The sequence below is a fragment of the Anaerovibrio lipolyticus LB2005 genome (assembly GCF_000621545.1).
Classification (GTDB): Bacteria; Bacillota; Negativicutes; order Selenomonadales; family Selenomonadaceae; genus Anaerovibrio; species Anaerovibrio lipolyticus_A.
This window is the reverse complement of sequence record NZ_JHYA01000001.1, coordinates 113,765-340,871: the sequence shown is the minus strand read 5'-3', so window position 1 is coordinate 340,871 and position 227,107 is coordinate 113,765. Positions and strand designations below refer to the sequence as shown.

205 protein-coding genes, 6 tRNA genes, 2 rRNA genes, 2 riboswitches and 2 other annotated features (1 of these 217 only partly in view) are annotated in these 227,107 nt (G+C 43.3%); of the genes, 198 read left to right on the top strand and 15 right to left on the bottom strand.

Annotated elements, in window-relative coordinates:
• The 38 genes from T355_RS0101730 to T355_RS0101545 form a co-directional block, all read left to right on the top strand.
• Positions 1–300 (top strand): 23S ribosomal RNA (locus T355_RS0101730); the annotation flags it as partial.
• Between the two features lie 78 nt (positions 301–378).
• Positions 379–495 (top strand): 5S ribosomal RNA (rrf, locus tag T355_RS0101725).
• Positions 496–503: 8 nt separating this feature from the next.
• Positions 504–579, top strand: a tRNA-His gene (locus tag T355_RS0101720).
• Positions 580–585: 6 nt separating this feature from the next.
• Positions 586–661: transfer RNA gene (locus T355_RS0101715), tRNA-Trp, on the top strand.
• 21 nt (positions 662–682) lie between these two features.
• Positions 683–771: transfer RNA gene (locus T355_RS0101710), tRNA-Ser, on the top strand.
• Positions 772–915: 144 nt separating this feature from the next.
• Positions 916–2,295, top strand: coding sequence for an NCS2 family permease (locus T355_RS0101705; RefSeq protein WP_027396238.1), 1,380 nt, complete (start codon positions 916–918; stop codon positions 2,293–2,295).
• 225 nt (positions 2,296–2,520) lie between these two features.
• Positions 2,521–2,832, top strand: a complete 312-nt coding sequence (gene rplU, locus T355_RS0101700) for a 50S ribosomal protein L21 (protein WP_027396237.1) — start codon at positions 2,521–2,523, stop codon at positions 2,830–2,832.
• A gap of 64 nt (positions 2,833–2,896) precedes the next feature.
• Positions 2,897–3,310, top strand: a complete 414-nt coding sequence (locus T355_RS13185) for a ribosomal-processing cysteine protease Prp (RefSeq protein ID WP_051555310.1) — start codon at positions 2,897–2,899, stop codon at positions 3,308–3,310.
• 5 nt (positions 3,311–3,315) lie between these two features.
• The gene (rpmA, locus tag T355_RS0101690; protein ID WP_027396236.1) at positions 3,316–3,609 is read left to right on the top strand and encodes a 50S ribosomal protein L27; all 294 of its coding nucleotides are present in this window, start codon (positions 3,316–3,318) and stop codon (positions 3,607–3,609) included.
• 157 nt (positions 3,610–3,766) lie between these two features.
• Positions 3,767–5,056, top strand: coding sequence for a GTPase ObgE (gene obgE / locus T355_RS0101685; RefSeq protein WP_027396235.1), 1,290 nt, complete (start codon positions 3,767–3,769; stop codon positions 5,054–5,056).
• A 14-nt stretch (positions 5,057–5,070) separates the two neighbouring features.
• On the top strand, positions 5,071–5,376 hold the full coding sequence (yhbY, locus tag T355_RS0101680) for a ribosome assembly RNA-binding protein YhbY (RefSeq protein WP_027396234.1): 306 nt from the start codon (positions 5,071–5,073) through the stop codon (positions 5,374–5,376).
• A 32-nt stretch (positions 5,377–5,408) separates the two neighbouring features.
• Positions 5,409–6,533, top strand: a complete 1,125-nt coding sequence (gene proB, locus T355_RS0101675; protein WP_027396233.1) for a glutamate 5-kinase — start codon at positions 5,409–5,411, stop codon at positions 6,531–6,533.
• Positions 6,534–6,566: 33 nt separating this feature from the next.
• A complete protein-coding gene (locus tag T355_RS0101670; protein WP_027396232.1) occupies positions 6,567–7,820 on the top strand; it encodes a glutamate-5-semialdehyde dehydrogenase in 1,254 nt (417 codons plus the stop codon).
• A 155-nt stretch (positions 7,821–7,975) separates the two neighbouring features.
• A complete protein-coding gene (gene nadD / locus T355_RS0101665) occupies positions 7,976–8,590 on the top strand; it encodes a nicotinate-nucleotide adenylyltransferase (RefSeq protein WP_027396231.1) in 615 nt (204 codons plus the stop codon).
• A 65-nt stretch (positions 8,591–8,655) separates the two neighbouring features.
• On the top strand, positions 8,656–9,228 hold the full coding sequence (yqeK, locus tag T355_RS0101660) for a bis(5'-nucleosyl)-tetraphosphatase (symmetrical) YqeK (protein ID WP_027396230.1): 573 nt from the start codon (positions 8,656–8,658) through the stop codon (positions 9,226–9,228).
• Positions 9,229–9,237: 9 nt separating this feature from the next.
• Positions 9,238–10,248 (top strand): LCP family protein, encoded by a 1,011-nt coding sequence (locus T355_RS13180; RefSeq protein ID WP_051555309.1) that lies wholly within the window; start codon positions 9,238–9,240, stop codon positions 10,246–10,248.
• A gap of 21 nt (positions 10,249–10,269) precedes the next feature.
• Positions 10,270–10,620, top strand: a complete 351-nt coding sequence (rsfS, locus tag T355_RS0101650; protein WP_037329628.1) for a ribosome silencing factor — start codon at positions 10,270–10,272, stop codon at positions 10,618–10,620.
• A gap of 1 nt (position 10,621) precedes the next feature.
• Positions 10,622–11,494 (top strand): S1 RNA-binding domain-containing protein, encoded by an 873-nt coding sequence (locus T355_RS0101645; RefSeq protein WP_027396228.1) that lies wholly within the window; start codon positions 10,622–10,624, stop codon positions 11,492–11,494.
• 157 nt (positions 11,495–11,651) lie between these two features.
• On the top strand, positions 11,652–12,581 hold the full coding sequence (locus tag T355_RS0101640; RefSeq protein WP_027396227.1) for a chemotaxis protein: 930 nt from the start codon (positions 11,652–11,654) through the stop codon (positions 12,579–12,581).
• 308 nt (positions 12,582–12,889) lie between these two features.
• Entirely contained in the window at positions 12,890–13,504 is a 615-nt protein-coding gene (thiW, locus tag T355_RS13175) for an energy coupling factor transporter S component ThiW (protein WP_051555308.1), read from the top strand.
• The gene (thiM, locus tag T355_RS0101630) at positions 13,404–14,234 is read left to right on the top strand and encodes a hydroxyethylthiazole kinase (protein ID WP_081777580.1); all 831 of its coding nucleotides are present in this window, start codon (positions 13,404–13,406) and stop codon (positions 14,232–14,234) included. The genes thiW and thiM overlap by 101 nt, the downstream gene beginning before the upstream one ends.
• A gap of 268 nt (positions 14,235–14,502) precedes the next feature.
• Positions 14,503–14,943, top strand: coding sequence for a 50S ribosomal protein L13 (rplM, locus tag T355_RS15115; RefSeq protein ID WP_027396225.1), 441 nt, complete (start codon positions 14,503–14,505; stop codon positions 14,941–14,943).
• A gap of 24 nt (positions 14,944–14,967) precedes the next feature.
• Positions 14,968–15,360 (top strand): 30S ribosomal protein S9, encoded by a 393-nt coding sequence (rpsI, locus tag T355_RS15110; RefSeq protein ID WP_027396224.1) that lies wholly within the window; start codon positions 14,968–14,970, stop codon positions 15,358–15,360.
• Positions 15,361–15,536: 176 nt separating this feature from the next.
• A riboswitch (cobalamin riboswitch) is annotated at positions 15,537–15,740 on the top strand.
• Between the two features lie 130 nt (positions 15,741–15,870).
• Positions 15,871–16,806, top strand: a complete 936-nt coding sequence (gene nikB, locus T355_RS0101615) for a nickel ABC transporter permease (protein WP_027396223.1) — start codon at positions 15,871–15,873, stop codon at positions 16,804–16,806.
• Positions 16,807–16,889: 83 nt separating this feature from the next.
• The gene (nikC, locus tag T355_RS0101610; RefSeq protein WP_027396222.1) at positions 16,890–17,705 is read left to right on the top strand and encodes a nickel transporter permease; all 816 of its coding nucleotides are present in this window, start codon (positions 16,890–16,892) and stop codon (positions 17,703–17,705) included.
• A 39-nt stretch (positions 17,706–17,744) separates the two neighbouring features.
• Positions 17,745–19,334, top strand: coding sequence for an ABC transporter substrate-binding protein (locus T355_RS0101605; protein WP_027396221.1), 1,590 nt, complete (start codon positions 17,745–17,747; stop codon positions 19,332–19,334).
• Between the two features lie 10 nt (positions 19,335–19,344).
• Positions 19,345–20,133: an ABC transporter ATP-binding protein gene (locus T355_RS0101600; RefSeq protein ID WP_027396220.1), complete on the top strand. Its 789-nt coding sequence runs from the start codon at positions 19,345–19,347 to the stop codon at positions 20,131–20,133.
• Complete coding sequence (locus tag T355_RS0101595) at positions 20,126–20,914, top strand: ABC transporter ATP-binding protein (RefSeq protein ID WP_027396219.1); 789 nt, start codon at positions 20,126–20,128, stop codon at positions 20,912–20,914. Before T355_RS0101600 ends, T355_RS0101595 begins: the two co-directional genes overlap by 8 nt.
• 38 nt (positions 20,915–20,952) lie before the next feature.
• Positions 20,953–22,308 (top strand): MATE family efflux transporter, encoded by a 1,356-nt coding sequence (locus tag T355_RS0101590; protein WP_027396218.1) that lies wholly within the window; start codon positions 20,953–20,955, stop codon positions 22,306–22,308.
• 198 nt (positions 22,309–22,506) lie between these two features.
• Positions 22,507–23,943 (top strand): carbon starvation protein A, encoded by a 1,437-nt coding sequence (locus tag T355_RS0101585; protein WP_027396217.1) that lies wholly within the window; start codon positions 22,507–22,509, stop codon positions 23,941–23,943.
• Between the two features lie 165 nt (positions 23,944–24,108).
• Positions 24,109–25,248 carry a CobW family GTP-binding protein gene (locus T355_RS0101580; protein ID WP_027396216.1) on the top strand — a complete coding sequence of 380 codons (1,140 nt, stop codon included), beginning with the start codon at positions 24,109–24,111 and terminating at the stop codon, positions 25,246–25,248.
• Between the two features lie 24 nt (positions 25,249–25,272).
• Positions 25,273–26,238 carry a GTP-binding protein gene (locus T355_RS13170; protein ID WP_051555306.1) on the top strand — a complete coding sequence of 322 codons (966 nt, stop codon included), beginning with the start codon at positions 25,273–25,275 and terminating at the stop codon, positions 26,236–26,238.
• An 18-nt stretch (positions 26,239–26,256) separates the two neighbouring features.
• On the top strand, positions 26,257–26,937 hold the full coding sequence (locus T355_RS0101570; RefSeq protein ID WP_027396215.1) for a hypothetical protein: 681 nt from the start codon (positions 26,257–26,259) through the stop codon (positions 26,935–26,937).
• Between the two features lie 182 nt (positions 26,938–27,119).
• Complete coding sequence (locus T355_RS0101565) at positions 27,120–29,981, top strand: ATP-binding protein (RefSeq protein WP_027396214.1); 2,862 nt, start codon at positions 27,120–27,122, stop codon at positions 29,979–29,981.
• 65 nt (positions 29,982–30,046) lie between these two features.
• Entirely contained in the window at positions 30,047–30,736 is a 690-nt protein-coding gene (locus T355_RS0101560) for a DUF554 domain-containing protein (RefSeq protein WP_027396213.1), read from the top strand.
• Between the two features lie 90 nt (positions 30,737–30,826).
• Positions 30,827–31,828, top strand: coding sequence for a nucleoid-associated protein (locus tag T355_RS0101555; RefSeq protein ID WP_027396212.1), 1,002 nt, complete (start codon positions 30,827–30,829; stop codon positions 31,826–31,828).
• Positions 31,829–31,842: 14 nt separating this feature from the next.
• Positions 31,843–33,651: a GTPase HflX gene (gene hflX, locus T355_RS0101550; protein WP_027396211.1), complete on the top strand. Its 1,809-nt coding sequence runs from the start codon at positions 31,843–31,845 to the stop codon at positions 33,649–33,651.
• A gap of 21 nt (positions 33,652–33,672) precedes the next feature.
• Positions 33,673–34,917: an aminotransferase class I/II-fold pyridoxal phosphate-dependent enzyme gene (locus T355_RS0101545; protein ID WP_027396210.1), complete on the top strand. Its 1,245-nt coding sequence runs from the start codon at positions 33,673–33,675 to the stop codon at positions 34,915–34,917.
• A gap of 143 nt (positions 34,918–35,060) precedes the next feature.
• Here T355_RS0101545 and lexA read toward each other — a convergent pair whose 3' ends face one another.
• Positions 35,061–35,675, bottom strand: coding sequence for a transcriptional repressor LexA (gene lexA, locus T355_RS0101540; RefSeq protein ID WP_027396209.1), 615 nt, complete (start codon positions 35,673–35,675; stop codon positions 35,061–35,063).
• Between the two features lie 211 nt (positions 35,676–35,886).
• Between lexA and T355_RS0101535 the strand changes: the two genes are divergently transcribed.
• Positions 35,887–37,647 (top strand): GGDEF domain-containing protein, encoded by a 1,761-nt coding sequence (locus T355_RS0101535; RefSeq protein WP_027396208.1) that lies wholly within the window; start codon positions 35,887–35,889, stop codon positions 37,645–37,647.
• A gap of 98 nt (positions 37,648–37,745) precedes the next feature.
• On the opposite strand, the gene T355_RS0101530 is transcribed toward T355_RS0101535, so the two are convergent.
• Positions 37,746–39,044: an aspartate aminotransferase family protein gene (locus T355_RS0101530; RefSeq protein ID WP_037329624.1), complete on the bottom strand. Its 1,299-nt coding sequence runs from the start codon at positions 39,042–39,044 to the stop codon at positions 37,746–37,748.
• A gap of 92 nt (positions 39,045–39,136) precedes the next feature.
• Positions 39,137–41,086, bottom strand: a complete 1,950-nt coding sequence (locus T355_RS0101525; protein WP_027396206.1) for a peptidase U32 family protein — start codon at positions 41,084–41,086, stop codon at positions 39,137–39,139.
• Between the two features lie 188 nt (positions 41,087–41,274).
• On the opposite strand from T355_RS0101525, the gene T355_RS0101520 reads away from it, so the two are divergent.
• The 22 genes from T355_RS0101520 to T355_RS0101415 all read left to right on the top strand — a co-directional run bounded on the left by T355_RS0101520 (position 41,275) and on the right by T355_RS0101415 (position 64,453).
• Entirely contained in the window at positions 41,275–42,018 is a 744-nt protein-coding gene (locus T355_RS0101520) for a pseudouridine synthase (protein ID WP_269318741.1), read from the top strand.
• A complete protein-coding gene (locus tag T355_RS0101515; protein WP_027396204.1) occupies positions 42,011–43,261 on the top strand; it encodes an NAD(P)/FAD-dependent oxidoreductase in 1,251 nt (416 codons plus the stop codon). The genes T355_RS0101520 and T355_RS0101515 overlap by 8 nt, the downstream gene beginning before the upstream one ends.
• Entirely contained in the window at positions 43,248–44,564 is a 1,317-nt protein-coding gene (aroA, locus tag T355_RS0101510; protein ID WP_155851649.1) for a 3-phosphoshikimate 1-carboxyvinyltransferase, read from the top strand. The genes T355_RS0101515 and aroA overlap by 14 nt, the downstream gene beginning before the upstream one ends.
• A gap of 27 nt (positions 44,565–44,591) precedes the next feature.
• Positions 44,592–45,248 (top strand): (d)CMP kinase, encoded by a 657-nt coding sequence (cmk, locus tag T355_RS0101505; RefSeq protein ID WP_027396202.1) that lies wholly within the window; start codon positions 44,592–44,594, stop codon positions 45,246–45,248.
• 4 nt (positions 45,249–45,252) lie between these two features.
• Complete coding sequence (locus T355_RS0101500) at positions 45,253–45,855, top strand: lysophospholipid acyltransferase family protein (protein ID WP_027396201.1); 603 nt, start codon at positions 45,253–45,255, stop codon at positions 45,853–45,855.
• 67 nt (positions 45,856–45,922) lie between these two features.
• Positions 45,923–46,750, top strand: a complete 828-nt coding sequence (gene ispH / locus T355_RS0101495; RefSeq protein ID WP_027396200.1) for a 4-hydroxy-3-methylbut-2-enyl diphosphate reductase — start codon at positions 45,923–45,925, stop codon at positions 46,748–46,750.
• Complete coding sequence (locus tag T355_RS13165) at positions 46,735–47,817, top strand: 30S ribosomal protein S1 (RefSeq protein ID WP_419670088.1); 1,083 nt, start codon at positions 46,735–46,737, stop codon at positions 47,815–47,817. Before ispH ends, T355_RS13165 begins: the two co-directional genes overlap by 16 nt.
• A 123-nt stretch (positions 47,818–47,940) precedes the next feature.
• The gene (locus T355_RS0101485) at positions 47,941–49,344 is read left to right on the top strand and encodes a DUF512 domain-containing protein (protein ID WP_027396199.1); all 1,404 of its coding nucleotides are present in this window, start codon (positions 47,941–47,943) and stop codon (positions 49,342–49,344) included.
• Entirely contained in the window at positions 49,337–50,668 is a 1,332-nt protein-coding gene (der, locus tag T355_RS0101480) for a ribosome biogenesis GTPase Der (RefSeq protein ID WP_027396198.1), read from the top strand. Before T355_RS0101485 ends, der begins: the two co-directional genes overlap by 8 nt.
• On the top strand, positions 50,668–51,273 hold the full coding sequence (gene plsY, locus T355_RS0101475; RefSeq protein WP_027396197.1) for a glycerol-3-phosphate 1-O-acyltransferase PlsY: 606 nt from the start codon (positions 50,668–50,670) through the stop codon (positions 51,271–51,273). Before der ends, plsY begins: the two co-directional genes overlap by 1 nt.
• A 156-nt stretch (positions 51,274–51,429) precedes the next feature.
• The gene (locus tag T355_RS0101470) at positions 51,430–51,885 is read left to right on the top strand and encodes an ACT domain-containing protein (protein ID WP_027396196.1); all 456 of its coding nucleotides are present in this window, start codon (positions 51,430–51,432) and stop codon (positions 51,883–51,885) included.
• An 18-nt stretch (positions 51,886–51,903) separates the two neighbouring features.
• The gene (locus T355_RS0101465; protein ID WP_027396195.1) at positions 51,904–53,193 is read left to right on the top strand and encodes a homoserine dehydrogenase; all 1,290 of its coding nucleotides are present in this window, start codon (positions 51,904–51,906) and stop codon (positions 53,191–53,193) included.
• 24 nt (positions 53,194–53,217) lie between these two features.
• The gene (gene thrB / locus T355_RS0101460) at positions 53,218–54,135 is read left to right on the top strand and encodes a homoserine kinase (RefSeq protein WP_027396194.1); all 918 of its coding nucleotides are present in this window, start codon (positions 53,218–53,220) and stop codon (positions 54,133–54,135) included.
• 122 nt (positions 54,136–54,257) lie between these two features.
• Positions 54,258–55,490 (top strand): HD domain-containing protein, encoded by a 1,233-nt coding sequence (locus T355_RS0101455; RefSeq protein ID WP_027396193.1) that lies wholly within the window; start codon positions 54,258–54,260, stop codon positions 55,488–55,490.
• A 59-nt stretch (positions 55,491–55,549) separates the two neighbouring features.
• Entirely contained in the window at positions 55,550–56,074 is a 525-nt protein-coding gene (locus tag T355_RS0101450) for a gamma carbonic anhydrase family protein (protein ID WP_027396192.1), read from the top strand.
• 45 nt (positions 56,075–56,119) lie between these two features.
• A complete protein-coding gene (gene ndk / locus T355_RS0101445; RefSeq protein ID WP_027396191.1) occupies positions 56,120–56,536 on the top strand; it encodes a nucleoside-diphosphate kinase in 417 nt (138 codons plus the stop codon).
• 48 nt (positions 56,537–56,584) lie between these two features.
• Entirely contained in the window at positions 56,585–57,082 is a 498-nt protein-coding gene (locus T355_RS0101440; RefSeq protein ID WP_027396190.1) for a cob(I)yrinic acid a,c-diamide adenosyltransferase, read from the top strand.
• Positions 57,083–57,245: 163 nt separating this feature from the next.
• Positions 57,246–59,225 carry a single-stranded-DNA-specific exonuclease RecJ gene (gene recJ, locus T355_RS0101435; RefSeq protein WP_027396189.1) on the top strand — a complete coding sequence of 660 codons (1,980 nt, stop codon included), beginning with the start codon at positions 57,246–57,248 and terminating at the stop codon, positions 59,223–59,225.
• Between the two features lie 174 nt (positions 59,226–59,399).
• The gene (locus T355_RS0101430; protein ID WP_081777578.1) at positions 59,400–61,685 is read left to right on the top strand and encodes a RelA/SpoT family protein; all 2,286 of its coding nucleotides are present in this window, start codon (positions 59,400–59,402) and stop codon (positions 61,683–61,685) included.
• A gap of 17 nt (positions 61,686–61,702) precedes the next feature.
• Positions 61,703–62,326, top strand: coding sequence for an MBL fold metallo-hydrolase (locus tag T355_RS0101425; protein WP_027396187.1), 624 nt, complete (start codon positions 61,703–61,705; stop codon positions 62,324–62,326).
• A 176-nt stretch (positions 62,327–62,502) separates the two neighbouring features.
• The gene (locus T355_RS0101420; protein WP_231482950.1) at positions 62,503–63,405 is read left to right on the top strand and encodes a Bro-N domain-containing protein; all 903 of its coding nucleotides are present in this window, start codon (positions 62,503–62,505) and stop codon (positions 63,403–63,405) included.
• 122 nt (positions 63,406–63,527) lie between these two features.
• A riboswitch (SAM riboswitch) is annotated at positions 63,528–63,624 on the top strand.
• Positions 63,625–63,709: 85 nt separating this feature from the next.
• The gene (locus tag T355_RS0101415) at positions 63,710–64,453 is read left to right on the top strand and encodes an N-formylglutamate amidohydrolase (protein ID WP_027396185.1); all 744 of its coding nucleotides are present in this window, start codon (positions 63,710–63,712) and stop codon (positions 64,451–64,453) included.
• Positions 64,454–64,571: 118 nt separating this feature from the next.
• Here the strand turns inward: T355_RS0101415 and T355_RS0101410 are convergent, their stop codons facing one another.
• A complete protein-coding gene (locus T355_RS0101410; RefSeq protein WP_027396184.1) occupies positions 64,572–64,997 on the bottom strand; it encodes a hypothetical protein in 426 nt (141 codons plus the stop codon).
• Between the two features lie 104 nt (positions 64,998–65,101).
• Positions 65,102–65,554: an Rpn family recombination-promoting nuclease/putative transposase gene (locus tag T355_RS13160; protein WP_269318743.1), complete on the bottom strand. Its 453-nt coding sequence runs from the start codon at positions 65,552–65,554 to the stop codon at positions 65,102–65,104.
• A gap of 305 nt (positions 65,555–65,859) precedes the next feature.
• On the opposite strand from T355_RS13160, the gene T355_RS0101400 reads away from it, so the two are divergent.
• The 32 genes from T355_RS0101400 to T355_RS0101240 all read left to right on the top strand — a co-directional run bounded on the left by T355_RS0101400 (position 65,860) and on the right by T355_RS0101240 (position 97,363).
• Entirely contained in the window at positions 65,860–66,078 is a 219-nt protein-coding gene (locus T355_RS0101400; protein WP_027396183.1) for a hypothetical protein, read from the top strand.
• Between the two features lie 67 nt (positions 66,079–66,145).
• Positions 66,146–66,295 (top strand): hypothetical protein, encoded by a 150-nt coding sequence (locus T355_RS0101395; RefSeq protein ID WP_155851644.1) that lies wholly within the window; start codon positions 66,146–66,148, stop codon positions 66,293–66,295.
• Positions 66,296–66,771: 476 nt separating this feature from the next.
• Positions 66,772–67,557, top strand: coding sequence for a hypothetical protein (locus T355_RS0101385; protein ID WP_027396180.1), 786 nt, complete (start codon positions 66,772–66,774; stop codon positions 67,555–67,557).
• 160 nt (positions 67,558–67,717) lie between these two features.
• Positions 67,718–68,968 (top strand): M48 family metalloprotease, encoded by a 1,251-nt coding sequence (locus T355_RS0101380; protein ID WP_155851643.1) that lies wholly within the window; start codon positions 67,718–67,720, stop codon positions 68,966–68,968.
• Positions 68,969–69,222: 254 nt separating this feature from the next.
• Positions 69,223–69,687 (top strand): Fur family transcriptional regulator, encoded by a 465-nt coding sequence (locus T355_RS0101375; protein ID WP_027396178.1) that lies wholly within the window; start codon positions 69,223–69,225, stop codon positions 69,685–69,687.
• Positions 69,677–71,170, top strand: a complete 1,494-nt coding sequence (hemZ, locus tag T355_RS0101370) for a coproporphyrinogen dehydrogenase HemZ (protein ID WP_027396177.1) — start codon at positions 69,677–69,679, stop codon at positions 71,168–71,170. The genes T355_RS0101375 and hemZ overlap by 11 nt, the downstream gene beginning before the upstream one ends.
• A 52-nt stretch (positions 71,171–71,222) precedes the next feature.
• Entirely contained in the window at positions 71,223–72,473 is a 1,251-nt protein-coding gene (hisS, locus tag T355_RS0101365; protein ID WP_027396176.1) for a histidine--tRNA ligase, read from the top strand.
• Positions 72,474–72,511: 38 nt separating this feature from the next.
• Positions 72,512–74,311 (top strand): aspartate--tRNA ligase, encoded by a 1,800-nt coding sequence (gene aspS / locus T355_RS0101360; RefSeq protein WP_027396175.1) that lies wholly within the window; start codon positions 72,512–72,514, stop codon positions 74,309–74,311.
• Positions 74,312–74,435: 124 nt separating this feature from the next.
• Positions 74,436–75,164, top strand: coding sequence for a WecB/TagA/CpsF family glycosyltransferase (locus tag T355_RS0101355; protein ID WP_027396174.1), 729 nt, complete (start codon positions 74,436–74,438; stop codon positions 75,162–75,164).
• A 91-nt stretch (positions 75,165–75,255) separates the two neighbouring features.
• Complete coding sequence (locus T355_RS0101350; protein ID WP_027396173.1) at positions 75,256–75,894, top strand: phosphatidylserine decarboxylase; 639 nt, start codon at positions 75,256–75,258, stop codon at positions 75,892–75,894.
• Positions 75,894–76,598 (top strand): CDP-diacylglycerol--serine O-phosphatidyltransferase, encoded by a 705-nt coding sequence (gene pssA, locus T355_RS0101345; protein WP_027396172.1) that lies wholly within the window; start codon positions 75,894–75,896, stop codon positions 76,596–76,598. The genes T355_RS0101350 and pssA overlap by 1 nt, the downstream gene beginning before the upstream one ends.
• Positions 76,599–76,636: 38 nt before the next feature.
• Positions 76,637–77,890, top strand: a complete 1,254-nt coding sequence (locus tag T355_RS0101340; protein WP_027396171.1) for a glycosyltransferase family 2 protein — start codon at positions 76,637–76,639, stop codon at positions 77,888–77,890.
• Positions 77,891–77,958: 68 nt separating this feature from the next.
• The gene (gene queD, locus T355_RS0101335; RefSeq protein ID WP_027396170.1) at positions 77,959–78,336 is read left to right on the top strand and encodes a 6-carboxytetrahydropterin synthase QueD; all 378 of its coding nucleotides are present in this window, start codon (positions 77,959–77,961) and stop codon (positions 78,334–78,336) included.
• Between the two features lie 22 nt (positions 78,337–78,358).
• Complete coding sequence (locus T355_RS0101330) at positions 78,359–79,090, top strand: 7-carboxy-7-deazaguanine synthase QueE (RefSeq protein WP_027396169.1); 732 nt, start codon at positions 78,359–78,361, stop codon at positions 79,088–79,090.
• Positions 79,091–79,106: 16 nt separating this feature from the next.
• On the top strand, positions 79,107–80,825 hold the full coding sequence (locus T355_RS0101325) for a phosphoethanolamine transferase (RefSeq protein ID WP_027396168.1): 1,719 nt from the start codon (positions 79,107–79,109) through the stop codon (positions 80,823–80,825).
• Positions 80,826–80,959: 134 nt separating this feature from the next.
• Positions 80,960–81,298, top strand: a complete 339-nt coding sequence (locus T355_RS0101320; RefSeq protein ID WP_037329623.1) for a nitrous oxide-stimulated promoter family protein — start codon at positions 80,960–80,962, stop codon at positions 81,296–81,298.
• 134 nt (positions 81,299–81,432) lie between these two features.
• A complete protein-coding gene (rimP, locus tag T355_RS0101315) occupies positions 81,433–81,876 on the top strand; it encodes a ribosome maturation factor RimP (protein WP_027396166.1) in 444 nt (147 codons plus the stop codon).
• A 65-nt stretch (positions 81,877–81,941) separates the two neighbouring features.
• Positions 81,942–83,045 carry a transcription termination factor NusA gene (gene nusA / locus T355_RS0101310; RefSeq protein ID WP_037329669.1) on the top strand — a complete coding sequence of 368 codons (1,104 nt, stop codon included), beginning with the start codon at positions 81,942–81,944 and terminating at the stop codon, positions 83,043–83,045.
• Between the two features lie 20 nt (positions 83,046–83,065).
• Entirely contained in the window at positions 83,066–83,332 is a 267-nt protein-coding gene (rnpM, locus tag T355_RS0101305) for an RNase P modulator RnpM (RefSeq protein ID WP_027396164.1), read from the top strand.
• 3 nt (positions 83,333–83,335) lie between these two features.
• Positions 83,336–83,644 (top strand): L7Ae/L30e/S12e/Gadd45 family ribosomal protein, encoded by a 309-nt coding sequence (locus T355_RS0101300; protein WP_027396163.1) that lies wholly within the window; start codon positions 83,336–83,338, stop codon positions 83,642–83,644.
• A gap of 18 nt (positions 83,645–83,662) precedes the next feature.
• Entirely contained in the window at positions 83,663–86,269 is a 2,607-nt protein-coding gene (gene infB, locus T355_RS13155; protein WP_037329622.1) for a translation initiation factor IF-2, read from the top strand.
• A gap of 20 nt (positions 86,270–86,289) precedes the next feature.
• Entirely contained in the window at positions 86,290–86,646 is a 357-nt protein-coding gene (gene rbfA / locus T355_RS0101290; RefSeq protein ID WP_027396162.1) for a 30S ribosome-binding factor RbfA, read from the top strand.
• Positions 86,647–86,650: 4 nt separating this feature from the next.
• A complete protein-coding gene (locus tag T355_RS0101285) occupies positions 86,651–87,592 on the top strand; it encodes a DHH family phosphoesterase (RefSeq protein WP_027396161.1) in 942 nt (313 codons plus the stop codon).
• A gap of 14 nt (positions 87,593–87,606) precedes the next feature.
• A complete protein-coding gene (gene truB, locus T355_RS0101280) occupies positions 87,607–88,503 on the top strand; it encodes a tRNA pseudouridine(55) synthase TruB (RefSeq protein ID WP_027396160.1) in 897 nt (298 codons plus the stop codon).
• Positions 88,504–88,613: 110 nt separating this feature from the next.
• Positions 88,614–89,330, top strand: a complete 717-nt coding sequence (locus T355_RS0101275) for a hypothetical protein (RefSeq protein ID WP_027396159.1) — start codon at positions 88,614–88,616, stop codon at positions 89,328–89,330.
• A gap of 46 nt (positions 89,331–89,376) precedes the next feature.
• Positions 89,377–90,012, top strand: a complete 636-nt coding sequence (locus tag T355_RS13150) for a CheB methylesterase domain-containing protein (protein WP_081777574.1) — start codon at positions 89,377–89,379, stop codon at positions 90,010–90,012.
• A 197-nt stretch (positions 90,013–90,209) separates the two neighbouring features.
• Complete coding sequence (locus T355_RS0101265; RefSeq protein ID WP_027396158.1) at positions 90,210–91,334, top strand: ABC transporter ATP-binding protein; 1,125 nt, start codon at positions 90,210–90,212, stop codon at positions 91,332–91,334.
• On the top strand, positions 91,327–92,976 hold the full coding sequence (locus T355_RS0101260; protein ID WP_027396157.1) for an ABC transporter permease: 1,650 nt from the start codon (positions 91,327–91,329) through the stop codon (positions 92,974–92,976). The genes T355_RS0101265 and T355_RS0101260 overlap by 8 nt, the downstream gene beginning before the upstream one ends.
• A 48-nt stretch (positions 92,977–93,024) precedes the next feature.
• Complete coding sequence (locus T355_RS0101255; protein ID WP_027396156.1) at positions 93,025–94,068, top strand: ABC transporter substrate-binding protein; 1,044 nt, start codon at positions 93,025–93,027, stop codon at positions 94,066–94,068.
• Positions 94,069–94,221: 153 nt separating this feature from the next.
• A complete protein-coding gene (locus T355_RS0101250) occupies positions 94,222–95,772 on the top strand; it encodes a sensor histidine kinase (RefSeq protein ID WP_027396155.1) in 1,551 nt (516 codons plus the stop codon).
• Entirely contained in the window at positions 95,765–96,529 is a 765-nt protein-coding gene (locus tag T355_RS0101245) for a response regulator transcription factor (RefSeq protein WP_027396154.1), read from the top strand. Before T355_RS0101250 ends, T355_RS0101245 begins: the two co-directional genes overlap by 8 nt.
• A gap of 12 nt (positions 96,530–96,541) precedes the next feature.
• Positions 96,542–97,363, top strand: a complete 822-nt coding sequence (locus tag T355_RS0101240) for an HAD-IIB family hydrolase (RefSeq protein WP_027396153.1) — start codon at positions 96,542–96,544, stop codon at positions 97,361–97,363.
• Between the two features lie 85 nt (positions 97,364–97,448).
• Here T355_RS0101240 and T355_RS0101235 read toward each other — a convergent pair whose 3' ends face one another.
• Both T355_RS0101235 and T355_RS0101230 read right to left on the bottom strand, forming a co-directional pair.
• Entirely contained in the window at positions 97,449–98,636 is a 1,188-nt protein-coding gene (locus tag T355_RS0101235; RefSeq protein ID WP_027396152.1) for a hypothetical protein, read from the bottom strand.
• Between the two features lie 190 nt (positions 98,637–98,826).
• Positions 98,827–99,585 (bottom strand): sulfite exporter TauE/SafE family protein, encoded by a 759-nt coding sequence (locus T355_RS0101230; protein ID WP_027396151.1) that lies wholly within the window; start codon positions 99,583–99,585, stop codon positions 98,827–98,829.
• A gap of 89 nt (positions 99,586–99,674) precedes the next feature.
• On the opposite strand from T355_RS0101230, the gene T355_RS0101225 reads away from it, so the two are divergent.
• The 13 genes from T355_RS0101225 (at position 99,675) to pheT (ending at position 113,977) form a co-directional block, all read left to right on the top strand.
• A complete protein-coding gene (locus tag T355_RS0101225; protein WP_027396150.1) occupies positions 99,675–99,983 on the top strand; it encodes a TIGR04076 family protein in 309 nt (102 codons plus the stop codon).
• Positions 99,984–100,179: 196 nt separating this feature from the next.
• Entirely contained in the window at positions 100,180–100,959 is a 780-nt protein-coding gene (locus T355_RS0101220) for a hypothetical protein (RefSeq protein ID WP_155851642.1), read from the top strand.
• 28 nt (positions 100,960–100,987) lie between these two features.
• Positions 100,988–101,392, top strand: a complete 405-nt coding sequence (locus T355_RS0101215) for a hypothetical protein (protein WP_027396148.1) — start codon at positions 100,988–100,990, stop codon at positions 101,390–101,392.
• Positions 101,393–101,723: 331 nt separating this feature from the next.
• Positions 101,724–102,524, top strand: a complete 801-nt coding sequence (gene speD, locus T355_RS0101210) for an adenosylmethionine decarboxylase (RefSeq protein WP_027396147.1) — start codon at positions 101,724–101,726, stop codon at positions 102,522–102,524.
• 15 nt (positions 102,525–102,539) lie between these two features.
• On the top strand, positions 102,540–103,988 hold the full coding sequence (locus T355_RS0101205) for an aminotransferase class I/II-fold pyridoxal phosphate-dependent enzyme (protein WP_027396146.1): 1,449 nt from the start codon (positions 102,540–102,542) through the stop codon (positions 103,986–103,988).
• An 11-nt stretch (positions 103,989–103,999) separates the two neighbouring features.
• On the top strand, positions 104,000–104,854 hold the full coding sequence (gene speE, locus T355_RS0101200; RefSeq protein WP_027396145.1) for a polyamine aminopropyltransferase: 855 nt from the start codon (positions 104,000–104,002) through the stop codon (positions 104,852–104,854).
• Positions 104,841–105,719: an agmatinase gene (speB, locus tag T355_RS0101195; RefSeq protein ID WP_027396144.1), complete on the top strand. Its 879-nt coding sequence runs from the start codon at positions 104,841–104,843 to the stop codon at positions 105,717–105,719. Before speE ends, speB begins: the two co-directional genes overlap by 14 nt.
• A gap of 261 nt (positions 105,720–105,980) precedes the next feature.
• On the top strand, positions 105,981–107,189 hold the full coding sequence (locus T355_RS0101190) for a saccharopine dehydrogenase family protein (RefSeq protein ID WP_027396143.1): 1,209 nt from the start codon (positions 105,981–105,983) through the stop codon (positions 107,187–107,189).
• Entirely contained in the window at positions 107,189–108,379 is a 1,191-nt protein-coding gene (nspC, locus tag T355_RS0101185; protein WP_027396142.1) for a carboxynorspermidine decarboxylase, read from the top strand. Before T355_RS0101190 ends, nspC begins: the two co-directional genes overlap by 1 nt.
• On the top strand, positions 108,354–109,724 hold the full coding sequence (locus T355_RS0101180) for a lipase family protein (protein WP_027396141.1): 1,371 nt from the start codon (positions 108,354–108,356) through the stop codon (positions 109,722–109,724). The genes nspC and T355_RS0101180 overlap by 26 nt, the downstream gene beginning before the upstream one ends.
• A gap of 15 nt (positions 109,725–109,739) precedes the next feature.
• On the top strand, positions 109,740–110,195 hold the full coding sequence (locus T355_RS0101175; RefSeq protein WP_027396140.1) for a MarR family winged helix-turn-helix transcriptional regulator: 456 nt from the start codon (positions 109,740–109,742) through the stop codon (positions 110,193–110,195).
• A 50-nt stretch (positions 110,196–110,245) separates the two neighbouring features.
• Positions 110,246–110,445: a binding site (T-box leader), on the top strand.
• A gap of 49 nt (positions 110,446–110,494) precedes the next feature.
• Complete coding sequence (gene pheS / locus T355_RS0101170) at positions 110,495–111,523, top strand: phenylalanine--tRNA ligase subunit alpha (RefSeq protein WP_027396139.1); 1,029 nt, start codon at positions 110,495–110,497, stop codon at positions 111,521–111,523.
• An 18-nt stretch (positions 111,524–111,541) separates the two neighbouring features.
• A complete protein-coding gene (gene pheT / locus T355_RS0101165; RefSeq protein WP_027396138.1) occupies positions 111,542–113,977 on the top strand; it encodes a phenylalanine--tRNA ligase subunit beta in 2,436 nt (811 codons plus the stop codon).
• Between the two features lie 86 nt (positions 113,978–114,063).
• Here the strand turns inward: pheT and T355_RS0101160 are convergent, their stop codons facing one another.
• Positions 114,064–114,324, bottom strand: coding sequence for a hypothetical protein (locus T355_RS0101160; RefSeq protein ID WP_027396137.1), 261 nt, complete (start codon positions 114,322–114,324; stop codon positions 114,064–114,066).
• A 202-nt stretch (positions 114,325–114,526) separates the two neighbouring features.
• Here T355_RS0101160 and T355_RS13145 point away from each other — a divergent pair, with 202 nt between their 5' ends.
• The 6 genes from T355_RS13145 (at position 114,527) to T355_RS0101130 (ending at position 119,334) form a co-directional block, all read left to right on the top strand.
• Positions 114,527–114,823 carry a LysM peptidoglycan-binding domain-containing protein gene (locus T355_RS13145; RefSeq protein ID WP_051555302.1) on the top strand — a complete coding sequence of 99 codons (297 nt, stop codon included), beginning with the start codon at positions 114,527–114,529 and terminating at the stop codon, positions 114,821–114,823.
• A 337-nt stretch (positions 114,824–115,160) separates the two neighbouring features.
• Positions 115,161–117,080, top strand: coding sequence for a threonine--tRNA ligase (thrS, locus tag T355_RS0101150; protein WP_027396136.1), 1,920 nt, complete (start codon positions 115,161–115,163; stop codon positions 117,078–117,080).
• Positions 117,081–117,135: 55 nt separating this feature from the next.
• Positions 117,136–117,242, top strand: a sequence feature (ribosomal protein L20 leader region).
• Between the two features lie 10 nt (positions 117,243–117,252).
• Positions 117,253–117,813: a translation initiation factor IF-3 gene (infC, locus tag T355_RS0101145; RefSeq protein ID WP_051555301.1), complete on the top strand. Its 561-nt coding sequence runs from the start codon at positions 117,253–117,255 to the stop codon at positions 117,811–117,813.
• Positions 117,813–118,010: a 50S ribosomal protein L35 gene (gene rpmI / locus T355_RS0101140; RefSeq protein ID WP_027396134.1), complete on the top strand. Its 198-nt coding sequence runs from the start codon at positions 117,813–117,815 to the stop codon at positions 118,008–118,010. Before infC ends, rpmI begins: the two co-directional genes overlap by 1 nt.
• A gap of 37 nt (positions 118,011–118,047) precedes the next feature.
• Entirely contained in the window at positions 118,048–118,401 is a 354-nt protein-coding gene (rplT, locus tag T355_RS0101135; protein ID WP_027396133.1) for a 50S ribosomal protein L20, read from the top strand.
• A gap of 102 nt (positions 118,402–118,503) precedes the next feature.
• On the top strand, positions 118,504–119,334 hold the full coding sequence (locus T355_RS0101130) for a TrmH family RNA methyltransferase (RefSeq protein WP_027396132.1): 831 nt from the start codon (positions 118,504–118,506) through the stop codon (positions 119,332–119,334).
• A gap of 118 nt (positions 119,335–119,452) precedes the next feature.
• Here T355_RS0101130 and T355_RS0101125 read toward each other — a convergent pair whose 3' ends face one another.
• Positions 119,453–120,157 (bottom strand): thiamine diphosphokinase, encoded by a 705-nt coding sequence (locus tag T355_RS0101125; RefSeq protein ID WP_027396131.1) that lies wholly within the window; start codon positions 120,155–120,157, stop codon positions 119,453–119,455.
• A gap of 490 nt (positions 120,158–120,647) precedes the next feature.
• Here T355_RS0101125 and T355_RS0101115 point away from each other — a divergent pair, with 490 nt between their 5' ends.
• The 6 genes from T355_RS0101115 (at position 120,648) to T355_RS0101090 (ending at position 129,260) form a co-directional block, all read left to right on the top strand.
• The gene (locus tag T355_RS0101115) at positions 120,648–121,961 is read left to right on the top strand and encodes an ATP-binding protein (RefSeq protein WP_027396129.1); all 1,314 of its coding nucleotides are present in this window, start codon (positions 120,648–120,650) and stop codon (positions 121,959–121,961) included.
• Positions 121,962–122,060: 99 nt separating this feature from the next.
• Positions 122,061–122,279 carry a hypothetical protein gene (locus T355_RS0101110; protein WP_027396128.1) on the top strand — a complete coding sequence of 73 codons (219 nt, stop codon included), beginning with the start codon at positions 122,061–122,063 and terminating at the stop codon, positions 122,277–122,279.
• Positions 122,280–122,282: 3 nt separating this feature from the next.
• Entirely contained in the window at positions 122,283–123,296 is a 1,014-nt protein-coding gene (locus T355_RS0101105) for a restriction endonuclease subunit S (RefSeq protein WP_027396127.1), read from the top strand.
• Between the two features lie 152 nt (positions 123,297–123,448).
• Positions 123,449–126,064, top strand: a complete 2,616-nt coding sequence (alaS, locus tag T355_RS0101100; RefSeq protein WP_197019538.1) for an alanine--tRNA ligase — start codon at positions 123,449–123,451, stop codon at positions 126,062–126,064.
• A 206-nt stretch (positions 126,065–126,270) separates the two neighbouring features.
• A complete protein-coding gene (locus tag T355_RS0101095) occupies positions 126,271–127,635 on the top strand; it encodes an MFS transporter (protein WP_051555300.1) in 1,365 nt (454 codons plus the stop codon).
• Positions 127,632–129,260, top strand: a complete 1,629-nt coding sequence (locus T355_RS0101090) for a GGDEF domain-containing phosphodiesterase (RefSeq protein WP_027396124.1) — start codon at positions 127,632–127,634, stop codon at positions 129,258–129,260. The genes T355_RS0101095 and T355_RS0101090 overlap by 4 nt, the downstream gene beginning before the upstream one ends.
• Positions 129,261–129,503: 243 nt before the next feature.
• On the opposite strand, the gene T355_RS0101085 is transcribed toward T355_RS0101090, so the two are convergent.
• Positions 129,504–130,304, bottom strand: coding sequence for a tRNA 2-thiocytidine biosynthesis TtcA family protein (locus tag T355_RS0101085; RefSeq protein WP_027396123.1), 801 nt, complete (start codon positions 130,302–130,304; stop codon positions 129,504–129,506).
• Positions 130,305–130,504: 200 nt separating this feature from the next.
• Between T355_RS0101085 and dapB the strand changes: the two genes are divergently transcribed.
• The 9 genes from dapB (at position 130,505) to T355_RS0101040 (ending at position 139,169) form a co-directional block, all read left to right on the top strand.
• Positions 130,505–131,296: a 4-hydroxy-tetrahydrodipicolinate reductase gene (gene dapB, locus T355_RS0101080; protein ID WP_027396122.1), complete on the top strand. Its 792-nt coding sequence runs from the start codon at positions 130,505–130,507 to the stop codon at positions 131,294–131,296.
• 34 nt (positions 131,297–131,330) lie between these two features.
• Positions 131,331–132,368: an aspartate-semialdehyde dehydrogenase gene (locus tag T355_RS0101075; protein WP_027396121.1), complete on the top strand. Its 1,038-nt coding sequence runs from the start codon at positions 131,331–131,333 to the stop codon at positions 132,366–132,368.
• 138 nt (positions 132,369–132,506) lie between these two features.
• Positions 132,507–133,436 carry a tRNA (adenosine(37)-N6)-dimethylallyltransferase MiaA gene (gene miaA, locus T355_RS0101070; RefSeq protein WP_027396120.1) on the top strand — a complete coding sequence of 310 codons (930 nt, stop codon included), beginning with the start codon at positions 132,507–132,509 and terminating at the stop codon, positions 133,434–133,436.
• A gap of 14 nt (positions 133,437–133,450) precedes the next feature.
• On the top strand, positions 133,451–133,690 hold the full coding sequence (gene hfq / locus T355_RS0101065) for an RNA chaperone Hfq (RefSeq protein ID WP_027396119.1): 240 nt from the start codon (positions 133,451–133,453) through the stop codon (positions 133,688–133,690).
• 11 nt (positions 133,691–133,701) lie between these two features.
• A complete protein-coding gene (dut, locus tag T355_RS0101060) occupies positions 133,702–134,160 on the top strand; it encodes a dUTP diphosphatase (RefSeq protein ID WP_027396118.1) in 459 nt (152 codons plus the stop codon).
• Between the two features lie 21 nt (positions 134,161–134,181).
• Entirely contained in the window at positions 134,182–135,498 is a 1,317-nt protein-coding gene (locus tag T355_RS0101055; RefSeq protein ID WP_037329666.1) for a replication-associated recombination protein A, read from the top strand.
• 141 nt (positions 135,499–135,639) lie between these two features.
• Complete coding sequence (locus T355_RS0101050) at positions 135,640–136,491, top strand: ChbG/HpnK family deacetylase (RefSeq protein ID WP_027396116.1); 852 nt, start codon at positions 135,640–135,642, stop codon at positions 136,489–136,491.
• A 16-nt stretch (positions 136,492–136,507) separates the two neighbouring features.
• Positions 136,508–137,485 (top strand): glycosyltransferase family 2 protein, encoded by a 978-nt coding sequence (locus T355_RS0101045; RefSeq protein WP_027396115.1) that lies wholly within the window; start codon positions 136,508–136,510, stop codon positions 137,483–137,485.
• Between the two features lie 13 nt (positions 137,486–137,498).
• Positions 137,499–139,169, top strand: coding sequence for a DUF3329 domain-containing protein (locus T355_RS0101040; RefSeq protein ID WP_269318735.1), 1,671 nt, complete (start codon positions 137,499–137,501; stop codon positions 139,167–139,169).
• Between the two features lie 96 nt (positions 139,170–139,265).
• On the opposite strand, the gene T355_RS0101035 is transcribed toward T355_RS0101040, so the two are convergent.
• Entirely contained in the window at positions 139,266–141,023 is a 1,758-nt protein-coding gene (locus tag T355_RS0101035) for an Rqc2 family fibronectin-binding protein (RefSeq protein ID WP_027396113.1), read from the bottom strand.
• Between the two features lie 391 nt (positions 141,024–141,414).
• Between T355_RS0101035 and T355_RS0101030 the strand changes: the two genes are divergently transcribed.
• From T355_RS0101030 to T355_RS0100970, 13 genes are all read left to right on the top strand, one after another.
• Positions 141,415–142,815 (top strand): L-fucose/L-arabinose isomerase family protein, encoded by a 1,401-nt coding sequence (locus T355_RS0101030; RefSeq protein ID WP_027396112.1) that lies wholly within the window; start codon positions 141,415–141,417, stop codon positions 142,813–142,815.
• A 3-nt stretch (positions 142,816–142,818) separates the two neighbouring features.
• Positions 142,819–143,637, top strand: coding sequence for a transketolase (locus T355_RS0101025; RefSeq protein WP_027396111.1), 819 nt, complete (start codon positions 142,819–142,821; stop codon positions 143,635–143,637).
• Complete coding sequence (locus T355_RS0101020) at positions 143,634–144,563, top strand: transketolase family protein (RefSeq protein WP_027396110.1); 930 nt, start codon at positions 143,634–143,636, stop codon at positions 144,561–144,563. Before T355_RS0101025 ends, T355_RS0101020 begins: the two co-directional genes overlap by 4 nt.
• Position 144,564: 1 nt before the next feature.
• Positions 144,565–146,049 carry a glycerol kinase GlpK gene (gene glpK, locus T355_RS0101015; RefSeq protein WP_027396109.1) on the top strand — a complete coding sequence of 495 codons (1,485 nt, stop codon included), beginning with the start codon at positions 144,565–144,567 and terminating at the stop codon, positions 146,047–146,049.
• Between the two features lie 82 nt (positions 146,050–146,131).
• Positions 146,132–147,127, top strand: a complete 996-nt coding sequence (locus T355_RS0101010) for a D-ribose ABC transporter substrate-binding protein (RefSeq protein ID WP_027396108.1) — start codon at positions 146,132–146,134, stop codon at positions 147,125–147,127.
• Between the two features lie 90 nt (positions 147,128–147,217).
• Positions 147,218–147,859 (top strand): DUF2291 domain-containing protein, encoded by a 642-nt coding sequence (locus T355_RS0101005; protein ID WP_027396107.1) that lies wholly within the window; start codon positions 147,218–147,220, stop codon positions 147,857–147,859.
• Positions 147,860–147,874: 15 nt separating this feature from the next.
• A complete protein-coding gene (locus T355_RS0101000; RefSeq protein WP_027396106.1) occupies positions 147,875–149,428 on the top strand; it encodes a sugar ABC transporter ATP-binding protein in 1,554 nt (517 codons plus the stop codon).
• Between the two features lie 20 nt (positions 149,429–149,448).
• A complete protein-coding gene (locus T355_RS0100995; RefSeq protein WP_027396105.1) occupies positions 149,449–150,486 on the top strand; it encodes an ABC transporter permease in 1,038 nt (345 codons plus the stop codon).
• Positions 150,487–150,517: 31 nt separating this feature from the next.
• The gene (gene rbsD, locus T355_RS0100990; RefSeq protein ID WP_027396104.1) at positions 150,518–150,913 is read left to right on the top strand and encodes a D-ribose pyranase; all 396 of its coding nucleotides are present in this window, start codon (positions 150,518–150,520) and stop codon (positions 150,911–150,913) included.
• Positions 150,914–150,924: 11 nt separating this feature from the next.
• Positions 150,925–151,929 (top strand): substrate-binding domain-containing protein, encoded by a 1,005-nt coding sequence (locus T355_RS0100985; RefSeq protein WP_027396103.1) that lies wholly within the window; start codon positions 150,925–150,927, stop codon positions 151,927–151,929.
• A gap of 9 nt (positions 151,930–151,938) precedes the next feature.
• On the top strand, positions 151,939–152,850 hold the full coding sequence (gene rbsK, locus T355_RS0100980; RefSeq protein WP_027396102.1) for a ribokinase: 912 nt from the start codon (positions 151,939–151,941) through the stop codon (positions 152,848–152,850).
• Between the two features lie 346 nt (positions 152,851–153,196).
• A complete protein-coding gene (locus T355_RS0100975) occupies positions 153,197–153,820 on the top strand; it encodes a TetR family transcriptional regulator (RefSeq protein WP_027396101.1) in 624 nt (207 codons plus the stop codon).
• Between the two features lie 204 nt (positions 153,821–154,024).
• The gene (locus T355_RS0100970) at positions 154,025–154,561 is read left to right on the top strand and encodes a flavodoxin family protein (protein WP_027396100.1); all 537 of its coding nucleotides are present in this window, start codon (positions 154,025–154,027) and stop codon (positions 154,559–154,561) included.
• 273 nt (positions 154,562–154,834) lie between these two features.
• On the opposite strand, the gene T355_RS0100965 is transcribed toward T355_RS0100970, so the two are convergent.
• Positions 154,835–155,023, bottom strand: coding sequence for a hypothetical protein (locus T355_RS0100965; RefSeq protein ID WP_027396099.1), 189 nt, complete (start codon positions 155,021–155,023; stop codon positions 154,835–154,837).
• A 100-nt stretch (positions 155,024–155,123) separates the two neighbouring features.
• Between T355_RS0100965 and T355_RS0100960 the strand changes: the two genes are divergently transcribed.
• The 33 genes from T355_RS0100960 to secF all read left to right on the top strand — a co-directional run bounded on the left by T355_RS0100960 (position 155,124) and on the right by secF (position 195,257).
• Positions 155,124–156,287, top strand: coding sequence for an efflux RND transporter periplasmic adaptor subunit (locus tag T355_RS0100960; protein WP_027396098.1), 1,164 nt, complete (start codon positions 155,124–155,126; stop codon positions 156,285–156,287).
• Between the two features lie 2 nt (positions 156,288–156,289).
• Positions 156,290–157,249: an NHLP bacteriocin system secretion protein gene (locus tag T355_RS0100955; RefSeq protein ID WP_027396097.1), complete on the top strand. Its 960-nt coding sequence runs from the start codon at positions 156,290–156,292 to the stop codon at positions 157,247–157,249.
• Positions 157,250–157,254: 5 nt separating this feature from the next.
• A complete protein-coding gene (locus T355_RS0100950) occupies positions 157,255–159,486 on the top strand; it encodes an NHLP family bacteriocin export ABC transporter peptidase/permease/ATPase subunit (RefSeq protein ID WP_051555298.1) in 2,232 nt (743 codons plus the stop codon).
• A 21-nt stretch (positions 159,487–159,507) separates the two neighbouring features.
• A complete protein-coding gene (locus T355_RS13140; RefSeq protein ID WP_081777572.1) occupies positions 159,508–162,213 on the top strand; it encodes an NHLP bacteriocin export ABC transporter permease/ATPase subunit in 2,706 nt (901 codons plus the stop codon).
• Positions 162,214–162,225: 12 nt separating this feature from the next.
• Complete coding sequence (locus T355_RS15105; RefSeq protein WP_027396095.1) at positions 162,226–162,771, top strand: RNA polymerase sigma factor; 546 nt, start codon at positions 162,226–162,228, stop codon at positions 162,769–162,771.
• A gap of 145 nt (positions 162,772–162,916) precedes the next feature.
• Entirely contained in the window at positions 162,917–163,288 is a 372-nt protein-coding gene (locus tag T355_RS13135) for a hypothetical protein (protein ID WP_051555296.1), read from the top strand.
• Between the two features lie 75 nt (positions 163,289–163,363).
• On the top strand, positions 163,364–164,599 hold the full coding sequence (locus T355_RS0100930) for an ATP-binding protein (protein ID WP_027396094.1): 1,236 nt from the start codon (positions 163,364–163,366) through the stop codon (positions 164,597–164,599).
• A gap of 205 nt (positions 164,600–164,804) precedes the next feature.
• Positions 164,805–165,809 carry a helix-turn-helix transcriptional regulator gene (locus T355_RS0100925; RefSeq protein ID WP_027396093.1) on the top strand — a complete coding sequence of 335 codons (1,005 nt, stop codon included), beginning with the start codon at positions 164,805–164,807 and terminating at the stop codon, positions 165,807–165,809.
• 165 nt (positions 165,810–165,974) lie between these two features.
• Complete coding sequence (locus T355_RS0100920) at positions 165,975–167,120, top strand: DUF2201 family putative metallopeptidase (protein ID WP_027396092.1); 1,146 nt, start codon at positions 165,975–165,977, stop codon at positions 167,118–167,120.
• 46 nt (positions 167,121–167,166) lie between these two features.
• Positions 167,167–168,228, top strand: a complete 1,062-nt coding sequence (locus T355_RS13130) for a MoxR family ATPase (protein WP_051555295.1) — start codon at positions 167,167–167,169, stop codon at positions 168,226–168,228.
• A gap of 39 nt (positions 168,229–168,267) precedes the next feature.
• On the top strand, positions 168,268–169,134 hold the full coding sequence (locus tag T355_RS0100910; RefSeq protein WP_027396091.1) for a hypothetical protein: 867 nt from the start codon (positions 168,268–168,270) through the stop codon (positions 169,132–169,134).
• Positions 169,118–169,699 (top strand): hypothetical protein, encoded by a 582-nt coding sequence (locus tag T355_RS0100905; RefSeq protein ID WP_027396090.1) that lies wholly within the window; start codon positions 169,118–169,120, stop codon positions 169,697–169,699. The genes T355_RS0100910 and T355_RS0100905 overlap by 17 nt, the downstream gene beginning before the upstream one ends.
• A gap of 229 nt (positions 169,700–169,928) precedes the next feature.
• Complete coding sequence (locus T355_RS15395) at positions 169,929–170,723, top strand: hypothetical protein (protein ID WP_071997143.1); 795 nt, start codon at positions 169,929–169,931, stop codon at positions 170,721–170,723.
• A 130-nt stretch (positions 170,724–170,853) separates the two neighbouring features.
• Positions 170,854–174,672 (top strand): PolC-type DNA polymerase III, encoded by a 3,819-nt coding sequence (locus tag T355_RS0100890; protein WP_027396089.1) that lies wholly within the window; start codon positions 170,854–170,856, stop codon positions 174,670–174,672.
• Positions 174,673–174,692: 20 nt separating this feature from the next.
• A complete protein-coding gene (locus tag T355_RS13120; RefSeq protein ID WP_051555294.1) occupies positions 174,693–175,295 on the top strand; it encodes a helix-turn-helix transcriptional regulator in 603 nt (200 codons plus the stop codon).
• A gap of 1 nt (position 175,296) precedes the next feature.
• Positions 175,297–175,863: a pentapeptide repeat-containing protein gene (locus T355_RS14585; RefSeq protein ID WP_051555293.1), complete on the top strand. Its 567-nt coding sequence runs from the start codon at positions 175,297–175,299 to the stop codon at positions 175,861–175,863.
• Positions 175,864–175,992: 129 nt separating this feature from the next.
• Positions 175,993–176,265 carry a hypothetical protein gene (locus tag T355_RS0100875; protein ID WP_027396088.1) on the top strand — a complete coding sequence of 91 codons (273 nt, stop codon included), beginning with the start codon at positions 175,993–175,995 and terminating at the stop codon, positions 176,263–176,265.
• Positions 176,262–176,582 carry a type II toxin-antitoxin system RelE/ParE family toxin gene (locus tag T355_RS13110; protein ID WP_037329620.1) on the top strand — a complete coding sequence of 107 codons (321 nt, stop codon included), beginning with the start codon at positions 176,262–176,264 and terminating at the stop codon, positions 176,580–176,582. Before T355_RS0100875 ends, T355_RS13110 begins: the two co-directional genes overlap by 4 nt.
• Positions 176,583–176,809: 227 nt before the next feature.
• Entirely contained in the window at positions 176,810–177,385 is a 576-nt protein-coding gene (locus tag T355_RS0100865) for an HD domain-containing protein (protein WP_037329616.1), read from the top strand.
• Positions 177,386–177,411: 26 nt separating this feature from the next.
• Positions 177,412–178,053, top strand: a complete 642-nt coding sequence (locus T355_RS13105) for a DnaB-like helicase C-terminal domain-containing protein (RefSeq protein WP_051555292.1) — start codon at positions 177,412–177,414, stop codon at positions 178,051–178,053.
• A gap of 56 nt (positions 178,054–178,109) precedes the next feature.
• Positions 178,110–178,922: an ADP-ribosylglycohydrolase family protein gene (locus T355_RS0100850; RefSeq protein ID WP_027396085.1), complete on the top strand. Its 813-nt coding sequence runs from the start codon at positions 178,110–178,112 to the stop codon at positions 178,920–178,922.
• Positions 178,923–179,204: 282 nt separating this feature from the next.
• Positions 179,205–180,425 (top strand): PD-(D/E)XK nuclease family protein, encoded by a 1,221-nt coding sequence (locus T355_RS0100845; protein WP_197019536.1) that lies wholly within the window; start codon positions 179,205–179,207, stop codon positions 180,423–180,425.
• 10 nt (positions 180,426–180,435) lie between these two features.
• Positions 180,436–181,500: a WYL domain-containing protein gene (locus tag T355_RS0100840; RefSeq protein ID WP_331279571.1), complete on the top strand. Its 1,065-nt coding sequence runs from the start codon at positions 180,436–180,438 to the stop codon at positions 181,498–181,500.
• A gap of 175 nt (positions 181,501–181,675) precedes the next feature.
• Positions 181,676–183,727 (top strand): AAA family ATPase, encoded by a 2,052-nt coding sequence (locus T355_RS14580; RefSeq protein WP_027396082.1) that lies wholly within the window; start codon positions 181,676–181,678, stop codon positions 183,725–183,727.
• A 158-nt stretch (positions 183,728–183,885) separates the two neighbouring features.
• A complete protein-coding gene (locus tag T355_RS14575; protein ID WP_051555291.1) occupies positions 183,886–184,764 on the top strand; it encodes a pentapeptide repeat-containing protein in 879 nt (292 codons plus the stop codon).
• Positions 184,765–184,996: 232 nt separating this feature from the next.
• Entirely contained in the window at positions 184,997–185,917 is a 921-nt protein-coding gene (locus T355_RS0100820) for a hypothetical protein (protein WP_027396081.1), read from the top strand.
• Positions 185,918–186,147: 230 nt separating this feature from the next.
• Positions 186,148–189,555: a DNA polymerase III subunit alpha gene (locus T355_RS0100815; protein ID WP_037329655.1), complete on the top strand. Its 3,408-nt coding sequence runs from the start codon at positions 186,148–186,150 to the stop codon at positions 189,553–189,555.
• 33 nt (positions 189,556–189,588) lie between these two features.
• Positions 189,589–190,761, top strand: a complete 1,173-nt coding sequence (locus tag T355_RS0100810; RefSeq protein ID WP_051555290.1) for an MFS transporter — start codon at positions 189,589–189,591, stop codon at positions 190,759–190,761.
• Between the two features lie 139 nt (positions 190,762–190,900).
• Complete coding sequence (gene tgt, locus T355_RS0100805; protein ID WP_027396078.1) at positions 190,901–192,037, top strand: tRNA guanosine(34) transglycosylase Tgt; 1,137 nt, start codon at positions 190,901–190,903, stop codon at positions 192,035–192,037.
• A gap of 33 nt (positions 192,038–192,070) precedes the next feature.
• The gene (yajC, locus tag T355_RS14570) at positions 192,071–192,439 is read left to right on the top strand and encodes a preprotein translocase subunit YajC (RefSeq protein ID WP_081777568.1); all 369 of its coding nucleotides are present in this window, start codon (positions 192,071–192,073) and stop codon (positions 192,437–192,439) included.
• Positions 192,439–193,029, top strand: a complete 591-nt coding sequence (locus T355_RS0100795; RefSeq protein ID WP_027396077.1) for a 5-formyltetrahydrofolate cyclo-ligase — start codon at positions 192,439–192,441, stop codon at positions 193,027–193,029. The genes yajC and T355_RS0100795 overlap by 1 nt, the downstream gene beginning before the upstream one ends.
• A gap of 25 nt (positions 193,030–193,054) precedes the next feature.
• The gene (gene secD, locus T355_RS0100790; RefSeq protein WP_027396076.1) at positions 193,055–194,308 is read left to right on the top strand and encodes a protein translocase subunit SecD; all 1,254 of its coding nucleotides are present in this window, start codon (positions 193,055–193,057) and stop codon (positions 194,306–194,308) included.
• A gap of 25 nt (positions 194,309–194,333) precedes the next feature.
• Positions 194,334–195,257: a protein translocase subunit SecF gene (gene secF, locus T355_RS0100785; RefSeq protein ID WP_027396075.1), complete on the top strand. Its 924-nt coding sequence runs from the start codon at positions 194,334–194,336 to the stop codon at positions 195,255–195,257.
• A 317-nt stretch (positions 195,258–195,574) separates the two neighbouring features.
• Here the strand turns inward: secF and T355_RS0100780 are convergent, their stop codons facing one another.
• Positions 195,575–197,212, bottom strand: coding sequence for an L-lactate permease (locus T355_RS0100780; protein ID WP_027396074.1), 1,638 nt, complete (start codon positions 197,210–197,212; stop codon positions 195,575–195,577).
• A gap of 385 nt (positions 197,213–197,597) precedes the next feature.
• Here T355_RS0100780 and T355_RS0100775 point away from each other — a divergent pair, with 385 nt between their 5' ends.
• The 14 genes from T355_RS0100775 (at position 197,598) to T355_RS0100710 (ending at position 216,416) form a co-directional block, all read left to right on the top strand.
• On the top strand, positions 197,598–198,212 hold the full coding sequence (locus tag T355_RS0100775) for a LutC/YkgG family protein (protein WP_027396073.1): 615 nt from the start codon (positions 197,598–197,600) through the stop codon (positions 198,210–198,212).
• Positions 198,212–200,374: an L-lactate dehydrogenase (quinone) large subunit LdhH gene (ldhH, locus tag T355_RS0100770; protein ID WP_027396072.1), complete on the top strand. Its 2,163-nt coding sequence runs from the start codon at positions 198,212–198,214 to the stop codon at positions 200,372–200,374. The genes T355_RS0100775 and ldhH overlap by 1 nt, the downstream gene beginning before the upstream one ends.
• Before the next feature lie 89 nt (positions 200,375–200,463).
• Positions 200,464–201,255 carry an electron transfer flavoprotein subunit beta/FixA family protein gene (locus T355_RS0100765; RefSeq protein ID WP_027396071.1) on the top strand — a complete coding sequence of 264 codons (792 nt, stop codon included), beginning with the start codon at positions 200,464–200,466 and terminating at the stop codon, positions 201,253–201,255.
• A 12-nt stretch (positions 201,256–201,267) separates the two neighbouring features.
• Complete coding sequence (locus T355_RS0100760; protein WP_027396070.1) at positions 201,268–202,464, top strand: electron transfer flavoprotein subunit alpha/FixB family protein; 1,197 nt, start codon at positions 201,268–201,270, stop codon at positions 202,462–202,464.
• Positions 202,461–203,864, top strand: a complete 1,404-nt coding sequence (locus tag T355_RS0100755) for an FAD-binding oxidoreductase (protein WP_027396069.1) — start codon at positions 202,461–202,463, stop codon at positions 203,862–203,864. Before T355_RS0100760 ends, T355_RS0100755 begins: the two co-directional genes overlap by 4 nt.
• A 144-nt stretch (positions 203,865–204,008) precedes the next feature.
• Entirely contained in the window at positions 204,009–207,833 is a 3,825-nt protein-coding gene (locus tag T355_RS0100750) for a PolC-type DNA polymerase III (RefSeq protein ID WP_027396068.1), read from the top strand.
• Positions 207,834–207,851: 18 nt separating this feature from the next.
• Positions 207,852–208,529, top strand: coding sequence for a class II aldolase/adducin family protein (locus tag T355_RS15215; RefSeq protein ID WP_027396067.1), 678 nt, complete (start codon positions 207,852–207,854; stop codon positions 208,527–208,529).
• A gap of 9 nt (positions 208,530–208,538) precedes the next feature.
• A complete protein-coding gene (mtnA, locus tag T355_RS0100740) occupies positions 208,539–209,636 on the top strand; it encodes an S-methyl-5-thioribose-1-phosphate isomerase (protein WP_027396066.1) in 1,098 nt (365 codons plus the stop codon).
• Between the two features lie 83 nt (positions 209,637–209,719).
• Positions 209,720–209,796: transfer RNA gene (locus tag T355_RS0100735), tRNA-Asp, on the top strand.
• 4 nt (positions 209,797–209,800) lie between these two features.
• Positions 209,801–209,876 (top strand) — tRNA-Gly (locus T355_RS0100730).
• A gap of 6 nt (positions 209,877–209,882) precedes the next feature.
• A tRNA-Cys gene (locus T355_RS0100725) sits at positions 209,883–209,957 on the top strand.
• Between the two features lie 179 nt (positions 209,958–210,136).
• Positions 210,137–211,318: a tyrosine-type recombinase/integrase gene (locus tag T355_RS0100720; RefSeq protein WP_027396065.1), complete on the top strand. Its 1,182-nt coding sequence runs from the start codon at positions 210,137–210,139 to the stop codon at positions 211,316–211,318.
• Between the two features lie 155 nt (positions 211,319–211,473).
• Entirely contained in the window at positions 211,474–213,552 is a 2,079-nt protein-coding gene (locus T355_RS0100715) for a site-specific DNA-methyltransferase (RefSeq protein WP_027396064.1), read from the top strand.
• Positions 213,553–213,557: 5 nt separating this feature from the next.
• The gene (locus T355_RS0100710; RefSeq protein ID WP_027396063.1) at positions 213,558–216,416 is read left to right on the top strand and encodes a DEAD/DEAH box helicase; all 2,859 of its coding nucleotides are present in this window, start codon (positions 213,558–213,560) and stop codon (positions 216,414–216,416) included.
• A 238-nt stretch (positions 216,417–216,654) separates the two neighbouring features.
• Here the strand turns inward: T355_RS0100710 and T355_RS0100705 are convergent, their stop codons facing one another.
• Positions 216,655–216,960, bottom strand: a complete 306-nt coding sequence (locus T355_RS0100705) for a helix-turn-helix domain-containing protein (RefSeq protein WP_027396062.1) — start codon at positions 216,958–216,960, stop codon at positions 216,655–216,657.
• 11 nt (positions 216,961–216,971) lie between these two features.
• Complete coding sequence (locus T355_RS0100700) at positions 216,972–217,313, bottom strand: type II toxin-antitoxin system RelE/ParE family toxin (protein ID WP_155851641.1); 342 nt, start codon at positions 217,311–217,313, stop codon at positions 216,972–216,974.
• 82 nt (positions 217,314–217,395) lie between these two features.
• Here T355_RS0100700 and T355_RS0100695 point away from each other — a divergent pair, with 82 nt between their 5' ends.
• From T355_RS0100695 to T355_RS13080, 11 genes are all read left to right on the top strand, one after another.
• Positions 217,396–217,983: a recombinase family protein gene (locus tag T355_RS0100695; RefSeq protein WP_027396060.1), complete on the top strand. Its 588-nt coding sequence runs from the start codon at positions 217,396–217,398 to the stop codon at positions 217,981–217,983.
• A 555-nt stretch (positions 217,984–218,538) separates the two neighbouring features.
• Positions 218,539–218,661, top strand: coding sequence for a hypothetical protein (locus T355_RS15525; protein ID WP_269318730.1), 123 nt, complete (start codon positions 218,539–218,541; stop codon positions 218,659–218,661).
• Between the two features lie 311 nt (positions 218,662–218,972).
• Positions 218,973–219,725 carry a hypothetical protein gene (locus T355_RS0100685; RefSeq protein WP_027396059.1) on the top strand — a complete coding sequence of 251 codons (753 nt, stop codon included), beginning with the start codon at positions 218,973–218,975 and terminating at the stop codon, positions 219,723–219,725.
• 36 nt (positions 219,726–219,761) lie between these two features.
• On the top strand, positions 219,762–220,658 hold the full coding sequence (locus T355_RS0100680) for an ImmA/IrrE family metallo-endopeptidase (RefSeq protein WP_027396058.1): 897 nt from the start codon (positions 219,762–219,764) through the stop codon (positions 220,656–220,658).
• Between the two features lie 76 nt (positions 220,659–220,734).
• A complete protein-coding gene (locus T355_RS13085) occupies positions 220,735–223,290 on the top strand; it encodes an SEL1-like repeat protein (protein ID WP_037329612.1) in 2,556 nt (851 codons plus the stop codon).
• A gap of 16 nt (positions 223,291–223,306) precedes the next feature.
• Positions 223,307–223,864 (top strand): hypothetical protein, encoded by a 558-nt coding sequence (locus tag T355_RS0100670; RefSeq protein WP_027396057.1) that lies wholly within the window; start codon positions 223,307–223,309, stop codon positions 223,862–223,864.
• 48 nt (positions 223,865–223,912) lie between these two features.
• The gene (locus tag T355_RS0100665; RefSeq protein ID WP_027396056.1) at positions 223,913–224,200 is read left to right on the top strand and encodes a hypothetical protein; all 288 of its coding nucleotides are present in this window, start codon (positions 223,913–223,915) and stop codon (positions 224,198–224,200) included.
• 38 nt (positions 224,201–224,238) lie between these two features.
• Positions 224,239–225,963, top strand: a complete 1,725-nt coding sequence (locus T355_RS0100660) for a hypothetical protein (protein WP_027396055.1) — start codon at positions 224,239–224,241, stop codon at positions 225,961–225,963.
• 51 nt (positions 225,964–226,014) lie between these two features.
• The gene (locus T355_RS0100655) at positions 226,015–226,278 is read left to right on the top strand and encodes a hypothetical protein (RefSeq protein ID WP_027396054.1); all 264 of its coding nucleotides are present in this window, start codon (positions 226,015–226,017) and stop codon (positions 226,276–226,278) included.
• Positions 226,279–226,348: 70 nt separating this feature from the next.
• Complete coding sequence (locus tag T355_RS0100650; protein WP_027396053.1) at positions 226,349–227,038, top strand: hypothetical protein; 690 nt, start codon at positions 226,349–226,351, stop codon at positions 227,036–227,038.
• Between the two features lie 25 nt (positions 227,039–227,063).
• Positions 227,064–227,107, top strand: the beginning of a protein-coding gene (locus tag T355_RS13080) for a hypothetical protein (protein ID WP_037329611.1). It continues 1,558 nt past the right edge of the window; 44 of the gene's 1,602 nt are visible here — the first part of the coding sequence; its start codon is at positions 227,064–227,066; its stop codon lies beyond the right edge, outside the window.

Genomic DNA, 227,107 nt, shown 5'->3' with positions numbered 1-227,107 from the left:
ACAGTTCGGTCCATATCCATCGCGGGCGTAAGAGATTTGAAGGGAGCTGCTCCTAGTACGAGAGGACCGGAGTGGACGAACCAACGGTGTACCAGTTATGACGCCAGTTGTACAGCTGGGTAGCTGCGTTCGGAAGGGATAAACGCTGAAAGCATCTAAGCGTGAAACCCGCCTTGAGATGAGATCTCTCACAGAGTAATCTGGTAAGACTCCTTATAGACGATGAGGTAGATAGGCTGGAAGTGGAAGCGTGGTGACATGTGAAGCGGACCAGTACTAATAAGTCGAGGGCTTAACTTAAAAAGCGCTTACTAAGATGGTTCTTGTTTCTGTATAGTTTTGGAGGCACATTTAAAAATGTCTTCAAAAAATTGTATATCCGGTGATGATGGCTATGTGGTCCCACCTGTTCCCATTCCGAACACAGTAGTTAAGCACATAAACGCCGAAAGTACTTGGCTGGAGACGGCCTGGGAGGATAGGAAGTTGCCGGTTACAATATGGCGGTCGTGGTGAAGTGGTTAACACACTGGATTGTGGCTCCAGCATGCGTGGGTTCGATCCCCACCGATCGCCCCATATTACAGGGGTATAGCTCAATTGGTAGAGCAACGGTCTCCAAAACCGTAGGTTGTGAGTTCGATTCTTACTGCCCCTGCCATTTTTGTTTTTAATATGATTTGGAGCAGTACTCAAGAGGCTGAAGAGGACGGTTTGCTAAATCGTTAGGGTCGCAAGGCTGCGGAGGTTCGAATCCTCTCTGCTCCGCCATTGGATATTTGAACTTTTAGAGAAATCTGAAAGTTCTTTTTTTATGTATTTTTATGCATAAAATATAGATTTTTATAGTTTTTTATTACTGCTTAGGGTATAATATATTTGTTTTTTCTTTATTATTTTTTAGGAGGATGAAAAATGAGTGAAACTCTCGAGAAGCTGTTTCATCTGAAGGAAAATGGTACTACCGTCCGCACCGAGATGGTTGCTGGTCTTACCACCTTTATGACAATGGCTTACATCTTGGCAGTTAACCCTGGTATTCTTTCCACAACTGGTATGGATGCTGGTGCTGTATTTGTTGCTACAGCTATTGGTTCTGCCATCGGTACTATCTTTATGGCTGTTTTTGCCAACTATCCTTTTGCACTGGCACCTGGTATGGGCCTGAATGCCTTTTTTGCATTTACTGTATGTGGTGCTATGGGGTATTCCTGGCAGGTGGCTTTGGCCGCAGTATTTATTGAAGGCTTTATTTTCCTTATATTGTCCCTTACTAAGGTGAGAGAGGCAATTTTCAACTGTGTGCCAACCTCACTTAAAATGGGTGTTACTGCTGGTATCGGCCTTTTCATTGCTTTTATCGGTATGCAGAGCGCTAAGCTGGTAGTTGATAGCCCTACCTTGGTTTCAATTTTCCCATTTAAGTCTTCTCTTGCTGACGGCACTTTCTATACTACTGGTATTGGTGCTGTACTTGCTTTAATCGGCATTTTGGTTATTGCTGTTCTCATTCATAAGAAGGTCCCTGGTGATATCCTTTGGGGTATTCTCTTTACATGGATTCTTGGTATGATTTGTGAGGTTACTGGGATTTATATTCCTAACCCAGAGATGGGCATGTTCTCTACGATTCCTGATTTTTCCAAGGGAATCAGCATTCCAGATCTTTCCCCAACTCTTATGCAGGTTGATTTCTCCGGTATCTGGAGCTTTAACTTCCTTACTGTTATTTTGGCCTTCATGTTTGTAGACCTTTTTGATACTCTTGGAACTCTCATTGGTGTAGCTTCCAAGGCTGATATGCTGGATAAGGATGGTCGCCTTCCTAATATAAAGGGTGCTCTTCTGGCAGATTCTTTGGCTACTTCTCTTGGTGCGGTTCTTGGTACTTCCACTGTATCTACTTATGTAGAGAGCTCTGCTGGTGTAAGTGCTGGTGGTCGTACTGGTCTTACTGCATGGACTGTGGCTGGCTTATTTGTTTTGAGCTTGTTCCTGGCACCATTGTTCCTTACAATCCCAGCATTTGCTACTGCACCTGCTCTGATTGTAGTAGGTTTCCTTATGGTAAGCTCCCTTACCAAGATTGATTTTACTGATCTTACTGAGGCATTCCCTGCATACATTGCTACTGTAACCATGGTATTTATGTACTCCATCTCTGAGGGTATTGCTATGGGCTTCATTTCTTACGTTGTAATCAATGTGTTGTCTGGCGATTTCAGAAAGAAATCCATTAGCCCAGTAATGTATATTTTGGCTGTTATCTTCATATTAAAATATATTTACGTTTGATGATGGCTTTTTGCCTTTAATGGCTGCAATATAAAATTATGAAATAGCATGGAAATTTTAGTGATTTCCGTGCTATTTTTTTGTTGACTAAGTATGGGCTTTATGATAGTATATTTAAACGTAAGCGCAATAGGTATGCGCTTTCCCAAACCGCACAGTGAGGTTCTTGTAAACAGCTTAGGCTGTACCGTAATTGGCGAGTAAATTATAGGGAGGTGTAAATGAATGTACGCAATTATCAAGACTGGTGGCAAGCAGTATAAGGTTGCTGAAGGCGATGTTATCACTGTTGAGAAGATTGAGGCTGCTGAGGGCGAGGCTGTTACCTTTGATCAGGTTCTGACTGTTGTAAAGGATAACGAGGTTGTTGTTGGCAAGCCAGTTGTTGAGGGTGCTAAGGTTACTGCTAAGGTAGAAGCTCAGGGCAAGGACAAGAAGATCCTGGTATTTAAGTACAAGGCTAAGTCCAACTACCGCAAGCGTCAGGGCCATCGTCAGCCATTCACTAAGGTTGTTATCGAGAAGATCGAGGCTTAATCGTAAGCAATGACTTTTAGTTCTGTTAGTCGTTGTATGGTATTTATTGTTGTTGGTATTTCCTATGAGACGTGACAGACAGAAGGTGGACGGTGGTATCGAAATTACCGTTTACCGAAATAAAGAGGACAGAATTTTCGGTTACACCGTTGCTGGCCATCATGGTCAGCGGGGGAGTAGCATTGTGTGTGCCGGCGTTTCCGTATTGGCACAGACTACGTTAAAGGGCTTGGGTGAGCACCTCATGCGGCTTCATAATCTTTCCAGGAGCAATCCGGATAGCTTATCTGCTTATCTTAAGTATAAGGTTGCGCCAGGTGACTTACAGGTAAGGCTTACTACTGACCTCGATGATATAACTGATGCACTATTAGAGACAATGCTTATTGGACTTTATGACATCTACGATGAACGAATCCGAGAGAATGATCTCGACGGGGTGCACATTTTTGAGATTCAACAGGATCAGGAGGTGTAATGTTAATGTTCACTTTTGATTTACAGCTTTTCGCACATAAGAAAGGTGTGTCCAGCACCCGTAATGGTCGTGACTCTGAGGCAAAGCGCCTTGGTGTTAAGGAGCAGGCTGGCACCGTTGTAACTGCAGGCAGCATTCTGGTTCGTCAGCGTGGAACTCATTTCCACCCAGGTACCAATGTTGGTATTGGTAAGGACGATACCCTGTTCGCTAAGATTGATGGCCGTGTAGCTTTCGAGCGCAAGGGTCGTTATAACCGTCAGGTTAGCGTTTATGCAGTTGACGAAGCTGCTATGTAATTAGTAGAAAATACCTGCGTCTTCACATAGGCGCAGGTATATTTTATTATTTGCTTATTTGATTGATTAAATTGAGTAATGTATAAAAAGCTGGCATTGGTATACAATACCAGCTTTTTATACATTACTTTGGGTCACTTTTATTAAGGAGAGGCTTATGCAGTTTATAGATAGAACTACCATAAAGGTTACTGCCGGCAACGGTGGTAACGGCAAGTCAGCTTTTCGGCGTGAGAAATTTGTTGCCAAGGGCGGTCCATCCGGCGGTGACGGTGGCCGTGGTGCTGATATTGTCTTTGTTGTTGATAATAATATGAATACTCTGCTGGATTTCCGTTATCACAGAAAATTCCAGGGCAAGAACGGTGAGAATGGCGATATTAAAAATCAGTATGGTCATAACGCACCCCCTTGTATTATTAAAGTTCCTCAGGGGACCTTGGTCAAGGATGCTGATACTGGAGAAATTTTGGCAGATCTTACTGAAATTGGGCAGGAGGCTGTTATTGCCAAGGGTGGCCGTGGCGGCCGTGGCAATGCCAAGTTTGCCAATAGTGCCAATCGTGCCCCTACATTTGCAGAGCTGGGTGAGCCTGGTGAAAGCCGTAACTTGATTTTGGAGCTGAAGCTGCTGGCTGACGTGGGGCTGGTAGGCTATCCAAGCGTGGGTAAATCCAGTCTGGTGGCTGCTGTTTCTGCAGCCCGTCCAGAGATTGCCGAGTATCATTTTACCACCATTACCCCTGTACTGGGTGTGGTAAGCGTTGGTGATATTGATGATGAGCGTACCTTTGTAATGGCTGATATTCCGGGGCTTATTGACGGTGCCTCTGAGGGCGTTGGCCTTGGCCACGATTTCCTTCGCCATGTGGAGCGTACCAAGGTTATTGTTCATATCGTGGATGCCTCTGGTGTGGAAGGCCGTGATCCAGTTGAGGATTATTATAAGATTAATAAAGAGCTGAAGATTTATAGCGAAAAAATTGCCCGTCGTCCACAGATTTTGGCGGCCAATAAGATGGATTTGCCAGGAGCTCAGGAGAACTTTGAGCGCCTTAAGGAATTGGCGGAGAAAGAGGGCATTGAAATATTCCCTATTTCTGCAGCTACCCGTCAGGGAACAAAGGAGCTTATTCAGCGTGTGGCCCAGGTTCTTGACGAATACGTTGAGGAGCCGGATGTGGAAGAGGGCGTTAAGGTATATGATGCCAAGGAAGAGGATCCTGATAAGGTTACTATTACCCGTAATGATGCAGGTGATTTCATTGTAAGCTCCAAGTCACTTGATAAGCTGGTGGCCATGACTAATTTCGGCAACGACGAGGCCATCAGACGCTTCCAGTATATCTGGCGAATCAAGGGCATTGACAAGAAGCTCATTGAGCGCGGTATTAAGGAAGGCAATACTGTAAGAATCGGCGAAATGGAATTCGAGTATCGGGATTAAGGAGATAACTATATATGATAAAGAATACATTAACCGGCAAGCAGAAAAGATTTCTGCGTTCCATGGGAATGACCATGGATCCGGTTGTTATGATTGGCAAGGAAGGGGTAAGTCCTACAGTGGTTCAGTCCGCAGCAGAGGCTATCAAGAAGCGTGAGCTGGTGAAGGTGCGTGTACTTCAGAACTGCATGGATGATCCTGAATCTGCTATCACTATGCTGGCAGAGCGTACCAATTCTGACCTTGTTCAGATTATTGGTCATAACGGACTTTTGTTTAAGCGTAATTTTGATTCCCCTAAAATTGAGCTGCCAAAATAATTTGACTGGCAAAATAAAGTGAGGTTTGGGTTATGGAGACTCGTGAGCATATAAAAAGCGCCAGCCGTATTGTTGTGAAGGTGGGTACAAGCACTCTCCTTTATGATAACGGCAAGCTTAACCTTTATAGAATAGAGCAGCTGGTCCGTGAGCTGGCAGATCTTTCCAGCCAGGGCAAGGATGTTATTCTGGTTTCCTCTGGTGCCATTGGTGCTGGTGTGGTTCGTATGGGCCTGAGTGAACGCCCCTCCGGGGTGAAGGAGAAGCAGGCGTTGGCTGCTGTTGGCCAGGGAATGCTCATGCATATATATGATAAGCTCTTTGCTGAATATGGTCAGGTGGCCGGGCAGGTGCTTTTGACCCGCGATAATTATGTGCAGCACAAGCAGTACAATAACTCACGCAATACACTTCTCACCATGCTTAAAATGGGTGTGGTACCTATCATTAATGAAAATGATGCGGTAGCTGTGGATGAGGTTAAGATTGGAGATAACGATAATCTTTCAGCCATGGTTGCATCATTGGTGGATGCGGATTTGCTTATTATCCTGTCTGATATTGATGGGGTATATACGGGAAATCCTTCCAAGGATCCATCGGCTACCCTTATTCATGAGATAAAGGAAATTACTCCCCATATTGAGCAGATTGCCGGGGGAGCGGGGTCTGCCATGGGAACCGGTGGCATGTCCACCAAGATTGAGGCGGCCAAGATTGCCACGGCTTCAGGGGTTACCATGTGTATTGCCTCTGGCAGCGAAAAGGGTATAATACGTCGAATTATTGATGGTGAGAATGTGGGAACAGTATTTCCACCAAAGGAGGCTCATCTAAAGGCACGAAAGGGCTGGCTGGCCTTTGGAAAGCGTATCAGCGGTGATCTGGTAGTGGATGCAGGCTGTGTAAGGGCCTTAAAATCAGGGTCCAGCTTGCTGGCAGCAGGTATTAAGCAGTCTGAGGGCGAATATACCATTGGCGATACAGTGCGGGTACTGACCGAGGACTACCAGGAAATTGCCCGTGGAGTCATTAATTTTGATAGAAATGATCTGGAGAAGATTAAGGGACTAAAAACTGATGAGTTTAAGGTCCTTCTCCCGGATAATGACCATGATGAGGTTATTCATCGTGATAATATGGTTCTTATGATTTAAGGTTTACCACCAAATAGCAGGGAGGTAATGGCAGTGGATTTGCAGAAAATTATGGTTTCCAAGGCAGAGGCGGCGGTGAAGGCTGCTGATGCCATGACTTTGGTTTCGACGGATACAAAAAACAAGGCATTATTGGCCATGGCGGATATGCTGGAGAAACATGACGATGTTATTATTGAAGCCAATAAAAAGGATATGGCTTTGGCAGAGGAAAAGGGCGTAAAGAAATCATATCTGGATAGATTGCTTCTTACCCATGAACGTATTGGGGGTATGGCAGATGGCCTTCGGCAGGCAGCTGCTTTGCCTGATCCTGTAGGCGAGGGTGATTATTCCACCATTCGCCCAAATGGCCTGGAAATTCGCCGTGTGCGGGTTCCTCTGGGAGTAGTGGGTATGATTTATGAAGCCCGACCAAATGTTACCTCCGATGCAGCAGGCCTTTGTATTAAATCTGGTAATGCTGTTATTCTTCGTGGTGGTTCTGAGGCCATTAATTCCAATATTGCCATTATTGAGCTTTTGCAGAAGGCTGCTTATGGTGCCGGTATTCCGGATGGGGCTATCCAGTTTGTGGATGTTGTGGATCGTGAAGCTGTAAATATTATGCTGAAGCTCAACAATTATTTGGATGTTATTATCCCAAGAGGCGGCGCGGGTCTTATTAAGACTGTGGTGGAAAATAGTACCGTGCCCGTTATTGAAACTGGTACTGGAGTATGTCATACTTATGTAGATGAGAGTGCTGATTTGGATATGGCCCTTAAGATTGCAGTGAATGCCAAGACCTCCAGACCTTCAGTATGTAATGCTATGGAAACCCTTCTGGTGCATAAGAATGTAGCAGAAAGGTTTTTGCCTATGCTGTCAAAGGCTATGAAGGAGAAGAATACTGAGCTCCGGGGCTGTAAGGCATCCTTGGATATTGTTCCAGATATGGTTCCAGCCACTGAGGAAGACTGGAGCACTGAGTATGGTGATCTGATTCTCTCCGTGAAGGTGGTGGCAGATGTTAACGAGGCTATTGAGCATATCAATAAGTACAACACAGGTCATTCTGAAACCATTGTAACTGAGAATTTGACTAATTCACGCCTTTTCCAGCGTCGTGTAAATGCTTCTTCTGTTTATGTCAATGCCTCCACCAGATTCACTGATGGTTGTGAGTTCGGTTTTGGCGCTGAGATCGGTATCAGTACCCAGAAGCTCCATGCCCGTGGTCCTATGGGCTTGGTGGCACTGACCAGTACCAAGTATCTTATTAATGGAGATGGACAAATCCGTTGATTCGATTAATTAAAGGATATTTAAAAACAATTGGGCAGTATTACGATACAAAAAAGGGCAGACATGATATACTTGATTATGCCCGAGGAATTGCTATAATAATTTTTGTTTGCGTTGTAGCGGTTTTTCTATTAAGTTTATTGTAGGAGCGTATTATGGGTAAAAAGAAGCGTTTGGGCATCATGGGAGGTACCTTTGATCCTATTCATGTGGGGCATCTCATGACTGCTGAGGCAGTTCGCGATGAGTATAATCTGGATAAGGTTATCTTTATACCGGCTGCTGTGCCACCGCATAAGCAGCAACAGAGTGTTACCATGGCCAAGCACAGATATGTAATGACGGTGCTGGCGACTTGCTCCAACCCTAATTTTGAGGTATCTGACATAGAGATGAACCGTCCTGGACCATCCTATACCATTGATACCATATCCCAGCTTATAACCCAGTATGGCAAGGGGACAGAGTTCTTTTTTATAACTGGTGCGGATGCCATTCAGGAAATTCATACTTGGGACCGCATAGATGAGCTGTTGGAGTTGTGCCATTTTATTGGCGCATCCCGTCAGGGCTGTCTTCCAGATGTAAATCAGATTAAAGAGTCCTTTGGGGAGCTTGGCAAAAGGAAGATTCATCGGCTGGAAACTCCGGAGCTGGAAATATCTTCCACGGATATCAGAAATCGCATAAAAAAAGGCTATTCCATTAAATATATTGTGCCATCATGTGTGGAGCAGTATATATATAAAGAAGGCCTATATAAAGATTAAAGACCATAAAATGGGATATCGTTTTGCGGTGTCCTTTTTGTGGTGTTAGCAGGTATAGATTTGATATGACTTATGATGAGATGAAGGACAAGCTGCAAAGCAGATTAAAAGCCACCAGATTTATTCATTCTGTAGGTGTGGCTGAGTCGGCAGTGTATCTGGCAGAGCGGTTTGGTGTCGATGTTGAAAAAGCGAGAATTGCTGGCCTTCTCCATGACTGTGCCCGTCAGTATCCCAATGAACAGCTGATAAGTGAAGCAGATAAGCGCCATATATCATACGGCGAGGTGGAAAAAAGCATGCCTCTGTTATTGCATGGCTACATTGGAGCCGAGCTTATTCGGGAAGAATACGGTGTGGAGGATGAGGAGATAGCCCAGGCTATCTATCGCCATACTGTTGGTGGAGCAGCAATGACAGATTTGGATAAGATTATATATTTTGCAGATATGATTGAGCCGGCCAGGGATTATCCGGCAGTGGAGCACTTGCGGGAGCTTTCCAAAACTGTTAGCCTTGATGAAATGGTTTTGGCAGGCTTGTCTCAGTCCATAGAATTTGTATTGAACAAAAATCACCTGATACACCCTGATACTGTTGTTGCCAGAAATGAGATTCTTTTAAAACTCAAGAAATGAGCATAAGATATGAGCAAAAAGCCATATAGTGAGACAAGAGAAAGAATTAAACAAAAACAAGCCCAGAAGCGCCGTAAGCGTAATGTTAAAATAGTAAGAATTTTTATGGCTACCCTTATAGTTATGGTAGTTCTTACTGGGGTGGGCTGGTTATCCATGCAGATATACCATTGGGGAAGCCAGAGAATGGCTGTTTACATGGAAATATATGATGGCTACAAGCAAAGGAAAGATTTGCGGGCAGCCAGCTTTGATCCCCGTTTTGATGGATATACCAATATTCTGGTGTTGGGCCTTGATCCTGGTAAGGAGGATAGTGGTCAGTCGGCGGACTCCGTTATTATTATGAGCTTTAAGCATAATACGGGAGAAGTTAGATTCATCACCATTCCAAGATACACCATGGTGAATATTCAGGGTCGCAATGCTCCTGAGCCACTTAATAATGCCTATTATTATGGAGGAATTCCCCTTATGGAGCAGACGGTGTCCAAAAATCTGGGGATAACCCTTCACCATTATGTCGCTATTGATACCGAGGCTTTGGCTGAGGTTGTGGATGTAATGGGCGGCATTGATATTTACGTTGATAATGACCTTAATTATGATGATCCAGAGGGAGATTTATACATCCACATTCCAAAGGGCATACAGCACATGGAAGGGGATATGGCTCAAAAGTATCTGCGATTTGCCAGTGATGATCTGGGGGCCTATGGACGCAGCATGCGTCAGCAAAAATTTTTGAAGGCTTTCTGTGGCAAGCTCATGGAGCCGGACAGCCTTTCGAAGATTCCGGAGCTGGTGGAAATATGTGATAAGCGCATAAAATCCAGTATAGAGGCCTTCGATTCAGGTCATTTTGCCAGTTTGTTGACAAATATGCAGGGGACAAAACCTGTTGTGACAATTTTGCCGGGGGAATTACAGCATGATGGAAGCTGGATTTATAATCCGGTGAAAACCACTGAATTGATAGATGAACTGTTTCCTCAGGAGGAATCTGGAGGAGACGATTAACCAATACAAGGAGGAATTGATTTGTACAAAACTTCATTAGAATTAGCCAATGCTATCGCAAAGGCCGCCGATGATAAGAAAGCCCGTGATGTGGTACTGATGAACATGACCGAGCTTAGTCCGGCCACCGATTATTTTGTAGTTTGTTCAGCTAATAGTACCACCCAGGTAAAGGCTATTTCTGATAATATTGAAGAACAGCTACACGAGGCAGGCCATGATATGCTGCATCGTGAAGGCTATAGGGAGGCTGAGTGGGTGCTTTTGGATTATGGTGACTGTGTAGCCCACATATTCCTTCAGGAAAGCCGTGAGTATTATTCTCTGGAAAGCCTTTGGGGCGATGCAGAGCTGACAGTATATGAGGACTAATATGGAAAGGGAAAAACCACGTAAGAAATACGGACCTAGTACCGTTGTGACCCTTAAGGCAGTCCGTGAGTCAGAAATGGGCGTGTTCCTGGATGCGGAGACTGGCAATACCAATGATGATATTTTGCTTCATAAGACTCAGCAAACATCAGAGGTAAAGGTGGGAGATGAAGTAAAGGTATTTTTGTATCTTGACCCTAAACGTCGTCTTACTGCCAGTATGCGGGTTCCCAAAATGCGGGAGGGACAGATTGCCAGATTGAAGGTAATCAATGTGTCCAAGGATGGTGCCTTCCTTGATGTGGGGGCCGAGCGTGGTATATTTATGCCTTTTGCTGGTATGCGTGGCAACCTTCAGGTTGGTGAAGTGGTATGGGCAAAGCTGTATACTGATAAATCAGGACGTTTGGCTGTGACCATGAAGGTAGAAGACGAAATACGCCGGGCCTCTGTAAAGGCAGATAAAAGTGTCCATAAGGGGCAGGAAATATCCGGTTCCATATATAATATTACCGATAGTGGTATATTTATGCTGACCAAGGAGCGTTACATTGCCTTTATTCCTCATCAGGAGGCCCCTTACCGTCCGCGGGTCGGTGAGGAAATTACGGCCAGGGTTATCTATATCCGTCAGGATGGCAGATTAAATGCTTCTCTCAGGGAGGCAAAGGAAAAGGCAATGAATTCAGATTCTGATAAGCTGCTGATGTTCCTACAGAATCATGAGGGAAAAATGCCATATTCCGATGAGAGCTCGCCGGAGCTTATTAAGGGAAAATTTAATATAAGCAAGGCTGCATTTAAGAGAGCACTGGGTCGATTGATGAAGGATGGGCTGGTAGAAGAACGGGACGGCTGGACTTTTTTGAAATAAAAAAGTTTTTCTGTATCTTTAGCAGGAATTAGTTTATGAATAACGAATATTACAGTATATAGTAATTTTGTGTATTGTAGTAACTAATTATTTAGGTTTGTATAGTGAATGTTTCCCGCGTGTTTTGTGGGAAAATAGATATTATGGGGGCGATTGAATGGCAACTGAAGAGAAGAAGGGTATTCTTTTAGAGACCGGTACTAATGAGTTTGAGATTGTAGAGTTTAATATTGGTGAGGTTAACTATGGTATTAACGTAGCAAAGGTTCGCGAGGTTATTACCCGCACTCCTGTTACTGAGATGCCTCAGGCCCATCCTTATGTAGATGGCCTGTTTACCTTGCGTGGTAAGGCTATTCCGTTGGTTAATCTGCCAAGATGTCTTAATGTCCAGACTCCTGATGAGCCAAAGAATATAATTGTTACCGAAATTAACAATTATAATATCGGCTTCCTGGTAGACAGTGTATCCCGTATTCACCGTATTTCCTGGAAGAACATGGAGCCATCTCCTGAGGTTGGCGATCAGTCCCGTGTAGTTGGTATCATCAAGATGGAAGGCAAGATTATTCTCCTGCTGGACTTCGAGACAATTATTGCCGAGATTAATCCTGAAATTAATCAGAAGCTCACCACCTTTGAAGATGCTACAGTGGATGTTAAGGCAAAGAGAAACAATGTACATGTTGTATGTGCAGAGGATTCTCCATTGCTTCGTGAACTGTTGGTATCCACTCTCCATGAGTCCGGCTATAGATATGTTCGTGACTTTAATAATGGTGCTGATGCCTGGAAGTATCTGTCTGATGGTATTGACAAGAATGCTCCTATTGAGGATCAGGTTCGTGTTATTATTTCCGATATTGAGATGCCACAGATGGACGGTCATCGCCTCCTGAAGCTGGTTCGTGAAGATCAGAGATATGCCAATATTCCGTTTATTCTGTTCTCCTCCCTCATTAGTGAGGAAATGCGCCGTAAGGGTGAACAGCTTGGTGCAAATGGACAGATTAGCAAGCCGGAGATTAATCAGCTGATTGGTCTTATCGATGAGCTTGTGTTCAACTACAAGAAACCGGAAGAATAAAATTAAAGCAAAGACTCCCGCCCTTGGGCGGGAGTTATTTTTATTTTACATTGACAAATTTAACAGAAGAATTTAAACTAAAAGTGTCGTTAAACTAATGAAATCGTAGGGGAGCGCCTTCGATTTTTTGACAGACAGATGTATAGCGAGGGAGCCCGTGTTTCGGGTTGAGAGGAAGCTAGTGAGCTTCGACCGCCTGCCTCGGCAGATTTTATGCTGTATGACTGTCTATTTATGTTTATAAATAAGCACTTCACTGACTGCAGCTGAAATCCCGGGGAATTTAGCTAAAGGAGTGAAGTTTTTTTATGTCAAATCACCAGAAAATTTTAAGGATGGTCTTTATGGCCATGATGATCGGTTTAGGAGTTGTTATTTCACCTATATTGCGGGTTGAAGGCATGTGTCCTATGGCTCATCTCATTAATATTGTGTGTGCTGTTATGCTGGGACCGGTAGAGGCCTTTACCTGTGCCTTTATTATAGGTATCATTAGGATGGTTGTAATGGGGATACCTCCTTTGGCCTTGACGGGGGCCATATTTGGAGCAACCTTATCCGGACTGTTATATAGAATGACTAAGGGTAAGCTTATAGGCGCCGTCCTGGGTGAAGTTATTGGAACTGGAATTATAGGTGCCATTGTATCCTACCCTGTAATGACATTTTTAGTTGGTCGCACAGGACTGACCTGGATGTTCTATGTGCCATCATTCATTATGGGTACCCTTATAGGAGGCTCTATTGCCTTTATTTTCCTTACTGCCCTGAAGAAAAACAACACCTTGACTGAAATTCAAAAGAAGCTGGGAGCGAGAACCTATGATAAATCACAAGATTTCCCAAGAGATACTGGAAGTGAGCCACTTTATCAGGAAAACCAGTCCTCTGATTCATTGTATCACCAATCCAATATCCATTAATGATTGCGCAAATATGATATTGGCTCTTGGTGGTCGGCCAATGATGGCTGAGCATCCGGAGGAGGTGGATGAAATCACCTCTGTGGCCAATGCCCTATGCTTAAATTTAGGCTCAATAACAAGGGACAGATTGCTGGCCATGGGGGTATCAGCGGCTGCTGCCAGAGATCATGGTGTTCCGATAATAATTGATTTAGTTGGTGCCGCTTGCAGTACATTACGGAAAAACTTTCTGCAGGAGTTTATCAATAAATATAAGCCTGCTGTGTTGAAGGGCAATATTACTGAGATTCTTTCCACCTGTGGTATAGAATGCCGTAGCTCCGGGGTGGAAGCCAATAAGGAGCAGCTTATAGATGAACAGAATATAGACGAGTATGCAAAATTTTTAGGCCAGTGGTCCAAAGAGCATTCCGCGGTACTTCTGGTAAGTGGTCCTATAGATTTTATCACAGATGGGGAGAATTCCTATATGGTGCACAATGGTGTTCCTATGCTGGGAAATATTACTGGAACAGGATGTATGCTAAATGCCATGGTAGCTGCCCTGCTTCCAAGTGGTAACCCATTGATGGCTGCCTTGCTTGGAGCCATAACCTTGGGGATTGCCGGGGAAAAGGCAGAACAGGTAAGTGATGGCCCTGGAACCTTCCACATGAAACTCTTTGATGAAGTGTATAACTTGAAAGACGCTGACATAATCACCAAGGGAAAAATCATAAAACTTTAAAAAAGTAGTTGAAATGGTACTCCAAAATATTGTATTATATTCGGGCATAAGCTATTTTATTCACAGATATTCTGTGGATAACAGGTGAGGCGTTTTCTTCGGCTTCTTATCAGGTCGACAAGAAAATGCTTGACTTCCTATGGAAACTTGAGTAAAATAGTTCAAGTGAGGCTTTGTAGAGCCGCTTCCATTAGCCCCGGAGGCCGACTACACTTCACAACCCAAATTAGAAAAATAAAAATTAAAATTTATGGGAGGGATATATCGCATGAAGACAACGTTTATGGCAAATGCTCAGAACGTAGAGCGTAAATGGTATGTTGTAGACGCTGAAGGTCAGACTGTAGGTAGATTAGCTGCTGAAGTTGCAAAAGTTCTTCGCGGTAAACATAAACCAACCTTCACTCCACATGTTGATTGTGGTGATTTCGTTATCGTTATCAATGCAGAGAAGGTTGTATTCACTGGTAAGAAGTTAACTGATAAGATTTATTTCCGTCATTCCGGTTACACTGGTGGAACTACTTTCACCCCAGCTGGTCAGATGATGGAGAAGTTCCCAACTCGCGTTGTTGAGAAGGCTATCCGTGGTATGCTTCCACACAACCGTCTTGGTGAGCAGATGTATAGAAAGCTGAATGTATATGCTGGTTCCGAGCATCCTCATGCTGCACAGCAGCCAGAAGAGCTCAAGCTGAACATTCGCTAATACTTGGAAGGAGGAACATTTAAAATGGCATTAGCTAGCTACTACGGCACAGGCCGCAGAAAGTCTTCCATTGCAAGAGTTCGTCTTGTTCCAGGTGAAGGCAAGGTGACCATCAATGGTCGCGCAATGGATGAGTATTTTGGTCTCAAGACTCTTGAGCTGATCGTAAGACAGCCTTTGGAGCTGACTGAGACTGTTGATAAGTATGATGTAATCGCTGATGTAAAGGGCGGCGGTGCTTCCGGTCAGGCAGGCGCTATCCGTCATGGCATTACCCGTGCACTTATGGTTCTCGATGGCGATCTTCGTCCAGCACTGAAGAAGGCTGGTTTCGTAACTCGTGACCCTAGAGAGAAAGAGCGTCGTAAGTACGGTCTCAAGAAGGCCCGTAAGGCGTCCCAGTTCTCCAAGAGATAATTTCATATTATCGAAACAAAGCCCTGTGGTTATACCACAGGGCTTTTTGAATGTAATTATAATATTTTTTAACAAAAAATATATAATTACTCTAGGACAATAAGCTTAGAATGATAGCATAAAATCGTTTGACAAATAATGATTAAAAATGCTATACTACCAATGTTTCACTAAAAAATGTATATAGAGAATCGGGTGTCGAAAGACTTAATAGGGAATTCGGTATAAGCCGAAGCGGTCCCGCCACTGTAACAGAGAGTGATGTTGTACGGATAGGATTTGAGCTATCCAGTCACTGAAGAAGGACAAGCTTCTTTGGGAAGGCACAACATTCATGATGACCTGGAGCCAGAAGAACTGCCTGATTAGCATTCACCATTATTACCTGCGAGCGACAGGGAGGTTGGATATTTCAGGGGTACCTGTCTGGTATTTTGGTCTGAAATCTCTTTGCCTGTCTGTGCGTTGCAGACAGGCTTTTTTTATGCTTTGACAAGGAGAGGATTTTTTTTGAAAAGGATTGTAGGACGATTATTGCAGATGCTGGGAACCTTAATTGGAGTTAGCTTTCTCACCTTCTGTCTGACCTGGTTGGCACCAGGAGACCCTGTATCTATGCTGCTGGAGACGGCAGATACAGTGGTATCTGCTGAGCTGGTGGAACAGACCCGACATGATTTAGGGTTGGATCAACCGTTCTTGGTGCAGTATGTAAATTGGGCCGGAGGTGTGCTCCACGGAGATATGGGCATGTCCTATTCGGCGAAAAAGCCAGTGGTGGATAAGCTGCTGGAGGGCTTTGCCGGGACCCTGCTGTTGGCTGTAGTCACAATTATATTTGTGCTGATTATTTCCTTGCCCCTTGGTATATGGTCGGCAGTAAAGCGTAATAAGCTGCCTGATTATATTGTCAGAGGCCTTTCCTTTATCGGGGTGTCCATGCCTAGCTTTTGGATAGGCTTGCTGCTGCTTTATTTCTTTGGATTGAAGCTACGCTTGTTTCCAATTGCCCAGTCTGAAGTAACCGCAGCGGGAATTGTCCTGCCTGCTCTTACATTGGCAATTTATATGTCTTCAAAATACATGCGCCAGGTGCGCACCGTAATCTTAGAGGAGTTAAATCATGATTATGTGGTAGGGGCCAGAGCACGAGGCCTTTCAGAAACCACAATTTTATGGAAGCATGTGCTGCCAAATGCGATTTTACCTCTAATTACTCTGTTGGGCATGTCCATTGGATGGCTTTTAGGTGGTGTGGCCGTTATTGAGATGGTCTTCTCCTGGCCAGGAATTGGAAATATGGCAGTGCGGGCTATTTCCATGCGTGATTATCCTCTAATTGAAGGCTTTGTACTTTGGATTGCCATTGTTTATATGGTGATAAATCTATTGGTAGATATGTCATATTCATGGCTTGATCCTCGACTCAAAAAGGAGGCAAGATAATGGCTCATACTAAGACTTTTTCCCATGGACATGGGGTTAGTAATGTCAATATGGACATTAATATGGATGTTGATAGTAATTTAATGTCCAGAATTAAAGCCAATAAACAGTTTTCAATATATTCTGCCTTGGTAGTATTGATTATATTGGTAGCTATTTTTGCACCTTGGCTTGCTCCTCAGGACCCACTGGTGGGGGAAATGAAGAATGCGTTGCAGACGCCTTCCGCTGAGCATCTGTTGGGAACCGATAAGATGGGCCGTGATACCCTATCCAGAATTATTTGTGGTACCCAAACCTCATTATTTATGACTATCTGTCTGGTGGTGCTGGTAGCTGTGGTAGGTACCTTTGTGGGAACCATGGCTGGCTACTTCGGTGGCAAGATTGAAATGGTGCTCATGCGGTTTACTGACATGATGCTGTCCTTCCCAGGTATCGTTTTGGCCATTGCTATAGCCGGTATCATGGGTGGAAGTGTTATTAATACAATATTGGCTCTGTGCGTGGTAAGCTGGGCTAAATATGCCCGATTGGTGCGCAGCTTGGTATTGAAAATCCGCAATCAGGATTTTATTACTGCTGCTCAGCTGTGTGGTACCAGTACCAAGATGATAATTTGGCAGCATATTTTGCCTAATACCCTGCCAATGGTAGTTATTACTGCTGCCATGGATATCGGTACCATGATGATGGAAATAGCCGGACTTTCATTCCTGGGCTTCGGTGCTCAGCCGCCAACTCCTGAGTGGGGTCTGATGCTTAACGAGGGTCGTCAGTATATACAGACAGCCCCTTGGCTCATGGTGTATCCTGGTATGGCTATATTTATTGTGGTAGCCATCTTTAATCTTTGGGGAGATAGTTTGCGGGATATTTTAGATCCACGTCAGACTTGATTCATATTATGTTATATGAAAATGGAAAGGATGAAAAAAATGAATTTTTTCAGGACAAAGAAAATCTGGAAAGCCATCAGTGTGGGATTGTGTACTGCTATGGCTGCAGTAGTAATCGCTGGTTGCGGTGGTTCTGCCGGTAGTGATGCCGTTAATAAGGGCGTTTTGAAGGTTGGTGTTACCAACTTTGCTGATACCCTGGAGCCAACTGAGAACTTCTTTGGTTGGGTTGTTATGCGTTATGGCTTAGGTGAGTGTCTTGCCAAGTTTGATGAGAAGATGAATGTTCAGCCTTGGTTGGCTGAGGAGTGGAAGGTTAGTGATGATAAGCTGACCTGGACCTTTAAGATTCGCGATGGTGTAAAGTTCTCCAATGGTAATCCATTGACTGCCGAGGCTGTAAAGGCTTCTATCGAGCGGGCATTTGCCAAGAATAGCCGTGCCGCTACCTTCTTTAAGTATACTTCCATTAAGGCAGAGGGTCAGAACCTTATTATTACCACTGATAAGCCAACCCCTAATATGGCTGGCTTCCTGGCTGATCCTTTGTTTATCATTGTTGATACAACTGCAGAGAGCAGCCGTGATTTCTCCAAGGAGGGTCCAATCTGCACCGGTCCATATATGGTTGAATCCTTCGTAAAGGAAAAATCCGTAATGAAGAAGAACCCTAATTATTGGGGCGGCGAGGTTCCATTTGATACCGTTGAGATTCCATCCATTGATGATCCTAACACCCGCGCTATGGCTCTCCAGTCCGGTGATGTGGATATGGCTGTAAATATTGCGGCTGGTGACATGGATTCCTTCCGCGGTAATAATAGCTTCACAATTGATGAAATTTCTTCACTGCGTACCGTTTTGGCCCGTCTGAACCAGAAGGGTATTTTGAAGGATCCTAAGGTTCGTGCTGCTTTGATTTGTGGCTGCGATCGTGAAACCTATAATAAGGTATTGTTAAAGGGTACCTTCCTCCCAGGTAAGGCACCAGTACCACCATCCATGGATTATGGCTTTGATCAGTTAAAGGATCCTAATGCTTATAATCCGGAGCGTGCTGCTCAGCTCCTGAAGGAAGCTGGTTGGACTGATACTAATGGTGATGGTATCCTGGATAAGGATGGTAAGCCATTAAAGCTGGATTTTGTGGTTTATAACAGCCGTGCTGAGTTACCTCTTTATGCAGAGGCAGTACAGGCAGATTTGAAGAAGCTGGGCTTTGATATTAACATTAAGAGTGTAGATTATAATCTGGTTGACCAGATGGGTATCAAGGGTGAGTATGACCTGTTGATTTCCAATATTACTACAGCTAATACCGGTGATCCTGAGATTTATCTCTCCTGGTATTGGAAGTCCAACATTAACGGTGACAATCCTCAGAATGGTTCCGGCTACAGCAATCCTGCTCTTGATGCCAAGTTCAATGCTTTGTCTGTAGAGTTTGATAAGCAGAAGCGTCGTCAGCTCATCATTGAGATTCAGCAGATGATCATGGATGATGGTGCAGCTCTGTTCCTGGGTTACCCTCAGACCAACATTATCTTTAACAATGCGTTGTCTGGTGTAAAGATGTTCCCTTCCGATTATTATTGGATTACCAGTCTGATTAAGCCAGCATCCAAGTAAGGAGCAATCCATGTTACTAGAAATAAATGACCTGGATATCACCTATGGAGACAATACTCCGACAGTAGAAAATGTAAAATTATCTTTAAATGAAGGTGAAATTCTGACTATTGTTGGTGAATCCGGCAGCGGTAAAACAACAGTTATCCGTTCAATCCTGGGGCTGCTATCTGGAGACGGCCATGTGAGCAAGGGAACCCTCAACTTTAAGGGAAGGGATTTAAAGGCCCTTTCCCTTAAGGAGTGGCGTGAACTGCGAGGCAAGGATATTTCCATGATTTTCCAGGATTCAGGCAATATGCTGAACCCCGTTCAAACTATAGGTCATCAGTTTAGAGAGTATATTCAGCTTCATAGTGATATGAGCGATTCGGAAGCAGATGCCAAGGCCGTTGAGATACTCAAGCGGATGCATCTTCCCAATGCTGAAAATATACTTTCCTCCTATGCCTTCGAGCTTTCTGGTGGTATGCGCCAGAGGGTAGGTATTGCTATGGCAATAACTTTTCATCCCCAGCTTTTGCTGGCGGATGAGCCTACCTCGGCTCTTGATGTAACCACACAGGCCCAGATAGTAAAGGAACTGATGCAGGTGGTAAAGGAGTCTGGTACTGCTATGATTATGGTGACCCATAATCTCGGTGTGGCATCCTATATGTCGGACAAACTCATGGTTATGGCCGGCGGACGGGTGCTGGAATACGGCAACGCCAAGGATATCCTTACCAATCCACAGAGCGATTATACGAAAACTTTGCTGGCTTCAGTGCCAACGATTGGAGGCAAGCGTTATGTCTGAGCAGAATAATACTAATGATTGTCTCATGAGCATTGAACATATTACCAAGGAGTTTAAGCTGTCTGATGGTAATGTACTGCGGGCCTGCAATGATATCTGTATTGATATTCCCAAGGGGAAGACAACAGCTATTGTAGGTGAGTCAGGGTGTGGAAAGTCCACGCTGGTTAAGACCATAATGGGCATCCATGAACCTACCTCCGGCCGTGTAATGTTCCATGGCCAGGATATTACTAAACTGAGCAATAAGGAAAAACGCCAGAATTATCGTCATATTCAAATGGTTTTTCAGGATCCGGCTACAGCCTTTAATCCGAAAATGAAGGTTAAGGACCTTATATGTGAACCCCTCAGAAGCTTTGGTATTATCAGTAAGGGGGAAGTGGAGGAACGGGCTAAGGAGCTGTTACGTCAGGTGGATTTGCCTGTGGAGTTTGTAAACCGTTATCCACATAGTATGAGTGGTGGCCAGCGTCAGCGTGTGGCCATTGCCCGTGCTTTGGCTTTGGAGCCTGAGGTAATTGTTTGTGACGAGGCGACCAGTGCCTTGGATGTGTCTGTTCAGGACAGTATCATTAAGCTACTTGTAAAATTGCAGCAGGAAAAGGGTATTACCTATATTTTCATCTGCCATGATTTGGCCCTGGTTAGTCTGTTTAGCCATAAGGTAGTAGTTATGCAAAAGGGAACAGTAATGGAGCAGTTGGACGGAGATAAATTGGCTGAGTCAACTCATCCATATACCCGGGATTTGTTGAATGCTGTTTTCTCTGTTCACTGATTCCAATAAGCTAGTGTAAGTTTTTCAGCGAGTTTTATATGCTTCAAAGATATTTTTCATCCTCAATGGATCGTAAATACCTTAAGATATCACTGCCAGCGGCTATGGAGGGGGTATTTATGATACTCCTGAGCAATGTGGACCTGATTATGGTCGGCGTGCTGGGAGCATCAGCCATTGCCGCTGTCAGTATATTTACTCAGCCCCGAATGATGCTGCTTACTGTGGCCAGATCACTGGCTGCGGCAGTTACTTTACTGACGGCAGAATATTTTGGTGGCGGAAGATTGCTGCGGGCAGGGCGTGTATTGCGCCAGTCCCTGTTTTTAGGGGCAATTATTATGTTGGTGCTCCACATAATATTTTTTGCCTATCTTCCCCAACTGCTATTGTGGATGGGGGCAGAGCAGCATTATTTGCAGCTGGCCCTGGATTACGCCTGGATAGCATTGGGGGCAGTTTATCTGACCTCTATCACAGCTGTTTTACAGGCAATTCAGCTGGGCTTTGGAGAAACCTCCATTGTACTGAAAACAAATCTTCAGGGGAATATCATAAATGTTATAGTTAATGCCCTGTTGATTTTTGGACTGGGTCCTTTCCCTGCCATGGGAGTCAGGGGGGCGGCCATAGGTACCTTGGTGGGAACTGTCTATACTCTGAGTTATACTGTCTGGATGCTGTGGAAGGCGGGAATACTAAAGAGTGGTGGATTTATTCCCGACAGAATATACTTCAAGTACTTTATGCCGTTATTTGGCAGCGTTTTTTCCGAGCAGGGCTTTGAACGTATAGGTATGGTAATCTATACCCGTATGGTGGCAGAGCTGGGAATGATTCCTTACGCTATTCATGCTATATGCATGAACTTCTGCGATTTTTATTATTGCTTTGCAGGAGGGCTGGGCAAGGGTAGCACGGTTATGGCTGGCCATGCCAAGGGGCGCAAGGATATGGCTGAATGGAAAAGCTCTTTGTCAGTAAGCATTAAATGGAGTGCCATCTTTTCAATGGTGTCCTTTGTGCTGACAGCATTTTTCCGGGAAGAAATATTCTCACTATATACAAATGATGTATCCTTGCTTCCATTGGGGAGCATTGTAATGCTTATAGTGGCTTTGGTGAGCTTTCCTGAAGCTCAGCAGATGGTGTGTGCCGGTATTCTGCGGGGTACTGGCAAATCAGCACATGTGGCCATATACTCATTTGTAAGTATCACGGTGTTGCGACCAATAATCACTGCTTTTTTTCTGTATTACCTGGATATGGGACTGGTAGGTGCCTGGATAGCTTTGGCCTTGGATCAGTCAACCCGGGCAATATGTGCCAGCTTCCTCTTATGGCGGTTGCAGAAAAGGGAAAAGTGGTATTTGCAAACAGTTGAGGAAACATAATAAATTCCATATAAAATTTGGACTGCTTCGGCAGTCCTTTTTATTTTAATAAATAGATTTTTCACGTTTGATAAAAAGAATTGTTACATTTTTTTCAAAAAAAGATTTAAATATTCTGAATTTTGTGCCATAATTAACTTGTACCTGTAAAATACAAAGAGCAGGTGGAGAAGTAATAGGGAAAGAGAGGGAGAGTATATGGTTACTTTTTTGTGTGCGCTGGCTGCACTGATTTTGGGATATGTCGTTTACGGCAAGATAGTGGACAACATATTTGGTCCTACTGATAATCCCACTCCGGCAACAGTTCACAATGATGGCGTGGATTATATTCCTTTGCCTACCTGGAAGGTTTTCATGATTCAGCTGTTAAATATTGCTGGTCTTGGTCCAATATTTGGCGCCTTGGGGGGCGCTCTTTGGGGACCTTCCGTGTACTTTTGGATAGTATTAGGTACTATCTTTGCAGGTGGTGTTCATGACTATCTGTCAGGAATGATCTCCTTGCGTGAGGATGGTAAGAGTATTTCCGAGGTAGTAGGACATCACATGGGAGGCACAATGCTGTTCATTATGCGTGTGTTCTCCGTTGTCCTTTTGGTATTGGTTGGTACTGTATTTATGACAGGACCTGCAGGCCTCTTGGCCAAACTGACAGGTGTAGCGGTAACGGTTGTGTTGCCATGTGTATTGTTGTACTATTTCCTGGCTACTTTGTTGCCAATTGATACTTTGATTGCACGTTTCTATCCACTGTTTGGTGCCTGCCTTATTATCATGGCACTGGGCATTATGGCTGGTATGCTCATGGGGGTTGGCGGTCATACCATGCCGGAAATGCAGCTGGCAAATCTGCATCCACAGGGTGATGCAATGCCTATTTGGCCATTGATGTTCATTACAGTGGCTTGCGGAGCTATTTCCGGTTTCCATTCTACCCAGTCACCAATTATGTCCCGTTGCCTTACCACTGAGCGCCTTGGTCGCCCTGTATTTTATGGAGCCATGGTGTCTGAGGGTATTATTGCCTTGATTTGGGCTGCAGCTGGTGTAACCTTCTATGATAGCACTGGTGGCTTGGCCGCAGCCATGAAGGCTGGCGGTGCTGGTACCGTGGTATATGATATTTGCGTTGGCTTTATGGGCGGCGACGGCAGTATGACTGGTTACATAGGTGCAACCCTGGCTATGCTGGGTGTAATTGCTTGCCCGATTACTTCTGGTGATACCGCATTCCGTAGTGCCCGTCTTACTTTGGCTGACTGGTTTGGTGTTTCCCAGTCCAAGGCTGTAAAGCGTTTGCTCTTTGCAGTTCCACTTTTGGCAGTGGGTGGTGTTTTGTCCCAGATGAACTTTGATATTATCTGGAGATACTTCTCCTGGACTAACCAGACTTTGGCCATGATTGTTCTGTGGACCGGTGCAACCTATCTGTACAGAATGAAAAAGGGCAGCAATGCCTGGTTAATGGCAGCTATACCAGCTACTTTTATGTCGGCTGTAACCTGTACCTATATACTACAGGCCAAGGAAGGCTTACAGCTGGGAACTGAAATCAGCTATCCTGTTGGTATTGCCTTTGCTGTTGTATGCGTTATTTTGTTTACCACAAAGGTCCTTCGTGCCAAGGAGTAAACATTGAATAATACATGACGAAAACAATAAAGGGGTCAGCAATTGCTGACTCCTTTTTGATTTCATGGAAAAAAAAGAGCAAATGATGTATAATATTACAGGTTGTTTTTGCGGTGACGTGAAGACTTCCTTTAGTTTTGTATCATACAATGGAGGTTTTGCAGAATGACTAAAATTAATATATTCTCCGGCTTTTTAGGTGCCGGTAAGACAACTTTGATTCAGAAGCTCATCAATGAGGGCTTTAACGATAAGATTTGCCTTATTGAAAATGAGTTCGGTGAGATTGCTATTGATGGCGGCTTCATGAAGGAAGCAGGCGTTCAGGTCAAGGAGATCAACTCTGGCTGTATCTGCTGTTCCTTGGTAGGTGACTTTGAGGAGTCCTTAAAGCAGGTTATGGAAACCTATAATCCTGACCGGATTATCATTGAGCCATCTGGTGTAGGCAAGCTGTCTGATGTAAAGATTGCTGTTTCCAAGGTCTGCAATGATGACGTGGTAATTGAGGGCAGCATTGCAGTGGTTCATGCCAAGAAATGCAAGATGTATGCCAGAAATTATGGTGAGTTCTTCATTGATCAGATTGCTCACGCTGACTGCATTGTTCTCAGCCGCAGCCAGGATGTAAATGAGAAGAAGCTCCAGGAAACCATTGATATTATCCGTGAGCATAATCCAAAGGCTCCTATCGTAACAACTCCTTGGGATAAAATTTCCGGCGAGCAGATTTTGGATGCCCTGCATCACAGTGAATTATTGAATGTGGATGAGGTGGCTGAGGAGCATCATCATCACCACCATCACGACCACGAGTGTGATGATCCTGAATGTGGGTGTCATGAGCATGAACATCATGATCACGATCACAATCATCATCATGACCATGAGCATCACCACCATGATGAGCATGAACATCATCACGACCATGACCATGAATGTGATGACCCTAATTGTGGCTGTCACGACCATGACCATGAGCACCATCATCATGATCACGATCATCACCATCATCACCATGCAGATGATGTATTTGGCAGCTGGGGGCAGGAAACCACCAAGAAATTCACCATCGATGAGCTTAAGGATATTTTGGCAGAGCTGGTTAATGCTGACGAGTATGGTGTTATCCTCAGGGCAAAGGGTATTGTTATGTCCGCCAACGATGGGGAGTGGCTCCATTTCAACTATGTACCGGGAGAGAGCAGCGTAGTAACCGGTGCGGCTGATTATACCGGCCGTTTCTGCGTTATTGGCAGCAAACTGCAGGAAGGCAGCTTGAAGGAGCTTTTCCTTGGTGAGTAATATATCTTAATTGGGAGATAAATAATGAGCAAAGAAAAACCAAATGTTCCTGTGTATTACTTTATGGGTCTGTTGGAAAGTGGAAAGACCAGTGTAATCAAGGACTTTTTACAGAATAATCAGTTCGCCAAAGCCGAGTGTAACCTAATTATCTTAGGTGAGGAAGGCGAGGAAGAAATTGACGAGGAGCTTCTACAGGAAAGTCATTCCAAGATTATTGTGGTAGAGGATGTGGAGGAGCTTTCCACTGAGTTTTATCAGGAGCTTCAGAAAAAATACAATCCCTCCAGCGTCTTAATTGAGGCCAATGGTATGTGGAATGCGGGAGATTATATGAACATTCCCCTTCCGGAGGAATGGTTTGATTTCCAGAATATCGGCATGGTTAATGCAGAGACCTTCGAGGTTTACCAAAAGAATATGAAGGATCGCTTTGTGGATTTGTTCCGTTATTGCGAGCTGATTATATTCAACCGTTGTGACCACGAAACCCGTCAGCAGGACATTCGTCGTAATGTCCGGGTGGTAAATCGCCGTGCACAGGTTATTTTTGAATCTGATCTGGAGGATTTTGTGGAGGAGGAGCCAGAGCTGCCATTTTCCATTGACAAGGATGAGATTGAACTGGAGCTGGATGACTATGGCGCTTGGTTTGTAGATATGCAGGACCACCCTGATCACTATGACAAGAAGCGTATCATTTTTGACGGCTATCTCTGTTCTGCCCAAAAGGATGGGGTCATTCATTATGGTGTAGGTCGTGTAGGTATGGCCTGCTGTGCCGATGATATGATGTTTTTGGGAATATCCGGTACCGGTGCGCCCTTCAAACAGCTTAATCATAGAAAGAATGAGCGTAAGTGGGGCAAGGTAACTGGCGTTATACATGTGAAGTATGACAGCAATGGTGAGATTGACACCCTTAAGATGAAGGTGGAGGCCTTCACTGAAGAAAAGAAGCCTGAAGACACTATTGTGTACTTTAATTAAGCTGTAGAGGTTATACTTATGAAGCCTGATGTTTTGGAAAAAATACAGCAGGAAACTGCTGATTGGGCGTATCTTGATGAGCTGCCTAAGGAAATGTATGACCTGGTCTATACTAAACGCTATGAGGAGGTAGGGGATACCTTTGAGCTCTTTTCCTATGTAAATGAGGAGAAGCATCTGGGCCTTGTGGCGTATTATCATCAGGAAACAAAGGAATATAAACTGAAAATTCGACGGGGGCTTACAGAGTTTTGTCTGATGCAGTTTATTACCGCTTCCTTCAGTGAATTTGAGCAGCATCTGAAAAATTACCTGGAATCCGCTGTTCATGATCTGGCTATATATAATCCTGATTCCATAAGCTATGTGACCAAGGCTCTTAATATTACTGAATGGGACTATAAGGATATTTTGCCGGAGGAGCTGGAGGGCTATAAGCTGTTTATTAATCCCACACAAATGGTTCGGGTACTAAATGGCTCCTATATAGTATTTGATTATTCGGATTTTGATATTGAGAGCAACTTCATCATTTATTATAATGAATTCCGCAGTGAATTCTTTGGTGAGGCCCGTATCAAAAATATTCCGGAAATGAATTACACCTTTGACTCCAAAAATCTGGAGGAGCTGGAGGAAAAGTTGAGGGCTCACATGGTGGATCGCTTGCGGGAAATCCGTCAACGAGCCACAAAGTAAATTTATTATTATTTATTAAATCGCATCAATGCTGGATAAAGCGATTTCCTGGAAGTGCTGTCTCCCTGGGAATCGCTTTTTTATATATTTTAATTTGTTGAAAAGAAGGACAAAAAAGGTGCTTTGTCGAAATGTAATGAAGGTAGGTATACCTTTGTGACATTTATATGAGGTGATACTTCATGATAAATATGTTAAATAAAAAATTCATAAGGCTGTTTGCCGCTGTAATTAGCTTTTTTTACCTTTTTGTTATTGGTCTTCCATTGACAGCTTATTCCGCCGGGAATATGCATACAAAGGTAGTGAAGGTAGGCTGGTACGATAGCTATGGATTCCAGGAAACGGATAGTGATGGGGTAAGAAGTGGCTATTGTTATGAGTACCTCTTCAGAGTGGCTAATTATACCAACTGGGACTATGAATTTGTCGATGGCGAATGGCCGGAGCTTATTGAAAAGCTGCAAAATGGCGAAATAGACCTGATGGCTGGTGTATCTGTTACCGAAGAACGCAAAAAGTCTATGCTGTTTCCAGACTATCCTATGGGTACAGATAATTATTGGGTTTTTCAGCATGACAGTAGCCAAACCATGAACGCCTATGATTTTTCCACTATGAATGGTAAAAAAATAGGTGGTATCAAGAATAATCGAATGACTTATTTTTTGGAGCTGTGGGCGGCGAGGAATCATGTCGATTTAGATATTATTTATTATGATGGCTTTAATGAAAGGGATAAGGATTTTGCAGCCGGTCTTCTTGATGGCGTGGTAGCAACAGATAATAATATTAAGGTGGATGCCGGTTATGCACCAGTGGTTAAGGTGGGGCAGGAACCGTTCTATTTGGCTGTCAATAAAAATAAACCGGATTTGCTGTATGAGCTGAATTATGCTCTGACTGATATTGACAGGGCTGATCCATTCTTTATAAAGAAATTGCAGCTTAATAATTATGGCGCTACCCTGATTAATAGTACCCTTTCCGATGAGGAGAGCAAGTGGCTCAGTAATCATAAGCTATGGCGGGTGGGTTATTTTAAGGACTATATGCCGTTTTGTGGGCAGGAAAGCGATGGTTCCCCGACCGGTGTAATCACAGACGTATTTAATATGATATTGAAAAATCTCAATATTGAAGATAAGGTAACCATAGAGTATGTGGCGTACGATTCCCTAGGGGATATGATGCAGGGCTTTGCCCGCAATGAGATTGATATGTCCTTCCCCGCCTTTGGAGATGTGCGTTACAGCGAGGATAATCAATTCAGCTATACCTCAGAAATCCTGAGCGTTCCTATGAATGTGGCGTACAGAGGGGAATATTCGGATAAAACCTTCGCCACGATTGGCTTGTACCATAATCCAATAAAAAAGGTCTTGAAGCCATATAAGGATAGTGAAATTAAGCATTATGACAGTGTGGAACAGTGTTTTGATGCCATACTGTCCGGGGATGCTACCTGTACGATTATGTCCTCATTGTTCCTGCAGGACCGGCTGAATGATTACAAGTATCACAATATAAAAACAATGCCTTTAGGCACCAGCCTGTCCTACTGTATCTGTGTGCCAAGAAATCATTCGGAGCTGTTTTCAATACTTAACAGAGGAATTGCTCTGATTGATAAATCTGTGGTTTCTGATTATGTATTTAAGTATATACAGTCCAATACCAAGTATACATTTGAGGATTTTATAAGGGATAATAGTGTTATATTCATATTTAGTGGTGGCTTGATTTTCATTCTGGTTTTGTGCGGATTGTACGCATACCTTACTGGACTGAAGCGGGCCAAGGCGGAAGTGGATATACAGCTTAAACGTAATGAGGAGCTGGTAAAGACTGAGAAAAAACAGCATCGTGATTTGGAAAGGGCTTTGGAAAAGGCAGAAAGGGCCAGCAAGGCAAAATCAGAATTCCTTTCCCGTATGTCCCACGATATACGGACGCCTTTAAATGGTATTATTGGTCTTATGGAAATTGCTGATCGCCATCCTGATGATGTGGAGCTGTTAATTGCCAACAGAGTTAAGGCCAAGGTAGCGGCCAACCATTTGTTGAGCCTCATTAACGATGTCCTTGATATGAGCAAGCTGGAAAGTGACAATGTTGAATTGGCTGAAGATCCATTCAATATTGAAGAGCTTATGTCAGAAGTAATCGCTATTTGCAGTATAAGAGCACGAGAGAATGGAATTACCATCAAGTATAATGACAATGGCGGCATGAAATATCCTGATGTTATTGGAAGTCCATTGCATTTCAAGCAAATAATGATGAATTTAATAAATAATGCCATCAAGTATAATAAACCTAACGGCAGCATTGATATTTCTGCTCAGCTTGGCTTTGAGGATGAGGATACGGTGACCTATGATATTTTTGTAGAGGATACCGGTATTGGCATAAGCGAGGAGTTTTTGCGTCACATCTTTGAGCCATTTACCCAGGAAAAGGACGATGCCCGCAGCCGTTATCAGGGTACTGGTATGGGTATGGCCATTGTTAAGGCTTTGGTGGATAAGATGCAGGGCAAGATTGTGGTGGACAGCCTGGTGGGACATGGTACTACCTTTGGAGTGACCTTGCCATTTAAGATTAACCATCATGTTTCAGAAGAACATGAGGAGACAGAGAAATCCGACAAGTCCGTTGAGGGGATGCGGATTCTGGTGGTAGAAGACAATGAGCTGAATATGGAAATTGTCACCATGATATTGGAGGATGCAGGAGCCATATTGACTAAGGCAGGAAATGGTCGGGAGGCCTATGACATTTTCATGGAAAAGCCATCTGGTACCTTTGATGCCATTTTGATGGATATTATGATGCCGGAGTGGAACGGCTATGAGGCTACTGTGCAGATAAGAAAGGCTGATAAGTCAGATGCCCAGAGTATACCGATTATTGCCATGACGGCCAATACCTTTGCAGAGGATATTCAAAAATCCAAGGAGTCCGGCATGAATGCCCATATAGGTAAGCCTATAAATGTAGAGGTGTTGATGTCCACCTTGGAGAAGTTTAGAAACAATTAACTGTAATATATTTTGTCTAAGTGCTAAAATAGTGGCAGTTGTAAGTTTTTGAGGAGTGATATCTCATTTTTGCTGTTATTGTAAACACTGTTGCCATTATCATTGGTGTTCTTATCGGATTGGTTCTGAGAAAGGGGATTCCTCAGCGGATTTCTGATGCCATTATGGAAGCCCTTGGTCTATGTACTGTGGTTATCGGCATTCAGGGGGCCATTGTGGAAAAAAATATATTATTGTTGATTGTGGCGGTTGTAATAGGTGTATTTATAGGAAAATTATGTGACCTTGATGGCCGGATAAATAGGGCAGCTGCCCGCATTACGGCCCATTTTGCCGGTGCCGGTGAAGCGGCTAGGATGGCCAATGCCTTTGTTACATCCTGCCTGATTATGAATGTTGGGGCCATGGTTATTGTGGGCTCCCTAAATGCTGGGCTGCGAGCCGATTTTGCCATGCTGTACACCAAGTCATTGCTGGATTTTGTATCGGGGATTATGTTTACTGCTACCATGGGAATAGGTGTTATGGGCTCAGCGGCCTTTACCTTTTTCTTTCAGGGCGGTATTGTATTGTTGGCGGAATATATTTCCCCCTTTCTGTCAGATGAGCTTATTGCTGAAATATCATCCACAGGTTGTCTGCTGATTTTGGCTATCGGCCTAAATATGCTTAATTTAACAAAAATAAAGGTGCTGGATTATTTGCCGTCCCTGCTGGTGGCACCTGTACTTTATTGGATTTTTGCCGGCTTTTAAAAGTTGCGTGTAAATTCCCATCGTGATAAAATGATATAGCTATTTTGGTGCTGCTGTGAAATACAGCAGCTTCTTTTTTGAGGTGAAAATATGGTTGTTATTGAAAAGGCTATTCTTCATATTTTAGATGTAAATGAATCCAATGAGGTTTTTTCAGACGACTTGTTGGAAATGAATGAGGCTACAGCGGAGTTTCTCATTAAGCATGTGGAAAAGACCATTTCCAGCCAGGACGCCAAGAAGGGCAGCTTCTATGGCAACAGCGAATTTAAGGTTATGCTTGATGGCTATATTGGCGGGGAAATGGAATTTATAGATTTTTCCCGTCAGGTGGCAGGGGCTCTTTATAAGGTACTGACCACAGCAGAGGCCGTTTCATCCACGGATTTGCTTATATGTGATGCCCGCATTGATGAAACAAGATATTTGGTTATCTTTAAATGCAACAATCATCAGGGCTATGTACATCAGATTAATGTGGATGAAAATGGCAAGGTATCCACTGAATTGGTTAATAATTATGCTATTCTTCCTGGCCTTACCCAGAAAATTGACGAATTCGTTTTTATTAACTGTGAGACCATGGAAATTCTTTCCAAGTCGCGAAAATACAATGTGGATGGCAATAGCATATATCTTATTCCCGAATTGTTTCTGGAATGTGCCCAGACCCCGTCTCCCGCTGAGACCATAAAGGAAATCAACAAGGCAGTGAAGAAGGTCACTGAAGCCTATTGCCAGGATGAGGTAGCAGCAGTTACTGCCGTAAAGAACTTCATTGCTGAAAATATGGAAAAGGATGCTGTACTGGATCCTGTGGCTGTTGGCCGTGAGGTGTTCCAGGATAATCCTTCCATGGCGGCTGACTACAATCACGCTATTGAAACAGCCGGTTTTTCGGAGCCTGTGGAGGTAAATCAGGAGGCTACCCTGAAAAAGATGAAAAAGCATAAGCTCAGCACTGATACAGGGATTGAGATTACTATTCCTACTGATTATTTTGAAAATACAGATTTTGTGGAATTTTTCAAGGAGGAGGACGGTTCCATGTCCATTACCCTGAAAAATATTCAAAACATCATTAACAGATGATTTTAAGGTGATTTATGGTTGTAAATGGTAAGCTGGACAACATAAAATCAGGGGTTATCCAGGAGTTGGAGGCCCTTTATGAATTGGAAATTCCCCAGGGACAGATTATTACCCGGGAGGCAGCGGAAAAAATGCTGGAGCTTACGGGGATTTTGGGCCGTGAGGTGGCAGTGTACATTAACCGCAAGGGAACTGTAGTGCAGGTTTCCATTGGTGATGATGCCACTGTGGAGCTGCCGGATATTAAGCAGAGAAGCGCCATCCGCTTATCTGGTATTCGCTGTGTTCATACCCATCCCAGTGCTGATACAAGACTTTCGGCCCCAGATTTGTCCTCCCTTAGGAGTATGCGATTTGACTGCATGGTGGCCATTGGTCTCAAAAAGGACAATAAAATTTATGGCAGTCTGGCCTTTCTTAACGGTGAGCTGACTGAGGATGGCGGTTATATGGTAAGTGGTACCAAGGAGCTGCCATTGAAGGAGCTGAACAATATTGATTTGGTTCAGCTTATTGTGCTGGTAAATAATGCACTGGGGAAGAATCGCCTTAAGGACACGGAGGAACATACAGAAAAGGCTATTTTGGCTGGTGTAGCCTTCAGCTCCCGCAGGGATGACTGGCAGGTGGAGGACTCTTTGGCGGAGCTTCGTGGCTTAGTGGAAACTGCTGGGGCAGAAATAGTGGGTGAGGTTATCCAGAACAAGGACAAGCCGGATAATGCCTATTTTCTTGGAAAGGGCAAGGTGGAGGAAATCGCCATGCTGGCCCAGAATGTGGAGGCGGACCTGCTGGTGATTGATGACGAAATTTCCCCATCCCAGCAGCGTAATTTAGAGCTAAGCACCGGCCTTCGGGTGGTGGACAGGACAGCTCTGATATTGGATATTTTTGCCCAGCGGGCCCGTTCCAGTGCCGGCAAATTACAGGTTGAGCTGGCTCAGCTGAAGTACAATCTGCCAAGATTAGGCGGCCAGGGACTGGTTATGTCCAGACTGGGCGGCGGTATAGGTACCCGTGGTCCTGGTGAAACCAAGCTGGAAATGGACCGTCGTCGGATACATGGGCGAATCCACGATTTGGAGGAACAGCTTAAGAAGCTGAAAAATCAGCGCAAGCTACATCGTAATCAGCGCAAACAGTCAAGACTGGCTTCTGCGGCCTTGGTGGGATATACAAATGCAGGCAAATCCACTATCCTCAATGCTTTGTCAGATTCTGATGTTTTGGCTGAGGATAAGCTGTTTGCCACCCTTGACCCTACTACCCGTCTGGTGGATCTGGATGAAAAGCTTCAGATTCTTCTTACAGATACTGTAGGCTTTATTCAGAAATTACCTCATACCTTGGTAAGCGCTTTTCAAGCAACTCTTGAGGAAACCACAGAGGCAGATTTGCTGGTCCACGTGGTAGACGCCAGCGACCCTAATTACGAGCTGCAAATAAAGGCCGTTATTAAGGTACTGGATGAAATCGGGGCAAAGGAAAAGCCTGCCATTTTCGTGTTTAACAAGGCTGACAGGCTAATGGAAAAGGGTGGCACTGATTTTGATGCCCAGCGGATGCTGCAGGGCCGTGAAGGTGTTGTTATTTCTGCCAAAAAATCCGAGGACTTGCAAAAGCTGAGGGACAAGCTGGCCTCCTTCTTTAATCAGGGGAAGGTGATTATAAAATTGTGCATTCCATATACTGAAGGAAATGTGATCACCCGTCTCCATGAAGATGGCAATGTTCTTAAAACAGATTATGATGAAAAGGGCACGGTATTGGAGGTTGAGCTTCCTGTAACCGATGCTGAAACATATAAGCAATATGAAATTTAATTTAGGGAGTATTTATATATAATGGCATTTTCTGAGAAATTAATTGAATTAAAAAAGCAGGTGTTGGCTGAAAGTCAGCCTATGTTTGATCGTATTGACTCTATTGCTGAGGCCAATACTTTAAAGGTATTGGATGCTATGCGGGAGTGTCAGGTGGGGGAATCACATTTCAATACTACATCGGGATACGCATATAGTGATGTTGGCCGTATGAAGGCAGACGAGCTGTTTGCCAAGGTGTTTGGGGCAGAAAGGGCTTTGGTTCGTACCCAGTTTGTATCCGGTACCCACACTTTGGCTACTGTACTTTTTGGTATTCTGCGTCCCGGTGATAAGCTGCTGTCCATTACCGGTGCTCCATACGACACTATGCAGACTGTAATCGGCTATGCTTCTGAGAGCAAGGGCTCCCTAAAGGAATTTGGAATAAAATACGATGAGCTTGATATGGTGGATGGCAAGGTAGATATGGCTGGAATTGAGGGTAAGCTGACACCGGATACCAAGATGGTGCTTATCCAGCGCTCACGTGGCTATTCCATGCGTGATCCATTGAGCATTGATGATATTGAGGCTATTTGTGCTGAGGTGCATCGTATTAAGCCTGATTGTGTGTGCTTTGTTGATAACTGCTACGGTGAATTCGTGGATACAAGAGAGCCAGTACAGGTGGGCGCAGATATCATGGCGGGCTCCCTTATCAAGAACCCGGGTGGCGGTATTGCCCTTACCGGCGGTTATATCTGTGGCAAGGACGAGTTGGTGGAGCTGGCTTCCTACAGAATGACTTCCCCAGGTATGGGTGACGAGCTGGGAGCATCTCTGGCAAATAACCGCATGATTTTCCAGGGCTTCTTTATGGCTCCTCATGTGGTGGCTCAGGCTATAAAGGGTGCAGTATTTGCTGCTGGTTTGTTCAGTAAATTGGGATATAAAACTCTGCCATTGCCTACTGATGTGCGTGGAGATATTATTCAGGCTGTACAGCTGGATACTCCTGAAAATCTCATTGCCTTCTGCGGGGGTATTCAGAAGTATTCACCGGTGGATTCCTTTGCCGCTCCTGAGCCATGGGATATGCCAGGCTATGAGGACCAGATTATTATGGCGGCAGGTACCTTCGTACAGGGGGCATCCATAGAGCTTAGTGCTGATGGCCCAATGCGTGCTCCATACAACGTATATATGCAGGGGGGCGTCACCTTCGAGCATGCTGTAATTGGCATTATGGGTGCAGCCCAGGCTATTGAGGACATTGACCGCTGAGGACATATCCAAGAAGTGAAACTGATTGGCAAATACGTCCCATGCGAAAACAAATAATAAATTTAAAAATTAAATTTTAGACATAAAAATAGAGAGCAGCCTCACGGGTTGCTCTCTTTGCATAAAGCGGGTTGAATTTGGATTTACATTTGGCGATAGATGCCGATTACCTTTCCCAAGATGGTTACGTTCTTTTCATAGAAAGGCTCCATGGAGTCATTCTCTGGCTGTAGACGGATGCAATCCTTTTCCTTGAAGAAGCGTTTTACGGTGGCGGCTTCTCCATTTACCAATGCCACCACAATATCACTGTTATTTGCAGTGCTCTGTTGCTTGACCATGATATAGTCGCCATCATATATGCCGGCATTAATCATGCTTTCACCGTCAACCTTCAGCATAAAGGTTTCTGACGTGGTACCCAGGAGGTTCTGTGGGAAAGCAAAGACCTCCTCAATATTTTCCTGCGCCAGAATAGGAGTACCGGCGGTTACTGCACCAACCAACGGAACATTGACAGTACGTTCCCAAGGCTTGTCCTCCAAAAGATCAATTGCACGAGGTTTGGTCGGATCACGGCGAATCAGCCCAGCATCCTCTAATTGATTGAGATATCCGTGTACGGTGGAGGATGATTTAAGTCCAACAGCCTTGCCTATCTCGCGAACAGAAGGCGGATAGCCCTTTGATAAAAGAAATTCCTTGATGTACTTGTAAATTTGGCTCATGCGCTCATCGGCACAGCGTTTACGTCCCATTAGTCACACTCCTTACATAATAGTTCTGTACCTATAGTATATCATATATATGTTCTATTGCAAGTGTTCTGCAAACAAAAGTGCTGATTATTTTATGTTTACATAATAAATGTTTCTCTTTAAATTTTTAAAAATCTTTCCTCGCAGTGAACTAATATCTTATGGTATAATTTTGTCAATGGCACCATTGTCTGATTTTGGGGTGAATTATATGAAGCACATTCCGTATTTATGCGAAGATGTACAGTCATTTTTTAATAAAGTGGATGAATTTTCCAGTCAGCTAGCTGGCATGGGGGAGTATTCCTGTGTGCTGGTTACGATTTATGCCAATATCCATTTAAAGGATAAGGTTCCAGATTTAATTCAAAAGGTACGGGAAGTGTTACCTGAGGCTAAAATCGCCGGTGGAACAGCATCGGCTATGATTACGGCTGGTGTCATTAATTATTATGGCATTTCCTTGACTTTTTCTGTGTTTAAAGAAGGACAGATTGAAGTTTTCCCGGTATTTTGGGATGATGATAAAAGTAAGGAAATCGGTGTGGAAACCTTGGAAAAATTGACCAAGGTGGATAATTTGGCTGCAGTGGAGATGCTCACTGCCGGCTATGCCATTAATACAATGCCTTTCTTCGAGGAAATATCTAAGTTGCCACCAGAGGTAGTATTCTTTGGTGGAGTGGTGGATGATGGTACAACTCCGGCTGGCCAGGGCTTTGTTTTTACTGGTGATGATGTCATCCATAGGGGACATGTAATGGTAGCCTTTAATGGCAAATCCTTAAATGTTCATGTTGGCTATGGTAGTGGCTGGAAGCCATTAGGCAAGACTATGACCGTGACCAGATTGGATAATTATCATACTATTTGTGAAATAGATGATGTGCCTGTCCGGACAATTTATGAGAAATATTTGGGCATTACCAATTGGAATGATGAGTTTTTAAGTGAAGCGGTGGCGTTTCCATTTTCAATTATCAGAAATGGGGCCTTTTTGTCCAGACTGCCAAGACGACTTGATAAGGATGGCAGTGCCAGCTATGGGGCTGATTTCGTTGTAGGTGATATGATTCGCTTGTGCTATGGTGATCCGGCTGTTATTATTCAAGAGGCCCGCAATATCCAGATGGAAATGATCAGATTTAATCCTGAGGGGATATTTGCTGTAAGCTGCTGGGCAAGAAATATTCATCTTCATAAGGATGTTAACCAGGAATTGGAGGCTTGCCGCAAGGGCGTTCCTTCCACGGGGATTTACGCCTCCGGCGAATACATGAGAACCCCAGGGGGAGATATATACCTCAATAACATGTGCCTTTCCATAATCGGATTCAGGGAGGGCGGCCATGAGGTTATATCCAGTAATGATGAATCAATGCAGCCAATCCGCTTGGAGCATCAAAACAGTGTACTGAGCCACATGATGCATTTTGTACAGGCTGTGTCCAACGAGCTGGAGGAAAGCAACAGACGCCTTTATGATATTGCCAAAATCGATTTTCTCACCAATCTTCTCAATCGTGGCGAGCTGGAATCTGAAATGGCGAATTCTTTATACAGATGTCAATTATCGGGAAATTCAGTTTCAATCATGATGCTGGATATAGATAATTTCAAGAGCATTAATGATACCCTGGGCCACGGTACTGGTGATGAGGTCCTTAAGAGTGTGGCTGATCTCATTAAACAGAATATTCGCGCCACGGACAGGGCAGGCCGTTGGGGTGGCGATGAGTTTATAATTGTCTTTAATAATTGTAATGTGGATGTGGCCGCTAATGTGGCCGAGCGTATCAGAAGTAAAATTATGGGCTTGACGTCACAATTTAAGGTGAAGAATGTGACGGTGAGCATCGGTATTACGGCAGCTGCCAAGGATGATACTATTCTATCCCTGTTTCAGCGGGTTGATGCAGCTATGTATAAATCAAAGAATCAGGGCGGCAAGAATTGTGTAACGGTGATTTAAATCAAATAATATCTACGGGCATATTAAAATCCCTGTCAGGGAGGAATGTTAATCCTTCTTGGCAGGGATTTTTGCGTGTTTATTAAATTGATATCAGTTTACTTAATTAGTTTTGTTAAAACATCATCCAGAGCATTTAAGACATTATTGATGTCTTCCTCAGTAACAACCAATGGTGGCTGGAAGGCCATAACGTTTCTCTCAATACCATTCTTGCCGATAATAAAGCCACGGTCCTTCATTTCTTCAAGAACCATATCCAGCTCCTCAGGAGCCGGGCTCTTGTCAGCATGGACAAATTCTGCACCACGCATGAGCCCCAGACCACGGATATCACCAATGATAGGGTGCTTCTTCTGAAGCTCAACCAGACCATCATATAGCTGCTGGCCACGCTCCTGGGCATTCTGCATGAGATTATGCTCCTGAATGTAGTTAATAACGCTAAGACCGGCAATGGAGGATACAGGGTTGCCACCAAGAGTGGAGGCACCTGGCTTGGTGTAGGTATCTGCAATCTTGGCAGATGCAGTGAAGGCAGAAATTGGAGCACCATTACCAAGGGCTTTGGCCATGGTCATAATATCAGGCACCACATCGAAATTTTCAATGGCAAACATCTTGCCAGTACGGGCAAATCCTGTCTGCACCTCGTCAATAATAAGGAGAGCATTGTACTTTTCAAGGATTTCCTTAACACGCTTAAAGTATCCCTTTGGAGGCGTTACAATACCCGCATTTCCCTGAATAGGCTCAGCAATCATGGCCGCTGGATGGCCACTGGTGGAATATTTTATCAAGTCCTCAACAGCATTGGCACAGGCCAAATCACATTCAGGATATTTTTTCCCCAACGGGCAGCGATAACAATAAGCATTTGGAGCAAAGTGAATACCCCCACATGGATGAGGATCAGTACGCCACATCTGAATACCAGTAACACTCATGGTGAGCTTGGTACGGCCATGGAGGCCGTTTCTCAGACTGATAAACTCGTCGTTGCCTGTATAAATGGAAGCCAATAGCATGGCACCTTCATTGGCCTCGGTTCCAGTGGAGCAGAAAAAGGTTTTCTGCAAGTCACCAGGTGTAACCTCGGCCAGCTTTTCAGCCAGATTAACGAAATTTTCAGTGAGATAAATATTGCAGACATGCTGCAGGGACTGGACCTGCTTTACCACATTTTCGAGAATTTCAGGGTTGCAGTGACCGCAGTTCATAACGGATACACCAGCGAACATATCAAGATATTTGCGTCCCTCGCTGTCGTACAAAAACTGCATATCGCCTTTTACAAACTGACGTGGCTCCTTGTAAAAATGAGCCAGACAAGGCATGATGTATTTCTTCTTTTTTTCCAAAATGGCCTCAGGACCAATAGGCTTTTCCAATGACATTATCAATACCTCCTATAAATTAAAAAAATATTTAGGAATTGAAAGCCTTCCCCTATAGGGAAGGTGGGAGCGTAGCGCTCGGATGAGGTCGATTAGAGTGAATCCTGGGACTGGCGGAATCGATATACACCGATACCCAGCTTTCTAGGACCGGACTCCTGCAGCTTCTTGAAGGTTTCTTCATCAAAGGCTGGCTTGCCGGCATCCAGATTATCAAGAGCAGTGCGGTATGCCTTGGTAAGCTCTGCCACCAGCTCTGGCGCATAGTCCTTGGCCTCAATGCGGAAGGCAGCTACGCCGTTGAATTTCTCCAGATATGGGTAGTAGCACAAATCCTTGGTAAAGAGAATATGGTTGCGACCAAACTGGTCCATACGAAGTGGATGAACACCGCCTGCAGTATCCTTTAAGGCATAATGGCGATTTACAAACTCAGGGTTAATCAAATGCTTGTATGGAAGAATCATGGCGGCAAAATTGTGGTCACAGATCATGGACTCGTAGGAGCCGTGAACGATAATCTCAATAGGAAGCTCAGACTGTTCCACAAGATTCTTCACCTGGGCAAAGGAAAGCTCCAGAGAAGCAGTACCCATGGATATGCCGTTCTTCTTCATAAAGCTGGCAGCCTTATGGTTAAAGAGATTGAAGGAAAAGTCCGCCTGTACCGGTAAATTAGTACACTCCTGGGCCAGCTTTAAGGAGCCCAGATTGCTTACCAGCACGCCGGCTGGCTTTAGTTCATTGACTGCCTTAAGATATTGCTCCAGTTCGCCACATTCACGGCGCATGGTGGTGCGTGGGGTACCAATAACGATTTTGGCGTTGTATTTTTTGCCGATTTCAATGGCCTTTGCCACATTTTTAAGTGACCAAGGCTTCTTTGGCTTGTAGGCTTCACCGGATAAATAAACGATGTCAGCACCATTGGAGCAGGCAGCCTCCACGGAAGCAATATCTGCCACCTGTACGGCCAGCTGACGTTTGCCCTTGTTTTCCTTATTAATTGCTGGCTCAGCCTTTAAAATTTCATCCTGGAAACCAGCCTCTTCTACAGCATCACTGAAGAAACGTGGCTCACGGGAGCCATCAAAGCCGATATCGCTGGCATCAGGCTGTCCCAAAGCAAAGGTGGTAGTAAAATCACGGGCCCGGTTCTTGTAAAGGTCCTGCCAGCCCTCTTCATCCACCTGATATCCATAAGGGTCCTCAATATAGGCATCAATAGCCTTTCTGTAGGTGGCCACAATGCGGCGTACAAAATCAGCTGGGCGCATACGACCTTCAATTTTAAAGGAGAATACACCAGCCTGGATGAGCTCAGGGATGTTTCTGTACATACACATATCCTTGAGAGCTAGCTTGTAGTCGTGCTGGTCGTCCTTATCAAGAATTTCCCCGGTTTCCTCGTCAATGAGCTTGTATGCCCAACGACAAGGCTTCAGGCAACGGCCACGGTTGCCACTCTGTCCAAAGAGCACTCCGGAATGGATGCACTGACCGCTTTCAGCGATACACATATCACCATGCATGAAATACTCGATTTCCAGCCCTGTTCTTTCTTTGAAAAGGGACATTTCGGAAAGGGTCATTTCACGGCCCACAACGATTCTGGTAATGCCATATTCCTTCAGCTTTTTGATGGCGTGCTCGTTATGGGTATTCATCATTACTGAGGTATGGAACGGAATGGTGATGCCCATTTCCTTGGCAATTTCCAGCACGGCAAAATCCTGCACCAAAATTGCATCCGGGCGGATTTCATTCAGATAAGCAAGATACTGCTTTAAAGGCTCAATTTCATCATCACTGATAAGGTTGTTAAGAGTGATATAGAGACAAACACCATGGGCATGGGTATATTCAATAGCCTTCTTCAGCATCTCATCGTCAAAGTTTGTTTCCTTATTGCGGTGCATACGCATGTTGAAATGCTTGCCACCGAGATAAACAGCATCGGCACCAGCTTCCACGGCTGCCACCAGGGCATCCCAGTTGCCGGCCGGGGCCAAAAGTTCCACTGATTTACGGTTTAAAATCATCTTGTGCTCTCCTTTATATAAATAACCTTTTTATATAACGCAATATTTTTTGCATACCGATTCATTATATCAATTTTCTTAATAATAATAAAGTTATCATTTTACTGCAGGGGATTTTCATATTGCACATGAATTTAAACTAGACAGCATTTGGCCTTTGTGTTTTAATCATAAAGAAGGAGTGTCTATTGATGGAACGGATACAAAAACTTATCAGTCGGGCTGGGGCGGCATCCCGTCGTGAGGCTGAGCGGCTGATTAAAGAAGGCAGAGTAAGTCTTAATGGCCAGGTGGTTACAGAGCTGGGCATTCAGGCCGATGAAACTGATGAAATAGCTATAGACGGCGTGGCCATTGGTAAGGAAAAGGCCAAGCTGTATTTTTTATTGAATAAACCAAAGGGATATCTGAGTACCGTAAAGGATGATAGGGGCAGGAAAACGGTGGTTGATCTGCTGGCGGATGTGCAGGAATACATTTACCCTATCGGTCGGCTTGACTACGATACGGAAGGCTTGCTATTGCTGACAAACGATGGTGAGCTGATGAACGGTTTGCTGCATCCCCGTTATGAGGTAAAGAAAACCTATCTTGCTAAAGTGAGAGGCATGGTTACCCCGGAAACACTGCAGAAATTCCGTAGTGGCATCAAGCTGGAGGACGGCATGACAGCTCCAGCGGAGGCAAAGCTGGTGGAATATAATGAGCAGGGGCATTGGTCCAAGGTTAAGGTGGTAATCCATGAGGGCCGTAACCGTCAGGTGAGACGAATGTTTAGCGCAGTTGGTCACGAGGTTACCGCCTTAAAGCGTATTGCCTTTGGAGGGCTAACTCTGGAGGGGGTTAGTCGGGGAAAGTATCGTGAGCTTACCACCGACGAATTGTCAATGCTAAAGCATATTGCGGGAAAGCAAGGTGCAACCAATGGATAAAATTGTTGTTGTTGGAGCAGGTCCCGCTGGCATGATGGCGGCCATAAAGGCGGCGGAGAACGGTGCCAGTGTGGTGCTGTTGGAAAAAATGAAGCGGGCCGGCAAGAAAATGCTAATAACTGGAAAGGGTCGCTGCAACATTACCAATGTGGCGGAGATCCCTGAGCTGATAAAGAATATCCCTGGTAATGGCAAGTTTTTGAACAGCTGTATTCGGGCCTTTGACAATGAGGATGTGCAATATTTCTTTAATGGAATCGAGGTGCCCACCAAGGTGGAGCGGGGAGGCAGGGTGTTCCCAGTCAGCGACAAGGCCGCCGATGTGGTGGATGCCATGGTGCTTCAGCTTCATGAGCTGGGAGTAAAGCTGTACACTGATGTGAAGGTTTCAGATATATTGGTACAGGATAATAAAGCTGTGGGTGTGAAAACTGATGATGGACAAAAATTCGAGGCAGAGGCGGTAATTATTGCCACAGGCGGTTCATCCTATCCTGGCACTGGCTCCACAGGGGATGGCTATAAAATGGCGGATAAAATCGGCCATAAGGTGGTGACACCCCTTCCAGCTTTGGTTCCACTGGAATTGGAGGAGGAATGGGTTAAGGATTTACAGGGCTTGTCACTAAAAAATGTTCGGGTTACTCTTTTCGCTGATGAAAAGAGAATAACGGATATGTTTGGGGAGATGCTGTTTACCCATTTTGGTGTCAGCGGTCCTATAATTCTATCCCTTAGTCGTAAAACTGCCCAGCTGTTGGATGAAGACAGCTTTGTGGAGCTGATGATTGATCTGAAGCCAGCCCTTACCTTCGAGCAGCTGGATGCCAGAGTTTTAAGGGATTTTGAGAAATACCAGCGTAAGGAAATGAAGAATGCCCTAAAGGATTTATTGCCGGGAAGGTTAATTCCACCGGTCCTTGACGGAGCATATATTGAGCCGGACAGAATGGTGAATTCCATCACCAAGGAGGAGCGCCATCGTCTTGTAAATGTATTAAAGGGCTTGCTGGTAACTGTAACCAAAACACGGCCTATTGCGGAGGCTATTGTTACAGCCGGAGGCGTTGATGTAAAGGAAATTAATCCAAAGACCATGGAGTCCAAGCTGATAAAGAATCTGTATTTTGCCGGTGAGGTGGTGGATGTGGATGCCTACACCGGGGGCTATAATTTACAGGCGGCCTTTTCGATGGGGGCAGCAGCGGGTAACTGGTCCGTATGGAATGATGAGGAGGAGTAAGCAAGTGGGAAATAGAGTTATAAATAAGGCCTTAAAGGCATTACGGGGCGAGATTATAATTCCGGGGGACAAGTCCGTTTCCCATAGAAGTGTAATGTTTTCCGCTTTGGGTGATACTCCTGTACATATTACAAATTTTCTCCCTTCAGCAGACTGCCTGTCTACTGTAGGCGTTATGCGGGCTCTGGGGGCCAAGGTGGATATAATAAGCGATACTGAGCTTATTGTAAAAGGTAATGGCCTTCATGGCTTGCAGGAGCCGGCCACTATTCTGGATGCGGGAAATTCTGGTACAACTCTCCGCCTTATGATGGGTATGCTGGCCCCACAAAAATTTGTGTCAGTGTTTACAGGGGATAGCTCCTTGCATAAACGGCCAATGGGACGGGTTATCAAGCCCTTGAGTCAGATGGGGGCCCATATAGTGGGCAGGGCAGATAATACAAAATTGCCTATTACCATAGTTCCCGTGGACGGGAAGCTGAAGGGGTATAAATATAATATGCCTGTGGCCAGTGCCCAGGTGAAGTCCGCCATGCTTTTAGCGGGACTTTTTGCAGAGGGAGAAACCACTGTAGTGGAGCCATATCCTTCCAGAAATCACACAGAGCTTATGCTGGAGGCCTTTGGTGTAAAGCTGAAATATGAGGGGACCAGCATTACTATAACGGCACCTGACAAGCTGGTTGCTCCAAAGGAGCTGGTAGTGCCGGGGGATATTAGCTCTGCAGCTTTTTGGCTGGTGGCAGCATCCATTATTCCGGGTAGTGAGCTCCTTTTGAAAAATGTGGGCATCAATGAAACCAGAACAGGCATAATAGATGTACTGAAGGATATGGGAGCTGATCTTACAATTCAGAACCAGCGCAAGAGCGGTGGCGAACTGGTGGCAGATATTTTGGTGAAATATGCCAAGCTTCATGGCACCAGCTTTGGAGCAGATATTATCCCACGTTTGGTGGATGAGATACCTATTATTGCTGTAGCAGCCATGTTTGCTGAGGGTGATACAATTATTACTGGGGCCGGGGAGCTTCGGGTCAAGGAAACGGACCGACTGGAGGCTATCTGTGACCAGTTTACCAAGCTGGGAGGCAATATCGAAGGCAAGGAAGACGGCTTGATTATTCATGGGGGCAGTATTCCTAAGATGGCGGAGTGCTTTAGCTATGATGACCACCGTATGGCCATGTGTCTGGCAGTATTGGGTATTGCCGGGGCAGGGGTGGAGATTCAGAATCCGGATTGTGTGGATATTTCCTATCCTGATTTCTATGAAGAGCTGGATAGATTAACAAAATAAAAATTATTAAAAATGAGGTAATGGTAAATGAAAAAATTAGTAGTTGCAATTGATGGCCCTGCAGGAGCAGGCAAGAGCACTGTTGCTCAGATGGCAGCAAAGGAGCTTGGATTCACATATATTGACACTGGTGCCATGTACAGAGCTGTGGCCTGGAAGAGCCTTCAGCAGGGAAAGACCGTAACGGATGCTCTGATTAATGATGTGGTTAAGGATATTGATATTGTTCTCGATTATAAAGAGGGAAAAACCAGGGTTTTTGTAGATGGCACAGAGGTAACATCTGAAATTCGTACACCAGAGGTAACCGGCATCGTTTCCCAGGTGGCTGCCCTTGGACCAGTACGCGAAAGACTCACAGATTTGCAGCGTAAGATGGCTACCCAGGGCTCAGTTATCATGGATGGCCGTGATATTGCCACCAATGTTTTGCCAAATGCAGATATTAAGATTTTCCTTACAGCTTCCATTGAGGAACGTGCTGACCGCCGTTACAAGGAAATGAAGGCCAAGGGCTATGACGTGGATTTGAAAAAGCTCCAGGAGGAGATTGCTGCCCGTGACAAGGCTGACAGCGAACGCGAAATTTCCCCGTTGGTTCAGGCGGAGGATGCAGAGCTTCTGGATACCAGTGATATGAGCATTGAGGAAGTAGTTAAGGCTATTCTTGACAGATGCAGGTGATGAGATGTTTTACAGTATATTAAAGGTTATATTTCAGATATTATTTGGTATTTTGTTCCGTCCAAAGGTTATGGGCAAGGAAAATGTTCCCATGGAGGGCGGCATGATTATGGCTGCCAACCATCTTAGTAACTGGGATCCCCCAATTGTGGGAACATATATGCCGCGGCCAGTTGCCTACATGGCAAAGGAGGAGCTGTTTAAGCCCGCCATTGCCGGGGCAATAATCAGGAGTCTGTATGCTTTCCCTGTGAAGCGTGGTGCCGCTGATAGGGGGGCCATAAAAACTGCTTTGGGGATTTTAAAGCAGGGCCTTTGTTTGGGGGTATTTCCAGAGGGAACCCGCAGTAAGGACGGCAAAACCCACAAGGCTGAGTCCGGAGTGGCCCTTTTGGCAGCTATGTCTAAGGTTCCTGTGGTGCCAACGGCTATTATTGGCACAAATAAAATCCTTCAAAACGGAGGCTTTTTGCCACAGCTCCAAATTATTTATGGAGAGCCAATGTATTTTGAAGGAAAACACAATGATAAGGAAGCTTTGGCTGATTTTTCTAAAAAAATTATGGAGAAAATTGATAATTTAATAAAAATGAATAGCCAAGCTTGAAAAATAATGATATACTGTATGGGTATGTTGGGTAAATAATAATAATCAGCATACAAGGTGATATGTTATGGAAGTAATCCTTGCAGACAACCTGGGCTTTTGTTATGGCGTAAAGAGAGCTATACAGCTGGCAGAGGATTCAGCGGCTCCAGGCCAGGTGACAAATACACTTGGCCCAATTATTCATAATCCCCAGATGGTTGCAAAGCTTGCGGGAAATGGCGTTGGAACGGTGGATTCCCTTGATGAAGTCAAGGAAGGGACCATTATCATCAGATCACATGGAGTGGGGCCTGATGTTTATGACCGTGTTGAAGCCATGGGACTTAATATGGTGGATGCCACATGTCCCCATGTCCGTAAAGCCCAGTCATCAGCCAAAATGCTTGCTGATGAAGGATATCAGGTAGTTATTATTGGTGAAAAGCGCCACCCGGAGGTAAAGAGCATTATCGAATGGGCCGGTGATGGAGCTGTTGCCATTGAGACAGAGGAAGAGGCCGATGCATTGCCAAAGTATGGCAAGCTGGGTATTGTTGCTCAAACAACCTTCTCTGCTCCAAAATTTAAGCTGATTGTTGAACGGCTTTTGGATAAGTCCAGCGACATGAAGATACTGAGAACTATCTGTACAGCTACGGATCAGCGTCAGTCAGCAGCTATGAAGCTGGCAACAGAGGTTGATCTGATGATTGTTATTGGCGGCAAGAACAGCGCCAACACTACAAGGCTTGCACAGCTTTGTGGTGATAAATGCAAAACTTACCACATCGAAACAGCAGATGAGCTTCGTGACGATTGGTTTGATAAAATTAAAAAAATTGGTATCACAGCTGGTGCTTCTACACCGGACTGGATTATCAAGGAGGTTTATAAAAAGTGTCAGAAGAAATGAATTCAATGGAAGCTTGGTTAGCAGCAGAAGATTCTATGAAGGAGATACATGAGCGCGATTTAGTTAAGGCTACAGTTGTTGCAGTAAATGATAGCGAAGCAATCGTTAACATCCAGGGTAACAAGAACGATGTTCCAATTTCCAAGTTTGAGCTTGCTGAGCCTGCTCCTGAGTCCGCAAAGGACATTGTTAAGGTTGATGATGTTATTGAGGTTCTCGTAGTTGCCAAGGGCGGCGAGAATGGCCTCACTGTTTCCAAGGTTAAGGCTGATCGTCTTGCATCCTGGAAGGAGCTTGATGGCATCGTTGAGAAGGCTGAGCCAATCGAGGCTGAGATTACTCAGGTTGTTAAGGGCGGTTTGGTTGCCCGCGCTCTCGGCGTTCGTGCATTCATCCCAGCATCCCAGATTGAGCTTAACTTTGTTAAGGATCTCTCCAAGTATGTTGGCCAGACTGTAAAGGTTGTTCCAATTGATTTGGATCCAGCTAAGCAGCGTCTGGTTCTCTCCCGTCGTCAGCTTCTTGAGACTGAGCTCAAGTCCTGGTTGGAGAATGTTAAGGAAGGCGATGTAGTTAAGGGTACTGTTAAGAGACTGGTTAACTACGGTGCGTTTATCGATATCGGTGGTATCGATGGTCTGGTTCACATTTCCGATCTCTCCTGGAACCGTGTTAAGGATCCAGCAGATGTTCTGGAAGAGGGTCAGGAGCTTGACGTTAAGATTAAGAGCATTGCTGAGACTGAGGATGGCAAGGTTCGTATTTCCCTGAGCGTTAAGGACACCATGCCAGATCCATGGGTAGTTAAGGCTGAGAAGTACAATGCTGGCGATATTATCTCTGGTGAGATCGTTGGCCTGAAGGCTTTCGGTGCTTTCATGCGCATTGAGCAGGGCCTCGATGGTCTCATTCCTATGGGTGAGCTTGCTGACAGACGTATCAAGAGCGCTGATGAAGTAGTTGCTATCGGTGACAAGGTTACTGTTAAGATCCTGAACATCGATGTTGACAGAAAGCGTATTTCTCTCAGCATTAAGCAGGCTGGCGAGTCCAACGAGGCTGAGTAATCATATAGATTACGGCCTTGGGCTTTAACTGTATAATGATTATTATTGGGGAGTGATGATTTCATCACTCCCTATTTACAGTTTAATTAGATATTTATATATAAAAGAAAAACAGGAGAATGTATGGGCTACGGTAAAATACTGTCCGTGGAGCCTGGTAGTCTGGCTGAGGAGCTGGAGCTGGTTCCGGGAGACAAGATAATCGAAGTGAATGGTATGAAGCTCCGGGACATTATAGACCTTAGCTTTGCCTTCGCTGATGAAGAAATAGATATGCTGGTCGAGCATGAGAATGGCGATCAGGAAATGCTGGAATTTGACAAGGATTACGATGAGGAGCTGGGGGTCGAGTTCGAATCTGCAGTATTTGATGGTATCCGCAAGTGTGCCAACAACTGCTATTTTTGTTTCGTGGACCAGGTGGCTCCCGGTATGCGTGAGACTTTAAATATAAAGGATGACGACTATCGTCTGTCATTTTTATATGGCAATTTTGTTACAATGACCAATATGGTGGACAATGATTTTAAGCGTATAAAGCAATATCATTTGTCACCATTGTTTGTTTCTGTCCAGTGTACCAATCCGGAGCTAAGATGTCAGATACTTCGCTGCAAGACGGCGGGTAATCTGATGACCCAGCTGGATAAGCTGGAGAAGGCTGACGTGGAGTATCACACCCAGATTGTACTTTGCCGTGACCTTAATGACGGTGAGGAATTGGACCGATCCATACGGGATATTCTGGCAAGAAAGCCACATGCCCTGTCCATGGCTATTGTTCCCGTGGGACTTACAAAGTTTCGACAGGATAAATACCCTTTAAAGGGATTTGATAGGGAAAGCGCCCTAAGGGTGATTGAACAAGTGGAAAAGTTCCAGAAGCAGGAACGTGAGGCTACAGGCAGAACCTTTGTATATTTAGGTGACGAATTCTATTTTTTGGCAGGAAAAGAGGTTCCTCCTGCAGAAGTTTACGATGGGTTTCCACAGCTGGATAATGGTATAGGTCTGGCCCGTAATTTTATGGAGGAGTTTTCCTCTGCCCGTAATGATACTGAGCTTCAGTCAAAGGGCTATGATAATAAAATCAGGCTGGCAGTTATGACAGGAACTGCTGTGGCACCAATGTTCAGAAAGTTGGCAGATGAGCTGGCAGTGGGAAATCTTGAGGTTACCATAGTTCCGGTTCCTAATAACCACTTTGGAACCACAGTAAATGTATCCGGGCTGTTGACTGCCCATGATATGAAAAGTGCAATGGATTCTTTAGGGGAGACCTTTGACGGGATTTTGATTCCTGAGTCTGCCCTTAGAGCTGGAGATAATATATTTTTAGATGATGTTTCGCTGGATGATTTCAAGAGCTGGTTCCATGGTCGTGTGGAGACAGTAGGTGATGGCAAGGACTATTTCAATGCCCTTACCGATTTTGAAAATTACCAGGGAGTAGATGGTGAGGCAGCTGCTTATATGTGGCAGAGTAATGCTGCATATACCAAGAGAGGAGGCCACAACAATGAGTAAGCCTATAGTAGCTATCGTTGGACGCCCGAATGTGGGCAAGTCCACTTTATTTAATCAGATTGGCAAGCGCCGGGTATCCATAGTTGATGATATGCCAGGTGTTACCAGAGACCGCATATATATGGATGCTGAATGGCTCAATCATACCTTTACCATGATTGATACCGGCGGTATTGAATTTGATGAAAGCGATCAGATACTCCGCTCCATGCGCCAGCAGGCAAAGATTGCCATGGAGGAGGCTGATGTTATTGTATTTGTGGTGGATGGTCGTGTAGGCCTAACCTCTGCTGATGAAGAAGTGGGACACATGCTGCGTTCCGCCAAGAAGCCGGTGGTTTTGGCCATTAATAAGATTGACAGTCCTCAGCTGGAAGCCAATATCTACGAATTTTATAATTTGGGCCTTGGTGACCCTATTGGTATTTCTGCTTCCAATGCTCTTGGCCTTGGTGATCTTTTGGATGCTGTGGTGGAATCCTTCCCTAAGAATGATTATGAGGAAAAGGAAGAGGATGAAATCAGTATTGCTGTTATCGGCCGTCCAAATGTGGGCAAATCCTCCATTGTTAATGCACTCATTGGCGAGGAACGGGTTATCGTAAGTGATGTGGCCGGTACAACCAGAGATGCCATTGATACCCATTTTGTGTCCGATGGGAACAAGTTTATGCTTATTGATACTGCCGGTATGCGTCGCAAGGGAAAGATTGATGAAGCAGTTGAGCGTTATAGTGTAATGCGTTCCCTTCGTGCTGTGGACCGCGCCGATGTGGTTCTTATGGTTATTAATGCCTTTGAGGGTATTACCGAGCAGGATAAGAAAATTGCCGGCTATGCCCATGAGTCTGGCAAGGGCGTGGTAATTATTGTAAATAAATGGGATATTTTCCCTGACAAGGATGATAAGTCCACCTTGAGATTTACTGAGGACCTTCGTGATGAGCTTGGCTTTTTGCAGTATGCACCGGTTCTGTATACCTCTGCCCTGACCCATCAGCGTATTCCTCGTATTGTGGAGCTGGTAAAGTATGTGGCTGATCAGCAGTCCATGCGCATTCAGACCAGTGTATTGAATGAGCTTATTCGTGATGCGGTTTCTGTAAATCCGCCACCATCCCATCGGGGCAAGCAGCTGAAGATTTATTTCATGACTCAGGCGGATATTAGGCCTCCTAAGTTCATCGTGTTTGTAAATGATCCGGAGCTTATGCACTTCTCTTATCTGAGATTTTTGGAGAATCGTCTCCGTGAGAGCTTTGGCTTTGAGGGCACGCCGTTGAAGCTGATTGTTCGTGGTCGTAAGGAAGAGGAGGATATCTGATGCTGGAGCTGATAATTGCTTGTGTATTAAGCTATGTAATTGGTTCTATTCCAAATGGTCTTATTTTAGGAAAGGCTATTTGGGGAGTTGACCTTAGGGAGCATGGCAGTAAAAATATTGGTGCCACCAATGCTTGGAGAACTATTGGCAAGCCTGCGGGCATATCCATTTTTGTATTGGATATGCTGAAGGGCTTTTTGGGAGCAGGTCTGGGTATTTATTATGCCGGCGGTTTCCCTGATCATCCTGAGTATGGTGTTATTTGTGGAATTTTGGCCGTTGTAGGCCATTCCTGGTCACTTTTTCTCAAATTTAAGGGCGGAAAAAGTGTGTCCACTGGTTTGGGAGTTCTTATTATGCTTATGCCAGTGGTTGCGGCCATCGTATTTTTGGTTTGGCTGGCAATTGTCTTTGTAACCCGGTATGTATCCTTAGGTTCTATAGTGGGCGCGGCACTGGTGCCGATTCTTGCCCTTATTTTCGATATGCCTATGGTTTATATCGGCTTTGGTACCCTGGCGGCAATCTTTATTATTTATCGTCATAAATCAAATATTGAACGTCTCCTGAATGGTACGGAGAGTAAGATTAAAGCCGCTAAATAATGTATTTGATATGTAGACAAAATGGGTGCTCGTATGTATTATGAGTACCCATTTTTACGTTTTGGGCGAAAATACTATTGTCATCTCAGAGGATACAGTGTATAATATCCCTTGTATGTAGAAATATATCCACTTATAGTGTACGGAGGAAAAAATATGACATCAAAAGAGAAAAGCGGATTTTTCCTTGTTAGAGAAGAAATTTTGCCAGAAGCAATAAAGAAGACCATTCGGGTTAAGGAAATGCTGAAGCGTGGAAATGCCCGCACTATTAATGAGGCTGTTGAAAAGATGGAGCTTAGCCGCAGCGCTTATTACAAGTATAAGGACTATGTATTCCCATTCTATGAGGCAAGTCAGAACAAGATTGTTACCCTGACCTTCCTTTTGGAGCACAAGAAGGGCGTTCTTTCCAGTGTACTCAATACTATTTCCAATGACTCTGGCAGCGTTCTTACCATTAACCAGGGAATTCCTCTTCAGGGTGTGGCTAATGCTACTGTTTCCATTGAAACTGTAAATCTGTCTGTAGATCTGGAGGCCCTGCTTGATAAGCTCCGTATGGTTGATGGAGTAAAGAGATTAGAGGTTCTTGGCCAGGCTCAGGCGTGAGGGGAGTAACAGGGCTTTATGGGGAAAAAAATTCAGATTGGACTGTTGGGCTCCGGTACTGTAGGATCCGGAGTTGTTGAGGTCTTAAAGAAAAATGTAAGGGATATCGAGCAGCGCGTGGGCTGCGAAATCGGCATTAAAACCGTTTTGGTTCGGGATTTGACCAAGAAACGGGAAAATCTCGATGGCATCAAGATTACTGATAGCATTGATGAAATACTAAATGACCCTGATATCAGTATTGTAGTTGAGCTCATGGGTGGACTTCATCCGGCCATTGAATACATGGTAAAGTCCATGAAGGCTGGTAAGCATGTGGTAACTGCCAACAAGGATGCTGTGGCCCAGTCCGGGGAGGAGCTGTTTTCTGCCGCGGAGGCCAATAAGGTGGACTTTATGTTTGAGGCCAGCGTAGGTGGCGGTATTCCAATTATTACCCCATTAAAGCAATGTCTTACCGGCAATAAAATCAGTTCCATTATGGGTATTGTAAATGGCACCACCAATTATATGCTTACAAAGATGACCCAGGATGGTAGTGATTATGATGAAGTGCTAAAGGAGGCCCAGGCCAAGGGATATGCTGAAGCTAATCCAGCGGCTGATGTGGAGGGTATGGATGCAGCTAGAAAGGCTGCTATTTTGGGATCCATTGCCTTTAATACGAGAATTCATCTGGACAGCGTTTACGTGGAGGGCATTACCAAAATCGAGGCTGCCGATATTGCCTATGCCAAGCAGCTGGACTATGTCATAAAGCTGTTGGCTGTGGCCAAGGATTATGGCGACAAGGGAGTTAATGTACGGGTTCATCCTGTATTTTTACCACAGACTCATCCATTGGCATCAGTTAATGATGTATTCAATGCAATATTCCTTAGGGGCAATGCCATTGGAGATGCCATGTTTTATGGTCGAGGTGCTGGTTCCCTGCCAACGGCTTCTGCTGTGTTGGCTGATATTATTGCAGTTGCCCGTAATATGGTTATGGGGAATTCTGCTGTGGTTAGTTGCACCTGCTATAATAAGCGGGAAATCTGCCCTCTGGCGGATACGGAATCCTCTTATTACGTTCGTCTCCATGTGGATGATGAGCCGGGGGTTCTGGCGGCAATTGCTACAGCCTTTGGCGACAGCGAGGTAAGCCTAAAATCTGTTATTCAGACCCGTATGGTAAATAATCATGCGGAGATTGTGGCTGTTACCCATGTGGTAAAGCATAAAAAGCTGGAAAAAGCTGCAGAGCTTTTACGTAGTCTCTCGGTTGTGGATAAAATCTGCAATATTATTCGTGTTGAGGGAGACTGATGGAATTTATTAGGGGGCAATGTTATGGATGCAAAGACAGTTAAAGTAAGAGTTCCGGGAACTTCGGCAAATTTGGGGCCGGGCTTTGATACTTTGGGAATAGCATGCTCCTGCTACAACGATCTGGAGCTTACACTTCTTAGGGAGGAAGGTCTGGAGATTGAGATTCACGGTGAGGGTGCGGAAAATATTCCCAGAACCTCCCGCAATATTGTATGGCGTTCAATTCAGAAGGTACTTCGCAGAGTGGGCTGTGCCGATGAATTTAAGGGTGCCAGAATTGTGATGGATAACCATGTGCCCCTTTCCAGAGGCCTGGGAAGCAGTGCTACTGCCATCGTTGGCGGTATTAAGGCAGCTAATGAGGCTTTGGGGAATCCGTTAAAGAATCGTGACCTATTAAAAATAGCTACGGATATTGAGGGACACCCCGATAATGTGGCACCGGCTATTTTTGGCGGTATGACCATAAGCACCGTGAGAAATGGCTGGCCGGAAACCTTTAGATTTATTCCAAAGATTCGTTTTAAGATGGTGGTTGTGGTTCCGGATTTCTTTTTGCCTACCAAGGCGGCCAGAGAAGTGTTGCCGGAGAAGGTGGATCGGGCTGATGCTATAGTCAATATTGGTAGTACGGCCATGATGATAGCGGCTTTTATAAAGGGGAGCAGACATTTTCTGAGAAATGCCTTTGATGATGCTCTTCACCAGCCTTATCGGGCTGAGCTTATACCAGGAATGTATGATGTGTTTAAGGCCGCCAGAAAGGAAGGAGCTCTGGGGGCGTTTCTCAGCGGGGCTGGTCCATGCCTTATGGCTCTTGCCTCCGGTAATGAGAGAAGTGTAGCTGAAGCTATGCAGAGAGCCTTTAAGGCGAATAATGTGGAGTCCGCTTATATGATTCTTGATATTGATAAAGAAGGGGCTCGCCTTATTGAATAGAAAATGAGTTTCAATGTGGAAACTGCTGTGACATGGTTACGGCAGTTTTTTGGTGCAGTTATGCAGGAATTTTAGGTAAAACAACGAATTTTAAAAGATAATAGAGCTGGGGCGGTGAATAAATGACAGAAAATGAATTTGCCATACAGATAAGAGATGCCGGGGGAACTCTTTATATAGTGGGAGGCTGGGTCCGTGACAAGCTCATGGGCAAGGATCCCCATGACAAGGATTATGTGGTGGTGGGCTTATCCAAGGAAAATTTTGCAATATGCTTTCCTGATGCCAAGCTCATAGGTAATGCATTTCCGGTTTTCCTTGTAAAAATAGACGGGATAAGCTGTGAGGTGGCCTTTGCCAGAAAGGAACGAAAGGTTGGCACAGGATATACAGGCTTTGAAATAGTGGCCCATGAGGATATTACCATTGAGGATGACCTTTACAGGCGTGATACCACAGTGAACAGTATAGCCATGGAGGTGCTTACTGGAAATATCATTGATTTATATGGTGGCAGACGGGATATTGAGGATAAAATACTGCGCCCCATATCAAAGCATTTTTCCGAGGATCCGGTGCGGGCTTTAAGAGTTGCACGGCAGGCAACTCAGCTGGGCTTTGAGGTTTCAGAAGAGCTTATAGATGCCATGATGGGCTGCCGGGAGGAATTAATGGGGGAGCCTTCGGAAAGAATTTTTGGGGAGCTGAAGAAGGCATTGGAATCCAGCAAGCCATCAGTGTTCTTTCAAGTTCTTAGCAAGTCAGAGCTTTTGGAAACCCTGTTTCCTGAGATTTATGCACTCATTGGCAAGACTCAGCCTGTGGATTTTCATCCGGAGGGAGATGCCTACAATCACACCATGTTGGTGGCAGATAAGGTGGCAGCCTCCACTGACAATGTGGTGGCCGTTTTTGCGGGCCTTGTTCACGATATTGGAAAAGGTGTTACTACAAAAGAAATGCTGCCCCATCATTATGACCATGAAAAAAAGGGGCTGGATGTCCTTAAGAGCTGGAATAAACGGGCTAAATTTCCCAATCAGTGGATACGGGCAGGTAGTCTGGTTATTGAGGAGCACATGCGGGCCCCGTTGATGCAAAAGCCGGGGAAAATAACAGAACTGATTCTTCATTTGCACAAAATGTCCAGTTATCTTCCCCCTGAAGATTTTTGCCATATTATAAGGGCTGACCATGGACAGCTTCCGAAATATCTGGAGCGTTATACAGAGCTTAGAGATGTGCTTTTATCCATTGATGGAAATATGGCTCCTGAGGGAGTTCGGGGAAAGGCACTGGGGGATTGGCTATGGCAAAAGCGGGTCAGGGCTTGTGCACAATGGCTGAAAGACTAGAATTTGTATGACAACTTTGTTATAATTAATTGAGGATACATCTTGAGGGAGGTATTTTTATGGGAAATGTTTTTGCGTTGGCTGAAAAAAAGCCTGAGCTAGGTAAGAATGTTTACGTCGCACCAAATGCTGCGGTGGCCGGTGATGTTAAAATCGGCGATAACAGCAGTGTCTGGTTCAGTTCCGTTGTCCGTGGGGATATTAACAAGGTGGTTATTGGCAACAACTCTAACATTCAGGACAACTGTACCATTCATACCATGTGGGATACTCCGACAATTATCGGCAACAACGTTACCATTGGCCATAATGTGGTGGTACATTGCAGCAAGATAAATGATAATTGTCTTATTGGTATGGGAACAGTGATTATGGGGTACACTGAGATTGGCGAAAACTGCATTATTGGTGCAAACTCATTTATTCCACAGAATAAGAAAATCCCACCAAATTCTATGGTATATGGCAATCCTGCTAAGCTGATACGCCCTCTCACAGAAGAGGAAATTAATGCTCTTCAGGAGTCTGCTGATGCCCACAGTGATCTTGCCAAGGTGTATAGTAAGGATTTAAAGGATTTGTAAAAGCAAATCAAAAATTGAGGTATTTAAAAGGAGAATTGTTTCAAGATGGAAAAGACATTGGTACTCATTAAGCCAGATGCCATGAAGGCACATCACATTGGTGATATTTTCAAGATTTACGAGGAAAAGGGCCTGGAGGTTTTGGCTGTTAAGATGCTTCAGATGGATGAAAAGCTGGCATCCCAGCACTATGTGGAGCATATTGGTCGTCCTTATTATGATGATCTGGTAGGCTTTATGACCTCCGGTCCGATTATTGCCATGGTATTGGCTGGTGAGGATGCTATTGCCAATGTACGCAAGATTAATGGTAAAACTAATCCGGCAGATGCTGATGAGGGAACTATCCGCAAGCTCTATGCTTCCAGTGGCAGCCGCAATGCAGTTCATGCTTCCGACTCACCGGAGAGTGCAGCAAGAGAGATTTCCTTATACTTTAGTGCTACTGAGATTTTTGACTGATAAGTATGGGACAGGCATAAGAGATGTGAAAGAGGAGGCTATGAAGTTATGAGTGTTTATACCAAAACCGGCGATAAGGGAACAACTGGCCTTTATACAGGTCAGCGCGTTGCGAAGAATTCCCTGCGGGTGAAAGCCTACGGTACTATTGATGAGGTAAGTTCAGCCCTTGGTATGGCAAGAGCCTTTTGTAAAAATGATGAGGTGAAGGAAATTATCCTGAAGCTTCAGAAAAACAACGGCTTGCTCATGGCAGATTTGGCCTCCCTGGATCAGGAGCCATTGATTACCAATGAACATGTGAATGAACTGGAGTCAATAATTGACGGTATTGAGGCAAAGCTGCCGCCTCTGCATGAGTTTCTGATTGCGGGAGAATCCCAGGGAGGATCCTGCTTAGATCTGGCCAGAACCTTTATAAGGAGAGCTGAAAGGGCTATTTTGGACCTGGCGGAGCAGGAGATAGTCCACGACAGTGACAGATTATATATTAACAGGGTTTCAGACCTGTGCTTCGTACTTATGAGACTTGAGGAAAATCGGTGAAAAATTGGAGCTCCAAGTTATGGGGCTCCTTTTTCGTGTAAGGGCTGATGATTTTGTGTGAATTATGTATTGAAAACTGACTCCCGGGTGTTTTGCACACAAAAGAGGATTTTGAAAAGTTTTCTCGAAGTTTTTTAGGTAATAGTTATAGGAGTTGGTTTTGATGCTAAAAAAATGGAGAATTAAGCCCTATTCCGGGGAAAGAACCGCCGAACTGGCGGCTAAGTTGGGTATATCACAGTTACTGGCAGGAGCATTGATAAATCGGGGAATTGATACCAGGGAAAAGGGAGAAATATTCCTTCACCCTGAACGGTTTGAATATTGTGATCCCTATTTGTTGCCGGATATGGATAAGGCAATAGAGCGTATAGCTGATGCTATTGAAAAAAAGGAAAGAATTGCCATCTATGGCGATTATGATTGCGATGGAATTACCGCTACCTCCCTATTGATGATTACCTTCAAGGAACTGGGAGTGAAGGTTGACTACTATATTCCTGACAGGCTCACAGAGGGCTATGGTCTTCATGCTGAAGCCATGGAGAAATTGGTTAATAGGGGGATAGACCTTCTCATTACTGTGGACTGCGGTGTTAAATCCGTGGAGGAAATAAAGGCTGTAGCCGGGCGAATGGATGTTATCGTTACGGATCACCATCTTCCGGGGGATGAGCTTCCCCAGGCTGTGGCAGTGGTGGATGCACACAGAAAGGATTCCAAGTATCCATGCCCGGAGCTGGCAGGCGTTGGCATTGCCTTTAAGCTGTGTCAGGCCCTTTGGCAAAGAATAAAGGGAGAGCCTCTCAATGATCGTGGCCTGGAGCTGGTGGCCCTGGGGACGGTGGCCGATGCGGTGCCCCTTACCAACGAAAACAGACGTATTGTGAGTTTGGGATTAAAGGCTATAGAAAACTCCAATATGGTGGGGGTAAAGGCCTTGCTGGAGGCAGCTGGCTGTCTTGGCAAGCCGGTTACCAGTATGGTGGTGGGCTTTATGCTGGCACCACGCATTAATGCGGCAGGGAGACTTAGCAGTGCAACCCTGGGAGTTGACCTTCTGACTGCTGTGGACAGTACCAAAGCAGATGCTATAGCTTTGGAGCTTAATGGTATTAATGAAGAGCGTAAAAAGCTGAAGGATGATATGCAGCTGGAGGCCGAGGAACAGCTTAAGGGTGTGGACGTGGACAATACACGTGTGCTGGTAGTAGCTGGAGAGAACTGGCATCATGGTGTTATTGGACTAACAGCAGCGGGACTGGATTCCAAGTATTATAAGCCTACTATTGTTATCAGCCTGAAGGATGGCATAGGAAAGGGGTCTGCCCGCAGTATAGAGGGCTTTAACCTCTATGAGGCACTGGAAAATTGCAAGGACGTGCTGGTACAGTTCGGTGGCCATGAAGGGGCGGCAGGTCTCACCATTAAAGAAGAAAATATTCCTGAGTTCAGACGGCTTATGGAGATTGAGGCCAAGCGCCAGATGACAGCAGAGCAATATATTCCCTTTTATGAATTGGATCAGGAGATTTCCCCATTGGATGTTACCATGGAAATGGTAGATGAGCTGGCATTGCTGGAGCCCTGCGGTATGAAAAACGACAGTCCGCTATTCGGCTGTAAGGGGGTCAGGACTGCGTATGCCTCTTATATGGGTATAGAAAATCGCCACATGCGTTTTAGCATCACAGATGGTAATCGCTATGTAAAGGCTGTGGCCTTCAATATGAATGAGGATTTGGATAAAATGAATTCTCAGCCCCAGAATCTTGTTTATGAGCTGGGAATAAACGAATGGGAAGGCAATCGCAACCTTCAGTGTATAATAAGAAGTCTGGACACCCCTTTGGATGATGAAAAGCCTATCAGTGTTGACAGGGAATTTCTAAAGGAGCTGTATCTGTTTCTCAAACAGTGTCATGATGAAGAAAAGCCCGTATTAATGGATCCTGCCTGGCTGGCTATGAGAATGCGCATGGATGGCAGGCAGTCAGAGACCAAGGCTGCTGAATATGGATTAAAAATATTTCAGGAGCTGGGATTGATGAGTGTGGATGATGCTGGTGTGTGTCACTTGGTAGAAGGTACTGGCAAGATGAATTTACAGGATTCTGAGACCTTTTGCCGTCTTAATGAATAGTTTGGATAATTATATGATTTAAGCAGGGGGATAGCTAAGAGCTATTCCCTTTCCTTTACGAAAAAAGAGGAAAATAGAGGATTGTAGCTATTTTTATGTATAGAGAATTATGAAAATATGCTATAATTAATAAAAGTTTGACTAAAATTTGTGTATTGAATGGCGGTGATGACAATGGATGCCAATTCAACTTCTGTAAATGTGGATATTTATACCCCAGTTCCAGCCGGTGCAACGGCGGATGTTACAATTGATGATATTATTAATGCGTTGTTGAAATATCAGCCTAATGCGGATGTGGACCTTGTCCGCAGGGCTTATGAACTGGCTCATTCGGCCCATGAGGGCCAGAAACGGGCTTCTGGTGAAGAATATATTATACATCCTCTCTGTGTGGCCAAAATACTCACAGAGCTTCAGATTGATGCCGTAACCATTACAGCAGCTCTGCTACATGATGTGGTGGAGGATACCATCTACGATATTAAGCAGATGGAGGAAATGTTTGGGCCTGAGGTTGCCATGCTGATTGATGGTGTTACCAAATTGGGCAAGATTAAATTCCAGTCCAAGGTGGAGCAGCAGTCAGAGAACTACCGTAAGCTGTTTTTGGCCATGGCCAAGGATATTCGCGTAATTATCATAAAGCTGGCGGACCGACTTCATAATATGCGTACCCTTAAATTCGTGAAGGAGGAAAAACAACAGCGTATTGCCCGGGAAACCATTGAGGTATATGCACCTTTGGCCAATCGTCTGGGTATTTCCAGCATTAAATGGGAGCTGGAGGATCTGTGCCTGCGCTATCTTGACCGGGAGCATTACTATGATCTTGTGGAAAAGGTCAAGCAAAAGCGGCAGGAGCGTCAGCGTTTTATTGAGGATTCTATTTTACAGATTCATACCAAGCTCATAAGAAGCGGTATAAAGGCGGAAATCAGCGGTCGTGCCAAGCATTTTTACAGCATTTACCGCAAGATGAAGCGGGATAATAAGGACATAAGTGAAATTTATGATCTGTCAGCTATCAGGGTGTTGGTGCAGAGCGTTAAGGACTGCTATGCGGTTCTTGGCGTTATCCATGCCATGTGGAAGCCAATTCCGGGGCGGTTCAAGGATTATATTGCCATGCCGAAATCCAATGGCTATCAGTCCCTGCATACCACTGTTATGACCCGTGGCTTTCCGCTGGAAATTCAGATTCGTACCTTTGCCATGCACAAGATTTCCGAGTACGGTGTTGCGGCACATTGGAAGTACAAGGAAAATGGCAGGGGAGCCACTGCGGCCAATGATTATGACAAGAAGCTGTCCTGGTTGCGTCAGATGGTAAATCTCCAGCAGGAGCTTAATGACCCAAGTGAATACATTCAGGCCCTAAAGATGGATATTTTCTCCGATGAGGTGTTTGTATTTACTCCACGGGGGGATGTTATTGACCTGCCAAAGGGGTCCGTGCCAATTGATTTTGCCTATAGAATTCATACGGAAATCGGTCACCACTGCGTTGGAGCCAAGGTAAACGGCAAGATCGTGCCATTGGAGTACAAGCTGAAAAATGGTGATATCGTTTCTATTATTACCAACAAGGCCAATCAGGGACCAAGCCGTGACTGGCTTAACATTGTGGCGGCATCAGATACCAGAAGCAAGATTCGCGGCTGGTTCAAGAAAGTGCGCCGCGAGGAAAATGTAGCCAAGGGCCAAGAGCTTTTGGAGAAGGAAGGCAAGAAGCTGGGCTATGACCCTAAGGACCTTCTGCGTGATGAGTGGCTTAATGAGGTTTGCCTTAGATTTAATATAAACAATTCCGAGGACCTGTTGGCAGCCATTGGCTATGGTGGTGTTACCGTTAGCGGCGTTATTGCCAAGCTAATCGAGCTGCATAAAAAGCTGGTGAAGGAGAATACTCCACAGGATGTTTCTGAAATGCTGGAGAAGCTGAAGCGTCCTCAGGGGCAGGGCTCCTCCAAGAAATCCAGGGCCAGCCATGGTATTTTGGTTGAGGGTGAGGGCGGCATGTTGGTGCGCCTTGCCAAGTGCTGTAACCCGATTCCGGGGGACCCTATTACTGGCTTTATTACCAAAGGGCGTGGCGTATCCGTTCATCGTGCGGATTGTCCGAATGTGGCAGTTACCAGCGATGCGGCCACCAGAGTTATTGCCGTAAACTGGGATGTGGGTCTTGACCGTGATTACACAGTAGAAATTGAGATACATTGCAATGACAATCCTGGTATTTTGGCAAGCATTTTGGCAGTTCCTACAGAAATGAAGATTAATGTTTCCTCTGTAAATGCCAAGACTAACCGTAACAACAAGACTTCCATGATTATTCTGGGTATTGAGGTCCATGCCACTTCTCAGGTGGAACAGATTATGGCGAAAATCCGCCGCCTGAAGGATATATATAGCGTAAGCCGTGCCATGACCAGCAACCCGGATAAGCGCAATGACTGATGGGAGGTTCGCAGTCTATGGATTTTTCTGTAAAGAGCTTTGAGGTGGGCCCGGTGGCCGCCAATTGCTATATCCTTAAAGATATCGACTCAAATGAGGGAATGGTAATTGATCCCGGCGGAAACCCGGAGAAGATATTGTCTGCCATTAAGGAAATAGGTGTAGAGGTGAAGCTGATTGCTTTGACTCATGGCCACTTCGACCATATCGGGGGGCTGGACAAGGTAAAGAAAGCCCTGAATGTGCCTGTGGCAATCCATGAGGATGATGGGGAAATGCTGACAGATGCCAAGAAGAATTTGTCGGCATTTGTAGGTGCACCGGGAGAAATGGAAGAGGCGGATGTGCTGCTGAAGGATGGTGACAATATTTCCTTTGGCGGCTGTAGTCTTAAGGTTATCCATACTCCGGGACATACACCAGGCGGTGTGTGCTTCTATGGGGGCGGTGCCTTATTTAGTGGGGATACCCTCTTTGCGGGCTCTGTCGGCCGTACGGATTTCCCTGGCAGCAGTACCGAGGATATTCTGGATTCCATCCGCAATAAACTGGCCAAGGTATCCGACGCCACCAAGGTCTTCCCAGGCCACGGCCCGGCTTCTACCATGGGAATAGAGCGGGAAACAAATCCATTTTTCTGAAAAATTGATAATTTATACGCAAGATACCCTGCAGCTTTGTAATTGAAGCTACAGGGTATTTTTTGAAATTGCATATTTCTGATAAAAAACTTGATTTATAGAATATGTGTTTTATATAATAGAGATAAAAGAATTGTTGTTCTGTTTTGAGGACGTAAGAAAGGCAGAAACGGATAATGAGTGAAGAAATGGAAAATATGCAACTGTTTGAGGACCAGCCTATTCGCACTGCTTGGAATGAGGCGGAGGAAGAATGGTATTTTTCTATTGTGGATGTGGTGCGGGTGTTAACAGAACAACCTGATGCACGACACGCCAGTACGTATTGGGCTGTTTTGAAGAAAAGACTTAGTGAAGAGGGCGCAGATGAACTGCTTACAAATTGTAAGCAGTTGAAATTAAAAGCCGCCGATGGTAAGCGTAGACGTACTGATGTGGCAAATACAGAACAGCTGCTGCGTATTATACAGTCAATACCATCGAAAAAGGCAGAACCGTTTAAATTATGGCTGGCCCAGGTGGGTAAAGAGCGTATTGATGAAACCATCGATCCGGAGCTTATAGCTGATAGATTGGTGGTTACCTATGAACGAAAGGGATATACCAAAGAGTGGATCAATCAGCGACTTATGGCAATCAGTGCCCGCAAGGAACTAACGGATGAATGGAAAGAGCGTGGGATAAAGCAGGGCAAAGAATATGCTGTACTTACCGATGAACTTACAAGAGCGTGGAGTGGGATGTCTACCCGTCAGTACAAAAATCTAAAAGGACTAAAAAAGGAAAGCCTTCGGGACAATATGAGTACAACTGAATTAGTTATAAATATGCTTGCAGAAACGGCTGCCAAAGAATTTTCGGAAGCAGAAAAACCATCTGGACTTGCTCAAAATGTTTCTGTAGCTAAGCGAGGTGGCAAGGTGGCTGGCGATGCAAGGAAGGCTATTGAAGAGGGAACAGGCAAATCGGTTATTACTAGCAAAAAGGCATCGGAGTTAAATCACGTTGTTACACAAATGATTGAAGCCAGTGCTAATACCGTCATAGAGGAAGAAAACTCAGATGGCGATGGAAGTTGAAGAACAGGGCAGAAATGCTGAAATAATTGAAAGGAATTTTTAATATCGCTTTAATGACGGAAAATATAAGATTTGCTACACTATAACTGCCGTATAGGCAACAAGATAATTAAATATATTCTTAACCATAAAGAGAAGGCGAGAGACAAGCTCGATGACCCTTCAGCAACCTGCCACGGGTGAAAACGTGGCAAGGTGCTAAAGCTTGATTGATGGGTAGGATAAAGTAAATCGGGCCCATCAAGACGATGGGCTTTTTCATTGCGTCTCTTTTTGGTTTACAGAACAAAAGGAGACGATGAAAATGTTAGAAAATGTAGTAATTCATGTACCACACGCATCCTTGTACATTCCAGAGGCGTATATCCCAGACTATGATTTAGAGGTGCTAAGCCACGAAATGCTGGTAATGACAGACTGGTATTGCAATGAGCTCTTTGCCTGTGAGGCGGAAATGGTCAATCTGAGGGTTAACCGTCTGGTATGTGATGTGGAGAGATTCCGCGATGACAAGGAGGAGTCCATGAGCCGTATGGGCATGGGACTGTATTATACCCACAGCTCAGAAATGAAGCCATTCAGAAAGCATATTGCCGAAAAGAGGGAAGAGGTGGCCAGGACCTTCTATGATCCCCATCACGTCCGGCTGGAGGCCGTGGTGGAAAATCGACTCTCCGATTATGGCAGGTGTCTCATTGTGGATGGCCATTCCTTTTATCCTGAGCCCCTGCCTTATGAGCCTGACCAGCAGCCAAACCGCCCGGATATCTGTATTGGCACTGATGACTACCACACCTCACCGAACATGGTGTATAAAATGGTAAATTATCTCCAGGACCACAATTTGTCGGTAAAAATCGACTCACCCTTTGCCGGGGCTCTGGTGCCTATGAAGTATTACCGCAAGGACAGCAGGGTCCAGTCCGTTATGATTGAAATAAACCGCGGTCTCTACCTTGCCCGGGGTTGTGAGAGAAGTGAACGCTTCAATGAGGTCCAGAGCATAATAAAGGGCATGATTGAAATCATGGGGGAGGAAGTGGAGTAAAGAAAATAGTTTGTTGCATAGTCAAAAAGAAAGGCCCGCTGGTTCCCAGCGGGCCATAATAGTTAATGATTAGTTTTGGGCAACAAGTTTCAAAAACTCGTTCTGTGTGTATTTGAGATTATTGCACTTGCAGGTAACATTTCAGATAATAGTAAACATCATTCAGACGCTTTTGGCGGTCTGTGCTGAGGCAATATGATGAATTTTCAAAGCACAGGTAAGCTTTCCCTGTCCGTTTGTCTTCTTTAAAGGAAGCTTTGCCGTAATCCACAGCAGCATCATCTGCAAAGCTGAAATTAACACTGGCCACTTTAATGATAAGCTCATTTGCGTCATCATTGGCAACATAAGCAGAGCTTAGGTCTAGGCCATTGCAAAATTTATTGCCACTGTCATAAATCGGATAATTCATGTCGCCGTGCCAAAATAGAATCCCATCTATCTCCTGCCAGGGAGAGGCATAGGCGATACTGGTGCTGCGTTCGAAAGAAATTGGCAGATTCGTATTGCCAAGTGATGCAACTGTCAGCGCAAGTACCATCATAATAAGTATTTTTTTAACATCTGATTTGGCTCCTCTTTCTATCGATTGTCCCTCATCTTGAGGGTCGTATTGGCAATAGCCTTATGCGTTTGCAAAGATGTGTTTTATTTTTCCTGGGTCAGTTCCTGAATGCGATCCTCAGGGAGTTTGGTATATTTGGCGATTTCTTCAATCGGTTTATTGTCCCGAAGCATATCACGAGCTATATCAATAGCCATTTCTTCACGGCCAGCTTTACGTCCATCGGCAAGGCCCTCTTCACGTGATACACGCATATCGGTGTTGTAGTCCATAATGGCCATCTGTCGGTTTATATATTTGAGCCGTTCTTCAAAATCCATCATGAAGATGTCAGCGTCATTAACGGCTTTTTTTATAGTAGCGTCACTCATGGCAAGTTCCTCCATTTCCTCAGTATTCAGCTTGTTTGAGAAGTAGGCCAGCCACCGTTCCATGCGGGTCATTTCACCAATAGGCTTTTTCTGGAATTTTGGTACTTCAAGAAAATGCAGCTCCATATCCTCATTTAGCCGGCGACCAGTTTCAATGTTATAAATCTCCTTTGCGTCAAATAAATTATAGCATGAAAAAAATATTAGGATAGAAACTGTTGGAATAAGGTATTGTTAAGTTGGTTTATAGAGTATATTAATATAATAAAACATAAATCAAAATAAATCAAAATAAAAAAATAAAATTCTTAAATTGTTTTTGACTCGTGGCGATTTAAAGATGATTTTTAATGTGTGGAGTGACAGACTCGATAAGAAGGACAAATTATTCTGGAATCAGCAGGAAAATATACCTACCAAAACGAATTAGTGCTATGTGATGTTTTTGTGTATTATACGGAGGAAAATCAGTGAACGTAGATATAGAATTTTTCAGTGAGAATCCAATGGATAATGTACTTTCCTGTATGAAATTTGTCTTTCAGAAGGTGATTTTCTTTGGCTTTACCCAGGAAGATATGGATCGGGCAGCCACCAGCACAGTGGCAGCATTTTTGAAATCCAAAAACATAAATGTAGAGCAGATAGGCTTTGTGGCATTGCCAGAAGGCAAGCTGGATGTAATATGAAATAGATATCATCTACATGAAGAAAAATATACCTACTTTTATATCTTGTAAGAATAAACTGATATCTATGAATCAGCCACTATATGAGCTGGAAACAGTGGCGGACAGATTTGGTGGCAAGCTTGTACGCAAGGTGTTGGTGGCTAAAGGCGGAGTAACACCGGGGATTGCCAAGCGGGCTGAGGAAATGGATATTGAGGTTGTAAAGCATTTGTAGAAAACAATAAAAGAAGTTAATAATATTTACCGTATTATATAGTGAATGTAGGGGAGAACCGAGAGAATATGTTAGGTGCAGCAGTATTGTATTTGAGAGCTGGGGAAAATGGGAGCTTGCCTGAATTTACAGGGCGGGTAATGCATGGAGTTGTTCGGTTTAGCCTTTTTGGGGTGAATTTTGAGGTTTCACTCCAAAAGTTTCATTTTTGTTCAGTATCCATGGGGGTTCACAGGGGGTACATGTTGCAACGAACTGATGCTGTTTGCGGCATAACAAAAATCCTGTTATTTAGATTATTTCTAAATAGCAGGATTTTTTTCGTGCATGGAAACTTTTCATCATAATTGTCTGATTATAGGTATTAGATGAAAATAAAAAATCGAAAAAGGAGTTTTTTTAAAAATCGCCTGATTTTTTGTGTTACATTGACTATACCCGCACATCTATATGCATTTTGAAAGGAGTGTTGCTAAATGTTAAGACCAGAGCATTTTAGAAAAATGAAAGAGGAATACACCATAAGCAAGGCCCAGTATTTAGAGCATCAAATCCTCTTGGATGAAATTGAAGGGAGGGAATCAAATGATATTACCCAAATCAGAAAACAGAATAAATATGATGTAGGACTGGAACTATCTAATTCAGAGATAGCCAATAATATGCGACTAATTAAAGACCATGTGGAAAAAGCCCACAAATTAGGCTACGGCTCTCCATTTGATGTAATCCTTCAATTAGATGATTATAGATTCCGCATTATAGCTGTTTTGGAAATGTTCTACAAATTGGAAATCCGTGCTGTCCATCTAATGGATGATGGCACTTTTCTTTTACTCTCCACACACGGGGAAATGAAGATATGTGACATAAAGAACTATCCGATGAAACGGGCTATTAATGTTGTGGTGGATGAGGAAACAGGCTCCTTTGTAGTAAAACGTAAGAAATATGAGAAATCCATAAAGGTAGCTTGTTACTATAGGCGGGAAACAAACAGGGCCAGTGTGGGCTTCATATTCCATGAACATAAGCCAACCTTGGAGGAAATGAACTTTATATTAAACTGTCTGGAAAAGAGGAGTAAGGCAGAGTATGTTTCCTTTAGTGGGGGGATACCACTTGATGATGAAGAAGTAACTTTAGAAGAAATGCTAGATGAAGAACACCCTAACTATAATCCTGAATATCCATTTGTACCTGAATTTAAAGAACCAGAGACCAGTACGCCTCTGGATGCGGATAATGAAATACCGTTTTAATGAGGAAACGATTTGCTGAACAGGCAAAAAGAAAAGCCCGCTGGTTCTCAGCGGGCTTGAGATCAGTTTTCAAGTGATGTAAAATATGAGACTGTAGTCCCTGTTTATTTTGGTATAATGATTCATGTGGAACTTTTATTACATGAAAGGATTGTTTTAAGTGAAATTAATTATGAACACCAAAAAGAAATTTTTAACAAGTATTATGGCTATAGTCGCAGTAACTGCATTATTTGTAGCCAATATTTCCGAGGCCTATGTAATTAGTGATGAAGCTGAACATCATTATGGTGATTATATTGAGGATGAATATGCCAATGGAGTTCGTTCCTGGCATAATGATTTTATCTCCAGGATTCAAAAAGAACTGGTTGAAATGAATCCAAGTGCATTAAATTTTAATGACGGAGTTCATTCCCGTTATCTTTATCCTATTAAGGAATCTTCCGTTAATGAGGTGGATGCCGTAACCCTTCCTTCTGGGCGTATTTTTTTGTCCACCCAAATGATTGATTTCACGATGACGATCCCTTCCATTGAAAAGATAGATTATCACAACAGTGCAGAGTTCAACGAGGCGAGTCTTTGGCAATACTCCATGCTTGCTTCGGTTATTGCCCATGAAGCCTCTCACTGGTATAACCGGGATTTTCAACGGAAGATAGATAACTTATATGGAGAAAAAGGATTAAAAGCATTATTGGGGAGCAATTGGAACACGCCTTCTTCTGAAAATCTTATGCTTTTGATGACAGATATTGCTTACAATAAAACTGCCATAAATGCCCAGTTCTCCTTTGAAGGGGAATATTTGGCGGACAGACAGGCAGTATCCTTTTTAAATAACAGCACACGATTTTCTCCCGGCAGCTTGGTTTCCTTCCTCTATCGGATGGATAAGCATGAAAAAAGGTATGATATCAAAGGCATTCAGGTAATTGATGGGAATGAATACAACCCACACCCAGATACTCTTGAGCGTATCCGTAGGCTGGAAAAGCAAATTTCTGACCATTCCTATGGCAGAGTAACTTTCAATAATCAAAAATTCTACTTGGACGGCAAGCCTTTTATGGGAACAGGAATTATAGAAGGTAATAACAGGGTATCAACCATCGACAGAACCTATTATGTGGCGGGACAAATAGCCGATATTATCCATAACGGATTTTTAGGAAGTGGAAAGTTCGCTTTCTCCAATGTATATACAACAGATGATATCCATAATGCAAATATTGAAGATATATATTTGACTTGTGCAGATGGTGATACAAGATATTTTAAGGTCATTGACAGACTAAAAATAAAGCCAAATGAAGCAAGGTACCTTTTGGGAGATGATACCCGTCCTTCTGGCTATGAATACAGCTATGATGCAAGATTGGCAAAATATATTGCTACTTATCAGTAAATCAATGTGAATAAATGGGCTGCAGCTGACTCAAAGGCTTGTAGCTCATTTTTATTATTTCCATATTAGTTATGGAAAATATTGAATTATTGCGTTATGACGAGTAGGCTTTTGGGCTCGTCGAAACGTCTAATAGGAAGAATTTCCATATAGTTATGGAAATTCTTGAACAATTACGTTATAATGTACTAATTGGAGTGTAAATTAGGAGAGTAATGTTAATTACAAAATTTTGGCATGCGGGGGATATAGAAATGCGTGATGGATTTAGCATTGAAGAACTGAAAAAAAGACTCCAGAACAGCCGGTACAAGCTGACTCATCAGAGACAGGATGTGCTGGAGGTTTTCTTAAATAGTACAGGAGAACACCTTAGTGCTGAGGAAGTACACCGTACTCTCCGGGATAAGGGATATGACATTGGTCTGGCCACTGTATATCGTACTCTCGAATTAATGTGCAGCCCTGAAATGAACATTCTCCAGAAGATGGAATTCGGTGAGAAGCGTGCCCGCTATGAGCTGAAGAAAATCGAGGAAAATGGTCATCAGCACCATCATCTTATTTGCAAAAAATGCGATAAGGTTATAGAATTCTCTGAGGATATGCTGGAGGGGTTGGAGCAGAAGATTGCTGAAACCTGCAACTTCAACATTATCGATCATCAGGTACTATTCTATGGATACTGTCAGGAGTGTGCCAAGAAGCTTGAAAATTAAAGAGTTTACCTTAAATAGTGAGGATCAGGTGGTGGTCAAGGTAGTCCGTGAAGTCCTGAATCTTTTTAAGATTGAGACGGGCTGTGAGGAAGACTACTCCTGGGAGACACTGAATATAGAAAATAACCTTAAGCCAGGTGATGTGCCCATTGTGGAAACCGTTATTACCATGAATGGTACGGCGGGGGAGAGGGTCCATTTGACCCAGACCACTGCTGGCCGTAGTGATGAAAGGTTTGCTGCTGGAAAGCATCGCCTGATAAAGCTGAACCTCTATCAGCTCTTTAGGAAGGAATTTGGCTTTGAGGCTGCCCCTTGGGGAATTCTTCACGGGGTTCGTCCCACCAAGATAGTTCATCGCCTTTTGGATGGGGGCCTATCCAGGGATGAGGTGGTGGAGCGCTTGCTTCATGACTATGAGGCCAGTGTGGAAAAGGCAACCACCATTGTGGATATGGCTATTCGTCAGTTGCCATTTTTGGCAAAATCTGATGAAAAGACTATTAGTATTTATGTTGGTATCCCTTTCTGTCTGAGCCGTTGTCTTTATTGCTCATTCCCGGCCAATATTCTTCCAAAGGAGGATGGCTTAAATGAGTTTATGGAGGTTTTCCATAAGGATTTGGCGGCAGTAAAGCAGGCCGTGGCTGACTATGGCTTTAAGGTTCAGTCCATTTATGTAGGCGGAGGTACTCCCACCAGCCTGCCGGATAAATATTTCCGGGAAATGCTTAGCGCAGTGAGGGAGGCTTTTTACTGTGAGCATATTATTGAGTTCACTGTAGAAGCCGGACGTCCGGACAGTATGTCCCCGGATAAGATTCAGACTATGGTGGATATGAATGTCACCAGAGTCAGTGTAAATCCGCAAACCATGCAGCCCCGTACACTAAAGCGTATAGGACGCAATCATACTCCGGAGGCCATTGTGACCATGTTTAACGACTTAAGGTCAGCTGGTATCCCGGAAATAAATATGGACCTTATTATTGGCCTTCCAGGTGAAGGCGTGGCTGATATTGAGGACACAATGAAGAAAATAGTGGCCCTTGGCCCGGATGACATCACCCTTCATTCTCTGGCGCTGAAACGGGGTTCAGTTTTAAAAATGAACCTTGAGGAATATGAGCTGCCGGATGACAAGACCTGTCGGGAGATGTTCCATACTGCCATGTGCTATATTGATAAGGCCGGCATGAAGCCGTATTACCTCTATCGTCAGGGGTATATGAGCGGTCAGCTGGAAAATGTGGGCTGTTGCCGAAAGGGTGCAGAAAGCATTTACAATATCCAGATAATGGAGGAGCATCAGACAATACTTGGTATTGGCGGGGCGGCCACCAGCAAGGTGGTAAATTTCCGTGAAAAGCGGTTGAAATCTTCATTTAATGCCAAGGATTTGATAACCTATCTTAGGGATATTGATATTTACATTGATAAAAGGGCAAAGCTGATAGCTGAGGCTTACGGCGGTCCCCAATAATAAATAGATTGCAATACCTTGCTTTTTACAAAGCAGAGGAGGTTTTTATAATATGTTGACAAATGCTCCAAGGGGCACCAAGGATATACTGCCAGATACAGTAGGTGACTGGCTCTATGTGGAGGATAACATCCGCTCTCTTTGCAGGCGGTTTGGTTATCAGGAGATAAGGACCCCAATGTTTGAGCACACAGAGCTCTTTCAGCGTGGTATCGGTGAGGGCACCGATGTGGTGGACAAGGAAATGTACACCTTCACTGACAGAGGTGACAGAAGCATCACCCTTAGACCGGAAAATACAGCATCTGCTGTTCGTGCTTATCTCCAGAATAAGCTCTACGCTGACAATGCCCTGACTAAGCTGTTTTATATTGGCTCCATGTTCCGCTATGACCGTCCTCAGGCCGGCCGTATGCGCGAATTCCACCAGTTTGGTGTGGAGGCCATTGGGGAATCCAATCCAGCTGTGGATGCTGAGATTATCCTTTTGTCTATGAAGCTGCTTCAGGGTCTTGGCCTTAACGATCTGGAGCTTTATATTAATTCCGTTGGCTGTCCAACCTGTCGTGCCAAGTACCGCACTATGCTGCAGGACTTCTTCCGTGACAAGCTGGATGACCTTTGTGAGGATTGCCGTAGCCGTTTTGACAGGGCACCAATGCGTATCCTGGATTGCAAAAAGGATGCGGAAAAGCCGTACATGAAGGATGCACCAAAGATTACAGACTGTCTCTGTGATGAGTGCTCCGATCACTTCCAAAAGCTGCAGAAGCATCTCACTAAGGCTGGGGTTAAGTTTGAGCTGGATCCACGCTTGGTTCGTGGCCTTGATTATTACACCAAGACTGCCTTTGAGGTCAAGTACCCACCATTGGGAGCACAGAGTGCTGTGGCAGGCGGTGGCCGTTATGATGGCCTTATTGAGGAAATGGGAGGTAACCCTACTCCTGCCGTGGGATTCGCCACTGGTCTGGAAAGAGTTCTTCTGGCCCTTGAAAAGCAGGGCCTGTTGCCAGATAAGAACCGCAGCGTAGATGTGTATGTGGTAGCCTTGGGTGAAGCAGCACAGGAGGAGGCCTTTAAACTGGTTATGGATCTCCGTGATGCGGGCTTCAGCGCAGCAGTTGACTATGCTGGCCGCAGCATGAAGGCCCAGATGAAGCAGGCCAACAAGCTGGGAGCAAAATTCGCCGCCATCATGGGTGACGATGAGCTTTCAGAGGGGGTAGTAATGCTCCGTGATATGGCTGGCAGTGAGCAGGAAAAGGTGCCTGTAAATGAGCTTATTAGTAAATTAAAATAAATATACCCAAAAAATATTTGTATGAGGTGAAGAATTAAATGGATACTTTAGAAGGTTTGAAGCGTTCTCATCATTGCGGTGAGCTGCGTAAGGATAACGTTGGCAGTGAGGTCGTTCTCTGTGGTTGGGCTTCCCGTCGTCGTGATCATGGTGGTCTGATTTTTATAGACTTCCGTGATCGCTCTGGTCTGGTGCAGATCGTATTTGATGAGGCTGCTATTGGTGAGGAGGCTTTCCACAAGGCTGAGACCATCCGTAGCGAGTTCGTTTTGGCTGTAAAGGGTGATGTTCGTGCCCGCAGCGAGGAAACCGTTAACCCTAACATGGCAACTGGTGAAATCGAGGTTGTAGTTAAGGAGCTTCGTATCCTCAACAAGGCCAAGACCCCTCCATTCTACATTCAGGATGGTATTGATGTAGATGAGATGCTTCGTCTGAAGTATCGTTATCTCGACCTTCGTCGTCCGGAGATGCAGAAGTGCCTTATGCTCCGTCATCGCGTAACCAAGATTATGCGTGATTACTTTGATCGCAATGGCTTCCTGGAGATTGAGACTCCAATGCTTTGTAAGTCCACTCCGGAGGGTGCCCGCGACTTCCTGGTACCAAGCCGTTTGAACCCAGGTGAGTTCTACGCTCTGCCACAGTCCCCGCAGATTTACAAGCAGATTCTCATGCTTTCCGGCTTTGAGAAGTATTTCCAGATTGTTCGCTGCTTCCGTGATGAGGACCTTCGTGCTGACCGTCAGCCAGAGTTCACTCAGCTGGATATTGAGATGTCCTTCATCGATCAGGAGACCATCCTCACTATGATGGAAGGTATGATGGGTGAGATCTTCGAAAAGGCACTTGATACAAAGATTCCTACTCCTTTCCTGCGCATGACTTGGGATGAGGCAATGGAGCGTTATGGCTCTGATAAGCCAGATCTTCGTTTTGGCATGGAGCTGATGGATATTTCCGAGTACGTTAAGGGCTCTGACTTTAAGGTATTTGCTTCTGTTCTGGAGAACGGTGGCCAGGTTAAGGTTATTAATGTAGAGGATTATGCCAATATTCCTCGTCGTGAGCTGGATGGCCTTGTACAGTATGTTCAGGGCTATGGTGCAAAGGGATTGGCTTGGATTCAGTACACTGAAGAGGGCGTTAAGTCTCCATTCAAGAAGTTCTACTCCGATGAGACCTTTGAGGAAATTAAGAAGGCTACTGGTGCCAAGACTGGCGATTTGCTGTTAGTTATTGCTGATAAGCCATTGGTAGTTGCTCAGGCTCTTGGCGAGCTTCGTCTTGAGATGGCCCGTCGTCGTGGCCTCATTGACCCAGATAAGCTGAGCTTCCTGTGGGTAGTTGATTTCCCTATGTTTGAATACAGCGAAGAGGATAAGCGCTGGAAGGCAATGCATCATCCATTCACTGCACCTCGTGATGAGGATGTTCAGTATCTTACCACTGATCCAGGCAAGGTTAAGGCAATTGCTTATGATATGGTTCTTAACGGCGTGGAAATCGGTGGCGGTTCCCTGCGTATTTATCAGAATGATCTTCAGGAGAAGGTATTCGAGGCTATCGGCCTTACTCCAGAGGCTGCCCATGACAAGTTCGGCTTCATGCTGGATGCCTTCAAGTATGGTGCTCCACCTCATGGCGGTTTGGCATTTGGTCTTGATCGTCTGGTTATGCTCATGGCTAAGAGAAAGTCCATCCGTGACGTAATCGCATTCCCTAAGACTCAGAGTGCATCTGATGTTATGTCCCAGGCACCTTCTGAGGTTGATGAGAAGCAGCTGAAGGAGCTTTCCATCCGTACCCATGTAAAGAAAAAGATTAAGGAAGACTAATATATTAGTTGATTATGTAAAAGGGGCTGACTGCAAAGCGGTCCCTTTTCTTATGTTTTTCTATGGCCTTCTCTACACTTTTGTGTTACAATGAAATTTGTATTTTTGAATTTAGGAGGCAATCATGTCTTTTGATAAAGTTGACATACTAGGTGTAAAGGTGGATTCCCCTACTATGGGGCAGGCTGTTGAAACTGTTCAGGGCTTCATTGAAAAGGGGGAGAGTACCCTTATTGCCACCGCAAATGCTGAAATGATAATGCGGGCTACCTATGATGAGGAGCTAAAGACCATATTAAATGCGGCTGATCTGGTGGTACCAGATGGTGCAGGAACTGTATGGGCTGCAGGCTATCTCGGTCATCCAATGCCTGAGCGTGTGGCTGGCTATGACTTGTCCCAGGAGCTGATGAAGCTGGCTCCTGAAAAGAATCAGCGGATTTACTTCTTTGGTTCTGCTCCAGGTGTGGCAGATATGGCCAAGAAGAAGGCTGAGGAGTGGTATCCTGGCATTAATATAGTAGGAACTCGCAATGGATTCTTTACAGCTGATGACGAGCCCCAGATTATTGCTGATATAAAGGCGGCTAAGCCAGATATTTTGTTTGTGGCCCTGGGGGTTCCAAAGCAGGAGAAATGGCTGTATGCTCATCTGGAGGAGCTGGAGGTTCCAGTTTCCATCGGTGTTGGCGGTTCCTTTGACGTTATGGCCGGTGTTATGCAGCGGGCACCTTTGTGGATGCAGAAGGCGAAGCTGGAGTGGCTTTTCCGCGGTCTGAAGCAGCCTAGCCGTATCGGTCGCCTTATGGCACTTCCAAAGTTTGTATTTAAAGTTATGGGAAGCAAGAAATAATATATAGTAAAATGGTATATTTTCTATGGCAAAATTGGAACAATCGCGATATAATATCTCCAGTTTAAGGCCGTATCAGGAGGTGCAAATTTTGGGTAAATTCCATATTGTAAGAGAAGGATACGTTTTCATTTTCGGAGCTTTAGCTGTTGCTGTCTTTCTTGGACTTTTGCTGGGACCATTGGGCGCAGTGGTACCGGTAATTTTGGCGGCATACTTCACATATTTTTTCAGAAATCCGGACCGTGTTATCCCCGCTGACGAAGACCTCATTGTTTCCCCAGCAGATGGAACAGTGCAGGACGTGGTGGATGTTGAGTATGACGACTTTTTAAAGGGTCCTGGAACAAAGGTGATTATCTTCTTGTCAATTTTCAGCGTTCATGTTAACCGCAGTCCTATTGCTGGTGAGATCAAGACCCAGAAATATGTTTGCGGTCGCTTTAAGCCGGCTTACAAGGATGAGGTAGGCTTTGAGAATGAGCGCCACATGATTGGCATTGAAAATGATAGATTAAAGGTGACTGTAACTCAGATTGCAGGCATTTTGGCCCGACGTATCGTTTCCTGGGTGACCTTGGACGATAAGATGGAGAAGGGCGATGTATACGGTCTTATTAAATTTGCTTCATGTACTGAGATCGTGGTACCTAAGAACGTAGAGGTTCTTATGAAGAAGGGTGACAAGGTTCATGGAGGAGAGACCATTGTGGGGAGGATTAAGGACTAATGAGCAAATCTGTAATTCCTAATGCGTTTACTTCAGCTAATCTTGTTTTCGGAATGATTTCCATTTTGTGTACTTTCAATGGTAATTTGACCTTCGGTGCTGTTTGTATTTTGCTGGCCTTGGTGGCTGATGGCCTGGACGGCAGAACCGCCCGTGCCCTTGGGGTTAGCTCTGAAATGGGTAAGGAAATGGATTCCCTGTGTGATCTGGTTTCCTTTGGTGCGGCTCCTGCTATGCTTGCATACAAGCTCCAGCTGGCAGATTTTGGTATTTTTGGCTGCGTTGCGGCAATTTTCTTTGCCCTTTGTGGTATGTGGCGTTTGGCACGCTTTAATGTCAACACCACTGTGGTTCATGGCTATTTCATGGGCCTGGCTATTCCTGCAGGTGGCTGCCTTATTGCTACATCCACACTGCTTATTAATGCCGTTGGTTACAATTTGGATGAAATATCCTACGCATATCCTGTTATTGTAATGGTGGTGGCATATCTTATGGTCAGCACTGTACATTATCCTGATTTTAAGGGCGACGGCGAGAAGATGAATCTCGTTGCCAAGGTGATTGCGGCAGCTGTGTTTGCCTCTATTCTGTGGATGGGCATTGATGGGATTGGTTATGCTGTCCTCTTTGGTATTTTTGCGTCCTATGCGATTTTTGGTATTGTAAATCACAGTATTAATCTTATTTCCGGCAGCAAGTAAGTGGGATATAGTTGTTGTCAAAAAGGAGAAAGTAGTTAATGTTTTATCCACTTGATATAATAATGATTCCACTACAGATTTTTCTGTTTTGTTTCACTATTTATTTCTTTATTATCGGTTTTTTTGGTCTGGTGGTTTTTAGAGAGAAGAAAATTACAACCCCGGAGAAGAAGTTCGCCTGTTTGATTGCGGCTCATAATGAGCAGGCAGTAGTTGGTCATCTCGTAAAGAATCTCCAGGAACTGGACTATCCTAAAGAGCTATATGATATTTATGTAATTGCAGATAACTGCACAGATGATACTGCCAAGGTTTCCCGTGAGGCCGGTGCTATTGTCTGTGAGCGCTTTGATCCAGAAAGAAAGACCAAGGGTTATGCTCTTGACTGGATGTTTGCCAAGCTCTTTGATATGGAAAAGGACATGGAAAAGCCTTATGATGCTGTTTGTATCTTTGACGCAGATAATTTGGTTCATCCGCGATTCCTCATTGAAATGAATCATCACCTTATGAAGGGTGCCAAGATTATTCAGGGCTTTTTGGATGCCAAGAATCCTTACGATTCTTGGGTTTCTGCCACATTTGCCCTTTCCTTCTGGGTTATTGATTACCTCATTCATCAGGCCAAGACCAATTTGGGTCTGTCTGCCGTGTTGGGTGGTACTGGTATGTGTATTACCACCGAGGTATTGAAGCGTCACGGCTGGCGTGCCAACTGTCTGGTAGAGGATATGGAATTTACCATGAAGTCCTTGGTGGAGGGAATTAAGACCACTTGGGCCGTGGATGCCATTATTTATGATGAAAAGCCTCTTACCTTTATGCAGTCCTGGTATCAGAGAAAGCGTTGGGCCCAGGGCCAGTTTGATGTGGCACATCGTTTTATTCCTAAGCTGTTGAAGGAGGGCATCAAGCAGCGCAGCATTCCTATTCTGGATGGCTGTCTGTATCTGATACAGCCGTATTTCCTGATGTTTACAGCCTTCTTTATTCTCATGGGCTATATTCAGGTATTTTATGGTCAGCAGATTTATACCAGTATTTATTCCTTCATGCCAAATCATCTTATGACAGCCATTACGATTATTCAGTATTTGCTGCCAATGATAATCCTCATTAAAATGAGGGCCAAATGGAAGGCATGGCTTTATATACCTCTTTATCAGGTGTTTATTTATTCCTGGTTGCCAATCGTATTCTTGGGCTTCATTCACCGCAACGAGCACGAATGGGCACATACCAAGCATACCCAGGCTGTAAGCTACGACCAGTTTATTGATGGTCGCAAATGATGAAATTTACCCCTTCAGATGCGTTGGCAATGAAGGGGTTTCCCATTTATGATGGAGGATATACAAATATGTTTGAAATTCATGTAAGTGCCGAGTTTGAAGCAGCTCACAGAGTTGCTGGCTACAATGGAAAATGTGACAGACTACATGGCCATAGCTGGACCGTAGAGGCAGCTGTTACTGGCAAAAAGCTGGATAATTTAGGTATGCTGGTGGATTTTAAGGTGGTTAAGGGCAGACTGCGTGATCTGCTGGAGACTCTGGATCATCAGTATTTAAACGAGCTGCCAGCCTTTGCTGATGGTCACAATCCTACTGCCGAGCATCTTGCCCAATACATTTATGAGGAAATGGCCAAGGCGGAGTTCTTTGATGACAATGTAAAGCTGAAGCACATTCAGGTTTGGGAATCTCCTAAATCTTCCGTAATATACTCATTGGAGTAAGGAAATTAAGGTAAATAAGGTTATGAATGCTAATCTAATTGAAATTTTTTCCTCTGTACAGGGTGAGGGGCGTTATGTTGGTTGCCGCCAGCTCTTTGTGCGTTTTGAGGGTTGTAATTTAAACTGTAAATACTGTGACACAGAAAATCAGGCGGGCACCCATCCTCTTTGTGGAGTGGAGACTTTCCCCGGTTCCCGCAAATTCCATGATGCCATAAATCCTTTGGAACCAACAGAGGTGGCGGCATATATTAACCGCTTTGTGATGGAGCTGCCCCATCAGGCAATTAGCTTCACAGGTGGTGAGCCATTGCTTCATACGGCGTTTCTTCAGGAGCTTTTGCCTATGGTTAATACCAAGGTAATGCTGGAGACCAATGGCACCTTGCCTGAAAAATTGGCCCGGGTTATTGATATGGTGGATATTATCAGCATGGATATTAAGCTGCCCCAGGCCACCGGAGAGGAACACTGGGAGGAGCATAGACGTTTTTTGGAAATTGCCAAGAAAAAGGATGTTTATGTAAAACTGGTGGTATCCGGTGACATTAACATGGATGATTATCAGAAGGCTGTTGACCTTGTGGCTGGGGTAGATCCGAATATTTTACTTATCCTGCAGCCAGTTACTCCACTAAATGGAGTGGAGGCAGCACGGCCAGAGCAGATGCTTGAGCTTCAGCAGCAGGCTCTGGAAAGCCTTAATGATGTGCGAATTATTCCCCAGACTCATCGTATGATGGATCAATTATAACGAGGAGGATCGACAGGTGGAAAATCACTGTTTTTCAAATAGGATAGCCACATTTTTACAAGGTGTGGCCGATTTGGTGCGTCAGGATTTTGGCTGGTTTATGCTTTTCTGGCTTTTAAGCTGCTCTACACAGGTTATTAAGTGGGGCATGATGGGCAAGACAGATCTGGTTATGTCCATGGCTTTTACAGGACTGTTGATGGCACTGCTTGCCACTTTTATTACAAGATGGCTGTTTGTACCCAAGGCCAGTAAAATCATACGCTATATTTTGGTGGCATTGCTTTTTGCCGCTTTCATCATTGAGGCCTTTGTACTTTATCAGTATGGTGCTTTGACAGGCGTAGGAACTATCAATTCCCTTTTTGAGACTAATCCTGAGGAATCTGCCGAGTTCCTTAATACCTTTGTGGGGGTTCAGGGCGGCCTTTTGGCTGTTGTCATAGTAGCTGTAATGTATTGCTTGGTAAAATATAAGCCATGGCACAAGCTGGCGGCAGACGCCATATCCCAGAAGGTTATTGCCGGCATCGTGGTGGTTGTGTCCTCCTCTTATGCCATATATATGTGCTTTGCTTACCCTGGAATAATGTTCGGTGGGGATAATCTTACACCGCTGACAAGACTTATGGGAGCCACCAGCACGGCATGGAAGAATCATGTGGCTTATCAGGAGCTGCAGGCCAAGCTGGATGTGGATATACATCTTACCAAAAATGACGGGCATATTACTAATATCGTGTTTATTTTAGGTGAGTCTACCAATCGTAACCACATGCACCTCTACGGTTATCCAATGGAAAATACCCCTAATCTTGATGAGCTGTATAAAAAAGGGGAGATCGTTTTCTTTAAGGATGTGGTCAGTGCCCATTCAACTACAGTGGCTTCTCTAAGTAAGATATTTACCTTCTGTGACCATGAATCCGATAAGCCATGGTATGATTATAATAATTTAATCGATATTATGAATGCGGCGGGCTACAAGACTCATTGGCTATCTAACCAGGAGAGCTCCGGTATTTGGGGTAATGTTGCCCAGATTTATGCGGCCCATAGTGATGTCAGCCACTATACTCAGATTCGTGATTCCAAGGAGGACGAGGGTCGTGTGGATGGTGAGCTGTTCCCGTTGGTTGATAACGCCATCGCTGGTATAGGTGACAGCAACAAGAATTTCTTTGTGGTACATCTGATGGGAGCTCATTTGGCCTATTATAATCGCTATCCTTTTGAATTTGCCAAATTCAATGAGACCAGCATAACATTACCAGGCTTTAATGATGACCAGAAGCAGGTTATCGCCCAGTACGACAATGCCCTGTTCTATAATGACTATATTGTCAGCGGCATTATTGATAAATTCCGTGAGACGAATTCTGATACTATCGTAATATATCTTCCTGACCATGGTGAGGCGGTATATGACGAGGGCGGTGTCAACGGCCATATTGAAGAAAATCCAAGCCGTCACATGATAGAAGTGCCTCTTATTATGTGGGCTTCTGAAAAGTTTAAGCAGAATCACCCGGAGAAGTGGGCTCTCATTCGGGAGGCTATTCAGAATCCGTACATGACGGATGATATGATTCACACTGTGCTGGATATAGCGGATATTCATACTGCTGATTTTGATCCAACCAAGAGTATAATCTCACGCAGCTTTAATAAGCTACGGCCACGAATCTTTGATGACAAGGATTACGACCGGGAAATTTTGGGCGCTGGCAAATAAGGATATTTAAAATTAAGAACGGATTAAAAGATTAAACTTTAGTTAGAATTACCTTCCATGTCTAAACAACTTGTTGTAATTAGGGTAAAATAAGGTACGACAGTTTTTAAAGTTCAGTCATGGGAGGTGCAGTTATGGACAAGGTACAGCATAAAAGAGAACAAGAACTGGCAACTGTGACTGAAATGATTGGCATTTTTTGCCATGATATCCATAAGACGGATGGGGGGAATCTCTGCCATGAATGTCAGGATCTTCTTGATTATGTGAAAAAAAGGGTGGCAGTTTGTCCCCGAATGGGTGAGAAAACCTTTTGCAGTGCCTGCGATACCCATTGCTATGCTCCTAACCGTCGGGAACGCATAAGAATGATAATGAGGTACAGCGGTCCAAAGATGATGTTCCGTTCACCACTTTTGGCAATTAAGCATAAGCTTACAGAATGGTTTGCAATAAAGCAAAAAATACTGTAGAATAGGTTTACAAACGGCTTAGGCTGTGTTAAAATGTCTTTAAATAGTGAGTTGATTATTAAAGAGTGGGTGCAAACCCGCTCTTTTGTCTTATGTTTAAGATTAAAAAATGAATATGCAAAGGGGGAACGTGTATGAGCAAACTTATAGAAGACACTGTGGAAAAAATTGTTGAAGAGCTTCTTGAGGGTACCAATATTGAGCTTGTGGCGGTTGAATACGTCCGCGAAAAAGACTGGTATCTGAGAGTGTTTATTGATAAAGAAGGCGGCATTGAATTAGATGATTGCCAGGAATTAAGTGGTCGTCTTGGTGATATCCTTGATGAAAAGGACGTTATCAAGGGTGCATATATGCTGGAGGTTTCGTCTCCAGGCCTTGACCGTGAGCTGAAGAAGGAAAAGGATTTCAGACGGGAACAGGGCAAAAAGGTTGATGTCAGCTTGTATGCCGCAGTGGATGGCAGCAAGGTATTAGTAGGTGTATTGAACGGCTATGATGGAGATAATGTGACCATCGACGAGCAGGTAATTCCAATGGACAATGTTGCTCAGGTTCGTTTACATATAGATTTTTAGGAGGTTTTTTAGTGGCTACCAAATTGAAGAAGAGCAAGTCTGCAGCAGTGGCTGATACAGGCTTTATGGAGGCAGTTGAGGTTTTAGGAAAGGAAAAGGGCATTGCGCCGGAAATCCTGTTTGATGCAATTGACAAGGCATTGGCTTCTGCCTACAAGAAGAACTACAATAACGAGGCTAACTGCCGTGTAAGTCTTGACCGTCAGACTGGCGAATATCATGTATATGCAATTAAAGAAGTAGTGGATGAGGTTGAAAATCCTGTTACTCAGATTTCCCTGGGCATGGCTCAGCAGAAGTCAGCAGATTATGCTGTAGGTGATACTCTGGAGGAGGAGGTTACTCCTGCAAACTTCGGACGTATTGCGGCACAGAATGCAAAGCAGGTAGTTGTACAGGCTATTCGCGAGGCTGAGAGAGGTATTATCTTCAGTGAATATGTAAACCGTGCCAATGATATTATTACTGGCGTGGTACAGCGTGTAGAAAATAAGAATGTATATATTGATCTTGGTAAAACTGAGGCAATTCTCGGAGCCAGCGAGCAGATTCCACATGAGGTTTATGCTCCTAATGACCGTATTAAGGCTCTTATCATCGAGGTTAAGAATACCAACAAGGGACCACAGGTTTTGGTATCCCGTACTCATCCAGGCCTTCTGAAGCGCCTCTTTGAGCTGGAGGTTCCTGAAATTCAGAGCGGTGATGTGGAGATTAAATCAGTTGCCCGTGAGCCTGGTATGCGTTCCAAGATTGCGGTTTATGCAGCAGACGAAAATATCGATGCTGTAGGCTCCTGCGTAGGTCCTCGCGGAACTCGCGTTCAGTCCATCGTCGAAGAACTGAGAAACGAAAAAATCGATATTGTTAAGTGGAGTGAAGATCCAGTACAGCTGATAGCCAATGCCCTTAGTCCTGCAAAGGTTGTATCTGTAGCTATCAACGAGGAGGAAAAGCTCTCCCGCGTAATCGTTCCTGATTACCAGCTTTCCCTGGCTATCGGCAAGGAAGGACAGAACGCCCGCCTTGCAGCTAAGCTTACTGGCTGGAAAATCGATATTAAGAGTGAATCCCAGGCGGAGGAATTCGGCTTTGATGATGAGGAAAGCACTGAGGAGCTTAACCTTGATGTTTTCGCTGATGATGAGTTTGAATCTGAAGAAGAGTAAGAAAAGTAAGGGTGACAGATATGGCAACAGTAAAGAAAATTCCAACCAGACTTTGCATAGGCTGTCAGGAGCAGCATCCCAAGAAGGAGCTGGTACGTATTGTACGCAGCCCGGAGGGGGATTTTTCCGTGGACCTTACCGGAAAGAAGGCAGGCCGGGGAGCATATATCTGCAATAATAAAGAATGCTTTGACAAGGCCGTAAAGGAACATCGTTTTGACCGTTCATTTAAGTGTACGGTAGATAAAAACATTTTTGATGAGCTGAGTGAGCAGCTTTTTAAATAAATTATGAATAAGACGAAAATATTGAATTTGCTTAGTATGGCACAGCGGGCCAATAAAGTGGTTTCCGGTGATTTTGCCGTAACGAAGGCAGTACAAGGACGAAAAGCCTTGCTGATGATTGTGGCGGAGGATGCCTCTGAGGAAACGAAGAAAAATTATCAGCGTATGGCGGATGATGCAGAAATAAACGTATATTATCTATTTGACAGAGAAGAACTTGGCCACTGTATAGGAAAGGATTTCCGGGCGGTGGCTGCCATAATGGATAAGGGCTTTGCAGATGCTTTATCCAAACTCTTTGAAGACAGATAGTCATTCGGGGGTGGATTGATGAGAATACATGAATTTGCAAAAGAAATAAATACAGAAAACAAGAAGATTATTGAGATATTAGAGCGAAATAACATTGCCGGAAAAAAACATTCCAGTTCCATCAGTGACAGTGAAAAGAAGCTGGTGCTTGATGCGTTAAAGGGGGCTTCTACAGCGAAAAAGACTGAGGCTCCTAAAAAGACCGAGGCTCCTAAAAAGGCTGAAGCGCCTAAGAAGCCTGAAGCACCAAAGAAGCCACAGCAGGCGGAAAAGGCAAAGACTCCTGAACAGAAGCATGAACATAAGCCGGAGCAAAGAGCTGAGCATAAGCCAGAGCAGAAAAAGTCCCATGACTCCAAGCATGGCGAGGCTCCAGCCAAGAAAAACAGCGGTTTCAGTGCTCCACGTCCAGTAAACAATAACGGTAGCCACAACAACCGCAATTTTGACCGCAACCGCAACAACGGTGAGCGCAAGAATAACGGTGGACAGGGTGGCTTTGAGCGTAACCGTAATGAGGGCGGCTATGATAACCGTCCACAGCAAGGCAGGAAGTCTGGCGGCCATATGAGCAAGCCGATGCCTGTAATGAATGAGGGCGGCCGTAATGATCGTAATGATCGCAATGACCGCAACAGAAATGAAAGAAATAATCGTATGGAGCGTAATGACCGTATGGAGCATAATGATCATATCCGCAATGGTAAGGATCGCAACAAGAACAACAGAAATAACAACTTTAAGAATGGCGGCGGCTTTAACAATAACAACAACCGCAATGGCAAGAATTTCCGTGGTAACAAGAACAACCGCAACAACAAGAATCAGCAGCCAGCTCCTAAGATGGAGATTGCCCGTCCTAAGAATATCAAGGTAGGAGAGACCATTGTTGTAAAGGATCTCGCCAGCAAGATTAGCTGTACTGCCGCTGATATCATCAAGAAGCTTATGCTGATGGGGGTTATGGCTACCATTAATCAGGATATTGATTTTGATACAGCTACTTTGGTGGCTGCCGAATTCGGCGTAAATGTAGAGGAGCTTCCACCAGAGGTTGATCTTACTGAGATTCCTGAAATTGAGGATGATCCAAAGAGCCTTGTGCTCCGTCCACCAGTTGTTACTGTAATGGGACACGTTGACCATGGTAAGACATCCCTGTTGGATTGCATCCGTAGCTCCGCTGTTACTTCTACTGAGGCCGGCGGTATTACCCAGCATATCGGTGCATATCAGGTTATGTGCCAGGGCAAGAAAATCGTATTTTTGGATACCCCAGGCCATGAGGCATTTACTGCTATGCGTGCCCGTGGTGCCCAGGTTACTGATATTGCTATTCTGGTAGTTGCAGCCGATGACGGCGTTATGCCTCAGACCATTGAGGCTATTAACCATGCCAAGTCCGCTGAGGTGCCAATTATCGTTGCTATCAACAAGATTGATAAGCCAGGTGCTGATCCAATGCGCGTCAAGAACGAGCTCATGGAGCATGGCCTTGTTTCCGAGGATTACGGCGGAGATACCATTATGGTTGAGGTATCTGCCAAGAAGCGCATGAACATTGATGGGCTGCTGGAGATGATTCTGCTGGTTGCAGAAATTCAGGAGCTGAAGGCCAACCCTAAACGCGATGCCCGTGGTATTATCATCGAGGCACAGCTGGACAAGGGCCGTGGTCCTGTAGCAACTGTACTGGTACAGAATGGTACCCTTCATATCGGTGATTCCATTATTGCCGGCACCTGCTATGGTAAGGTCCGCGCCATGGTTAACGACCGCGGTGAGAATGTTAAGAAGGCTGGTCCTTCCGTTCCAGTTGAGGTGCTTGGTTTTAATGATGTTCCATCCGCTGGTGATGAGCTGGCTGTATTGGAAGAAAAGCTCTGCCGTACTATTGCTGAGAAGCGTATTGAAAAGCATCGTACTGAGCTTATTAGTAAGAGAAAGGTGTCTCTTGATGATCTGTTCAATCAGATTCAGGAGGGTCAGCTGAAGGATCTTAATATTTTGGTTAAGGCTGATGTTCAGGGCTCCGTTGAGGCACTTAACAGCTCCTTGCTGAGCCTTAACAAGAACGATGAGGTTCGCGTAAATATTATCCATTCCGGCGTAGGTGCAGTTAATGAGTCTGATGTTATGCTGGCTTCAGCTTCCAACGCCCTCATTATCGCCTTTAATGTCCGCCCTGATGCCAATGCCCGTCGCATTGCTGAAGGCGAGGATATTGATATTCGCACCTACCGCGTAATCTATGATGCACTTAACGATGTTAAGGACGCTATGTCTGGTATGCTGGCTCCTAAGTTCAAGGAAGTTATCCAGGGCCAGGTAGAAATCCGTCAGGTAATGGTATTTAATAAGACCTTGAAGGTAGCCGGCTCTTATGTGCTTGAGGGTAAGATTACCAACAAGTCCAAGATTCGTATTGTCCGTGACAACATTGAGGTATTCGATGGTGAGCTGGAAGATCTGCGCCGTTTCAAGGATGCAGTTAAGGAAGTGGCTGCCGGCTATGAGTGCGGTATCACTATTAAGGATTACAGCGACTTCCGTGAAGGCGATATTATTGAGGCCTACACCATGGAAGAAATTGAGACCAACATCAATGATGTGAACAAGGACTAATAGAGGAGGGCAAGTTTTATATGAGCCAGCTTCGTATTGAAAAGATTCAGGAGCTCATGAAGCAGGAAATCTCCCAGATTATTCTGCAGGAGCTGAAGGATCCACGTATCGGCTTTGTTACTGTTACCCAGGTGGAGGTTACAAGAGACCTTAGCATTGCCAAGGTATTTGTCAGCATCATGGGCAACGATAAGCAGATAGAGGATACATGGAATGGTTTAAACAGCTCTCTGGGCTTTATCCGCCGTGAGGTGGGGCATCGCATCAGATTGCGGGTAACTCCTGAACTTAAATTTGTTCTGGACAAATCATTGGATTATAGTGACCATATTCAGAAGCTGCTCTTGCAGATTGAAAAAGAGCAGGAGCAGGGATAATGCTATGATAATATCTTTAAAGGAAACAGCAGACAAACTGATGGCAGCCAACAGCCTGATATTGACAGCCCATGTCAATCCAGATGGTGATGCCATCGGCTCCTGTATGGGGTTAAAATTTATGCTGGAAAAGCTGGGGAAGAAGGTAAGGGTTCTTATTGATGATGACCTGCCTAAGTTCCTCAGTGTCCTTCCGGGCATAGATACTATTGAGAAGCCAGAAAATGAAAGCTATGAGGCCGATTATCTGGTTATTCTGGATGCCAGTCTGGATAGGGTTGGCAGTGTAATTGAAAAGTGTAAGGCTCCAAGATTAAATATTGATCATCACCGTACTAATGACGAAAAGGCAGATTTTCTCTACCTTGATGCCAAGCGTGCCGCTACTTGTGAGATTATTTATGAATTGGGCAAGGAAATGGGGGTAGAGTTTGATATAAACTCTGCCACCTCTATTTATACGGGTTTGGCCACGGATTCCGGCTACTTCAGATATTCCAATACCACTCCTCACACCATGAGGGCAGCAGCGGAGCTGATGGAAACCGGCATCAGACCTGAAAAAATTTCTGAGGCTATTGAAACCAAGAATTTTGATGTGGTACAGGGCATGGCAAAGGCACTGCAGACCATTGAGCTTCATGCTGATGGAAGAGTGGCTGGATTGTTCCTTGACCATGAGCTGACAGAATCCTTAGATACCACTGAGGGGTTCATTGATCAGGTAAGGGTAATTGACGGTGTGGATGTGGCAATACTTTTAAAGGCCGTGGAGCCTGAGGTTTGTCGTGTAAGCATGCGTTCCAAGAAAACTGACGTGGCAAAAATAGCAGAATCCCTTGGAGGTGGCGGCCATATAAGGGCAGCCGGCTGCACTATTGAAAAGTCATTTAGTCAGGCCAAGACTGATATTTTAAAGGTAATTGAAGAATCATTGGCAGAATAAGGATGTTGCAACGAATGGAAGGTTTTATTAATTTCCTTAAACCACCAGGAATGACATCACATGATGCTGTGGGATTGGTACGCCGTGTGCTCCATGAAAAGCATGTGGGCCATGCGGGTACCCTTGATCCCGGAGCAGCTGGGGTATTGCCTATAGCAGTAGGCAAAGCTGCCCGTTTGATAGAATACCTTGATAACGTAAGCAAGTCCTATAGAGCAGAAATGCTCTTAGGTGTGGAAACCGATAGCGGCGATGATACGGGCAAGGTGACAGAATGGGCAGAAGATTTTGAGATGCCAGACATACAGAAGGTGGAAAGTGTATTTAGGGATTTCACCGGGAATATTGTTCAGGTGCCTCCAGCTCATTCCGCTATAAAGATAAATGGCCGTCGGGCCTGTGATTTGCTCCGTCAGGGAATTAAGGTAGATATTCCGTCAAGACGAGTGGAGATTCATAGTCTGCGCCTTCTTGAAAAGGATGATAAAAAAAGAACATTGCTTTTTGATGTAGATTGCTCCAAGGGGACCTATATCCGCTCCCTGTGTCAGGACATGGGGCAGGCCTTGGGAATACCATCAACAATGTCTTTTTTGGTACGGACAGCAGTAGGGAAATTCCAGCTTTCTGAGGCAGTATCTGTAGAAGAGCTTAAGGAGCTGGGAGAGGGTGTGTTACTTAATCCTGAGGAATATATTGGCCACATTAGGCGCTATAACATTAATCCTAAGCGCAGAAACGCTTTTTGTAATGGCCTTTCCTCTGATGACAGAAGCTTTGATGGTGGTCCTTGTTATCAGGACAAAATAATTCTTAGGGTTTATGCCCAGAATGAATTTCTTGGTATTGGACATTATGACAGAAAAAATAAGACTATAGTCCCAGATAAAGTTTTGGTTGTAAATAGCTAATTAATGTACGTTTATAATTATTAGCCTGTGCCCCCCTTGAATTATATATTGTACTTACATTAATAGTTTTGTATAATTAAAGGTAGTGTAGTATAAAGGGGTGGTATACCATGGATAAGGACAATAATCCAAATACAGTGAAGCTCCGTTCAGAAATGGAGCTCAGTTATAAGATTATTGATGCTTTATGCTACAGCTATCAAGGGGTGTACTATGTTAACCTCTCTACGGGACAGGTACGCAGCTATCGAATGGCGCGATTTGTGCGGAATAAGTTTGGTGACCAGTTTGGTTGTGGTGATTACGAAAACCATATCTACAAATTTGTGCGTAATGTGGTTTATCAGGATGACCAAAGGGTATTTGAACCAATACTTACCATTTCAAATCTGAGGAAAATATTTTCGCGTCAAATGTCCTATAGTTTTAATTATCGGACCTTTACTGATGATGAGATACATTATGGTCAGTGTGAGGTTTTGAAGGTGTTGGATTCCAATGATGAGCTGGTTATGGCTTTTAAGAGCATGGATAAGCAGCACCAATCAGAGGAAAATCTTTACGAAGAAGAACGAAAAATTGTAGAGGCCATGGGACAGCAATTAAATGATGTTGCCCGTGGGCCCTTGCTTAATATCATAAAACAGTCCAAGGCAGCCAGGGAAGCCGCTGTTCGACATGAGGATATCAGCGAGTATATGGATACTATTCATCAGGATGGTGAAAGGCTTCTTGGCATTTTAAATCTCATTTTCTCCAAGGAAAACACCAATAGAGAAAAGATAGAGGAGACCATTATGCAGTTAGGCTCCCTGCGAGAGAAATGATGTTTGATTCAATTATTTTTGCAGGTAATTTTAAGGATGTGATTTCTTGTTTGCAGCTAAAGTATTCGAGAAAAAAGAATCATACACCTCAGCTCCCTCAACGTCTTGGTGCAGCCTTATAGCTATAGGGTCATCTACTGGCGGTACGGAGGCATTGTCTGAAATTTTGTCAAAGCTGAAGCCACCTCTGCCACCTGTTATGGTGGTGCAGCATATTAGTGCTACCTTTTCCAAGCTTTTTGCTGCCCGTTTGGACAGGGAGTGTGAGCTGACAGTAAAGGAAGCGGTGGAAGGTGAATACGCCAAGCCAAATACAATTTATATAGCTCCTGGTGACAAGCATATGTCCATTACCGGTTCTCCGGGATCTATCTGTATTCACTGCAAAGCTGGTGAACGTATTCACGGTGTATTATCATCGGCAGATGTGCTTTTTGAATCTGTTGCCAAAGTTATTGGTAATAAAGCGGTGGGGGTTATTCTCACTGGGATGGGTGTTGATGGAGCAGCCAAGCTATTGGAGATGCGCCAGGCCGGTGCCCGTACCTTGGGACAGGATGAGGCCTCCTGTGTTGTATATGGTATGCCTAAGGCAGCCTTTAATATGGGGGCTGTGGAACGACAGGTCAGCTTACAAAACATGGCCAACGAAATAACTAAATTAGTATATCCTAGCAGATAAGACACGACTGAGAAGGTTAGTATTGCTTTTCAGTCGTGTTTTTTTGTTGCAAAAAAAGTCGAAGTTTACTAAATTTTCATACAAAGTTCAATTTTTCTGACAATTGTATAATATTTTGGCTTGTTTACTATTATTGTTGACTATAAAATATGTATAAAGATATCAAATAATAGATAATACGAATGGAGGAGAGGGCAATGAGTGTTGCCATCACGGCAGATAAAGTGGTTAAGCGTTATGGGGATCTGACAATTATACCCCAGCTGACCCAGAACATTAAAAACGGGGAGTTCTTCACCTTGTTGGGGCCTTCGGGCTGTGGCAAGACTACGCTTTTGCGTATGATTGCAGGATTTAATAGTATTGAGGGTGGCCAGATTCGCTTTAATGATCAGGTAATTAATGATATTCCGGCCCATAAGAGAAATATTGGTATGGTATTCCAAAGCTATGCAATATTCCCACATCTCACTGTGCGGGAAAATGTGGAATACGGTTTAAAGCTTCGCAATATGCCAAAGGATGAGATGAAGACCAAGGTGGACAAGATTCTCGATGTGGTACAGATTACGGAGTATCAGGACAGACTTCCAGAGCGACTGTCCGGCGGTCAGCAACAGCGTGTGGCACTTGCTCGTGCCATCGTTATTCATCCAAGTGTACTGCTGATGGATGAGCCTCTGTCCAATCTGGATGCCAAGCTGCGTGTGGAGATGCGCTCGGCTATCCGGGAGGTACAGAAACAGGTTGGCATTACCACTGTTTATGTAACCCATGACCAGGAAGAAGCTCTGGCAATTTCTGATAGAATCGCTGTTATGAAGAAGGGTGTTATTCAACAGACGGGCACACCACATACTATATATACCCGTCCATACAACGTGTTTGTAGCAACCTTTATCGGTCATTCCAATCTCTTTAAGGGACGCATTGAGGAAGCTAACGGCGGCAAAGCAGTAGTTTTTGCAGATGGCTTCGTCCTTCCAATGAGTACCATTGGGGAAGAGGGAAAAATCGGTGATGATGTTACCATTGCAGTACGTCCGGAAGAATTTTCCATCTGTGGAGAAGGTCAGGGTATTAAGTGTAAAATTAAAACCAAGGTTTTCCTGGGCAAATATATTACTTATGGACTTGATTTTCCAGATGATATGCTGGTTCCTGACCAGCCTGCTATTGAGTATAGCCAGGATTTGGGACATGCAGAAAAGGTTTTGGAAATCGGAGATACGGTATATCTGAAGCCTAATGCCGCCAAGATTAATGTATTCCGTGCAGATGGCAGCAAGAGCCTGATGGAAGGTGTGGTGGAAAATGAATAAGAAATTCCAATGGGACTTCTGGGCATGGATAACCCTGCTTTCCATAGTTATCTTTGGACTGTTTCTGATTTATCCGCTGTTCTCCCTGTTCCTCAGTGCATTTCAGGATGCCACTACCGGGGCATTCACCATGGAGAACTTCACCCACTTCTTTGAAAGGAAGTATTACTACCAGTCCATGATTAACAGCTTCAGCGTTACCGCCTGTGTGACGGTGCTGGCGGTAGTTGTGGGCACGGCCTTGGCTTATTTTATGACTCTGTTCAAGGTCCGGGGCAAGGGAATTGTGGAAATTTGCATTATCATTTCTTTGCTTTCACCACCATTTATCGGTGCTTACTCCTGGATTTTGATTGGTGGTCGCAGCGGTATTTTGACCCAGTGGCTGGCTGGTATGGGTATAGAATTCCCGTCTATCTACGGTTTTGCCGGGATATTGCTGGTTCTGACCTTGAAACTATATCCGTTCATCTACCTCTATGTGGCCGGAGCCATGAAAAATATTGACTCAGCCTTGATTGAAGCAGCAGAGAGCTTGGGATGCAGCGGTATCAAAAAAGTGGTTACCATTATGTTGCCACTGATTACACCAACCATCCTTGCTGGAGCCTTAATGGTATTTATGAATGCTATGGCAGACTTTGGTACACCAATGTTGATTGGTGAAGGCTTCAATGTTATGCCGGTTATGATTTATTCTGAGTTCATCAACGAGGTTGGCGATCAGGCCAATTTTGCAGCGGCTATGGCTGCTATTATGGTATTGATTACATCCACCATCTTTATGCTGCAGAAATATGTAGTAAATAAGAAATCCTTCACCATGAGTTCCCTGCGGCCTTTGCCAGTGGGAGAGATGAAGGGTATCAAGAATGTGGTTATGCATCTGTGTATCTATCTGCTGGTGGCTTTATCCATGATTCCTCAGCTGGTAGTTATCTACACTTCTTTCCTTAAAACTAACGGTGCCATTTTCGTGGATGGTTATTCCTTGGACAGCTACCGCACGATATTTGGTTCCTTGGGAACAGCTATCAGTAACACTTACATTTTTAGTACCGCAGCCATGGCTGTAATTGTGTTCCTGGGCATGACGGTGGCATATCTGACAACCCGCAAGAAGAGCTGGCTGACTGATATCATTGATACCTTGACTATGTTCCCTTATATCATTCCAGGCTCTGTACTTGGTATTACCCTGCTTTTGGCCTTCAATGATGACCCTATGCTTCTGTCCGGCACGGCGCTTATTATCATCATTTCACTGGTTATCCGCCGTTTGCCATACACTCTCCGTTCCAGTTCAGCTATTCTTTATCAGCTGAGTCCGAGTCTGGAGGAGGCATCCATTAGCTTGGGAGCTTCACCTCTTAAAACCTTCTTCAAGGTTACGGCAGTTATGATGTTGCCAGGTGTAATGAGTGGAGCTATTATTTCCTGGATTACGGCTATCAACGAATTGAGTTCTTCGGTTATCCTCTTTACTGGAGCCACTAAAACCATGTCGGTTGCCATTTATACCGAGGTTATTCGTGCCAGCTACGGCACTGCAGCGGCTCTGTCTACTATCCTTACGGTAACGACCATCACGGCCATGGTTATCTTCTTCAAGGTATCCGGTCGCCGGGATGTTACGTTATAAACGCCTTAGGCGTTATAGTACTATAACTTTTTTTAAGGAGGTTTCGTTATGAAGCTGAAAAAACTTATTGCCGGACTTTTAGGTGCGGCAATGCTCACCGTCGGTCTCGCTGGTTGCGGCGGTGGCGGTGACAAGGATGCGGCTAAGCCTGCAGGTAACGACGAGAACAAAGTCGTAATTTATTGTCCGCATCCACTGGCCTTTATCAATCCATTGGTAGAGGAGTTTGAGAAGGAAAGCGGCGTAAAGGTTGAGGTAGTAGCCGCTGGTACTGGTGAGCTTTTGAAACGTGTGGAATCGGAAAAAGCAAACCCATTGGCCGATATCTTCTGGGGTGGTTCCCTTTCCACTGTAAAGCCTAAGGCTGCACTCTTTGAGGAATATCGTTCCATTAATGAAGACCATATTCAGAAGGATTTCAAGAATGTGGAAGGCTCCATTACCCGCTTCACCGATATTCCAAGTGTTATCATGATTAACACTAACCTGATTGGTGATGTTAAGGTAGAAGGTTATGAGGATTTGTTGAATCCTGCTCTCAAGGGTAGAATCGCTTTTGCTGATCCATCTAAATCTTCTTCTTCCTATGAGCATCTGATTAACATGCTCTATGCTATGGGCAATGGTAACCCTGACAATGGTTGGGATTATGTAACTAAGCTGTCCAAGAATCTCGATGGCAAGCTGCTGTCCGGTTCTTCTGCTGTATACAAAGGCGTTGCTGACGGTGAATATGCTGTAGGTCTTACCTTCGAAGAAGGTGGCGCAAAATATGTTGCTGACGGTGCACCTGTTAAGCTGGTATACATGAAGGAAGGCGTTATTTCCAAGCCAGATGGTATCTATATCATCAAGAATGCTAAGCACATGGAAAACGCTAAGAAGTTCATCGATTTCATTACCAGCAAGAAGGCTCAGACTCTGATTACTCAGAAGCTGCATCGTCGTAGTGTTCGCGATGACGTAGATGCACCTGTAGGTCTCCTGCCAAAGGCTGAGATTAAGTCCATTACTGATGATGAGGAAGTAGTAAACAAGAACAAGAAGGCATGGCTGGATAAGTTCAGAGATATCTTCACCAGCGTGCAGTAATTTGAACGTGTAGTAATTAGATCCTTTAAATAGCGTGGAAAACCAAGGGATTTTTAATCATAAAATTGGTTTTTCACGCTATTGTCTTGTCTTTATAAATAGATATCTTTCCGTTATAATAGTAATATCATTAAACGAAAGGAGCGGCCCGTCATGCACCGTTATTTTGAATCCCGTCTGCAGCGGACTTTGGCCTGGTATGCTTTAGTACCAGTGTTGATAATGGTATTTCTGGGGTCGCTGTTAATGCTGGATAGCTGGCGGTATGCAGTTATACAGGTTAACCACGAAGCACGGGAGCTGGCGGCAGATGTTCTGTCCAATATTGGCCAGGAATTTTTGCACCGTTCTGAGGTGGAAGCAGAATTTCTGGGGACTGTGCCGGATCTTTCTCTTTGGGAGAGCGATAAGGCTCTACGTTCGGAGGCTTTTGCTAGACTGTATTCAGATACCAGTTATCGTGGTGTGGAGTTTTACTTGTTGGATACCAAGGGAAGGATTATTCTGGGGAGCAAGGATGAATTGCCGACTAATTTATTCCCAGTAGAACGTGATTGGGGTATATGGTCGCGGTTGGCTGATCAGCCTGGGATTCCAAAGCATGAATTTTTGCTGCAGCCAGATGGACAGGATTTAGTCTGTGGTCAGGCAGTTTGTATCAAGGGGCAGGTGGCAGGATATTTAATTTATATTTTGTCGGCTGATTATTTACAGCAGCTGGTGGGGGATGGACGGTCAGGCATTATTTTGTCAGATAAGCTGGATAATGCCCGTCTGGTAAAAGCGGCCGATGAGGTGGTAGAACATCGTAAGATTCCAGGAGATTTTGCCAAAAAGAGAAATGGTCTGGTGTCTACCAATAGAGGCATTTACTATGTTTCCCAGCAGGGTATAGATTTTGGCGGTGAAAGCTATCGGCTCCAGTCTGTATCAAAGGTTTCAGATCTGCTAATGCGCTATGCTATAGGAGCTGGGGCAATTTTGTTGGCTGTATTGTTAATGGTGCCTTTGATTTTGCGCAGCATTGCCCAGGAAACAAAGATGGCCAGTCAGGCCATAGATGATCTTACTGTTATTGCAGAACTGCGTGAATTGGAATCACAGTTCAACCCTCATTTTCTTTTTAATACCCTTGAAAATATTAAATTCATGGTGCGCTTGGATCCTGGGGCGGCTACCGAGATGATTATGGCTCTGTCGACCTTATTGCGATATAGTATTACCAGTAGCGGGCAGCAGGTGGAGCTTCAGGAGGATATAAAGTATCTGGAAAGCTATATAAAAATCCAACAATATCGCTTTGGCAGTCGGTTGGAGTTTAATGCCAATATTGAACAGGCAGCCCGTTCAGCCGCTATTCCAAAGCTGCTCTTTCAGCCGCTATTGGAAAATGCCATCAAATATGGTGAGGATGAATGTGGCAAGCTGAAGATTAGTTTTCAGGTGGGGATTTCAGACGGGCAGCTACATGTATTGGTAAAGGATGCTGGTCGTGGTATAGAAGATGAGAAATTGGCCCAGCTGCGAAAACTTTTGGAAAGCAGTGAAAATGATACGGGACATTGGGGACTATTCAATGTGCAGCGGCGTTTGCAGCTGATTTATGGCACGGATTATGGTTTAACAATTAGCTGTCCCCATGATGGCGGCACGGAAATTCGTCTGAGTTTGCCTCTGGCGAAGAAGGAGCGGAAAGATGCTTAATTTGGTTATTGTGGAAGATGAAGAAATAATACGTCGTGGGCTGGTATGTACCATCGACTGGCTGAAAATGGGGGCCAAGGTGGTGGGAGAAGCTGCTAACGGCAAGGAGGCCCTGGAGGTCATAAAGGCTACTAAGCCAGATGTAATACTGACTGATATAAAAATGCCGGTGATGGATGGTATTGCCATGACAGAGGCGTTAAAGGCTGCGGCCAATCCTGCAAAAATAATTTATCTCACCAGTTATGCTGATTTTTCCTACGCCCAGCGGGCATTACAGCTGGACGTTACTGATTACCTGCTTAAACCCGTTAATGAGGCGGACTTAGCAAATGCTTTGGCGAAAATTGACGGACACAGGGAAGTTCAGAAAAGTGAGGAATTATCTTGGGATGAGGGCCTGCGGGCGGCATATCATACAGGGAATCCTTATGTTCAAAAGGCTCTGAAACGGATAGAAGAGGGCTTTCAGGGACGCCTGAGCGGTGAGGCTATAGCTGAAGAGCTGGGAGTTTCTTTTAGTTATCTTTCGAGGAAGCTAAAGGAGGAAACGGGGCTGACCTTTGGTGGCCTTTTAACCCAGTATAGGTTACAGCAGGCCATAGAAATGCTCCAGGCGGGTACATGGAGGGTCTATGAGGTGGCAGAGCAGACGGGCTTTGGCGACTATAAAAATTTCACCCAGGCATTTAAGAAGTACCTTCATACTACACCTAAGGCGTTTATGCAGGAAATAACTGTGGGTATTAAGCTGTGAGGAGTTGTGATTATGGGAAAATATACAGGAAAAATGATTATTTCTGATTTGGATGGTACCCTAATTCCCCGTGGTGGCGTGATTTCACCAGAAAATAAGGCTGCCATTGAAGAATTTGTTAAAGGTGGTGGCCACTTTGCCATCGCCACCGGCCGCACACCGGAAGCGGCGGCAGGTTATGTCAAGGGTTTGCCAATTAATGCTCCTTCGGTGTTCTTTAATGGTGCAATGCTTTATGATTGGGAGCAGAAAAAAGTCATTAAAACCTTGCCATTGACTGATGTTGACAGCAAAAAGCTGTGGCCACAGTTTGCCCAGCAGGCCTTGATAGAATTTCCTGAAGCCTGCTTGGAGGTTTATACTGCTGAAAACTGTCATATTATTACACCAGAGGCCAATGATGATCCACGCTTGCCTAATGAGTTTTATAGCTATGGCCATACGGATTTGTCACAGCTTACAGATACGGTGAAGACACCATGGCTGAAATTTTTTGCTTGTGACAAGCATGAGCATTTGGAAAAATATGTGGCTTTGGCGGAAAAAATGGGAGTGGCAGAACTGGCCAACGGCTTTTACTCTGAGGATAATTACTATGAGTTTGTAGCCAAGGATGTCTCCAAAGGCTCTATGCTATCCTTTATCAGAGAAGAGCTGCCGGGGGTTGAAATTATTGCTTGTGGTGATTATCTCAACGATAATGAAATGCTGGCCGCCGCTGATATCGGTGTGGCCCCAGCCAACGCCCATGAGGATACAAAAAAAATTGCACAGCATATCGGCTGCGGGGTGGAAGATCATTTACTGGCCTGGATTGTAAAAAATATCGCATGATATATAGAAATATGCTTTTCTAATATAAAAAGACCTCCATCTTGTTGTAATGGAGGTCTTTTTTTGAATACTGTATTATTGTCTTTTAAATAGAAGTATAAGCAAAGTATGAGTAGAGTACACCTGTCAGCAGAATACTCATGGAGAGGAAGCCTGTAATAAGGGTGAGGAAAATATGTTTCTTAGGACTAAAAAATCCAAGGAAGCTTTCCAGTTTGGAGCTGTAGGTGTTATTAACCATCACATAAGGTACATCCTCAAAAACCGGTTCAGCATCTATTGTCTGACCATCACCGTAGCTGCCTTCACCACGATAACCAGGCACATTGGATTCCCCGTTGTAACCATGCTCCCCGTGGTAAGAAAGGTTATTTTCCACAATGCCATCAGGATTGGAGCGGATATATCCGTTTACGTGTTCAATCTCGCCTGTAGGGGAGATACGTTCATAGGCATTTACATGGTGATAGCCACTAGGTGCCTTGACATAGCCGTCGTGTCCGGCATATCCTTCATTGCTTATATATCCATCATGGCTCATATAACTATCATGGGCAATGGCTGTATCATGAACAACATCGCCCTCTGGTGCAAAATCTCCCTGATGCATGTAATCTCCACCAGCACCATCAGCAACCATACCATCAGCTGATACCAGCTTCAGAAAAGGCAAAATGAGAGCGATAATAACCAGAGGAATACTGCCCATAATGTTTAAAGCTCCGGTGGCAGTATATCCATTTCGGTACTGCCAATAGAGCAGAGACTGGAAAAAGAAAGCAATTGCGCAGGCAGTGAAGGTCAGCTGAAAGCATTCGTAAAACAATCCCAGCTGAAGACCTCCAAGCCATGTGGTAGGGACAGAGGTTATAAGGTATGCACCAGCCTTATATATAGGGTCAAGTAGATCTATACCATCCTCATCATATAGGATATAGGCAAGGCCATAGACCAAAAGACCGGAAATAACAGCCCGCCAGTTTTTCAGCACAAAGCCAATTCTTGCCAAAAATAATCCAAGCATAATAATAAATGCCACTGGTGCCAAAAAGGGCAACAGTGAAACAATACCAAAGGCTATAAGGGAAAAGACCAGCATCATTGCCAACATGCGCCAGGCAGTGGCCAAAAAGAAAAGGGCAAAGAAAATAACTACAGTGGTTGGATGGTAATTAAAGACGAACAGATATGTCAGAAAGACCAAAAGGGACAAAACACTGGAAATGTTTTGCCATGACGTAAGTTGCTTTATTACCCATTCAGATCGTGTCATAAGAAAAAACTCCTAACTATACTTAATTGCACAAGGGAAAGTATAGCATAGGAGCTTATCTATGTCGAATTGTTTTGGGACTTATCATACATAGAGTATTCTATGTTTTAGCAGGATAATAGTTATGCTTTGGCGAACACTAAAAGTATGTGAATGTGTGTTCAGCAAATTATGATGATAATAACTTGATTTAGTATAGCAGCAGCATTACCAGCCCACCGGAGGCTGACATGGCCACCATAAAGAATTTTAATATTGGGCGGGGTGCCAGACGGGTGAGCTTTGCACCTAGATAGGCACCTACTGCCTGTCCTACAAGGGTCTGGATGAATATCCACAAATCCAGCTGGCCATTTAAGAAGTAGCCCAAGCCTCCTGCAATGGATATGGGGAGAATTACCATCATGCAGGTTCCAATGGCGTAAAGAACGGGAACGCCAAATATTATCATAAGAGTCAGCTGTATAAAAGCAGCTGCACCGATACCAAAGGCACCAGATATAAGGCCGTTCACACAGCCGGCTATACTTCCGTAGATGTAGAGCTTATGACCGTCGAGAAGTCCTGCCCTGGGAGGAAAGTGCTTATTAAGCCACTGTGGCTGATAAACCTTTGTGTAAAGAAGAACGGCGGACAGTACCATGATGGAGCCGGACATTTTTCCCAATATATCAGAAGGAATAATATTAGATATATTGGCTCCCATAAAGGCACCTAACATACCGCTGATACCCAGCACAGCACCTGTTTTGGGAATAACATTACCCTCCTTGAAGTGGCTGAGCGCCCCTGACATGGTGGTAAATACCATGGCGGAAAGGGCCACCGCCAGGGCAGTGTGTATAGGCACCCCAAAGCCCACAGTCAAAAGGGCAATGGTAATACCAGCCCCGCCAATTCCAATAAAGCCAATTATCATACCCATTATTAGCATGGAAACAAATAACATAATTATTACCTTCTATCTGATTTTTTACAGTATATGAAAGTATATCATAGGGGTATGTTGTTGTCTAATGTAAAATGGAGTAGTTTGAAATGAAAAAGATTCGTATTACGGTTATGAGGAAGGCCTGTTATCAGGATCTTATGGAAAAATATGAAAATCCTATAGAGCATGCTTGTGATATGGAGGAGGGACAGGTATTTATTGCCGATGGGTGGCAGCGGCCAAAAGGACTTTGCGAAAGTGCCTGGGAAAGCATGTCCCCCTTCGTTATGACACTGGCCCACGGGGGAGAGAATATCTATGACGGCTGGATGAAAAATCCTCGCTCTGCCATGATATCCTGCAATGATGGCTTTCGCCCTGTCAGCTTTTTCATTGAAACCATAGAAGAAGAATGAGGTACCACATATCATTAAGGTTTGCATTGGCATTATTCTTTCTACATTAAAATTGGGTGAAAATTCAAAATAGTTTCATAGTTCTATTGTGGGAACATGAACAATTGTATATAATGTGTGTACCTAGAATTCGGGGGCAGAGGAGCAAATGGCGTCTCTGCCATGTTGAAGTTAAAAAAGAATAGGAGGGATTTGCGTGAAAGTTAGTGGATATCTTAGGTACATGGTTGTATTGATGCTGGTCCTTTGTGTTGCATTGGTATACGGGAAAACTCCAATGGCTTCAGCAGAGGTGGATATGAGCAAGGTTGACACCAGCATTCAGGCAATCATAGGTACATGGCGGGAGGGAGATGCCCTTGATGCAAGAGTTTTGAGGGTAAATCCAGATTACACCTATGAACTGGTCTACAGGGGAGGAGGAACTTCCTGTGGTACAGTACGGGTAATTGGTGAAGAGCATCCAGATGGCACATATTCCCCGTGGTACTCCTTTGATGAAGTTGATGGGAAGAACTGGGCCATGTTCCCAAAGAATGATGTGGATGGTACTCTTCAAAAGGATCTCTGGTCCGGCCAGGATGGTGCCCTGCATTTTATTCGTTTTGACAATTACGAGTATTCCGGCAAGACCGAAGGTATAACCCCGGAGAGTTATCTTGGTGTTTGGGGCTGTGGCCGTTGCACCATCGTAATTAACAAGGAAGACAATAGATATACTGCAGACATCAGCTGGGCAAGTAGTGCAGCTGAGCACAGGGTATGGACTTATTCTTGCCGCTACGATAAGGACAGTGCTATTCTTGTATGTCCTGGCAACGGCTTGTGCACCGATGTTATCGTATATGATAACGGCAAAGAAACAGATGTTAATGTATATGATGACGGAAGCTGCGAGCTTGTTCTTCGTGATGGCGTGCTGAAGTGGTATGACAACAAGGACAAAGCCGGTCAGGACATGGAATTTTTGAAATAATAACTAAGTTTTAAAAAGGAGGGTACCCATGAAGAAGCATTTATTTGTGGGATTGTTGGCATTTTTTGCGCTATCATTACTATGCGTAATGAGCTTTTCTCCGTCGGCTGAGGCCAAGGCAAAGATACGTTACCATGTGGACCACGTACGGTTATATTCCCCTGGGCAGGCTACCATTGAGGGACATTTTACTAATGATGGTGATACCACTGGTTATGTAAAGTGGGTAGATCTTGACCTTACCCTTACAGCTACCAATAAACAACAGATGTGGGCGGGAGTAGGTATGCGTCATTATGTAGAGCAGAAGGTTCCAGCGTATGGAATCGTGCACTATAACTATATTTTAAAAAATGCGGGAATTCCAGAATATCATAAAAAGTTCACTTGGAAATCCCATACCAATACCCATTGGTCTAACAAAGCCGGCTGATAGTACATTTATGATTAAGAAGTCCAGTGTGGATGCTGGATAGTTTAAGAGGGAGCCATAGACATAAGTTTGTGTCGGTTCCCTCTTTTTTATAGCTAATGGAGTAGGGAGAATGCTTGCTTTTATGACCCATTTAATATACAATAATATATGCTTAAGAGGGAGAAATACCCAAATCAGCAATAACTGTAGAAGCAGCATTTTCGACTGTTCCGCAGCACAATGGCTCATTTGTGGTTAATTGCTGTTTTTTCTCAGGGTGAACAGGGCACAGGCTGCTGTACCTGAGTTTTTTTATGTAAAAAATTATTATTAGGGGCGTGAGATCAGATTGGAAGATAAGCTGAAAATTTACGGGTTTAACAACCTGACCAAATCCCTTAGCTTTAATATCTATGATATTTGTTATGCTAAGACACCTAGAGAACAAAAGGATTATATAAAATATATTGATTCCCAGTACAACTCGGAGCGTTTGACCAAGATTATGTTTAAGGTAACGGAAATGATAGGCGCTCAGGTTCTTAGTGTATCCAAACAGGATTATGATCCTCAGGGTGCCAGTGTAACCCTGCTGATTGCAGAGGAGGCGGCGGTTTCCTCCGGACAAAAGAAACCATTGGGAGATACGGTAGTTAAGCCTGTTAATGAAACTATTCTGGCTCATCTGGACAAGAGCCATGTTACGGTTCATACTTATCCGGAATATCATCCAGAAACTAGTATAGCTACCTTCCGCGTTGATATTGATGTGGCCACCTGTGGTGAGATTACACCATTGAAAACATTGGATTATCTTATCGGAATGTTTGATTCGGATATAATTACTATGGATTATCGCGTACGAGGCTTCACCCGTGACCTTTCCGGTAAAAAATTATTCATGGACCACAATATCACCTCCATTCAGAATTTTATCGATAAGAAAACCATAGATAAATATGATACGGTGGATGTAAATGTATATCAGGCCAATTTGTTCCATACTAAGATGCTTATCAAGGAGCTAGACCTGAAAAATTATCTGTTCAATACGGATATTTATGAAATACCGCCAAAAACCCGCCTGGAAATACATGATAACCTGCGTAAGGAAATGATTGAAATCTTTAGCGGGATAAATGTTTTCTAAGGAGAGAAGGAACTAATGGAATACTATTCTCAGGATAGAGCCCCTATATTGGAGGCTTTGGAGAAGATGAAACGGGCCCGTCTGGTTCCCTTTGATGTGCCTGGACATAAGCGAGGCCGGGGCAATCCGGAGCTGACGGAATTCTTGGGAGAGCAGTGTCTTTCCGTGGATGTAAATTCCATGAAGATGCTGGATAATCTCTGTCATCCTGTTTCCGTTATTAAGGATGCTGAGCGGTTGGCTGCAGACGCCTTTGGTGCTGCCCATGCCTTTTTTATGGTAGGTGGTACCACCTCCGCTGTTCAGGCCATGGTCATGACTGCCTGCAAGAGAGGGGATAAGATTATTATTCCTCGTAATGTACATAGAAGTGCTATTAACGCCATGATTCTTTGTGGAGCAGTGCCAGTATACGTAAATCCCCAGATGGATTCCATGCTGGGGATTTCTCTGGGTATGAGTGTGGCTGATGTGGAGCAGGCCATTAGGGAAAATCCTGATGCTAAGGCAGTTTTTGTAAACAATCCGACTTATTACGGTATATGCTCAGATATAAAATCAATTGCAAAGCTGGCCCATGATAACGGTATGCTGCTGTTGGCAGATGAAGCCCATGGGTCTCATTTGTATTTCAGTGATAAGCTGCCTGTTGCCGCTATGCATGCCGATGCGGATATGGCGGCTCTTTCCATGCACAAGTCAGGTGGTTCCCTTACTCAGAGCTCGATGCTGCTTATCGGGAATCGGGTGCCGGAGGGGTATGTACATCAGATTATTAATTTGACCCAGACCACCTCTGCCTCTTATCTTTTGCTGGCCAGTCTGGATGTTTCCCGTAGAAATATGGCTCTTCGTGGCACGGAAATGATAGATAAGATTATTGACCAGGTGGAATATGCCAGGGATGAGATTAATACCATTGGTGATTATTATGCTTATTCCAAGGAGCTTATAAATGGTGATTCCATTTTTGATTTTGATATCACCAAGCTGTCGGTATATACCCGTTCCATTGGTCTGGCCGGTATAGAGGTTTATGATATCCTTCGTGATGAGTACGATATACAGACTGAATTTGGTGATATTGCCAATTTGTTGGCCTATGTGTCTGTGGGAGACCGTCTGAAGGATATTGAACGTTTGGTATCCGCTTTGGCGGAGATTCGGAGAAATTACCGTCAGACAGGACGTAAAATGCTAAAGGCGGAATACATTAATCCACAGGTGATTTGCGGACCTCAGGAGGCTTTTTATAGCGAAAAAGAATCCCTGCCTATAGACCAGACTGTAGGAAGGGTTTGTAGCGAGTTTGTAATGTGTTATCCTCCTGGAATTCCTATTTTGGCTCCAGGGGAAAAAATTACCGAGGAAATCCTCCAGTATATTCGTTATGCCAAGAAAAAGGGCTGTTCCATGACCGGCCCGGAGGATATGAATATTAGATTCTTAAATGTTATGAAATAAAGGTGATACAGATGGAGTTATGGTATACAGAAAAACATACTGATAATGTTAGCCTTTCAATAAAAGTTGACAAGCAGATATACAGTGGCAAAAGTGAGTTCCAACGTATCGATATTTTTGATTCCAAGGAATTTGGCCGTATTATGGTTTTGGACGGCTATTTGATGCTGACAGAGAAGGATGAATTCATTTATCATGAGATGATAACCCATGTAGCTATGTGTGTTCATCCAAATCCAAAAAGGGTACTGGTTATTGGTGGTGGTGACGGTGGTACGGTCCGTGAGCTTACCAAGTACGATTTCATCGAAAAGATTGATTTGGTGGAAATCGATGAGGAAGTGGTGGATGTAAGTAAAAAATATCTGCACACCACAGCTTTGAAGCTGGATGACCCAAGGGTTACCTGCTATTTTGAGGATGGTTTGAAATTTATTCGTCGTGTTATTGACGAATACGATATTATTATTGTGGATTCCACAGATCCCTTTGGTCCTGGGGAGGGCCTCTTTACCAGAGAATTCTATGGCAACTGCTACAAGGCTCTTCATGATGACGGCATAATGGTAAATCAGCATGAAAGTCCATTTTATGAGGGTGACGCTGAGGCTATGCAGCGGGCTCACAAGCGAATCTGCATGTCTTTCCCAATTTCCAAGGTGTATCAGGTTCATATTCCAACATATCCGTCGGGGCATTGGCTTTTTGGCTTTGCCTCCAAGAAGTATCATCCTGTGAAAGGGGTAAATTGGGATAGGTGGAAAAAGCTTGGCTTAAAGCTGAAATATTATAATACAGCTCTGCATGCCGGTGCTTTTGCTCTGCCAAATTATGTAGAGGAGTTGCTGAGAGATGTTGAGTCCTAATGTAGAGACATTTTTGGGCTGCGAGGCCCCTTTTAATGAGGCACGTATTGTGCTTTACGGTGCTCCTTTTGATAGTACCACATCCTTCAGACCTGGTACCCGCTTTGCATCCAAGATAATGCGTGGTGAGTCATACGGGTTGGAGACATATAGTCCGTATCAGGATCTGGACATGGAGGATGCCAAGGTCTTTGACAGTGGAGATCTTGAGCTGTGCTTTGGCGATGCTGAAAAGGCCCTTAAGGATATTGAAATGCGGGCGGAGGAGATTTTGGAAGCCAACAAGCTGCCCTTTATGATTGGCGGTGAGCATTTAGTATCTTTGGGTGCTATCAGAGCTGTGGCCAGAAGATATCCAGATCTTCATATTCTTCATTTTGATGCCCATACTGATCTTAGGGATGAATATCTTGGTACCCATTTGACCCATGCAGGGGTTATTAGGCGGGCCTGGGATATTGTGGGGGATGGCCGTATCTGGCAGCTGGGAATTCGCAGCGGTTTGCGTGAGGAATTCCAGTGGGCAAGGGAGCACACCCATCTTCATAAATTTGATTTGATGGCCATGCCACAAGCGCTGGCAGCCTTGAAGGGCAAGCCGGTATATTTTACGATTGATTTGGATGTAATGGATCCATCAGTTTTCCCTGGCACTGGGACCCCGGAATATGGCGGTGTTTCCTTTAAAGAGCTGATGGAGGCGGCTATAGCAGGCTGTGGCCTGAATGTTGTTGGCTGTGATATAGTGGAGCTGTCCCCTGGCTTGGATCAGAGTGGTGCATCCACAGCTGCCGCATTAAAAATTCTGCGGGAAATGCTGTTAAAGCTGGAGGAGCCATTTATAAAAGGCCCAGAACAAATATAGTTTAAGTATAGATTTTAGGGATAGATTTACTGTAGCATTGGGGGAAGAACGTTAAGAAAATGTTTTTTACATTCTTTCCCATCGAGAAAATATCCATTGTTTGAGCGACGCGAAGTTAGTCCTGTAAGGGCGAAGCGAGTTTGGATTTTTCTTGATGTGTAATTGAGAGTAAAAAAGATTTTTAGTTCTGAGTCCCTCGCTATAGGAAACTATCCCTAATAATTAGTATAATTTGTGTTCAATATACAGGAGGAATTTACAATGGGTAAGGTTTTAGTTATTGGCTGCGGCGGTGTAGCCAGTGTAGCAATTCATAAATGTGTTCAGAATCACGAGGTATTCAATGAAATTTGCATTGCCAGCCGAACCAAGAGCAAGTGTGACAAGCTGAAGGATGTACTGGAAAAGCAGTATGGTAATGTATGCAAGATTACCACCGCCCAGGTGGATGCCAATAGCGTTGAGCAGCTTGTGGCCCTTATGAAAGAGGTTAAGCCTGATGTGGTACTGAATTTGGCATTGCCTTATCAGGATCTTACTATTATGGATGCTTGTCTGGAATGCAAGGTAAGCTATGTGGATACTGCCAACTACGAGCCAGAGGATACTGCCAAGTTTGAGTACAAGTGGCAGTGGGAGTATCGGGAGCGCTTTGAGAAGGCTGGCATTACTGCACTTTTAGGCTCTGGCTTCGACCCAGGTGTTACTGGTGTATTCAGTGCTTATGCATTAAAGCATGAATTTGATGAAATTAACTATATTGATATTTTGGACTGCAATGCGGGTGACCATGGCTATCCATTTGCTACTAATTTCAATCCTGAAATCAACATCCGTGAGGTTTCTGCCAAGGGCAGCTACTGGGAGGATGGCAAGTGGGTTGAAACTGAGCCTATGGAAATTAAGCGGGTTTATGATTTCCCAGAGGTGGGACCAAAGGATATGTATCTTTTGCACCATGAGGAGCTGGAGTCCCTTGGTATCAATATTCCTGGTATTAAGCGCATCCGCTTCTTTATGACCTTTGGTGAGAGCTATCTCCGTCATTTGAAGTGTCTGGAAAATGTTGGTATGACCTCCATTGAGCCAATTGAGTTTGAGGGCAAGCAGATTGTTCCATTGCAGTTCCTGAAGGCTGTTCTGCCAGACCCAGCCAGCCTCGGTCCTCGTACTGTGGGCAAGACCAATATCGGTTGTATTTTCCAGGGTAAGAAGGACGGCAAGGATAAGACCTATTATCTTTACAATGTATGCGACCATCAGGAGTGCTACAAAGAGGTTGGTTCCCAGGCTATTTCCTATACCACTGGTGTACCAGCCATGATTGGTGCCATGCTGGTAATGAACGGCACTTGGAAGAAGCCTGGCGTATATAACATTGAGGAATTTGATCCAGATCCATTTATGGAGGCGCTTAACAAGTGGGGCCTTCCTTGGCAGGAAAGCCATAACCCTGCATTGGTGGACTAATGAGCTTTGTCTATCAGCCTAAATGGCTGCAGGAGGTTCCTTCACCCAGCTATGTGGTGGAGGAATCACGGCTAAGGCACAATCTGGAAATACTTAAAGGGGTTCAGGATAGAACTGGGTGCAGTATTTTGTTGGCCCAGAAGGCCTTTTCCATGTTTCATTTCTATCCCCTTATCAGCAAGTACCTAAAGGGAACCACCGCCAGTGGCATATATGAGGCCAAGCTGGCCCATGAGGAATTTCCCGGGGAAAACCACGTTTTTTCTCCTGCCTATCAGGAGAAGGATTTTCCAGAGATTCTGGAAATATGTGATCATATAGTGTTTAATTCCATCGGTCAGCTGAAGAAATATGCATCAATGTCTAAACAAGCTGGCCGATCCTATGGCCTAAGGATTAATCCGGAGCATTCCACACAGCCAGAGGAGCATGCCATTTACGATCCATGCTCCGGTGACAGCCGACTGGGCACCAAGCTAAGTGAGTTGGAGCAGGCCCTGAAGGAAGCCCCAGAGGAGGATTTCCTTTATGGGATTAGTGGCTTTCATTTTCACACCCTGTGTGAGCAGGGGGCGGAGCCTTTGGCAGAAACCCTTGAGGCTGTGGAAAAAAAGTTTGGCAAATATTTTAAGCATCTTAAATGGCTGAACTTTGGTGGCGGTCATCACATTACCAGAGAAGATTATAATATTCCTCTTTTGGAGGAATGTATAAACAGAATACAGAAAAAATACAGCTTAAAGGTGTATATTGAGCCTGGAGAGGCTGTGGCACTTGATGCAGGCTTTTTGGTGGCAACAGTATTGGAGATTATTGAGGCCACACCAGACAACGGAAGAAAGGCAAATATTGCCATTCTTGATACTTCCGCTGCCTGCCACATGCCGGATGTTTTGGAAATGCCATACAGACCGCCCCTTATGGGAAGTGGAGAGGCTAATGAGAAGCCACATACATACACCTTGGCAGGGCCTACTTGCCTTGCAGGAGATACGATTGGGACCTATTCCTTTGACAATGCCTTAAAGCCTGGGGACAGACTTCTCTTTGGTGATATGGCAATTTACAGCATGGTAAAGAACAATACCTTCAACGGAATGCCACTGCCTCACATTTGTGCAGTAAATAACCGTGATGAGGTGGAGATTGTAAGGGGATTTGGCTATGGAGATTTCAAAATGCGTATCTAAAGTGATATCCTTTGGCAGTAAAATCATAATAGCAGTTTCTTTGGTTCTCTTTGTAGCTGTTGGGCAGGCCAATGCTGCATCAGAGGCTGTTCAAAAAGCCGGGGTTCAGTATGCCTGTGCTTTGCTGGATATGATGGCCTATAAGAGCCAGCTGAACGAGGTCATTAGAGATGTGATTTCTGATTTTGGCTATGAAATTGTCAATTACAAGCATGAAGATGAGAAGGCTGCTACCAACTTCATTTTGCTTAGGTCAAAGGAACCGGGAGAGCTTACGGGAAAATTCCTTAATATCGTTGCTGTTCCGGGGACTGAAAAAATGAAGGATGTGGAGGTGGACCTTAGATTTCAGAAGGTCCTGTTTGGTGGCTCTGTTCCTTCGGAATTTGAGCAATATGCCAAAACTGAGAAGACCACTTCGGCCCAGCCATTAGTTCATAAAGGGTTTAATGACTATACCCAGACCGCCTTTTTTACACCAAAGGAGGATGGTTCCCTGGGAGTGGATCCTCTTATGGAAATAATCTATAAGGATAATGAGGATCTGCTTCTTACTGGTCATAGCCTTGGGGGAGCAGTTGCAGTGCTGTTGGGTTCCCGCATGGAATGCATGGGTATTCCTCCGGGGAGTATTCAGGTGGTTACCTTTGGAGCCCCGGCAGTGGGGAATAAAACCTTTGCCAAGGAATATGGTGATGTGGTGAAGCATACCAGATATACCATGAGCGGCGATCCTGTGCATGGTTTGTTGCAGTTTATTAAGGCTGGTTATGAACAGACCGGTGAAGAGGTAAAATGCAAGCGCAATCCAAATTCGCTGAAGTTCAGCCACAATATGTCCGAGTATCTGGATTCTTCTATTCGTAATTTTCTGGATACCTTGGAGGCAGAAAATGTGGATTTGCATAACCATGCCGCTGTAAATGATACAGCCAAGGTTTTTTCATTGCCAGGAAAGCCAGTTAAGGGAAGGGCTTATTTGGCTCCAGCCGTAGTTAATATTCCCGATGATATTGATAATGATGCGGTTTATATGAAACAGCTCACAGAGCTGATAGAAGGCTATGAGTTTGATGAATCCGTAGACGGCGAGGAGACAGATGAGAGAGCCCAAAATGCAGCAGCCATCAGAACCTCCTGTGACCGCATATGCCGGGTGAGCATTGGGGCAAAGCAGCTGACACGAAAGGTATATCAGATAACTGTTCAGGAGGATATTTCAGATCCTTACGGAAATATAATCAGTACCCAGACCTGTGGAACCACCACGGATAATTTATCACCAATAGAGGCTGTTTTATATAGTTTGGGCCGTTGCACCATGAATAGAGAAAATTTTGAATGAGAGGATTATACAGAGATGAAAACATCAGTAACCCAATCAATTGAAATGACCATGTCTGCTCTTGTTATGTACTGGAAAAGGTATTTTGAACAGAGCATGAAGGAATACTCCATCAGAACTGTTACAATGGGGGCCGTTTTGTATTCATCCTATCTTCATGAGGGGCTGGTACAGGATGATATTGGTAAGCTCCTGAATATGGATAAGGCTTATGTGACTAGAGAGCTGAATTCTCTGGCCCGTCTGGGCTACATTGTTCGTGAAAAGGATGTAGTGGACCACAGAAAGAACCATATTATGGTAACTCCTAAGGGAAAAAAAGCTGCTCAGTCCATTGATGACTGCCGCAAGAAATGGATAGAAGCCGAATTTTCCGGTATTTCCGAAGAGGAAAAGGAAGTGTTCCTTGGAATTCTTAGCAAAATGGTAGGCAATTTAAAGGAGAAGTTATTCTCTGGAGCAGCTGAATAACCTATAAATAATCATTTGCATTATTTTCCTGTTAGTGATAGAATGTTCTACATTAGGCAAGGAAAGAGAGAGTAGCTGGAAAATATGCTTACAGGAAGTCCTGATAACTGAGAACAGGGCAGCTAAAGTCTTGTGAAGTTCACTCTGGAGCCTCCCTGGTGAAGAGATGTAGTCGGGGCGCACAGCAGCGTTATGGCGTAAATGAGTTATAAATTAGGGTGGTACCGCGAATTAGACCTTCGCCCCTTTTTGGGTGAGGGTCTTTTATATTACAAAAAATCAGTTATCAGGAGGCAATTATGGAAAGCAAGATTGAACAGCTGCGCCAGGAAGCAGCCAAGGCTATCAAAGATGTAGCTGGTACTCTTAATGATTTAAACGATATTCGTGTAAAGTATCTTGGTAAAAAGGGTGAGCTCACCTCTATCCTCCGAGGTATGGGACAGCTCAGTGCCGAGGATCGTCCTCGTATCGGTCAGATTGTAAACGAGGCCCGTCAGCAGCTGGAGCAGCTCATTGCTGAAAAAAATCAGGAGCTGAAGGCTAAGGAAATGGCAAAGCGTCTGGCCAGCGAGAAGATTGATGTAACACTGCCAGGTCGTCCAACCAACCATGGTCATATTCATCCTCTTACTGTAACCCTTATGCAGATCAAGAATATTTTCATGCGTATGGGCTTCAGTGTGGAGGAGGGTCCTGAAATCGAGAAGGACTACTATAACTTTGAGGCACTGAATCTGCCAAAGGATCATCCTGCCCGTGATATGCAGGATTCCTTCTATATCACTGAGGATATTCTCATGCGTTCCCAGACATCCCCAGTACAGGCCCGTACCATGGAGGCCCATGAGCCAAACAGCCCAATCCGCATGATTGCCCCAGGCCGTGTATATCGCCGCGACGATTATGATGCTACCCATTCCCCAATGTTTACTCAGATCGAGGGTATGGTTATTGACAAGAATATCAGTTTCTCTGACTTGAAGGGCACCCTTGAGGACTTCCTCAGACAGATATTCAACAAGGATGTTAAGGTTCGTCTTCGTCCTAGCTTCTTCCCATTCACTGAGCCAAGCACCGAAGTGGATATTTCCTGCGTAATGTGCAAGGGCCAGGGCTGCCGTGTGTGCAAGGGTACCGGCTGGCTTGAAATCCTGGGTGCTGGTATGATTCACCCAAATGTACTCAAAATGAGCGGCTATGATCCTTCCAAGGTAAGCGGCTTTGCTTTCGGTATGGGTGTTGAGCGCATCACCATGCTGAAATATGGTATTGACGATTTACGCCTGTTCTACGACAACGACATTCGTCTGTTGGAGCAGTTTTAATTAGGGAGGGGATAGAAAATGCAGGTATCAATTAAATGGCTTCACGATTATATAGATTTCACTGAAACTTCCGATGAGTTGGCTGACAAGCTGACCATGGCGGGTATTCCTGTGGAAAATGTGGTTCACGCCGGCGAGGGACTGGAGAAGGTCGTAACTGGAAAGGTTGAGTCCATCGAGCGTCATCCAGATTCTGACCACATGTTCATTACCCAGATGAATGTGGGCCAGCCAGAGCTGGTTCAGGTTGTAACTGGTGCCCAGAATGTTAAGCAGGGGGATATTGTTCCCGTTGCCATGATCGGTGCCAAGCTGCCAAATGGCCTGAAGATTTCCAAGGGCAAGCTCCGTGGTGTTCCTTCCAATGGAATGCTTTGCTCCGCTGATGAGCTTAAGATGGATCTTACCACCTTGACCGATGAGCAGAAGGACGGTATTTACATTCTGCCAGCCGATACTGAAATCGGTATCCCAGCCAAGGATGCTCTTGGTCTTGATGACGATATTCTGGAGTTTGAGCTTACTGCCAACCGTGGTGACTGCTTCAGCGTTTTTGGCCTGGTTCGCGAGATTGCTGTTCTTACAGGCAATACTCCAAAGTGGCCTGAAATTAAGGTTAACGAGGATGACGATGTCTCCACAGCTGATATGATTAAGATTGGCATTGAGGCAAATGATCTTTGCTCCCGTTTCTCCGCCAGAGTGTTAAAAAATGTAAAGGTTATGGAATCTCCTGAGTGGATGCAGGTTCGTCTGGAAAATGCAGGAATCCGTGCTATCAATAATATTGTAGACGTAACTAATTTTGTAATGGTAGAGCTGGGGCAGCCTATGCATGCCTACGATTATGATCAGATAGCTGGTAAAAGTCTTACTGCCCGCCGGGCTGTAGCTGGGGAAAACCTCCATACTCTTGATGATTCTTCCCGTACTGCCAAGGGGGAGGAGCTGGTTATTGCCGACAGTGAAAAGCCTGCTGGCTTGGCTGGTATAATGGGTGGCCTGGAGTCTGAGGTTACAGAGAACACTACCACTGTTGTATTGGAAGCTGCTGCCTTTAATGGTGCCAGCATCCGTCGTACTGCTCGTTCTTGTGGACTTCGTTCTGAGGCTTCCGGGCGATTTGAGCGTGGCGTGGATGAAACACAGACCATGCGAGCTCTTGACAGAGCAGCCCAGCTGTTGCAGGACATGGGTGCCTGCACTGTTACCAAGGGTATCGTTGATGTATATCCAGTAGAAAAGCAGCCAGTGTCTGTAGACTTCACTCCAGAGCAGATTAATAAGCGTCTGGGTACTGATATTCCAGCAGAAAAGATGGTGGAAATTCTGGAAAGCCTTGACTTCAAGTGCGAGGCAGATGGTAAGGGGGGCTACCATGTGGCAGTTCCTTCCTGGAGAAATGATGTAACCTTTATGGAGGACATTTCCGAGGAGGTTGCCCGTATTTACGGCTTTGACAACATTCAGTCCACTACTCCAGAGGGTACCATGGTTCAGGGCGTTCAGAGTCCATTGCAGGACTTCATCGACCATATTAAGATTACCTTGACCCACATTGGCTTAAGCGAGGAGCTTTCCTTCAGCTTCAGCAATTATGATATCTTGGACAAGATGCTGGTTCCAGCTGACAGTCCGCTTCGCAACGCTATTCCTCTTATGAATCCTTTTGTTGAGGAGGCACAGCTGGTTCGTACCAGTCTTTTGGCCAGCGTTATCGAAAATGCTGTTCGCAACCTTTCCCGCAAGAACGAGGATATCCGCCTTTATGATGTGGCACCTGTATTTTATCCAAAGTCACTGCCTCTTACCGAGCTTCCTGATGAGGTGGTTAAGGTGGCAGGCTTTATGTGCGGACGCCGCAACCCAGTGGGCTGGAATACCGGCGACGATATGATTGATTTTTACGATGCCAAGGGTGTTGTTGAGGAGCTGCTGGCCAGACGAAACATCACCAGATATACGGTGGAAGCAGGAGAGTATACTGCAATGCACCCTGGCAAGACTGCTCTCTTTAAGAAGGGCAAGGATATTATCGCTGCTGTAGGTGAGCTTCATCCACAGGTGGCCGAGAATTTTGGTATTACTAAAAAGGCATACATTTTCGAAATGGATGTGGCTACTCTTATGAAGTACAGTTCCGCAAAGTTCAACTTTGATGTACTTCCTAAGTATCCGGCTGTATTCCGTGATTTGGCAATATTGGTGGACAAGGATGTAAATGCTTCTGACATCGAAAAGACAATTATCGGAAATGGCGGTAAGTACTTCAAGAGAGCTGTCCTCTTTGACCTCTATACCGGCAAGCAGATTGATGCCGGCAAGAAGAGTGTGGCCTTTACCATGCTGTTCCAGTCCAACGACAAGACCCTCACCGATGAAGAGGTGGATGAGTCCTTCAATAAGATTGTTGCTGCAGTGGAGAAGAAGTTTGACGCAGAGCTCCGCAAGTAATAATCTGTTAATAAAATAGAACGAAAAAATAACCATCCCGTTTAAGTGGGATGGTTATTTTTTTTGCCATTATTTCATGTACTTTGTTAATAGATGTGATACACTTTCCACGGAATCCGATCCAGAGGTACGGTTTTCAAAAATTCCACAATGTCCTTACGTCCATAGTAGTGGGGGACACCATCTTTGTCCTGGGACATGAGAATAATAGGCATGTTAGGGAAAAATGGTCTAACGGCCTGGCGGAATCTGGTGGAACGGACAGTGTATTGGGTAACGGACTGCTTTACAGATAGAAGGGCAAATTTTACGCCCTGTTCAATAATAACGGCTCCGTGTAAAACCATGGGAACCTCCTTTGTAAACTGAAAATTAATAAGGATACTGTATCAAAAAGGAATAATAAAATCAACGAAAATTTGTTTGGTATTTTATTGACAGAACATGGATTCTATGCTAATATATCACCAAACAAAAGTTTTAAGAACTTATTTTCTTGGAACTAATTTTCCAAGAACTGATTTTCTTAAGAGTAAAGGAGCAGATATTATGAAAAATATTATTATTGCCATACTTATTGGACTAGCTGTTCTCTCTCCCTTTAATTTGACTAATTCCTATCTCAGAACCTCTGAATTTGATACTGTAATCTTACAACATGGAGAAAGTATTGAAACTATTGCCAGCCGTTATACCTCTGACAACGAACAGCTTCAGGAGCTTACTGTTGCCATTAAGGAAATCAATGATATAAAGAATGATCGTGATCTTAGAGCCGGCCGCAAGCTGCAAATACCAGTTATAGCCGGTGATAAACAGAAGGTACAGGTGGCTAGCCGCCAATAATCTTCTTGACAGTAGGTAATGTGAATACTATAATTAGACAGTAATTTAGATATTGCACAGGCCGTGAAGAAGCCATGACGCAGAATTTCGTTATTCAGAGAGGGACGGTTGCTGGAAAGTCCTATAATTGAGTCTGTTGTTACCCCTTCGGAGCCGCAGCATGAAATTTTACTAAATGCTGCCGGAATGAGTCCGTTAACATCGCCAAAGTTGGTCACATTTTTATGTAAGTGTGGCAAGCAGGGTGGAACCGCGAAGTATATACCTCGTCCCTATATGGGAACGGGGTATTTTTATTTTCCCTGTGAGTATTTTTATTATTTGGGAGGAATAGATCATGATTAAATTAACTATGCCAGATGGCGCAGTTCGTGAAGTTGAGGCTGGTATAAGCGGCCTGGAGCTGGTAAAGTCCATCAGCAACAGTTTGGCAAAGAAGGTATTGGCTATCAGTATTGATGGTGAGACCAAGGATATTACAACTATCCTTGACAAGGATGCCAGCATCAAGTTTTTGACCTTTGAGGATGAGGAAGGCCGCTGGGCACTGCGTCATACTGGTTCCCATATTTTGGCCCAGGCTATTAAAAGACTTTATAAGTCTGAGAATGTTCAGCTGGCTATCGGCCCTGCTATTGATAACGGCTTCTACTATGATATTGATATGGAAAAGCGCCTCACCGAGGAAGACCTTAAGGACATCGAAAAAGAGATGAACAAAATCGTTAAGGAAAACCTTAAGCTGGAGCGCAAGGAAGTAAGCCGTCAGGAGGCTCTTGATATGTTCAAGGCTGCTGGCGAGGGCTACAAGGTGGAGCTTATTAACGATCTGCCTGAGGATGCTACTATTTCCCTTTACACTCAGGGTGAGTTCACTGATCTCTGTGCCGGCCCTCATGTTATTTCCACTGGCAAGGTAAAGGCTATTAAGCTTCAGAGCGTGGCTGGTGCTTACTGGCGCGGTGATGTTAAGAACAAGATGCTTCAGCGTGTATATGGTACTGCCTTTGAAAAGAAGGATGAGCTGGATGCATATCTCCATATGCTGGAGGAGGCTGCCAAGCGTGACCATCGCAAGTTGGGCAAGGAGCTTGATCTCTTCAGTATCCATGAGGAGGGTCCTGGCTTCCCATTCTTCCATCCAAATGGAATGGTAATCAGAAATGAGCTGATTAACTACTGGCGTGAGGTTCATCGTCGCTATGGCTATCAGGAGATTAAGACTCCAATGATTTTGAACCGTCAGCTTTGGGAGCGTTCCGGTCACTGGGCTCACTACAAGGAAAATATGTACTTCACTGAAATTGATGGTGAAGATTATGCAGTAAAACCAATGAACTGCCCAGGTGGTATGATTGTATATAAGACTCAGCAGCACAGCTATCGTGATCTCCCACTTCGTGCCGGTGAGCTTGGTCTTGTTCATCGTCATGAGCTTTCTGGTGCTCTTCACGGCCTTTTCCGTGTTCGGAACTTCACTCAGGATGATGCCCATATTTTCATGACTCCTGAGCAGATTGAAGGGGAAATCCAGAAGGTTATTGACCTTTTTGATGAGGTGTACAGCACCTTCGGCTTGGAGTACCATGCTGAGCTTTCTACCCGTCCGGAGGATTCCATGGGCTCTGATGAGATGTGGGAGCTGGCTACCAACGGCTTGAGAAATGCCCTTGAACATCGTGGACTGGAATACATTGTCAACGAGGGTGATGGTGCATTCTATGGTCCTAAGATTGACTTTCATCTGAAGGATTCCATTGGTCGTACTTGGCAGTGCGGTACTATTCAGCTTGATATGCAGCTGCCAGAGAAGTTTGATCTGACTTATGTCGGTGAGGATGGGCAGAAGCATCGTCCTGTTATGATTCACCGTGTAGTATATGGTTCCATTGAGCGCTTCATCGGTATTCTTATTGAGAACTATGCTGGTGCTTTCCCAACCTGGTTGGCTCCTGTTCAGGCAAAGATTCTCCCTATTACTGATAAGCACATGGACTATGCCTTCGAGCTGAAAAAGAAAATGTTCGATATGGGCTATCGTGTAGAGGTGGATGATCGCAATGAGAAGGTTGGCTACAAGATGCGTGATGGCCAGGTGAAGAAGATACCTTATCTTTTGGTTGTGGGTGATCAGGAAGTTGCTGACGGTACTGTAAATGTTCGCTGCCATGGTCAGAAGGAAACAAGAACCATGAAGGTGGACGAGTTCATTGCACTGCTTCAGGAGAAGATTGCAACCAAGTCTGCTGAGTATTAAAAAAAATAAAAATATCTGTTGACAGCGTGGCTTCTAAGTGTTAATATACTCAAGGTAAACAAAGCAGAGGCCACCGCTTCTCACCTTGCTGATTAGGTCAGCGGGTCTGATACAGATTGTATTTGTGAGGGTGGTGTATGCCGCCCTCATTTTTGTTTTATGTGGTTTAAAAATGAAGCGGGAGGTGTTTTTTATTAGTAAGGAAACTGAGAGAATCAACGAAGAAATCCGAGTTCGTGGCGGTGAAATCCGCGTGACTGACGCAGAAGGCCAGTCATTGGGTGTAATGCAGGTAAAAGATGCATTGAATATGGCTATGGAGCAGCATCTTGATTTGGTGGAGATTGCTCCTAAGGCGAAGCCACCTGTATGCCGTATCATGGATTACGGTAAATATAGATATGAAAAGCAGAAGCGTGAGAAAGAAGCACGCAAGAAGCAGAAGGTTATTTCCATCAAGGAAGTTAAGCTTCGTCCAAACATTGAACAGCATGATTTTGACGTCAAGTTGAAGAATGCTACGCGTTTCCTGGCAGATGGCGACAAGGTTAAGGTAACTATTATGTTCCGTGGCCGTGAAATGTCCCATCCAGAGCTTGGTAAGGAAATCCTTAGCAAGTTTGCAGATGCGTTGAAGGATTCAGTAACCGTAGAACGGGATGCTAAGCTTGAAGGTAGAAATATGATTATGATTTTAGCCCCTAAGGCTCAAACTAAAGGAGGAAAACAGTAATGCAGAAGATGAAAACTCGTAGAGCAGCTGCAAAGCGCTTTACTGTAACTGGTACTGGCGAAATTAGAAGAAACAAGGCTTATAAGAGACATATCCTGGAGAAGAAGTCTCCAAAGCGTAAGCGTAACATGCGTAAGGCAGCTCTGCTGGTTGCAGGTGACTACAAGCGCGAGATTAAGTGTCTCCCATACGCTTAATTCATTAAATAACAGATACATTTAGGAGGAAAAGAACATGCCAAGAGTTAAAAGCGGCGTGACTGCACATAGACGTCATAATAAGATTTTAAAGTTAGCAAAGGGCTACAAGGGCTCCAAGAGCAAGCAGTTTAAGAAGGCAAATGAGACCGTTATGAAGGCTCTCTACTACGCTCGTCGTGACCGTCGTGCGAAGAAGGGCGTTTTCCGTCGTCTCTGGATTGCACGTATCAATGCTGCAGCACGTGCTAATGGTATTTCCTACAGCCGTCTTATCGCTGGTCTTACCAAGGCTGGTGTAGAGGTTAACCGCAAGATGTTGGCTGACCTTGCTATCAGCGATGCTAACGCATTTGCTCAGATGGTTGCAGTTGCTAAGGAAAACCTGTAATATTGAATATTAAGAGTTGTCTTTATTGACAGCTCTTTTTATTTTGGTGCAAAAAAAGCCCCTTGTGATATAATATAAAGATGAGGGAAAGGAGCTGATCTGATGATTGAGCTTGAACGTATCGAAAGTCTCACCAATTCAAAGATAAAATTGGCAGCCAAGCTGCATACAAATAAATACCGTAAAGCAGAAAATCTTTTTGTAGCCGAGGGCGTTCGTCTGGTGGAAATGGCTGCACAGTCTGACTGGCCTATGGAATTTGCTCTTATATCTGATTCTGCCATGGAAAACCCACGGGCTGTGGCAGTGGTGGAGCAGCTCCAGGAAAAGGGATGTCCCGTATATCAGGTGAGTGACCAGCTTTACGACAAGGCGGCTGATACGGTAACTCCTCAGGGGCTGCTTTTAGTAATGGGCTTCCGTATTTTTACTTGGCAGGAAATTCTTAAGTCCAATAATGATGATGCCTCAGCACCACTTATTGCTGTTCTTGATGGCGTCCAGGATCCGGGGAATGCGGGCAATATTATTCGTACCGCTGATGCCCTTGGATGTTCCGGCGTAGTGTGTTTGGAAGGCACCACGGATATTTTTGCTGACAAGGTGGTACGGGCCTCCATGGGCTCTTTATTCAATATTCCTGTAATGACTGGAATTACCCCTGAAGAATTAAGGGATGTGTGTCAGGATAACGAGGTGGCTCTCATTGCCACAGCTGTAGATGATACTGCTGTACGCCATTATCTGGCCGATTATGTAAGCCCATGTGCCATTGTTTTTGGTAACGAGGGCAACGGTGTATCACAAAAAATGCTGGAGGAAGCTGATCAAAAAGTGTATATTCCAATGACTGGCAAGGCTGAATCACTTAATGTTTCCGCAGCTGCAGCAATTCTTTTATATGAGGCCTTCCGTAAACGTTCCATTTTGTGATACAATACACTTTAGAGTTAAATAAAAATTCCCCGTACATAGGCTGTTCCCATCTGTATCCAAAGCCTATATAGGGGGATTTTTTATTTCTGTTATTAATTTAGACATTTTTCGGAGGTTATTCCTCCCAGCACAGATATATTGCCAATGTTCCGTTGTTTATAGAAATTGTGAAGCTGTTGCTATCACCGTCATCAGCGATTATATTGCTGATGGCGTAAGGATTTACTTGAGTAAGCTCTGACATATTAAGCTCCCAGTGAAGTCCTCTGGTGGAAACACCTGCTACCCTTGGCGTGATGGGCAACAGTGAAATGGCTTTTGGGGATGTCTGTGGGGTAATAGTCAATGACTCACCATCCCGAATAAAGCATATAGTTTCCCTTTCATCGGCGATACAGCCCTTCACTAGAGAGTTGCCAAAGGAAAAAATAGTGCTGTAGGTATGGTCAAAACGCTTCCCCAGAGCCCCAGTGAGAATACAGAAAGCATTCTTTTCCCTGGCCAGCCTTAGTGCTGCCTGGGTATCTGTAAAATCCTTGTGGGTATCAAATTCTTCGATGATGGTGCCATGGCCTTTGGCCCATTGGAGGCTAGCATTATTACAGCTGTCAAAGTCTCCAAGTAACCTCTCCGGCACGAGGCCCAGCTCGTGGCATATATCCACCCCGTGGTCAATGCACCAAAGGGTTCTGCCCTTGACCGCCTCCTGCAGCCAGGCTTTTGAAGGCTGTCTGCCGCCACCAACCAGCACTAGCTGTTTATTAGGAAGCTCACAGTCATATTTTATATTTAGTTTTGGAATTTTTATCTCTGACACCATAATACTCCTCAAATTATTAAAGTGTAATGCTTTGCACCAATACCATCCTACTACAGCAAAAAAAATATGGCAATCGCCAAATGGTTAAACTGCCGGTTTAATACGGGCAGTTTTTTTGTGGGTATACTACAGTGAAAGGATAAATAACCCAGAAAAGAGATGGGAGGAATAAATATGGTGTTCGTATTTTTTAAGGCTAAATTTCAGCGGGCAGTTTGCAATGAGGATGTTAATCAAGGGAAATACAGCTTTTTTGTGATATCACCCGTAGAGATGAATTGCTTGACCACCACAAAGTCCCTTTTTAAAAACCAAAAACAACATAAAAGTCACTTGAAAAAAACTAAAAACAACATAAAAGTCACTTGAAAAAACTAAAAACAACATAAAAGTCACTTGAAAAAAACTAAAAACAACATAAAAGTCACTTGAAAAAAACCTTACAGCTTTTTATAATGTAGAAAAACAAGGCTTTGGAGGTGGAGAGGAAATGTTAAAAAGAAAAATTTATGCTAATCTTAAAGCATGGAAGGATAATCCTAATCATTTGCCATTGATAATAAAGGGATGTCGCCAGTGCGGAAAAACATGGTCAGTATTGAATTTTGCCAAAGAAAATTATAAAAATGTCATTTATCTAAACTTTTTTGAAAATCCAAATTTAAGCAGTATTTTCCAAGGGAGTTTGGAGATAGATAAAATAAAAATCCTCTTGTCCGCCCATATCCCTGGTTGTAAGTTTGAAAATAACAAAACTGTTATTGTTTTGGATGAAATACAAGAGTGTCCGGAGGCGCGAACTTCTTTAAAATTCTTTAAATTAGATGGCCGCTATGATGTAATTGCCACTGGTTCACTGCTTGGAGTAAAAGGGTTTGGTACACCAAAGTCCATTCCAGTGGGATATGAAACAACTATGGATATGACCCCTATGGATTTTGAAGAATTTCTTTGGGCAAATGGAATAAATGATAATATTATTGCATTGCTGAAGCAGTGTATAGATGATGAAAAAGAGGTACCTGAGGCTATTCATCAGCGGATGAAGGAGTTGTTGTTACAGTATGCAGTGGTGGGTGGTATGCCTGCAGTGGTACAGGACTTTGTTGATAACCATAATATGGGAAGTGTACTTGCCATGCAGCGGGATATTGTAACTTCCTATGGGGATGATATGGTAAAATATGCTGTTAATAATGATAAAATTCGTATTCGTAAGGCATTTTTATCTATCCCCAAGCAATTAGCCAAGGAAAACAAAAAATTTCAATATTCAGTTGTAGAAAAAAGAGGTACATCAGCAAAATTTGAGAATGCCCTTGATTGGATTGAGTCTGCTGGTATAGTAAATCGATGTTATAATCTGTCAGTACCGGAATTACCACTTTCCGGAAATGCAGAGGATAATATTTTTAAAGTATATATGGCAGATACAGGACTGTTTGTCAGTATGCTGGAGGATGGTACCCAGGCTGATATCCTCCAAGGAAATTTGCTTGGATATAAGGGGGCAATCTTTGAAAATCTTGTAGCAGATTTTTTTGGTAAGATGGGGCGCAAGCTCTATTATTTTCATAAAAAATCCGGATTGGAAATAGATTTTGTCATCAGATATAAAGGTAAAGCAACCTTGGTGGAGGTAAAGGCACAAAATGGTAATGCCAAAAGTCTGAAGCATATATTATCGAATCCAGACAGATATCATGTGGATAATGCTGTTAAACTTGCAAATGCCCAGGTGGGAAGACAAGGAAAAGTTTTAACTTTACCGCTGTATTTGGGTGCTTTTCTGGCTGAGCATTAACTTTATTTGTCAAATTCGGCTCCATATATTATCATTATATAGATAGTATTTTGAAAATATACTTTTTACTATAGAAGGTAACATCGTGGAGGAATAGTAGTGGAACTCGATAATAGCTTAAATACTCTTGATGGTGAAGGAATAGCCACCAACGACAGCAACTGTGAGGGGGAGGCTTTGATGGATGCCCCTGCTGCAGAGCCTGAGATTTTGCCGGATCCTTTGGAGGCGGCTCAGGAGGCTGCAAAACAGCTGGATGAAGCAGCAACCTTGTTGAAGAATGTGGTAAATACCCTGAGCTCACTGGAGAAAGAATAGGAAATGGCAAAGAAGCAACTTACACTAGAAGAAAAAATACAAAATGCTCTGGTTCCTGAGGAAGAACAGCCTTTTAAAGTACCGGAAAACTGGTGTTGGGCAAGATTGGGAAGCGTTGGCAGCATAATATTGGGACAGTATCCAAAGCGTGAAGATGCCACGGATGATGATACATTTATTCCTGTGATAAGCGGTGTGGCAGAGCTGGATGATAATTCAATCACCGTAAAAAAATACACCAAGACAGCAACCAAGGTATCCCAGTCCGGAGATTTGGTTATCTCAATGAAAAATAATATTGGCAAATCTGTAATTGCTGATAAAGAGTATTGCCTTGGACGTGGCGTAGCAGCTTTTAGAAGCGATTGTGTTGATATATCGTACGCAAGACATCTGCTTTCCAATTTTAAGGATTATCTATATGAAAATGCCACCGGGTCAACAACCCCTCAGATTGCCGGCAAGGTATTGCAGAATATGCCAATACCTTTTCCACCGTTGGGGGAACAAAAGCGTATAGTTTCTGTTTTGGAGTCCTCATGTGCTGATCTGGATAGAGCCAAGGAACTGATAGAAAAAGTACTTGGGGGGACAGAGATCCGGAAAAAGTCCATTATAAATGGAGGCGTTACTGGCAAATTAACCTCTTTTTGGCGAAAGATTAAAGGCATCAGCAGAGATAGCTGGTGTACCAAGCCTTTGGGTTCTTCTGATATCCATGAGTCCTTTGGGAACTGGTTGAAGCAATCACAGTGTGTAGGTACTCAGAGTGAGAATATGCAGGATGTGCAGGTGAGTGTTCCGACACTTTCGGAGCAGCAGGAAATCGCATCCATTATTCGTAATCTGCTGGCCAAGGAGAACACCGTTATTACAAATTGCCAGAATGTACTTTCCTCTATTGAAACTATAAAGAAATCCATTCTTGACAGAGCCTTCCGTGGGGAGCTGGGCACCAATGACCCAGCAGAGGAATGCACATTAAATCTTTTGAAGGAAGAATTACAGAATCAATAACAACTCTATGAAAACAACTGCTGTATGGTTTTTTGTACGGCAGTTATTTTTGTGTAAATCTTCATATTGGCCAATAAATATGGTATAATCTTAAAGTTAGTGTGAATACTTATAAATTTACATATTCTTGGAGGTAGATTGTTTTGAAGAAAATGACAGGTAATGAGCTTAGAGAAGCTTATCTTACTTTCTTTGCTGAAAAGAAAGGCCACTTGCGCTTGCCAAGTGCTTCTCTGATTCCTGAAAATGACCCTACTTTGTTAATGATTGGTGCCGGCATGGCGCCTTTTAAAGCATATTTCACAGGCAAGGTAAAGCCACCTCGCCCTCGTATTACCACTAGCCAGCGTTGTGTTCGTACTGGTGATATTGAAAATGTAGGCCGTACTGCCCGTCATCAGACCTACTTCGAGATGCTGGGTAACTTCTCCTTCGGCGATTATTTCAAGAAGGAAGCTATTCCTTGGGCATGGGAGTTCCTTACCGAGGTTTTGGAGATGCCAAAGGACAAGCTTTGGGCTACAATTTATCCAAAGGATGATGAGGCTCGCAAGATTTGGGAGGCTCAGCCTGGCTTTGACCCATCTCATATCGTTCCGTTAGAGGATAACTTCTGGGAAATCGGCCCTGGTCCATGCGGCCCTGATACTGAGATTTATTTCGACTTGGGAGAGGAGCGCGGCTGTGGCAGCCCTGACTGTGCAGTAGGTTGTGACTGTGACCGTTATCTGGAAATCTGGAATAATGTATTTACTCAGTTCGATCGTACTGAGGATGGCAAGTACAACGATCTGGAAAACAAGAATATTGATACTGGTATGGGCCTGGAGCGTATTGCTTCCGTAATTCAGGGGGTTCCAAGCAACTTCGAGACTGATTTGCTGTTCCCTATTATCGAGTACGCTTCTAAGGTATCCGGTGTGAAGTATGGTGTTGATGCTGATAAGGATGTTTCCTTGAAGGTTATTGCTGACCATGCCCGTTCCATGAGTATCATGATTATGGATGGTATTCTTCCTTCCAATGAGGGTCGTGGTTATGTACTGCGCCGTATCCTTCGTCGCGCTATCCGTCATGGCCGTATGCTGGGCATCAAGGACAAGTTCCTTGAGGGTGCAGTGGATGCAGTTTGCAAGATTTATGATGGTGCCAGCGATTTTGAGGCATTAGCTCAGAAGCAGGACTACATCAAGAAGGTTATTTCCCTGGAGGAGGACCGTTTCTCCGCTACCTTGGAGCAGGGCCTGGAGCTGTTGGATGGCTATATGGCTGAGGCCAAGAAGGCCGGCAAGAAGGTTCTTGATAGTGAGCTGAGCTTCAAGCTCTATGATACCTTTGGCTTCCCTTGGGAGCTTACTGAGGAGATTCTTCAGGAAAATGGTTTGGATTTTGACAAGGAAGGCTTTGACAAGGAGATGCAGGAGCAGCGTGACCGCGCCCGTGCAGCCCGTGCTGAGAACCAGCGCTTTGCCGTTCCTGATTTGAAGAATATTGACACTGCTTCCTTAAAGCACGACGAAAAGGCTACTGAGGCAGAGGTTGTGGCTATCTGGAAGGATGGCGTATTGGTTGATTCCCTCCAGGATGGTGAGGAAGCAGGCATTATTCTGTCTGTTACCCCATTCTACGCAGAGGGTGGCGGCCAGGTGGGTGACACTGGTCTGTTCGTTAGTGAATTGGGCCGTATCAAGGCTACAAATGCCAAGAAGCTGCCAGATGGCACTATTTACCATGAGTCCTATGTGGAGGAAGGTCAGCTGAAGGTTGGCGACAAGGTTCAGATTAAGCTGGACAAGGTTGAAAAGCTTTCCTCCGCCCGTAACCATACTGCAACCCATCTTCTTCAGGCTGCTCTGAAGAAGGTTGTGGGTGACCAGATTAATCAGGCTGGTTCCTCTGTAAATGGTGACCGTCTCCGCTTTGACTTCACTAACTTTGAGCCAGTAAGCGCTCAGCAGTTAGCTGATGTTGAGGAGCTGGTAAACAATGAAATCCTTAAGGGCACTGATGTGGTTATTGAGGAAATGTCCAAGGATGCTGCAGTGGAAAAGGGTGCTATGGCTCTCTTCGGCGAGAAGTACGGTGACGTGGTTCGTGTTGTAAGTGTTCCTGGCTTTTCTATGGAGCTTTGCGGTGGTTCCCATGTAAAGAATGTTGGACAGATTGGTCTCTTTAAGATTGTATCTGAAACCGGTGTGGCAGCTGGTGTACGCCGTATTGAGGCCATCACTGGTCGTGCAGCACTGGAATATGCCAACACCAAGGCTAAGCAGGTATCTGATGCTGCTGCTGCATTGAAGTGCCGTGAGGATGAGCTGGTATCCCATGTGGAGACTCTGGCTGCCCAGGCCAAGGAGCTTCAGAAGCAGTTGGATGCAGTTAATGCTGAAAAGGCAAAGGCAGATGCTGCTGCACTCACCGATCAGGTTAAGACTGTTGGCGAGGTTAGTGTAATCGCTGCTGCTGTAAATGCTGCTGATATGGATGATCTGAGAAGTATTGCAGATATGACCTGTGACAAGATTTCCAACGGTGTTGTAGTTCTCGGTACTGTTAACGGCGACAAGGTAAATCTTGTGGTTAAGGCCTCCAAGGATGCAGTGGCCAAGGGCGCTCATTCTGGTAAGATTATCAAGGAAGCTGCTGCTGTTGTTGGTGGCGGCGGTGGTGGTCGCCCAGATATGGCCCAGGCTGGTGGCAAGAAGCCTGAAAATCTCAGTGCAGCTCTTGAAAAGGCTGTTGAGGTTCTCACCGCTCAAGTTGGCTGATAAAATGATTTAATATACAAATTAAAAGGCTGGAACCCTTTATTTTTAGGGTTCTGGCCTTTTTACTTGGGGAAAATATTAATTTTTAAAGGAAATTAATGGTTAATGTCGAATTCTGTTAATGAATATTTAGTGAGTGTTTCCAATAGAGTATTCACCTAATATTTAGTAAACTTATGCCAACAGGATTTTCAGGGGATGATAACTTGCAGAAATATGTTTTGTATGCAGTTATGATAACATCTTTCATAGGATCCATGGTGGGGAGTGGTATTAATGTAGCCCTTCCTTCCATAGGACGTGAATTTGATGCTATGACAGGAGACCTTAGCTGGGTCGCTGCAGCATATTTATTTGGTTCCGCTATCTTTAATCTTCCCCTGGGGAAGGCAGCGGACATTTTGGGGCGAAAGCGGCTATATAAAATTGGTATAGTCATGTTTTCCGTCACTTTGCTTATTGCCGGCTTTGCCACGTCGGTTGACTTCTTGATGGATATTCGCTTTTTGCAGGGTGGCCTTATGGCAATGGTTTTCGGTCCTGGTATGGCTGTATTGGCCTCGGTGTTTGATAAAAAGGAACGGGGGCGTATCCTGGGATATCAGACAGCCTCTGTGTATGTGGGCCTTACCTGCGGTCCGGCTCTAGGCGGGCTGATATGTGAGTATCTTGGATGGCGTTGGTTCTTTTTTCTGACGGGAACGGTGGCAGCCTCGGGATTGATTTTTATGCTGAGGGTAAAGGAAGAATGGTATGGTGATAGGGGAGCCCCCTTTGATTTCAAGGGAAGCCTTTGTTATATGATTACCATTCCCCTTATTCTGTATGGCTTTTCAAAAATTACTGATGCCTTGGGAATATATTTATTTATTGCCGGGCTGGCTGCTTTGGCCTTGTTTATTTATGTGGAGCGTCAAAGCCAACATCCTATCCTTGACGTAAGTCTTTTTATTGGAAATCGGGTGTTTACTTGCAGCAATTTAGCGGCCATGCTCCATTATGCAGCAACCTTTGCCATAAGCTTTTTGGTTTCCATGTATTTACAGGTTATCTGTGGACTTAGTGCTACTGTGGCCGGAGGTATCATCCTTTTGCAGTTCTTTATGATGGCTACCCTGTCCCCAAAGGCCGGGGCCCTATCTGACAAAATTGATCCTGGGATAGTGGCCTCTGTGGGCATGGCGATTAACAGTGTGGGCCTTTTTGCCCTATCATGGCTCCATAGGGACAGCTCCCTGATATTGGTAGGACTGATTCTTATGATAATAGGTATTGGTTTTGCTCTCTTTTCATCACCTAACAATAATGCAATTTTGGGTGCGTGCCAGCCAAAGTTTTATGGAACGGCATCCTCTTTGTTGGCTACCATGCGACTTATTGGTCAGGCCTTTTCCATGGCTATTGTAACCATTGTTATGGATGTTAATTCTGTTCAGTCTGTGACTGGTGCAGATAATGATGCTCTCCTTGGAGCTATTCAAATTATATTTAAGATTTTCTCCATTATTTGTTTGTTCGGAATACTGGCTTCATTGGCCAGAAAGAAAAAGGAGGGGACGGCTTCCCTATGAAAAATAGCGTAAAACAGCGAAGCTCCGTAATTATAATCTTGGCTCTAATTACCAGTATTTCCCTTTTTATCCTTAGCAATTATATGGAATTTCAGTTAATGTCGGTGCTGCCAAGGGCTGAGTCTTTAGCAATGGCCAATTATTTAAACAAGGGCTTGGTGGCCATCTTTTTGTTGGTGGCCATAAGTGCAGGCTATTCTATATTGGCAGAGAAAAAGTTGATTCATGAAAAACATGAGCGGGATGTAAGGGATTCTGTAACCCATCTTCCGAGTATTGTTGGTTATAACGAAGATTTTATGAATCTCCTGTCAGATAATAAAAACGAACAGGATTATATCATGGTGGCCTTGGATATTGATAAATTTAAGGCGGTAAATGATGTTTTCGGCTTTGCCTGCGGTACTAAGATTATCCGCATGGTGGGGGAAATGCTCTCCAATAACCTTCGGGATGGGGAACGGTGCTACCGAATAACCAACGATATTTTTTATTTGCTGTTGAAAAGTCAGGATAAGGATAGCGATAGCAGGCGGATTCGCAGTATTTTGGACAATGTGGCCATAGACCTGGTTTCCACTGATGATGAGGATATTCAGAGTAATTTAAATGGCGGTATCTATAACCACATGATTTCCTTCTCCGCTGGAGGTATGCGGATATGCGCCAAGGAGCTTCGGGAGGATCTGGCTGGATGCCTACAAGAGGCTTTGCGTGAAAGATGCATGGAACTGGCAGCCAAGTTTGCAGATAATGCCAATATCGCCCGTAAACGGGGAAAAACCGAAAATATAAACACTGTATACCTTTTTGATGAAAGTATGCGGCGGGAGATTTTCGAGGACAAGAAAATAGAAGATGCTTTCCTTATTGGTATTGAACGTGGCGAGTTTATGATGTACTATCAGCCTAAATTTTACATTGGGGGAGATGAGGCAGTTCATGGAGGGGCTGAGGCGTTGATTCGCTGGAATAGTGATGAAATGGGATTTATGCCACCAGGAAAGTTCATTCCTCTCTTTGAGAGGGACGGTAATGCCCAGCGTCTTGATATGCACGTTATGGATTTGGTATGCCAAAACATTTGTGAGTGGCGTTCCAAGGGGTTGGAGCTCCATCCTATTTCCGTAAATGTCACCCGTCCAACCATGCAAAATGGTGCAGGGTATTTGCAGTTCGTAAAGGAGAAGCTGTATCTTTTCGATATTCCTCAGGATCTGATTGAGTTTGAAATCCTTGAGAGCTCCACTGGCACTGATGAGGCCGTGGTTATTGATTTTATTAATGAAATACACAAGCTGGGCTTTAAAATCGCCATGGATGATTTCGGAACTGGTTGTTCCTCCTTAGGTCTGCTGAACCGTATCCCACTGGATATATTGAAGCTGGATAAGAGCTTCTTTGATTCCATGACCATTAATATGACTAATCAGGATCTTGCCGTGGTTCGCTATATGCTGATGATGGCCAAGGATCTGGGTATTAAGACAGTGGCCGAGGGTATTGAGGAAAAGTTCCAGGTGGATATTTTGAAGGACTTGGGCTGCGATATGATTCAGGGCTATTATTTCAGCCGTCCTCTTTGCGTGGAGGATTACGAGAAGATGCTTAAGCCTGTGGGATAAAATAATACATATAAAAAACTCCCGTTGATATCAGCGGGAGTATTTTTATGAAAATCTTGCGGGGCCTGTCATGGGATAAGACATTCATTTGCTTCGCAGTGCCACATCAATATATTTATTAATTAAAATTAATATAGACGGGCTTCGCGGCCGTCCGCCACCTCATATCGGCTCAAATAGATTATGTGCTGATGTGTCATTTTGAGCTCAGCATGCTTCATGTCTATATCCCATGCCACCCGTTTATATTTTATTTTCTGCCCCGTACATGTAGCTAAAGTAGGCTTTTTTCATTTCTTTGCGGTTTTTGGCGGCAGGCCACAGCTCACCTACTGCGTTTTCCCTCATGGCAGAAGCAAGATGAGGATAAAGCTGGGGATTGTCCTTGCTCATGGATACGATAAGTTCCTTTACTGTCTGTCGGATGGTATTGCCATCATAAGGACAAGGAGATGGCACTGGCTGGAAGCCGTGATACTCAATTGCATCAATGATTTCCTGCTCCCTAAAATATACCAGTGGACGTATTACTGTAACATCCATTTTATCCAAGTAGGTTTTCGGTGTAAATGTGTGAATCTGTCCGGAATAAAGCAGACTCATAAAAAAGGTTTCCACCGCATCGTCATGGTGGTGGGCGTAGGCAACCTTATTGCAGCCATGCTCCTTGGCAAAGCGGTTTACGGCACCTCTACGGAAAAAGGCACAGGAATAACAAGGGTCCTTGCCGTTTTGGGCCTTAATTGTCCCTGCAATATCCACATCAATGGTATCAAAGGGGATTTCCAGCTCCTTCATAAATTCGCTGATACGTTCCACCCCTTCACCAAAGTCGTTGGAAAACATGGGATTTATGGTTACAGCTTTAATGTTAAAGTCCTTTTTTAACCGCATTTTCATCATGGCCATGGCATAGGCCAGAAAGATGCTGTCCTTGCCACCGGACACACCAATCATTATATTATCCCCGTTTTCAATAAGCTCAAATTCTGTAATGGCTCGCATCAGCTTGCTGAAATACAGCTGGGGAAGATTAATTTTCAAGCTTTACTCCACCTTTCTTTATTAGTAAGTCCTTAAATACATAAAATAGTGTAACTTGAATTGCGTATTTATAGACAAATGTATATTGTGAATGGAAAAATACAAAAATTTCTTGCCAAACAGTATTATTGTATATAAAATAATATGTGATGTCTATATGCGTCAGTAGTGGACAATCATAATTTACGGAGGGGTTTGCGTTGATAAAGGTATTAGTAAACGGCGCTTATGGTCGCATGGGTCAGGCAGTTGTAAAGGCTGTTCTTGAGGACAAGGACCTGGAGCTGGTGGGTGCTGTTGATATAGTTGGTGATGGAGATGCGGGGGAGGTTGTGGGCCTTCCTAAATGCGGCGTTAGCTTTACCAGAGATTTACAGACTACTATAGATGATGTAAAACCACAGGTAATGGTGGATTTTACCATTCCTGATGTGGTGTTTGGCAGTGCGCAGGTGGCCTTGAAAAATAAGGTTGCTCCTGTCATTGGTACCACTGGTCTTTCAGATGAGCAAAAGCAGGAACTGGCCAAATTGGCTGAGACAAATGATACTCCGGTGTTTATTGCTCCTAATTTTGCAATTGGTGCTGTTTTGATGATGCAGATGGCCAAGCAGGCAGCCAAGTATATGCCAGAGGTGGAAATAATAGAGCTTCATCACGATAAGAAGCTGGATGCACCATCTGGTACTGCACTTCAGACTGCAGCCCTTATTTCCGAGGTTCGCAAGGCCCATGTTCAGGGTAATCCTAACGAGATGGAAAAGGTTGCTGGTGCCCGTGGTGCTGATGTGGATGGTATGCACATTCACAGTGTACGCTTGCCAGGCTATGTGGCTCATCAGGAGGTTATTTTCGGAGGTCTTGGTCAGACACTGACTATTCGTCACGATTCACTGAACCGTGAGTCCTTTATGCCAGGTGTATGCCTTGCTGCCAAGAGTATTTTAGGTCACAAGGGCCTTATTATTGGCTTGGATAAGTTCATGGACTAAATATTATATATTTAAATTGAAGGGGAGACAAAACATGAAGAAGTATAATGTTGCCATTCTTGGTGCTACTGGTGCTGTTGGTCAGGAGTTTCTGAATCTTATAGAGGAGCGCAAGTTCCCATTTGCAAATCTTAAATTGCTCGCTTCCAAGCGTTCTGCTGGTAAGAAAATCCAGTTTATGGGCAAGGAGTACACCGTGGAGGAAGCTACTGAAAATTCCTTTAACGACGTGGATATTGCTCTTTTTGCAGGTGGCTCCATCAGTAAGACTCTTGGTCCTGCTGCTGCCAAGGCTGGTGCTGTGGTTATTGATAATTCCAGTACCTTCCGTATGGACCCTGAGGTGCCTCTTATTGTTCCAGAGGTAAATCCAGAGGATATTTCCTGGCATAAGGGTATCATTGCCAACCCTAACTGCTCCACAATTATTATGGTAATGGCCTTAAAGCCTCTTTATGATGTTTCCAAGATTAAGCGTGTTGTGGTTTCCACCTACCAGGCAGTGTCCGGTGGCGGTAAGGAAGCTATGGCTGAGCTGGAGCAGCAGGTGAAGGATATTAATGATGGCAAGGAGGTTGTTGCTAACATTCTTCCTGGTGCAGCCCTTAAGAAGCACTATCAGATTGCCTTTAATCTGATTCCTCAGATCGATGTCTTCAAAGAAAATCTCTACACCAAGGAAGAGATGAAGATGATCGATGAGACAAAGAAGATCATGAACGATCAGGATATGCGCATTACTGCAACTACTATCCGCGTTCCTGTATATCGCAGCCATGCTGAGTCCGTAAACGTAGAATTTGAGGACGAGGTTTCCGTGGAGAAGGCCCGTGAGGTTCTTTCCAAGTTCCCTGGTGTTATTCTTAGAGATAACCCTGATGAGCAGGAATATCCTATGCCTCTTGAGACCTCTGGCAAGGATGATGTGGAGGTTGGCCGTATCCGCAAGGATTATTCCATTGAGCATGGTCTTAACTTCTGGGTATGTGGTGACCAGATTCGTAAGGGTGCTGCCCTGAATGCTCTCCAGATTGCGGAATACATGATGGAGCATGACATGATCAAGAAATAAAAATGTATAATTGCGTGGCTGTTGCTTGTGGTGTATCATTATGAGCAGCAGCCATTTTGTTTTAAAAATGGAGGAAAATATTTTCGGCTTCATAATACAGTTAAAAATGACTGATACTCATTGGAGTGTGTGTATCGAATGAAGAGAGAACGATTGATTGTGGTTTTGGGTCCTACTGCCTCAGGCAAGACAGGCCTTTCTATAGAGTTGGCAAAGCAATTTGATACGGAAATTATATCCGGGGATTCCCAGCTGGTATATAAGGGCTTTGATATTGGTTCAGCCAAGCCGGATATGAAGGAACGGGATGGAGTGGTTCATCACATGATAGATATACTGCCCCCGGATGCATCCTTTAATGTGGCTGATTTTATTGATAGAGTAAAGCCCATTATTACGGACCTCAATAACAGAGGAAAGCTGCCAATTTTGGCAGGAGGAACAGGGCTTTACATAAAGTCATTGCTGGAGGGCTATCAGTTTAATGATACTGCCGGAGATGATGAATATAGGTTTAAGCTGGAGAAGCTGGCAGAGGAAAAGGGAAAGCAGTACCTTCACGATATGCTGCGGGAAATAAATCCAGAGGCGGCAGAACGGATCCATGTAAATAATTTCAGAAGGGTTATGCGGGCTCTGGAGGTCTATCATTTGGGGGGAGAGCAGATTTCCACCCAAAAGGAAAAGGGCCTCGTTTATGATGTGTATGTGGCGGGTCTGATTTGGCACCGCTCAGAGCTTTATGATAGAATAAACAGGAGAGTCGACATGATGCTGCAGCAAGGACTGGTAGATGAAGTCCGTAATTTGCTAAACAGTGGTGTGTCTCCTGAAAGTCAGTCCATGCGTGGTATTGGCTACAAGGAAATGGTTAATTATGTTCGGGGAACAGGAACCCTGGAGCAGGCAGTGGATGATATAAAAAAGGGAACCAGACACTTTGCCAAACGGCAGCTGACCTGGTATAGAAAAATGCCTTATGTGCATTGGTATCATCCGGCCCTCTATAGGGAACGGGGACTTGTAGATAATGTTTCCTGGAATATAGCTAGATTTTTTAAAGGATAATGGGGGTAATTTTTATGACAGCAAAGGTTATTAATTTGCAGGACAGTATTTTAAATCAGGTTCGTAAGGAAAACATTCAGGTTTCCATTCATTTGGTAAATGGTTTTCAGATAAAAGGCTTTGTAAAGGGCTTTGATAATTTTACGGTTATTATTGATTCCATGGGCAAGCAGCAGATGGTATATAAGCATGCCATTTCTACTATTACAATGGGACGCCCTGTGGAAAATATTACTGATGAAAAGAAAGACTGAGTTTTTTACAAATGACAGATAAGATTAGAGGCTTTCAGATTGTAAGTGCCTATGAAGGCAAGGGTATAAAATTGCCTGGCAGAAAAACTGGCTCCAGTGCCGGCTATGATATTGAGGCCGCTGAGGATGTGACTCTGGTGCCCCATAAGGTGGTATTGGTTCCTACGGGCCTCAAAGCATATATGCAAAATGATGAGTATCTGGGGATTCATGTGCGTTCTGGCATTTCCATCAAGAATTCAATTTCCTGTGTAAACAGTCAGGGGATTATTGACGCTGATTATTATAACAATCCTGAAAATGAGGGGCATATCATGGTGCCTCTCATTAATCATGGGGAGAAGGATTTTTTTATTGCCAAAGGAACCAGAGTAGCCCAGGGAATTTTTTATAAGTATCTCACAGTGGATGGTGATTCTGCCGGCGTGGGGGCTGAAAGAACAGGTGGCTTTGGTTCGACGGGAAAGTAAGTGAACGATATGGATTTAGGTATGGATTTATTTGCTACGGCAGAAAAAAACGACAGCAAAAAATACGAACCACTGGCCCAGCGTATGCGTCCCCGTAATTTTGACGAATTTATAGGTCAGGAGGAGGCTGTAGGCAAGGGGAAGTATCTGAGAAAAATGATTGAGAAGGACCAGCTTCCTTCCATGATTCTCTATGGGCCACCGGGAACGGGAAAGACAACCTTGGCCCAAATGGTGGCATCTCTTACCAACAGTAATTTCAAAAAGCTCAATGCTGTATCTGCGGGTATAGGGGATATCAGAAAAATAGTGGATGAGGCGGCGGAAGCCCGTCGCTTTTACCAGAAGCGCACCATTGTGTTTATTGACGAGATTCATCGATTTAACAAGAGCCAGCAGGATGTTCTTCTTCCCTACGTGGAGGATGGACGCCTTATTTTGATTGGTGCTACTACAGAGAACCCATTTTTTGAGGTTAATCATGCTTTGCTGAGTCGTGTCAGAATTGTACGACTTAATTCCCTTTCTGATAAGGACCTGATGCGTATGCTCAAGCAGGCCTTGGAGGATAAGGAACGGGGACTTGGTTCCAGAAGACTTACCATTACTGATGAAGCTGTGGAAGCCATTGCCCAGTTATCCGGAGGGGATGGGCGTATGGCACTGAATCTTTTGGAACAGGCAGCTGCCATGATTGATGATGGCAGTGAAATTAATATTGAGCTTCTCCATACTATTTTGGGGGAGCGAATCCAGACCTACGATAAAAAGGGGGATAACCATTATGACACGGTGTCCGCCTTTATAAAGAGTATGCGGGGCAGTGATCCGGATGCGGCCATTCATTATTTGGCAAGAATGCTGGCAGCGGGAGAGGACCTTAATTTTATTGCACGTAGGGTGGCAATTTGCGCTGCTGAGGATGTGGGAAATGCAGACCCCTTTGCCCTTGTGGTTGCCATGGCGGCAGTACAGGCGGTGCAGTTTGTGGGAATGCCCGAGGCCCGTATTCCATTGGCTGAGGCCGTAACCTATGTGGCTTCAGCACCTAAGAGTAATGCGGCCTATATGGCTATAGATGCTGCTTTGGCAGATGTGCGTCATCGTAACTGTGGACCAGTGCCGGAACACCTTAGGGATGCCCATTACAAGGGGGCGGCCAAGCTGGGGCATGGTATAAATTACAAGTATGCTCATGATTTCCCATATCATTTTGTGAAGCAGCAATATCTTCCAAATGCTCTTAAGGGGGTCACATATTATCATCCCACTGCTAATGGCAGGGAAGGAAGAATCAGTGAATATTTGAAGGCCTGTTGGCCGGAACGATACAAATAAAAGGTTTATAGGGCGGTCTTAGGGCCGTCCTTTTGAATGTTATAATATTATTCATAAAATGGAAAAAATGGACTATCTGCGGTATAATATTTTAGTTAGACATTGATGTGAAAAACAGTTTTTTAGATTGGATTGAGATTTTTGAAGCGATTAATTGTTAATGCTGACGATTTCGGTCGGCATGAGCTTATAAATAAAGCGGTGGAGCAGGCTGTGGAAAAGGGTATTTTGCGTTCTGCCACCTTGATGCCAGGAGCTAAAGCCTTTGATTCAGCGGTGGAAATTGGTAAAAGACACCCTCAGCTTGGCGTGGGAATACATTTTACACTGGTAAATGGATACCCGGTATTACCACCATCTGAAATCCCTTCTCTGGTGACGGAGGAAGGGGTCTTTGTGGATGATCATACAGCATTTGTGAAGAAGCTGGTTTCTGGTCATGTCAATATGCAGGAGGTTCGTGCAGAGCTAAGTGCCCAGTTAAGAAAGATGCAAAATACGGGGCTTAATCTGACCCATGTGGATAGTCACCAGCACATGCACACACTGCCGGGCGTGATTAATGTGGTTTTGGATTTGGCGAAGGAGGCTGGCATTAAGGCAGTCCGTATACCAAAGGCACCTCTTTTCAGTGGTGAGTTTGGAGGTATAGGACAGCTTATTGGTCGCGTTGGCCTGGGGACCTTGGCCATGATAGCAGGAGGCAAGGCAAAAAGCAGAAATATTGCTTCTCCTGATTATTTTGCCGGTATTGTGGCCGGTGAAGCAGTATCTGAGGATAACCTTTTGGGAGTGATTAAGAGCCTGAAGCCTGGCACTACCGAGGTAATGATGCATCCTGGTACTGATAATAAAAAGCTGATTCCTGATACTGGCTGGGACCATGATTTTGAGGCGGAATTTGCCGCCATGATTTCACCTGCTGTAATGGAGCTGATTGAAGCCAAGAAGGTGGAAATAACCAATTTCCGTTCACTGGGAACAGAGAATTAAGGAGACAAAGGAACCTATGGATAAAATAACAATCATAGTTCCCTGCTATAACGAGCAGGAGGGCGTGGAACAATTTTATACGGCGGTAACTGATGTCTTAAAGGATATAAAGGACTGTGAGTTTCGCTATCTCTTTATAAATGATGGCAGTACCGATGATACCTTGTTAAAAATCAGGGAACTGGCGGCTGACCATGAGGATGTATCTTATATAGGTCTTTCCAGAAACTTTGGCAAGGAGCCTGCCATGATGGCGGGACTTGATTATGCAGAGGGTGACGCTGTCATTATTATGGATGCGGATCTACAGCACCCACCACAGCTTATTCCAGAAATGATTGACTGGTGGCACAAGGGCTATGATGACGTATGTGCCAAGCGTACTGGCCGTGAGGATGAAGCATGGCTTAAAAGAACAGCGGCTAATCTGTTTTACTTGGGAATGGACTCGGTTTCAAAGATTAAGCTGCAGCGGGATGTGGGAGATTTCCGCCTTTTGGACAAGCGTTGCGTGGCAGCTTTGCGCCTTATGCGTGAGAACCAGCGGTTTACCAAGGGAATGTACACTTGGGTGGGCTATAGAAAAAAGGAAATTCCTTTCCATGTTCAACCAAGAGCTTATGGCAAAACCACATGGAATTATCTGTCATTGTGCAATTTAGCCATAGAGGGGATAACTTCCTTTACCACAGCACCTCTGAGAATGACAACCATGCTGGGCATGGGGGTTTCCGTTTTGGCGTTGGGGTATATGTGCTTTGTACTGTTTAACGCCCTGTGCTATGGTGATCCGGTGGCGGGGTATCCTACACTGATTACAGTTATGCTGTTTTTGGGGGGCGTGCAGCTTTTGTCCTTGGGAATTATCGGCGAATATTTGGGCAGAGTGTTTACTGAGAGCAAGCATCGTCCGGCGTATTTGGTGGATGAATATAACGGGATTAAGGTTATATATGATAGTCCGGTAAAAAAGCCGGAGGTAACTAAAAGTTAAGGAGTGTAAGGTTTTGTCTCAGGATAAAAATAATATTTGGCAGGTTGGCTTAATATTGGCAGGGCTGTTTTTACTGATGCTTATGCTTAATATATTGATGCCTCTCCATCGTGATGATTATGAATATTCAATGATTTATACCACGGCTGTTCATATCGTAAATTTTGATGATGTGCTCCGCTCTTGCTATGTGCACTATATGTTGCATGGTGGACGTATGTTTACGGTTTTTTGTCTTGATTTGTTCCTGTGGCTGGGAAAAATCTGGTTTGATATTGCCAATGCCTTGATGTTTGTTGCTTTGGTAGTCCTTCTATATTTCCATGCCCGCCGTGAAATTAAACTCTCCGGGGAGCCGGTAATGGTAGCTGTTGCCAGCCTTTTGGCATGGTTGTCCTTCCCTCATTTTGGTGAGGTGGCAATCTGGAAAAGCGGTTCCACAGTTTATTTATGGTCTGCAGTACCTGTGGCTCTGTTTTTGCTGCCATACAATCTCTCATTGAAAAAAGGGGAATCTGTACTTAAGGGCTGGATGATTATTCCCATGCTTTTGCTGGGTGTAATTGCCGGCTGGTCAGTGGAAAATCTGGCGGTTACGGTGGTGGGTGTCACTGCTCTTATAAGCTGGCACTTTTACAAAAAGCATAGTCTGCTTAGCTGGATGCCTGCCGGCTGCTTTGGTGCTCTGATTGGACTAATTGGTCTGGTGGCAGCTCCGGGTAATTTTGTCCGTTATGATGACCAGGGGAAGGGGAAAGGTATTCTGACCCACATAGGCAATCAGTTCGCCGGCAACGGTGAAATGGTTCTCTATATTTTGCCTATAATATTAGCTCTCCTTATTGCCTGGAGAATTTTTAAAATAGTTTTGGCGGAAAAGAAGGGAGTTACCCTAAAGCCAGTTGATAGCAGGGTAACTGTTGGCCAGTGGATTCTTCTGGGACTCATTGTGCTTTTGGTTATTTCTTATTTCAATGGCAGCTTTGTGGCTTGGGCCATAAGAGATGTGCTCTATTCTCTGGTAATGGTTCCTGCGGGCCTTACAAATCCAGGAGTAGTGGATAAGGTTAATAATATCTTCCGCGGCTTTGAGGAAATGGCTATTTACTGGTTCATTATTTTCTTTATTTATGCCATTGTGAAAAAGAAGCTGGGACTTTCCAAGGAAAATATTAAGCTCCTTGCTGAAAATGTTAAGGCAAAAGAAATTTGGGATTCCTATGAATCCGTACGATATGCAGGAATTATGCTGGCACTGGCATTGTTAAATAATATGGTAATGATGGCGGCACCAACTTTTCCTGCACGGGCCACCTTCAGCTCTGTATGCATGATTATCATCGCGGCTATAGCTGTGTTCAGGGAGTCTGTCATTCGTCAGTATTATGAGAAATATACAGCCAAGCTGTTGTATGCCGGTGCCTTTGGTATAGGCCTGTTCACTGTTTCTGCGGCTACATTGGTGATGTACACTATGCAGCAGGAGCATAATGCCCGTATTGCCATTGTGGAGGAGACTGCCGCCAAGGGTGAGTCCATAGCCTATATGGAGCCTATAAAGATGACAAATCGGGCCCTGCGTCACGTGTTCTTCGTTGATTTTGATAATGGAGTTACCAAGTATGGCTTGTGCAAATACTACGGCATAGAGGACATTAAGGTCTTGAAGGACGAAAATAAATAAGGTTGTCTTCGTAATTTAGGTATATTTAAAAGGACAGTTGACTCATCGTTTTGATGAACCAGCTGTCCTTTTTATCATTGAAAATATGTTTTCCCGTTATTCTTTTGTCTGCAGAAGAATAGGATTAAGCACCTCATCCTCAGGTGTAACATACAAAGTGCTTTGATTTGTGAAGATAACAAAGCCAGGCTTGGCACCTGCCGGCTTCTTCACAAAGCGGCAACGGGTGTAGTCCACTGGTACCTTGGAGGAGTTGGCTGCCTGGGAGAAATGAACGGCCAAATAGGAGGCCAGAAGCAACGTATCCTCGGAGGGCTCATCCCCATCACAGCGGATAATAACATGGGATCCGGGAATCTCCTGGGTGTGAAGCCAAATGTCTCCCGGGTTACTTACCTTGAAGGTGAGACGATCATTCTGGTAGTTGTTCTTGCCAACCAGAATAGTGGTGCCATCAGGAGCAGTAAACTTAAATGGCTGGGACTGCTTCACAGAGGCGTGTTTCTTTAAATTTTCCCTTAAGATATTATTGGTGATAAGCTCTGTTTTTATATCATTTATCTCTGCAAGGGAAGTGGATGCCTCAAGGGAGGTTTCAATGGAAGCAAGGTATTTTATGTCATCAATACATTTTTCCAGCTGCTTTTCCAAAAGCTCCTTGCCTCGTTTGAGTTTATCATATTTTTTGTAATAGGCCTGAACATTTTCACTGACGGAAAGACGTTGATCCATGGCGATGGAGATACTTTCTCCGGATTCACTGTATATGTTCGTAACCGTAACTGTGGCATCTTCGCGGTCCCTTAGCTGATACTGATAGGTCATAAGATTATCCGCTTTTATACGATATTCCTCGGCGTTGTCGGCTGCAGCAATATCATCCTTCAGCTTATCCACCTTGTGCTGGGCCCGGCTCAGCTCATTTTTGATGAGCTTTTTGAAACGGTCCCTGTCAGGCAGCTGAAAGCTACCAGCAATACTGGAAGCCTTAGCCAGCATTTCACTTATGGTCGTAAATTTTACAACCGTATCGTTTATATAGTAATGCAGTGGAAAAGAGGCGGTAGCCAGCAGCTTTTGATTAGCATCCACCACGAGGCAGGCTTCACCGCAAGGCTCCTTAAAGGCATCCTTTATTTCCGTTAAGGCGTTATTGAGTGAAGCAAAATCACTTTCATCCATTTCACTGACCAACTGGTTATGGGGAAGTCCGGCCAGATAGGCGGTTTCCTTTGCAGTTACAGGGCCAAAGCCAAGACAGGTATCAAGAATGGCCTTGCTGAGTTTTAATTCATCTTTGGCTTTGATGGCTGTAACCACATCATCAATGGAGCACTCGAGAAGATTCATTTTCTCCTGCACAGGTGGCAAAATATATGGGTCTCCTGGCAGGACAGTCCTGATGCGGCTGGAGTTGGCCCCGACTCTTCTTAGTACATCGATGATGTTGTCGTCCTGTACCAGAATAATGTTGCTGTACTTGCCCATAAGCTCAACTACCAGGGATTTTGTAACGATTTGTCCCCCCGCAGCCAGCACATCCATGTCCAATATGATGATGCGGTCAAGACTGTGCTGATATATCCGGGCTATACGGGCGGTTTCAATATGCTTGCGGAGAACCATGCAGAACATAGGCGGCTCCGGTGGATTATCCGGTGCCTTTTCAATAATATGAACCGCAGGGTTCTGGGGATTTATTGAAATATGAACCAAATAATTTTTGCCTGGCTGTCTAACGGAAAGAATTACAGACTGCTTATTTGGTTGATTTATCTTGTCTATGCGTCCGCCTGTAATGGCTCTGTCCAACTCAATGGCCAGTGGATGCATAGAAATACCATCTAAACTCATAAGAGAATACCTCCATAGAAAACTAAGTAAAGGATATCATCTCAGCCTGGCATGGTCAAATGGGGGCATTAATCAATAAAAAATATACTAAAAATATATATAAAATTTTAAAAGAAATTTTTACATCAAAATTGTAGACGAATAAAACTATTTAACGCATACCTATTGATTGATACTGAAAACAAGTGAAATATACCCAAGACATACCCAAAAAACGGGTAAATAATAAAAAATCATGCGTAATTTACTAAAATTTTATTGAAAAATTTATATACTCAATGCTATAATGAGAATGTAGTAAAAGAGATCGTTGTACAGGGTTAGGAAGATACCCATAAGGTGAAACTAAAATTATATATCATAAATGATGTGTTATTTAGGGGGAAATGACATGGTTAAAATCAAGTTGGGCTACGCGCCTACCAGACGCAGTATCTTCAGTGCTCCAGATGCAGTTAAGTATCGTGGATTAACCCGTCAGCGCCTTGAGGAGTTGGGCGTTGAATTTGTTGATATTGATGATATCAACGAGGAAGGGCTTCTTTACGACGAAAATGATCGCTTAAAGATCGTTGAGAAATTTAAGAGAGAAAAAATCGACGGATTATTTTTGCCTCATTGCAATTTTGGTACTGAGTATTTATGTGCACGCCTTGCCAAGGACATGAACGTACCAGTTCTTCTGTGGGGACCTCTTGATGAGCGTCCAGAGCCAAATGGTGTACGCCTTCGTGATACCCAGTGCGGCTTGTTTGCAACGGGCAAGGTGCTCCGTCGTTTTCAGGTGCCATTTACCTATATGACTAACTGCCGCCTCAGCGACCCGGTTTTTGAGCGGGGCATCAGAGATTTTCTGGCAGTATGTAATATAGTAAAGACCTTTAGAAATATCCGTATTCTCCAGATTGCACCACGTCCTTATGATTTCTGGACCACCATGTGCAACGAGGGCGAGCTTTTGGAGAAATTTAACATTCAGCTTTCTCCTATACCAATGCCTGAATTAATGGATGCAGTAAAGGCAGCCAAGGAAGAGGGCACAGAGGTCCAGAAGGTGGTAGCTTACTGCCGCGAGAAGATGGAAATCAAGGTTAAGGACGACGAGCTTGAGAATGTGGCAGCTCTCAAGGTTGGCATGTCCAACCTTATAAAGAAATACGGCTGTAATGCAGCAGCAATTCAGTGCTGGAATGCTCTCCAGTCTGAGCTGGGCATTATGCCATGTGCAGCCAATGCACTGTTAAATGATGAAGGGATTCCAGTAGTTTGTGAAACTGATATCCATGGTGCCATTACCGCACTTTTGGTGGAGGCAGCAGGCATGGGTGAAACCCGTTCCTTCTTTGCTGACTGGACTATTCGTCATCCTGATATTGAAAATGGCGAGCTTTTACAGCATTGTGGTCCTTGGCCAATTTCCATTGCCAAGGAAAAGGCTCAGCTTACATATCCATTAGCCTTTGACCATCCAGGTTCCCTGACTGCTGAGGCACGTCACGGTGATGTAACCCTTTGCCGCTTCGACGGTGACAACGGCGAATACTCCATGCTTCTTGGTAATGCTAAGGGTGTTGAGGGGCCACGCTGCATGGGTACTTATCTTTGGATTGAGGTTGAAAACATTAAACGCTTGGAGGCTAAAGTGGTTGAAGGACCATATATCCACCATTGCGTAGGTATTCACAAGAATGTTGTGCCTGTACTTTATGAGGCATGTAAATACATTGGGGTAAAGCCGGATCTTTACGACCCAATAGAGGAAGAGGTTAAAGCGTATTTGAGAGGTGAGTAAGCTATGAATCTTGAAGCAAAGGCTTTGGATATCCGCAAGGATATTATCGAGCTGATTTATAGCGCAGGATGCGGCCATATTGGTGGCGACCTTAGTGTTACCGACATTTTGGTAGACCTGTACTATAAGCAGATGAATGTTGATCCAAACAAAATGGATGATCCAAACAGGGACCGTTTTGTTCTTAGCAAAGGACATTCTGTGGAGGCCCTTTACTGTGTACTGGCAGACAGGGGATTCTTTGACAAGAAGGAGCTTTTTGATACTTATTCCAAGCATTTGTCAAAGTACATCGGTCATCCAAATAACAAGATTAACGGTGTGGAAATGAATACTGGTTCCCTGGGACATGGTTTGTCCGTGGCTGTGGGGATGGCTATGGCCGGCAAGATGGATAAGCGTGATTATCGTGTTTATGCGGTTATGGGCGATGGCGAGATGGCAGAGGGCTCTAACTGGGAGGCAATTACTGCCGGTGCTCACTATGGACTTGATAATCTTACTGCCTTTGTTGACCGCAACAGACTTCAGATCTCTGGTACTACAGAGGAAGTTATGACCGCAGATGATCAGGAGGAGCGTTGGGCCGCTTTTGGCTGGAATGTGATTTCCATTCCTGGCAACAATATGGAAGCTATTGATAATGCAGTGGAAGAGGCAAAAAAGACTAAGGGTAAGCCAACTGTGATTATTGCAAATACCACTAAGGGCTGTGGCGTTTCCTTCATTGAAAACAAGGCAGCATGGCATCACAAGGTTCCTACTGAGGCTGAATATCAGCAGGCCCTTAAGGAGCTTGATGAAAGGAGGGCCCAGTTATGAACAAGATAGCTAATAAGCAGGTTATTAATGACGTTCTTTTGGAAGAATCTGCAAAGGATAAGGATATTATTGTTCTGTGCAGTGACTCCAGAGGCTCTGCAGGAATGAAATCCTATGCTGAGCAGCGTCCGGAGCAATTCGTGGAAGTAGGTATTGCCGAGCAGAATCTGGTGGGTATTTCCGCAGGTCTGGCTGCATGTGGCAAGAAGCCTTTTGCTGTATCACCAGCCAGCTTCCTTTCTACAAGAAGTATGGAGCAGGCCAAGGTGGATGTGGCATATTCCAATACTAATGTAAAGCTAATCGGTATCAGTGGCGGCGTAAGCTACGGAGCCTTGGGCATGACTCATCATTCTGCAACTGATATTGCAACTATGGGCTCTATGCCTAATATGCGGGTTTATCTCCCAAGTGATCGTTTCCAGACTGAGGCTTTGATAAGAAGCGTATTGAAGGATGAAAAGCCTGCATACATCCGCATTGGCCGTAATGCTGTTGAGGATGTATACGAAGAGGGCAATGTTCCTTTTGAACTGGATAAGGCTACATTGGTTAAGGATGGTACAGATGTTACCATTATAGCCTGCGGTGAGCTGGTGGGGGATGCCAAGGCTGCAGCTGAGGAATTGGCTGGCAAGGGTATTTCCACAAGAGTTCTTGATATGTATTGCATAAAGCCAATAGATAAGGATGCAATTATCAAGGCTGCCAAGGAAACTAAGCTCATCGTTACTGTGGAGGAGCACACCATGTATGGTGGCATGGGATCCATGGTGGCACAGATTACTGCAGCCAATGCTCCTGTTAAGGTGATAAATCTGACTTTGCCGGATGCCCCAGTGGTAACTGGTAAATCAAGAGAAATATTCAAGTATTATGGCCTTGATGCAGAAGGTATTGTTAAAACAGTAACGGAGCAGCTGTGATATGGCTAAATACATTTTAGGAATAGATCAGAGTACCCAGGGAACCAAGGTTCTGCTCTTTGATGAAAATGGCAAGGCTGTATGTCGCGTGGACAAGGGCCATCGTCAGATAGTGGATGAACGGGGCTGGGTAGAGCATGATCCTGAAGAAATCTGGAAAAATCTTCTGGAAATTACCAAGGAGCTTTTAAGTGAAACCAAGGTCAGCTGCAAGGATATTGCTGCTGTTGGAATTAGCAACCAACGGGAAACAGCAGTAGCTTGGAACAGGGAAAGCGGAAAACCAGTGTACAACGCCATCGTGTGGCAGTGTGCCAGAGGTGCCGCTATCTGCCAAAGGCTGGACAAGGATGGCTTTGGTGAAAGGGTTAAGTCCCACACTGGACTGGCATTATCCCCATATTTTTCAGCTGCCAAGCTGGCCTGGATTATAGAAAATGTGGATGAAGCAAAATCCTTGATGGATCAGGATAAACTGGCCGTGGGGACCATGGACAGCTGGCTGGTTTACAAGCTCACTGGCGGTAAGATGCACAAGACCGATTATTCCAATGCATCCCGTACAGAGCTGTTTAATATCAACACTCTTAAATGGGATGAGGATATATGTAATGCCTTCGGTATAAAAGCCACGGCCCTACCTGAGGTTTGTGATTCCAATGCTCTTTATGGTGTTACGGATTTTGATGGACTGTTTGAGCGGCCAGTGCCTATTCACGGGGTATTTGGTGATTCTCATGCAGCCCTTTATGGCCAAGGCTGCCATTTGCCGGGCATGATCAAGGCCACCTATGGAACTGGCTCTTCTGTTATGATGAATATTGGTTCAAAGCCAATCAGCAGCCAAAAGGGCTTGGTTACTTCCCTGGCTTGGAGCCTTGATGGCAAGCCGGAGTACGTTCTTGAGGGCAATATCAACTACACTGGAGCTTCCATTACATGGCTCAAGGATAATGTTGAGCTAATAGAAAGTGCGGCGGAAACGGCGGCTTTGGCCAAAAAGGCAAATCCTGCGGATAAAACCTACTTTGTTCCAGCTTTTTCCGGACTTGGTGCTCCTTATTGGGACAGCGAGGCTACGGGGATGTTTACTGGCATTACCCGCGTAACGGGTAAGTCGGAGCTGGTAAAAGCGGTGGTGGATTCCATAGCATATCAGATTTCCGATATTGCCACCCTTATGGAGGAAGAATCGGGTAAGACGCTGAAGGGACTGCGGGTAGATGGTGGTCCTACCAGAAATGATTATCTGATGCAGTTCCAGGCCGACATTTTAGATAGGCCAGTGGAGGTTCCGGATTCCGAGGAGCTTTCTGCTATGGGGGCTGCCTATGCTGCGGGAATTTCTGTAGGAATTTATGAAAATAAGAAGGTTTTTGACGGTATATCTCGAATTACTTATGTGTCGGGTATGAGTCAGGACCGTAGAGACCAACTTAAATCGGGTTGGGAGAGCTCAATAAGGAGAACATTGGCTCGTACATGATATTATTGGATTTAGCAGGGAGCCTAAACCTGATAAATCATAAACGTTTTCCAATTATATCTTAAAGGAGGAAAAAAATAAGATGGGTAAGTTCAAGAAAGTTTTGGCAATAGTAGCATCTCTTTGCATGATGATGATGCTGATTGCCGGCTGCGGTGCAGACAAGAAAGCTGCTGATGGAGGGGATAAGGCTGCTCTTAAGGGAGGCGGCTCCAACATTATTTATATCATCACTCCATCTCATTCCAATCCATTCTTCAAGACTGAGGCTGATGCAGCAGCTGCTAAGGCAAAGGCTCTTGGTTATGAAGTAAAGATGGTATCTCATGATGACGATGCAACAAAGCAGTCTGAGCTGTTCGAGAATGCTATTTCCGACAAGGCTGCTGCAATTATCTGCGATAACGCAGGTGCTGATGCAACCGTAGCAGCTGTTAAGAAGGCTCGTGAGGCTGGCATCCCTACTTTCCTGATTGACCGCGAGATTAATGCTAGCGGTGTTGCAATCTCCCAGATTGTAGCAAACAACTATCAGGGTGCAAAGGCTATTGCTGAGGCATTCGTTGAGAAGATGGGTGAAAAGGGCGAATATGCTGAGTTACTCGGTAAGGAGTCCGACACTAATGCAGGCGTTCGTTCCAAGGCATTCCATGAAGTTATTGACCAGTACAAAGACATGAAGATGGTTGCTCAGCAGACTGCAAACTGGGAGCAGACTGAAGGTTTCCAGAAGACTGAGACTATTCTCCAGTCCAACCCTAACATCAAGGGTATCATCTGCGGTAACGACACCATGGCTGTTGGTGCTGTAGCAGCTGTTAAGAATGCAGGCCTCCAGGGTAAGATCGCTATTATCGGCGTTGATGGTTCCGATGAGGCTGCTGCTGCAATTAAGGCTGGCGATATGACCGGTACTGCACTGCAGCAGGCTGCAAAAATCGCTGAAATGGCAGTTGAGCAGGCTGATAAGTACCTCAAGACTGGTTCCACTGGTCTCGATGAGAAGCAGCTTGTAGACTGCATTGCAATTACTGCAAAGAATGTTGACAAGCTCAAGACTTTCGTATACAAAGAGTAATTCTTAAGGTATAAAAAGCAAAGGTGAGGGTGGACAATAGGCGGTTCACCCTCTTTCCTTAGAAAATTGGAAAACGAGGAGTATACAATTATGAAGAAGAGAATTAGCTTAATTTTAATGATCTGTCTGGTAATGGTATTTTCTCTCACTGGCTGCGTTAAGGTAGTGCAGATCGGTCATGAGGATGAGGTTACCGGCAACAAGGCATTTAATGCTGCTGAGTCCGTTGAGGCTATTTGGGAGTCCCAGGCGGTTCCAGAGCTGAAGGAAAAGGCAGTAGAGTTGCCAAAGCTTCTTACTGAGGCTAATGGCACTTTAAAGTCCGTAGCAAGCAAGTACGGCAAGTATTCCATGGGTGATTCCGGTGAGCTGAGCTTTGTAGTAAAGGGCAAGGGTCAGGTTACTGAAGTTAACACCGAAAAGAAAGCTGGTTATATGGTCGTTCAGTTGGATGGATACAGCGGTCCTATGATTGTTAAGCTCCAGATTGGTAGCGTATTCAAGGGCGCAGCTATCCGTGACAGCCTCAGCTTTATTAAATATGAAGATTACACCAATCAGGTAGATTGGGCTAAAATATCACAGAGCATTCATGATGTTGTGGCAAAGGATGTAATTGCCCCTGCAAAGGTTACTGAGCTTAAGGGCAAGACCATCGAATTCACTGGTGCATTCACTGTTGATAAGCCAGATGAAATTCTCGTAACCCCAGCAGAATTAATTGTTAAGTAAAGGAGGCAACTGCAAATGGCAGTCAATATAACAAATGGGCCTGATGTTTGCCTTCATGCTGAAAAAATCAGCAAGATTTATCCTGGTACCAAAGCCTTGGATGAGGTTTCCTTCAATGTGTACAAGGGCAAGGTAAACGTACTCATCGGTGAAAATGGTGCTGGTAAATCCACCCTTATGAAAATCATAGCCGGAATTGAGCAGGAGTCTGAAGGCGAGCTGTTCATGGGTGAGGAGAAGGTTCATTTTGATGATGTAACTGAGGCCAGAGAACATGGTATCGGCATTATTCATCAGGAGCTGAATTTGTTCCCTAACCTTGCGGTATATCAGAATATTTTTATGGCCAAGGAGCGCAAAAAAGGCACCGTTGGTCTGGACAATGAATATCATGTAAAGGAAACCAAGCGGATAATGGAAAAGCTCCAGCATCCAATTGATCCTTATACTATCGTAGGCGATTTGCGTGTAGGTCAGCAGCAGATGATTGAGATTGCCCGTAATCTGATTCAGGATGATCTTAAAATTCTGATTATGGATGAGCCTACATCCTCCCTTAGTGAGCAGGAGGTACAGGTTCTCTTTAAGATTATGCGTGAGCTGACAGCAGAAGGTATTTCCATTGTCTATATTTCCCATCGTCTTGAAGAAATCATGCAGATTGGTGATTATGTAACCGTTCTTCGTGATGGTAAGCTGGTTGATAGTGCAGCCGTTAAGGATATTGATATTTCCTGGATTGTACAGAAAATGGTAGGTAAGGGAAAAAGTTATCCTAAGCGGGCTGGCAATATTGATTGGTCTAAGCGAGAGACTGTTCTTGAGGTTAAGGATTTGTCACTGCCTAAGAAGGGCGGTGGCTGGCTCCTTGATAAGGTCAGCTTCCAGCTTAAGAAGGGTGAAATCCTTGGTATTTACGGGCTTATGGGTGCTGGACGTACTGAGATATTCGAGTGTATTATGGGACTTCGCCCAGAGCACACCGGTGAGGTTATACTTAACGGCGAGACCTTGAAGATTAATAGTATCACTGAGCAGATTGATCGTGGCTTTGCTCTTATTCCGGAGGACAGACAGCGCGAAGGTCTTGTTCAGACTATGGACATTGGTAAGAATCTGTCCTTGTCCAGCTTGAAAAATTATGCTAAAGGTATTTTCCTCAAGAGTAATGAGGAAGAATCCAATATTGACAAGATAATCGATGAAATTCACATTAAGGTTGCGGATAAACGCCTGCCAATTCTTTCCCTGTCTGGTGGTAATCAGCAGAAGGTAGTTATTGGTAAGGGCATCATGACTAATCCAAAGATTCTTCTTCTGGATGAGCCATCCCGTGGTATCGATATCGGTGCCAAGACCGATGTATTTGAAATAATGAATCATTTCGCCGATGCAGGTCTTTCATTATTGGTTGTTTCCTCTGAGCTGGAGGAGATTAAATCCATTGCAGACCGCATCATCGTTCTCTCCAACGGTATCAAGACTGCAGAGCTTGCAGGAGATGAAATCACTGAGGACAGACTGGTTATGGCTTCCTATGAGGGGCATAACTCTGGGAAGAAGAATTAAAGAAGGGTGGATAACTTAAAATGTTTAAAGATAAAACATCATTGATGATGACCCTCCTGAAGGGCCGTACCTTGATTGTATTGGTGCTCCTGCTGATTTTCTTCAGCGTTGCAAATGAGAATTTCCTTTCTACTAATACCTTGCTGCTGTTGGCTAAGCACGTAGCACTCTATGGTATTTTGGCTATCGGCATGACCTACGTAATTATTACGGGCGGTATCGACTTGTCAGTAGGTGCCGTGGTTGGTTTGGCCGGCATGATTGCCGGCGGTATGATTCAGAATGGTGTAACTCTCCAGTTTGCCGGAGTAACCCTTTACTTCAGCGTTCCTATGGTAGTTATTCTCACCATTGTGGTTGGTGCCTTTATTGGTTGGCTCAACGGTATCATCATTACCAAGTTTGGCGTAGCTCCATTTATTGCAACCTTGGGTACCATGTACATGGCCCGTGGTTGGGCAATGCTTCACTCCAACGGTGCAACCTATTCCAGCCTTGCTGGTAATGAGGCTCTGGGAAATACCGGCTTCAGCTTCTTCGGCAGCCGTATTGCTGAGATTCCTGTTGGTGCTTTGATTTTGGTGGTAATTGCTATTATCGCTCATATCCTTTTGAAAAAGACCGTATTCGGTTGGCACATCTTTGCCATCGGTGGTAACGAGAAGGCTGCAAAGCTTTCTGGTGTAAAGGTTGATAAGGTTAAAATTCTGGTATACATTTTCTCCGCAGTATGCGCCGCTATCGTAGGTCTTATTACTGCATCCCAGCTGGAGGCAGCACATCCTGCCACTGGTGAGACTTGGGAAATGAACGCCATCGCTGCGGCTGTACTTGGTGGTACTTCCATGGCCGGTGGTATTGGTACTATTGGCGGAACCATCGTCGGTGCTTTCGTTATCGGTGTTATTTCCGATGGTATGGTTATGTGCGGTGTATCCGAGTTCTGGCAGATGATTATCAAGGGTCTTGTAATTATTCTGGCCGTAATCATTGACCAGTTCCAGCGGAACATGGAGGCTAAGATGGCTCTCCAGGCCCGCAACGAGTCCAAGGACTAATTTGAAAGCAGAAAGCTACGAGGCGATTATTATGAAAAAGACTGGTATTTTAAATGCTGACCTTTCCTATCTTGTTGCTGGTTTAGGTCACAAGGATTTGGTTATGATTGGTGATGCCGGGATGCCAATTCCTGAAGGTGTTACTATTGTAGATATGGCACTTGTTCCTGGAATTCCAACCTTTAAGCAGACTCTTGATGCTCTGCTTACTGAGATGGAAGTAGAATACTATTTTTTGGCTGATGAGATGGATGACAAAAATCCTGCTCTTAAGGCCTATGTGGGAGAGAAGCTCCCTGGTATTGAGCATGAATCCATGCCTCACGATGCTTTAAAGGAATTTTCCGCACAGGTGAAATTCGCTATCCGCACTGGTGAGTTTAGTCCTTATGCCAATGTTATTTTGAGGGCTGGTGTAGTATTTTAAAGGGGACTGCTATGAAGGTAAACATAAAGAAAATCAGTGAATTATCTGGTTTTTCTGTAGCAACGGTTTCCAATGCCCTTAGTAACAAGCGGGGAGTAAATAAGGATACAGCTGAAAAAATCATCAAAATAGCCCGGGAAAACGGGTATATCAAGGATGAAAAAATTAAGCGAATCAAGATGGTTACTTACCGCGATAGTGGAGAGGTCTTTACTGAATCACCATTTTTTTCCACCCTGCTGGACAGCATTGAGGCTGAAAGCAGGCGTTCGGGCTACGATGTTTCTATTGTCAATCTTTACCGGCATCATAGCGATTTTGAGGACAATGTTCGTGAGTTATTAAATGATACCGCATCAGCAGTATTGCTGGTGGGAACTGAAATGAATGAGGAGGATGCCCATATATTTCAGAATGCCAGCATACCACTGGTGATGGTTGATAATTATTTTGAATCGCTGAAATTTGATACTGTTCTCATGGACAATGAGGATTCTGTAGCAAAGGCAGTAAAGTATCTTTTGGAGAATGGTCACACCAAGATTGGTTATCTCCAGGGGGATACCCGGATCAGAAACTTTGTTGCCAGAGGGCGAAGCTTTAATCGGACATTGTGGGAAAATGGTTTTACTGTGGACAAGAATCTGGTGTTCAACGTAAAACCCAATGTGGTGGGTGCCTTCGAGGGGCTAAACCGTTACATTGCAGAAGGCAGAGAAATGCCAACCGCTTTTTTCGCCGATAATGATATGATTGCTTTGGGGGCCATGCAGGCATTACAGAAAAATGGGTTTTCCATCCCCGAAGACGTATCAATAATCGGCTTCGATGATATTACATTGGGAGAGGCCTTCTCTCCTGGGCTGACTACCATAAGTGTGGATATCAAGGCTATGGGACGCCTTGCTGTTCGCCGCTTGGTGGAGCAGATCCAAAACCGCGACGAGGCCCATTCATGCACCAGACTATATAATAATCTGGTTATTAGGGGCAGCGTGGGTAAATTGAAAAAATAAGGTGATTATATGAAGATTGCAGTTATTGGTTCAACTAATATGGATGTTGTATCCTACACTGATAAAATTCCCGAGGCTGGTGAGACCAGAGAAGCCACTGGCTTTCATACCGCTTGCGGTGGTAAGGGCGCAAATCAGGCTGTGGCTGCCGGCAAATTGGGTGCTGATGTAATGATGGTTACCGCAATTGGCGATGACCTTTTCGGTGAAAAGTCCATGGACAATTTTCTGGAGAATAACATCAATACAGATTATGTATGGACAGCCACTGGTGTAGCCAATGGTGTAGCAACTATTTTGGTGGATGAGTCTTCACAGAATCGTATTCTCATTCATAAGGGGGCAAATGCCTGCCTTACTCCTGAGGTCATTGAGGATGCTGAGGATGCTCTGAAGGAATGCGGACTTATAGTGTTGCAGCTGGAGGTGCCATTGGAGACGGTTTATGCCGCCATCGATATGGGTAAAAAGCATAATGTGCCTGTTCTTCTTAACCCAGCTCCAGCCAGCAAGGAGCTTTCTATTGAGAAGGCTTGTCTTTGCGATTTCTTTGTGCCAAATGAAACTGAGCTGTCTATTCTGACCGGCATGCCAACCAATACTCTTGAGGAGATTAAGGCTGCAGCTCAGACCTTGGTGGATAAGGGCTTAAAAAACGTAATCGTGACAATGGGTTCCAAGGGCTCCATGTGGCTTACCAAGGAGGATTATCTGGTGGTTCCTGCTGTTAAAGTCGATGCAGTGGATACCACTGGTGCCGGTGATTCCTTTATTGGCTGCTTCGTGGAAAACTATTCACGGACCCAGAACATCCCTGAAGCCATGAAGGAGGCTTCACAGTACGCTTCCCTTAGCGTAACCCGCAAGGGTACTCAGGATTCTTATCTTACAAGAGAAGAATTCGATAAGCTGAAGAAATAAATAGCGTAACATAAAATGCACACCCGTTTTGCTAGACTTTGTTTAGTAAGATGGGTGTGTTTTTATGAGTTTAAAACTGTATTTCAAGAAGTTTTATTTTATAACGCCATTGTTCAAATTTTTCTTCTTTAAGAAGAAAAATCTTCCAATTAGCGTTTCAACGAGCTGGGAGATATGCTCGCCAGCTGTTAAAGTTTGTTTCCCCCCACCTAAAGAGGAGGGGGACATCTTAAAGCTCGTTATATTGACACCGTGACGTTTTTTATATACAATAAAACTGACACGAAGTCATTTTTATAACGCAATTGTTGTCCCATGGAATATTTTAAGGTTTAAGGAGAAGGATATGCCAAAGGTTACAGAGGAATTTTTGCTGGCGAAACGGGAGGAAATTATTGATGCTTGTGCCCAACTGTATGAGACAATGAGTTTTAAGGATATAACCCTTAAAGAAATTGCCAATGCCACTTCCCTTAATCGTACATCAATATATAATTATTTTGATACGAAAGAGGAAATTTTTCTGGCGTATATGCAAAAAGAGTACGAGTTATGGATAGAAGACCTGGAAAATCTGTGCAGAAATAATAAGGAGCTTTCCAGGGATGAGCTGGCTGATAAGCTGGCAAAAACTCTGGAAAGGCGTGGAAAGCTGCTTAAGCTGATGACCATGAACCACTTCGACATGGAGGGAAACAGCAGGTATGAAAGCCTTGTGGAATTCAAAAAGGTATATGGTAATTCAATTAGGGCGGTAAAGAATTGTCTTGATAAGTTCTGTCAGGATATGAACGAGGACGCCAAACGGGAATTTTTGTATGTATTTTTCCCTTTTATTTATGGTATTTACCCCTATGTAGAGATCAATGAAAAGCAAAGGGAAGCCATGGATGAGGCTAAAGTGGGTTTTGTATATCACTCAGTATATGAAATAAGCTATAATTGCCTAAAAAAGCTACTGAACTGTTGAAGTAGAAAAAATCAATAAGAAAGGCAGGAAATGTATTGGAAGCTAAGGTGAGAAGCCATGGATAGACGAGAGTTTTTAAAGGTCACTAGTATGGGGGCTATTACCCTGTTTCTTTCAGGATGTGGTCTCTCAGGTCTGACAGGAAAAAATAAGAATAAGACAACTGAGGTGCCTGCAAAGGGCAGTGTATCAGGAGGGAAAAATATGAAAATAGTAGTTATAACATCAAGTCCTCATCCTAAAAATGAATCCACATCTATATACTTGGCTGACCGTTTTACCGAGGGCGCAAAAAGTGCAGGGCATGAGGTATTTGCCTTTGATGCGGCCAACGAGGACACCCATCCGTGTCGGGGCTGTGACAAGTGCGGTATGGATGGCCCATGTGTATTTAAGGACGCTATTGAAAATACACTTATGCCGAAAATGCTGGAGGCGGACCTTATCGTGCTGACTACGCCATTGTATTATTTTGGTATGTCAGCTCAGCTGAAGATAATAGTAGACCGGTTCTATTCCCGTACGGAAAAGCTTCACAGGAAAAAGTCTATAATGATGGCCACTGCTTATAACAGTGCTGACTGGACCATGGAGGCCCTGTCCAATCATTATGATACCTTGGTTCGTTATATGGAATGGACTGATGTGGGGCAGGTATGGGCAACAGGCTGTGGGGCACGCTCTTTGGTAGAGCGTTCTGAGTTTGCAGATGTGGCCTACAAGATAGGAGCTAATCTGTAAATCCTATAAAATATTAAAACTCCCGGATAATTATGATGTCTGGGAGCTTTTCATTTTTTTAGGTTTATATGCAGCTGAAGCAGGGGGACTTTTTGAAGTGAGGAAAAATTAGTGATAATAAATATAGAGAAAATTTCGAAAAGACTAAAAAACTTGGAAAACATAACTTTTTTTCTTATAATATTAGGTAGGGCATTTATACAAAAAAGACTGTAGGCACTCAATGGTGTCCACAGTCCTTTATTAATATATTTGCCATTTATTTAAAATAAATTACAAAGGCTTTTTAGTGATCATAGGATTCATTGGATTATGACCGCCAGCGGCAGCTAATTCATCCAGTTCTTCCCAAGAGAGTTCTCTCTTTTGCTTGCGCATTTCATGGAGATGGGCCTTGAGACTGGTCTTAACATTGCTGAGGTGTGAAAAATCCGTATTCATTAATTCATCCTGGATACTCATAATATTCACTCCCATCTTTTTAGTAGTTCTTATTTTACCATAACATACGACTCATGGGCAGGAGTATTACAAAAAAATATAAAAATTGTGAGGATTTACAATGAAAATTTACTTCTACTTAGGGGTAGGCATTATTATTACGCTGATTGTAACATTATTTGGCTATAGCGTTTATTTAAATAATCGTGGTGAAAATCAGATTGCTGAGCGCATGTCCAATCATCATTTGCCACTTACTGGTGTAAAAGTTCAGGAACGAAGTCTAATGCCTGTTGTTGAACTGGATTTGGTGAACCTGTACTCAAAGGATATGACGGATGTAATGGCTCTGGAGAACGGTCGGGTTATCCAGCTGTTTGTTGAGAAAAATAGCCAGGTTGCTAAGGGAAGCCCTATCATAGAGCTGGTTGATGAGGATATACCGCTTAAAATACGGCAGGCCGACAGTGATATTTTTGAAGCAGAAGCTCAGCTGGTTAAGGCGAGAAATACCTATAACCGTTATAGCCAATTACTTGAAAGCTCGGCGATTTCCCTTGAGAAATTCGACGAGGCGGAGGCTGCATATAAGGCAGCCCAGGCTAGATTGGCCAATTATGAGGCACAACGGGAACAGCTTTTGGTAAGGCAGTCACGGGAAATTATAAATTCTCCTATTGATGGAGAAATATTAAGTCTTTATCAGACGGTGGGAGCTTATGTAAAGGCTGGTACACCGGTAGCCTTGGTAGGCGATTTTTCTCATCTTAATTTTACTTCCACTTTAAAGGATATATATACCAAGCATCTATATGTGGGACGGGAATTTGATCTTACTATCAGAGAAGGCGAGGGCCTTCAGAAGTCCTATGGAGCAAAAATATCCTCTGGAAATTTGGGCGAAGATCAGGTCTTTCGTGCAAAGGTTGAGAAGATTACCCCTGATTTAAGTGAACCTGCCTCTATACGTCAGGTGGTATGGAGTATAGATAATAGGGTGGGCTTGCTGGAGCCGGGAGCATATAGCAAGCTGTGCCTTCAATCTAACTTACCACATAAATGTTTGACGGTACCAGTAGGAGCATTTATAAATGAAAATAAAACTCAGGTGGCTGTGATGGATGAGGATGGCCGTTTGGCTATACGGAGTGTTGAAATCGGTGTAACTGATGGCAAATATGTTGAAGTAAAATCGGGACTTCAGGCTGGAGATATAGTTATTACTTCAGATACAGAGGGAATTGAGGAAGGAACGCAGATTGATATTGTATTGGAGGATAACTGATCATGACAGATGGTAGCAAATTTTTTAGCCGGGCGGCATTAGATAAGCTACGTTCCCCGGACAGATTGGATGCCCTCTTGCCCATAACCACCCCTATTGGCTGGATGGGCTTATTGGCTGTGGGCTTATTATTGCTGTCCATTGTTATATGGTCAATTTTCGGTTCTCTCACTGTCAGAGCTGATGGTGTGGGAATGATTATTGATTATGGTGGTGTTACTAATGTTACTCATGTTGCTGGGGGAAAGGTGGCTAGCGTTCATGTGCGGGAAGGCTCCCATATTAAGAAGGGGGATTTGATTGCCCGTTTGGAGCAGTCAGACCAGTCCGCAGACACCAATATTGCAAAATTTGAATCAGAGTTGGCCAGCAATATGCGTGATACCTCCAGTCAGGTATATCAATATCGGGCAAAGCTGTATAAGCAGCAGCTGGCCCGGGATGTAACCAGTGATTATGACGGCATAGTAGATGAAGTGATGGTTCGCAAGGGAAGTATTATCGATAGCGGCAGTCCTATCTGCAGTGTTCGTCTTACCCAAAAGAATGCCGATTTAATGGGGGTGCTCTATGTTCCGGTGGACAAGGGCAAACGCATAGAAACCGGTCAGACTATTCAGATAGTACCAAGCGGTGTTGATGCGCAGGAATCCGGAAGCCTGGTGGGAGTAGTGCGCACTGTATCCAGTTACCCAGTATCTTTAAAGTCCGTTGAACAGCAGATTGGCAACCCAGAATTATCCCAGCGCCTTATGGCCAGTGGGCAGGGGGCAGTAATGGAGGTGCGTTTCATACTTGTAAGAGATGAAAATTCTCCTTCAGGGTATTTGTGGACCTCCGTGGTGGGACCTCACAAACCAGTTTCTGCAGGTAGCTTTTGTACAGGTTCTATTATTATTGAGCGTCGTCCTCCTATCGAAAAAGTATTTTATAAAATCAGCCAATGGCTGCGGAATAGGTGAGTCAGATGGCCTTTGAGTTCTTAGATAAACTTCATATTGGACAGGGAAATCGAGTGAAGGTACCAACCATTTTGCAGATGGAGGCCACCGAGTGTGGGGCTGCATGTCTGGCTATGGTATTGGCTCATTATGGCTTATGGATTCCCCTTGAAAAGCTGCGGGCTGAATGCGGCGTAAATCGTGATGGCAGCAAGGCCAGCAATATGTTGCGGGCGGCAAAGAGGCGTAATTGCGAGGTCCACGGCTACAGCTGGGAGGCGGAAAATATACGGGAGGAACCGGAGTTTCCCCTGATTATTCATTGGGAATTCAATCATTTCGTGGTTCTGGAGGGAATCATTAATGACAAGGTATATTTGAATGATCCGGCTTTGGGACGCCGTACTGTGGATTGGGAGGAATTTCTTTACTCTTATACAGGAATTGCCCTTGCTATTAAGCCAGGTCCGGGCTTTAAGCCGGAGGGCCATCGATACAATGTGTTTAAAGCTGTGGGAGAAAAGCTGTGGCAGGATAAATGGGGAATGTGTTTCCTCATTTTGTTAGGGCTCTTTATGATTATTCCCGGATTGGCATCACCAGTTTTCAGTCAGATATTTTTGGATGAAATTTTAACTAACAAACATCCTGATTGGATGCCAAATTTGTGCCTGGCCATGACTATATCCTTTGTGGTGTCAGCGGTGTTGACATGGCTTCGTTCCGTTATTTTGACCCGTTGGCAGCGGAAATTGACTCTGGCAGATTCATCCAGCTTTTTCTGGCATTTATTGAGATTGCCTATGCAGTTCTTTCACCAGCGATATGCTGCGGAGGTGGCAGGGCGCATCAGCATGAATGAGGCTGTGGCAGGAGTTTTATCCGGCAGTGCTGCTACTGCAGTGCTGGATGGATTTGTAGCACTATTTTTCTTATTGCTTTTATTGCAATACAACCTTACTCTTACCCTTATTGGTATTGTATTTCTCATGATGAATATTGGGGTGCTTTTGCTGACACGTCGGCATTTGACGGATTTGACCATGCGTATACAGCAGGATGCAGGCAAGGAGTATGGCGTAAGTATAAATGGTCTCACCATGATTGACAGTATCAAGGCCAATGGTAATGAGGGAGATTTCTTCATGAAATGGGCGGGATATAGGGCAAAGGTTTTGAATGGTATGCAGGAGACCCAAATCTGGATGCTGTCTGTGACTATGCTACCAACCCTGTTATCTGGCTTGAATGGAGCACTTATAATGACCTTTGGTGGCTTTTCCATTATGGATGGAGCCATGACGGCAGGTATGTTCGTGGCCTTTCAGCATTTGATGACGAATTTCCAGGCTCCTGTGAATAATCTGACGGGTCTTTATACCAGCCTTCAGACTACTGAAATGCAGATGCAGCGACTTAATGATGTGCGGTGCTATGGCGTAGATACCCTAAACTACCCAGATGAAGGCGAATATAGCATTGGCACCGATATATCGAAAGGCACATCAAGTGCTGAATCCAAAAAGCGGTTGTCTGGTGAGTTGACTATGGAGCATGTATCCTTTGGTTATAGTCCATTGGAGCCTCCTCTATTAAAAGATTTTAATCTTCATTTAAAGCCGGGGCATTGGGTGGCCATAGTGGGCTCATCCGGAAGTGGCAAATCTACGGTAGCCAAGCTGATTACAGGATTATATGAGGAATGGGATGGCCAGGTACTTTTTGATGGTATACCACGTCGCCAAATTCCCCGCAATGTTATAACCTCATCCCTGGCTGCTGTTGATCAGGATATTTTTCAGATAACTGGAACTGTAGCTCAGAATATATCCCTTTTTGATGATTCCTTACGTCAAAGTGATATTATTCACGGAGCTATGGATGCCTGCATTCATGATGATATCCTTCAATTGGATGGTGGTTATGATGCCAAGGTGGCAGAAAGTGGACTGAATTTCAGTGGCGGACAGCGTCAACGGCTGGAAATAGCCCGGTCGTTGGCAGTTAATCCTTCGCTGTTGATACTAGATGAAGCTACTAGTGCTCTGGATCCGGTTGTTGAGGAGCAGGTGCTTGCCAATATTCGTCATCGTGGCTGCTCCTGTGTTGTTATTGCCCATCGCCTGTCTACTATTCGGGACGCAGATGAAATAATTGTTTTGGAAAAAGGCCAAGTGGTAGAACGGGGACGCCATCGTGATATGATGAAGCATGATGGCCCGTATCGTAGGCTGATTGAAGAACGGGACAGTAAATAATTTTTTAGTGAGTTGTGATATATGGAACTACAAGCGGGAAAACGCTGGCGATTGAAAAATGAAGATGAATATCTGCTGGTGCAGCAAGGCGTGGTAGAAGTCTATGCCGTTACGGCAAGTCAGGAATCTTATCGCCAGGAATACCTTTTTCCATTAAAGGCGGGACAGGCAGTTTTTCCCGCATTTGATGAATTTGGGGAAATAGATATACTCATATATGCGCTGGAGGACTGTCAGCTTCAAGTAGAAAAATTAGCTAATTCTTCCAAGGAAACCTTGTACTTGCAAATGCAGGAATGGTTTAAGCAGCTTTCTGGCATTAGATGGATAAAAAGCTTGGCTGATTTAGGTGATAACAGCCTGGACCAGAATGGAATGCTGCTGGACGAAGATATTGCATCCTCCAGTGATTTGCTAAAGTGTTTTGAAGAAAAACAGCGAATTTTCTCTATGCTTCAAGGTATTCGCTTTTTGTCTGCAGATAAACGGCTGGAGCGGCGACAGAATATCATTAGCCACCAAAAACAGCGGTTGGTCAATGATGCTATCGATAATCTGTTGGGAGAAGAAGAGATATTTTATGAGGAACGGAATACGGAGCAACGTACCAAAAATCTGGAGGAAGCCAGCTTTATTATACATTTGGTACAAAAATCTCTGCTCATGGGGCAATCGGATATAAGTATTCCTCCTGAAAGAGTTAAAAAGCTGGATAGTATTGGCCTTATCCGACGGGTAGCCCAAAAGGCAAATGTTCAGTTGCGTCTGATTAAGCTGGAAAAGGACTGGTATACCAAGGATTGTGGCACTATGATAGGATATTATGGCGCAAAAAAGGAAATGGCGGCTATAATACCACAGGCACCCGGTCATTACAGGCTTATTACCAGATCTATGCCGGAGGGCATCAAAATAACTGAAGCTGAAGCCGATAAGCTGGATATGGATGCCTTTTTGTGTTATGCAGGTTTTCCGCTGCGCAAAATGCGACTTAGAGATTTGTTTCGGTTTATGTTCCGTCAGTGCTGGCGGATAGACTATCGGACAATCTTTGTGGTGAGCTTTTTTGCTGGTCTTATTCCTCTGATAACTCCCGTTATAACAGAAACGGTATTCCAAAACATAATACCTATTATGGATAGAGAGGGTCTGGTATCCGTTACTCAGGTCCTTATGGTAACCAGCTTTACTATGGCGGCACTTAGTATGATCCGTACAGTGTCGGTTATACGAATTAGTTCACACCTGGATATGTCCGTAGAAGCGGCATTATGGGGACGTCTCCTGAATATGCCGGAGAAATTTTTCCGCAGATTTACTACTGGTGAGCTGGCCAGCCGCATGCGAGGCTTTGAAGCCATAAAGGAAGTGCTCAGTGGAACCTTTGTGTCTACAGTTTTTAATACACTTTTTTCTTTTTGGAGCTTGCTGTTAATGTGTTGGTACAGCCTAAAGCTGACAGCCGTTGCCGTTGCGATTTGGGCTATTTGGTGTGTCATAACTGTGGTAATTTACTGGAGGGTACTGAGTTATCAACGTAAGCTGATTGCTGCTACCAATGCGGAGGCTGGTCTTGTCCAGCAAATATTTGCAGGATTAGGAAAATTTCGCGTTCATGGAGCAGAGGAGCAGGCGTATAATCTTTGGAGCAAAGTTTTTGGAGAAACTTGGCGTTGGAATCTAGCACTAAGGTGGCAGAACAATTATAATAGTATTGTAGGTGCGGCTCAGCCGTTTATCCTGACCATGGCTTTATATTATTTTGCAGTTTATGGTCTGCAGGATTCATCCCATGCTGTTGCAGATGCTGAAAAGGTGATTATTGGAATTGGTTATGCCCAGTTTTTGGCTTTTGAGGCGGCATTTACAGCTTTTAATGCCACATTGAATTCCGTGATCCCATTAATTGGAAAATTTTTCTCAATACAGCCTCATATAGAAAATTTGCGGCCGATATTGGAGGAAGTACCGGAAAATACTACTGATAAGGTGGAGTCTGATCCGTTATCTGGAGTTATCGAAGTGAGTCATTTATCCTTTGCTTATGGAGAGGATAATAAAGATGTACTCCACGATATTAGCTTTCAGATTGCAGCAGGTGAAAATGTGGCTATTGTGGGCCATTCAGGTTGTGGCAAATCTACCCTGGTGCGTTTGCTTTTGGGCTTTGAGAAGCCTAGAAGCGGGGCAATTTATTACGATGGACAGTCCTTGGCGGAATTGTCACTGCCGTCTGTTCGTTCCCAAATGGGTGTGGTTTTGCAAAATGGACAGCTTATGGCCGGAGATATTTTCACTAATATTGTAGGTCAGGCGGCCCTTACTCAGGATGATGCCTGGGCAGCTGCTGAAGCTGCGGGCATTGCTGATGATATTCGTGCTATGCCTATGGGAATGAATACGGTAATCAGCGAAGGCTCCGAGAATATTTCCGGAGGCCAGCGTCAACGAATTATGATTGCCAGGGCCCTTGCGGCAAAGCCTGCCATATTAATATTTGATGAAGCCACCAGTGCATTGGATAACCACACTCAGTCCATTGTTACTGAAAGCTTGAATAAGTTGAAAACAACTAGGCTGGTAATAGCTCATCGCCTGTCCACCATTAAGGAGTGTGACCGAATTCTGGTAATGGATAAGGGGACTCTGGTGGAAAGTGGCACTTATGATGAATTGTTAGCCAAAAATGGAATTTTTGCACAGCTGGTAAGGCGGCAAGTGGCTTAGGAGTGGGAAAGTATGGAAGAAAAGGATTGGAATATCATAGCCAAGGAAGCTCTGCAGAATGATTTGGCTTTTGATGAGCTATATGAACATTTTTTTCCCCGTATATATAATTTAATATATGCCAGGGTAAAGGATGCTGCCACTGCCGATGATATTGTCAGTGATGTTTTTGAAAAGATGGTAACTCATTTGGATAGCTTTGATAGCACCAAGGCTTCCTTTGCCACCTGGTTGAGCCGGATAGCGACCCGTACTTTGACGGATTATTATCGTTGGCAAAGCCATCGGCAAAATGTTGAATGGGATGATGTATTCTCACCTAAGGTGGATGACAAGGACGCCCCGGATGGGCAGCTGTTGGAGCAGGAGGGCAAGAAAGAGCTATTATTAGCCCTTGGAAAGCTTTCTGAACGAGAGCAGCAAATTGTTGAACTTAAATTTTGGGGAGATATGAGCAATAAAGAAATAGCTGAAACTCTCGGAATATCTTCGGCTAATGTAGGCGTCATTCTTTTCAGGGCCATGGGAACTATGCGGCAGATTTTGGGACGTGAATAATTATCACGAATTTTACGATATTATAGAAAACTGTAATAGATACAATGCTCAATCGTATATATAAATGTAGTAGGGGTTGTATGGAAAGGTAATTTCCATAGTTAATTTGTCGTTTATTTTTTTATATATAAAAGGAGGAAAAAACATGAGGGTATTAAATGTATTAAAGGTTTTCTTGGTAGCTGTAGTTATGGCAGTTGGTATTCAGGGGACAGCCTTTGCCGGGAGTCAGGATTTTACTCTGGTAAATGGCACTGGTAAAATTATTACCTACATTTATTTAAGTCCAACTCATGAAAACGAGTGGATTTATCAGGATGAGCTGGGACCTAACAGCGTTCTCTATCCGGGTCAGGACCTCTTTATTGGCTTCAGCCCAAGAGACGGAGTACAGTATTGGGATGTAAAGGTAGTGTATGACAATGGTGTTGAGGATTACTGGATGGGATTAGACCTCTTTAGGGTATACTCATTAACCATTCGTCCTGGTGGAGCTTCCAGTATTGAAATGATTTAACAAGGTTTGATTGTTATTGACCTGCACCTCCGACTAATTTATAATTGAACTATAAATTAGTCGGAGGTGTTTGTTTTGTCCTATATAAAACGCCATATTGAGCAAAGTCTTTTAAAAGCAAATAAATCATTCAAGGCTTTATTAGTTACAGGCTCACGACAGGTCGGAAAATCAACTCTACTAAAGGAAGTTTTTCCAGACCAAAATTACATAACTTTTGATAATCCATTGCTTTTATCTCAAGCTCAGAATGAGCCGGGGATGTTTTTTCTTAATCATCGTTGTCCTATTACTTTGGATGAAGTGCAATATATACAGGAGCTCTTTCCTTATATCAAAATAGAATGTGACAAAAGCAATGAAAGGGGATTATTTGCCTTGACTGGCTCTCAGTCATTCCAACTGATGAAGCATGTATCTGAATCATTAGCTGGACGGATTGCCATTTTCGAGCTTTCTGGACTATCTCTCCGGGAAATAGATGGAATAGATTTTAATCAACCTTTTATACCTAATAAGGAATATATTTCTAGTCGCAGTCATTCACGGAAAAGTCATTCCAATATATGGCAGCTAATACACAGAGGGAGTTATCCTGCTCTTTATGAAAATGATGTGGATTGGCAGATGTTCTATTCTTCTTATGTGCAAACTTACCTTAGCCGTGATGTCAATGATTTGACAAAAATAAAGGATCATATGAAATTTATGAGGTTTTTGACTGCCATGGCAGCCCGTACTGGTCAAATGCTTAATTACAGCAAGGTTGCTGAACAAGCTGATATCACTGCTGCTACTGCCAAAGAATGGACATATATTCTCGAAGCATCTGGACTTATATACATATTGCAACCATTCTCTAATTCTGCTTTGAGAAGAGCTATTAAAACACCTAAGCTCTATTTCCGTGACACAGGACTGGTATGCTTCCTCACCAAATATCAAAGTCCGGAAACAGCCATGAATGGAGCTATGGCAGGAGAACTGTTTGAAACCTTCGTGGTATCGGAAATCCTAAAATCATTTACTAACAGCGGTCTGGACTATCGGATGCAAGTTACCTATTATCGTGGTAAAGACAAATCAGCCAGCCGTGAATCCGAAATTGATCTGTTGATTGAGGATGGGGATGTCATATATCCTATAGAAATAAAAATGTCTGCAAACCCAAAACTGAGTATGACCAACACCTTTGATGTTATTGATAAAATAAAAGGTCGCCAACGCGGTTTGGGAACAATCCTCTGTATGTATGAACAGCCCTTATGGCTAAATGAACGTACCATAGCTTTACCTATTGATTACATTTAATTATTCATAAGCATTTTATGGACCTTGATGAATAAACAGCCACCATCCTAGCGGGTGGCTGTTTTTTTATCCTTAGTACCTTTATGTGCAAAATTTTGTATATTGGATTTGATATATTATGTTAAGGGAACGATAATTAGTATAAAGAATGCAGTTTTGACGTGAAATCAAATGACAACTTTGAATAATAAAAGCAGGTGATAATATGTATGGTAGCAAGAAAAAAGTGAATATGTGTATCCTTAATATATTGCGGGAGTATACGGATGAAAATAATGCCCTGACCCAGCAGGGCATTATTGACCATCTGGAAAAGGATTATGAAATTAAATGTGACCGGCGAACTGTTAAGTCATATATTGATGATTTAATAGATATGGGGTGGCAAATTGAACACGAAAAAGGAAAAGGAGAAGGAAAGGGCTACAAGCTGGTAGAAAGGGAATTTGATGATGCGGAATTGCGTATTTTGATTGACAGTATACTCTTTTCAAAAATAATACCCACTAAAACGGCAAAGAGGCTGATTAATAAGCTCAAGAACTTTGGTAGCAAATATTTTAAGGATAAGACTAAGCATATATGCAATTTGCCGAAGCTTAACCATACCATAAATACACAGGTAATGGGTGCATTGGATGTGATAATTGATGCCATCGCTACGGAAAAGAAAATTCAGTGTGTCTATAATGAGGTGGGTACTGATTTTAAATTACAACCTCAAAATGATGGTAATCCATATACCATAAATCCTTACCAGATGGTGGAAAATAACGGGAAATTTTATCTTGTGGGTAACATGGATCAATTTGACGATGTGATACATTTACGCATAGATAAAATGACTAATGTTAAGCTATTGGAGGAAAGACGCAAGGATTCAAAGGAACTTAAGGAATTTGACGCCAATGGCTTTAATTTATCCAAGCACATGGCGGAGCATATATCCATGTTTAGTGGAGAAAGTGATTGGGTTGAAATTAAAACAAGTCCTAAAATGATGACTACTCTCGTAGATTGGTTTGGGAAGAATTTCAACATAGTACAGGAGGATAAGGACTATATTGTAATTAGGGTTAAATGCAATCTAAAGGCTGTGAAGTACTGGGCCATACAATACGGTCCCAAGGTGGAGCTGCTGAAACCTGTGGATTTACGTAAGGAAATAAAAAAGGAAATAGACAGAATGTGGAGGAAATATAAAGATTAGCATTATTTGAAACAACTGAATTTTAAAAGAATAAGATTTGAGGAAATCTCTGGTGGTTAAAAACATCACCAGAGATTTTTATGATGTACAAAATTGTGCACATCGATTTTGTTATGCTTTATTCAATCCTAAAAGAATCTGTTTTATGTTTGGGAGGAGGGCATTATGGATTTAAAAGATTTCCATGTTCAGGTTAAAAAGGTGCGCCTGCGGCTTTTAAAGAATGCTCCTTATTTTGGCATGGCTTTAATAAAGCTGGCTAGAGTAAGAGAGTCATCAATACAGGACACTGCCTGGACAGATGGCAGGAGCATAGTTTTTTCAGAAGAGTTTATTAAAGAAATAACCCCGGAGCAATGTAATTTTGTTTTGCTCCATGAGCTGTATCATATTATTCTTCTTCATGTCTTTAGATTAAAGGACAGGGATCCGTTTTTCTGGAATTTGGCTGCGGATTTAAAGGTAAACAGAATTTTGGAAATAGATTCGGATTATTACGAGAAAATTGGTATACCACTGGATTTAAAGAAGGAATTTGGAATATTTGAACTGCCTGATATCTATAATGTTGAGTATTTCACAGTGGAAGAAATATATTCCCTGCTGGAAAATAACCCCAATATATCAAAATTCTTAAGGGATGATAAAGACGCTTATTATCAGGATATTAAAAGGTTTAAAGGAACATTGAAGGAATGGCAGATAAAAGAAGGACTGCGGGGGCTGGAGTCATATAAAGGTCACTCTCCTATTGGTCAGTATATGTTTGAAGAGGTATCAGCCTTGTTATCCACCAAAGTACCCTGGTACAAGCTGGTTAAAAGATTTCTGTCTTCTGCAACATCAGATGATACATCCTTTGCATCTCCCCTTCGGACCACTCTTTACAGAAAAATGATCCTTCCTGGGGAATATTTGGAAGAATGCAGGCTGGCGGATGTGGTAGTGGCAGTTGATACATCGGGTTCAATATCTAAGGCGGAGTTGGCAGATTTCTTTGGTCATATCAATAAAATGATAAAGGATTTTGAGATGACAGGAGTGATTATACAATGGTCACATGAAGTATATCCACCAATACCTATTAAAGAGTATAAGAACATAAAAATATCAGGCCGAGGTGGGACCTCACCGGCCAGGGCTCAGTACTATATAAGAAATAATTACAGCAATGCTAAATTAGTTATTTATCTCACAGATGGGGATTTTGAAAAGATAAAGGCTGAGAAAAATTCAATTTGGGTAATACCCCCTGATGGAACTACTGAAAATATTACCAACGGAATCGTTTCTCAAATGAAAAGTATTTAAAGGTTTGTATATGTGAATAGTGTTGCTGACGGAGGAGGAATTTGTTATGGATTTAAATATTCATGATTTTGCTGAGGTAATCAACTTCAATATAGATAATGGGATAAAGCGTTCTATTTTGGGCCTTGGTCCTTCTGGTATTGGTAAGTCAGCCATTGCCTATGATATAGCTCAGTCAAGAAATATGGGATTTATTGATTTAAGACTTCTTCTTTTTACGGAAACGGAGCTGAAGGGTATACCATTTCCTTCTGAGGATAATTTGCATACTATGTGGCTGCATAATGACATTCTTCCAAGGGAAGATAGGGATGGGGAAAGGGGAATTCTCTTGATTGAGGAAATTACCTCTGCTTCAAAGAGAGTGCAGGCCGCGGCTTATCAGCTGATCCATGACAGAAAGCTGGGCTCATATACCCTGCCTGAGGGCTGGTATATTGTTGCCTTGGGAAACAGGTTGGATGACAACGGAGTTTATACCGAAATGCCGGCCCCTTTGGCCAACAGATTTGAAATTCATAATATTTCCTATGATCTGGACCAGTGGAAAAGGGATTTTGCTTATCCAAATAAGATCAATGAGGCCGTAATAGCCTATCTTAATTTCAAGCCTGTGGCGTTTCATAATTTTGACCCCGAGGGTGAATCATTGCGATTTGCTTCCCCAAGGACCTGGGAGGCGGTTTCGGATATTATGAATACTGCAAAGTTGGATATAGGTAGCAAACTTCTAAGGGCCAAGATTGAAGCAAATATCGGGGAAACGGAGGCGGTGTCTTTTTTGGCATTTCTGAAGGAACGGGAAGCTGTGGATGTTGTTGATCAGATAATGGACGGGACCTACAAGGAGGTTCCGGAAAGGGATGATATAAAATATATCCTTATTTCATCATTGGTCTACAAACTTACAGAGGCAGGCTTACCAAAAGATAAATTTGTCAATGTAATCAATTATATGCTGTTAATGGATGCGGAATTTACAGCCTTGGCTATAGAAGATTTGAAGGCAGCAAATTCACCAACAGAGATTAACAGACTTCTGCTTATGGAGGTGGATTCTCCGGAACTGGAGCTATTTATAAGCAATAATAAGGCTCTCCTTGAATAATAAAGTGTTATAGGACAGTAAATATTGAGGTGATTAGAAATGGAATTTGTAAAAGGTTTTTTATCCAGGGAAGAGTTTAAGGCCGTATTTACAACGAAGAAATACCCTTTGGAAATATATCCCCTGACCAATTCCAGTTTTATATCAAAGCATGGTGTGCTGGAGGCAAGTGATTTTCAATATATGGGGCTGAAATTCATATATACGAAAACTTCTCCAATTAAAATGATAGTTTCCTGCAAGCCCTTTAAAAATAAAATACTTTCAGAAGGGGACTGGAAGGAGCTGCATCTGGATGAAATAAATGCCTTCTGGTGGCATCTGGTGGACAGCTGGTACGAGGAATATAAAGGTTTTCCAAGGGTTAAAAAGCTTAATTTTGCTCTTATGACAAGGGGGAAAAATAAGGCAATATTTAAGGATATTATTATCAAAGATGATGAGAAAATGAAAATTAAATTTACCAAGAGTACAGTTTTCCTGAATCTTCCCGTAAGTGATTATTCAGATGAGGAAATTTTGGATAGTGCCTGCAAGTTTTCGTCTTCCTTCGAAAACCTATGGCCTGGCAAGGGGATCGCAAATCATTTCAACAATTTCATCAAGACTGCAAATGGTGAGGATGCTTTGGGGATATTCAGTGATGAATTCAGAAAAACGAGAATAACCTCAGATTTATTTAATTCCTCCCATGTGGACCTCTATCTGCAAAATGCTTCCATGAAGAAGATATGGTTCGGCCGGGACACCGCAACGGTGTTTAATGTACCTTCCCTAAATGAAAAAATAGTGCTGCTGAACGGGAAAATACTGACAAAGAACATGTTTGAAAAATATTCCCTTATCACAATGGCAGAAGCATTGATTAAAGACAGAAAGGAGCATAATTATGGAGCTGGAGCCTGATGAGCGTAAGTTGAAGCCCTATTGTAAATACAGAAATTATATAAATGTGTCAAGAAGTGAATCATATAAAGGGTTGATAGTTCCGGCGTTCATGGAAGACCGGAGTGAAGCTGAGGCCATGCTCGAGGAGCACGAAGATTTTTATAGGGCAGCAGCAAAGGAAATTTTAAAGCTGAAGCTCCCCTTTATTAATCTTGGAATATCAAAAAATTCAGCAGTACCTGCAATAAAAAGGGGGCGGCTCAAGTGGGCAATTCCCCGTTATTCGCCCCTGGGGGAATTTCTTATTTCCCACCCCCTGGACACATCAACCAAGGCACATGTATTGATGATGACCACTCAAAATGAGGATGGCACCTATCCCTACGAATTGATAACCAAAAAGGATTTAAAGTGGTATCCTATACAATACTATAGAATCAAGGTATCAGGTGAAATGTTTACTCTGGCAATATCAAAAAAATATAACATGCTTATGATTTTAAAGGGAAGAAATGTGTTAAAGGTAGATGACCCAATGTGGGAAAAGGTTATAACTAAGGCTACTATGATGTTTGCACTGTAAGGGAGGAAATGACAATGCTGGTATGGATATTAATTATATTGGCACTCATTATTAAAGTCGCCTTTTTCTTATCACTGGCTAAATGTCCATTTTGGTTGATATATCTGATTTGCTCAGATGATGAGGTTAGGGAATGGTTTTAGGGGTAAAGGAATTTTAAGATGTTTGTAGAATGGTACAGATGATAATATTTTTTATTGAAACGTGCGAGAGAATAGGAGGATTTTTTATGTCCAATGAGTATCAATTTCCTTTTGGTGAATATGTGCATCCAGTGGTTCAGGAGGATAGGACCCCTAAAAAAGTTTTTGTTTTGGGTGTTTATGCCAGTGCAGTCCACGCAAAGTGGGTTGATAAGAACGGTAAAATAGCATGTAAGGCGTTGGCTGTAGCCAGTGAGCCGAGAATTTTCTGGGATGGTAATGAAAAGGAAGCGGAAGAAATAATTAAGAAAATCCGTGTGCCATCTGAAATGGGGCATCTTGAATTACCAGATGAAGATTTTAACGGACCATCCGCCAAGGCATTGGATGAAAGAATATTGGCTCCGTTGGGATTTGATAGAAAAGATGCGTGGTTGTGCGATTTGTTACCGGAGAGCAGGCTTAATCGTGGACAAATATCTGTAAAATCCAAAAAATATGATCCGTTTTTGGAAAAACTTGCAAATGAAGGCTTGAATGAGGTGACAGTTCCTAAAACACCAAAAAAGTTTTGCGGTAATGAACGGGTTGAGGAGATTACCAAAGAGTTACTGGAATCTCAGGCAGATTTGCTGATTTTACTTGGAGATAAGCCAATACAACAATACTTACATATAGTTGAAAAAGAATCATATAAAAGGCTTGATGATTACAAGAAAAATAACGGGTATGGCAAGTGCACCAATGTTGAAATTGGTGGAAAAATGATTAAAGTATTGCCTTTAGCCCACCCAAGACAAATCGCCAGATTGGGGAGAAGCAGTCAAAAATGGTATGCTATTCATCAGAAATGGTTGGCTGAAAAAAATAACAAGGGGTAATTGTACTAAAATGACCAGTGCTCCCAGGTGATAAAAAATCATCTGGGAGTTTTTATGTGCAGTTATTTGTACATTCACTTTGCTAAGATATAGCCACCAAATAAATCATCAGTGATTTGGAGGCGGTTATATGAAGGACAAGTATTATATAGTACCCCAGAAAAGCAGGCTTCTGTCTGATTTAGCTAAGGGTATGGAACTTAATGAAGATGAAGAAAGGTTTTTAAAGGGTGCCTTCATTCGTCATGTTGAAATATCCCTTAATAGCAGTATGTGGGAAATAGTTGTATGGTCCGGAAAGAAAATTCCAGAGAACATTATTGATCGGATTGCTGATTTTGTTGCAAGAAAGAATAGTCTGGCCAAAGTTATGATTTATCAGACTGTAATTTCATTGAAGGAATTGGCAGAGCAAAATTGGGAAAAAATGGTAGCTCAAGTTGCTGGAAACAATCAAAGCATAAGTCATATTTTACTGGAAACTAATCGCATTTATAAAGATTCCAGAATTATTTTGCAGGTTAACGGAGATTTCAGCAAGTACATGCTGGAGGAAAATAATGTATCTCTGGCCTTCTACGAAGCGGGGATCAAGATAATAGGCTATCCAATCTCCATAGAGTGTCAGTCCATATATGAGGAAATTGAAAATATATCCGTGGAAGAGGCTCTTCATGACACCAAGGAATATCAGGAGGCACTGGAGGCAGTCCGGACTCCAATAAGCAAAACAGCCCAGAGGGGCGGCTCCAAAGCAGATGGTGCTGCTTCTACTTATACAGGCGGAAAAAATAAATACAGTAGCAAAAAATCCCGTCATAAAAGGGGCAAAATTCATATTGGCAATGATGACAGCCCTTTGGTATTTGGTGAGGCTGTTATTGGCAGCATTACTCCTATTTCCCAGCTTGAAGGGGAAAAGAAGGATGTGGTGGTTCAGGGGGTAATTGTAAGTGTAGATGGCAAACAACTTCTGGAAACCAGTATGCTTCTTTTATCAGTGGCTGATGATACTGATGGCATGACTTGTAAAAGCTTTTTTAAAAAGCCTGAAGATTTCACCAAGGTTTTGGATCGCTTAAAGAAAGCCGTTAAGGCAGGTGGCACTGTCAAGTTAAGGGGCAGAATGCGCTACGATAAGTTTCTCAATGACAATGTTCTCTTTGTTGATAGTTTACTATTGGTGGATGTAGAAGCACGCCAGGACAAGGCAACTGAAAAGCGAGTAGAGCTTCATTGCCACACGAAAATGAGTGCCGGGGACGGTGTCGCTTCCGCTAAAAACTTAATAAAGACAGCTGCAAAATGGGGCTGGCCGGCCATAGCCATTACAGATCATGGTGTAGTGCAGGCTTTTCCAGAAGCCATGGATACGGTTTGGGGCAAGGAAAAACTGGACATTAAGATTATCTATGGTGTGGAAGGCTATTTGGTGCCTAATGATTACGATCTAAAAAATGCCAATCATATTATTATATTGGCAAAAAATCCAAATGGACTTCGCAATCTCTATAAGCTGATAACCTTGTCACATCTCCGTTTCTTCTATAGAGAGCCAAGACTGCCACGACAGCTGATTCAGGAATATAGGGAAGGTCTTATTATCGGGTCGGCTTGTGAAGCGGGTGAGCTTATCCGAGCCATTGTGGCGGAGCAAAGTGATGAGGAATTGCTTAAAATAGCTGATTTCTATGATTATCTTGAAATCCAGCCTATCGGCAACAATGAATTTCTTGTAAGAAGTGAAAAATTCCCCAACATAGAGGATGACAATGATCTTGTTAAGATCAATATGAAGGTGGCAGAACTGGCCAGAAAGTTGAACAAACCCCTTATTGCCACCTGCGATGTTCATTTTCTCAATCCTGAGGATCGGATATATCGTGCTATTGTCATGAAGGGCAAGGGGTTTCCCGATGCGGATTTACAGCCACCACTATATTTAAGAACCACGGAGGAAATGCTGGCAGAATTCCAGTATCTGGGAGAAGAGGACGCCTATGAGGCTGTTGTTACTAATCCAAGGAAAATCGCGGAAATGTGCGAGAAATTTAAGCCTATTCCGGATGAGCTGTATTCTCCAATGATTCCTGGGGCAGATGAGGAAATTACCTCCATGACCTACAACAAGGCCCAAAGCCTTTATGGTGATGTATTGCCGAAAATAGTTCAGGACCGGATTGATCAGGAGCTGAAGCCAATTATTGCTCATGGTTTTTCCGTGCTTTATCTAATTGCCCACAAGCTGGTGCGCAAGTCAAATCTAGACGGATATTTGGTGGGCTCCAGAGGATCTGTAGGTTCTTCCTTTGTGGCCACTATGACGGATATTACCGAGGTAAATCCTCTGCCACCTCATTGGCGCTGTCCGAACTGCAAGCATAGTGAGTTTATAACAGATGGTTCCTACGGCTGTGGCTATGATTTGCCGGATAAGGATTGCCCAATTTGCGGGACCAAAATGATGAAGGATGGTCACGAGATTCCTTTTGCAGTATTTCTAGGATTTGACGGGGACAAGGTTCCTGATATTGATTTAAATTTCTCCGGGGAGTATCAGCCAGTAGCCCACAGATATACCGAGGAGCTATTTGGCAAGGATAATGTATTTAGAGCCGGTTCCATTGGAACAATTGCTGAAAAAACAGCTCCCGCTTTTGTGCGCAATTATTATCGAGATAAAGGGCAGACTAAACATGAAGCATATATAAAGAAAATAGCAGCATCATGTACTGGTGTTAAACAAACCAGTGGACAGCATCCCGCAGGTATCATGGTAGTTCCAAGGGATATGGATGTTCATTTCTTTACTCCCTTGCAACATCCTGCTGGTGACAAAGCTGGCAATACAATTACAACACATTTTGATTATCATTCCATATCCAGCCGTTTGGTAAAGCTGGATATACTTGGACATGATGATCCAACGGTAATAAAGATGCTGGAGGATTTGACTCATCGTGATCCGAAGACAATTCCTTTTGATGATACTGCAACTCTTAGTTTATTTAGTAGCACAAAAGCATTGGGAATATCTGAGAAAGAGTTGGGGGCTAACTCTGGTACCTTTGGAATTCCGGAGTTTCGTACTGCCTTTACCCGCCAGATGATTGATGATACACATCCCAAATGCTTTTCAGATTTGGTGCGGATTTCTGGCTTTTCACATGGTACCAATGTATGGCTGGGGAATGCCCAAGATCTTATCAAGGCCGGAACTTGCACCCTTCAAAATGCTATTTCTGCAAGGGATGATATTATGATGTATCTCATACATAAAGGTGTAGATCCACTATTGGCCTTCAAAACTATGGAAAATGTGCGTAAAAACAGGGGCATTGCCCCAGATGTGGTGGAAATACTCAAAAAGGCTAGTATACCAGACTGGTATATTGAATCCTGTCAAAAAATAGAGTATCTGTTCCCACGAGCCCATGCTACGGCTTATGTTATGATGGCCTATCGAATTGCCTTCTGTAAGGTTCATTATCCTCTGGCGTATTATACGGCCTATTTTTCCATTAGGGCAGCGGCCTTTGATTCGGACATTATTACGAGAGGAAAGGATGCAGTGAAGCAGAAAATGGAGGAGATTGAGGCCATGGATTCACCCAGCGATGCTGATAATGCCTTGTATGTGGTGCTTCAGCTGGCCTGGGAAATGTACCTTCGGGGCTTTAAAGTAAAAAAGGTGGATTTATATAAATCCGGAGCCAACCGCTTTCAGATGGTTACGGAGGAAAATGCAGTATTGCCACCATTTACGACCCTAAACGGGCTTGGGGCCGTAGATGCCAAGGCCATTGTAGAAAAAAGGACAGAAGGTCCTTTTTTATCAATTGAAAACCTAAAAAAAAGAACTGGTATTAATAAAAAAAGTATTGAAGCACTGCGTTTGCATGGCTGTTTGGATGGCATGGATGAAAGTGACCAGATGACGCTGTTTTGAGTATTCCGGAAGGTGATTTTATGTATAAATGGAACAATAGAATACAGGAGTGGCAGGACATTATAAATGCTGCCATAGAGGATAAAAAGAAAATCCGATTTTTTTACAATGACCTGGGGACAGATCTTAAACTGCATCTGAACAGGCAGGAGCCATATATTGTAAGTCCCTATAAGGTGATTTCTGTTAATGAAAAGCTGTACTTAATTGGAAGTATTGAAGAATATGACGATATTGTTAATTTTCGGCTGGATAAGATGACTGAGGTGGAGCGCCTTGAAGAAACCAGTAGAGATATAAATGATAATCTGGCATTTGACAAAGCCCTGAGCTGTCCCATACATATGGCGGAAAAAATATATATGTTCAGTGGGGAAAGTGTTTGGGCTGAGATAAAGACCACACCTGATATGATGTGGGCCTTGACAGATTGGTTTGAGACCAATTTTTTAATCACAGAAGAATCTGATGAAAGTATAGTTGTGCTACTCAAATGTAACTATTCCGCCCTACGTCATTGGATACTCCAGTACGGCCCATATGTGGAGATACTATCCCCAATGGCATTGAGAGATCAGATAAAAATCGATGTGCAGGGGATGTGGGAGAAATACAAAGAGTGATATGGAAACTGCCAATCTTAGGGGAGCTAACCTTAGTAAATCTACCCTGATAGAAGCTACTCTTATTGGAGCTGATTTGCGTGAAGCAAGCCTAGAAGGGGCGGAACTGCGTGGAGCCTATATGGGCAGGGCTGATCTGCGTGATGCCCGTCTGAATGGAGCCCAATTGTATAGGGCCAGCTTGTATGGAGCTAATCTAAAGGGGGCAGACCTTCGGGAAGCAAATTTGAATAGAACGAACCTGGATTATACTGACCTGAGAGGTGTAGATATCCGGGGTGCGCGGGTGGAAATTGCAAATTTTGATTTTGTTGATATGCCATACCGTGTTGTACAGGCCGGTCCATTTGGTACCTTTAGAACTTATATTACATATAATATTGATGCTGACATAATCTACTGTCATGAATTCGGTAGCTTTGAGGGTTCGTTGGAGAGCTTTAAGCAATTTCTTGATAGGGTGTGTCCGTCAGCTTTTCCGGATGGGAGTGATAACCCGTGGCGGCAGGAATATATGGCATTTATTGCTATGTGTGAGTTATTAAAAAAAATAAAATTGCCAGAATGACAATTTTTTGGTGCATGTATTTCATATTGAACATACTAAATTGTTCGATGAATTTATCGAAACTTGTTGGAAGAATATGCGTATTAATGCTATAATCATCTTATATAAAGCGTGAAAGGATGTGGTGGTATGCCTACAATTACTCCTATTTCGGATTTACGAAATTATGGTAATGTTTTGGAAAAAGTTGAGGTTGGCAGTCCGGTATACCTTACCCGAAATGGGCGCGGTGCCTATAGTATTAGGGATATGGCGGATGAAGAAAACTTTCAGAAAGCTGAGGCAATGATTCAGCTTATGTGTGAGTTAAATGCTGGACTACGGTCAGCCGATGAAGAAGGATGGGTTTCTGAAGAAGAATTGGAGAAACAGCTTAAGCTCAGGAGGCATGGACGCAAATGAAATATCTTTTGCGGTATACACCAGAAGCAGCCAGAGACATGATGGATGTCTGGGATGGTGTTTATGAGGCCTCCAAGGATTATGATACTGCTGATAAATATGTGGATGAGCTTAGAGAATTAATTGCGGATAAGAAACAATTTCCTTTTTCTGGTGTAATGGTGAAATATCGTGGACTGTTTACAGGATTTTATGCTGTGCGTTATAAAAAGTATTTTGCTTTTTACCGGGTTCGGGGTAATAATATTGAGGTCGTGAGAATAATAATGGCCAAGCGTGATTTCATGAAAATTTTGTTTGGGGATGCAGAAGATTGAATAAAGGTAAAAATTCAGTTTGTGCCAAAATGGCACAAACTGCTGATGAATCAAAAAATACATATTTGATCCCAAAAACTACAATGTAAATATTTAAATATCAGACTCCCAGAATGTATAAAAATCATCTGGGAGTTTTAATGTGCATTATAATGTACATAGATTTTGATATATTATAACCAAGGATAGATAATTATGTAAGAAATGCATTACGGAGGTGCAATATAATGACAGATCAAAAGGATATTAGAACAGCAGGGCTGATGAAACGGCTTAAAGCATTGAAAGATAAGGTGGTAGAACGACGGGAGCAGTTTGAGAAATTAATGGAATTTGTAGAAAAAGAGACTGTATATCTCACAACTCCTGCGTCTACAAAATATCACCTTAATTGTGAGCAGGGATTATTGGAGCATAGCATCAATGTGGCGGAAACTATGCTGAAAATAAAAGCAGCAATTGCTCCGGAAATTTCCGATGAAAGTTGTGTAATCGTTGCTCTTATGCATGATTTGGGGAAAACGGGAATGCCAGGAAATCCTCTCTATATCAAAAATCCACCAGACAGCAAATACAAGAATCCGTATTACTGGAATGGAAACCTAACTTATTTGAGTGTTCCTGTGCGGAGTCTGTATTTGGTGGCACAAAGATTTCCGCTAACCGAGGAAGAGACACAGGCCATTGTATATCATGATGGACAGTATGTGGAGGATAACCGAAGTGTAGCGACCAATGAAACCCCTCTTACATTGTTATTACAGTATGCAGATACTTGGAGTGGATTTGTGTTGGAGAAATGAAATAGTCCGGTAAAGGAGGGGGCAAAATGAATACTAGGAGTGACTATAATAATGATATTAGTAAAAAGAGAGTATTTTTAGGTTTCCCGGAGCTGGATGATCTTATTTCAGGTGTACACAGTGGTGAACTAATATTGATAGCAGCCCGTCCATGTATGGGAAAAACAACATTTGCCAATAAAATAGTTACAAATTTGGCTATTAAGCACCAAAATGTAGCTTTCTTTTCACTGGAAAATGATACTTCGGGTATTACCGTAATTGAGTTGAGTAACAAAGCGCGCAGAATGAAGGAAGAAAGGGGCCTGGATTTAATTATCTTAGATTATCTCCAGCTTATACAGGGCGACATGGTTGAAGATGCCATGTGTAACCAACAGCAGGATTTCTCGGATATTTTCAGCTCACTAAAGTCAGTAGCCCGAGAATTAAATGTTCCGATTATAGTTTTGTCCCAATTACCTCGCAGTGTGGAACAACGTCCAACAAAGCGACCAAAGCTTGATGATGTGCGTGTATTTGGCAACTTGGAATTGGAAGCAGATATCATAATGTTTATGTATCGTGAAAATTTTTATTATCCCGAAACTAAAAACAAAAATATCACTGAGATTATCGTAGCTAAAAATCTGAGATGTTCTTTGGGGACGGTTAATTTGTTGATTTAGGAAAAATATCCTTCCTATAGAAGAACAGAAATAATATTACAGTAAGGAGAGTTATCATGATTGGTGCAATAATCGGTGACATTGTCGGTTCTCGTTTCGAATGGAATAATCACAAGAGTAAAGAATTCGAATTCCTTACAGATGAATGCTGCCCTACCGACGATAGTATAATGACATTGGCATTGGCAAAGGCAATATTGCTTAGTAAACCTGACTATAGTGATTTGCCAAAGAAGGCAATCGAGTGTATGCAGGAAGTTGGTCGTAAGTATCCTAACTGCGGATATGGTTGGCGATTCCGTGAATGGATGTTTTCTGATACTCCTAAGCCTTATAATAGTTATGGTAATGGATCTGCTATGCGCGTAAGTGCAGCAGGCATTGTAGCAAACAGTATTGAAGAGGCTAAGGATATTGCTAAGAAAGTTACTGAAGTAACCCATAATCACCCTGAAGGCATTAAAGGGGCCGAGGCAACAGCAGTGGCGATTTACATGGCCAAATCTGGTAGTAGGCTTTTGGAAATCAGAGAATATATCAATGAGAACTACTACCCAATGAATTTTACTCTGGATGAAATCCGTCCTACATACAAGTTCGATGTGTCTTGCCAGGGGACAGTTCCACAAGCACTAATGGCATTCTTCGAATCAATAAATTTTGAAGATGCTATCCGAAATGCAATTTCTATTGGTGGCGACAGTGATACACTGGCCGCTATATGTGGAGGTGTAGCTGAGGCTTATTATGGAGTTCCAGTAGAAATAAGAAAACATGCACTTACTTTTCTGGATCAGCCGTTAATTAAGATTCTTAATACATTTGAGGATAGGTTTCCACCTAAAATTCGGTTAAAGATAGGTCAATAAATTTATGGCCCACTTGGAAGTTAATTACTTCTTAGTGGGCTTTTGGTTTGAGAAAGTTATGTGCGAAATAGTGTACATACCTTTTGCTAAGATATAGCCAAGAAGATAAGAAAAAGTAAAAAAATTATGGAGGTGTATCTTCTAAAGGGGAAAATTTGTAAAAGGATTTTATGATAGGGTGTAGAAAGTAAATGTTGAGTAACTTATAGGGTATTAATAAAACAAGTATTATAGAAAAAGATGCTGAAAATGGAGAATAATAAAGGCAATAGGGGTGACATCATGAATAAAAAGATGATTGAGCTTTTGGAGGAAGTTCGTATATTAGTTGCCTCACATCGGGCAGAAAACTTTAGAAATGGCAGAGAGTTTAATGTGTTTTATATTAACCGCATTGCTAGCAGAGAGGTACATATTTGCAGATTTTTAAGGGAGCTTTTAGATCCGATTGGAAGCCATGGGCAGGGGAGTATTTTTCTCAAAAAGTTTATAAGTATAGTGCTAAAACCAACTGGTATTGGATTTAGTGATGCGGAATATAATAATGCTAAGGTGCTTTGTGAGGAATTTATAGATAACTCGCGTCGAATAGACATGGTTATCCATATTGGCAATCGGTTATTCCCAATCGAGGTAAAGGTTTATGCAGAAGATCAGGCTAAGCAATGTCAGGACTATTATAATTATGCAGTGAAAAAAGACTCTGAGGCAAAGGTTTATTATTTAACATTGCATGAGCATGAACCTGGTAGTGAAAGCAAGGGAAAACTTTCATCGGAGCAATATCAATGTATTTCCTTTGAACAAGATATTCTCAATTGGTTGGGAGCAATCATTTCAGCAGAGGAAATAGAGCAGATATACTCTGTCAGAGAACTGTTAGTTCAATTTAGAAATGTTATCAGAGATTTAACCAGTAAAAGTGGAGGAAAATTGGCAATGGAAATAAAAGATAAAATCATGTCATCGCATGATAATTTAGTTGCTGCCATGGAGATAGCAAGCGTTTTACCGGATATTAAAGCAGATAAGATGCGGGAAGTATTTTCTGCAATTAAACAGTACATGGATAATAAGGGATATTCTAGTTGCATAGAAGCCTATTATGACCAGGCTGGAAAATACTATAAGGACAACAAAAACACTTGGCCAGGGTTGATATACATCATCCCGGTTAAGGATAAAAACTTAGAGGGTAAATTGGCATTGGTTTTTGAAATAATGGAGCATATCTATTTTGGCGTTTGTCCGCATAAGGCAAAGAAGTCAACTTATATGGAAGATTATGTTACAAATTGGTTGATGCCGGAGGATATAAAACTAGGTTCAAAAAGCAGTGTATGGTATTGGTGGAAATATTTGAATGAGAATAATGAAGTGAATTTTCGGAACTGCAATCAAGAATATTTAAGGCTGTTTGATGAAGCGGGATTTAAAGAATATATGAATACAGTTTTTTCAACAATAGATAGTGTAGTTGATGATATTTTTAAATTGAAATAGAGATGTGTGCATGGTGGAAAAAAGGATTATACTGGGCTTTGTAGAAGATATCCGAGGTAAAGTAATATACTGGCAGAAGGTAGGGAAGGTTATGGAAGGCACTGGAAATAAGCACTTGCTGAATATGTATATACTGAATATCTTGCGGGAGTATTCGGATGAGGATCATGCCCTTACACAGCAGGACATAATAAAGTTACTGGAAAAGGACTATGATATTACTTGTGATCGCCGTACTGTGGGTAGTCGCATCAAGGAACTGATAGAATTGGGCTGGGATATTGACAGTGGTCGAGGTTGCAAACTACTTTCTAGGGAGTTTGATGATTCTGAGCTGCGTATACTGATTGACAGCGTGCTGTTTTCAAAATCTATTTCCACAAGACAGGCCCAGAACTTGGTAAAGAAGCTGCAGGGCTTTGCTAGTAAGTATTTTAATGCCAAGGTTTCCCATGTATGCAATTTGCCAGAATTAAATAGAACGATAAACAGGCAGGCAATGTATTCATTGGAAATAATAAATGATGCCATAGCGGTAAAGAAGAAAATCGAGTTTATTTACAATGAAATGGGAACCGACTTTAAGCTCCATCCTAAGAGGCAGGAGCCCTATAAGGTTAATCCTTATCAGATAGTGGCCAATAATGGTAGATTTTATCTTATTGGAAATTATGACAAGTATGATAATGTCGCTCATTTTCGTATAGACAAAATGACGGACATAAAGCTTCTCGATGAAGTCATTAAGCCAAGAAAAGAGGTACCGGAACTAGCTACTGGATTGAATTTGCCAACTCATATGGCAGAGCACATCTATATGTTCAGCGGGGATAGCGTTTGGACTGAAATTAAAACTACGCCTGATATGATGGGGGATTTGGTAGATTGGTTTGGTACGGATTTCAAGATTGAGAAGAAAGATGAGTATATTATTGCCCGTATAAAGTGCAATTATTCGGCTCTAAGATATTGGGCACTTCAATTCGGTCCCTATGTGGAGATATTAAAGCCGGATAATCTGCGCCAACAGCTGCAATCCGATGCAAAGGCTTTGTGGGAGAAATACAAGGCATGACATAATTTTACAATGTGAATACAGAAATCATGGATTCCCAGATGAAAAAATCTGGGAATTTTTGTATATGCACGCTCTAATGTACATAATATTGTACATTAGATATTGTAGAATACATATAAAAGAAACAGATGATATTAAAAAAATATGGCTACTAAAAATGGAGGCGGGCAAAATGATTATCTACAAAGCTGAATTGATATATGAGTCCCTACAGTGTGGAAATAATGATAAGGAAACCTTGAATCCGGAAATTGATGATAAAAAAATTGTCCGCATTATTAATGATGTTAACGATGATCTTGGGTTTTGTTGCGGCCTAGATGACAACCTGAGTGTTGCGGTTGTTAGTGGTGAATACGGACGCTGGGATATAGTTTGGGCCTGCAATTTGGAAAAAATTACTTTAAAGGACTGTGAAAAGTGGCTTAAGAATCACTTTTTGGATAACTATGCCGTTAAAAAGGTGGTAGTGGATAATATTCACGAGATTTCAGTAAAAGAATTTAATAAACTTCTTGATAAGGCAAATGACAAGAACTTTTATAGTGGCTGGAATATAGTAAATAAGCTGGGGCTTGATTACTTTGAAAACAGACGGTTTCGTGTTCAAGAACATGTATATCGGCAGGAGAACATCACAAAAAGAAAAATTAAAAGCCTTGCTGATGAAATTATGGCTGATCAAAGTCTGTTGGAGGAGATTGACAGAATTTATTCCCGCCAGAATGAAAAGAAATATTATGGTAATCCCGTGCATTATGTTATTAAAGCTGGCACAGTACAGGCTGCTAATGATATTATTAGCCTTCTTGTTTTTGCATTGAAGGCAAATAAGCGGCTTCTGGGCGGACGGGTGAGCTATGTTAATAACATTAGTGAGCACTGCTATGATGATGAAGAATTTCAGCAAATGTTTAAAACGGGCAGAGGCTCGGCTGTGGCTATTGATATGAGTGGTACTGATGAAGATCATGGAGTGTATGCTTCGGCTTATCGGGAGGTAGTGGATTTTATTGCAAAGTCAGTGATGGATAACCAGCTTTATACACTTTGCTTTTTGGTGCAGATTTCTGAAAATCCTGGGTTTAGCAAAGGTCTTATTGCGTCTGTCCAGGAAGACATACACTTGATAGAAATCTGCGAAGGACGGGGAGATAAGGAACAGGCGGTCAATTACTTGGAAAAGCTTACAACAAAATCACAATTCAAGGCATCCCGGGAAGAATTGGAAAGGGCATTGCCATCCCAAACTAAGACCTTTACGGCAACTGAAGTATATAAAACCTATAATAAATGGTTTAGTAATGGGCTGAAAAGCAAAGCGTACAAAGCATATAAGGCAGTTGAAAAGGTTGCTATCAAAGAAAATAAGAAAGGAAACAAGCCTTATGAAGAACTTAAGAATATGGTGGGGCTTATGAATATAAAGGCGTTGGTGGACCAAATTATTAATACTGCCAAAATTAGACAGTCCAGAAGCAAATTGGGGCTGGATAACTACAATGTATCCCAGCACATGCTTTTTACCGGTAATCCGGGTAGTGCTAAAACCACGGTTGCCCGCCTTATGGCGGAAATTTTAAAACAGGAAGGTGTACTGGAAACTGGACATTTTGTGGAATGTGGCCGGGCCGATTTGGTAGGCAAATATGTGGGCTGGACAGCTCAAATCGTACAGAAAAAATTCCGTGAAGCCGTGGGAGGTATATTGTTTATTGATGAGGCCTATGCATTGGTGGATGATACAAATTCCTTTGGGGCGGAGGCCATAAATACCATTGTTCAGGAAATGGAGAACAGAAGGGATAATGTCATCGTTATTTTCGCTGGGTATCCCGATAAAATGGAGCATTTTTTGTCGGAAAATGAAGGGCTGAGAAGCCGTATCGCTTTTCATTTGGATTTTCCTGACTATAATGCTGAGGAGATGCTTCAAATTCTTGAGCTTATGGTAAAAAATAAGGGTTATGTAATTGACGATGAGGTGCGTGAAAAGTGTCTGGATATCTTCAAATGTGCTTGCGAACAATCGGAATTTGGCAATGGGCGTTTTGCCAGAAATCTTTTGGAACAGGCAATGATGAAGCAGTCAGATAGACTTATAAAAGAATCCAATGGCAAAAGGTTAAGCCGTAAGGATTTAACTTCTCTTACGGCAGAGGATTTTTCTGTAAATGCAGAAAAGATGTACAAAAAAACTAAGACTACAATCGGGTTTGTATAACTTTTCCAAACACACCAGCAGCCATGCCTTTCCTGAGTTAATCGAGCAGGGACTCCAAAATATAAATATACTTAAATAGGGCATGTGCAAAATATTGTACATGCCCATTGTTATTATATAAAAAAGCGTATTTCTTGGTTTTAGAAGGGGAGATTTTTATGGATAAGGATAAACTGCAGGAGATTGTAAAGCTGCATAAAATGTGGATTAAAGGTAAGAAAGGCGGAAAAAAAGCAAATTTTTTTGAGGAAGACTTGCGTAATGTTGATTTGAGTGGAGTGGATCTGCGTGGAGCAGACCTACGTTTGGTTGAATTAGATGGTGCTAATTTGATTGGAGCTGATTTACGCAACGCTGACCTTCGTTATGCTTGCCTGTATAGGGCTGAATTGAGTGGAGCTGATTTGCGCAAGACTTCCCTTATCCGAGCTGATTTTAGCAAAGCCAATCTGAGTGGAGCTAAATTGAGTGGAGCGAATTTGCGTAATGCTGATCTAAATAATGCTAATTTAAGCAAAGCTCAATTATATGGAGCAAGAATGTATAATGCCGACCTTAATAATGCAAAATTTACTGAGGCTTGCCTATGTGGAGCATCTTTGAGTATGGCGAATATGGAGTCAGCTCGGTTGATAAACGCTAATTTGCGTGGAGCGAACTTGGATGGAGCTTCACTGTATTTTGCTGATATGGAGGGAGCTAATCTGCATGGAGCTAGCCTAAATGGTACTAGCTTATTAGGTGCCACACTTCCCTCCAAAATTGTACAGGTAGGTCCTTTTGGTAAAGGTGAAACCTTTAATGATTACTTGACGTGTTATATTGATGATAATTTAATCCAGTTTCCAGGAAATAATATGTATAATGGGGGCGCGTGGGAAGGAACCTTAGAAGAATTTAGGAAATTGGTAAATGAAGGGTACAGAAAGAATCCGTATGATTGGCATGATTATCTGGCAGTTGTTGCTATGTGTGAGGTGCTGATGAAGAAGGATGATGACAAGAATGGTAATGGACAGGTGTTGGGCGATGAATGAAATGCTATTTCTAATTTTTATAATATGGCTGATGTTATCTATTTTATGTGTTTGGCTTCTTTGGTCCGGACTGCGTTCAGCCACCTTGGGAGAGATAGTGCTGTTTTGGCTGCTGTTCTGGGATGATGATGCACCATTTCATGATTGGTTTTAGGTAAAGAAGGATTTAAAAAATATATGGCGAATGATATGAATGTGAATTTTACATAAACACCTTAGAGGAGAATTTAGTATGGGACAGAAACCGTTTTACAGAAAAGATGATTACAAAGAAGAAACAATAGAGCAGGTAAGGAGTTTGATATCAAATGCAAAAAAGATAGGTTATTCTGTGCTTGCAATTCCTGGGGAAAATAGTATTCTTTGTTATTATGCGGGATACGCCTTTGCGGAGATTAAGGATGATGTAGTAAAGTGTGCATTAAGTGGCAGTTATGAAAAATATTTAGGAAGTGATTGGGAGAATATAAAATCTGATTTAAAGACCTTCATAAATAATTCAAATAATAATTGTCGTAACTTAAAAGCTTTATTAGATGGAGTTGCCTGCGCACAACCCCAAGAACATGAAAGGCATACCCAACATCCTATCGCGGTAAATAATATTTCATATGAAAACGGATCATATTCCGTATGTGGTTTCGAAACAGCCATTCCAAGTACGTATTTTCCTGATAAAAAAAGACCGGAAATAGATTTAGTCATTATTTGTCCTGATGAGCACAGAATGATGTTGGTTGAATACAAGTGTACTCAAGGTGTATTGAAAGGTCCTCAAGGTGTTGTAGCGCATGGTATTGATTACAATAATGTAAAAGAGAAATACAAAGAAATCGGTTTGGTTTCTGAAATGATAAAAGCGTATAATCTTATGAATAGGATATATAACGGCAATGCTAGAACGTTAACAGATAAAGATATACAGAGCATAGATATTATGTTTTTGTTAACGGGCTCTTGGGTAAAGAGGCAGCCTGATGAGAAAAAAGATACAGGTTTAAGTGTGGAAGATAATAGTAGGGCTATTAAAATGATAAAAGAAACAGATAAATTGAATGATAGCCAGAAAAATCAGTTATTCTGGTATTGGTGCGAGAATTATGAAGATGTTCTTTTTGAGAAGAGTAAATACCAATCTCTAAATTGCAATTAAGTCTGTATCAAATTACTTATTAGATTAAAAGCTTCCCTATCAGCCTGGGCATGTGCAAAATGTTGCACATGCCCTTTGTTGTTATATAGATAAAATAAGACAGTTTATTTAGGGAAAGGGGGAGCAGGGAGTTGCCTTTTGAGATCATAAATAAAGAGGGAAAAATATGCACATATAGGGTATAATATAAAAATGAGTAAAACTGTGGAGGATTAAGCGTGGAAGAAAGTATGCTTGAGAATAATATACCATTTGCCCATTTGCATGTTCATACTGAGTATAGTCTGCTGGATGGTGCAAACAGAATAAAGCCATTGGTGAAGCGGGCCAAGGAGCTGGGGATGAAACACCTGGCCATTACTGACCATGGCAATATGTTTGGCGTAATTGATTTTTATAAGGCTGCCAAGGCGGAGGGAATAAATCCTGTTATTGGCTGCGAGGTTTATATGGCTCCCCGGGATCGTCGGGAGAATTTTGAGGTGGATGGTACTAAGTACTATCACCTTATTTTGCTGGCTGAAAATGAAACTGGCTACAAGAATCTGGTACAGCTGGTTTCCAAGGCCAATATTGAGGGCATGTATTACAAGCCCCGTATAGACAAAGAGCTGCTGCGTCAGTATCATGAGGGAATTATTTGCCTTAGCGCTTGTATTGCGGGGGAAATTCCTTCCTGGATTCTCCGTGGCGATATGGACAGGGCGGAAAAGTCCTTGCAGGATTATCTGGAGATTTTTGGCCAGGATAATTTCTTTATTGAAATTCAGTACCACGGCATGGAGCAGGAGGTTAAGGCCAACAAGGGACTTATTGAGCTTGCCCAAAAGTACAATATCGGTTTGGTGGCTACAAATGATGCCCATTATCTGACCCGTGAGGCCAGTGAGTTCCACGATATTCTTCTCTGTATTCAGATGAGCAAAACCGTGGATGATCCCAGCCGCATGAAGTTTTTTGGTCAGGAGTTCTATCTTAAGAGCCCTGATGAAATGGCCCAGCTTTTCCCTGAATACCCTGAGGCTATGTCAAATACGGTAAAAATTGCTGAGCGCTGTCATGTGGAGTTTGATTTTGAAAATCGCCATTTGCCACTGTTCCCATTGCCGGAGGGGATGACGGACGAGCAATATCTGAGAAAGCTGTGTGAGGATAACCTTTCATCCCATTATTCTGAGGAAACCAAGGAAGTCCGTGATCGTCTGGAGTACGAGCTTGGGGTTATTCATACCATGGGCTTTGACAGCTACTTTCTTATTGTATGGGATTTTATAAATTATGCTCGCAGCGAGAATATTCCCGTTGGTCCGGGTCGAGGCTCGGCGGCAGGCAGTATTGTAGCCTATTTGCTGGGGATTACGGATATTGACCCACTTAAATATTCCCTGCTCTTTGAGCGCTTCCTCAACCCTGAGCGCGTAACCATGCCTGATATAGACGTGGACTTTTGTTATGTGCGCCGCGAAGAGGTCATTGAGTATGTAAAACGCCGCTACGGTGAGGATCATGTGGCCCAGATTGTTACCTTTGGTACTTTAGCTGCCAAGGGCGCTATCAAGGATGTGGGCCGTGCACTGAATATGCCTTTCAGTGAGATGAATAAGATCACCAAGCTGGTACCTTCAGAGCTTGGTATAACCATTCAGAAGGCTTTGGATACTACCAAGGAGCTGAAGGCTCTTTATGATGAATCTGAGGAAGTTCATCGTCTGCTGGATTTTGCCATGGGAGTGGAGGGGCTTCCAAGACATTCCTCAACCCATGCGGCGGGTATTGTGATTGCCCGTAATCCTCTTACAGATTATCTTCCTGTAATGATGACTGACGGCACACTGGTTACCCAGTACGACAAGGACCATGTGGAGGAGCTGGGACTTCTGAAAATGGATTTCCTGGGCCTTCGTACCCTTACGGTTCTTGATGATGCCATAAAAAATATCAAAAAAAATCGGGGAGTGGATGTGGATTTAAGAACCATTCCTCTGGTGGATAAGAAAACCTCTGAAATGCTTTGTAAGGGCTTTACTGGGGCTGTGTTCCAGATGGAATCCAGCGGCATGACCAATATCATTAAGGAGCTTAAGCCAGAGGGCTTTACAGACCTTATTCCGCTGGTGGCTCTTTATCGTCCGGGGCCTTTGGGCAGCGGCATGGTGGATGACTTTATTGCCGGCCGTCATGGAACAAAGGAAGTAACTTATATGCACCCACTGCTGGAGCCTATTCTTAAGGAAACCTTTGGCGTGGTGCTCTATCAGGAGCAGGTAATGCAGATAGTACAGGTGCTGGCTGGGTTTACCTTGGGACAGGCGGATCTTCTCCGTCGTGCCATGGGTAAGAAAAAAGCGGCTATTTTGATGGCCCAGAAGGAAAATTTCCTTAAGGGCTGTGATAGCAATGGTATTGATGCTGACCTGGCCAATAAGATATTTGATTTGCTGACTCACTTTGCAGACTATGGCTTCAATAAGTCCCATAGTGCGGCCTACGCCTATGTGGCTTGGCAGACAGCTTATTTAAAGGCCAATTATCCAGAGGAATTCATGGCGGCAATGCTTACCAGTGTTATGGATACCACCGACAAAGTAAGCGTATATATTGAGCAGTGCCGTCGTATGGGTATTGCAGTGCTGCCACCTGATATAAATGCCAGCTCGGTAAACTTCAGTGTTGATGGCAATGCCATTCGCTTTGGTTTGGCTGCAGTAAAAAATGTTGGTGATGCCGCTTTGCAGAACCTGGAAGAAGAACGCAGCAATGGAGGACCATTTACATCACTCACTGATTTTTGCCTTCGTATTGATATGCGTACCATTAATAAGCGAGTTATTGAAAGCCTTATTAAATGCGGTGCTTTTGATTCTATTGGCGCAAGACGTTCACAGCTTTTGGAGGTGTTGTCCAAAACTGTAGATGCGGCGGCTGTGTCACAAAAGGACAAGGCCACAGGACAGATGGGACTCTTTGATGATGAGGTTTTAAATGACGTTACTGAGGTCAAGCTTCCGGATATTCCTGAGGTGGATCGCAGCATAATGCTCATGTGGGAAAAGGAAATCACGGGCTTTTATATTACAGGCCATCCATTAGATGAGTATTCTGATGTTCTTAATGGTTTCACTCGCATAAGTGATATTTTGGCCGGGAAGGTAAGAGACGGCAAGACGGTGAAGCTGGGGGGCATGGTGGTAAGTGCCAAGCGTATTGCCACGAAAAAAGGTGATACCATGTGCTTTGCAGAGGTGGAGGATTTCTCCCATTCCATTGAAGTGGTGGTGTTCCCAAAGGTTTTCTATCAATGTGTCAATGCCCTGGAGCCTGATTCTGCTGTTATGGTGGCTGGTAAGGTAAACTTTACTGATGATGGAATAAAGGTTTTGGCGGATAGGGTTTGTCTGCTGAAGGATTATAAGCCGGACATATACATTGCCATTAGTGCTGCCCATGAAAATGAGGCAGTGTTTAAGGCAGTGAAGGATGTACTGTCTACTCATCAGGGAGATCATATCGTATATATTTATTATTCAGACCGCAAGAAGGTTATTAAGACAGAGCGGGCTATGTGGATTGATGGTTCAGAGGAAGCTATTTCTCTGCTGAAGGAAATTCTTGGGGATGACTGTGTCAAAACCAGATAAGCATCGGATAACTAGAAAGTTGAGGTTATTTTTATGGGCGAGATAAAATGTGGACCTAAGGCGGGGGTATTTCTTCTGGCCGGGGGTCATTTTATGGTTGATTTCTATAATAATTTTCTCCCGGTGCTTTTGCCAATAATCATGGTGCGAATGGATATGTCCCTTACCATGTGCGGCCTTTTGGTTATGGTGCTGTCCATAACTTCCAATCTATTACAGCCTATTTTCGGCTATTTTTTTGATAAGCATAATTTTAGCAAGACCATGGTATATGCGGTGTCTCTGGCCGGGGTGTTTATGTGTGTTGTTGGCTATGCTCCTAATAAGCCTGTATTGTTTTTGTTGTGCGCCCTTTTGGGAGTGGCCGTGTCCGCTTATCATCCTTTAGGTACATCCCTTCTAAGGAAGGTCAGCAGCAAGATGAACATGGGCCGTTCCGTGTCCTTTTATGTGGCTGGGGGCAATATTGGTTTCGCCCTGGCTCCTGTGTTAGTGGTAGCCTTTTTAGATCGCTATCCTCTGGAGAGCTTGCCAGTGTTGATTATTCCAGGTGTTTTACTGGCGGCAGCATACGTTTTTACTAATTTGTGGAATCTGCCATCCAGAAGTCAAAAGCCATCTGATGAAGCCGTGGAAACTGATTTTAAGAGCATTCTGCGGAATATAGATGTGGTGCGGTTGAATTTGGCTATGGGGTTTAGGTGCTGGACCCATGTATGTGTGGTTACATTTCTGCCTCTGCTCATGCAAAGCAAGGGAATATCTCCTGTAATGTCAGGTACTCTTTTGGGAGTCTTTCTGGTGGGTTCGGCTCTTGGAGGTTTATTTGGCGGTGAGATAGGGGACAGAACCAATCATAAAAAAGTAATGGCCTATTCATTGATTTTATCATTGGCTCCTGTTATCTATTTCTTTTTGATGCCAAATGACAGTATGGTAGCTATCATTGCCCTGTTTTTGGCTGGGGCCCTTTTGATGGCACCACAGCCAAGCTCTATAGTATGGACTGGTCATCTGATGCCTCAGTTTATCGGGGTGGCCAGCGGCATGATGATGGGCCTTTGCTATGGTATTGGCAGTATTGGTGCGGCAGTTACTGCTGTATTGGGGGATTATATCGGTCTTGAAACCGCCCTTTTGATTAGCATAGTACCAGTATTTTTGTCCATTGCCATGATTATTCTTACTCCCTATAGGGAAGCATAAGATTTTCGTTGTACAGAAGCCTGTTCTTTTGACTATTGTTGAAAGAACAGGCTTTTTATGTTATGATATTTCAGTTAGAGTGTTTAATGAATTACTTATCTAAACACTGTGAAAATACTAATGAAAGCGAGGCGATTATTTGCCAGCTATAACCTATGAATTAATAAAGCAGGACCCAGCTACTGGTGCCAGGGCAGGTATAATTCATACACCTCATGGCAGCTTTCCAACGCCTATATTTATGCCTGTAGGAACACAGGCCTCTGTAAAGGGCGTTTCTCCTGAGGAGCTTCATGATATGGGGGCTGGGATTATTCTCAGTAATACATACCATCTGTTTTTGCGTCCGGGTTCCGACTTGGTTCGTGAGGCCGGCGGGCTTCATAAGTTTATGAACTGGGATGGTGCTATTCTTACGGATAGCGGTGGCTTCCAGGTGTTCAGTCTTGGAGATCTTCGCAAGATTACTGAGGAGGGGGTTACCTTCCGTTCACATATTGACGGTTCCAAGAAGTTCCTGTCTCCTGAGGTATCCATGAAAGTTCAGATGGATTTAGGCTCTGATATAGTTATGGCATTTGATGAGTGCATTCCTTACCCGGCTGATTATGATTATGCCAAGGCTTCTACAGCCAGAACAACCCGCTGGGCACAGCGTTGTAAGGAGGTTATGACCAGCCCACATCAGGGACTATTTGGTATTGTTCAGGGTGGTATGTACAAGGACCTCCGTACCCGCAGCGTAAATGAGCTGGTGGAGATGGATTTCCCAGGCTATGCCGTAGGTGGCCTCAGCGTAGGGGAGCCTAAGGAGCTCATGTATGAGATGCTTGACCATACAGTAGAGCAGCTGCCAAAGGATAAGCCAAGATACCTTATGGGTGTTGGCACACCTGATTGTTTGGTGGAAGGCGTTATGCATGGTATTGATATGTTTGACTGTGTATTCCCGACACGGGTGGCCAGAAATGGTACTGCTATGACCTGGAATGGCAGACTGGTAATGAAAAATGCTGAATTTACCAGCGATTTCAGACCTCTTGAGGAGGGCTGTGACTGTTATGCCTGCCGTAACTTCAGTCGTGCATACATCCGTCATTTGGTTCGTGCCAATGAGATATTCGGCTTAAGACTTCTTTCATTGCATAATCTACGGTTCTTACAGAGATTTATGCATGAGATGCGTCAGTCAATTATTGAGGAAAGATTTGGTGAGTTCCGCCGTAATTTCCTCGACAATTATAACTATGGGGCAAAGTCCCATAGCTGCAATTAATTATTCTGCAAAATAGCAGATTAAGGGGGTAATATGATGGGGGAAGATTTCTTCGGACTTGGTGGAGCAGCACCGGTCATTTTGATGGTTATCCTGTTTTATGTGCTGCTTTATCGTCCTCAGAAGAAACAGCAGGAAAAGCAGCAGGATATGGTGTCCAAGCTGAAGCGCGGTACTAGGGTGGTAACCCGGGGCGGCATTTATGGCAAAGTGGATATGGTCAAGGAGGCCACCATTATGCTGGAGGTCGCTGAGGGCGTGGTAATTGAAGTTGCCAAGTCCATGATTGCTACAGCTATTGTGGGCAGTGAGGAGGAGCGTAAGGAGCTTATGTCCGGAACTCCTGCCAATAATGACACTGCGGAAAAGACCGATTTGGATGACGCAAAGGATAAGGAATAATGGAGAAAGACCTTAATCTTTTGAAAAAAGAGCTTAGAAAAACAGCTCTTATTAAAAGACGGGCCATGCGCCCGGAAAGGCGGGTGGCTGAAAGCCATGGGATATTTAAGCAGCTTAGGGATTTTGAGCTGTATAAACAAGCCTCCTGCGTTTTTTGTTATGTTTCAGTGGAAGATGAAGTTCAGACCAGGGAAATATTGAACCAGGTGCTGGCAGATAGGAAGAAGCTCTGCGTTCCATATATTGCTGAGCCAAAGACCCGCATTATGACAGCTGCCAGACTGAACAGCTTAGATGAGCTGAAGCCTGGTTATTGGGATATTCCTTCTGTAAGCGTGGATAATTATCACGAAGTAAATCCTGTGGAAATTGATTTCGTGGTGGTTCCCGGTGCGGCCTTTGACAAAGAGGGACATCGTCTTGGTCTGGGCGGTGGATTTTATGACATATTCCTTAAGAAGGTTCGAAATGCTGCATTGGTGGCAGTGGCCTATGAGTGTCAGCTTATGGATGAAATTAAGGTTATGGACCATGATATTCCCGTGGATTATCTTCTTACACATAATGGAATTATAAAATGTTCCAAATAAATAATTCGAAAGAAGGATAAAGTAGTTGAGAAAGGATAGTTTATTAAAGCTTCTGGCTGCTATTGTTATCATCGTTGGTGTTTTCTTCACCTTCGTTGGTCCTTTGGCAAAGTCCATCAGACAGGGCCTTGACCTGCAGGGTGGTACCCATGTAGTTCTGGAAGCTGAAGACACCCCGGAAGCACCTGTAAATGGTGATGCCATGGATCGTGTAGTACGAATCATGGAAAAACGAGTTAATGAGTTAGGTCTGGCAGAGCCTATTGTACAGCGTCAGGGTGAGCGCCGTATTATCATTGAGCTGCCTGGTATCAAGGATCCTGATAAGGCAATTCAGGTGATTGGTAAGACCGCAATGCTGGAATTCAAGAACGACAAGGGCGAGACAGTTCTTACTGGTACTGATCTGAAGGATGCCCGTGAGCAGACTGACCAGCAGGGCCAGAACTTGGTTGAGCTGGAATTCAGCCCTGAAGGCGGCGAGAAATTCGCTGATTTGACCACCAAGAATGTGGGCCGCAACATTGCTATTCTTTTGGATGGCGAGGTACTTACAAATCCACGTGTAAATGAGCCTATTATGGGCGGCAAGGCTGTTATTACTGGTAACAAGACCTTGGAGGAAGCCCACAATCTGGCAATTCTCCTGAGAAGTGGTTCTCTGCCAGTAAAGGTTAACATCATTGAAACCCGTACTGTAGGTCCTTCCCTTGGTCAGGACTCCAAGGATAAATCCGTTTATGCCTTTGCTATTGGCCTCGGTGCCGTAGTTCTCTTTATGATTTTGTTCTATCGTTTGCCAGGTCTTATTGCAGATATTGCATTGATGGCTTATGTTATTATTTTGCTCTTTAGCTTAAAGATGCTGGATGCAACCCTTACACTTCCAGGTGTAGCTGGTATTATCCTGTCAATTGGTATGGCGGTAGATGCCAACGTGCTTATATTTGAGCATTTTAAGGAAGAATTCCGTGTGGGTAAAACCATGCGACTTGCTATGGATGCAGGCTTTGAGCGTGCCTTTACCACAATTTTCGACTCCAATATTACTACTATCATCGCCTCTGCAGTGCTGTTCTGCTTTGGTACAGGAAGTATCAAGGGCTTTGCAATTACCCTTGGTCTTGGTGTTGTACTGTCCATGTTTACAGCTATTACCCTTACCCAGTTTATGTGTAAGAATCTGATCGCAGCACAGCTCTTTAAAAATCCTGCCATTTATGGTTATGGATTGACCAATGTGGCAAAGGAGAAGGAGGAGGTGACCAAGCTTGGCTAAGAAGACTGTTGAACAGCAGGTGAAGATTCCATTTGATATCATGCGCCGTTCCAAGATTTGGTTCGCTATTTCCCTGCTCATAATTATTCCTGGTATTTTCAGTATGTTTACCAATGGCTTTAACTTTGGTATTGATTTTACTGGTGGTACCATCATTGATATGCGTTTTGAAAAGGAAGTTACTCTTCCGGAAATTCGTGATTCACTGAGAAAGTACAACTTGGATAATGCTACAATTCAGCTTTCTGGTGATGTTACTAACGTAGAGGCCTCCAAGGATGTTATGATCCGTACCATTGATTTGGAGGAAAATGATCGTAAGGCTGTTATGGCAACATTGAAGGAAGATGTGGGTGACTACACTGTTCTCCGTGAGGAGAAAGTAGGTGCTACCATTGGTGGCGAGCTCATTATGGATGCTGTTATGGCAACCCTGATTTCCTGGGTACTGATCATCATGTATGTTTCTTACCGTTTTGAGTGGCGTTTCGGTGTATCTGCGGTACTTGCTCTGGTGCATGATATTCTTATTGTACTGAGTATCTTCTCATTCACCCAGAAGCAGGTGGACAGCTCCTTTGTGGCAGCAATCCTGACTATCGTAGGTTATTCAATTAATGATACCATCGTAATTTTCGACCGTATCAGAGAGAACTTGAAGCTCCACTTCCGCCGTGGCGGTGACTTATTTGAACTGGCAAATCGCAGTATTTACCAGACCTTGACCCGTTCCCTGTACACCGTGTTTACCTGCTTGTTTACAACCTTTGCACTGTACTGGTTCGGTGGCGATACCACCAAGGATTTCGCCTTTGCACTGCTGTGCGGCTTCTTCAGCGGCTGTTATTCCTCAATCTTCATCGCAAGCCCATTGTGGGTAACCATGCGTAATATTTCGGAAAGCAAGAAATCTGGCAACAGCAACAAGCCAGCTACCACTGAAGCATAAAGCTTAGTTGAATAATAAATAGGGAAGTGTCACATATTCGGAGGCATTTCATATCGGTACTTAGTGAATCCAAGCTGAAAGCGAAGGACGAACTTAGTATCCGTTATGTGAAATAGTGAGCGAGAGCGCTCCGAATATAGCCTTCCCTATATTTATGTGTAATGCTTATGAAGTAATTATACGTTCGCAAATAAAAACTCGCTGTCGGGGAGACAGCGAGTTTTTATTTGGGTTGTTAGATAAAGGGAATATTTAATAAGTGGTCTGTCGGGGTGGCAGACCACCCACTAACTAAAGATTGCTTTTACTAACTGGGGTTAAATAATTCCAAATGCTACTGCACCAAGCATTGCAGCCATCAGCACTATGTACCAGACTACCCACGGCAGGGAAGCAGCTTTTATAAGCTTACCTTCCGCACCTATTATACCCGTCGTCGCACAAACGGCAACGATGTTGTTGATGCAGACGATGTTACCAATAGCACCACCCTGGTTCTGGAGGGCAACGATAAATACCTGAGGTATATTCAGGATGGTTGCAGTCTCGAACTGGAGTGGGGTAAACATGATATTGGATACTGTGTTGGAACCAAACATAAATGCACCGATGGTACCAATGAATGGTGCAACGAATACATAATTGGCACCTGCCAAATCAGCCATACCCTTTGCCATGGATACCAGCATGGAATCCCAACCAAGTGGATTAGCATTGGAGTAACGATAAATGTATACCATTGCAAAGCCGAAGAGCAGGGCGATGGTAGCACCGTAAAGCTGATTGTAGGATTTCTTTACGATACCCTTAACCTGAGTTGCGTTAAGTCCATAGAAAGGTATAGAAATTAATACAACTAATACGAATGGGAATAAACCAGGGTTGTTGAAGTATTTCATGGCAAAGCCGGCACCTTCAACACCCATGATATTGTTCATGGAGAATACAAAGCTGGTAATAATACCCTTGAGACCAATTTCTGGAATTCTGGTAAGTACCAACCAAAGAGCAATGAGAAGATAAGGAGTCCAAGCCTTTAAGAGGGACATGGAAGGCTTATCATCGTTAGTATCGGCCTTAGTCTCAGTTTTCCTCTCAGTACCAGGGAAACGCCATGTACTACCTGGTACCAAGAAACCAGCCTTGGCAGCACCGATAGTGGCAAATATAGTTACTGCACCGGCGCAAATAGATACCAGCTCAGAGCCAATGAATTTTGCAACGATAAGATAAACAACATCAAATACTACAGTTGTGAATAATACAAATGGAACCATTGGCAGGGAATGCTTGAAGAAGGATTTCTCCTCGCTGTACTGTCTGGTAACCAGGGCCAAAACAACCATGATTACGAAGAAGGTTCCTGCTGCAAGACCAACAGCGGATGCCCATGATAAGTCAAGCTTCCACGCTTCCAAATCTGTTACACCAATAGTAGGAAGCGTGTCCTTCAAAATCTCTGCTGCAGAGTTGGTTGGTGTACCGGCAGCACCGAAGGATACTGGCGGTGAATCCAATATCAGGCAGGCAGTAGCTGCTGCCATTGGAGGGAAACCAAGACCAATCAGCAGTGGAGCGCAGATTGCTGGTGGAGTACCAAAACCTGCAGCACCCTCGATAAATGCGGAAAGACCATAACCTACAATTACTAATTGGATACGGGCATCTTCGGAAATACCATTGAACATTGCTTCAATTCTGTGCATTGCTCCAGCCTCGTTCAGCATGTTCATAAGTAAAATAGCACCAAAGATAATCAGCAGTGTATCAATAGATCCCAGGAAACCGGTAATTGTATACGCGGTAACATGGAGCATATCCATTTGCCAATAGAAAAGACCGATTAAACAGATGGAAAGCCAAGCGATTGGAAGAACCTTCTTAGCTGGCATGTTTACGCCTACCGTAAGAATAATGGTAATAATAATTGGTATTGCGGCAACAAGTGCTAACACATATATCATCTCCTTGCATTTCATTCATATAATATAATGAAATCTTTCATTATATGTTACTTAAGCCGAATAGAAATGGTCTGCTTGTTCACTAAAAATGAATGAACTTCAATTTGTAAGATGATTTCCACATACGCTTATTAAAAAATAATATCGTATTTAATTGTTATGATAATTATATTTTATTTGAACCCAATAATCAAGCATAATATAGAAAATTGTCTGAATAATTTTTTCAATAGATAGTGTTTTTTTATCAAGTTTAATATTGATTATAGATTATTTATTCCTATTGACAGACGATTTACACGATATTATAATAAAACTTGAATAGAAATGGTTTGACGATTTTGTTGGATGAATTTCTCTGAAAGGAGAGTATCTAATGGAAAAGGTGTGTGAGAATTGGCCAGAAAAGGCATTTATTAGTGGACTGGTAGATGCTAAGTACTGGACCGACTTTGAGGCTAATGCCACAGCTGCAGCTGCTCAGGTATATAAGGTAGCTGATTACGCAGCAGGTGAGGCAAAACTCAAGGAAGTATTAAAGGAGTATGCCCCAAAGGAAATTATTGCTGTAGGTGGAGATGAAAACCCTGCATTGAAAGGGATCTACTCCAGACTGAGTGAGGATGGTACAAAGGTTTACACTGAAAAGTTTGATATTGCTGAACATGCTCCTAGTGCAGATGTCGGCATTTCAACTGCTGAGTTCGGTGTAGGCGAGTCTGGAAGTCTTGTAGTTGATAATTATTCATACGAAGCAAGAGTTACCAGTATGCTTCCATTTGTGAATGTTGTTTTTGTAAATGCCAATTATATGGTAGAAAACATTACCTCAGCTTGTCAGATTATCGGTAAGGTTTTCCAGAAGGGTTATTGCGGATTTGTTACTGGCCCTAGCCGTACAGCTGATATTGAGCGTGTATTGAGCCTTGGTGTTCATGGCCCTAACAAGCTCATCATCATTGCTGTAGAGAACGAAGGGGGGGCTAAGTAATGGCACGTGATCTTAAGAAAGAAATTAAATCAAAACTGCAAGATAACATCATGCAGGATGCCCTGTCCCGCTTTGCAGATCAGTATCCGGGTTCCCGTCTGAAGTCCTATGCAGGCCAGGATATTGAAGAGCTACGTGAAAATCTCCGTTGCATGAAGGCTGATGCCGTAGAGCATATTGAGGAGTTGGCTGACAAGTTCGAAGCCAATGTCAAGGCTCGTGGCGGTGAAGTGTTCAGAGCAAAGGATGGAGACGAGGTTAAAAAGTTCCTTATTAAAATATGTAAGGAAAATGGTGTCAAGAGAGTCGTTAAATCCAAATCCATGGCATCTGAGGAAATTCACCTCAATGAATGCTTCACTGAAAATGATATCCGCGTAAAGGAAACTGACCTTGGTGAGTGGATGATTGCTATTGCAGGCCAGAAGCCATCCCACATGGTTATGCCTGCTATTCACTTGAATCGTTATCAGTGTGCGGAAATGTTTGAAAAGGAGCTTAATGAAGAGGTTCCTGGTGAAGATATTCCTTACATGATTCAGAAAGCCCGTCAGACTCTGCGTCAGGAGTTCTTGCAGGCTGATATGGGTATCACCGGTGCTAACTTCGGTATTGCCGAAAATGGTGCTATCGGTCTTGTTACTAATGAGGGTAATGCCCGTTTGGTAACTACACTTCCTAGAATTCATGTTGTACTTATAGGTTATGAAAAGCTCATTCCTAAGACAGAGGATGCTGCCAAGATTCTGCGTCTGCTGCCTCGTAATGGTACCTGCCAGAAGATGACCAGTTACATGACAATGGTTGATGGTCCTACTCCTGTTATGTACAAGAAGGACGGCAAGTGGGTAGAGGAGAACAGAAAGCAGTACGTAATCCTTTTGGATAATGGCCGTCTGGAAGCTGCCCATGACCCAGTTATGAAGCAGGTTTACCAGTGCGTACGTTGCGCATCCTGTCTTAATGTTTGCCCAATCTGGACCTTGGTAGGTGGTCACGTATATGGTCACATTTACTCTGGTGGTATTGGTGCAATCCTTACAGGTCTTTTAAATGGTATTGAAAACTTTAGTCAGTTCTCTGATCTGTGTATTGGTTGCCGGACCTGTACTACAGTTTGTCCTGGTAAGATTCCAATTCCAGATCTCATTGATGAACTGAGAAATAGATACGTTAAGAAGCATGGTACTCCAACAATGGATAAGTCCTTCTTCGATAATGTCCTTAACGACAGAGGCTTGTTCCATAAGCTGCTTTTGAAGGCTGGTTCTGTTGGTCAGGCACCATTTAAGTCTGGTAAGTTCATCCGTCATTTGCCACTGTTCTTTGCTGGTATGACCAAGGGCAGAAGCTTACCAACTATTGCTGAAAGGTCAATTCGTGACCGGATGCCTGCTCTGGAAAAGAAGAATCCATCCAATGCAAAGAAGAAGGTAGCATTCTTCAGTGGATGTAATACAGACTTTGTATTTGCTGATACTGGTGAAAATGTTGTAAAGGTATTGCAGAGTCTGGGTATGGAAGTTGTATATCCTATGGCTCAGAGCTGCTGCGGTAAGCCAATCCTCGGTGTAGGCGACCGTGAGACTGGTAAGAAGGCTGCAATGAGAAATATCGAAGCTCTTGAATCAGTAAAGCCAGATGTGATTGTTACTTCTTGCCCAACCTGTGCTGAGACTCTCAGTGAAACCTATGAGAAGCTCTTTGCAGATGATCCTGTATGGGGGCCTAGAGCAAAGGCATTCTGTGCAAAGGTTCGCGAATTCTCCAGCTTTGTAGCTGAAGAATACAAGGCTCAGGGTAAGCTGTTGCCAGCTGCTGGTGGCGAAAAGGTAACCTTCCACGATTCTTGCCACATGAAGCGTGGTCTTGGCATCTACGAGGAGCCTAGAGCTCTTATCGATGCAACTCCAGGCGTAGAGCTTGTTGAGATGAAGAACTGCGATAAGTGCTGTGGTATGGCTGGTTCCTTCGGTATGAAGTATTCTGAGGTTTCTATCCCTATGCTGGAGGAGAAGGTTCAGAATATCAAGAACACCGGGGCTACAACCTGCGTAGTTGCTTGTCCATCTTGTATGATGCAGATTGGCGGTGGTCTTGATAACCAGAATACTGGAATCAAGGTAAAGCATATCGCAGATTTGTTGGCTGAAAAGCTATAAAGTATTATAATTGTTATCAGGGGAAAAGTTCAGGGTAAGTTTTCCACTTACCCTGAGCTATATAATGAAAGTATGAGGAGGATTTATTCATGGAAATTCTGGTTTGTATCAAACAGGTTCCAGGCTCCAATAAGGTAGAGGTTGATCCTGTTACCGGAGTATTGAAGCGTAACGGCGCAGATAGCAAGATGAACCCTTACGATCTGTATGCGCTTGAATGTGGACTGAAATTGAAGGAGCAGTACGGTGGCCGAGTGAGCGTAATAACCATGGGACCACCACAGGCTCAGGCAATTATCAAGGAAGCGTATGCAATGGGTGCAGATGCTGGTGCAATCGTATCTGACCGTGCATTCGGCGGAGCTGATGTATTGGCTACCGCACATACTCTTGCACAGGGTATCAAGAAATTTGGCAAGTTTGATATAATACTTTGCGGACTCCAGACTACAGATGGTGATACTGCACAGGTTGGTCCTGAGGTATCCGAGCAGCTGGATATTCCATGCGTATGTAATGTAAAAGAAATTAAAGGCGTTGAGGGTGACAATATACTTGTAGATATGGAAATGGCACAGGATATTGAGCATTTGAAGGTTTCCTTCCCATGCCTTATCACTGTTCAGAAGGATATTGTACAGCCACGCCTTCCATCTTATTTAAAGAAGAAGGACACTGAGGATCGCGAGATCGTTATGTACACCTTAAAGGATATGGAAGACCAGAACAAGAACAACTATGGTCTTAATGGTTCCGCTACTCAGGTTCAGCGTATATTCCCACCTACATCCGACAAGGTTCAGGTTACCTGGGATGATCCTGCTGATGTATTGGCAGAGAAAATTTACAGTACAATCAAGAGCAGAAAATTGTTAGGATAAGGGGGATTAACAATGGGAAAACTGATAGTTCATCAGGACAAAGTAACTGATATTAATGCAATGATTTCCATTTGCCCTTTTAATGCCTTAGAAGAAAAGGATGGCAAGCTGGAAGTTAATGCAGGCTGTAAGCTCTGTAAGCTCTGTGTAAAGAAGGGCCAGCCTGGTGCAATGGAGTATGTAGAGGAAGAAGTAAAGACTGTGGATAAGTCTTTATGGAATGGTATTACCGTATATGTTGACCATGTAAATGGCGAGATTCATCCGGTAACCTTCGAGCTTCTTGGTAAAGCCGGAGAGCTTGCAAAGAAGATCAATCATCCTGTATATGCTATCTTTATTGGTAGTGGCATTGAAAAGAAGGCAGAGGAGCTGCTTCATTATGGCGTAGACAAGGTATTCGTTGTAGATGCCCCTGAGCTGAAGGAATTCCAGATGGAGTCCTATACTGCAGCATTTGAGGCCTTCGTAAACGAGATTAAGCCTTCCGCTATCTTGGTAGGTGCAACCCCAGTAGGTCGTCAGCTGGCTCCAAGAGTTGCTTCCAGATTTAACACTGGTCTCACCGCAGACTGCACAATTCTGGACATTCATGAGAACACTGATCTGGTACAGATTCGTCCTGCATTTGGTGGTAACATCATGGCAGAGATTCTGACTCCAAACTCCAGACCTCAGCTGGCTACCGTTCGTTATAAGATTATGGATGCTCCTGAGCGTAGCGCTGAGGCTAAGGGCGAAATCGTTAAGATTTCCGTTCCAGCTGAAAAGCTCAAGACCCGCACTCAGGTTTTGGGTATTACCCAGAAGCAGAAGGAGAAGAGCATTGAAAATGCAGATATCCTTGTTGTTGCAGGCCGTGGTTTGAAGAAGAAGGAAGATCTTGATTTGGTTCGTGAGCTGGCAGATGCCCTGGGTGGCGATATTGCCTGCACCAGACCATTGGCAGAGGCTGGCTGGCTCGATGCCAAGCATCAGATTGGTCTTTCTGGCCGTACCGTTCGTCCTAGACTCATTATCACCTGTGGTGTATCCGGTGCAATTCAGTTTGTAGCTGGTATGAACAACTCCGACAACATCTTTGCTATCAACACTGATCCTAATGCTAGCATCTTTAAGGTAGCAAACTACGCTGTTATCGGCGATATTTATGAAGTTATTCCAAAGCTCATTGAGCAGGTTAAACAGGGAAAGGGTGTAAAGGCATGAGCGAATACAAGGTTTTAGATGCTTCCGATTTAGAGGCTATCAGCCAGTATGTGCCTCGTGAGCGCATTCTTTGGGCTGATGAAATTAATGAAGAATACAGTCATGACGAGTTAAGTGCTGACGCTTCCTATCCTGAGATGGTAGTAAAAATTACCTCTGCAGAGGAAGCATCCAAGGTTATGAGATATGCTAATGAAAAGCATATTGCCGTAACCCCTAGAGGCGCTGGTACTGGTCTGGTAGGTTCCTCTGTTGCTGTTGAGAAGGGTATCATGATTGATACTACTCTTATGAACCACTTCTTGGAGCTGGACGAAAAGAATCTGACCCTCACTGTTGAGCCAGGCGTTCTGCTGATGGAAATTGGTCAGTATGTAGAGGAGAAGGGCCTTTTCTATCCACCTGATCCAGGTGAGAAGACTGCAACTATTGGTGGTAACATCAGCACTAATGCCGGTGGTATGCGTGCTGTTAAATATGGTGTAACCAGAGACTATGTACGTGGTTTGGAGGTAGTTCTGGCTGACGGTACTATCATGGAAGTAGGCGGCAAGGTTGTAAAGAACAGCTCCGGCTATGACCTTAAGGACCTGATTGTAGGCTCCGAGGGTACTCTCTGCTTGGTTACTAAGGCAATCCTCAGACTGTTGCCACTGCCACAGAAGAATGTTTCTCTGTTGATTCCATTCCCAACTTTGGCACAGGCTATTGGCACTGTACCTCTTATTGTTAGCTCCAACGTTATCCCTACTGCTGTAGAGTTTATGGAGCGTGAGGTTATTATGGACTCTGAGGAGTACCTCGGTAAGAAGTTCCCTGATAACCAGGCTGATGCTTACCTCTTACTGAAGTTCGATGGTGCTTCCGTTGAGGAAATCAGTAAGTATTATGACAGCGTTGCTCAGATCTGCTTGGAGCAGGGCGCACTTGACCTCTTGATTGCTGATACTGACGAGCGTGCAGAGGCAATTTGGAAAGCAAGAGGCGCATTCCTTGAGGCAATTAAGGGTTCTACCACCATGATGGATGAGGTAGACGTAGTTGTTCCTAGAAGCTGCGTAAATGAGTTCGTTGAGTTCGTTCATGATCTTCGCAAGGAAATGGGCATCCGCATTAAGAGCTTCGGTCATGCTGGTGATGGTAACCTCCATGTATACATCCTTCGTGATGATATGGATGACAAGAAGTGGGCTGAGATGCTGGGCAAGGCAATGGAGCGCATGTACATCAAGGCTCGTGAGCTGAAGGGTCAGGTTTCCGGTGAGCATGGTATCGGTCTTGCCAAGAAGCCTTATCTGAAGGAAAGCCTCCCTAAGGAGTCCATGAAGCTGATGCAGGGAATCAAGAAGGCATTCGATCCAAACAACATTTTGAATCCTCATAAGGTATGCTTTGATTAATACCTTTTTTCAATAGTTCCCCTTTCAGGAGAAGTTCGCCGCAAGAGAAATCTTGCGGCGAATTCTTTTTTTGTGCTCTTTTATAATCATTTTTCTGTTATACTATTTAGGAAAGATGATTTGTATTCGGGGGTTTTGCTTTTTATGGATAAATACTGTATAGTCCCAAAGACCAGTCGTATATTGTTTGAGCTGGCCAGAGGGATGGAAATGAATCATGATGAGGAGGAGCTGCTTAAGGGCGGCTTTATTCGTCATGTGGAAATTTCTTTAGATACAAATACATGGGAGATACTGGCCTGGACCATGCCACAAATTGCGGAATCACTTCTTGAACGCGTGGCTTCCTTTGTGGAGGAAAAGAATCAGGTGGCCAAGGTATTTATCTATCAGACAGCCATGAAGCTGGATAAAATTGTGGAGCAGAACTGGGAAAAGCTGGTGGATTATGTTGCTAAGGAGAATCAGGGGGTACGGCATATCCTTTTGCACTCCAACCGCATATATAAAGAATCCAAGATTTTGCTGCAGGTAAATGGTGATTTCAGCAAATACCTTCTTGAAGAACATAATGTTTTACAGGATTTAAAGGAGGCTGGTATCAAGGTAATCGGCTATCCTATTAAGCTGGAGTGTTTGCCTGTATATGAGGAAATAGAGGTTCCTGATGTAGAAGAGGCCGTTCACGAAACAAAGGAGTACCAGGCTGCATTAGAGGCTGCCAAGGCGCCGGCTCCAAAGCCTGCTCAGGGTGGTGGCGGCTATGGCGGTAGTTATGGTGGAGCTCCTTCTGCTGGCGGTAGTGGGGAAAAGAGCCCAGCCAATAAACCTTCCCGTTCCAGACGCGCTGCTATTCCAATTGGCGATGATGATAGTCCACTGGTTTACGGTGAGGCTATAATAGGTGAAATTACCCCTATTTCTGAGATAGAAGGTGAAATGAAGAATATAGTGGTTCAGGGCACTATCGCCGGTGTGGATGGCCGCAGCTTTCAGACTACCAACATTCTTCTTTTTGCTGTGGCGGATAATACAGAGGGCATTTCCTGTAAGGCCTTCTTTAAGGACACTGAGGGCTATGAAAAGGTTCTCGGCCGTCTTAAAAAGGCTGCCAAGGGTGGCGGTGTCATAAAGATAAAGGGTTCTGTCCGCTATGATAAATACGATAACGATTATGTAATGTTTGCTGATAGTGTGCTGCTGGTGGATGTGGAAAGCCGCAAGGATAATGCAGAGGAAAAACGTGTGGAGCTTCATTGCCATACCACCATGAGTAATATGGATGCGGTATCTTCTGCCAAAAAGCTGATTACTACTGCCGAAAAATGGGGTTGGCCGGCCATTGCCATCACAGACCACGGTGTTGTTCAGGCCTTTCCTGAGGCCATGGATACAGTATTTGGACGTAAGCCACTGAATATAAAGGTTATCTATGGCGTGGAAGGCTATCTGGTAGGAGAGGATTACGAGCAAAAGCGGGCAAATCACATTATTTTGTTGGCGAAAAATCCTAACGGTCTTCGCAATCTCTATAAACTGATAACCATGTCTCATCTGCGCTTTTTCCACCGTACACCGAGATTGCCACGACAGCTTATTCAGGAATATCGTGAAGGGCTGATTATTGGTTCTGCCTGTGAGGCGGGGGAGCTGATAAGGGCTATTGTGGCAGGACAAAGCCATGAGGAATTACTCAAGATTGCCGATTTTTACGATTATTTGGAAATCCAGCCTATTGGCAACAATGAATTCCTTGTGAGAAGTGAAGATTTTCCTAACATAAAAGATGACAATGATCTCATTAACATAAATTTGAAGGTCGCTGAGCTGGCAAAGCAGCTAAATAAGCCGTTAATTGCTACCTGTGATGTGCATTTCCTTAATCCTGAGGACCAGATTTACCGTGCTATACTCATGAAGGGAAAGGGCTTTAAGGATGCGGATTTTCAGCCACCTTTGTTCCTTAGAACTACGGAGGAAATGCTGGCAGAATTCCAGTATCTTGGGGAAGAAGCAGCATACGAGGCAGTGGTTACCAACCCACGAAAAATCGCTGAAATGTGTGAGAAGTTTAAGCCTATTCCGGATGAATTGTATTCACCGATGATTCCGGGAGCGGATGAGGAAATAACCTCCATGACCTATAATAAGGCCAAGAGCATGTATGGAGAAGTGCTGCCGAAAATCGTTCAGGATAGAATTGACCAGGAGCTAAAGCCAATTATTGCCCATGGCTTCTCAGTGCTATATCTTATCGCTCAGCGCTTGGTGCGTAAATCCAATTTAGATGGTTATTTGGTGGGCTCCCGTGGCTCTGTTGGCTCATCCTTTGTAGCAACCATGACGGATATTACCGAGGTAAATCCACTGCCACCCCATTGGCGGTGCCCACACTGTAAGCATAGTGAGTTTATCACAGATGGTTCCTATGGCTGTGGCTACGATTTGCCGGATAAGGACTGTCCTATATGCGGTACGAATATGATAAAGGATGGTCATGAGATTCCATTTGCTGTATTCTTGGGATTTGATGGTGATAAGGTTCCGGATATTGACCTTAACTTTTCTGGAGAATACCAGCCAGTGGCCCATAAGTACACGGAGGAGCTTTTTGGCAAGGATAACGTATTCCGTGCCGGTTCCATTGGTACTGTGGCGGAGAAAACCGCCTATGGCTTTGTGAGAAAATACTTTGAGGAAAAGGGACAGACCAAGCGGGAGGCCTACATTAACAAGGTTGCAATTGGCTGTAATGGAGTTAAGCGTACCACAGGCCAGCACCCGGCTGGTATTATGGTAGTGCCCCGTGATATGGATGTGCATTTCTTTACGCCACTCCAGCACCCTGCTGATGACACCACATCAGCTACTATTACAACTCATTTCGATTATCATTCCATCTCCAGCCGTTTGGTTAAGCTGGATATTCTGGGCCACGATGATCCTACGGTAATTAAAATGCTGGAGGATCTTACTCACCGCGATCCTAAGACTATTCCATTTGATGACCCGGCAACCTTGAGCTTATTTAACTGCACTAATGCTTTGGGGGTGACGGAGGAGGAGCTGGGGGCTAATTCCGGTACCTTTGGTATTCCGGAGTTTAGAACCAATTTTACCCGTCAGATGATTGCGGACACCAATCCAAGCTGCTTCTCGGATCTGGTGCGCATATCCGGCTTCTCCCATGGTACTGATGTATGGCTGGGAAATGCCCAGGACCTTATTAGGGCTGGTACATGTACCCTTCAGAACGCCATTGCTGCCCGTGATGACATTATGATGTATCTCATGCATAATGGGGTAGAGCCACTGTTGGCCTTTAAGACTATGGAGCGGGTTCGTAAAGGGAAGGGTATTGAGCCAGAGGTGGTGGAAACCCTTCGTAAGACTGGCATTCCTGAATGGTACATTGAATCCTGTCAGAAGATAAAGTATATGTTCCCAAGGGCTCATGCAACGGCTTACGTTATGATGGCTTATCGAATTGCCTTCTGTAAGGTGCATTATCCGTTGGCATATTATGCGGCTTATTTCTCTATTCGTGCTGCTGCCTTTGATTCAGATATTATTGCCAAGGGGCAGAAAGCAGTCAAGGAAAAAATGGAAGAGCTGGAGGCCAAGGATAAAAGGGATGCCAAGGAGGATGAGCTTTATGTTGTCCTTCAGCTAGCCTGGGAAATGTATATCAGAGGCTTTAAGGTGAAAAAGGTTGATCTCTACAAATCCGGGGCAGACCGCTTCCAGATGGTAACAGAGGAAAATGCCCTTCTGCCACCGTTTACAACCCTTACGGGACTTGGTGGTGTGGATGCCAAGTCCATTGTGGAGAAAAGAAAAACCGGTCCATTTTCTTCTATTGAAAATTTGAAGAAGCGAACCGGCATAACCAAAACGAGTATTGAGGCACTCAGAGTCCACGGCTGTCTTGACGGTATGGATGAGAGCGACCAGATGTCATTGTTTTAATTGAAAGGGGGCTTAGCCGTGCTAAAGGAAATAAAGAGAAAGGTGCTGGAATGCGCTGTTAAGGCAGAAGAAATGGGGCTTTGTCAGCATCGCTCCGGCAATTTTAGTATTCGCGATGAGGATACGGGGCTTATCTGCATTACTCCCACGGGCATGGACCGTAGTGAAATGACCTATCATGATATTGTGGTGGTGAATATGAATGCCGAGGTGGTGGAGGCTGAAACATTGCATCGTCCCACCAGTGAGGTAACTATGCACCTTAAGATTTATGAGGCTCGTCCTGATGTAAATGCTGTGGTTCATACTCACTCAAAGTTTGCCCTTACCTTCGCTATTCTTAATAAGCCAATTCCTGCCATTGTGACGGAATTAATGCACCTTGGCTGCAAGGAGGGCTATATTCCTGTGGCACCTTATGGACGGCCTGCTACTCCTGCACTGGCAGAGTCGGTGCTAAAGCCTTTGCAGATTTCTGACGTGGCACTTATGGAAAAGCATGGCGCTGTAGCTGTTGCTAAAGACATAAAGGAAGCTCTGACCAAGGCTGCCTATGTGGAGGAGTTGGCAGAGATTTATTATAATACCTTGACTATTTTGGGACCTGGAAAGGAACCGGAGTATGTTGACAAGGAAGAATTGCAGAAATGGGCATATCCAAAGGAGATAAAGCTGTTGCCTGGTGAAGATAAATAAGAGGTTATTATGAGTAATAAAACAATTATGGATTATGATACAGTGGCGCTGGATGATGCCAAGAGTGCTTTGGTGATTATTGACCAGACCAAGCTGCCATACAGTACGGAAATTTTGGAACTAACTGATTTAAAGGAAATATGGGATGCCATATATCTGCTACAGGTTCGTGGTGCTCCAGCCATTGGTGTGGCAGCGGCTATCGGTATATATCTCGAAGCCAAGAAAATCGGGGCACAGGAGTCTGAATTTGATGGTTTTTATGAAAAGTTCGCCAAGGCCAAGGAGTATCTGGATTCTGCCCGTCCCACAGCCGTAAACCTTTCTTGGGCTTTGAATCGCATGGAGCAGGTGGTATTGGCCAACAAGACCAAAAGCGTGGGGGAAATAGTGAAATGCCTTCATGATGAGGCAGTGGAAATTCGCGAGGAGGATATTCGGGTGTGCCGTGCTATTGGTGAGCATGGCTTGACTCTTATCAAGAACGGGGATGGTATTCTTACCCATTGCAACGCGGGGAAGCTGGCGGCTGTAAAGTATGGCACGGCCACGGCTCCTATTTATGTTGGGCAGGAGAAGGGCTACAGCTTTAGGGTATTTGCTGATGAAACGAGACCACTTCTGCAGGGCGCCCGCCTTACAGCCTTTGAGCTTCAGGAGTCTGGCATTGATGTGACCCTTATCTGTGATAATATGTCCAATATGGTTATGCGGAACGGCTGGGTCAATGCTATATTTGTGGGCTGTGACAGAGTGGCGGCTAACGGCGATGTGGCCAATAAAATAGGTACTTCCATTGTGGCAACAGTTGCCAAACGGTATAACATTCCGTTTTACGTGTGCGCTCCAACTGCTACTATTGATATGGCTACACCTACAGGAAATGAAATTAAGATAGAGCAGAGAAAGCCTGAGGAAGTCACGGAAATGTGGTATGAAAAGCGTATGGCACCAGATGGGGTAAAGGTTTATAATCCTGCCTTTGATGTGACGGATAACGACCTTATCACTGGTATTGTGACGGAATTTGGAATTGCCAGAGCGCCATATAGCGAGAGCTTAAAGAAAATATTTGATTTAAAGGAACAGGCTGGATTGAACAAATGATAAAAAAGTGGCGAAAATGTGGTTGACAACAGGGATTTAATCACCTATAATATCTATTGTCGTCACAAGCGATAACTAAACGCGGCCCGGTAGTTTAGTTGGTTAGAATGCCGCCCTGTCACGGCGGAGGTCAGGGGTTCAAGTCCCCTTCGGGTCGCCATTTTGCGGAAATAGCTCAGTTGGTAGAGCATCACCTTGCCAAGGTGGGGGTCGCGAGTTCGAGTCTCGTTTTCCGCTCCATTATGTGGTGCCATCGCCAAGTGGTAAGGCCAAGGTCTGCAAAACCTTTATTCCCCAGTTCGAATCTGGGTGGCACCTCCAAGGAATATCAAGCCCTCGCAGGTTTTTAAATCTTGCGATGGGCTTTTTTTGTGCCAATGAAAGTAAAATTGCAGCAATTTGTTGCACTTTTTTGCACAGTTTTTGTTCCAAAGTGTTGCAAATTTGTAGGATTTCGTCCTCTTTTCAAAAAAATATTTATGCAGAAAAGGGGAAAGGTTATGCAAATTGTATCAATCTCTAATGGCAGCATTAAAAAGCGGAATGATAGCTACATGGGCCAGATAACAATTACTTACGAAGACGGTAGTAAAATCAGACGGTCAGTTACGGAAAAGACTCTCAGGAAATGTCAGCGGGCTTTAGGAGCTCTGAAACGTAGTATTATTAACGGCGTTGAATACATCCCACCGTCTGTCATAGCCAATCAGCGCAGGCGGGCAAGAATGGTCGGCATAACGACTCCTGAAAATACTATACATGGTTATGTGGATTATCTTACTAATACGTGGCTGAAGGAAAAACGGCTCGAAGGTTGTACGAATAATACTTTGTACAGCCATGAACAACGGATTAACAGCCATATAACCGATTTTTTCAGAGATAAGGCGATAGAGGATATAAAACCTAAAGACATAGTTCAGGTTTATTCGTATCTAATCGGGCAAGGCTTGAAACCTATAACCGTAAAGAAATTTAGTCACATTTTAACTAATTCGTTTAAATTTCTCATTCGTGATGGCTATATTAAGAATTCACCTGCCGAATATGTGAAAACGCCTAAAGTCATCTATTCTGAAAAAAGAGCCTTGGATGACACGGAAATAAAAAGACTTTTGGCACACGCCATTAATTATAATAACGATCCGCAGACGCAGAACCATAACATGTATATGTTCATTAAATTAACTCTTGCGTCAGGAATGAGAAAAGGCGAAATGTGTGCTTTAATGTGGAATTATGTTGATTTTAGGAATAATACAATAACGGTCAAATACAGCCTTGAAGAAATAGATGGCGTGTGTAATTTGAAACCACCTAAAACTAATAAAACAAGGGTTATAGCAATAAACACTGATGTCATGGAAGAATTGAAAGAACATCGAAAAAGATATGCTTTTGGGCGTTTTGTTTTCCCTTCCAATAACGATAAGAATGAGCCAATGCCGTTAAGTAGTTGTTTTCGGGCGTTCAAGCGTATTCGGAATAGGGCTAAACTTAAAGATATTTCTATCCACCAGTTAAGGCACACCCACGCCTCTAAGTTGGCTAACAGCGGAGTTCCCGTCCATGTGGTTCGGGAAAGACTAGGACATGCTTCACTGTCAACGACTATGAATTATTATGTGCATAGTAATTCGGAACAGGATAAGCAAGCGGCAGACATTTTCAACGATTTATAAGAAAATCTAATAATCTAAATAATAGCAAGGGGAGCCAAAGCCGGCTCCCTTTTTACCTATGATTATGTACACAAAAAAATCTATGTAATTGAAGGGGAATATGAATTAGTGTAGAATTTGTTTTGTGTGAGAATATTAAGAGGATAGGTGTTATTATGGCTGCTATAGATGATTTGATTGCTCAGATTAATAATCCTGAGCTAAGAGATAGAATACAGAAAGAATTAAAGAAAGTTACTGAAAATATAAAGTTTGGATTAAAATTTGAGAGGCATTTGCCAGAGCGTACTCCTTTGTATGATATTCCGGTCAATAACGGCTCTACTGTTGCTAGACATGATGATATGAATTCGCTCTACAAGGTGTTGAATATTGAGGATGGTATTGCCTTGTGTGTGGGAAAGAATGTTGATGGCACAGAAGAAATATCCGTGGATGATTTGGTTACTGTTGCTGAGTTTGGTGAATCAATTTATCCTTATTTGGAACCGTTGGACAGTGTTGAGAACGCACCGGACAGCGGTCTTTGGCATACCCTGATTGAAGCAGACAATTATCATGCTCTGCAGCTGCTGGATTATTTATATCACGGAAAGGTTGATTGTATTTATATAGACCCACCGTATAATACTGGAGCTAAGGACTGGAAATATAACAATGATTATGTAGATGGCAACGATTCTTATCGCCATAGTAAGTGGCTGTCCATGATGGAAAAGCGGCTGCTGTTGGCAAAGAAGCTCCTTAACCCCAAGGATTCTGTACTTATTGTAACCATAGATGAGAAGGAATACTTGCATTTGGGGTGTTTGTTGGAGGGGATATTTCCAGAGGCAAGAATACAGATGATAAGCACTGTTATCAACCATGGTGGAGTAGCAAGAGGGAATGAATTTTCAAGGTCAGATGAATATATATTTTTTGTTATGTTTGGAGTAGCTCGTCCTGCAGAATTGCATTTAGGTGAAGAATGGTTGGGGAACGTTAAAAATACTACTAAAAATAAACTGCGTTGGCGTGAATTCAGGCGTAGTGGTTCTCATAGCACTAGAGAGGAACGCCCAGGGTTATTTTATCCGATATTTGTCAATGAGGATGGACGAAGCATACATTCTATTGGCGAAACATATCGAGGAAATAATCTAAATGAAGTAGTTCCACCTAAAGGAACGAGGATAATATGGCCTCTATTTCCGGATGGAAGAGAAGGATGTTGGGTGTACCAGCAAAGTAGCTTAAAGGGATTGATAAAAAAAGGATATATTAGGCTCGGAAAGTTTACTAATACAGGAATGTCAATTAGCTACATAGCACAAGGAGAACAACAGAAAGTTGAGAATGGAGAATTTGAAGTCATAGGGCGAGCTGATGATGGTTCAATAATGGTTGATGAAGGAAGCTATCAAGCTAAATATATACCTAGCACTAACTGGTCTATAACGGTGCATAATGCAAGCGAGTATGGTAGTAAATTATTGAATCAGATATTTGCAACCAACAGATTTTCTTTTCCTAAATCTATTTATTCAGTCCATGATGCTATACGTTTTTTTGTGTCTAATAAACAAGGAGCGTTAATTCTCGATTTCTTCGCTGGTAGTGGCACTACCCTTCATGCAGTTAATCTCCTTAATGCGGAAGATGGTGGAAATCGTCGTTGTATTATGGTAACAAATAATGAAGTTTCAGATGATGAAGCAAAAGCATTGACTAAGCAGGGGCATAAGCCAGGTGATGATGAATGGAACAAGTTGGGAATTGCCAGATATGTGACATGGCCACGGACTGTATGCAGTATAGAAGGGCATGATATTAAAGGTCAGCCATTAAAAGGCAACTATATTGGCAGTGATCGTCCTATGGCCGATGGATTCCATGCCAATGCCAACTTCTTTAAGTTGGGGTTCTTGGATAAAATGGACGTATATGTAGGAACACAACTGGAAAAACTTATTCCTGTTCTCTGGTTGAAGGCAAATGCCGTTGGCAAATGTCCATCCATAACCAGTGAGGAAGATTATTACATATTCACAGAAAATCGTTTTGCCATACTGATTAATGAAAGCAGATTTAAGAAATTTAAGGAAAAAATAGCTGGTGAGGATCTTGATGTAGTCTATATTGTGACGAATTTTGAGCCAGGGTACATCAGAATGAGGCAGGAGCTAGGAGTTCCTACCACTTATCAGCTGTACCGGGATTACTTAGATAATTTCCGCATTAATCAGAGGTGAACAAGATGATTGTAGAGTTAATATCATTCCAAAATCTGGCAGTAAGGGATTTACGCCAGAAAGTGCATGGTGCAATAGCAGCATATAAAGACTTAGGAAGACCGCAAATTATTTCTCTACAGGCCCCAACTGGTGCAGGAAAAACTATAATGATGGCGGCCTTTATAGAAAAGGTGTTGTTTGGTGATGAAGACTATCCTGAACAACCTGATGCTGTATTCGTGTGGCTGTCAGATTCTCCAAGTCTTAATCAGCAGTCAATGGACAAAATAGATAGCAAATCAGATAAAATTCGTGTAGGTCAGTGTATAACCATTGAGGAATCTTCATTTGACAAAGAATTACTGGAGGATGGTTATATTTATTTCCTAAATACGCAGAAAATAGGCAAGTCTGGCAATCTTACCAAACATTCAGATAGTCGCCAATACACTATCTGGGAGACATTGGCCAATACTGCCAGAGAAAAGAGCGATAGACTGTACTTTATCATTGATGAGGCCCATCGTGGTATGCAGGGTAAAGAGGCCGGAAAGGCCACTTCCATTATGCAGAAATTTATTAAAGGCAGTCCTGCTGATGGCCTACAGCCTATGCCATTGGTTATCGGCATGAGCGCTACAGCTAAACGATTTGATAAACTGGTCGAAAATACTACTGACTCAGTATCGCACTTTGTAAGAGTAACACCTGATGCTGTGAGGGCTTCCGGGTTGTTAAAGGATAAGATTATTGCGGCCTGTCCAAAGGAAGCTGGTCAAAAGAATGATTTAGCCATGCTTCAAGCGGCTACTGAGGACTGGATGGAGAAGTGTGCTCACTGGCGAAATTACACGATTACTTACCATTATAAGCACTTTAATCCAGTATTTGTAATACAGGTATGCGCTGGAAAAGGTGATGCTATTTCAGATAATAATCTCGATGATATTCTGGCCAAAATCGAGGAACACAGCAATATTCATTTTGAGCAAGGTGAGGTCGTTCATGCCTTTGGTGATCATGCAGATATAACCATTAATGGCTTAAAGGTTTCCCATGTAAATCCACAGGATATTGCCGATGCTAATATTATTCGTGTGGTTTTCTTTAAAGAGAGCCTGTCTACTGGCTGGGATTGTCCAAGGGCAGAAACCATGATTTCCTTCCGTAACGCTCAGGATGCCACTTATATTGCTCAGCTCATTGGGCGAATGGTGCGTACACCTATGCAATGTCGGGTTCAGTATGATGAACTGCTGAACAGTGTATCCATGTTTTTGCCATACTATAACAGTAGTACCGTAGATAGCATTATCACGGAATTACAGAATACCGAGGGGGGCGAGATTCCTACTTATATTGAAACTGAGGAAGTTAGTGGTCACAGAAATGGCGGATTGACCGTCCATACCCCTACCAGACAGAAGGCTGTGCCTAATCATAATGATGGTATGCAAAGCCTGTTTGATAATGATGGGCAGGAGAATAATGTGCCGCAACCTGTTACAAACATTAATCATCCAGAAAATGCTGGCTCGTATGATGATGCTAATGTGGACGCTAAGAAGACATTATCTGAAAGCAAGGCTGAATTGATAAACAATAATCATGATACCAATATCTCTGTTGGCGGAAATGTAGATGTGTCAAACAGGAATAATAATACGAATTCCAATACCGCTATAAATTCTCCAGAGGAAATACCATTGGAATTTGAATTAGACAGAGCTGCAATATTGAAATTTATCAATGAAACTGCATTGTTGAAATATAACATTAGCACGGTAGCCGTCAATGATTATAAGAAATCTTTGTTTGAATTGGCTTCACTTTTAACTCAGAAGGAAATCTTTGTTGGGTTGCAAGACATAATAATGGATGAAATAACTGGATTTATCAGCAATTTTGTTGAATCACTGAAAAATAGGGGAAAATACAAAGAGTTGGCGAAGAAATATCTGGAATTTCAGATGTCATTGAGAGAATATGATGTTTTACAGGAAAACGGCATCACAGGTGTGTCAAAGGATTTAAGCCTGTTCACCGTAGACACGGATATGGAAAGACGCCTTAGAATTGCTGAAACCAAGCTGGGGAATTTTGGTATTTGTAATGCTTATTTGGGCCGTTTTGATAAAGGTGGCTATAGCCAGGGAATCATTGACTGTATCATGTACTCTGAGGATGTGGATTGCCAAAAGGAATTGGCCCAGTATTCAAAGTCTAAATTCTATGAGCTAACGGACAAATACCGCCGAAAAATTGGTATTAATCCTGATGAGAGTATTCGTCAGGCGTATGATAGGATTATGTCCAATAGTTCCATGGTATCAAAACATACTTTTATCTTACCAGAGTTTTTAGGTGAACGTGGTGATGTGGATGGTAAGGAATATTACTATCATCTTTATGCTGATAGAGATACCGGAATTGCTAAGATAAAACTTAAGTCATGGGAAGAAGGAGTTATAAAAGAGGAAGCTGAACGCAAAGATTTTGTCTGTTGGCTCAGAAATCGTTCAAGAGCCTCATGGGCAATGTGTATTCCGTATGATATGGATAATGTAACCAAGCCAATGTATCCTGATTTTATTATTGTCCGTAGAGATAAAGATACAGACTATGTAATTGATATTTTAGAGCCACATGGTGACTATTTGGCAGATAATCTTCCTAAGGCTAAAGGCTTGGCAAAATATGTTGAAAATGAAACAAGAGTAGGGCGTGTACAGCTTATCAGGGAAATGTCCCGGAATGGTGTCAAAGGCTTCTATAGATTGGATTTGGCAATAAGAAGCATTAGAGATAAGGTATTGAGTGCTGCAAACAATGAGGAGTTGAACCATATCTTTGAATGTGACGCGGTGCTGGAAACAGAATAAAATTTTGGAGTCGCCAGATGGCGGCTCCTTTATATTGCAAAAATGCCCGTTAAGTTTCTTCTCTGTCAAAGCCCCTTCGGGGAATGGAATTCTATATAGTCAAAACTTAACAGTATTGAATACAAAAGTAAGACATGATAAAATAAGGGTGTTAGAGAGTGTCAATACTTATGGTCAAAAATAAAGAAAAAAAAGATGGGACATACAGTCCCATAATTTATTAAATACATCCACTAATTTAGTAGGCTATAGATAATTTATTTTGTTGGAGCAAGCTAAGTAATCTGCTGCTCGGGCCAGATGGTTTATTGCGACCAGATTCCCATGCTTCCACTGTTCTGGTGGATACGCCTATCCATTTAGCAAACAAAGCCTGGGTAAGTCCAGTACGTTTCCTTATATCTTTTATGGTATCTGCACTATATTCAACAAGTGGTTCTATCTCAATGGAGACAGTTTCTGAGTTCAAAATTTTGTTGCCGGATTTGGCATCAAGTATAGCTTCGTCCAATGCTGTTGATAAAATGTCAAATTCCTTGCTCATAGTATCACTCCTCATCGTAATGATTTCTCTAAAATTTCTATCTTCTTTTTGAGAATGTTACGCTCAGTCATGCTTAGGTTTTCCTGCTCATTTTTTGGAAAAATTACTAATAGATAAATTATTTCCTTTTTCTCAAAATCAACATAGCATATTCTACAGCTTCCGCTTTTTCCACGGTGTTCAAAGGAAAAGCGCATTTTTCGTAATCTGCCGGTTCCTCTCATTACTGGCCCAGTTTTGGGGTCTGATAAAAGGTCATGCTGTAGACGACGCAAGTCATCATCTGTTAATTTTAAATTAGCCCATTCCTTTTCAAACGCTGTTCCCAGTATAAATTTGCGTTTTATAACCATAAAATTTCTCCTGAAGTTCATAACTCATTTCGATATTATTATACTACGATTAAATAGTAGTTTTCAAGGGAGGCAAAGTAACATGATTTATGGATATGCCAGAGTGTCCACATCAGGTCAAGCAAAAGATGGGAACAGTCTTGAAGATCAGAAGCAAAAACTGATTGCAGCTGGTGCTTCAGAAATAATAGAGGAGTATTATACTGGTACAACAACCAATCGCCCAGAATTTTCCAAGCTAATAGATAAATTGCAGGAGGGTGATACCCTTGTTGTAACCAAGTTGGATAGATTTGCCAGGTCTGCAGGGCAGGGAGTGCAGCTAATTCAGGAGTTGATAGGCAGAGGTGTATCTGTTAATGTCCTGAACATGGGGCTGATGGATAATAAACCAGCCAATAAGCTGATGATCACTATGATGCTTGCCTTTGCTGAATTTGAAAGAGATATGATAGTCGAGCGTACGCAAGAAGGTAAGAGGATAGCCAAAGAAAGGCCAGGATTCAAAGAGGGCCGTCCAAGATTAAGCAAAAAACAAACAGACTATGCTATGGAATTGCTGGCTAGAGGTATGAGCTATAAGGAAGTGTCTGAAAAATTAGGCATATCCAAATCTACTCTTGTGCGCCGCAGGCGAGAATGGAAAGTTCTTGAATCCTCCATATTATGATTTAATATGACTGAATAGTCTTTTCTATGACAAAAAAATGATATTTTAAGCATTATAAAAGCTCCCAGTTTGGGAGCTTCTTTGCTTTATAAAATGGATTTAATACTGAAAATTTTCTTTTACTGTCTCACTTTTTCCGATGATTAACCATACCAGCATCTGTCAGAATCCTGTAGAGAGTGCTTGTGCTTATTCCGAAATGAGCAGCGGTAGCCTGTTGTGAATGATTTTCAACATAATCAAGAATTAACTCGATATCTCTCGATGTTTTAGGACGGCCCCCCGGATGCTTTGCTTTCAGTTCCTTAATCTCTGTTTCCAGTTCTCCGCGCTGCTGGTCAGCTTCATAGTACAGCTCACGATGGATTCTCCACTAGCATTTCCATTGAAAATCGCTTCGAGAATTATGATAAGAAGCTGGTAGCCTTTGAAGTAAAGGTTACAGTCTATGATAGCACTGGTCGGATTATTGCTGAGGGTATCGGGGCCGCCAACAGTCAGGAGCGCAAATTCCTGAGGGGAGATTTCTTCAGCCAGATAAATACGGTTTTGAAAATGTGCAAGAAACGCGGATTTGTGGATGGAATACTCACCGCTACTGGGGCCAGCTCCATCTTCACCCAAGATATGGAAGACATAGCCAACTTTCAAACTAATCAGGAGCAGGAGGCAATTTGATTTATGATGATTGATAATAGAAAAAGGACTCCTTAAAATAGTTCGAGAAAGAGGAATATGCTAAATTGAATAGAGCTTAGCAGAAGAAAACAGCAGCCTGGATTATAGCAGGATTTCTACTTGTTTTTTAATAGGAAAATGATTTGTGGCCCTGTTGGAGAATGTGAGTTCTCTGACAGGGCACTTTTTTTGTCCAGCTAAATATTGCAAAAATCATTCGTTAATATAGAATATAGGCAAAGAATAATTATTAACAAATATTGAGGTTTTAGACTCAGGTATTCTGCCATATTATAAGGAGGTGGGTTGAAATGAAAGACGAAAAAAAAGATTACATCACTCAAGAGGAAATTAATGATCTTATGTCGGGAAAATCGGATATAAAGGGGCCAGATGAAATAATACCAGAAGAAGTTTTGCAGGATATTGATATTTCAATTCAGTTATATGGCGTAGGAATAGCTGGTATTACCTTCAGGACAAAAAGCTGGGAAGTTGAGCTCAATGTGGCTTGGACGGACAGAAATCCAGCAAATATATTATTTCCATTAATGTCAGCACATTTTGACGGCATTGGTAACATTAAATTTGAAGAATTTAGTAGAGAACCTGAAGTGAAATGTATCAAAAGTACAATAGAACTTTCCTGCAAATCGCTGTGGTCTACTAAATATGTTAATCAGGATAAATTGGATATTAGTAAGGAATTTTATAATAGGCCCTTGAAAGTGAGGGTGATTAAGGATGTTAATAACGAGGATTCTACCTATGAAAAGCATGAATTTCAGATACCATTAAATGTATTTTGTTATGCGATTATAAAAGCAATAGATAAACTTATCGATAAGCATGGCTTCCTTGGATTTTTCTTTACCTGGAATGATATGCGTACAGTTGAACTGTCATTTTATCTTTATACTAAGGCCTTGGCATTGAAGAAATATGAAATGCTGAATGCCTTAGGGGAAGAAATTATGGATTTTTATAGTATAGAGAATAAGAAAAAGCTCTATTATTCTGATTTCCGGGAAGAAATGGAAATATTGTCGGCAAGATTAGACTAACCGGCAAGTATAGCAAAAGAAAGAATGGTGGTAAAAATGACTGATAGCACATATAAAAGTTCACCGTTCAGGATAGAGGAAATTGATGAATTATATAACAATGTTCAGAAATTCAGATCTACAAAATTTACTGGCAAGCTATTTGAATTTATAGCCAATTTTCCTAAAATTGCTCCGTATAATGCAATGCTGGTTTATATGCAAAAGCCCGGCAGCTCCTATGTGGCCACTGCAAAAGAGTGGAAGGAAAAATATGGCAGAAGCCCGAAATCTACTGCCAATCCGCTGGTTATATTAAAAGCATTTGGCCCAATAGAATTTGTCTTTGAAGCAAACGATACTGAGGGAAAGCCTTTGCCCCAGGAAATAACTAATCCTTTTAGAACTGAGGGGGAGATTTCCCGGAAACACTACGATACATTTTTTAAAGATATTATTAAGGAAGGTATCGTTGTAAGGAAACAAAATTATGGTACTGGCATGGCTGGAAAAATAGAAAGGCTTCAGAATAGTAGTAGTATCTTTCTTTCACAAGGTAGAAAAAACATAGAAGTATCACATTGTTTTGATATTGTAATAAATGAATCAATGAGCGAAACTGAGGAAGTTGCTACCATATTTCACGAACTGGGCCATTATTTTTGCGGACACTTTAAGATGCCGGACAAAATAAAGCATATCCCAAGAAGAATGGTTGAAACCTTAACGGATCAAGTAAGGGAGTTCGAGGCTGAAACAGTTTGCTGGCTTGTTTGCAAGCGGCTGGGCATAATGAATCCATCTGAAAAATATTTAAAGCATTATTTAGAAAATAATAATGATGTGCCGGAAGGAATAAGCTTTGATGCTATCTTAAAAGCTTGTGGAAAAATTGAAAACATGCTGCTTGGCAAATACAAGACACCGAAGGAGTTAATTCTAAACAAATGGTGAGGTGGTTGGCATGATGAAAAGATAAAAGATGAAAAAGGATATTTTCTAGTGTTATCCATTGTGGAGGTGACTTAAAATGAAGATTTTGAGTAGAGCCAGAGATATAGAACAACTTTTTAGGGTTAGCAATATACTTGATATTGATGAGATTATGGAGCTTACAGCAGAGGATGGGAAAGGTTTTGATGAAGGTCAGTCAGGCGTCCTTGTTCGGGAAAATATAAAGGGAATAAAAGAAGATAATAAGGAACTATTTGATAATATTGAACTTAATACTGATGTAGATGTGATTATTGCTAACGCCCGCTCAAAGAATTTATCGCAGTCAGATAGTGATTTATTGGATGTAATGCAGTTTTATACTGACGAAAATGAAGTCATGAACATGTCAAAAAAATTGGGATTGAAAATAGATAAAGATATGGCTGCAAAATTTGCTGATAGAAACTTAAAACTGTTATTACAGAAGGAAGAAGAATTGATCGCTGCAATTCGCCAAGCTACAGATTTAAAAGATGTTTTTAATAGCTGTTCGAAGTTGGAAATATGTTTTGCAAGGCATAATACAAATTGGCGCCATGATCCGGAAATTGAATTGTCAAAACATGAACAAGAGGTTCAGTTAATTAGACAGTTATTGTTCTGTTGCACCGCTGTACGTGATGTATTGGAGCTGGCAGAAAAACTAAATATTCCATTCGATGAACAAAGGGCGCTTGAACTATTAAATGAAATAGATGAAGGTCCGAAATTGTTACATAAAATGCTTAATCATGAAATCACCATAACGTATGGTTTTTATAAAGAGCTTATTGAACGAATGGAAGATGACCCGGAATATCAGTCATATAAAGGCAAGACCTTTAAATCAAGCAGGGAAATGATTGAGTTTTATTTCCCAAATAAAGAGGTGATGTATCAGGATTTAATTTATGGCCAAGATAATGCAGAATTTGCTTATGCCACCATGTTTCTCCATGGGATAATTGTTGAATATGACTTAGATAAAGCATTGTATTGGTTAAAAAGAGCATATCATGACAATAATAAGGAAGCATTTAAACTTATTAGAAAACTTATGGAAGAAAATGGTCGCAATGATGAATTTGAGGAATTTTGCATTGAATGTGCCCTATTATACAACGATAGTGAAGTAATTGAATGTTGCAAGGAAAGAGGCTTCGATTTTACCAAAATCCACCCCAAGCAGCAAAAACTAATAGATGAGTATCTTTCATTTTATAATCGCTTGAAGCGCAATACTACTAAACGTGACAGGGAGTTAATAGATTTAATACTTGCGGCTAAAAGTGAAGATGAAACATTAAGATGGATAAAAGAGCTTGAACCAATGGCAGATGAAAGACTGGCCAAAATGTTTTATCATGCGAAGCCTTACAGTGTAGAAAATAGTTTTCAGGATAAGATATGTGATGAAACAGATCCCCTCAAAAAGCAGGCTTTAATGGATGAGTATAATCTTGATAAATATGAGCAAAAAGCCTACTGGACATGTGAGAAGGATTTAATACTTGATGATTTAGAAAAGAAATTTGTATCCAGGCAAATCAAGGACTTTTCTTATAGAGATAATATGGAAAGTGATAGTCCAAGAATTTCACAAAATAAGCGCCGTATGAAATATTCTGAGATGTCAGAAATTGATAAGGCTATGTATAGGATGTTAGACGATGACCATAGGTTAAGTTATGAGAGTGCTGTTGTTATACGGTATACTCTCTCAGAAATAGAGAAACGCAATCAACAAAAAAGGCATCAGAAAATAAAGGCATCGACCAATAATGATATAGTATTTTATGATGGTCCATATTATAAAAGATTTGCGATTTTCTATAAGTTTAATAATCCTTTGGAATCAAGAACTGTTGAAGAAATGATGTATGATCATATGCTTCATAATATCTTATGCGAAACTGTAGTAAATGCCCTGTTTCCGGCAGACATTGGTTTAGCGATGGTGTTTGAAAAATTGTCGGAAAAAGAACTAGAAATTCAAATTGATCCAACATCAGATACAAAGCCTTTACCTTTGGAGCTTTACGTGGAAAAAATGATGGCAGAATGTCCAAACCTTTCAAGGAGACAAGTTGAGAAGGATGTAAAAAAAGCGATTAAAGAGGAATACGAGGAACTACTGGCATTAGATAAAGGAGATACAGTTAAGGAACCTGTTTCTTACAATAATGAAGTGCTCGATGAAAAAGAATTATCAAGACAGCAGGGAATGGAATTGATAAGAAAAATGCGTCAAAGCACTGACGTGAATGAATTTGTTGAAATTGCTCAGCAGCTTGGGCTAGATTTTGGTAAACAGTTGGATAAGAATGATACGGAAACGACTCCGCAGATAAAAAAAGAGTATGAAGCAATGCTGACATTAGAAAAAGGATATAGTGTAAATGGATGTACTACTTCTGATAAAGCACTGCCCGATGAGGACAATTTTTTAAGCAAACAGGGAATGGAACTGATACGGAAACTTCGCCAGAGTACCAACGAGGACGAGATTTTGGATATCGCTCAGCAGCTTGGGCTGGACTTCAGTAAACAGTCGGCCAAAAATTATGCGGAAATGAATAGAAAAATAGTGGCGTTGGATGAACCCAAATAGAATTGAGGTGGGTACTATGGCAAATTTAGAGTTTTCATTCTTCTGCAATATTTTGGAACGAGGAATGAACGGCATATTACCTATAGACGAAACCATTTTCTTTTTCGATGATGATTCTGAGAAAAAACAATGCTGCATACTATATGAGGAAAAATATAATGAAATTCTTTTTGATGCTTATTGTGACTATCCCCCGGAGGGAGGCTGGTTCAACACAGTAGATAAATTAGTTAATACACCTTTGTTTAAAGGACAATCCATAAAAGACCGGTGGGACCATATTCTTGTTCATCACATTGGCGGATATCCTACAAGGAGATGGCTGGCCAGTTGGACTAATTGGCCAAAAGAGAAAATAGCCCAAGTGTATCAACACGATGCAGATGATATTTTGAAATTATTGGAGACAGGCCATCTGAGAGAACCAGATTTGGCACGTTGGGAAAGAGGGGCACTGATAGGAGAATTTCACACATCAACAGATTTGGAAAAACTACGAAAAATATCACAAATATTGGAAATGAATTATACAGAGTATGATTTGAAACTACATCAGAGAAACAATGAAATATAGTTGCTTATTAGTGTTTTAGAAGAACCCCAAAGGATTGAGGTGAACACCATGCTTGATAAGAACACGGAAACTTATCCAAAATGGAAAAACGGCAAAATACTTTTCAAAGGCATTGAACTTACAGAGGATGAAGCACTAACTCTTGTAATGATGATGGAACACGGCGACCCGAACATCGACAAGCAAATGGAAATCGACATCAGAACAGAGATTTGCGGTATGCCATTGGAGAAAGCCATTGATTTTGCGGAGGGTCGATATCCTGAAATTGATCGTGCAACACAGCTTAAGATGCTAGACAGATGGATTAAGGAAATAAAGGAAGGTAAATTGTAATAGCGGTTTAGATAGATTTCTATGAGGAGGGTTTTATCATGGATGCTGAAAGATGGATGAAGTTACACCCGACAATAGATATTAAAACAGCTGTTGAGAAAATCAAAAAATTATATAGAGACGATTTATATCAGATTATTATGTTTGGCCCTTCAGTAAGGGATGACTACCATAAAAGAAAGGATATAAATGTTTCTGTAGTAGTAATTCTTCATACTGATGATAACAATGATAGATATAGTAAGATTATTGATGAATTGCTGGAAACATACATCAATCCATATTCAATATCAATAGATGATTTTAGGGCTGCTATCCCATTTAATGATTTATATAATTCGGTTGCTTTTGAAGGCATTGTATTTTATGGGCCAGAGATTAAGAATCGTCCTAGCTATGATCTACGGGAAATGCCGGTAGCAGAAAGTTATTCAGAAAGGCACGACTCAACTTATAGATTTATTATGGCCAGAAATATTGGTTGGCTCATGGCATTTGCAAATGAAGAATTTGGCCTTAATCCTGTTGAATTGACCGAAAAGTGGCTTTTATCCAAGACAGCTTATGATGTATACCGTTATGGACACTCAGTTAAGGAAAAATATAATAAGTTTACTAGATATAAAGCTGTGTATGATGACTGGATGAAAGAAACATCTCTAAAATGTATTAATTCAGGAGTTGTAACTATTTGTTATGATGAAAGTCCAATGTTTTGGTATGGGTATATGTTGCAGTGCTTGATTTATAAGGATGGCCTGCCTCCGGCTGCATTACTAAAAAAATATGATATGAAGCGTATATTAGCTGATTTGGAGATATTAAGAACTATGTGTGTATATGACGCAGTTTATCTGTTGTCTGAGAAATACACTCTTAGTAACTGGGTGGAAAACATAAAGGATGTGAAAATACCTACATTTGAGGAAGAAAAAAAGCAGGAAGAATTTGAACTAACTAAAAAAATCTATGAATTATTTCTTCCTCCGCCACCATCAAAGGAAAAGGTTAATATAGAGGAATTATGGGAAAAGTTACCTGAAAAGTATAAGAAACAAGGTGACAGTTGCAGTAAGGATAAAGTTGAAATTGCAGAGTATATTTTCAAGCCTTTCTTGCCAGCCCAGGATGTTTCCAATAAAGATTTTATTATGAAAAACGAATTGTGGAAAATGGTCATTGAGGCATATAGAAGTGGTACGGTTGACAGATTAATAAGAAGACTTACATCTATATATTACATATTGTCTTGGTGTGATGATTCACTGTTGTCGAATGAGGTAAAGATGGTTACGCAATTTGTGGAAAGGTGTGTTAAATATGTTAACGAGGTTGCAGATAATATTAATTCTGACCCAAGTGGAGACCTTAGAAGACGCCAGGAAATATTGGAAAATGCTATTTCCGAATGCAGACGAAGAAAAGATCCAGAGTTGGGCAGAGAAAATATTCTTGATCAAGAAATAATTAATAATGCATCACCGCAAGAGCGCTGGTCCCGAATAGAAGAAGTAATAGATGAATACCCTTCAACAGAGGTTTGGGATGTTTTGAATGAAATATTGGACAACGAATTAAATGCCCCTCCGGAAAAGAAATTTCCAAAGATGTTGAATTATTCCCAAGAACGTCAACTTTTGGATATGCTATATAAGACGGAGGATTTGGAAGAAGTTAAGAAAATATATAGATTACTTCATCCTGATGATCTTGATGCAACTATCCAGCAGGATGCAGAGGAATATATTTTCGCAATAAGTTAGTTTGCAAGCCCCCTGAGGAACTAATTATAAGAGTAATGTGAGGTGTTTTTCATGAAGGAAGACAGATTTACAGAGCTTGCATTGGAAGCATTGATATGCCGTGATGAGCAAAAGAAGGAAGCTATCTTGCAAGAAGCATTAGCTATAGAGGAAGCCAGATTGAACAAGCTAATGAAACAAGAGAAGCCGGAGAAACCTTTAGTACATTATGATGTATCAAAATTTACGTTGATGGTAGACGGGGATTATGAACCTCCTTATGAGATAAACAAAAAATCAGATGAGGCGGAATCACAGGAAAAAAGCAATACTTGAAAAATTCATATATCCGCAAGATTAGATTTTGTATTATAACTATCCAAATATCATATGAAGGTGGTGAATTATGATGATTATTCCCGATTATATCTTCGGCCTTACAAGGTCAGAAATCATCACAGAAGTGATTATGAAATCCGGAATACAAGATCGCCGTTATATGGAAAATTATGAGAGATATGTAAGATGGCAAATCGAAGATAATTTAAATCTCTTTGGCCTAACGGACTGCGAAGAACCGGAATATAGCAAAATACAATGGGATAAACTTCCATTTCAATTCCCGCCAATAGAGCAATTAAAGGGGCTTACATCAGAGGAAGTTATAGATAAACTGGAAAGATGTAATGAAGAATCTGATGTTTCTTGTCCTTATATAGGCCGGATTGAAAAAATATTCCTGAAGGAACTGGGGTTATGGGATGAAAAACTAAGTAAGAATAGCTATAATTCATGGCTATATAGCTTTACCAGACGATATAGACTTTTCCCAAAAATAAATGAGCTGGAAGGTATGACACGGGATGAAGCAATTACTGAAATTAGGCGTGGTATAAGGCATTACTGCGACCACTATGAGCTGATACTGGATGAAATATTTATTATAAACAGTTATTTGACAGAGCTTGGTTTTCCTCCAGACCAGCTGCTACAGAAAAAGTCACTAACTGATGAAACCATTGATTACTGTAAGATGCTTATTCCAACCTTAACAGATGAACGGGCAAAGAATATGGCTAAGGAAATTATTTCGTGAAGTAAAAAGGAAGGAGGACTTATAAATGGACACAAATACTGTGGATATCATTGAATTTAGACTTACATG

What these genes read in the sequence shown, in the direction of transcription:
- T355_RS0101705 (WP_027396238.1), top strand. Translation starts at nt 916, where the DNA reads ATGAGTGAAACTCTCGAGAAGCTGTTTCATCTGAAGGAAAATGGTACT.
- rplU (WP_027396237.1), top strand. Translation starts at nt 2,521, where the DNA reads ATGTACGCAATTATCAAGACTGGTGGCAAGCAGTATAAGGTTGCTGAA.
- T355_RS13185 (WP_051555310.1), top strand. Translation starts at nt 2,897, where the DNA reads ATGAGACGTGACAGACAGAAGGTGGACGGTGGTATCGAAATTACCGTT.
- rpmA (WP_027396236.1), top strand. Translation starts at nt 3,316, where the DNA reads ATGTTCACTTTTGATTTACAGCTTTTCGCACATAAGAAAGGTGTGTCC.
- obgE (WP_027396235.1), top strand. Translation starts at nt 3,767, where the DNA reads ATGCAGTTTATAGATAGAACTACCATAAAGGTTACTGCCGGCAACGGT.
- yhbY (WP_027396234.1), top strand. Translation starts at nt 5,071, where the DNA reads ATGATAAAGAATACATTAACCGGCAAGCAGAAAAGATTTCTGCGTTCC.
- proB (WP_027396233.1), top strand. Translation starts at nt 5,409, where the DNA reads ATGGAGACTCGTGAGCATATAAAAAGCGCCAGCCGTATTGTTGTGAAG.
- nadD (WP_027396231.1), top strand. Translation starts at nt 7,976, where the DNA reads ATGGGTAAAAAGAAGCGTTTGGGCATCATGGGAGGTACCTTTGATCCT.
- yqeK (WP_027396230.1), top strand. Translation starts at nt 8,656, where the DNA reads ATGACTTATGATGAGATGAAGGACAAGCTGCAAAGCAGATTAAAAGCC.
- T355_RS13180 (WP_051555309.1), top strand. Translation starts at nt 9,238, where the DNA reads ATGAGCAAAAAGCCATATAGTGAGACAAGAGAAAGAATTAAACAAAAA.
- T355_RS0101645 (WP_027396228.1), top strand. Translation starts at nt 10,622, where the DNA reads ATGGAAAGGGAAAAACCACGTAAGAAATACGGACCTAGTACCGTTGTG.
- T355_RS0101640 (WP_027396227.1), top strand. Translation starts at nt 11,652, where the DNA reads ATGGCAACTGAAGAGAAGAAGGGTATTCTTTTAGAGACCGGTACTAAT.
- thiW (WP_051555308.1), top strand. Translation starts at nt 12,890, where the DNA reads ATGTCAAATCACCAGAAAATTTTAAGGATGGTCTTTATGGCCATGATG.
- thiM (WP_081777580.1), top strand. Translation starts at nt 13,404, where the DNA reads ATGATAAATCACAAGATTTCCCAAGAGATACTGGAAGTGAGCCACTTT.
- rplM (WP_027396225.1), top strand. Translation starts at nt 14,503, where the DNA reads ATGAAGACAACGTTTATGGCAAATGCTCAGAACGTAGAGCGTAAATGG.
- rpsI (WP_027396224.1), top strand. Translation starts at nt 14,968, where the DNA reads ATGGCATTAGCTAGCTACTACGGCACAGGCCGCAGAAAGTCTTCCATT.
- nikC (WP_027396222.1), top strand. Translation starts at nt 16,890, where the DNA reads ATGTCCAGAATTAAAGCCAATAAACAGTTTTCAATATATTCTGCCTTG.
- T355_RS0101605 (WP_027396221.1), top strand. Translation starts at nt 17,745, where the DNA reads ATGAATTTTTTCAGGACAAAGAAAATCTGGAAAGCCATCAGTGTGGGA.
- T355_RS0101600 (WP_027396220.1), top strand. Translation starts at nt 19,345, where the DNA reads ATGTTACTAGAAATAAATGACCTGGATATCACCTATGGAGACAATACT.
- T355_RS0101595 (WP_027396219.1), top strand. Translation starts at nt 20,126, where the DNA reads ATGTCTGAGCAGAATAATACTAATGATTGTCTCATGAGCATTGAACAT.
- T355_RS0101590 (WP_027396218.1), top strand. Translation starts at nt 20,953, where the DNA reads ATGCTTCAAAGATATTTTTCATCCTCAATGGATCGTAAATACCTTAAG.
- T355_RS0101585 (WP_027396217.1), top strand. Translation starts at nt 22,507, where the DNA reads ATGGTTACTTTTTTGTGTGCGCTGGCTGCACTGATTTTGGGATATGTC.
- T355_RS0101580 (WP_027396216.1), top strand. Translation starts at nt 24,109, where the DNA reads ATGACTAAAATTAATATATTCTCCGGCTTTTTAGGTGCCGGTAAGACA.
- T355_RS13170 (WP_051555306.1), top strand. Translation starts at nt 25,273, where the DNA reads ATGAGCAAAGAAAAACCAAATGTTCCTGTGTATTACTTTATGGGTCTG.
- T355_RS0101570 (WP_027396215.1), top strand. Translation starts at nt 26,257, where the DNA reads ATGAAGCCTGATGTTTTGGAAAAAATACAGCAGGAAACTGCTGATTGG.
- T355_RS0101565 (WP_027396214.1), top strand. Translation starts at nt 27,120, where the DNA reads ATGATAAATATGTTAAATAAAAAATTCATAAGGCTGTTTGCCGCTGTA.
- T355_RS0101555 (WP_027396212.1), top strand. Translation starts at nt 30,827, where the DNA reads ATGGTTGTTATTGAAAAGGCTATTCTTCATATTTTAGATGTAAATGAA.
- hflX (WP_027396211.1), top strand. Translation starts at nt 31,843, where the DNA reads ATGGTTGTAAATGGTAAGCTGGACAACATAAAATCAGGGGTTATCCAG.
- T355_RS0101545 (WP_027396210.1), top strand. Translation starts at nt 33,673, where the DNA reads ATGGCATTTTCTGAGAAATTAATTGAATTAAAAAAGCAGGTGTTGGCT.
- lexA (WP_027396209.1), bottom strand. Translation starts at nt 35,675, where the DNA reads ATGGGACGTAAACGCTGTGCCGATGAGCGCATGAGCCAAATTTACAAG.
- T355_RS0101535 (WP_027396208.1), top strand. Translation starts at nt 35,887, where the DNA reads ATGAAGCACATTCCGTATTTATGCGAAGATGTACAGTCATTTTTTAAT.
- T355_RS0101530 (WP_037329624.1), bottom strand. Translation starts at nt 39,044, where the DNA reads ATGTCATTGGAAAAGCCTATTGGTCCTGAGGCCATTTTGGAAAAAAAG.
- T355_RS0101525 (WP_027396206.1), bottom strand. Translation starts at nt 41,086, where the DNA reads ATGATTTTAAACCGTAAATCAGTGGAACTTTTGGCCCCGGCCGGCAAC.
- T355_RS0101515 (WP_027396204.1), top strand. Translation starts at nt 42,011, where the DNA reads ATGGATAAAATTGTTGTTGTTGGAGCAGGTCCCGCTGGCATGATGGCG.
- aroA (WP_155851649.1), top strand. Translation starts at nt 43,248, where the DNA reads ATGAGGAGGAGTAAGCAAGTGGGAAATAGAGTTATAAATAAGGCCTTA.
- cmk (WP_027396202.1), top strand. Translation starts at nt 44,592, where the DNA reads ATGAAAAAATTAGTAGTTGCAATTGATGGCCCTGCAGGAGCAGGCAAG.
- T355_RS0101500 (WP_027396201.1), top strand. Translation starts at nt 45,253, where the DNA reads ATGTTTTACAGTATATTAAAGGTTATATTTCAGATATTATTTGGTATT.
- ispH (WP_027396200.1), top strand. Translation starts at nt 45,923, where the DNA reads ATGGAAGTAATCCTTGCAGACAACCTGGGCTTTTGTTATGGCGTAAAG.
- T355_RS0101485 (WP_027396199.1), top strand. Translation starts at nt 47,941, where the DNA reads ATGGGCTACGGTAAAATACTGTCCGTGGAGCCTGGTAGTCTGGCTGAG.
- der (WP_027396198.1), top strand. Translation starts at nt 49,337, where the DNA reads ATGAGTAAGCCTATAGTAGCTATCGTTGGACGCCCGAATGTGGGCAAG.
- plsY (WP_027396197.1), top strand. Translation starts at nt 50,668, where the DNA reads ATGCTGGAGCTGATAATTGCTTGTGTATTAAGCTATGTAATTGGTTCT.
- T355_RS0101470 (WP_027396196.1), top strand. Translation starts at nt 51,430, where the DNA reads ATGACATCAAAAGAGAAAAGCGGATTTTTCCTTGTTAGAGAAGAAATT.
- T355_RS0101465 (WP_027396195.1), top strand. Translation starts at nt 51,904, where the DNA reads ATGGGGAAAAAAATTCAGATTGGACTGTTGGGCTCCGGTACTGTAGGA.
- thrB (WP_027396194.1), top strand. Translation starts at nt 53,218, where the DNA reads ATGGATGCAAAGACAGTTAAAGTAAGAGTTCCGGGAACTTCGGCAAAT.
- T355_RS0101455 (WP_027396193.1), top strand. Translation starts at nt 54,258, where the DNA reads ATGACAGAAAATGAATTTGCCATACAGATAAGAGATGCCGGGGGAACT.
- T355_RS0101450 (WP_027396192.1), top strand. Translation starts at nt 55,550, where the DNA reads ATGGGAAATGTTTTTGCGTTGGCTGAAAAAAAGCCTGAGCTAGGTAAG.
- ndk (WP_027396191.1), top strand. Translation starts at nt 56,120, where the DNA reads ATGGAAAAGACATTGGTACTCATTAAGCCAGATGCCATGAAGGCACAT.
- T355_RS0101440 (WP_027396190.1), top strand. Translation starts at nt 56,585, where the DNA reads ATGAGTGTTTATACCAAAACCGGCGATAAGGGAACAACTGGCCTTTAT.
- recJ (WP_027396189.1), top strand. Translation starts at nt 57,246, where the DNA reads ATGCTAAAAAAATGGAGAATTAAGCCCTATTCCGGGGAAAGAACCGCC.
- T355_RS0101430 (WP_081777578.1), top strand. Translation starts at nt 59,400, where the DNA reads ATGGATGCCAATTCAACTTCTGTAAATGTGGATATTTATACCCCAGTT.
- T355_RS0101425 (WP_027396187.1), top strand. Translation starts at nt 61,703, where the DNA reads ATGGATTTTTCTGTAAAGAGCTTTGAGGTGGGCCCGGTGGCCGCCAAT.
- T355_RS0101420 (WP_231482950.1), top strand. Translation starts at nt 62,503, where the DNA reads ATGAGTGAAGAAATGGAAAATATGCAACTGTTTGAGGACCAGCCTATT.
- T355_RS0101415 (WP_027396185.1), top strand. Translation starts at nt 63,710, where the DNA reads ATGTTAGAAAATGTAGTAATTCATGTACCACACGCATCCTTGTACATT.
- T355_RS0101410 (WP_027396184.1), bottom strand. Translation starts at nt 64,997, where the DNA reads ATGATGGTACTTGCGCTGACAGTTGCATCACTTGGCAATACGAATCTG.
- T355_RS0101395 (WP_155851644.1), top strand. Translation starts at nt 66,146, where the DNA reads ATGAATCAGCCACTATATGAGCTGGAAACAGTGGCGGACAGATTTGGT.
- T355_RS0101385 (WP_027396180.1), top strand. Translation starts at nt 66,772, where the DNA reads ATGTTAAGACCAGAGCATTTTAGAAAAATGAAAGAGGAATACACCATA.
- T355_RS0101375 (WP_027396178.1), top strand. Translation starts at nt 69,223, where the DNA reads ATGCGTGATGGATTTAGCATTGAAGAACTGAAAAAAAGACTCCAGAAC.
- hisS (WP_027396176.1), top strand. Translation starts at nt 71,223, where the DNA reads ATGTTGACAAATGCTCCAAGGGGCACCAAGGATATACTGCCAGATACA.
- aspS (WP_027396175.1), top strand. Translation starts at nt 72,512, where the DNA reads ATGGATACTTTAGAAGGTTTGAAGCGTTCTCATCATTGCGGTGAGCTG.
- T355_RS0101355 (WP_027396174.1), top strand. Translation starts at nt 74,436, where the DNA reads ATGTCTTTTGATAAAGTTGACATACTAGGTGTAAAGGTGGATTCCCCT.
- pssA (WP_027396172.1), top strand. Translation starts at nt 75,894, where the DNA reads ATGAGCAAATCTGTAATTCCTAATGCGTTTACTTCAGCTAATCTTGTT.
- T355_RS0101340 (WP_027396171.1), top strand. Translation starts at nt 76,637, where the DNA reads ATGTTTTATCCACTTGATATAATAATGATTCCACTACAGATTTTTCTG.
- queD (WP_027396170.1), top strand. Translation starts at nt 77,959, where the DNA reads ATGTTTGAAATTCATGTAAGTGCCGAGTTTGAAGCAGCTCACAGAGTT.
- T355_RS0101330 (WP_027396169.1), top strand. Translation starts at nt 78,359, where the DNA reads ATGAATGCTAATCTAATTGAAATTTTTTCCTCTGTACAGGGTGAGGGG.
- T355_RS0101320 (WP_037329623.1), top strand. Translation starts at nt 80,960, where the DNA reads ATGGACAAGGTACAGCATAAAAGAGAACAAGAACTGGCAACTGTGACT.
- rimP (WP_027396166.1), top strand. Translation starts at nt 81,433, where the DNA reads ATGAGCAAACTTATAGAAGACACTGTGGAAAAAATTGTTGAAGAGCTT.
- nusA (WP_037329669.1), top strand. Translation starts at nt 81,942, where the DNA reads ATGGAGGCAGTTGAGGTTTTAGGAAAGGAAAAGGGCATTGCGCCGGAA.
- rnpM (WP_027396164.1), top strand. Translation starts at nt 83,066, where the DNA reads ATGGCAACAGTAAAGAAAATTCCAACCAGACTTTGCATAGGCTGTCAG.
- T355_RS0101300 (WP_027396163.1), top strand. Translation starts at nt 83,336, where the DNA reads ATGAATAAGACGAAAATATTGAATTTGCTTAGTATGGCACAGCGGGCC.
- infB (WP_037329622.1), top strand. Translation starts at nt 83,663, where the DNA reads ATGAGAATACATGAATTTGCAAAAGAAATAAATACAGAAAACAAGAAG.
- rbfA (WP_027396162.1), top strand. Translation starts at nt 86,290, where the DNA reads ATGAGCCAGCTTCGTATTGAAAAGATTCAGGAGCTCATGAAGCAGGAA.
- T355_RS0101285 (WP_027396161.1), top strand. Translation starts at nt 86,651, where the DNA reads ATGATAATATCTTTAAAGGAAACAGCAGACAAACTGATGGCAGCCAAC.
- truB (WP_027396160.1), top strand. Translation starts at nt 87,607, where the DNA reads ATGGAAGGTTTTATTAATTTCCTTAAACCACCAGGAATGACATCACAT.
- T355_RS0101275 (WP_027396159.1), top strand. Translation starts at nt 88,614, where the DNA reads ATGGATAAGGACAATAATCCAAATACAGTGAAGCTCCGTTCAGAAATG.
- T355_RS0101265 (WP_027396158.1), top strand. Translation starts at nt 90,210, where the DNA reads ATGAGTGTTGCCATCACGGCAGATAAAGTGGTTAAGCGTTATGGGGAT.
- T355_RS0101260 (WP_027396157.1), top strand. Translation starts at nt 91,327, where the DNA reads ATGAATAAGAAATTCCAATGGGACTTCTGGGCATGGATAACCCTGCTT.
- T355_RS0101255 (WP_027396156.1), top strand. Translation starts at nt 93,025, where the DNA reads ATGAAGCTGAAAAAACTTATTGCCGGACTTTTAGGTGCGGCAATGCTC.
- T355_RS0101250 (WP_027396155.1), top strand. Translation starts at nt 94,222, where the DNA reads ATGCACCGTTATTTTGAATCCCGTCTGCAGCGGACTTTGGCCTGGTAT.
- T355_RS0101245 (WP_027396154.1), top strand. Translation starts at nt 95,765, where the DNA reads ATGCTTAATTTGGTTATTGTGGAAGATGAAGAAATAATACGTCGTGGG.
- T355_RS0101240 (WP_027396153.1), top strand. Translation starts at nt 96,542, where the DNA reads ATGGGAAAATATACAGGAAAAATGATTATTTCTGATTTGGATGGTACC.
- T355_RS0101235 (WP_027396152.1), bottom strand. Translation starts at nt 98,636, where the DNA reads ATGACACGATCTGAATGGGTAATAAAGCAACTTACGTCATGGCAAAAC.
- T355_RS0101230 (WP_027396151.1), bottom strand. Translation starts at nt 99,585, where the DNA reads ATGTTATTTGTTTCCATGCTAATAATGGGTATGATAATTGGCTTTATT.
- T355_RS0101225 (WP_027396150.1), top strand. Translation starts at nt 99,675, where the DNA reads ATGAAAAAGATTCGTATTACGGTTATGAGGAAGGCCTGTTATCAGGAT.
- T355_RS0101215 (WP_027396148.1), top strand. Translation starts at nt 100,988, where the DNA reads ATGAAGAAGCATTTATTTGTGGGATTGTTGGCATTTTTTGCGCTATCA.
- T355_RS0101205 (WP_027396146.1), top strand. Translation starts at nt 102,540, where the DNA reads ATGGAATACTATTCTCAGGATAGAGCCCCTATATTGGAGGCTTTGGAG.
- speE (WP_027396145.1), top strand. Translation starts at nt 104,000, where the DNA reads ATGGAGTTATGGTATACAGAAAAACATACTGATAATGTTAGCCTTTCA.
- speB (WP_027396144.1), top strand. Translation starts at nt 104,841, where the DNA reads ATGTTGAGTCCTAATGTAGAGACATTTTTGGGCTGCGAGGCCCCTTTT.
- T355_RS0101190 (WP_027396143.1), top strand. Translation starts at nt 105,981, where the DNA reads ATGGGTAAGGTTTTAGTTATTGGCTGCGGCGGTGTAGCCAGTGTAGCA.
- nspC (WP_027396142.1), top strand. Translation starts at nt 107,189, where the DNA reads ATGAGCTTTGTCTATCAGCCTAAATGGCTGCAGGAGGTTCCTTCACCC.
- T355_RS0101180 (WP_027396141.1), top strand. Translation starts at nt 108,354, where the DNA reads ATGGAGATTTCAAAATGCGTATCTAAAGTGATATCCTTTGGCAGTAAA.
- T355_RS0101175 (WP_027396140.1), top strand. Translation starts at nt 109,740, where the DNA reads ATGAAAACATCAGTAACCCAATCAATTGAAATGACCATGTCTGCTCTT.
- pheS (WP_027396139.1), top strand. Translation starts at nt 110,495, where the DNA reads ATGGAAAGCAAGATTGAACAGCTGCGCCAGGAAGCAGCCAAGGCTATC.
- pheT (WP_027396138.1), top strand. Translation starts at nt 111,542, where the DNA reads ATGCAGGTATCAATTAAATGGCTTCACGATTATATAGATTTCACTGAA.
- T355_RS0101160 (WP_027396137.1), bottom strand. Translation starts at nt 114,324, where the DNA reads ATGGTTTTACACGGAGCCGTTATTATTGAACAGGGCGTAAAATTTGCC.
- T355_RS13145 (WP_051555302.1), top strand. Translation starts at nt 114,527, where the DNA reads ATGAAAAATATTATTATTGCCATACTTATTGGACTAGCTGTTCTCTCT.
- thrS (WP_027396136.1), top strand. Translation starts at nt 115,161, where the DNA reads ATGATTAAATTAACTATGCCAGATGGCGCAGTTCGTGAAGTTGAGGCT.
- infC (WP_051555301.1), top strand. Translation starts at nt 117,253, where the DNA reads ATGAAGCGGGAGGTGTTTTTTATTAGTAAGGAAACTGAGAGAATCAAC.
- rpmI (WP_027396134.1), top strand. Translation starts at nt 117,813, where the DNA reads ATGCAGAAGATGAAAACTCGTAGAGCAGCTGCAAAGCGCTTTACTGTA.
- rplT (WP_027396133.1), top strand. Translation starts at nt 118,048, where the DNA reads ATGCCAAGAGTTAAAAGCGGCGTGACTGCACATAGACGTCATAATAAG.
- T355_RS0101130 (WP_027396132.1), top strand. Translation starts at nt 118,504, where the DNA reads ATGATTGAGCTTGAACGTATCGAAAGTCTCACCAATTCAAAGATAAAA.
- T355_RS0101125 (WP_027396131.1), bottom strand. Translation starts at nt 120,157, where the DNA reads ATGGTGTCAGAGATAAAAATTCCAAAACTAAATATAAAATATGACTGT.
- T355_RS0101115 (WP_027396129.1), top strand. Translation starts at nt 120,648, where the DNA reads ATGTTAAAAAGAAAAATTTATGCTAATCTTAAAGCATGGAAGGATAAT.
- T355_RS0101105 (WP_027396127.1), top strand. Translation starts at nt 122,283, where the DNA reads ATGGCAAAGAAGCAACTTACACTAGAAGAAAAAATACAAAATGCTCTG.
- alaS (WP_197019538.1), top strand. Translation starts at nt 123,449, where the DNA reads ATGACAGGTAATGAGCTTAGAGAAGCTTATCTTACTTTCTTTGCTGAA.
- T355_RS0101090 (WP_027396124.1), top strand. Translation starts at nt 127,632, where the DNA reads ATGAAAAATAGCGTAAAACAGCGAAGCTCCGTAATTATAATCTTGGCT.
- T355_RS0101075 (WP_027396121.1), top strand. Translation starts at nt 131,331, where the DNA reads ATGAAGAAGTATAATGTTGCCATTCTTGGTGCTACTGGTGCTGTTGGT.
- miaA (WP_027396120.1), top strand. Translation starts at nt 132,507, where the DNA reads ATGAAGAGAGAACGATTGATTGTGGTTTTGGGTCCTACTGCCTCAGGC.
- hfq (WP_027396119.1), top strand. Translation starts at nt 133,451, where the DNA reads ATGACAGCAAAGGTTATTAATTTGCAGGACAGTATTTTAAATCAGGTT.
- dut (WP_027396118.1), top strand. Translation starts at nt 133,702, where the DNA reads ATGACAGATAAGATTAGAGGCTTTCAGATTGTAAGTGCCTATGAAGGC.
- T355_RS0101055 (WP_037329666.1), top strand. Translation starts at nt 134,182, where the DNA reads ATGGATTTATTTGCTACGGCAGAAAAAAACGACAGCAAAAAATACGAA.
- T355_RS0101045 (WP_027396115.1), top strand. Translation starts at nt 136,508, where the DNA reads ATGGATAAAATAACAATCATAGTTCCCTGCTATAACGAGCAGGAGGGC.
- T355_RS0101035 (WP_027396113.1), bottom strand. Translation starts at nt 141,023, where the DNA reads ATGAGTTTAGATGGTATTTCTATGCATCCACTGGCCATTGAGTTGGAC.
- T355_RS0101030 (WP_027396112.1), top strand. Translation starts at nt 141,415, where the DNA reads ATGGTTAAAATCAAGTTGGGCTACGCGCCTACCAGACGCAGTATCTTC.
- T355_RS0101025 (WP_027396111.1), top strand. Translation starts at nt 142,819, where the DNA reads ATGAATCTTGAAGCAAAGGCTTTGGATATCCGCAAGGATATTATCGAG.
- T355_RS0101020 (WP_027396110.1), top strand. Translation starts at nt 143,634, where the DNA reads ATGAACAAGATAGCTAATAAGCAGGTTATTAATGACGTTCTTTTGGAA.
- glpK (WP_027396109.1), top strand. Translation starts at nt 144,565, where the DNA reads ATGGCTAAATACATTTTAGGAATAGATCAGAGTACCCAGGGAACCAAG.
- T355_RS0101010 (WP_027396108.1), top strand. Translation starts at nt 146,132, where the DNA reads ATGGGTAAGTTCAAGAAAGTTTTGGCAATAGTAGCATCTCTTTGCATG.
- T355_RS0101005 (WP_027396107.1), top strand. Translation starts at nt 147,218, where the DNA reads ATGAAGAAGAGAATTAGCTTAATTTTAATGATCTGTCTGGTAATGGTA.
- T355_RS0101000 (WP_027396106.1), top strand. Translation starts at nt 147,875, where the DNA reads ATGGCAGTCAATATAACAAATGGGCCTGATGTTTGCCTTCATGCTGAA.
- T355_RS0100995 (WP_027396105.1), top strand. Translation starts at nt 149,449, where the DNA reads ATGTTTAAAGATAAAACATCATTGATGATGACCCTCCTGAAGGGCCGT.
- rbsD (WP_027396104.1), top strand. Translation starts at nt 150,518, where the DNA reads ATGAAAAAGACTGGTATTTTAAATGCTGACCTTTCCTATCTTGTTGCT.
- T355_RS0100985 (WP_027396103.1), top strand. Translation starts at nt 150,925, where the DNA reads ATGAAGGTAAACATAAAGAAAATCAGTGAATTATCTGGTTTTTCTGTA.
- rbsK (WP_027396102.1), top strand. Translation starts at nt 151,939, where the DNA reads ATGAAGATTGCAGTTATTGGTTCAACTAATATGGATGTTGTATCCTAC.
- T355_RS0100975 (WP_027396101.1), top strand. Translation starts at nt 153,197, where the DNA reads ATGCCAAAGGTTACAGAGGAATTTTTGCTGGCGAAACGGGAGGAAATT.
- T355_RS0100970 (WP_027396100.1), top strand. Translation starts at nt 154,025, where the DNA reads ATGAAAATAGTAGTTATAACATCAAGTCCTCATCCTAAAAATGAATCC.
- T355_RS0100965 (WP_027396099.1), bottom strand. Translation starts at nt 155,023, where the DNA reads ATGAGTATCCAGGATGAATTAATGAATACGGATTTTTCACACCTCAGC.
- T355_RS0100960 (WP_027396098.1), top strand. Translation starts at nt 155,124, where the DNA reads ATGAAAATTTACTTCTACTTAGGGGTAGGCATTATTATTACGCTGATT.
- T355_RS0100955 (WP_027396097.1), top strand. Translation starts at nt 156,290, where the DNA reads ATGACAGATGGTAGCAAATTTTTTAGCCGGGCGGCATTAGATAAGCTA.
- T355_RS0100950 (WP_051555298.1), top strand. Translation starts at nt 157,255, where the DNA reads ATGGCCTTTGAGTTCTTAGATAAACTTCATATTGGACAGGGAAATCGA.
- T355_RS13140 (WP_081777572.1), top strand. Translation starts at nt 159,508, where the DNA reads ATGGAACTACAAGCGGGAAAACGCTGGCGATTGAAAAATGAAGATGAA.
- T355_RS15105 (WP_027396095.1), top strand. Translation starts at nt 162,226, where the DNA reads ATGGAAGAAAAGGATTGGAATATCATAGCCAAGGAAGCTCTGCAGAAT.
- T355_RS13135 (WP_051555296.1), top strand. Translation starts at nt 162,917, where the DNA reads ATGAGGGTATTAAATGTATTAAAGGTTTTCTTGGTAGCTGTAGTTATG.
- T355_RS0100925 (WP_027396093.1), top strand. Translation starts at nt 164,805, where the DNA reads ATGTATGGTAGCAAGAAAAAAGTGAATATGTGTATCCTTAATATATTG.
- T355_RS0100920 (WP_027396092.1), top strand. Translation starts at nt 165,975, where the DNA reads ATGGATTTAAAAGATTTCCATGTTCAGGTTAAAAAGGTGCGCCTGCGG.
- T355_RS13130 (WP_051555295.1), top strand. Translation starts at nt 167,167, where the DNA reads ATGGATTTAAATATTCATGATTTTGCTGAGGTAATCAACTTCAATATA.
- T355_RS0100910 (WP_027396091.1), top strand. Translation starts at nt 168,268, where the DNA reads ATGGAATTTGTAAAAGGTTTTTTATCCAGGGAAGAGTTTAAGGCCGTA.
- T355_RS0100905 (WP_027396090.1), top strand. Translation starts at nt 169,118, where the DNA reads ATGGAGCTGGAGCCTGATGAGCGTAAGTTGAAGCCCTATTGTAAATAC.
- T355_RS15395 (WP_071997143.1), top strand. Translation starts at nt 169,929, where the DNA reads ATGTCCAATGAGTATCAATTTCCTTTTGGTGAATATGTGCATCCAGTG.
- T355_RS0100890 (WP_027396089.1), top strand. Translation starts at nt 170,854, where the DNA reads ATGAAGGACAAGTATTATATAGTACCCCAGAAAAGCAGGCTTCTGTCT.
- T355_RS13120 (WP_051555294.1), top strand. Translation starts at nt 174,693, where the DNA reads ATGTATAAATGGAACAATAGAATACAGGAGTGGCAGGACATTATAAAT.
- T355_RS14585 (WP_051555293.1), top strand. Translation starts at nt 175,297, where the DNA reads ATGGAAACTGCCAATCTTAGGGGAGCTAACCTTAGTAAATCTACCCTG.
- T355_RS0100875 (WP_027396088.1), top strand. Translation starts at nt 175,993, where the DNA reads ATGCCTACAATTACTCCTATTTCGGATTTACGAAATTATGGTAATGTT.
- T355_RS13110 (WP_037329620.1), top strand. Translation starts at nt 176,262, where the DNA reads ATGAAATATCTTTTGCGGTATACACCAGAAGCAGCCAGAGACATGATG.
- T355_RS0100865 (WP_037329616.1), top strand. Translation starts at nt 176,810, where the DNA reads ATGACAGATCAAAAGGATATTAGAACAGCAGGGCTGATGAAACGGCTT.
- T355_RS13105 (WP_051555292.1), top strand. Translation starts at nt 177,412, where the DNA reads ATGAATACTAGGAGTGACTATAATAATGATATTAGTAAAAAGAGAGTA.
- T355_RS0100850 (WP_027396085.1), top strand. Translation starts at nt 178,110, where the DNA reads ATGATTGGTGCAATAATCGGTGACATTGTCGGTTCTCGTTTCGAATGG.
- T355_RS0100845 (WP_197019536.1), top strand. Translation starts at nt 179,205, where the DNA reads ATGAATAAAAAGATGATTGAGCTTTTGGAGGAAGTTCGTATATTAGTT.
- T355_RS0100840 (WP_331279571.1), top strand. Translation starts at nt 180,436, where the DNA reads ATGGTGGAAAAAAGGATTATACTGGGCTTTGTAGAAGATATCCGAGGT.
- T355_RS14580 (WP_027396082.1), top strand. Translation starts at nt 181,676, where the DNA reads ATGATTATCTACAAAGCTGAATTGATATATGAGTCCCTACAGTGTGGA.
- T355_RS14575 (WP_051555291.1), top strand. Translation starts at nt 183,886, where the DNA reads ATGGATAAGGATAAACTGCAGGAGATTGTAAAGCTGCATAAAATGTGG.
- T355_RS0100820 (WP_027396081.1), top strand. Translation starts at nt 184,997, where the DNA reads ATGGGACAGAAACCGTTTTACAGAAAAGATGATTACAAAGAAGAAACA.
- T355_RS0100815 (WP_037329655.1), top strand. Translation starts at nt 186,148, where the DNA reads ATGCTTGAGAATAATATACCATTTGCCCATTTGCATGTTCATACTGAG.
- T355_RS0100810 (WP_051555290.1), top strand. Translation starts at nt 189,589, where the DNA reads ATGGGCGAGATAAAATGTGGACCTAAGGCGGGGGTATTTCTTCTGGCC.
- yajC (WP_081777568.1), top strand. Translation starts at nt 192,071, where the DNA reads ATGATGGGGGAAGATTTCTTCGGACTTGGTGGAGCAGCACCGGTCATT.
- T355_RS0100795 (WP_027396077.1), top strand. Translation starts at nt 192,439, where the DNA reads ATGGAGAAAGACCTTAATCTTTTGAAAAAAGAGCTTAGAAAAACAGCT.
- T355_RS0100775 (WP_027396073.1), top strand. Translation starts at nt 197,598, where the DNA reads ATGGAAAAGGTGTGTGAGAATTGGCCAGAAAAGGCATTTATTAGTGGA.
- ldhH (WP_027396072.1), top strand. Translation starts at nt 198,212, where the DNA reads ATGGCACGTGATCTTAAGAAAGAAATTAAATCAAAACTGCAAGATAAC.
- T355_RS0100765 (WP_027396071.1), top strand. Translation starts at nt 200,464, where the DNA reads ATGGAAATTCTGGTTTGTATCAAACAGGTTCCAGGCTCCAATAAGGTA.
- T355_RS0100760 (WP_027396070.1), top strand. Translation starts at nt 201,268, where the DNA reads ATGGGAAAACTGATAGTTCATCAGGACAAAGTAACTGATATTAATGCA.
- T355_RS0100755 (WP_027396069.1), top strand. Translation starts at nt 202,461, where the DNA reads ATGAGCGAATACAAGGTTTTAGATGCTTCCGATTTAGAGGCTATCAGC.
- T355_RS0100750 (WP_027396068.1), top strand. Translation starts at nt 204,009, where the DNA reads ATGGATAAATACTGTATAGTCCCAAAGACCAGTCGTATATTGTTTGAG.
- mtnA (WP_027396066.1), top strand. Translation starts at nt 208,539, where the DNA reads ATGAGTAATAAAACAATTATGGATTATGATACAGTGGCGCTGGATGAT.
- T355_RS0100720 (WP_027396065.1), top strand. Translation starts at nt 210,137, where the DNA reads ATGCAAATTGTATCAATCTCTAATGGCAGCATTAAAAAGCGGAATGAT.
- T355_RS0100715 (WP_027396064.1), top strand. Translation starts at nt 211,474, where the DNA reads ATGGCTGCTATAGATGATTTGATTGCTCAGATTAATAATCCTGAGCTA.
- T355_RS0100710 (WP_027396063.1), top strand. Translation starts at nt 213,558, where the DNA reads ATGATTGTAGAGTTAATATCATTCCAAAATCTGGCAGTAAGGGATTTA.
- T355_RS0100705 (WP_027396062.1), bottom strand. Translation starts at nt 216,960, where the DNA reads ATGAGCAAGGAATTTGACATTTTATCAACAGCATTGGACGAAGCTATA.
- T355_RS0100700 (WP_155851641.1), bottom strand. Translation starts at nt 217,313, where the DNA reads ATGGTTATAAAACGCAAATTTATACTGGGAACAGCGTTTGAAAAGGAA.
- T355_RS0100695 (WP_027396060.1), top strand. Translation starts at nt 217,396, where the DNA reads ATGATTTATGGATATGCCAGAGTGTCCACATCAGGTCAAGCAAAAGAT.
- T355_RS15525 (WP_269318730.1), top strand. Translation starts at nt 218,539, where the DNA reads ATGTGCAAGAAACGCGGATTTGTGGATGGAATACTCACCGCTACTGGG.
- T355_RS0100685 (WP_027396059.1), top strand. Translation starts at nt 218,973, where the DNA reads ATGAAAGACGAAAAAAAAGATTACATCACTCAAGAGGAAATTAATGAT.
- T355_RS0100680 (WP_027396058.1), top strand. Translation starts at nt 219,762, where the DNA reads ATGACTGATAGCACATATAAAAGTTCACCGTTCAGGATAGAGGAAATT.
- T355_RS13085 (WP_037329612.1), top strand. Translation starts at nt 220,735, where the DNA reads ATGAAGATTTTGAGTAGAGCCAGAGATATAGAACAACTTTTTAGGGTT.
- T355_RS0100670 (WP_027396057.1), top strand. Translation starts at nt 223,307, where the DNA reads ATGGCAAATTTAGAGTTTTCATTCTTCTGCAATATTTTGGAACGAGGA.
- T355_RS0100665 (WP_027396056.1), top strand. Translation starts at nt 223,913, where the DNA reads ATGCTTGATAAGAACACGGAAACTTATCCAAAATGGAAAAACGGCAAA.
- T355_RS0100660 (WP_027396055.1), top strand. Translation starts at nt 224,239, where the DNA reads ATGGATGCTGAAAGATGGATGAAGTTACACCCGACAATAGATATTAAA.
- T355_RS0100655 (WP_027396054.1), top strand. Translation starts at nt 226,015, where the DNA reads ATGAAGGAAGACAGATTTACAGAGCTTGCATTGGAAGCATTGATATGC.
- T355_RS0100650 (WP_027396053.1), top strand. Translation starts at nt 226,349, where the DNA reads ATGATGATTATTCCCGATTATATCTTCGGCCTTACAAGGTCAGAAATC.